Source organism: Umezawaea endophytica, from assembly GCF_025061645.1.
In the GTDB taxonomy this organism is placed as follows: Bacteria; Actinomycetota; Actinomycetes; order Mycobacteriales; family Pseudonocardiaceae; genus Umezawaea; species Umezawaea endophytica.
Genome location: NZ_JANYMP010000009.1, coordinates 203,319 through 367,155, shown reverse-complemented (window position 1 = coordinate 367,155; position 163,837 = coordinate 203,319). Strand labels below are relative to the sequence as shown.

Annotated in this window: 49 protein-coding genes; 20 read left to right on the top strand and 29 right to left on the bottom strand. The window is 71.5% G+C overall.

Annotated elements, in window-relative coordinates; all coding sequences use genetic code 11:
* Positions 1-337 precede the first annotated feature (337 nt).
* The 8 genes from NZH93_RS21030 to NZH93_RS20995 form a co-directional block, all read right to left on the bottom strand.
* Positions 338-1,099 carry a thioesterase II family protein gene (locus NZH93_RS21030; RefSeq protein ID WP_259624853.1) on the bottom strand — a complete coding sequence of 254 codons (762 nt, stop codon included), beginning with the start codon at positions 1,097-1,099 and terminating at the stop codon, positions 338-340.
* Positions 1,100-1,233: 134 nt separating this feature from the next.
* A complete protein-coding gene (locus NZH93_RS21025) occupies positions 1,234-11,994 on the bottom strand; it encodes an SDR family NAD(P)-dependent oxidoreductase (RefSeq protein WP_372506724.1) in 10,761 nt (3,586 codons plus the stop codon).
* The gene (locus NZH93_RS21020) at positions 11,991-26,966 is read right to left on the bottom strand and encodes an SDR family NAD(P)-dependent oxidoreductase (RefSeq protein ID WP_308214219.1); all 14,976 of its coding nucleotides are present in this window, start codon (positions 26,964-26,966) and stop codon (positions 11,991-11,993) included. Before NZH93_RS21020 ends, NZH93_RS21025 begins: the two co-directional genes overlap by 4 nt.
* Positions 26,963-46,696, bottom strand: a complete 19,734-nt coding sequence (locus NZH93_RS21015) for a type I polyketide synthase (RefSeq protein WP_259624852.1) — start codon at positions 46,694-46,696, stop codon at positions 26,963-26,965. Before NZH93_RS21015 ends, NZH93_RS21020 begins: the two co-directional genes overlap by 4 nt.
* Before the next feature lie 43 nt (positions 46,697-46,739).
* On the bottom strand, positions 46,740-53,012 hold the full coding sequence (locus NZH93_RS21010) for a type I polyketide synthase (RefSeq protein WP_259624851.1): 6,273 nt from the start codon (positions 53,010-53,012) through the stop codon (positions 46,740-46,742).
* A 250-nt stretch (positions 53,013-53,262) separates the two neighbouring features.
* Positions 53,263-75,006 (bottom strand): type I polyketide synthase, encoded by a 21,744-nt coding sequence (locus NZH93_RS21005; protein WP_259624850.1) that lies wholly within the window; start codon positions 75,004-75,006, stop codon positions 53,263-53,265.
* A 25-nt stretch (positions 75,007-75,031) separates the two neighbouring features.
* Positions 75,032-89,908: a type I polyketide synthase gene (locus tag NZH93_RS21000; RefSeq protein WP_259624849.1), complete on the bottom strand. Its 14,877-nt coding sequence runs from the start codon at positions 89,906-89,908 to the stop codon at positions 75,032-75,034.
* 181 nt (positions 89,909-90,089) lie between these two features.
* Entirely contained in the window at positions 90,090-113,318 is a 23,229-nt protein-coding gene (locus tag NZH93_RS20995; protein WP_259624848.1) for a type I polyketide synthase, read from the bottom strand.
* Positions 113,319-113,616: 298 nt separating this feature from the next.
* Here NZH93_RS20995 and NZH93_RS20990 point away from each other — a divergent pair, with 298 nt between their 5' ends.
* The gene (locus tag NZH93_RS20990; protein WP_259624847.1) at positions 113,617-113,904 is read left to right on the top strand and encodes an Rv0250c family protein; all 288 of its coding nucleotides are present in this window, start codon (positions 113,617-113,619) and stop codon (positions 113,902-113,904) included.
* 612 nt (positions 113,905-114,516) lie between these two features.
* Here NZH93_RS20990 and NZH93_RS20985 read toward each other — a convergent pair.
* Positions 114,517-117,318 (bottom strand): helix-turn-helix transcriptional regulator, encoded by a 2,802-nt coding sequence (locus NZH93_RS20985; RefSeq protein ID WP_259624846.1) that lies wholly within the window; start codon positions 117,316-117,318, stop codon positions 114,517-114,519.
* Positions 117,319-118,061: 743 nt separating this feature from the next.
* On the opposite strand from NZH93_RS20985, the gene NZH93_RS20980 reads away from it, so the two are divergent.
* Complete coding sequence (locus tag NZH93_RS20980) at positions 118,062-118,835, top strand: carbon-nitrogen hydrolase family protein (RefSeq protein WP_259624845.1); 774 nt, start codon at positions 118,062-118,064, stop codon at positions 118,833-118,835.
* Positions 118,836-118,894: 59 nt separating this feature from the next.
* Positions 118,895-120,586 (top strand): flavin monoamine oxidase family protein, encoded by a 1,692-nt coding sequence (locus tag NZH93_RS20975; RefSeq protein WP_259624844.1) that lies wholly within the window; start codon positions 118,895-118,897, stop codon positions 120,584-120,586.
* A gap of 190 nt (positions 120,587-120,776) precedes the next feature.
* Here NZH93_RS20975 and NZH93_RS20970 read toward each other — a convergent pair whose 3' ends face one another.
* The 4 genes from NZH93_RS20970 to NZH93_RS20955 all read right to left on the bottom strand — a co-directional run bounded on the left by NZH93_RS20970 (position 120,777) and on the right by NZH93_RS20955 (position 124,897).
* The gene (locus NZH93_RS20970; protein ID WP_259624843.1) at positions 120,777-122,237 is read right to left on the bottom strand and encodes a UbiD family decarboxylase; all 1,461 of its coding nucleotides are present in this window, start codon (positions 122,235-122,237) and stop codon (positions 120,777-120,779) included.
* A complete protein-coding gene (locus NZH93_RS20965) occupies positions 122,221-122,859 on the bottom strand; it encodes a UbiX family flavin prenyltransferase (RefSeq protein ID WP_308214218.1) in 639 nt (212 codons plus the stop codon). Before NZH93_RS20965 ends, NZH93_RS20970 begins: the two co-directional genes overlap by 17 nt.
* A gap of 6 nt (positions 122,860-122,865) precedes the next feature.
* Entirely contained in the window at positions 122,866-123,912 is a 1,047-nt protein-coding gene (locus NZH93_RS20960; RefSeq protein ID WP_259624842.1) for an ABC transporter permease, read from the bottom strand.
* A 73-nt stretch (positions 123,913-123,985) separates the two neighbouring features.
* A complete protein-coding gene (locus tag NZH93_RS20955) occupies positions 123,986-124,897 on the bottom strand; it encodes an ABC transporter ATP-binding protein (RefSeq protein WP_259624841.1) in 912 nt (303 codons plus the stop codon).
* Between the two features lie 157 nt (positions 124,898-125,054).
* On the opposite strand from NZH93_RS20955, the gene NZH93_RS20950 reads away from it, so the two are divergent.
* Together NZH93_RS20950 and NZH93_RS20945 are read left to right on the top strand one after the other, a co-directional pair.
* A complete protein-coding gene (locus NZH93_RS20950) occupies positions 125,055-125,873 on the top strand; it encodes a siderophore-interacting protein (RefSeq protein ID WP_259624840.1) in 819 nt (272 codons plus the stop codon).
* A 572-nt stretch (positions 125,874-126,445) separates the two neighbouring features.
* On the top strand, positions 126,446-126,925 hold the full coding sequence (locus tag NZH93_RS20945; RefSeq protein WP_259624839.1) for a MarR family winged helix-turn-helix transcriptional regulator: 480 nt from the start codon (positions 126,446-126,448) through the stop codon (positions 126,923-126,925).
* Between the two features lie 59 nt (positions 126,926-126,984).
* Here the strand turns inward: NZH93_RS20945 and NZH93_RS20940 are convergent, their stop codons facing one another.
* Complete coding sequence (locus NZH93_RS20940; RefSeq protein ID WP_259624838.1) at positions 126,985-127,341, bottom strand: histone-like nucleoid-structuring protein Lsr2; 357 nt, start codon at positions 127,339-127,341, stop codon at positions 126,985-126,987.
* Positions 127,342-128,125: 784 nt separating this feature from the next.
* Here NZH93_RS20940 and NZH93_RS20935 point away from each other — a divergent pair.
* Positions 128,126-128,473, top strand: a complete 348-nt coding sequence (locus tag NZH93_RS20935) for a hypothetical protein (protein WP_259624837.1) — start codon at positions 128,126-128,128, stop codon at positions 128,471-128,473.
* Between the two features lie 31 nt (positions 128,474-128,504).
* Complete coding sequence (locus NZH93_RS20930; protein ID WP_259624836.1) at positions 128,505-129,194, top strand: hypothetical protein; 690 nt, start codon at positions 128,505-128,507, stop codon at positions 129,192-129,194.
* Positions 129,195-129,344: 150 nt separating this feature from the next.
* Here NZH93_RS20930 and NZH93_RS20925 read toward each other — a convergent pair whose 3' ends face one another.
* Positions 129,345-130,055, bottom strand: a complete 711-nt coding sequence (locus NZH93_RS20925; RefSeq protein WP_259624835.1) for a fibronectin type III domain-containing protein — start codon at positions 130,053-130,055, stop codon at positions 129,345-129,347.
* A gap of 71 nt (positions 130,056-130,126) precedes the next feature.
* Positions 130,127-130,744, bottom strand: coding sequence for a hypothetical protein (locus NZH93_RS20920; RefSeq protein WP_259624834.1), 618 nt, complete (start codon positions 130,742-130,744; stop codon positions 130,127-130,129).
* Positions 130,745-130,956: 212 nt separating this feature from the next.
* On the opposite strand from NZH93_RS20920, the gene NZH93_RS20915 reads away from it, so the two are divergent.
* Positions 130,957-131,922, top strand: a complete 966-nt coding sequence (locus tag NZH93_RS20915) for an RluA family pseudouridine synthase (protein WP_259624833.1) — start codon at positions 130,957-130,959, stop codon at positions 131,920-131,922.
* On the opposite strand, the gene NZH93_RS20910 is transcribed toward NZH93_RS20915, so the two are convergent.
* Both NZH93_RS20910 and NZH93_RS20905 read right to left on the bottom strand, forming a co-directional pair.
* Positions 131,894-132,439 (bottom strand): DUF305 domain-containing protein, encoded by a 546-nt coding sequence (locus tag NZH93_RS20910; protein ID WP_259624832.1) that lies wholly within the window; start codon positions 132,437-132,439, stop codon positions 131,894-131,896. The two genes, NZH93_RS20915 and NZH93_RS20910, sit on opposite strands and share 29 nt — an antisense overlap.
* 76 nt (positions 132,440-132,515) lie before the next feature.
* The gene (locus tag NZH93_RS20905; protein ID WP_259624831.1) at positions 132,516-133,055 is read right to left on the bottom strand and encodes a lytic polysaccharide monooxygenase auxiliary activity family 9 protein; all 540 of its coding nucleotides are present in this window, start codon (positions 133,053-133,055) and stop codon (positions 132,516-132,518) included.
* Between the two features lie 299 nt (positions 133,056-133,354).
* Between NZH93_RS20905 and NZH93_RS20900 the strand changes: the two genes are divergently transcribed.
* Entirely contained in the window at positions 133,355-134,383 is a 1,029-nt protein-coding gene (locus NZH93_RS20900) for a C40 family peptidase (RefSeq protein ID WP_259624830.1), read from the top strand.
* 22 nt (positions 134,384-134,405) lie between these two features.
* Here NZH93_RS20900 and NZH93_RS20895 read toward each other — a convergent pair whose 3' ends face one another.
* The 4 genes from NZH93_RS20895 to recQ all read right to left on the bottom strand — a co-directional run bounded on the left by NZH93_RS20895 (position 134,406) and on the right by recQ (position 138,393).
* Positions 134,406-134,774 carry a hypothetical protein gene (locus tag NZH93_RS20895; RefSeq protein WP_259624829.1) on the bottom strand — a complete coding sequence of 123 codons (369 nt, stop codon included), beginning with the start codon at positions 134,772-134,774 and terminating at the stop codon, positions 134,406-134,408.
* Positions 134,775-135,226: 452 nt separating this feature from the next.
* Positions 135,227-135,763 carry a roadblock/LC7 domain-containing protein gene (locus NZH93_RS20890; RefSeq protein WP_259624828.1) on the bottom strand — a complete coding sequence of 179 codons (537 nt, stop codon included), beginning with the start codon at positions 135,761-135,763 and terminating at the stop codon, positions 135,227-135,229.
* Entirely contained in the window at positions 135,760-136,128 is a 369-nt protein-coding gene (locus NZH93_RS20885) for a hypothetical protein (protein WP_259624827.1), read from the bottom strand. The genes NZH93_RS20890 and NZH93_RS20885 overlap by 4 nt, the downstream gene beginning before the upstream one ends.
* 426 nt (positions 136,129-136,554) lie before the next feature.
* Positions 136,555-138,393 carry a DNA helicase RecQ gene (gene recQ / locus NZH93_RS20880; RefSeq protein WP_259624826.1) on the bottom strand — a complete coding sequence of 613 codons (1,839 nt, stop codon included), beginning with the start codon at positions 138,391-138,393 and terminating at the stop codon, positions 136,555-136,557.
* A gap of 113 nt (positions 138,394-138,506) precedes the next feature.
* Here recQ and NZH93_RS20875 point away from each other — a divergent pair, with 113 nt between their 5' ends.
* The 4 genes from NZH93_RS20875 (at position 138,507) to pdxR (ending at position 144,091) form a co-directional block, all read left to right on the top strand.
* Positions 138,507-138,890, top strand: coding sequence for a VOC family protein (locus tag NZH93_RS20875; RefSeq protein WP_259624825.1), 384 nt, complete (start codon positions 138,507-138,509; stop codon positions 138,888-138,890).
* Between the two features lie 149 nt (positions 138,891-139,039).
* The gene (locus NZH93_RS20870) at positions 139,040-139,228 is read left to right on the top strand and encodes a hypothetical protein (protein WP_259624824.1); all 189 of its coding nucleotides are present in this window, start codon (positions 139,040-139,042) and stop codon (positions 139,226-139,228) included.
* 160 nt (positions 139,229-139,388) lie between these two features.
* On the top strand, positions 139,389-142,634 hold the full coding sequence (locus tag NZH93_RS20865; RefSeq protein WP_259624823.1) for a GH92 family glycosyl hydrolase: 3,246 nt from the start codon (positions 139,389-139,391) through the stop codon (positions 142,632-142,634).
* A gap of 35 nt (positions 142,635-142,669) precedes the next feature.
* Positions 142,670-144,091, top strand: a complete 1,422-nt coding sequence (gene pdxR, locus NZH93_RS20860) for a MocR-like pyridoxine biosynthesis transcription factor PdxR (protein WP_259624822.1) — start codon at positions 142,670-142,672, stop codon at positions 144,089-144,091.
* Between the two features lie 126 nt (positions 144,092-144,217).
* Here the strand turns inward: pdxR and NZH93_RS20855 are convergent, their stop codons facing one another.
* The 3 genes from NZH93_RS20855 to NZH93_RS20845 form a co-directional block, all read right to left on the bottom strand.
* On the bottom strand, positions 144,218-144,466 hold the full coding sequence (locus NZH93_RS20855) for a mycoredoxin (protein WP_259624821.1): 249 nt from the start codon (positions 144,464-144,466) through the stop codon (positions 144,218-144,220).
* A gap of 972 nt (positions 144,467-145,438) precedes the next feature.
* The gene (locus NZH93_RS20850) at positions 145,439-149,050 is read right to left on the bottom strand and encodes a galactose-binding domain-containing protein (RefSeq protein ID WP_259624820.1); all 3,612 of its coding nucleotides are present in this window, start codon (positions 149,048-149,050) and stop codon (positions 145,439-145,441) included.
* A gap of 309 nt (positions 149,051-149,359) precedes the next feature.
* Entirely contained in the window at positions 149,360-150,055 is a 696-nt protein-coding gene (locus tag NZH93_RS20845) for a TVP38/TMEM64 family protein (RefSeq protein WP_259624819.1), read from the bottom strand.
* 430 nt (positions 150,056-150,485) lie between these two features.
* Between NZH93_RS20845 and NZH93_RS20840 the strand changes: the two genes are divergently transcribed.
* Positions 150,486-153,134 (top strand): discoidin domain-containing protein, encoded by a 2,649-nt coding sequence (locus NZH93_RS20840; RefSeq protein WP_259624818.1) that lies wholly within the window; start codon positions 150,486-150,488, stop codon positions 153,132-153,134.
* A 68-nt stretch (positions 153,135-153,202) separates the two neighbouring features.
* Here the strand turns inward: NZH93_RS20840 and NZH93_RS20835 are convergent, their stop codons facing one another.
* Positions 153,203-154,156 carry a hypothetical protein gene (locus NZH93_RS20835; protein WP_259624817.1) on the bottom strand — a complete coding sequence of 318 codons (954 nt, stop codon included), beginning with the start codon at positions 154,154-154,156 and terminating at the stop codon, positions 153,203-153,205.
* 195 nt (positions 154,157-154,351) lie between these two features.
* On the opposite strand from NZH93_RS20835, the gene NZH93_RS20830 reads away from it, so the two are divergent.
* Positions 154,352-155,428, top strand: a complete 1,077-nt coding sequence (locus NZH93_RS20830) for an ATP-dependent DNA ligase (protein WP_259624816.1) — start codon at positions 154,352-154,354, stop codon at positions 155,426-155,428.
* A 1,265-nt stretch (positions 155,429-156,693) separates the two neighbouring features.
* Here the strand turns inward: NZH93_RS20830 and NZH93_RS20825 are convergent.
* The 3 genes from NZH93_RS20825 to NZH93_RS20815 form a co-directional block, all read right to left on the bottom strand.
* On the bottom strand, positions 156,694-156,999 hold the full coding sequence (locus NZH93_RS20825) for a hypothetical protein (protein ID WP_259624815.1): 306 nt from the start codon (positions 156,997-156,999) through the stop codon (positions 156,694-156,696).
* Positions 156,983-157,198 carry a DUF397 domain-containing protein gene (locus NZH93_RS20820; protein WP_259624859.1) on the bottom strand — a complete coding sequence of 72 codons (216 nt, stop codon included), beginning with the start codon at positions 157,196-157,198 and terminating at the stop codon, positions 156,983-156,985. The genes NZH93_RS20825 and NZH93_RS20820 overlap by 17 nt, the downstream gene beginning before the upstream one ends.
* A gap of 143 nt (positions 157,199-157,341) precedes the next feature.
* Positions 157,342-158,214 (bottom strand): Sco1979 family transcriptional regulator, encoded by an 873-nt coding sequence (locus tag NZH93_RS20815; protein ID WP_259624814.1) that lies wholly within the window; start codon positions 158,212-158,214, stop codon positions 157,342-157,344.
* A 231-nt stretch (positions 158,215-158,445) separates the two neighbouring features.
* Here NZH93_RS20815 and NZH93_RS20810 point away from each other — a divergent pair, with 231 nt between their 5' ends.
* The 5 genes from NZH93_RS20810 (at position 158,446) to NZH93_RS20790 (ending at position 163,797) form a co-directional block, all read left to right on the top strand.
* On the top strand, positions 158,446-159,285 hold the full coding sequence (locus NZH93_RS20810; protein WP_259624813.1) for an SAM-dependent methyltransferase: 840 nt from the start codon (positions 158,446-158,448) through the stop codon (positions 159,283-159,285).
* A 149-nt stretch (positions 159,286-159,434) separates the two neighbouring features.
* Positions 159,435-159,998: a TetR/AcrR family transcriptional regulator gene (locus NZH93_RS20805; RefSeq protein WP_259624812.1), complete on the top strand. Its 564-nt coding sequence runs from the start codon at positions 159,435-159,437 to the stop codon at positions 159,996-159,998.
* 76 nt (positions 159,999-160,074) lie between these two features.
* The gene (locus NZH93_RS20800; RefSeq protein WP_259624811.1) at positions 160,075-161,109 is read left to right on the top strand and encodes a medium chain dehydrogenase/reductase family protein; all 1,035 of its coding nucleotides are present in this window, start codon (positions 160,075-160,077) and stop codon (positions 161,107-161,109) included.
* A 49-nt stretch (positions 161,110-161,158) separates the two neighbouring features.
* Entirely contained in the window at positions 161,159-162,460 is a 1,302-nt protein-coding gene (locus NZH93_RS20795; protein ID WP_259624810.1) for an MFS transporter, read from the top strand.
* The gene (locus NZH93_RS20790) at positions 162,457-163,797 is read left to right on the top strand and encodes a carotenoid oxygenase family protein (protein ID WP_259624809.1); all 1,341 of its coding nucleotides are present in this window, start codon (positions 162,457-162,459) and stop codon (positions 163,795-163,797) included. The genes NZH93_RS20795 and NZH93_RS20790 overlap by 4 nt, the downstream gene beginning before the upstream one ends.
* Positions 163,798-163,837: the final 40 nt, after the last annotated feature.

The following is a 163,837-nucleotide window of genomic DNA, read 5'->3' as shown; positions in this document are numbered from 1 at the left end:
CCCGCCGTTTTGGTCCGACGAAGGGGCAAATCTAGGGGCCCCAAGTCAAATCGGCCACATCCTCGCTGGATCTCCGGTACGCAACCCAGCCCGGCTGGAAGCAGAAGCCTCAGCTTGGGACCACCTCAACCCACGCGCACCCACGGTGGTTCCCCCACCACCCCTCTCACGCAATTATTTCAATGCTTTTCAAGCTTTGTCAAGGCGGGAAAGATGCCTTGACAAAGCTTGAAAAGCACGAAGGGCGCTGGGGATCGGGGCGGCGGGGGAGGTCTGTGCCGGGTCAGTTGCGTGCGTCAACTCAAGCGTCGAAGCGGGTCACCCAAGCAGGAAAACCTCAACCCCTCAAAGCCGCCAACCGCTCAGCGATCAACCCGGTCACCTCATCCTGGTGCTCACTCAAATAAAAATGCCCACCAGGATAAACCTGAAGATCAAACCCCCCGGTCGTATGCTCCGACCAAGCCCTGGCCTCCTCTATCGTGGCCTTAGGATCGCTATCCCCCACCAAAACCGTAACAGGGCACCCAACAGTAGCCCCATCCTCACACCGATAAGTCTCCACAGCCTTGTAATCAGCCCGAATGACCGGTATGACCAGCCTCAGCAAATCCTCGTTGCCCAGCAACCGGGAATCCGTCCCGCTCAACACCTGCAACTCGGCCACGATCCCGTCGTCATCCCGCAGGTGCACCTGGTCGTCCCGGTACCGGGACGGCGCACGCCGTCCGGACGCGAACAGCGCCACAGCGGGTGTCCCGCACCGCTCCAACCCCCTCGCCACCTCGAACGCCAGCGTGGCGCCCATGCTGTGCCCCAGCAGGGCAAGTGGCTTGTCCGTCGTCCACGGCTTCAGCGCCAGGACGATGCGGTTGGCCAGTTCCTCCACGGACTCGATGCAAGGTTCCGCTCTGCGGTCCTGTCGTCCGGGGTATTGCACCGCCAGAACTTCCACTCCGGGCCTCAGCGCTTCCGAGACCGGGTAGTAGAAGCTCGCCGATCCTCCCGCGTGTGGAAGGCACACCAAGCGGACTTCGCTGTCCGGATTGGGGTGGAACCGGCGGATCCACTGGGCGGTGTCGACAACTACTCGTGCCATGGCGGTTGGTTGTTCCTCTCACGACATCACGACAATCACCAGGGGCGCACAACCTCCAGGCGCATCCGGAAGAGACGTTCGGATTGGTTTCACCACAATGGTGCGGGACGCCGTCGGCGTCCCGCACCCCCTGTTCACCCCTGTTCGGGGGAGTTCTCCACCAGCCACCCGTGCACGGCCGCGGCCGTGGTGGCCGCGTGCTCCTGCATCATCGAGAAGTGCGTTCCCGGCGCGTCCACGGCGTCGTGGTCATAGTCCCAAGTGGACCGCCACTCCGCGTTTGGGTCCATGCCCGGCAACGGTTCCGACGCGCGGACGAGCAGGGTAGGGGTGCTGATGGGGGTCGGCTGCCAGCCCGCGTAGATCCGGCAGTAGGCGCCCATCGCGGTGAGGCGCTGGTCGTCCACGAGCGTGGCGTCCTCGTCACCGGTGTCACCCACCACCTCGGGGTGCACGCGGGACAGGGCCTCGCGGTCGTGGCGGAAGATGTCCATCAGCACCAGTGCCGCCGCGGGGGTGCCCAGGCTCTCCAGGTGCTGGGCGACGCCGTGGGCCAGCGTGCCGCCCGAGGAGTGGCCCACCAGCACGAACGGCTTGCCCTCGGCCTGTTCCAGGACGGCCTGCGCCTGGGCCTGGACGATGGCGTCGATGGACGCGGGCACCAGCTCCCCCTTGAGGAAGCCCGGCGTGGACACCACGGAGACGTTCCGCTGGTCGCGGAGCGACGCCGCGAAGCGGGAGTACACCTGGGGGCCGGAGTTGGCCAGGATCGGCGGGAAGCAGATCAGGCCGGGGCCGGTGTCGCCCTTGGCCAGCCGGGCGGTGTGCAGCGGCTCGGGCAGGTCGGCCGGTCCGCTGAACGACGGGCGGAACTCCGAGACCGCCATCAGCAGCCCCATGAAGTCCTCACCCCGTCCGGAGGCGTTGGCCTGCTTGGACATGAGCCCCAGCGTTCCGGCCGGTGCGGCCACGGCCGTCTCCGGGACGTCGATCGTGCCGTCGAGGTGCTCGGCGACCAGTGCCGGGGTCGGGTGGTCGAACAGCAGCGTCGGCGGCAGCCGGAGGCCCGTGACCGCGTTGAGCACGTTGCGCAGCTCCACCGAGGTCAGCGAGTCGAAGCCCAGCTCGACGAACTGCTGCGTCGGCTCGACCTTCTTCGCGCCGTAGCCCAGGACGGCGGCGGTGTGCGTCAGCACCGCGTCCAGCAGCGTCCGCGCCCGGTCCTCGGCGGACAGGCCGCGCAGGTCGAGCTGGGCGTTGGCCGAGGCGGTGCGCCGGGTCGTGGTGCGGACCAGGCCGCGGAGCAGCGCCGGAAGTGCGGGGCCCGCGCCGCGCAGGCCCGCCGTGTCGAGCTTCATCGGCACGGCCACCGCGTGCTGACCGCGGAACGCCCGGTCGAACAGCGACAGGCCCTCGGCCACGCCCAGCGCCGCGACGCCGGAGCGGCGCAGGCGGTCCTGGTCGGCGGTCATGCCGCCCAGGTCGTCCCACAGGCCCCAGGCCAGCGACAGACCGGGCAGTCCGCGCGCCGTCCGCTGCTGCATCAAGGCGTCCAGGTAGGCGTTGGCCGCCGCGTAGTTGGCCTGTCCGGGCGTGCCGAACGTGCCCGCGGCCGACGAGAAGACCACGAAGGCGTCCAGGTCGCCCGCCAGCTCGTGCAGGGTCGCGACCGCGTCCACCTTGGGGCGCAGGACCACGTCGACCTGCTCGGCGGTCATCCCGCCGATGGTCGAGTCGTCGAGCACGCCCGCCGTGTGCACGATCGCCTTCACGTCGTGCGCGGCCAGCAGCGCGGTCACGGCGGCGCGGTCGGCGACGTCGCAGGCCGCGAAGTCCACCACCGCACCGAGTTCGGCCAGTTCGGCGGCCAGGTCGAGCGCGCCGGGGGCGTCCGCGCCGCGCCTGCTGGCCAGCAGCAGGTCGCGCACGCCGTGCTCGGTCACCAGGTGGCGGGCGAACAGCGTGCCGAGGCCGCCGGACGCGCCGGTCACCAGGACCTTGCCGGTGCTGAACGTGGTGTCGGTGTCCACATCGGACACGGTGCGCGCCAGTCGGGGCGCGAACACCCCGCTGTCGCGGACCGCGATCTCCGGTTCGTCGGCGACCGTGACGACCTCGGCGCCATCGGCCAGGTCCACCAGCACGAACCGACCGGGGTACTCGGCCTGAGCCGACCGGACCAGGCCGCGAACGGCGGCACCGGCCAGGTCGGTCACGTCGTCGCCCGGCTGGACGGCGACCGCGCCGCGGGTCACGAACGCCACCACGGCGTCGGACTCGGCGTGCTCGCGGACCGTCGCCAGCGCGGCGTGCACGGCTTCGGAGACCGTGCCGGACACCTCCACCACGACGACGTCACCGGAGGTGGCGGCCGTCGTGACCGGCGTCCACTCGACGTGGAACAGGGAGTCCGTCGTCTTCGGGGCCAGCGCGACGGGCCGTAGCACCAGCGAGTCGACGGAGGCGACCGGGGCGCCGGTCGTGTCGGCGACCAGCAGGGACACCGCGTCGGTGCCCGCGCCGGTCATCCGGACGCGCAGCTCCCCCGCGCCGACCGCGTGCAGCCGGACACCCGCGAACGAGAACGGGAGCCGCGTGCCGTCGCCCTCGGCGAGGAAGTCGCCGAAGCGGATGGCGTGCAGGGCGGCGTCGAGCAGGGCCGGGTGCAGGCCGAACGCGGTGGTGTCGGCGTCGAGCGAAACCTCGGCGAACACCTCGGAACCGCTGCGCCAGGCCGACTTGAGGCCCTGGAACACCGGCCCGTACTCGAGGCCCAGCGCGGCGAAGTCCTCGTACAGGCCTTCGACGGCAACGGGTTCGGCGCCCGCGGGCGGCCACGCGGAGAGTTCGTCGGACACCGGGCTCGGGGACTTGCCGAGCGCGCCGGTGGCGTGCCGCGCCCACGGGCCGTCGGCGGCGGCGCGGGAGAACACGGTCAGCGTACGGCGACCGGACTCCTCCTCCCCCACCATGACCCGCAGGGCCACACCGCCGTGCGGCGGGAGCACCAGCGGGGCTTCGAGCGTGAGTTCTTCCAGCAGGTCGCAGTCGGCCTGAGCACCGGCCTGGAGCGCCATCTCCACGAACGCCGTGCCGGGCAGCAGGACCGTGCCGGAGACGGCGTGGTCCGCGAGCCACGGGTGGGTGTTCAGCGCGAGCCTGCCGCTGAACACCAGCGCGCCGGACTCGGGCAGCGACACCTCGGCGCCGAGCAGCGGGTGGTTGCCCGCGCCGAGCCCGAGGCCCACGGCGGTGCCGTCGTCGGCTCCCGCGGGCGACTCCAGCCAGTACCGCTCGCGCTGGAACGCGTAGGTGGGCAGGTCGACGGTCTTGGCTCCCGCGAAGAACACCGCCCAGTCGACCTCGACGCCCCGCGTGTGCAGCGCGGCGACGGCGGTGACCAGGGAGCGGACCTCGTCGCGGTCCTTGCGCAGCGACGGGATGACCGTGGCCTCGGCCATCGCGGCGAGCACGCCGTCCGGGCCCAGCTCCAGGAACTTGGTGACACCGCGCTGGTCCAGCGTCTGCACGGCCTCGTGGAAGCGGACGGTGTTCCGGACGTGCGCGACCCAGTACTCCGGGTCCGTCACGTCACCCAGCAGCTCGATCCGGGGCTGCTGGAAGGTCAAGGTGGTGACGACCGCCCGGAAGTCCTCCAGCATCGGGTCCATCAACGGCGAGTGGAACGCGTGCGACACGGCCAGCCGCTTGGACTTCCGGTCGGCGAACTTCGCGACGACCTGCGCGACAGCGGTTTCCTCACCCGCGAGCACGATGGCCTGCGGGCCGTTGATCGCCGCGATGGAGACACCGCTGCCGAGGTGCGGGAGCACCTCGTCCTCGGTGGCCTGCAACGCGACCATCGCGCCACCGGCCGGGAGGGCCTGCATCAGCCGAGCACGAGCGTTGACCAGCGTCGCCGCGTCTTCCAGCGACAGCACCCCGGCCACGTGGGCAGCGGCGATCTCACCGATGGAGTGGCCCGCCAGGAAGTCCGGGGTGATGCCCCACGACTCGACCAGCCGGTACAACGCCACTTCCAGGGCGAAGATCGCGGGCTGGGTGAACTCCGTGCGGTCCAGCTCCTCCTGGGTGTCCCGCACGTCCACCAGCGCCGCGACCTCGTCGAACGCCGACGCGAACACCGGGTAGGCCGCGTACAGCCCACGACCCATGCCCGCCCGCTGCGAACCCTGACCGGTGAACAGGAACGCGAGCTTCCCGGCCACCGCCGCGCCGGGCACGGGCGCGTCCAACGCCGTCAGCAGCTCGTCGCGGTCACCCGCGACGACGGCCGCGCGGTGGTCGAGCAGGGTGCGGCTGGTGGCCAGCGAGTACGCCACGTCGAGCGCGCGGACGTCCGGGTTCGCGGTGAGGTGCGCCTTGAGCTTGTCGGCCTGGGCGGACACGGCCTCGGGGGTCTTGCCGGACAGCAGCCACGGCAGCGTCGACCACTCGGCGGGCTCGTCGGCCTCGGGAGCGGGCACGTGCTCCAGCACGACGTGGGCGTTGGTGCCGCTGATGCCGAACGACGAGACGGCCGACCGGCGGGCGCGACCGCTCTCCGGCCACGGCGTCGAGTCGGTGACCAGCTCGACCGCGCCCGACGTCCAGTCGACGTGCGGGGACGGGGCGTCGACGTGCAGCGTCTTCGGCATCACGCCGTGCCGCATGGCCATGACCATCTTGATCACGCCCGCGACACCGGCCGCGGCCTGGGTGTGGCCGAGGTTGGACTTCACCGCGCCCAGCAGGACCGGTGCCGACCGGTTCTGGCCGTACGTCTCCAGCAGGGCCTGCGCCTCGATGGGGTCGCCCAGCTTGGTGCCGGTGCCGTGCGCCTCGACCGCGTCGACGTCCGAAGTGGACAGACCGGAGTTCGCCAGCGCCTGGCGGATGACCCGCTGCTGCGACGGGCCGTTCGGAGCGGTCAGGCCGTTCGACGCGCCGTCCTGGTTCACCGCCGTGCCGCGCAGGATCGCGAGCACCGGGTGGCCGTTGGCGCGGGCGTCGGCGAGGCGCTCGATGACGAGCATGCCCGCGCCCTCACCCCAGCTCGACCCGTCGGCGGCGGCGGCGAACGGCTTGCAGCGCGAGTCGGGGGCCATCGCGCCCTGCGTGCTGAACTCCACGAACGTGCCGGGCGTCGCCATCACCGTGACACCACCGGCCACCGCGAGCGAGCACTCGCCGGAGCGCAGCGCCTGCGCGGCCAGGTGCAGGGCCACCAGCGAGGACGAGCACGCGGTGTCGACCGTGACGGCCGGGCCTTCCAGGCCGAGCGTGTAGGCGATGCGGCCGGAGGCGACGCTGCCCGCGGTGCCGGTGCCGAAGTAGCCGCCGACCTCCTCGGGCAGCGAGGTCAGGCGCGTGCCGTAGTCGTGGTACATCATCCCGGCGAACACGCCGGTCTGGCTGCCGCGCAACGAGGTCGGGTCGATCCCGGCCCGCTCGAACGCCTCCCACGACGTCTCCAGCAGCAGCCGCTGCTGGGGGTCCATGGCGAGGGCTTCCCGCGGGTTGATGCCGAAGAACGCCGGATCGAACTCGCTGGCGTCGTAGAGGAACCCGCCCTCGGCCGCGTTGCTGGCCTCGGTCAGGTAGTCGATGTTCCAGCCCCGGTCGGTCGGGAAGCCCCCGATGGCATCCCGACCTTCCGCCAGGAGGGCCCACAGCTCCTCCGGGCTCGTGACGCCTCCGGGGAAGCGGCAGCTCATGGCGACGATCGCGATCTGGTCGTCGTCGACCGAGGTGGCGGACCGGACGGCCACGGCGGCACCCGTCGAGCCGATGATCTTGCCGCGCAGGTACTCGACCAGCACGTCGGCCGTCGGGTAGTCGAAGACCAGCGTGGCGGGCAGCTTGAGGCCCGTGGCGGCGTTGATCCGGTTGCGCAGCTCGACCGCGGTCAGCGAGTCGAAGCCCAGTTCGCGGAACGCCTTCGAGGTGTCGACGGTGTCCGTGGACGCGAAGCCCAGCACGGCCGTGACGTGCGTGCGCACCAGGTCGATCAGCAGCTTCACCTGCTCGGCCTCGGGCAGCGCGCCGAGCTTCTGCGCCAGCCCCGACGCGGCTGCCTGGTCCGCGGCGGACGCGGTGCGCCTGCCGGGGGCGCGGGTGAAACCGCGCAGCAGCGGCGGAACGGACGCGCCCGCGCCGCGGAGCGCGGCGGTGTCCAGGTGCATCGCGACGAGCACGGGCTCCGTCGACGACAGCGTGGCGTCGAACAGGGCCAGGCCCTCACCGGAGGTGAGGCCACCGATGCCGCCGGACACCCGGCCGCGGTCGGCGTCGGCCATCTCGCCGGTCATCTCGCTGGCCTGCTCCCACAGGCCCCACGCCAGCGACAGCGCGGGCCTGCCCTGGTCGCGGCGGTGGCGGGCGAAGGCGTCCACGAACGCGTTGGCGGCGGCGTAGTTGGCCTGGCCCGCGTTGCCGAACGTGCCCGCGGCCGAGGAGAACAGGATGAAGTTCTCCACGTCCCCGGCCAGCTCGTCCAGGTTGAGGACGGCGTCGACCTTGGGCCGCAGCACGGTGTCCAGCCGCTCGGGCGTAAGCGACGACAGCACGCCGTCGTCGAGAACACCGGCGGTGTGCACGACCGACGTCACCGGGTGTTCGGCCAGCAGCGCGGCCAACGAGTCCCGGTCGGCGGCGTCGCACGCGGCGACGACCACCGCCGCACCCAGTCCGACCAGCTCGTCCCGCAGCTCGGCCGCGCCGGGCGCGTCCAGGCCACGACGGGACGTCAGCACGAGGTCGCTCACGCCGTGCTCGACCACCAGGTGCCGGGCCAGCAGCGCGCCCAGCACGCCAGTCGCGCCGGTCAGCAGGACACGACCGTCGGCCCGGAACGCGGGCTCGTCCACAGTGGACACCGCAGCGCGGGTCAGGCGCGGCACGCGCACGACGCCGTCGCGCAGCTCCAGCTCCGGCTCGCCGGACTCGACCGCGGCGGTCAGCATCCGGGTGGACGCCTCGGTGCCGTCGGAGTCGACGAGCACGAACCGGTCGGGATTCTCCGTCTGGGCGGAGCGGATCAGGCCTCGGACAGCCGAGTCCGCAAGGGAGTCGCCGGTGAGGAGGACAAGACGGGATTCACCGGCAAGGCAGTCCTGCGCCTGCGCGAGGACGGCGTGAACGGCTGCGTGAACGGCGCCTGCGTCAGACGCTGGGAGCGCAACGGGAACCACATCAACATCGGGCACCTCTTCCAGTGGGGTCTCGACGGCGTCGAGCGGCAGGACCTGCCAGTCGACGCGGAACAGCGACCGGCCCGTGGCGGGTCCGGCCGCGGCCTGCTGGGACACGGGGCGCAGCACCAGTTCCTCGACCGAGGCGACGGGCTGGCCGGTCTCGTCGGCCACGACGACCGACACCGAACCGGTGCCGACCGGGGAGATCCGGACCCGCAGCGCGGTCGCGCCCGCGGCGTCGAGCCGCGTGCCGGTCCAGGTGAAGGGCAGCCACGGCGTGTCGGTGACCTCGATGAACGAACCGAGGCCGACGGCGTGCAGCGCGGCGTCCAGCAGCGCGGGGTGCAGGCCGAAACCGACGACCTTCGCGCTTTCGGGCAGGGCGACCTCGGCGAACACGTCGTCGCCGGAGCGCCACGCGGCGCGCAGGCCGCGGAACGTGGGGCCGTAGCCCAGACCGATGCCCGCGAGCCCGTCGTACAGGCCGCTGGTGTCGATGGTCTCGGCGCCGGACGGCGGCCACGCGGTGAGGTCGGCGGGCGCCGCTCCCCCATCAGCGGCCATCGTGCCGGTGGCGTGCCTGGTCCACGGCTCGTCGTCGTCCGCGAACTCGGCCCGCGAGTACACGGTGACACCGCGCAGGCCGGTCTCGTCCGGGGCTTCCAGGACGACCCGCACCACGACGGCGTCGGTGTCGCCCAGCACCAGCGGGGCTTCCAGGGTCAGCTCGTCCACGACCCCGCAGCCGACCTGGTCGCCCGCGCGGATCGCGAGCTCCACGAACGCCGTGCCGGGCAGCAGGACCGCGTCGGACACGCGGTGGTCGGCCAGCCACGGGTGCGTGCGCTGGGAGAGCCTGCCGGTGAACAGGTACCCGGCGGAGTCGGGCAGCGCGACGGCCGCTCCGAGCAGCGCGTGGTCGGTGACGCCGAGACCGGCCGACGTGACGTCGCCGTAGCCGGAACCGCTGGTGTCGAGCCAGAAGGGCTGGCGCTGGAACGGGTAGGTGGGCAGCTCGACCGCGCGGGCGTCGTGCCCGGCGAACACCGCGTCCCAGTCCAGCGGCAGGCCGCGCACGTGGGCCTGGGCCAGCGAGGTGAGCAGCCGCGTCGGGCCGCCTTCACCGCGGCGCAGCGAGCCGATCACGACGGCCTCGGTGCCCAGGTCGTCGACGATGTCCTGCACGCCCATCGCGAGGACGGGGTGGGGGCTCATCTCCAGGAAGAACCGGTGGCCGCGCTCGACCAGCGCGCGCACGCCCAGCTCGAACTCGGCGGTCTGGCGCAGGTTGGTGTACCAGTAGTCCGCCCCCAGCTCGGTGCCGTCGATCGGCTCGCCGGTGACGGTGGAGTAGAACGGGATCTCGCCCGCCATCGGCTTGACCGGCCCGAGCAGCTCGGCCAGGCGCTCGCGGATGATCTCCACGTGGGCGGAGTGCGACGCGTAGTCCACCGCGATCCGCTTGGCGCGCACACCGTCGGCCTCGCACGCGGCGACCAGCTCGTCCAGCGCGTCGTTGTCGCCGGAGACGACGGTGGCGCGCGGGCCGTTGACGGTGGCGACGGAGAGCTTGCCGTCCCAGCGGACCAGCAGGTCACGGGTCTTCGCCGACGGCAGCGCGACGGACACCATGCCGCCGAGGCCGGACAGCGCGCCGAGCGCCTGGCTGCGCAGCGCGACGACACGGGCGGCGTCGTCCAGCGAGAGCGCGCCCGCGACGCACGCGGCGGCGATCTCGCCCTGCGAGCTGCCGACGACGGCGGCGGGCGTGACGCCGTAGGAGCGCCAGACCTGGGCCAGCGACACCATCACGGCCCACAGCGCGGGCTGGACGACGTCGACCCGGTCGAAGCCGGGGGCGCCGTCCTTCTCCCGCAGGACGTCGATCAGGGACCAGTCCACGTAGGACGACAGCGCCTGCTCGCACTCCGCCAGGCGGGTGCGGAAGACCTCGTTGTCGTCCAGCAGTTCCAGGGCCATGCCGACCCACTGCGAGCCCTGGCCGGGGAAGACGAAGGCGACCTTGCCGCGCACGTCCGCGACGCCTTCGACCACGTCCGCGCTGACCTCGCCGTCGGCGAGCGCGTCGAGCGCGAAGTCGGCGCGGTCACGGCCGATCAGCACGGCGCGGTGCGGGAAGCGGGACCGAGTCGTCGCGAGGGAGTAGCCGAGGTCGGCGACCGACACGTCCGGGTTGGCGGCCAGGTGGTCGCGGAGCTGGGCGGCCTGGGCACGCAACGCGGTCTCACCGCGAGCGGACAGCACCCACGGCAGGACGCCCGTCTTCGGGGCCCGCTCGGCGACCTCGTCGGCGACTGGCGCCTCTTCGATGATGGTGTGCGCGTTCGTACCGCTGAAGCCGAACGACGACACGGCCGCGCGGCGGGGTTCGCCGGTCTCGGGCCAGGCGCGCTCCTCGGTCAGCAGCTCGACGGCGCCCGCGGTCCAGTCGATATGCGGGGACGGCTCGTCGACGTGCAGCGTCTTCGGCATGACCCCGTTGCGGACGGCCATGACCATCTTGATGACCCCGGCGACACCGGCGGCGGCCTGCGTGTGGCCGAAGTTCGACTTGATCGACCCGAGTCGCAACGGTTCCTGGCGCTCCTGGCCGTAGGTGGCGAGCAGGGCCTGCGCCTCGATGGGGTCGCCCAGCTTCGTGCCGGTGCCGTGCGCCTCGACCAGGTCGACCTGGCGGGTGGTCAGGCCTGCGTCGGCGAGCGCGGACTGGATGACGCGGCGCTGCGACGGGCCGTTGGGGGCGGTGAGACCGTTGGAGGCGCCGTCCTGGTTGATCGCGGAACCCTTGATGACCGCGAGGATCGGGTGGCCGAGGCGCTGGGCCTCGGACAGCCGCTCGACGAGCAGCATGCCAGCGCCCTCGCCCCAGCCGGTGCCGTCCGCGGCGGCGGCGAACGCCTTGCAGCGGCCGTCGCCCGCGAGGCCCTTCTGCCGGGAGAACTCGATGAACGTGCCGGGCGTGGCCATGATCGTGACGCCACCGGCCAGCGCCATCGTGCACTCGCCGGACCGCAGCGCCTGGATCGCCCAGTGCAGCGCCACGAGCGAGGACGAGCACGCCGTGTCGATCGTGACGGCCGGGCCTTCGAGCCCCAGCGTGTAGGCGACGCGGCCGGACGCGACGCTGCCCGCCGTGCCGGTGCTCAGGTAGCCGCCGATCTCCTCGGGGATCTCGGTCAGCCCGGTGGAGTAGTCGTGGTACATGACCCCGGCGTAGACACCGGTCTTGCTGCCCTTGACCGTGGCGGGGTCGATGCCCGCGCGTTCGAAGGCCTCCCACGAGGTCTCCAGCAGCAGCCGCTGCTGCGGGTCCATCGCTAGCGCTTCGCGCGGCGAGATGCCGAAGAACGTCGGGTCGAACTCGGCGGCGTCGTAGAGGAAGCCGCCCTTCGCGACGTAGCTCTGGTTGGTGGCCTCGGGGTCGTCGCCGAACAGGCCCTCGATGTCCCAGCCGCGGTCGGTCGGCAGCGGCGAGATCGCGTCCTGCTGACCGGTCACCAGGTCCCACAGGTCTTCCGGGCTCTTGACGCCGCCGGGGTACCGGCAGCTCATGCCGATGATCGCGATGGGCTCGTGGTCAGCCTCCTCGACCTCCTTCAAGCGCTTCCGGACCGTGCGCAGGTCCGCGGTCGCGCGCTTGAGGTAATCCCTCAGCTTCTCCTCGTTGTCCATCGTCACATCAGCTCCTGGTCGAGCAGGTCGAAGAGTTCGTCGTCGGTGGCCGCGTCCAGATCCGCGTTCTCGGATTCCGGCGCCGCCAGTCCGGCCAAAACCGCTTGCAACCGTTCGGTGATCCGCGCACGCGCGGACTCGTCCCGGCCCAGTTCGATGAGTTCGGCGGACAGTCGATCGAGATCACCCAGCGAGAGCGGCGCTCCGGCGGGTGTGTCGGGCACGACCTCGATCCGCAACTGGTCGACCAGCGCGGCGGGGGTCGGGTAGTCGAACACCAGCGTCGCGGGCAGCTTCAGCCCGGTCGCGGCGTTCAGTCCGTTGCGCAGTTCCACGGCGCTGAGCGAGTCGAAGCCCATCTCCTGGAACGTGCGGTGCTCGTCGACGGAGTCGGGACCGGGCAGGCCGAGCGCGCTCGCCACGTGCGAGCGGACGACGTCGAGCAGCACCTGGTCCCGGTCACCGTCGGACAGGCCTGCGATCCGCTTGCCCAGCGACTCCTGCGGCGCGGCCTCGGCGGCGGTGGCGCGGCGCACCTGCCTGCGGACGAGGCCGCTGAGCAGTGCGGGCACCCGGTCGCCGAGCGCGGAGGTGTCGAGGTGCATCGGCACGAGCGCCGCGTCCGGTCCGGCGAGCGCGGTGTCGAACAGCGCCACACCCTCCTCTTCGGACAGTGCCGTGCCGAGCCTCGCGGAGTCGGCGGTCATGCCGCCGGTGTCCTCCCACAGGCCCCAGCCGAGCGACAGCGCGGGCTTGCCCTGCGCGACCCGGTGCTGGGCCAGTGCGTCGAGGAACGCGTTGGCGGCGGCGTAGTTGGCCTGGCCGGGGTTGCCGAACGTGCCCGCGGCGGAGGAGAACAGGACGAACGCGTCCAGGTCGCCGGTCAGCTCGTGCAGGTTCAGCGCGGCGTCCACCTTGGGGCGCAGCACCTTCTCCAGCCGCTCGGGGGTGAGCGAGGTGAGGATGCCGTCGTCCAGCACGCCCGCCGCGTGCACCACGGCCGTGACCTGGTGCTCGGCCAGCAGCGGGGCGAGGGCGTCGCGGTCGGCCACGTCGCAGGCGACGACGTCCACGGCCGCGCCGAGCGCCCGCAGTTCGTCGCGCAGGGTCAACGCGCCGGGGGCGTCCGGTCCGCGCCTGCTGGTGAGCAGCAGCTTGGTGACGCCGTACTCCGCGACGAGGTGCTTGGCGAAGACCGCGCCGAGCGCGCCGGTCGCACCGGTCATCAGGACCGTGCCCCCGGCTCGGAACTCCGGCTTTGGGGCCTCGGCCGCGGCGACTCGGGACAGGCGGGGCGCTTGGAGCACGCCCTCGCGGATGGACACCTGCGGCTCGCCGGTGGCGAGCGCGGCGCCGAGCACGCGGGCCGAGTCCTCGTGGTCGTCGACGTCGACCAGCGCGAAGCGGTCCGGGTTCTCGGCCTGCGCCGAGCGGATCAGGCCCTGCACCGCGGCGCCCGCGAAGTCGTCCGCCCTGGTGACGAACACCAGTCGGGCGTCGCGGTCGTCGGCGATCCACGCCTGCGCCAGGTCGAGGGCCTCCTGGACACCGGTCCGGGTGGCGCCCGCGAGACCGCCGCCGACGCTCAGGTCCGGCACCCACGACACCAGCAGCGCGTCCACGTCGCCGACCTCGGCGAGCGTGGCGTGCACCGGGATGTCGAGTGCCTGGGCCAGCTTCAGGTCGTCCGCGCCGAGCACGGCGAGCTTGGTGACGGCCGTGGTGGGCGTCGGGACGGTGACCTGGTCGACCCGGAACAGCGAGCGGGTGAAGCCGCCGCCGAGCTGGTCGGTGGCCATCGGCCGCAGCACCAGGGACTCGACCGAGGCGACGGGCGCGCCGGTCGGGTCGGCGATCTCCAGCGCCACCGCGTCGGACCCCGCCCTGGCCATCCGGATCCGCAGCGCGGACGCGCCGACGGCGTGCACCCGGACGCCTTCCCAGGCGAACGGCAGCCGGGCCTGGCCGGTGTTCTCGAAGAAGTCGCCGACACCGACCGCGTGCAGGCACGCGTCCAGCAGTGCCGGGTGGATGGCGTAGCCGGAGGTGTCCTCGTCGACCGAGATCTCCGCGTACACCTCGTCGTCGGTGCGCCACGCGGCCTTGACGCCCTGGAACGCCGGGCCGTACTCCAGGCCGATGGCGGCGAACCCGTCGTAGAGCCCGCTGATGTCGACCGGCAGTGCGTCGACCGGCGGCCACACGTCCAGACCGCCGTCGGCGGGCGCGCCGGTCGTGGCGAGCACGCCGGTGGCGTGCCGGGTCCACGGCTCGTCGTCGAGTCGCGAGTGGACGGTGAACGTCCGCCGCTCGTCGGCGTCCGGGCCGCCGACGACGACCTGCACCTGCACGCCGCCGTGCTCCAGCAGGACCAGCGGGGCGGCGAGGGTCAGCTCCTCCACGACGGGGCAGCCGACCTCCTCGCCCGCGCGGACCGCCAGCTCGACGAACGCCGTGCCAGGCAGCAGGACCGTGCCGCCGACCGCGTGGTCGACCAGCCACGGCAGGCCGTCCCTGGTGAGCCGCGAGGTGAACAGGTGGCTGTCGGAGTCCGGCAGGTCGATGCCGCCGCCGAGCAGCGGGTGACCGCTCGGGGCGAGGCCCGCGCCGATGGGCGCCGAGCCCTCGTCCAGCCAGTAGCGCTCGTCGGTGAAGGCGTAGGTGGGCAGGTCGACGCGGCGGGCGTCGGTGCCCGCGAAGAACGCGGTCCAGTCGACCTTCGCGCCGCGGGCGTACGCCGTGCCGAGGGCGTGGAACAGGGTCTTGGTCTCCGGGCGGTCCTTGCGGAGCGCCGGGACGAGCACCGCGTTCGTGACGGACTCGGCGCCCATCGCGGACAGCGTGCCGTCGGGGCCCAGCTCCAGGAAGGTCTTCACGCCCTGGGCTTCGAGGGTCGTGACGGTGTCGGCGAACCGGACGGCGTCGCGGACGTGGGAGACCCAGTACTCCGGGTCGGTGACCTCGCCCAGCAGCGCGGTGGTCGGGTCGTTGAAGGTCAGTTCGGACACCACGGCCCGGAAGTCGTCGAGCATCGGGTCCATCAGCGGCGAGTGGAACGCGTGCGACACGCTGAGGCGCTTGGACTTCCGGTCGGGGAAGCCGTCCACGACCTCCTGCACGGCGTCCTCGTCACCGGCGATGACGATCGCGCTCGGACCGTTGATCGCGGCGATCGAGACCAGGTCGGTGAGGTGAGGCGTGACCTCGTCCTCGGTGGCCTGCAAGGCGACCATCGCGCCACCGGCCGGGAGCGCCTGCATCAGGCGACCGCGAGCGGAGACGAGCTTGGCCGCGTCCTCCAACGAGAGCACACCGGCCACGTGGGCGGCGGCGATCTCGCCGATGGAGTGGCCCGCCAGGAAGTCGGGCCGCACGCCCCAGTGCTCGAAGAGCCGGTACAGCGCCACTTCCAGCGCGAACAGGGCGGGCTGGGTGGTGCCGGTCTCGTCGAGCGCCTTGGCGTCGATGCCGAACACGACCTCCTGCACCGGCACGTCCAGCTCGGCGCACACGGCGTCGAACGCGGCGGCGAACACCGGGAACCGGTCGTACAGCTCACGGCCCATGCCGAGCCGCTGCGAGCCCTGACCGGTGAACAGGACGGCCAGCTTGCCCCCCGTGGAGCCGGTGGTAACGACCTCGCCGTCGACCAGCACCGCGCGGTGCTCGAACGCTGCCCGACTGGTGGCCAGCGAGAACGCCACGTCCAGCGAGCGCTCGGAGTGGTCGGCGACGTGCTCGCGCAGCTTCTCGGTCTGCGACTGAAGGGCGACCGCGGTCTTCGCGGACACCACCCACGGCAGCGTGACGTCCTCACCGACCTGCGTCGGAACCTCTTGTGGCGCCTGCTCGATGATCGTGTGGGCGTTGGTGCCGGAGATCCCGAACGACGACACCGCCGCGCGGCGCGGGCGGTCGCCCGACGGCCACGGGGTCGGCTCGGTCAGCAGCTCGACCGCGCCTGCGGTCCAGTCGACGTGCGGCGACGGCTCGCCGACGTGCAGCGTCTTCGGCAGGACGCCGTGGCGCAGGGCCATGACCATCTTGATGATGCCCGCGACACCGGCCGCGGCCTGGGTGTGACCGAGGTTGGACTTGATGGAACCCAGCAGCAGCGGGGTTTCCCGGTCCTGGCCGTACGTGGCCAGCAGCGCCTGGGCCTCGATCGGGTCGCCGAGCGAGGTCCCCGTGCCGTGCGCCTCGACCGCGTCGATGTCCGTTGTGGACAGACCGGCGTTGGAGAGGGCCTGGCGGATCACGCGCTGCTGCGACGGGCCGTTGGGGGCGGTGAGGCCGTTCGAGGCGCCGTCCTGGTTGATGGCGGAGCCGCGCACGATCGCGAGCACCGGGTGGCCGTTGGCGCGGGCGTCGGAGAGGCGCTCGACGAGCAGCATGCCCGCGCCTTCGCCCCAGCCCGTGCCGTCCGCGTCGGCGGAGAACGCCTTGCAGCGGCCATCGGCGGCGAGGCCGCGCTGACGGCTGAAGCCGATGAACGTACCGGGCGTCGCCATGACCGTGACGCCACCGGCCAGCGCCAGCGAGCACTCACCGGACCGCAGTGCCTGCACCGCGAGGTGCAGTGCCACCAACGACGAGGAGCACGCGGTGTCGACCGTGACGGCCGGACCTTCCAGACCGAACGTGTAGGACACGCGGCCCGAGATGACGCTGCCCGAGCTGCCGGTGCCGAGGTAGCCCTCGATGCCGTCCGGCACGGACCGCAGCCGCGACGCGTAGTCGTGGTACATCACGCCGGCGAACACGCCGGTCCGGCTGCCGCGCAGGGTGTTCGGGTCGATGCCCGCGCGTTCGAACGCCTCCCACGAGGTCTGGAGCAGCAGGCGCTGCTGGGGGTCCATCGCGAGGGCTTCCTTCGGGTTGATGCCGAAGAACGCCGGGTCGAACTCGGCCGCGCCGTAGAGGAACCCGCCTTCGCGGGAGTACGACGTGCCTTGGTGGTCGGGGTCCGGGTGGTACAGGTTCTCGACGTCCCAGCCGCGGTCGGTCGGGAAGCCGCCGACGGCGTCGCGGCCGTCCTCCAGCAGCGCCCACAGGTCCTCGGGGCTGGTGACGCCACCGGGGAACCGGCAGCCGATGCCGACGATGGCGATCGGCTCGTCGTCCGTGGCGTTGACCCGCACGGGGCCGGAGACCTCGGTGACCGTGCCGCCCAGCTCGGCGCGCAGGTGCTCCACCAGCGCGACCGGGGACGGGTAGTCGAACACCAGCGTCGCGGACAGCCGCAGGCCGGTCGCGGCGGTGAGCCGGTTGCGCAGTTCGACGGCGGTCAGGGAGTCGAACCCCAGCTCCCGGAAGGAGCGGTCGGCGTCGACGTCGGAGGCGCCTTCGTACCCGAGCACGTCGGCGGCCTGGCCGCGCACCAGGTCGAGCAGCAGGTCGGCCTGCGCGGTGGCGGTCAGACCGGCCAGCCTGGTCAGGAGACCGGCGTCGCCCGTGGCACCGGAGGCCGCGCGCTTGGTGGTGCGGACCAGACCGCGCAGCAGCGGGCTGACGGTCGTGCCCGCGAGGGCGGCGGTGTTGAGGTGCAGGGGGATGACGACCGGGTTGCCGGTCGACGCGGCGAGGTCGAACAGCTCCAGGCCTTCGGCGGCCGTCAGGGCCGTGACGCCGCCGCGGCTGAGCCGGTCGGTGTCGCCGGTCATGCCGCCGGTGTCCTCCCACAGGCCCCAGGCCAGCGACAGCGCGGGCTCGCCCTGCGCGACGCGGTGCTGGACCAGCGCGTCCAGGTAGGCGTTGGCGGCGGCGTAGTTGCCCTGGCCCGCGTTGCCGAACGTGCCCGCGGCCGAGGAGAAGACGATGAACGCGGACAGGTCGGCGGTCAGCTCGTGCAGGTTCCGGGCGGCGTCGACCTTGGGCCGCAGGACGGTGTCGACCTGCTCGGGGGTGAGCGAGGTGATCGTCGCGTCGTCCAGCACACCGGCGGTGTGCACGACGGCGGTGACCGCGCGGTCGTCCAGCAGGTTCTTCAGCGCGGCGCGGTCGGCCACGTCGCAGGCGACGACCTCCACGGACGCGCCCAGTGCGACCAGGTCGTCGCGCAGTGCGGTGGCGCCGGGGGCGTCCGGGCCGCGGCGGGACGTGAGCAGCAGGTCGCGGACGCCGTAGGAGGTCACCAGGTGCTTGGCGAAGACCGCGCCGAGGCTGCCGGTCGCGCCCGTGACGAGGACCGTGCCGTGGAAGTTGAGCCGCTTGTCGGGGTTGGACGCGGCGCGGGCCAGGCGGGCCGCGAACACCTCGCCGCCGCGGACCGCCACTTCGGGCTCACCGGAGGCGACCGCGGCGGCCACGTCGACCGTGCCGTCGTGGTCAACCAGCACGAACCGGTCCGGGTTCTCGGTCTGGGCCGACCGCACCAGGCCGCGCACGGCGGCACCGGCCAGGTCGGTCACGTCCTCGCCGTTCAGCGACACGGCGTTCCTGGTCAGGAACACCAGGCGCTCGTCGGCGTGGTCCTCGGCGAGCCAGGTGCGGATCGAGGCGAGGGCCTGGTGCACCGAGCCGGAGACGCCGTCGGCGGTGATCTCGGCGACCACGGCGTCGACGTCCTCGGTGCCGGTGACCGGGATCCACTCGACCTGGTAGAGCGAGCGGGCGACCGTGGAGCCGAGCTGGCCGGCCGTGAACTCCCGCAGCACCAGTGAGTCCACCGTGGCGACCGGCGCGCCCGTGGCGTCGGCGATCTCCAGCGCGACGCCGTCCGCGCCTGCCGGGGAGACGTGGACGCGGAGGGTGGTGGCGCCGACGGCGTGCAGCGAGATGCCGCGCCACGCGAACGGGAGGCGGGTCTTGCCGTTGGACGCGCCGAGGCTCAGCGCGTGCAGGACGGAGTCGAACAGGGCCGGGTGCAGGCCGAAGCGGTCCGCCGCCGCGTCCAGCGCGACCTCGGCGTACACGTCGTCACCGTTGCGCCAGGCGGACTTCAGGCCCTGGAACGCCGGGCCGTACTCCAGGCCCGCACCGGCCAGTGAGGTGTAGACGTCGTCCACGGTCACGGCTTCGGCACCGGCCGGCGGCCACTCGGCGAGGCTGAAGGCGGCCTGCGGCGCCTGCGGGAGCAGGGTTCCGGTGGCGTGGCGGACCCACGGTTCGTCGTCGCCCTCCGGCCGCGAGTGCACGGTCAGCGCGCGGCGGCCGTCGGCTGCGGGTTCCTCCAGCGCGAGCCGGAGCTGAACGGCGTCACGCAGGACCAGCGGTGCTTCGAGGGTGAGTTCTTCGAGCAGGTCGTACCCGACCTCGGCACCCGCGCGCAGCGCCATCTCGACGAACGCGGTGCCGGGCACCAGTACCGTGCCCGCGACGACGTGGTCGGCGAGCCAGGCGTGCGTGGTGACCGACAGGCGGGCGGTGAAGAGCTGGCCGTCGGGCAGCGCGACGGCCGCGCCGAGCAGCGGGTGGTCCGCGTCGCCCTGGCCGACGGACGTGACGTCGCCGAAGGCGAACCCGGCGGTGGGCCAGTAGTTCTTGCGCTGGAACGCGTACGTGGGCAGGTCGACCCGACGGCCGCCCCTGAGCAGCCGCGACCAGTCCACGTCGGCGCCGGACGCGTAGGCGTTGCCCACGGCCGAGAGCAGCGTGGTGAGTTCGGCTCGGTCCTTGCGCAGCACCGGGATGACGGGCGCGTCGGCCATCGCGGCCAGCACGCCGTCCGGGCCCAGCTCGACGAAGGTCTTGACGCCCTGGGCTTCCAGGGCGGCCATGGTGTCGGCGAAGCGGACGGTGCCGCGCACGTGCCGCACCCAGTACTCCGGGTCGGTCACGTCTCCGAGCATCGCGAACTCCGGCTCGCGGAAGGTCAGCTTCGAGACCACCGCGCGGAAGTCGTCGAGCATCGGGTCCATCAGCGGCGAGTGGAACGCGTGGGAGACGCTAAGGCGCTTGGACTTGCGGTCGGGGAAGTGGGCGATCACCGCAGCGACGGCGGTTTCATCCCCGGCGACGACCACGGAGTTCGGACCGTTGATCGCGGCCAGCGAGACCAAGTCGGTGAGGTGCGGAGTGACCTCGTCCTCGGTGGCCTGCAACGCGACCATCGCGCCGCCGGTCGGCAGGGCCTGCATGAGCTTGCCGCGGGTCTCCACCAGCACGGCCGCGTCTTCGAGCGACAGGACGCCCGCCACGTGGGCGGCGGCGATCTCGCCGATGGAGTGGCCCGCGAGGACGTCCGGAGCCGTCCCCCAGTGCTCCAGGGTGCGGAACAGGGCGACTTCCAGGGCGAACAGCGCGGGCTGCGTGACGGCGGTCTGGTCGAGCGCGTCGGCGTCGGTGCCGAACACGACGTCCCGCAGGGGGAGGTCGAACTGGGCGCGGACCTCGTCGAACGCGCGGGCGAACACCGGCACCGAGTCGTACAGCTCGCGGCCCATGCCGAGCCGCTGGGAACCCTGGCCGGTGAACAGGAACGCGGTCTTGCCGGTCGTGGTGGTCGACTCGCCGCGGCCGAGAGCGGCCAGGTCCCGGAGGACCTGTTCGCGGTCGTGGGCGACGACGACGGCGCGGTGCTCGTGGGTCGAGCGGGTGAGCAGCGAGTGGCCGACGTCCAGGAGGTCCAACTCCGGGTGGGCCTCCACGTGGGCGGCGAGCGCGAGTGCCTGGCCGCGCAGGGCGGCGGACGTGCGGCCGGAGAGGACCAGCGGACGGGGGAAGTCCTCGGCCTCGGTCTTCGCGACGAACTGGGAAGGAGCAGAACTTCCGAAGCCGCTGTTCGCGGCTTCGGGCTGCTCGATGATCACGTGGGCGTTGGTGCCGCTGATGCCGAACGACGAGACGCCCGCGCGGCGGGGGCGGTCGACCGTGGGCCACGGGCGGGCCTCGGTGGTCAGCTCGACCGAACCGGCGGTCCAGTCGACCTCGGACGTGGGCGCGTCTACGTGCAGCGTCTTCGGGACCACCCCGTGGCGCATGGCCTCGATGACCTTGATGATGCCCGCGACACCCGCGGCGGCCTGGGAGTGGCCGATGTTGGACTTGATGGACCCCAGGAGCAGCGGCTCCGAGCGGTCCTGGCCGTAGGTGGCGAGGAGGGCCTGCGCCTCGATCGGGTCACCGAGCTTCGTGCCGGTTCCATGCGCCTCGACCAGGTCGACGTCCGAGGTGGACAGACGAGCGCTCGCGAGCGCCTGCTGGATCACCTTGCGCTGGGCCGGGCCGTTCGGGGCGGTCAGGCCGTTGGAGGCGCCGTCCTGGTTGATGGCGCTGCCGCGCACGATGGCGAGCACCGGGTGGCCGTTGCGCTCGGCGTCGGACAGCCGCTCGACGAGCAGCATGCCCGCGCCCTCGGACCAGCCCGTGCCGTCCGCCGCGCCGGCGAAGGACTTGCAGCGGCCGTCGATCGCGAGACCCCGCTGGCGGGAGAAGCCGACGAACGTGGCCGGGGTCGCCATCACCGTGACGCCGCCCGCGAGGGCGAGCGAGCACTCGCCGTTGCGCAGCGCCTGCACCGCGAGGTGCAGCGCCACCAACGAGGACGAGCACGCGGTGTCGACCGTGACGGCCGGGCCTTCCAGGCCGAACGTGTAGGACACGCGGCCGGACGCGAGGCTGCCGCCGGTGCCCAGGTAGCCCTCGACCTCGTCGGTGCCGCGCTCCACCACGGAGGAGTAGTCGTGGTACATGATCCCGGCGAACACGCCGGTCCGGCTGCCGCGCACCGACGTCGGGTCGACGCCCGCGCGTTCGAAGGCCTCCCACGTGGTTTCCAGCAGCAGGCGGTGCTGCGGGTCGAGCGCGATGGCCTCCTTCGGGCTGATGCCGAAGAACGCCGGGTCGAACTCGGCGGCGTCGTGCAGGAAACCGCCGTCGCGGACGTAGCTGGTGCCGGGGTGGTCGGGGTCGGCGTCGTACAGGTTCGCCAGGTCCCAGCCGCGGTTGGTCGGGAAGCCGGTGACCGCGTCCCCGCCTTCGGCAACCAGGTTCCACAGGTCCTCGGGGGTGGAGATCCCGCCGGGGTAGCGGCAGGCCATGCCGACGATGGCGATCGGCTCGTCGTCGGCGAGGACGACGGTCTCGGTGGAGGTCGGCGTGGCCGCTCCCCCGCCGAGTTCGGCGCGCAGGTGCTCGGCGAGCGCGGCGGGCGTCGGGTAGTCGAAGACCAGCGTGGCGGGCAGGCGGAGGCCGGTGTGGCCGTTGAGGCGGTTGCGCAGCTCGACCGCGGTGAGCGAGTCGAAGCCCAGTTCCTTGAACGCCAGACCCGGTTCCACGTCGTCGCCGGAGCCGTAGCCGAGGACCTCGGCGACGTGGTGGCGGACGATGGAGACCAGCTCGGCGCCGGAGACACCGGTCAGCGCCGAGGCGACCGGGACCGGAGCGGTGCGGGCGGAACGGCGGGTCGGCCGGACCAGACCGCGCAGCAGCGGCGAGACGACCGGCTGTCCACTGAGGACGGCCGTGTCCAGGTGCGCGGGCACCTGCACCGGCAGGTCCGAGGCGAACGCCGCGTCGAACAGCGCGAGGCCCTCGTCCTGGGTCAGCGGGCGAACGCCCATGCGGGTCATGCGGTCGACGGTGGTGTCGGTCAGGGTCGCGCCCATGCCACCGGTCCCGGCCCACAGGCCCCAGGCGAGGGAGAGGCCGTGCTGGCCGTTCGCGCGGCGGACGTGCGCCAGGTTGTCCAGCACCGCGTTGGCGGCGGCGTAGTTGGCCTGGCCCGCGTTGCCGAAAGTGGTCGCGGAGGAGGAGAAGAGGATGAACGCCTTCAGGTCGTGGGTCAGCTCGTGCAGGTTGAGAGCGCCGTCGACCTTGGGCCGCAGGACGGTGGTGATCTGCTCGGGGGTCAGGGCGTCGATCACGCCGTCGTCCAGGACGCCCGCGGTGTGCACCACGGCGGACACCGGGTGTTCGGCCAGCAGTGCGGCGAGGGCGTCGCGGTCGGCGGCGTCGCACGCGGCGACGGTCACCGTGGAGCCCAAGGCTTCCAACTCCGCCTTGAGGTCGACCGCGCCGGGCGCGTCCAGGCCGCGGCGGGAGGTGAGCAGGAGGCCGCGGACGCCGTACTTGGTGACGAGGTGCTTGGCGAAGACGGCGCCGAGGCCGCCGGTGCCGCCGGTGATGAGCACGGTGCCGTCCAGCGCCGGGGCGTCAACGTGAGCGTCGGAGCTGCGGGCCAGCCGGGCGACTCGGACCACGCCGTCGCGCAGGCTGATCCACGGTTCGCCGGTGGCGAGGGCTGCGGGCAGGACCTTCTCGGAAGCGGCGGAGCCGTCGGTGTCGAGCAGGAGGAACCGGTCGGGGTGCTCGGTCTGCGCGGAGCGGACCAAGCCCTGGACGGCGCTGCCCGCGTGGTCGGCGCCGGTCGTGGCGAAGACCAGGCGTGACGCGGTGAAGCGCTCGTCGGCCAGCCACGCGCACACCAGGCGCAGCGCCGTCTGCACGGCCTCGTGCACCTCGGCCGCTCCACCGGTCCCGGCGGTGAGGCGGACCAGGACGGCGTCGGCGGGCTCGATGGTGGAGAGGTCGGCGTCCAGGGTCGTCTCGACGATCCGGGTGGACGCGTCGGCGACCGGCAGGACCGTCCAGTCGACGTGGAACAGGGACTCGGTGAACCGGGCGGCTTCGCGAACCTCGCGCAGCACCAGCGAGCCGATGGAGGCGACGGGAGCGCCGGTGGTGTCGGCGACCTGGAGCGAGACGCCGTCGGCACCGGTCGGGGCCAGGCGAACGCGCACGTCGGAGGCGCCCACGGCGTGCAGGGCGACATCGCGCCACGCGAACGGGAGACGGGCCTGGTCGCCGGAACCGACCGCGCCGAGCGCGTGCAGCGTGGCGTCGAGGAGGGCCGGGTGGATGCCGAACCCGGTGACGTCGTCGGCGACGGTGATGTCGGCGAACACCTCGTCACCGCGCTGCCACACGGCCCGCGCGCCCTGGAACACCGGGCCGTAGGCGAGGCCGACGGAGGCGAGGTTGTCGTAGAGGGCGTCGATCGCGACCGGCTGCGCACCCGCGGGCGGCCACTCGGAGAGGTCGAACGTCGTCGCGGGCGCGGTCGGCAGCAGGGTGCCGGTGGCGTGCCGGGTCCACGGGCCGTCGAGTCGCGAGTGGACGGTCAGGGCGCGGCGGCCGGAGTCGTCCGGGCCGCTGACGCCGACCTGCACCTGCACGCCGCCGTGCTCGGGCACGACCAGCGGCGCTTCGAGGGTGAGTTCTTCGAGGAGGTCGCAGCCGACCTGGTCGGCGGCGTGGACCGCCAGCTCGACGAACGCGGTGCCGGGCAGCAGGACCGTGCCGGAGACGGTGTGATCGGCGAGCCAGGCGTGCGTGGTCAGCGAGAGGTGACCGCTGAGGACCAGGCCGTCGGAGTCGGCGAGCGAGAGCGTGGAGCCGAGCAGCGGGTGGTCGGAGGCGCCGAGCCGGACGCCGCCGGGGACGACGTCGAGCCAGAAGCGGTCGCGCTGGAACGCGTAGGTGGGCAGGGCGATCCTCGTCCCGCCGCCGAAGTACGCGGTCCAGTCGATGGCGACACCGCTGACGTGCAGCGCACCGATCGCGGTGGCGACGGACTCGACCTCGGAGCGGTCCTTGCGCAGCAACGGGGTCACGGGGACCTCGGCCATCGCGGCCAGGACGCCGTCCGGGCCCAGCTCCAGGAACTTGGTGACACCGCGCTGTTCGAGGGTCTGGACGGCCTCGTGGAAGCGGACGGTGTTCCGGACGTGCGCGACCCAGTACTCCGGGTTGGTCACGTCGCCGAGCAGCTCGATCCGGGGCTGCCGGAAGGTCAGGGTGGTGACGACGGCGCGGAAGTCGTCGAGCATCGGGTCCATCAACGGCGAGTGGAACGCGTGGGACACCGCGAGGCGCTTGGACTTCCGGTCGCCGAACTTCGCGACGACCTGCGCGACAGCGGTTTCCTCGCCCGCGAGCACGATGGCCCGCGGGCCGTTGATCGCCGCAATGGAAACGTTGTTATCAAGATGCGGGAGGACCTCGTCCTCGGTGGCCTGGAGGGCGACCATCGCGCCACCGGCCGGGAGCGCCTGCATCAGCTTCGCGCGGGCGTTGACCAGCTTGGCGGCGTCTTCCAGCGACAGCACGCCCGCGACGTGAGCCGCGGCGATCTCGCCGATCGAGTGACCCGCGAGGTGGTCGGCGCGGATGCCCCACGACTCGACCAGGCGGTAGAGCGCCACTTCCAGGGCGAAGATCGCGGGCTGGGTGAACTCGGTGCGGTCCAGCTCGTCCTGGGTGTCGCGCACGTCGACCAGCGCGGCGACCTCGTCGAACGCCTTGGCGAACACCGGGTAGGCCGCGTGCAGCTCACGACCCATGCCCGCGCGCTGCGAGCCCTGACCGGTGAACAGGAACGCGAGACCGGACTCCTTGGCCACGCCGGGGTTCAGCAAGTCGAGCCCGCGCACCACGTCGGCCAGCTCCGTGCCGACGATGGCCGCGCGGTGGGTGTGCGCGGTGCGGGTGGTCGCCAGGGACCAGGCCAGGTCACGCGGGTTGGTGTCGGGGTGCGCGGCCAGGTGCTCGCTCAGCTTGGCCGCCTGGGCGCGGAGGGCCTGCTCGGTCTTGCCCGACAGCACGAACGGAACCGCGACCGGGGTCGACGCCACTGCCTCGACCGGCTCGGCGATCGGCGCCTGCTCGATGATCGTGTGGGCGTTCGTGCCGGAGATGCCGAACGACGAGATGCCCGCGCGGCGCAAACGTTCGCCTGCGGGCCAGTCACGGGCTTCGGTCAGCAGCTCGATGTTGCCGTCGGCCCAGTCGACGTGCGGCGAGCGCACGTCGGCGTGCAGGGTCTTGGGCAGGACGCCGTGGCGCAGCGCCATGACCATCTTGATGATGCCCGCGACACCGGCCGCGGCCTGGGTGTGGCCGATGTTGGACTTCAGGGACCCCAGCCACAGCGGCTCCGAACGGTCCTGGCCGTACGTGGCCAACAGCGCCTGGGCCTCGATCGGGTCACCCAGCGAGGTACCGGTGCCGTGCGCCTCCACCACGTCGACGTCCGAAGTGGACAACCCGGCGGACGCGAGTGCCTGCTTGATGACCCGCTGCTGCGACGGGCCGTTCGGGGCGGTCAGGCCGCTCGAAGCGCCGTCCTGGTTGATCGCGCTGCCGCGCACGACGGCCAGGACCTCGTGGCCGAGCCGCTGCGCGTCGGAGAGGCGCTCCAGCAGGAGCATCCCGACGCCCTCGCCCCAGCCGGTGCCGTCGGCGTCGGCGGAGAACGCCTTGCAGCGGCCGTCGGACGCCAACGCGCCCTGGCGGGCGAAGTCGATGAACGTGCCGGGCGTGGACATGACCGCGACACCACCGGCGAGCGCCATCTCGCACTCGCCGAGCCGCAGGGCCTGCACGGCCCAGTGCAGCGCGACCAGCGACGAGGAGCACGCCGTGTCGATGGTGACCGCGGGCCCTTCGAGGCCGAGCGTGTAGGAGACGCGGCCGGACGCGATGCTGCCCGCGCTGCCGTTGCCGAGGTAACCCTCGACGCCCTCCGGCGGCGCGATCTCGCGGGCGGCGTAGTCGTGGTACATCAGGCCGGCGAACACACCGGTCCGGCTGCCCTTGAGCGTCGACGGGTCGATGCCCGCCCGCTCGAACGCCTCGTAGGACGTCTCCAGCAGCAGGCGCTGCTGGGGGTCCATCGCCAGGGCCTCGCGGGGCGAGATGCCGAAGAACGCCGGGTCGAACTTGCTGACGTCGTAGAGGAAACCGCCCTCCAGGGGGATGTCCTCGACCTGCCAGCCGCGGTCGGTCGGGAACCCGGAGATCGCGTCACGGCCGTTCGCCACGAGGTCCCACAGGTCCTCGGGGGTGGCGACCCCACCGGGGAAGCGGCAGCTCATCGCGACGATCGCGATGGGCTCGGTGGCCTTGTCCTCGACGTCGCGGAGCTGCTTGCGCGCGTCCCGCAGGTCGGCGGTGGCCCGCTTCAGGTAGGCGAGGTACTTGTCCTCGTTCGCCACGTGATCATCTCCTCTGGCGTTGGCGGCGGTCACGTGGCTCACGACAGCTCGTTGTCGAGCAGGTCGAACAACTCGTCCGCGGTGGCGGAGCCGAGGTCGTCGTCCTGCGGCGCCCCGGCGTCCAGCGCGGCGAGCAGGTCGCGCAGCCGAGCCGCGATCACCTGCTTCTCCGCCTCGTCCGGTGCGGCCGTGCCCAGTGCGGCGGCCAGTCGGTCCAGTTCGGTGTGCACACCGGAGGTGCTCGCCGCGTCCTCGATCGGCGCGATCGTGCCGAGGTGCTGGGCGAGCGCCGTCGGTGACGGGTAGTCGAAGATCAGCGTGGCGGGCAGGCGCAGGCCCGTCGCCGCGGTGATCTGGTTGCGGAACTCCACCGCCGTGAGGGAGTCGAAGCCGAGTTCCAGGAAGCCGCGGCCGGGTTCGACGGCGGTGTGCGACTCGTAGCCGAGCACCGTGGCCGCGTGCTGCCGGACCAGGTCGAGGATCGCGCGGTCGCGGTCCACTCCGGACAGTCCGGCGAGCCTGGCGGACAACGACACCTCGGCCACGGCGGCTTCGGCGGCGCGGCGGACCGGCGCCTTCACCAGGCCCCGCAGCAGCGGGGCGAGGGTTCCGGCGGCGGCCTGTGAGCGCAGGACCGCGTGGTCCAGGTTGATCGGCACCAGTCCGGCGAGGTCGTGGCCGAGCGCGATGTCGAACAGCTCCAGGCCCTCGCTGGGCTTGAGCGGGGCGACACCGGCCCGTGCCATGCGCTGGACGTCGGCCTCGGTGAGGTCCGCGCCCATGCCGTCCTCGGTCACCCACAGGCCCCACGCGACCGAGGTCGCGGGCAGGCCGGTCGCCCTGCGGCGCTGGGCCAGCGCGTCCAGGTAGGCGTTGGCCGCGGCGTAGTTGCCCTGGCCCGCCGCCCCGAAGACGCCGCCGGTGGAGGAGAAGAGGACGAACGCGGCCAGGTCCAGGTCGCGGGTCAGCTCGTGCAGGGTGGTCGCCGCGTCGACCTTCGGCCGCAGCACGCGGTCGATCTGGTCGGCGGTCAGCGAGGTGATCGTGGCGTCGTCCAGCACACCGGCGGTGTGCACGACGGCGGTCAGCGGGTGCTCGGCGGGAACACCGGCCAGCAGCGCGGTCACGGCGTCGCGGTCGGCGACGTCGCAGGCGACGAAGTCGACCGAGGCCCCGCGGGCGACGAGCCGGTCGCGCAGGTCCGCCGCGCCGGGAGCGGCGAGGCCGCGCCTGCTGGTGAGGACGAGGTTCCGGATGCCGTGCTCCACCACCAGGTGCTCGGCGACCAGGCCGCCGAGGGTGCCGGTGGCGCCCGTGACCAGCACGGTGCCGTTGACGTCCAGCGCCGCCGGGTCGACGGCCAGTCCGGCTCTGGCGAGCCGGGGCGCGAACGCGGTCCCGTCGCGCAGTGCCAACTCCGGCTCACCGGCGGCGAGCGCGGCGGTCAGCGCCAGGTACGACCTGTCCTCCTCGTCCAGGTCCACGAGCACGAACCGGCCGGGGTTCTCGGCCTGGGCCGAGCGGACCAGGCCGCGGGCGGCGGCGTTGGCGAGGTCGAGCACGTCGTCGTCGGCCCCGACGGCGACCGCGTTGCGGGTGACCAGCACCAGGTGGCGGTCGTCGTTGGCGGTGTCGGCGAGCCAGGTGCGGAGCAGGTCGAGCACGCCGGTCGTGGCCGAGCGGACCGAGGTGTCCTGGGTGGCGACGAAGGACGCGAACACCACGTCGGCGTTCTCCCCCACCAGTTTCACCCCGGCGGACTCGAGACCCGCGCCCACCTTCAGCTCGTCCTCGCCGAGCACCGCGTAGGTGACGCCGGTGGGCGGCGTGCCGGGCGTGACCGAGGTCCACTCGACCCGGTACAGCGACTCGACGTGGGTCGGAGCGCCCGCGAGCTGGTCGGCCGAGATGGCCCGCAGCGCGAGGGACTCCACCGACGCCACCGGGGCTCCGGTGGCGTCGGCGAGCTGGATCGCCACCGACTCGCCCGTCGCGGAGAGCTTGACCCGCAACGACTTCGCGCCGGTCGAGTACAGCCGGACCCCGCTCCAGGCGAACGGCAGGAGGCCGTCACCGGAGGCCAGGCCGCCCGCGCCGATGGCGTGCAGCGCGGAGTCGAGCAGCGCCGGGTGGACGCCGTACTCGCTCGTGTCGGTGTCAGTCGGGAGAGCAACCTCGGCGTAGACATCGTCACCGAGCTTCCAGGCCCCTTGGAGCCCCTGGAACAGCGGCCCGTAGCCGAATCCGGCGACCGCGAAGCCGTCGTAGACACCGTCCACGTCGATCTTCTCGGCACCCGTCGGCGGCCACTGCGCCAGGTCGAAGGAAGGAACGTCCGACTCCACCAGCGAACCGGTGGCGTGCCGCGTCCACAGCTCGTCGCCCGTCCTGCTGTGCAGGGCGAACGGGCGGGCGCCGGACGCGTCGGGAGCGCCGACCACGGCCTGGAGCTGGACGGAGCCGGTCTTCGGCAGGACCAGCGGCGACTGGAGGGTCAACTCGTCGATAGCGCCGCAGCCGACCTGGTCACCGGCCCGGAGGGCGAGTTCCACGAAGGCCGTGCCGGGCAGCAGGACCACGTCGTGGACCTCGTGCTCGGCCAGCCACGGGTGGGTCTCCAGGGAGAGCCTGCCGGTGAACAGGAAGCCGTCCGCGTCGGCCAGCGGCACGGCGGCGCCGAGCAGCGGGTGGTCGGCGGAGGACAACCCGGCCGAGGAGACGTCGACCATCGTGGCCGCGTCCTCCAGCCAGTACCGCGACGTCTGGAACGCGTAGGTGGGCAGCTCGACCTGGCGCGTGGCGCGACCGGCGAAGAAGGCCCGCCAGTCGACGTCGACGCCGTGGACGTGCAGCTCGCTCAGCGCGGTGGTCAGCGCGGCGACCTCGGCCCGGTCCTTGCGCAGCACCGGAACGGCGGTCACGTCGGCTTCGGCGGCCATCGCCGTGAGGACACCGTCGGGGCCGACCTCCAGGAACGTGGAGACACCCAGGCGGGTCAGCTCGGTCAGCGAGTCGGCGAAGCGGACCGCGTCGCGGACGTGCCGGACCCAGTACTCCGGGTCGGTCACGTCACCCAGCATCGGGACGCGCGGCGTGGAGTAGGTCAGGCTTTCGGCGACCGTGCGGAACTCGTCCAGCATCGGGTCCATCAGCGGCGAGTGGAACGCGTGGGACACCTTGAGGCGCTTGGTCTTGAAGCCCCGCGTCGACAGCTCGCCTGCGACCGCGAGGACAGCGTCCTCGTCACCGGCGATGACCACCGAGCGCGGCCCGTTGATCGCGGCGATCGAAACGCCGTCGGTCAGCAGCGGCAGGACGTCCGACTCGGCCGCGCGGATGGAGATCATCAGGCCGCCGGTCGGCAGGGCCTGCATGAGGCGACCGCGAGCGCCGACCAGCGTGGTGGCGTCGTCCAGCGAGAGCACACCCGCAACGTGGGCTGCGGCGAGTTCGCCGATGGAGTGGCCCGCCAGGTAGTCGGCGTGCACGCCCCAGGCCTCCAGGAGCCGGTACAGCGCGACCTCGACGGCGAACAGCGCGGGCTGCGTCAGGCCGGTCTGGTCGAGGGCGTCGGCGTCGTCGCCGAACACCGTCTCGCAGACCGGGGCGTCGAACTTCTCGCACACCTCGTCGAACGCCTTGGCGTACACCGGGAAGGCCTCGTGCAGCTCGCGGCCCATGCCGAGCCGCTGCGAACCCTGGCCGGTGAACAGGAAGGCCGTCTTGCCGGAACCCTCCGTGCCACCGGAGATCGCGTCGAACGCGGCCAGCTTGCCCAGCAGTTCGGTGCGGGACTCGGCCACGAACGCCGCGCGGTGCTCCAGTGCGGCGCGGTGGGTGGCGAGCGTGCCCGCCGCCTCGACCAGGTCCAACTCCGGGTGCGCCGCGAGGTGGGCGTGGAGCTGAACGGCCTGCGCCTTCAGCGCTTCCTCGCCGCGAGCCGACAGCAGCACCGGGACGACCTGTTCGGTGATCGTCGGTTCTGCCACCGTGACGGCTTCCGGCGCCTGCTCGATGATCGTGTGGGCGTTGGTGCCCGAGATGCCGAACGACGAGATCGCCGCTCGACGCGGGCGGCCCGTCGACGGCCACTCGCGCGCCTCGGTCAGCAGTTCGACCTCGCCCGCGCTCCAGTCGATGTGCGGGGACGGGGCGTCGACGTTGAGCGTCTTCGGCAGCACGCCGTACCGCATGGCCTGCACCATCTTGATGACACCCGCGACACCCGCGGCGGCCTGCGTATGGCCGATGTTGGACTTGATCGAGCCGAGCCACAGCGGCTCGTCGCCCGCGCGCTCCTGACCGTAGGTGGCCAGCAGGGCCTGGGCCTCGATCGGGTCGCCGAGGGTGGTGCCGGTGCCGTGCGCCTCGACCACGTCGATCTGGTCGGCACCGAGGCGGGCGTTCGCGAGGGCCTGCTTGATGACCCGCTGCTGCGACGGCCCGTTCGGGGCGGTCAGGCCGTTCGACGCGCCGTCCTGGTTGACCGCCGTGCCGCGCACGATGGCGAGCACCGGGTGACCGTTGCGGCGCGCGTCGGACAGCCGCTCGACGAGCAGCAGGCCGACGCCCTCGCCCCACGCCGTGCCGTCGGCACCGGCCGCGAACGACTTGATCCGGCCGTCCTCGGCGAGGCCGCGCTGACGGCTGAAGGAGGTGAACGTGCCGGGCGAAGGCATCACCGTGACACCACCGGCCAGCGCCAGGTCGCACTCACCCGAGCGCAGTGCCTGGACCGCGAGGTGCAGCGCCACCAACGAGGACGAGCACGCGGTGTCGACCGTGACGGCCGGGCCTTCGAGCCCGAACGTGTAGGCGACGCGGCCGGAGATGACGCTGGCGGAGTTGCCGGTGCCGACGAAACCCTCGACCTCCTCCGGGATCAGCGTGAGCCGGGAGGCGTAGTCGTAGTACATGACGCCCGCGAACACACCGGTCTTGCTGCCGCGAACGGACGTCGGGTCGATGCCCGCGCGCTCGAACGTCTCCCACGAGGTCTCCAGCAGCAGGCGCTGCTGCGGGTCGGTGGCGAGCGCCTCGCGCGGCCCCATGCCGAAGAACGCCGGGTCGAACTGCGCGGCGTCGTGCAGGAAGCCGCCTTCGCGGGCGTAGGTCGTGCCGGGGGTCTCGGGGTTGGAGTCGAAGAGGTTCTCCAGGTCCCAGCCGCGGTCGGTCGGGAACGGCGAGATGCCGTCGTTCCCCGCGACCACCAGGTCCCAGAGCTGTTCGGGGGTGCGGATGCCACCGGGGTAGCGGCAGGACATCGACACGATGGCGATCGGCTCGTCGTCGGCGACCTTCGCCGCGCGGACCTCCGCGGCCGGTGCCTCGACCGCGCCGAACAGCTCCTCGACCAGGTGGTCGGCCAGCGCTCCGGCGTTCGGGTAGTCGAAGACCAGCGTGGCGGGCAGGCGCATCCCCGTGACGGCGTTGAGGCCGTTGCGGAGTTCGACCGCGGTGAGCGAGTCGAAACCCAGTTCCTTGAACGCGCGCCCGGCGTGGACGGCGTCCGGCGAGTCGTAGCCGAGGACGGCGGCGACCTGCGTGCGGACCAGGTCCAGCACCGCGCGGTGCCGCTCCGGGCCGACCAGGTCGGCCAGGCCGAGGCGGGACGCGGTGTCGGCGGCGCGGACCGCCCTGCGGGCCGGGCGGACCAGGCCGTGCAGGATCGACGGGATCACCGGGTGGGTGCGCAGGACCGCCAGGTCCAGGTGCACCGGCACCAGGTGGGCCTCACCGCTGAGCAGCGCGGCGTCGAACAGGGCCAGACCGTCCACGGCGGACAGCGTGCCGATGCCACCGCGGGCGGCGCGGTCGGAGTCGGTGCCCATGCCGGTGTCGGTCTGCCACAGGCCCCACGCCAGCGAGGTGGCGGCGAGGCCCTGTGCGCGGCGGTGGTGCGCCAGACCGTCCAGGTAGGCGTTGGCGGCGGCGTAGTTCGACTGGCCCGCCGTGCCGTAGGTGCCGGACAGCGAGGAGAACAGGACGAACATCTCCACGTCGCCGACCAGCTCGTGCAGGTGGCGGGCGGCGTCGGCCTTCGGCGAGGCGACGGCGGCGATCCTGTCCGGGGTCTGCGCCTCGAACGTGCCGTCGTCCAGCACACCGGCGGTGTGCACGACACCGGTCAGCGGGCGCTCGGCCGGGATCCCGGCGAGCAGCCGCTCCAGTGCGTCGCGGTCGGACACGTCGCACGCGGCGAACGTGGCCACGGCGCCGAGTCCGGCGAGTTCGGTGGCCAGTTCAGTGGTGCCGGGGGCGTCCTCGCCGCGCCTGCTGACCAGCAGCAGGTTCGTGACGTCGTACTGGGTCACCAGGTGCTTGGCGACCAGGCCGCCGAGCGCCCCGGTGGCGCCGGTGATCAGTACCGTGCCGGTCGGGTCGAGCGCGGGCGCTGCCCCCACGGCCGGAGCCACGCGCCCCAGACGCGGCGCGCGGGCCTCGCCGTCGCGGAGTGCCAGTTGAGGGGCCCCCGGAACCAGCGCGTGGGACAGCACACCGTGAGAAGCCTCCTGACCGTCGAGGTCGAGCAGCGCGAACCGCTCGGGGTGCTCGGTCTGCGCCGAGCGGATGAGGCCCCAGATCCCGGCCGCGGCCAGGTCCGTGACGTCCTCGCCCGCCGTCGACACGGCACCCCTGGTGACGAACGCCAGCGTCGACTCGGCGAACCGGTCGTCGGCGAGCCAGGTCTGGGCGAGGGTGAGTGCTTCCGACGCGTCGGCCGGGGACACCAGTACCGCGTCCGGCACGTCGACGAGGGCGGCGAGGTCGCCGTCCAGCTCGGTGAACGACACCGTCGCGTCGGTGGTGGGAACGGTGACCCAGTCGACCTTGAACAGCGAGTCGGTGGTGGACTTGACCGCGACCTGGTCGGCCGAGACCTGGCGCAGCACCAGCGACTCGACCCGTGCGACCGGAGCACCGGTCAGGTCGGCCACGTCGAGGGTGATGCCGTCGTGCTTGCCGCGCGACAGCCTCACCCGCAGGGCGTTGGCGCCTACCGCGGTCAGGGAAACGTCGGTCCAGGCGAACGGGATGCGCACCACGTCGGTGTCGGGCAGCAGACCGCCGAGACCAGCGGCGTGCAGGGCGGAGTCCAGCAGCGCCGGGTGGATGCCGAAGCCCTTGGCGTCGGCCACCTCCACCTCGACGAACACCTCGTCGTCGCGCACCCAGGCGGACTTGAGGCCCTGGAACGCCGGGCCGTAGCCGTAGCCCGACTCGGCCAGCGCGTCGTAGAAACCGGTGAGGTCGACGGCCTCCGCGTTCGCGGGCGGCCATTCGGTCAGGCCGTTCCGGACACCCGTGCCGGTGGCGAGGGAACCGCTGGCGTGCCGGGTCCACGGGCCGTCGGCGACGCTGGAGTGCACCTGGAGCGCGCGGCGGCCGTTGTCCTCGGCGGCGACCGTGAGCTGGAGCGCCACGTCACCGTGCTCCGGGATGGCGAGCGGGGCTTCGAGGGTCAGCTCTTCGAGGAGGTCGAGGCCGACCTGCTCCCCCGCGTGCAGCGCCAGCTCCACGAACGCGGTGCCGGGCACCAGGATCGAGCCGAGGACGACGTGGTCCGCCAGCCACGGCTGCGCGGCGGTCGACAGGCGACCGGTCAGGACCAAGCCATCACCGTCGGCCAGCGACAGGGCCGCGCCGAGCATCGGGTGGTCGACGTCCCGCAGACCGATCGCGGACACGTCGGCCCAGCCCTGCGCGGGCTGCGGCCAGAAGCGCTCGCGCTGGAACGCGTAGGTGGGCAGCTCGACCCAGCGGGCACCGGAACCGGCGAAGTACGCGGTCCAGTCGACCCGGTTGCCGAGTGCGTGCAACGAACCCAGCGCGCGAACCAGGGTCGCGGCCTCGGGGCGGTCGGCGCGGAGCGCGGGGACCAGCACGGCGTCGGTGACGCTGTCCGCGCCCATCGCCGTGAGGACCGCGTCCGGGCCCAACTCCAGGAACGTGCCGGCACCACGGGATTCGAGGGTCGTGACGGTGTCGGCGAACCGGACCGCTTCGCGGACGTGGGCGACCCAGTACTCCGGGTCCGTGACGTCGCCCAGCATCGCGATCGTCGGCTCGGTGAACGCCAGCTTCGAGACCACGGCGCGGAACTCGTCCAGCATCGGGTCCATCAGCGGCGAGTGGAACGCGTGCGACACGGTGAGGCGCTTGGACTTCCGGTCGGCGAACTGGGCGATGACCTGGGCGACAGCGGTTTCGTCTCCCGCGACGACCACGGAGTTCGGTCCGTTGATCGCGGCAATGGAAACGTTGTTATCGAGATGCGGGAGCACCTCTTCTTCGGCGGCCTGGAGGGCGACCATCGCGCCACCGGCCGGGAGGGCCTGCATGAGCCTGCCGCGGGTCTCGACCAGCTTCGCGGCGTCCTCCAGGGTGAGGACACCGGCCACGTGGGCGGCGGCGATCTCGCCGATGGAGTGGCCGCCGACGAAGTCGGGGCGGACGCCGAACGACTCGACCAGGCGGTACAGCGCCACTTCCAGCGCGAACAGCGCGGGCTGCGTCGTGCCGGTGTGGGTGAGGATCTCGGCGTCGTTGATCGGCCGCTCGAAGTGGGCGCACACGGCGTCGTAGGCGTCGGCGAACACGGGGAACGCGGCGTACAGCTCGCGGCCCATGCCGAGCCGCTGGGAGCCCTGACCGGTGAACAGGATGGCGAGTCGACCTTCGGCGGCGGTGCCGCGGACCAGCGAGGCGTCCTGGTCGCCGCGAACCAGTGCGGTCAGACCGCGGACGAGGTCGTCCTGGTCCCCGACGACGACCGCGCCGTGCTCCAGGTGGGCGCGAGTGGTCGCGGCGGAGAACGCCGTGTCGGTCAGGTCGGCGGTGGTGTGGTCCAGGTGGTCGAGCAGGCGTTCGGCCTGGTCCACCAGGGCTTCCGGCGTCTTCGCCGACAAAACCAGCGGCAAAACCGGTAGAGCACTGCGACCCGACTCGACCTCTTCGGCGACTGGCGCCTGCTCGATGATCGTGTGGGCGTTGGTGCCGCTAATGCCGAACGACGACACCGCCGCGCGACGCGGGCGACCGGTCGTGGGCCACTCACGGGCCTCGGTCAGCAGTTCGACCGCGCCGGACGTCCAGTCGACCTTCGGGGACGGCTCGTCGACGTGCAGCGTCTTGGGGGCGACGCCGTGGCGGATCGCCATGACCATCTTGATGATGCCGCCGACACCGGCCGCCGACTGGGCGTGGCCGATGTTGGACTTGAGTGATCCCAGCAGCAGCGGGGTTTCGCGGTCCTGGCCGTAGGTCGCGAGCACGGCCTGCGCCTCGATCGGGTCGCCGAGCTTCGTGCCGGTGCCGTGCGCCTCGACCACGTCGACGTCCGAAGTGGACAGTCCGGCGTTGGCGAGCGCCTGGCGGATCACGCGCTGCTGCGACGGGCCGTTCGGGGCGGTGAGGCCGTTCGAGGCACCGTCCTGGTTCACGGCCGAGCCGCGCACGACCGCCAACACCTGGTGGCCGTTGCGCTGCGCGTCGGAGAGGCGCTCCACCAGGAGCATGCCGACGCCCTCGCCCCAGCCGGTGCCGTCGGCCGACGCCGCGAACGCCTTGCAGCGGCCGTCGGTCGCGAGACCGCGCTGGCGGGAGAACTCGACGAACGTGCCGGGCGTGGACATGATCGTCACGCCGCCCGCCAGCGCCATCGTGCACTCACCGCTGCGCAGCGCCTGGGCGGCGAGGTGCAGTGCGACCAGCGAGGACGAGCAGGCCGTGTCGACCGTGACGGCCGGGCCCTCGAGGCCGAAGGTGTAGGACACCCGGCCGGAGGCGACGCTGGTGATGTTGCCGGTGCCGAGGTAGCCCTCGACGTTGTCGCCGCCCGCGACCAGCAGGGCGGAGTAGTCCTGGTTCGCGGTGCCCGCGAACACGCCGATCTGCTCGCCGCGCAACGAGGTCGGGTCGAGACCGGCCCGCTCGAAGACCTCCCACGAGGTCTCCAGCAGCAGCCGCTGCTGCGGGTCCATGGCGAGGGCTTCACGGGGCGAGATGCCGAAGAACGCCGGGTCGAACTGGCTGATCCCCTTCAGGAACCCGCCTTCCACGACGTAGGACGAGCCCTGGCTGTCCGGGTCGGCGTCGAACAGCGCGTCGGCGTCCCAACCGCGATCGCTCGGGAACGGCGAGATCGCGTCGCGACCCTCGGCGACGAGCTGCCACAACTGCTCCGGCGACGAGACGCCACCGGGGAAGCGGCAGGACATCGCGACGATCGCGATCGGCTCGTCGTCCAGCGGGGTGTTGGCGGTGGTGGTGTCCAGGGCCGCGCCCGCGCCGCCGAACTGGCTGTCGAGGTGCTCGGCGAGCACGGCGGGCGTCGGGTAGTCGAAGACCAGCGTCGCGGGCAGCGACAGGCCGGTCTCGGCGGTCAGCTTGTTGCGCAGCTCCACGGCGGTGAGCGAGTCGAAGCCCAGCTCGCGGAACGGTCGGGTGCTGGTGATGTCGTCACCGGAGGCGTAACCGCAGACGATCGCGGCCTGCGCCCGGACCAGGTCGAGCAGCGCGCGGGACCGGTCCCGCGCCGACAGCGCGGAGAACCTGGACGCGCTGGGCGCGTCCTGCGTCGGAGCGGCTTCCAGTGCCGCGCGGACCTCGGGGAGGTCGCTGATCAGCGGGCTGGGGCGCAGCGTGGTGAAGACCGGGGCGAACAGCGACCAGTCGATGTCGGCGACCGCGACGGCGGTGTCGTCGAAGCGGATCGCCTGGCGCAGCGCGGTGAGCGCGGCGTCGGGGTTCATCGCGGTGACACCGCGGCGGCGCAACTGCTCCCCCGCGTCACCGGTGGCCATGCCCGCTTCGGCCCACGCGCCCCAGGCCACCGACAGCGCGGTGAGGCCACGGGCGCGGCGGGACTCGGCGAGGGCGTCCAGGTAGGCGTTCGCGGCGGCGTAGGCGGACTGGCCGCCGCTGCCCCACGTGCCCGCGATCGAGGAGAACAGGACGAACGCGTCGACCTCGCCGACCAGCTCGTCCAGGTTCCGCGCGCCGTCGACCTTCGGGGCCAGCAGCGCGGCGAAGTCGGCCGGGTCGTACTCGGACAGCGGGGTGAACTGCTCGGCGCCCGCGGCGTGGATGACGGCGTTCGGCGGGAACTCCGCGACCAGCGCGGCCACGGCGTCGCGGTCGGCGACGTCGCAGGCGGCCAGCGTCACGCGGACGCCCGTCGCCTCGAGGGAGGCGGCCAGTTCGGTGGCGCCGGGCGCGGTGGCGCCGCGGCGTGAGGTGAGGACCAGGTGCTCCGCGCCTGCCTCCGCCAGCCAGTGGGCGACCCGCGCGCCAAGTGCGCCGGTGCCCCCGGTGACGAGCACGGTCCCACGCGGTGCGAAGCCCCCTACAGCCTCAGCGGTCCGCCCGTGCGCCAGGCGGCGGGCGAAGACACCCGAACCGCGCAGAGCGACCTGGTCCTCGGTTCCGGCGAGCACGGCGGCGACCCGCTCGTACCCGCGCTGGTCCAGCGTCTCGGGGAGGTCGATCAGACCGCCCCAGCGGTCGGGGTGCTCCAGCCCCGCGACCAGTCCCAGGCCCCAGATCGTGGCCTGGTCGGGGTGGTCGACCACGTCGGCGCGGCCGGTCGTGACCGCGCCACGGGTCGTGCACCACAGCGGCGCCGAGATCCCGGCGTCGCCAAGGGCTTGCACGAGCGCAAGCACCTCGGCGACGTCCGTGCAGGTGGAGAGCACCCCATCGACCTCGCCGACGGCCTCCACCCGCTCAACCAGAGCCGCGCGGTCCGCCGAGGCGGCGACGCGGACGATCTCGACACCCGGCAGTGCCAGGTCTTCGGCGCCGACCAGCAGCCAGCGGCCGGACGCGGTGGCCGCGACGGGCGTCGTGTGCCGCCACTCGACCCGGTAGCGCCAGCCCTCCACAGTGGACTCGCCACGGCGTTCGCGGCGCCACTGCGCCAACGCGGGCAGGACGGTGCCGACGGTCTCGCTCCCCAGCGACAGCGAGGTGGCCAGCGACTCCAGGTCCTCGCGCTCGACGGCGTCCCAGAACTCGGCCTCGACCTCGTCCACCTCGGCGGTGATCGCCGGGCGCTCCAGCCAGTACTGCTCGTGCTGGAACGCGTAGGTGGGCAGGTCGACCCGGCGGGCGCCGGTGCCCGCGAAGAACGCGGTCCAGTCGACCTTGACGCCGCGGGCGTGCAGCGTGGCGAGCGCCGTGACGATCGACCGGGCTTCCGGGCGGTCCTTGCGCAGGCCCGCGACCAGGGCCGCGTCCTCGACGCTGTCGGCGGCCATCGCGGTGAGCACGCCGTCGGGGCCCAACTCCAGGAAAGTCTTGACGCCCTGGGCTTCGAGGGTGGTGACGGTGTCGGCGAACCGGACGGTGCCGCGCACGTGGCGGACCCAGTACTCCGGGTCGGTCACGTCGCCGAGCACGGCGATCTTGGGGTCGGTGAAGGTCAGGGTTCCCACGACGGCGCGGAAGTCGTCCAGCATCGGGTCCATCAGCGGCGAGTGGAACGCGTGCGACACGGTCAGGCGCTTGGACTTCCGATCGAGGAAGTGCGCGACGACCTGCTGCACGGCGACCTCGGTGCCCGCGACGACGACCGAGTTCGGCCCGTTCACCGCAGCAATCGAAACGTCGTTACCGATGAGCGGCAGCACCTCGGACTCGGTGGCCTGGATCGCGACCATCGCGCCACCGGTCGGCAGTGCCTGCATCAGGCGACCACGCGCGGAGACCAGCGTGGCGGCGTCCTCGAGGGAGAGGACACCCGCCACGTGGGCGGCGGCGATCTCGCCGATGGAGTGGCCGCCGACGGCGTCCGGCTTGACGCCCCACGACTCGACCAGCCGGTACAGCGCCACTTCCAGGGCGAACAGGGCGGGCTGCGCGTTGCCGGTCCGGTTCAGCGCGTCGGAGTCGATGCCGAAGACGATCTCGGCGACCGGCACGTCCAGCACGGCGCACACGTCGTCGAACGCCTTGGCGAACACCGGGTAGGAGTTGTACAGCTCGCGGCCCATGCCGAGCCGCTGGGAACCCTGGCCGGTGAACAGGATGGCGGTCTTGCCCTGCACCACGGTGTCCCGCACCGCCAGTGCCTTCAGGCCGGACAGCAGGTCGTCGGTGTCGGTGGCGACCACGACGGCCCGGTGCTCCAGGTGGGCGCGGGTCGTGGCGGCGGAGAACGCGAGGTCGGTCAGGTCGACGGAGTCCGCGATCGACTCCAGGTTCGACGCCTGGCCCAGCAGGGCGTCCGCGCTCTTGGCCGACAACACCACCGGCGTGACCGGCAGCGAAACACGCTCAAGAGCCACGCCGACAAACCGGGAAGGATCAGAACTTCTGAAGCCGCTATTCGCGGCTTCAGGCGCCTGCTCAATGATCGTGTGGGCGTTCGTGCCACCGATGCCGAACGAGGAAACGCCCGCGCGGCGCGGGTGGCCGGTGGTCGGCCAGTCGATCTGCTCGGTGATCAGCTCGACGTCACCGGCGGTCCAGTCGACCTGCGGGGTCGGCGCGTCGGTGTGCAGCGTGCGGGGCAGGACGCCGTGGCGCATGGCCAGCACCATCTTGATGATGCCCGCGACACCCGCGGCGGCCTGCGTGTGGCCCAGGTTGGACTTCAGAGCGCCCAGCAGCAGCGGGCGCTCGCGGTCCTGGCCGTAGGTGGCCAGCAGCGCCTGCGCCTCGATCGGGTCGCCCAGCTTCGTGCCGGTGCCGTGACCCTCGACCACGTCGACGTCCTGAGTGGACAGTCCGGCGTCGGCCAAGGCGGCCTTGATGACCCGCTGCTGCGAGGGCCCGTTCGGGGCGGTCAGGCCGTTCGACGCGCCGTCCTGGTTCACCGCGGAGCCGCGCACCAGCGCGAGGACCTGGTGACCGTTGCGCTGGGCGTCGGACAGCCGCTCGACGAGCAGCAGGCCGATGCCCTCGGACCAGGTCGCGCCGTCGGCCGCGGCGGCGAACGGCTTGCAGCGGCCGTTGGGGGCCATGCCGCCCTGGCTGGCGAAGTCGACGAACGTGCCGGGCGTCGCCATGACGGCGACACCACCGACCAGCGCCAGGTCGCACTCGCCGCTGCGCAGCGACTGCGTGGCCACGTGCAGCGCGACCAGCGAGGAGGAGCAGGCCGTGTCGATCGTGACGGCCGGGCCCTCCAGGCCGAAGGTGTAGGAGACGCGGCCGGACGCGACGCTGCCGGAGTTGCCGGTGCCCAGGTAGCCGGACACCTCCTCCGGGATCGTGGTCAGGCCGTTGACGTAGTCGTGGTACATCAGGCCGGTGAAGACGCCGGTCCGGCTGCCGCGCAGCGTGGCGGGGTCGAGGCCCGCGCGCTCGAACGTCTCGTAGGAGACCTCCAGCAGTAGGCGCTGCTGCGGGTCCATCGCGACGGCTTCGCGGGGCGTGATGCCGAAGAACGCGGAGTCGAACGAGCTGGCGTTGTGCAGGAACCCGGCCTCGGTCGAGTCCAGCGCCTGGCGCAGCAGGTCCAGGTCCCAGCCGCGGTCGGTGGGGAACGGCGAGATCGCGTCCACGCCGTCCGTCATGACCTGCCACAGGTCTTCCGGCGAGGCGATGCCGCCGGGGAAGCGGCACGCCATCGACACGATGGCCAGCGGCTCGTCGGTGTTCTTGCGGGCGGCGGGCTTCGCGGCGACCTCGGCGGCGGGCACGGTGCCGAGCAGCTCGCCGCAGAGGAAGTCGGTGAGGACGGCGGAGGTCGGGTAGTCGAACACCAGCGTCGCGGGCAGCCGGAGACCGGTCGCGGCGGAGAGCTGGTTGCGGAACTCGACGGCGGTCAGCGAGTCGAAGCCGAGTTCCTTGAAGGCCCGGCTCGCGTCCACTTCGGACCCCGAGCCGTAGCCGAGCACCGCGGCCACGTAGGCGCGGACGATCTCCAGGACCTCGGGCAGCCGCTCGTCCTCGGGCAGCGCGGCCAACCGGCCCGCGAGCCCCGCCACGGCGGCCTCGTCGGCGGCGGTCGCCTTGCGGCGGGTGGTGGTGCGGACGAGTCCGCGCCAGAGGCGGGGCACGGAACCGTCGGAGGCCTTGAGGGCGCTCAACGTGACGCGGACCGGCAGCAGCAGGTCGTCGCCGGTGGTGAGGGCGGCGTCGAACAGCGCCAGGCCCTCGGCGTCGGTCAGCGCGCTGAAACCGCCGCGCGACAACCGTTCCTGGCCGCCGGAGCCCATCGCGCCGGACATCCCGCTCGCGCGCTCCCACAGGCCCCAGGCCAGCGACACCGCGGGCAGGCCGGTGGCGCGGCGGTGGGCGGTGAGGGCGTCGAGGAACGCGTTCGCGGCGGCGTAGTTGCCCTGACCGGGCGACCCGAGCACACCGGCCGCGGAGGAGAAGGAGACGAACAGCGCGAGGTCGTCGTCGGCGGTGAGGTCGTGCAGGTGCCAGGCGGCGTCGACCTTGGGCCGCAGCACGGCGTCGAGGCGTTCCGGCGTCAGGGAGGCGAGGACGCCGTCGTCCAGCACACCGGCCGCGTGCACGACGCCCGCGATCCGGTGCTCGGCCCGGATGTCGGCCAGCACGGCGGCCAGCGCGTCGCGGTCGGCGGCGTCGCAGGCCACGATCCGGGCGTCGGCGCCGAGAGCGGCCAGTTCGTCCAGCAGCGCGGGCGCGCCGTCGGCGTCGGGGCCCCGGCGGGAGGTCAGGACCAGGGTCCGCACGCCGTGGGCGGTGACGAGGTGCTTGGCGAGCAGCGCGCCCAGTCCCCCGGTGCCGCCGGTGACGAGCACGGCGCCGTCGACGACCGGGGCGTCACCCGCCGAGACCGCCTTGGCCAGGCGCGGCGCGAGGACGACGCCGTCGCGGATGGCGACCTCGGACTCGTCGGCGGCGAGCGCGATGCTCAGCGCCGACTCCGACGACGGCAGGCCGTCGGTGTCGACCAGCAGGATCCGGCCGGGGTTCTCCGACTGCGCGGAGCGGATGAGGCCGCGGGCCGCCGCGGCGGCGAGGTCGAGCACGTCCTCACCGGCCGTGGCGACGGCGTTCGTGGTGACGAGGACCAGGCGCTCCTCGTGGTCACCGCCCAGCCACTCCTGCACGAGCTGGAGCGTGGAGTGCGCGGTGGAGTGGACCGAGTCGACGTCGTTGGTGCCGCGCACCGGGATGACGACGGCGGGGGCCTCGGAGTCGGCGCCCTCGGTGACCGGGGTCCAGGTGAGCTTGAACAGCGAGTCGGAGGTGGTGGAGCGGACGGCGCTGAGCTGGTCGGTCGAGATCGCCCGCAGCACCAGCGATTCCACGGACGCGACCGGCTGACCGGCGCCGTCGGCGACGAGCAGCGAGACCGCGTCGGTGCCGGCGCGGGTGATCCGGACGCGCAGCGCGGTCGCGCCGGCGGCCTGCAACTCGACGCCGCTCCAGGAGAACGGCAGCCACGGGCCGTCGGCCGAGCTGAGGAACTCGCCGTGCGCGATGGCGTGCAGCGAGGCGTCCAGCAGCGCGGGGTGCAGGCCGAAGCCGTCGACGTCCGTGCCCTCGGGCAGCGCGGCCTCGGCGTAGACGGCGTCACCGTCGCGCCACACCGCGCGCAGGCCCTGGAACACCGGGCCGTAGTGCAGGCCACCGGCCGCGAGGGCGTCGTAGAGGCCGTCCAACGCGACGGGCTCGGCGTCCTTCGGCGGCCAGGTTGTCAAGTCACCCTGATCGCCGAGCGAAGTCGGCGCGAGGGTGCCGGTCGCGTGCCGGACCCAGGCGCCCTCGTCCTGGCGGGCGGAGACGGTGAACGAGCGGCGGCCCGCCGAGTCGGCCTCGGCCACGGCGACCTGGAGCTGCACGGCGCCGTGCTCGGGCAGCACCAGCGGCGCCTGCACGGTCAGCTCGTCCAGCAGCGCGCAGCCGACGTGGTCGGCCGCGCGGATGGCGAGGTCGACGAAGGCGGTGCCGGGCACGAACACCAGGCCGGACACGACGTGGTCGCCGAGCCACGGGTGGGTGCCGACCGACACGCGGCCGGTGAACACGACACCGCCGTCGTCGGACAGGTCGACGACCGCGCCGAGCAGCGGGTGGTCCGCCTCGCCCAGCCCGGCGGCCGTGACGTCGACGACGGACGAGGCGCCGCCGATCAGCCAGTAGCGGCGGTGCTGGAACGCGTAGGTGGGCAGTTCGACCGAGCGGGCGCCGGACCCGGCGAACACCGGGGTCCAGTCGACGGCCAGGCCGCGGACGTGCGCCTCGGCCAACGAGGTGAGGAAGCGGCGCTGGCCGCCGTGGTCACGGCGCAGCGAGCCGAGGGCGAGGCCGGTGGCGTCGGCGTTGTCGAGCATGTCCTGCACCGGCATGGTGAGCACCGGGTGCGGGCTGACCTCCACGAACGCGCGAAAGCCCTGGCCGATCATGGTTTCCACCGTCGGGCCGAACACGACCGTGCCGCGGGCGTTGCCGTACCAGTACTCGGCGTTCAGCTCGCCGCCGTCGACCAGCTCGCCGGTGACGGAGGAGAACATGGGGATCGTGGTGGCGCGCGGGGTGATCGGGGCGAGCGCGGCCAGCACCTCGTCCCGGATGATCTCGACGACCGGCGAGTGCGAGGCGTAGTCGACGCGGATGCGCCGGGCGCGCACACCCTCCGCCTCCAGCTCGGCGACCAGGCGGTCGAGCACCTCGGGCTCGCCGGAGAGCGTGACGGAGCGCGGGCCGTTGATCGTCGCGATCGTCACGCCCGCCACGTCGGCGATCCTCTCGCGCAGGGTGTCGAGCGGGAGGCCGACCGAGGCCATGCCGCTCTTGCCCGCCAGCGCGATGAGCGCCTTGCCGCGCAGGGCGACGACGAGCGCGGCGTCCTCCAGAGAGAGCGCGCCCGCGACGCACGCGGCGGCGATCTCGCCCTGCGAGTGGCCGATGACGGCGTCGGGCTTGATCCCGTACGACTGCCACAGCGCCGCGAGGGAGACCATGACCGAGAACAGCGCGGGCTGGACGACGTCGACGCGGTCCAGGCTCGCGGCGCCCTCCTCGGCGCGCAGCACGGCGGTCAGCGACCAGTCGACGTGCGCGGACAGCGCCTGCTCGCACTCGGCGATCCGGGCGGCGAACACCGGCGAGGCGTCCAGCAGGTCACCGGCCATGCCGACCCACTGCGAACCCTGGCCGGGGAACACGAAGGCGGTCTTGCCGCGCACGTCGGAGGCGCCGCGCACGAGGTCCGTGACGGGGCCGTCCTCGGCGAACGCGCGCAGGCCCGCGACCAGTTCGGCGCGGTCCTCGCCGACCAGCACGGCGGCGTGGTCGAAGCGGGAACGCTTGGTGGCCAACGAGTACGCCACGTCGGTCAGGTCGACGTCGCCGTCGATCAGCGCGACGAGCCGCGCGGCCTGGGCCCGCAGGGCGTCGGGGGTCTTCGCCGACAGCAGCAGCGGAACGGCGGGGAGCGACACCCGCTCGGTCTCGTCAACGCTGTCGGGCGCCTGCTCCAGGATCGTGTGGGCGTTGGTGCCGGAAATGCCGAACGACGACACGGCGGCACGGCGCGGGCGGTCGACCGAGGGCCACGGCGTGGTCTCGGTGACCAGCTCGACGGCTCCGGAGGCCCAGTCGACGTGCGGGGTGGGGTTGTCGGCGTGCAGCGTCTTCGGGACGACGCCGTTGCGGATCGCCATGACCATCTTGATGACACCGGCGACACCGGCTGCGGCCTGGGCGTGACCGATGTTGGACTTGAACGAGCCCAGCAGCAGCGGGGTCTCGCGGTCCTGGCCGTACGCGGCGAGCAGGGCCTGCGCCTCGATCGGGTCGCCGAGCTTCGTGCCGGTGCCGTGCGCCTCGACCGCGTCCACATCGGACGGTGAGAGCTTGCCGGACGCCAGCGCCTGCGCGATGACGCGCTCCTGGGCGAGACCGTTGGGGGCGCTCAGACCGTTGGACGCGCCGTCCTGGTTGATGGCGGAGCCGCGGACGATCGCGAGGACCTGGTGGCCGTTGCGGCGGGCGTCGGACAGCTTCTCGACGGCCAGCATGCCGACGCCCTCGGCCCAGCCGGTGCCGTCCGCGTCGGCGGAGAACGCCTTGCAACGGCCGTCGGTGGACAGGCCGCGCTGGCGGGAGAACTCGACGAACATGCCGGGGGTCGCCATGACCGCGACACCGCCCGCGAGCGCGAGCGTGCACTCGCCGGAGCGCAGCGCCTGGATCGCCCAGTGCAGCGCGACCAGCGAGGAGGAGCACGCGGTGTCGATCGTGACGGCGGGCCCTTCCAGGCCCAGGGTGTAGGAGATGCGGCCGGAGGCGACGCTGGTCGCGTTGCCGGTGAGCAGGTAGCCCTCGACGCCGTCCTCGGCGTCGGCGGTCTCGGCCGCGTTGCCGTACTGGTACTGGGCCGCGCCGACGAACACGCCGGTCCGGCTACCACGCAGGGTGTGCGGGTCGATGCCCGCGTGCTCCAGCGTCTCCCAGGACGCCTCCAGCAGCACGCGCTGCTGCGGGTCCATGGCCAGCGCCTCGCGGGGGCTGATGCCGAAGAAGTTGGCGTCGAACTCGGCGGCGTCGTGCAGGAAGCCGCCGTCGGCCACGTACGCGCTGCCCGCGGCCTCGGGGTCGTCGTCCAGGTTCAGCTCCCAGCCGCGGTCGCCCGGCATGCCGCCGATGGCGTCACCGCCGGACTCCACGAACCGCCACAGCTCGTCGGGGGACGACACACCGCCGGGAAAACGACAGCCCATGCCGACGATCGCGATGGGCTCCTGGCCCTCGCGGTCGAGCTCACGCAGCTTCCGCTTCGCGTCGTCGAGCTCGCTCGTCACCTTTCGCAGGTAGGCGAGGACCTTGTCTTCGTTGGCCATTCGAGTCGTCTCCTCTACAGCGGTGCAGGCGAGTTGAGGGTGATCACGAGGAGCTGAGGTTGTTGTCGATGAAGTCGAAGAGCTCGTCGTAGCCCGCCTCGTCCAACGTGGCCTTCTCCGAGGCGGCCTCCTCCGAGGCGCCTCCGTTCCACTTGGCCAGCACGCGCTGCAACCGGCTGGTGATCTTCGTGCGCATCGGGTCGTCCGCGCCGACCTCGCCGAACGCGAGTTCCAGGCGGTCCAGTTCGTCCAACAGGGTCGCGACCGGGCTGTCGTTGCCCGCCAACTCCACGCGGAGGTGGGCGGCCAGCTCGATCGCGTTGGGGTAGTTGAAGACCAGCGTCGCGGGCAGCTTCACGCCGGTCGCGGCGCTGAGCGTGTTGCGCAGCTCCACCGCCGACAGCGAGTCGAAGCCGAGTTCCTTGAACGCCAGCGTGGGCTTGATGTCCAGCGCCGACTCGTAGCCGAGGACGACCGCGACCTGCCCGACGACCAGGTCCAGCAGCAGTTCGTCCTGCTCGGCCTTGGTCTTGCCCGCGAGCCGCTGCGACCAGGAGGCCGGTTCGGCCTTGCCCGCGGCGGCGGCCGCGCGGCGGGCCGGGGCGCGGACCAGGCCGCGCAGCAGCGGGTGCACCTCGCCGGAGTCGCGCAACGTCGCCAGGTCGAGCTTGACCGGCGCGACCAGGACGTCGTCGGTGACGCGGGCCAGGTCGAACAGCGCCAGGCCGTCGGCCGCGGCCAGCGCGGGCATCCCCGAGCGGGCCATGCGGGCGAAGTCGGCGTCGGACAGCGTCGAGCCCATGCCCGCCGTCTGGTCCCACGGGCCCCAAGCCAGCGAGATCGCCGGGAGGCCGCGGTGGCGGCGGTGCACGGCCAGCGCGTCGAGGAAGGTGTTGGCGGCGGCGTAGTTCGCCTGCCCCGCACCGCCGAACAGGCCGGAGGACGAGGAGAAGACGACGAACATCGCCAGGTCGAGGTCGGCGGTCAGCTCGTGCAGGTGCGCGGCGGCGTCCGCCTTGGGACCGAGCACGGTGGACAGCCGGTCCGGGGTGAGCGAGTCGAGTACGCCGTCGGCGAGCACGCCCGCCGCGTGCACCACGCCGGTCAGCGGGTGCTCGATCCCCTTCAGCAGGGCCGAGACGGCGGCGTGGTCGGCGACGTCGCACGCCGCCAGGTCCACGGTCGCGCCGAGGCCGACCAGCTCGTCGGCCAACTCCTGCGCGCCGGGGGCGTCCGCGCCGCGGCGCGAGGTCAGCACCAGGTGCTTCACCCCGTGCTCGGCGACGAGGTGCCGGGCAACGAGCGCGCCCAGTCCCCCGGTGCCGCCGGTGATCAGCACCGAACCGGCGGCGTCGAGCGGCGTCGGGATGGTCAGCACGACCTTGCCGGTGTGCTTGGCCTGGCCGAGGAAGCGGAACGCCTCCGGGGCGCGGTGGACGTCCCACGTCGTCACGGGCAGCGGCTGGAGGGAGCCGTCGGCGAACCAGCCGTGCAGGCGGGTCAGCAGCTCGCCGATGCGGTCGGGTCCGGCCTCGATCAGGTCGAACGCCGTGTAGGCCACGTCGAGGTGCTGCTTCGCGACCTCGGCGGGGTGCCGCACGTCGGTCTTGCCCATCTCCAGGAACCGGCCGCCGTGCCCCTGCGCCAGCAGGCGCAGCGAAGCGTCGACGAACTCGCCGGACAGCGCGTTGAGGACCACGTCCACGCCCTGGCCGTCGGTGGCGATGGTGAACTGGTGCTCGAAGTCGATGGTGCGGGAGGAGGCGATGTGGTCGTCGGCGATCCCGGCGTCGCGCAGCGCCTGCCACTTGCCGGCGCTCGCCGTGCCGTAGACCTCGGCGCCCAGGTGGCGGGCGATCTGCGTGGCGGCCATGCCGACACCACCGGCGGCGGCGTGGACCAGGATCGACTCGCCGGACCTGAGGCCTCCCAGGTCTTCCAGGGCGTAGAGCGCGGTGAGGAACACCAGCGGCACGCCCGCGGCCTGCTGGAACGACCAGCCGTCCGGGATCGGGCAGACCTTGCGGCGGTCGGCGATCACGACCGGGCCGAACGCGGCGTCGACCATGCCCATGACCCGGTCGCCGACGGCGAGGTCGGCCACGCCGGGCCCGACCTCGATCACCACGCCCGCGCCTTCCAGGCCCATGATCCCGGCGTCGCCGGGGTACATGCCGAGCACGTTCATCACGTCGCGGAAGTTGACGCCCGCCGCGCGCATCGCGATCCGGACCTCGCCGGGCTCCAGCGCGGACTCGGCGTGCGGCCACGGGATGGTGGTGAGGTTGTCGACCGTGCCGGACGCGGTGAAGTCCAGGCGCCAGGCGGAGTCCGTGGCGGACGGGGCGATCGAGCCGGAGCCCGCGCGGACCAGGCGGGGCGCGTACAGCGTGCCCGCGCGGACCGCGACCTCCAGCTCCCGCGCGCCCAGCACGGCGGGCAGGACCTCGTCGATCGCGGTCACGTCGTCCAGGTCCAGCAGGACGATCGCGCCGGGGTGCTCGGACTGCGCGGAGCGCACCAGGCCGGAGGCACCGGCCTGCGCGGGGACGGTGATGTCCTCGCCGGGCAGCGCGGCGACGGCGTGGCTGGTCACGACGACCAGCACGGACTCCTCGGAGCGGTCCGCCACGAAGGACTTGAGGCCCGCCAGGAGTTCGGCGGTCACGGTGTGCACGTTGGACGAGTCGGCGACGTGCAGGATCGTCACGTCCTCGACCGACTCCGGCTCGGCCGTGACCGGCGTCCAGTCGACCCGGTAGAGCGAGTCGGAACCGCCGCCTCGGGTGAACTGCTCGCCGCTGATCGGGCGCAGCACCAGCGAGTCGACGCGGGCGACCGGTGAACCGGTGCCGTCGGCGACGTCCACGGAGATGCCGTCCCCTTGCGGTGACGGGGAAACGCGGGCGCGCAGCGTCTCGGCGCCGGAGGCGAACAGGCTCACCCCGGTCCAGGAGAACGGCAGCGACGCCGGACCGCTCTGCTCCTGGGCGTCGCCGTCGGCGATGCCCAGGGTGTGCAGGACGGAGTCGAGCAACGCCGGGTGGACGCCGAACGCGCCCGCCCGACGCTGTTCCGCCTCGGGCAGCGTGACTTCCGCGTACACGTCTTCGCCGCTGCGCCAGGCGTTCGCCAGCCCGCGGAAGACCGGGCCGTAGCGCAAACCGCCCACAGCGAGGTCCTCGTAGAGGCCGGACAGGTCGAGGGGGACGGCTCCGGCGGGCGGCCACTGCGCCAGCTCGAACGCGGGAGCCGTGGTCTCGTCGGTCAGGACGCCGGTCGCGTGCACGACCCAGTCGGCGCCGTCCTCGTCACCGCGGGAGTAGACGGTGATCATCCGGCGGCCGGGCTCGGCGTCCAGCTCGACGTGCAGGCTGACGCCGCCCAGCGCCGGGACGACGAGCGGGGCCTGGAGCAGCAGCTCCTCCAGGTGCCCGCAGCCGACCTGGTCACCCGCGCGGATCGCCAGCTCCACCAGCGCGGTGCCGGGCACGACCACGTTGTCCGCGACGACGTGGTCGGCCAGCCAGGCGTGCGTGGCGACGGAGAGGCGCGCGGTGAACAGCACACCGCCGTCGGGCATCGGCAGGACCGCGGCGAGCAGGGGGTGGCCCGCGGCGGACAGGCCTGCGGAGGTCACATCGCCGACCGAACCGTTGTCCTCCAGCCACAACCGCTGGTGGTCGAACGCGTAGGTCGGCAGGTCGACGCGCTGGGCGCCGGTGCCGTCGAAGTACGCGGCCCAGTCGATCCGGATGCCGCGGACGTGCAGACCGGCGAGCGCGGTGGTGAGCGCCGGGACCTCGGGGCGGTCCTTGCGCAGCGCCGGGACCAGCACGGCCTTCTCGACGCTCTCGGCGCCCATCGCGGTGAGCACGGCGTCGGGTCCCAGCTCCAGGAACGTCGACACGCCCTGGGCTTCCAGCGTGCGAACGGCGTCGGCGAACCGGACCGCGTTGCGCACGTGGGAAACCCAGTAGTCGGCGGAGCACAGCTCGACGGCGGTGGCGATCCCGCCGGTGACCGTGGAGACGATCGGGATGGTCGGCGACTGGTAGGTCAGTCGGACGGCCACCGCGCGGAAGTCGTCGAGCATGGCGTCCATGTGCGCCGAGTGGAACGCGTGGGAAACGCTGAGCCGCTTGGACTTCCGGTCGTCGAACGCGTCGACCACCGCGAGCACGGCGTCCTCGTCGCCCGCCAGGACGATCGAGTCGGGACCGTTGACCGCCGCGATCGAAACGCCGTTACCGATGAGGTGCGCCACCTCGTCCTCGGTGGCTTGGAGGGCCACCATCGCGCCACCGGTCGGCAGCGCCTGCATCAACCGGCCGCGGGCCTCGACCAGCGTCGCGGCGTCCTCCAGGGACAGGACACCGGCCACGTGGGCGGCGGCCAGCTCGCCGATCGAGTGCCCGGCCAGGAACTCCGGCTTCACGCCCCACGACTCGACGAGGCGGTAGAGCGCCACCTCGATCGCGAACAGCGCGGGCTGGGTCGTCCCGGTCTGGTCCAGCGAGGCGGCGTCATCCCCGAACACCGCCTCGCGGACCGGACCGTCGAACTCGGCGCACACGGCGTCGAAGGCCTTGGCGAACACCGGGAACGCGTCGTGCAGTTCGCGGCCCATGCCGAGCCGCTGCGAGCCCTGGCCGGTGAACAGCACGGCCAGGCCGCCGTCGGTGACGGTGCCGCGCTGGAGGTTCGCCGCCGCGCCGCCGTCGACCAGCGCGTCCAGGCCCGCGCGCAGGGCGGCGGAGTCGGCGCCGACCACGACCGCGCGGTGGGCGAGCGCGGTGCGGGTCGTCGCCAGGGAGTAGGCCACGTCGTCCAGGTGCGGGTCGGTCTCGGAGAGGCGGTCGCGCAGCCGGCGGGCCTGCTCGACCAGCCCGTCCTCGGTGCGCGCGGCCAGCAACCACGGCAGCACCTCGCGACCCTGGCGCACGACCTCGACCGGCTCCTCGGCGGGCGCCTGCTCCAGCACGACGTGGGCGTTGGTGCCGCTCACGCCGAACGACGAGATGCCCGCGCGGCGCGGGTTGCCGGTCTCGGGCCACGGGCGGGCCTCGGTGAGGATCTCCAGCGCACCGGCTTCCCAGTCGACCTGGTGCGACGGCTCGTCGGCGTGCAGCGTCTTGGGGGCCAGACCGTGGCGGATGGCCATGACCATCTTGATTACGCCCGCGACGCCCGCCGCGGACTGGGTGTGGCCGATGTTGGACTTGAGCGAGCCCAGCAGCACCGGGCGCTCGCGGTCCTGGCCGTAGGTGGAGAGGATGGCCTGCGCCTCGATCGGGTCACCGAGCCGAGTGCCGGTGCCGTGAGCCTCGACCACGTCGACGTCGGCGGGGGCCAGACCGGCGTTGGCCAGGGCCTGGAGGATCACCCGCTGCTGCGACGGGCCGTTCGGGGCGGTCAGGCCGTTGGACGCGCCGTCCTGGTTGACCGAGCTGCCGCGCACGACGGCGAGGACCTCGTGGCCGTTGCGCCGCGCGTCGGAGAGCTTCTCGACGAGCAGCAGGCCCACGCCCTCGGACCAGCCGGTGCCGTCGGCGTCGTCGGAGAACGCGCGGCAGCGGCCGTCCGGGGAGAGCCCGCCCTGCTTGCCGAACTCGGCGAACACGGCCGGTGTGCTCATCACCATGACACCGCCCGCGAGGGCGATGGAGCACTCGCCGTTGCGCAGCGCGGTGGCGGCGAGGTGCAGGGCGGTGAGGGACGAGGAGCAGGCGGTGTCGACCGTGACCGCGGGGCCTTCGAGGCCGAACGTGTAGGAGAGGCGGCCGGACAGGACGCTGGGGGCCGCGCCCGTGAGCAGGTGGCCGGCGACCTCGTCGGGGACCTCGGTCAGGCCGATGCCGTAGCCCATGGCGCTGCCACCGATGAACACACCGGTCTGGCTGCCGCGCAGGGACCTGGGGTCGATACCGGCGCGTTCGAACACTTCCCACGTCGTTTCCAGCAGCAGCCGCTGCTGGGGGTCCATGGCCAGTGCTTCGCGCGGGGAAATTCCGAAGAACGCGGGCTCGAAATCGGCCGCGTCATAGAGGAACCCGCCTCCCTCCACGGCGAAAACACCGTTTTCGGTGCCCCAGCCGCGGTCGGTGGGAAGCGGGGAAATGGCGTCGCCGCCGGACTCGACCAGCCGCCACAGGTCTTCGGGCGAGCGGACGCCGCCGGGGTAACGGCAGCTCATCGCCACGATCGCGATCGGCTCCCTGTCGCCTTCCTCCAACTCCTGAAGACGCTGCCGGGTGGTCTGGAGATCCGCCGTCACCAGTTTGAGATACTCCCGGAGCGTGTCTTCATTCGCCATTTAAGAGCACCTCTTCGCTACGGACGACAGGGTTTCTCCGGCGCAGGAGAATGAGATCGTCGTGAATTCAGAAGCGCTTGGCACACTTCAGCTCACGAAACGATTCTGTCCGTGGCCCCAACACCCCTCAACCCCTAGCGGGCCCCTACGGGCCCCTGAGGAAACGGCCCGAAAACCGGGTTCTCCCCAGCACCGCTACCCCCTCCGACCAGGTCGGAGGGGGTAGCGAGGGGGCAGCAGGGGTGGGTGCCTACTTCCCGAGCTGCTTGTTGATGAGGGCGAACAGCTCGTCGTCGGACGCGTCGTCCAGCTCGTTGGCGGCCGCGGCCTTGCCCGAGTTCCACTGGGACATGAGCGACTGGAGCTTGATGGTGATCTTGGTCCGGGTGAGCGTGTCCGGGGTCGCGGCGGCGAGCACGGCCTCCAACTTGTCGAGTTCGTCGAGGACCGGCACCGTGGCGCCGCCGACGACGAGCTGGGAGTGCAGGAACCTGGCGAGCGGTTCGGCACTGGGGTGGTCGAACACCAGGGTCGCCGGCAGCTTGAGCCCGGTGGCGCTGGTCAGGGTGTTGCGGAGTTCCACGGCCGTGAGGGAGTCGAAGCCGAGGTCCTGGAACGCCTTGTCCTTGGCGACCGCGTCCGCCGAGCCGTGGCCCAGCACGGTCGCGACCTGGCCGCGGACCAGGTCGATCAGCAGCGCGTGCTGCTCGACCTCGGACAGCGCGGCGAGCGTCCCGACCAGGTCGGACTCCTCACCGGCCGCGGGGGTGGTCTCCTCCAGCGCCTTGCGGACCTCGGGCAGGTCGCCGAGGAACGGGCTGGGCCGGGCCATGGTGAACGCCGGGGCGAACCTGTCCCACTCGATGTCGACCACGGTCACCGTGGTCTCGCCGGAGCGGATGGCCTTCTCCAGTGCGTTGAGCGTGAGCGCGGGCGGCATCGCGATCAGGCCGCGACGGCGCAGGTGCTCCTCGGTGTCGCCGACGGTCGCCATGCCGCTCTCGGCCCACGGACCCCAGGACACCGAGGTCGCGACCAGTCCCCGTGCCCGGCGGGACTCCGCCAGGCCGTCGAGGAACGCGCTGGCCGCCGAGTAGGCGGACTGGCCACCCGAACCCCAGGTGCCCGCGATGGACGAGAACACCACGAAGGCGTCCAGGTCCGCGTCGACCAGCAGTTCGTCCAGCAGGACCGCGCCCGCGACCTTCGCGGACAGGACGTCGTCGAACGTGCCCAGGTCGTGGTCCGCGATGGCCCCGTAGTGGTCCGCGCCCGCCGCGTGGACCACGGCGTTCGGCGGGAACTCGGTGAGCAGGCCCGACAGGGAGTCGCGGTCGGCCACGTCGCACGCGGCGATGGTGACCTTCGTGCCGAGGGCCTCCAGTTCGGCGGCCAGTTCGGCCGCGCCGGGGGCGCTCGGGCCGCGGCGGGACGTGAGCACCAGGTGCTCGGCGCCCTCGGTCGCGAGCCAGCGGGCGACCCTCGTGCCCAGGGCACCCGTGCCGCCGGTGACCAGGACCGTGCCGCGCGGCGACCAGTCGGACAGGCCGGTCGCGGCCGGTGCGTGCACCAGCCGTCGGCCGAACACACCGGACGAGCGGACGGCGACCTGGTCCTCGGAGCCCACGAGCACGCCCGCGATCCGGTCGAGGGCCTTGTCCGTCAGCTTCTCCGGCAGGTCGACCAGGCCACCCCAGCGCTCGGGGTGCTCCAGGCCGATCACGTAGCCGGTGCCCCAGATCGTGGACTGGGACGGGTCGACGATGCCGTCGGACCGGCCCGTGGACACCGCGCCGCGGGTCGCGACCCACAGCGGGGCCTCGATCCCGGCGTCACCGAGCGCCTGCACGGTCAGCACGGTCGTGGTGGCCGTGGTCCCGATGGCCAGCACGCCTTCGGCGGGACCGTCGGTCATCGCCTTCTCCAGCAGGGTGCCGAGGCCGACGCGGTCGATGTCGGCGTCGCACTCGACGGGCACGACCTCCACGCCGCGGGCGCTCAAACCGGCCAGCACGGCGTGCTCGGCCTGCCCGGCGGGCACGACGGCCAGCCAGCGACCGGACGCACCCGCCTTCTCCTGCGCCACGGACTTCCACTCGACCTGGTAGCGCCAGCCCTCCATGGTGGCGTTCTCGCTGTGCTGCTTGCGCCACGACGCCAGCACCGGCAGCGCGTCACCGAACGGCGTGGACGGGTCGATGTCGGCGCCGAGCGACGCCAGGTCCTCGCTGTCGACGGCGGCCCAGAACCGAGCGTCGACCTCGGAGACCTCGGCGGACGCGGTCGTGGTCGGCCACGGCTGCGAGTCCAGCCAGAAGTGCTGGTGCTGGAACGCGTAGGTGGGCAGGTCGACCCGCTTCGCGGCGGTCCCGGCGAAGAACGCGGCCCAGTCGACCGCGTTGCCCCGTCCGTGGACCCGGCCGAGGGCCGTCAGCAGGGTGCGGACCTCGTCCCGGTCCTTGCGCAGCGACGGGATCAGCACGGCGTCGGTGACGCTGTCGGCGCCCATCGCGGTGAGCACGCCGTCCGGGCCCAGCTCCAGGAACGTCTTCACGCCCTGGGACTCCAGGATGGTCACGGTGTCGGCGAACCGCACCGCGTCCCGCACGTGCCGCACCCAGTACTCCGGGTCGGTCACGTCGCCGAGCATCGGGATGCTCGGCTGGGCGAAGGTCAGCTTCCGCACGACCGCGCGGAACTCGTCCAGCATCGGCTCCATCAGCGGCGAGTGGAACGCGTGGGACACGGCCAGCCGCTTGGACTTCCGGTCGGGGAACGCCCCGACGACCTGCCGCACGGCGTCTTCCGCACCGGCGATGACGATCGACGTGGGTCCGTTGATCGCCGCGATGGACACGGCCTCGGTGAGCAGGGGCAGTACTTCTTCTTCGGTGGCCTGCAAAGCCACCATCGCGCCGCCTGCGGGCAACGCCTGCATGAGGCGACCGCGTTCGCCGACCAGTTCGGCCGCGTCCTGGAGGGACAGGACACCGGCCACGTGAGCCGCGGCGATCTCACCGATGGAGTGGCCACCCAGGTAGTCGGGCTTCACGCCCCACGACTCGAAGAGGCGGTAGAGCGCCACCTCGACCGCGAAGATCGCGGGCTGGGTGAACTCCGTGCGGTTGAGGGTCTCCTCGTCGTCGATCCGGATGTCGACCAGCGCGGCGATCTCGTCGAACGCCTTGGCGAACACCGGGAACGCCGCGTGCAGCTCCCGACCCATGCCGACCCGCTGGCTGCCCTGGCCGGTGAACAGCACCGCCAGCTTGCCCTCGACGACGGCGTCACCGGCGGACACGGTCGCGAGACCGGTCAGCAGCTCGTCCCGCTCCCCCGCCACCACGACGGCGCGGTGGGTGAGGCCGGACCTGCTGGTGAGCAGCGAGAACGCCAGGTCGGTCAGGTCGACACCGGTCGACGCCACGTGCTCGTGCAGCCGTTCCGCCTGCTCCTTCAGCGCTTCCGCAGACTTCGCCGCCAGCACCACCGGCAGCGCGGGCAGGTTCTTGGTCGCGGTCTCGACAACGACGTCGGCCTTTGGCGCCTGCTCGATGATCGCGTGGGCGTTCGTACCGCTCATGCCGAACGACGAGATGGCGGCCCGGCGCGGACGCCCGGTCTCCGGCCAGGAAGCGGCCTCCGTCAGCAGCTCCACGGACCCGGAGGTCCAGTCGATCTGCGGCGACGGCTCGTCCACGTGCAGCGTCTTCGGCGCGACGCCGTGCCGGAGGGCCATGACCATCTTGATGACGCCCGAGACACCGGACGCGGCCTGCGTGTGGCCGATGTTGGACTTCAGCGAGCCCAGCAGCAGCGGCGTTTCCCGGTCCTGGCCGTAGGTCGACAGGATCGCCTGCGCCTCGATCGGGTCACCGAGCTTCGTGCCGGTGCCGTGCGCCTCGACCACGTCGACGTCCGTTGTGGACAGTCCGGCGGTGGCGAGCGCCTGGCGGATCACCCTCTGCTGCGACGGGCCGTTCGGGGCGGTCAGGCCGTTGGAGGCGCCGTCCTGGTTGATGGCGCTGCCGCGGATGACGGCGAGCACCTCATGTCCGTTGCGCTGCGCGTCCGACAGGCGTTCGACGACGAGCATGCCGACGCCCTCGCCCCAGGCCGTGCCGTCGGCGGCGGCGGCGAACGACTTGCACGTGCCGTCGACCGCCAGACCGCGCTGGCGGCTGAAGTCGATGAACGCGCCGGGGGTGGACATCATCGACGCGCCACCGGCCAGTGCCAGGTCGCACTCACCGGCCCGCAGTGCCTGCGCCGCCAGGTGGATCGCGACCAGCGAGGCCGAGCACGCGGTGTCGACGGTGACCGCCGGGCCTTCGAGGCCGAAGGTGTAGGACAGGCGACCGGAGACAACGCTCGCCGCGAGGCCGGTGCCGAGGTAACCCTCGATGCCGGGCGGCAGCTCGAACGTCTGCATCGCGTAGTCCTGGCCGTTCGTGCCGGTGAACACGCCGGTCCGGCTGCCCCGCAACGACTCCGGGTCGATGCCCGCGCGTTCCATGGCCTCCCAGGACGTTTCGAGCAGCATCCGCTGCTGCGGGTCCATGGCCAGGGCCTCACGCGGGTTGATCCCGAAGAACGCCGGGTCGAACTCGCCCGCGTCGTGCAGGAAACCACCTCGGGTCACGTACGACGTGCCCTCGTGGTCGGGGTCCGGGTCGAACAGGTTCGCCAGGTCCCAGCCGCGGTTGGTCGGGAAGTCCGAGATGGCGTCGCTGCCCGACGTGACCAGCTCCCAGAGCTGTTCTGGCGTCTCGATCCCGCCGGGCAGCCGCAGGCCCATGCCCACGATGGCGATCGGCTCGTTGGTGAACCCGGTGGCGGTGACGGCGAGCGCCTCCGGCCGGGTGCCGACCAGTTCGTCGCGCAGGAACGCGGACAGCACGGCCAGGTTCGGGTAGTCGAACACCAGCGTGGCGGGCAGCCTCAGGCCGGTCACGTCGTTGAGCTTGCCGCGCAGTTCCACGGCCGTGAGCGAGTCGAAGCCCAGTTCGCGGAACGCGACCCCGAGTTCGACGGCCTGCGGCGAGGAGTAGCCGAGCACGTCGGCGACCTGCGTGCGGACCAGGTCCACCAGCAGCGACTGCTGCTCGGACTCGGACCGGCCGGTCAGCTTCGCGACCAGGCCGGTGTCGTTGGCCGCGACCGGAGTTTCCAGTGCCGCCACCACGTCCGGCAGCGCGCTGAGCAACGGACTCGGGCGCGCGGCGGTGAACGCCGGGGCGAAGCGGGTCCAGTCGACGTCGGCGACGACAACCGTGGCCTCACCGAGGCCGACAGCGCGACACAGGGCCGACAGGGCCTGTTCCGGTGCCAGCGCCGGGAGTCCGCGACGGCTGAGGGCGTCGCGCCCCTCCTGGGTCATCGCCCCGCCTGCCCACGGGCCCCACGCCACCGAGGTGGCCGCAAGGCCGTCGGCGCGACGGCGTTCGGCCAGCGCGTCCAAGTGGGCGTCGGACGCGGCGTACGCGCCCTGGCGGCCGGAACCCCAGACACCCGAGGTGGAGGAGAAGAGGACGAACGCGTCGACCTCGCCGACCAGCGCGTCCAGGTTCGCCGCGCCTTCGACGCGGGCGGCCATGACGTGGGCCAGTTCGGCGGCGTCCATGTCGGCGATGGCCGTGTCCTGACCGACGCCTGCGAGGTGCACGACGGCGTTCGGCGGGTACTCGGCGATCACGGCGGCGAGGGCGTCGCGGTCGGTCACGTCGCACGGGACGACCGTGGCACCGGGAACTTCTCCCCCACCGCGGCTGACCAGCACGACCTGCTCGGCGCCTGCCTCGGTCAGCCAGGCCGTGACGTGGCGGCCGATGGCACCCGTGCCGCCGGTCACCAGGACCGTGCCGGTCGGGGTCCAGTCGGCGGTTCCGGCCGGTGCCGGAACGAGCCTGCGGGCGTGGACGACCGAGCCGCGCACGGCGACCTGGTCCTCCGCACCGTCGAGGATCGCGGCGATCCGGTCGAACGCCCTGGCGTCCAGGGTCTCGGGCAGGTCGACCAGACCGCCCCAGCGGTCGGGGTGCTCCAGCGCGGCGACCCGGCCGAAGCCCCACACCTGTGCGGCGATCGGGTCGGCGACGGCGTCCGCCGGGCCGGTGGCGACCGCTCCGCGCGTGGCGATCCACAGCTCGGCGGTGTGGGTCTTGACCAGGTCGAGTGCTTCGGTGACGTCGTTGGTCAGCGCCAGCACACCGTCGAACGGACCTTCCGCCACGACGTCGACACCGCGAGCGGCTAGGCCTTCGGCCAGCTCGGGATCGGTGACCAACCAGCGGCCGGACACGACACCGGTCGGGGTGACCGGCTGCCAGTCGATCCGGTAGCGCGGGTTGTCGACCGCGGGGGCCTTGGGCGCGTCGACGAGCCAGAAGCGGTCGCGCTGGAAGGCGTAGGTCGGCAGGTCCACCGTCCGCGCGCCGGAGCGGGCGAAGTAGGCGGCCCAGTCGACCGCGATCCCGCGGACGTGGAGCGTGGCGAGAGCACGGACCAGGGTCGTGACCTCGGCGCGGTCCTTGCGCTGCGACGGGATGAGCACGGCGTCGGTGACGCTGTCCTGTGCCATCGCCGTGAGCACACCGTCGGGGCCCAACTCCAGGAACGTGCTGACGCCCTTGGCTTCCAGGGTCGTGACGGTGTCGGCGAACCGGACCGCCTCCCGGACGTGCCGAACCCAGTACTCGGGGTCGATCACGTCGCCGGGCATCGGGATCTTCGGAGCGGAGAAGGTGAGTGCGGAGACCACCTCGCGGAAGTCGTCCAGCATCGGGTCCATCAGCGGCGAGTGGAACGCGTGCGAAACAGTGAGGCGCTTGGACTTCCGGTCGGTGAAGTGCGTGAGCACCTGCTCGACCTCGGCTTCGGCACCGGCGATGACGACGGCGTTCGGGCCGTTGACCGCCGCGAGGGAAACCAGGGATTTCGCCAGATCGTCGGCTCCGCCGACGGCGAGGTGCCGCAGCACTTCCGCCTCGGTGGCCTGGACGGCGACCATCGCGCCACCGGCCGGGAGCGCCTGCATCAGGCGGCCACGAGCGGAGACGAGCGTTGCCGCGTCGGCCAGCGAGAGCACCCCGGCCACGTGGGCCGCCGCGATCTCGCCGATGGAGTGCCCGCCGACGTGGTCCGGCCGCACACCCCAGGCTTCCAGGGTGCGGAACAGGGCGACCTCGATGGCGAACAGCGCGGGCTGCGTGTACTCGGTGCGGTCCAGGGCCTCCGCGTCGCCGAACACGACATCGCGGAGCGGCCGGTCCAGGTCGAGCTGAGCGCAGACCGCGTCGAACGCGTCCGCGAACACCGGGAAAGCCTCGTACAGCTCGCGGCCCATGCCGAGCCGCTGCGCACCCTGGCCGGTGAACAAGAACGCCAGCCCGCCATCGGCGGCGGTGCCGCGGACCAGGTTCGGGTTGGTGCCGCCGTCGCGGGCGGCGTTCAGGGCGGCGATGGCCGAGTCGCGATCGTCGCCGAGCACCACCAGCCGGTGCGCGAGGGTGGCGCGGGTCGTGGCCAGCGAGAACGCCACATCGGTGGTGTCCGCGTCAGTCCATTCGAGCTGCTCGCCGATCCGCCCGGCCTGCTCGGCCACCGCGACGGCGTTCTTGGCCGACACCACGAACGGCGTGATCTCCGGCGTGACCCGCGCGGTCGCGGGGACATCGGCCTCAGCGGCCTGCTCGATGATCGTGTGGGCGTTGGTGCCGCTGATGCCGAACGACGAGATCGCCGCGCGGCGGGGACGGCCGGTCTCGGGCCACGCCACCTGCGAGGTGACCAGCTCGACCGCTCCGGCCGACCAGTCGATCGCGGGCGACGGAGCGTCCACGTGCAGCGTCTTCGGCACCTGGCCGTGGCGCATCGCCATGACCATCTTGATGATGCCCGCGACACCGGCCGCGGCCTGCGTGTGGCCGATGTTGGACTTCACCGAACCCAGCAGGAGCGGCTCCGAGCGGTCCTGGCCGTAGGTGGCCAGCAGCGCCTGCGCCTCGATCGGGTCACCCAGCGAGGTGCCGGTGCCGTGCGCCTCCACCACGTCGATGTCCGAAGTGGACAGACCGGCGGACGCGAGCGCCTTGCGGATCACCCGCTGCTGCGACGGGCCGTTGGGGGCCGTCAGGCCGTTCGAGGCACCGTCCTGGTTCACGGCCGAGCCGCGGACCACGGCGAGGACCTGGTGGCCGTTGCGCTGGGCGTCGGAGAGGCGCTCGACGAGCAGCATGCCGACGCCCTCGCCCCAGCCCGTGCCGTCGGCCGCCGCGGCGAACGACTTGATCCGGCCGTCCGTCGCGAGACCGCGCTGGCGGGAGAAGTCGATGAACGTGCCGGGCGTGGACATGATCGTCACACCGCCGGCGAGGGCCAGGTCGCAGTCGCCGTTGCGCAGCGCCTGGACGGCCATGTGCAGCGCCACCAACGAGGACGAGCACGCGGTGTCGACCGTGACGGCCGGGCCTTCCAGCCCGAACGTGTAGGAGATGCGGCCGGACGCGATGGCGGCGGAGTTGCCGGTGCCGAGGTGGCCCTCGACGCCCTCCGGGATGTCCTCCAGCAGCGCCAGGTAGTCCTGGCCGTTGCTGCCCGCGAACACGCCGGTCTGGCTGCCGCGCAACGTGACCGGGTCGATCCCGGCCCGCTCGAACGCCTCCCACGACGTTTCGAGGAGCAGTCGCTGCTGCGGGTCCATCGCGGTGGCCTCGCGGGGGCTGATCCCGAAGAACGCGGGGTCGAACCTCGTGGCCCCGTCCAGGAACGCGCCTTCGCGGGCGTAGGTCGTGCCCTGGTGGTCCGGGTCGTCGTGGAACAGGGTCGACAGGTCCCAGCCGCGGTCGGTCGGGAACGGCGTGACCGCGTCACCTCCGGCGAGCACCAGGTCCCAGAGCTGTTCGGGCGAGGCGATCCCGCCCGCGAACCGGCAGCTCATGGCGACGATGGCGATCGGCTCGTCGGTGTTCACCGCCGTGACCACCTCGGCGACCTCGACCTGCGAGCCGAGCAGTTCGGTGCGCAGGTGGTTCGCCAGCGTGACGGCGTTCGGGTAGTCGAACACCAGCGTCGCGGGCAGTCGCAGCCCGGTGGCGGTGTTGAGGGTGTTGCGCAGGTCCACGGCCGTGAGCGAGTCGAAGCCGAGTTCCTGGAACGCGCGGTCCTTGTCGACCGCGTCGGACGAGCTGTGGCCGAGCACCGCGGCGACCTGGTCGCGCACGACGTCGACCAGCAGCGCGTGCTGCTCGGCCTCCGCCAGCCCGACCAGTCGGCCCGCCAGTTCGGACACCGCGCCCGTCTCAGCGGGGCTGTCGTCGGCGAGCGCCTCGCGCACCTCCGGCAGGTCGCCGATGAACGCGCTGGGCCGGGCGAGCGTGAACGCGGGGGTGAACTTCTCCCACTCCATGTCCACGACGGTCACGGTCGGCTCGCCGGAGCGGATGGCCCGCTCCAGGGCGTTGAGCGTGAGCGCGGGCGGCATCGTGACGAGACCGCGCTTGCGCAGGTGCGCCTCGGTGTCGCCGACGGTCGCCATGCCGCTCTCGGCCCACGGACCCCACGAGACCGACGTGGCCACGAGGCCGCGCGCCCGGCGCGATTCCGCGAGTCCGTCGAGGAACGCGGAGGCCGCGGAGTAGGCGGACTGGCCACCGGAACCCCAGGTGCCCGCGATGGACGAGAACACCACGAAGGCGTCCAGGTCGGCGTCGCCCAGCAGTTCGTCCAGCAGCACGGCGCCGGACACCTTGCCGGACAGCACCTCGTCGAAGATCCCGAGGTCGTGGTCGGCGATGCCCATCGTGTAGTCGGCACCGGCCGCGTGCACCACGGCGTTCGGCGGGAACTCGGTCAGCAGCCCGGCGAGGGAGTCGCGGTCGGCCACGTCGCACGCGGCGATCGTGACGCGGGCACCCAGTTCCTCCAGCTCCGCCTGGAGTTCGGCGGCACCGGGGGCGTCGAGGCCGCGGCGGGACGTGAGCACCAGGTGCTCGGCGCCACCGGTCGCGAGCCAGCGGGCCACCTTGCCACCGAGGGCACCGGTGCCGCCGGTGACGAGCACCGTGCCGCTCGGGGACCAGTCGGCGAGCTTGTCACCCAGCGGAGCGTGGACGAGGCGTCGGCCGAACACACCGGACGAGCGGACGGCGACCTGGTCCTCGTCGCCGTTGAACACGCCGACCAGCCGGTCGAACAGGCGGGCGTCGAGGGTTTCCGGCAGGTCGACCAGGCCACCCCAGCGGTCGGGGTGCTCCAGGCCGATCACGTAGCCGAGGCCCCAGACCTGGGTCTGCGCCGGGACGACCACGCCGTCGGAACGGCCGGTCGACACCGCGCCGCGGGTCGCGATCCACAGCGGCGCCATGACCCCGGCGTCACCGAGGGCCTGCACGACCACGACGGACGCGGTGGTCTCGCCGACGAGCGCGACCAGCGACAGCACGCCGTCGACGTCGCCGAGGTCGGCGAACGCCGTGGCGAGCGTGGCGCGGTCGGCGAACTCGACCGGCACGACCTCGGCGCCACGAGCCGTGAGCCCGGCGGTGATCTCGGCGGCGTCGAAGCCGTCCGGGACGACGAGCGCCCAGCGTCCGGTGAGCGTCGGGACGCCCAGGTCGGTCAGCGGCAGCCAGGAGACCCGGTAGCGCCAGCCGTCGATCTTGTTGTGCGCCCGGCGGGCCTTGCGCCACGACGACAGCGCGGGCAGCACCTCGCCCAGCGCGCTCTCGTCCAGGGCGAGGGTGGTGCCGACGAGGCTGAAGTCCTCGCGCTCCACGGCTTCCCAGAACTTGGCTTCCGCTTCGTCGACGGCACCGCTGCCACTGGTCGGGAAACCCTGCGTCTCCAACCAGAACCGCTGCCGCTGGAACGCGTAGGTCGGCAGTTCGACCCGCCGCGCACCCGTTCCGGCGAAGAACGCGTCCCAGTCGACGCGGACGCCCCGGTTGTGCAGGGCCGCGATGGCGGCCGTCAGCACGGCGGCCTCGGGCCGGTCCTTGCGCTGGCCGGCGACCAGCACCGCGTCGGTGACGCTGTCCTGGCCCATCGCGGTGAGCACACCGTCCGGGCCCAGCTCCAGGAACGTCTGCACGCCCTTGGCTTCCAGCGTCGTCACGGTGTCGGCGAACCGCACCGCGTCGCGAACGTGCCGCACCCAGTACTCCGGGTCGGTCACGTCGCCCAGCAGCGGGATCGTCGGAGCGGAGAAGGTGAGCTGGGAGACGACCTCGCGGAACTCGTCGAGCATCGGCTCCATCAGCGGCGAGTGGAACGCGTGCGAGACGGCCAGCCGCTTGGACTTCCGGTCCGCGAAGTGCGCCAGCACGTCGTTCACGCCGTCCTCGGCCCCGGCGACGACCACCGAGTTCGGACCGTTGACGGCGGCGATGGACACCGTGTCGCCGAGATGCGGGAGCACCTCGTCCTCAGTGGCCTGGAGCGCGACCATCGCGCCACCGGACGGCAGCGCCTGCATGAGGCGACCGCGTTCGGCGACGAGCTTGGCCGCGTCCTCCAGCGACAGCACACCGGCCACGTGCGCGGCGGCGATCTCGCCGATGGAGTGGCCACCGAGGAAGTCTGGCTTCAGGCCCCACGACTCGACCAGCCGGTACAGCGCCACTTCGAGGGCGAAGATCGCGGGCTGGGCGAACTCGGTGCGGTCCAGGACCTCCTGGTCGTCGATCCGGATGTCGACCAGCGCCGCGATCTCGTCGAAGACCTTGGCGAACACCGGGAACGCGGCGTGCAGCTCACGCCCCATGCCCGCGCGCTGCGAACCCTGGCCGGTGAACAGCACCGCCAGCTTGCCGTCGGTCGTGACGTCCAGCCCACGTCCCTCGGCGATGGCGGTCAAGCCGCGGACCAGCTCGTCGTGGTCGCTCGCGACCACGGCCGCGCGGTGCGGCATCGGGGTCCGGCCGGTCGCGGAGAACGCCAGGTCGGTCAGGGAGACCGCCGGGTCAACGGCCAGCAGCGCTGCCGCCTGGCCCTTGAGCGCGTCGGCCGACTTCGCGGACAGGACCACCGGTGCGGCGGGCAGTTCGGCCGTCTCGCCCGTGACAACGGGGTCGGGCGCTTCTTCGATGATCAGGTGGGCGTTGGTGCCGCTCATGCCGAACGCCGACACGGCCGCACGGCGGGCGCGACCCGTCTCGGGCCACTCCTGCGCCTCGGTCAGCAGTTCGACCGAGCCCGAGGTCCAGTCGATGTGCGGCGACGGCTCGTCCACGTGCAGCGTCTTGGGCATGATCCCGTTACGGATCGCCATGACCATCTTGATGACGCCGGAGACACCGGCCGCGGCCTGGGTGTGGCCGATGTTGGACTTCAGCGAACCCAGCCGCAGCGGGATCTCGCGGTCGCGACCGTAGGTCGAGAGGAGCGCCTGGGCCTCGATCGGGTCGCCCAGCTTGGTGCCGGTGCCGTGCGCCTCGATCAGGTCGACGTCCTGGGTGGACAGACCGGCGTTGGCCAGCGCCTGGCGGATGACCCGCTGCTGCGACGGGCCGTTCGGGGCGGTCAGGCCGTTCGAGGCGCCGTCCTGGTTCACGGCCGAGCCGCGGATGACCGCGAGCACCTGGTGGCCGTTGCGCTGGGCGTCCGACAGCCGCTCGACGAGCAGGATGCCAACGCCTTCACCCCAGCCGGTGCCGTCGGCGGCGGCGGCGAACGACTTGCACCGGCCGTCGACGGCGAGGCCGCGCTGGCGGGAGAAGTCGATGAACGCGCCGGGCGTCGACATCATCGACGCGCCACCGGCCAGTGCCAGGTCGCACTCACCGGCGCGCAGTGCCTGCACGGCGAGGTGGATCGCGACCAGCGAGGCCGAGCACGCGGTGTCGACGGTGACGGCCGGGCCTTCGAGGCCGAACGTGTAGGAGATGCGGCCGGACACGACGCTGGCCGCGAGGCCGGTGCCGAGGTACCCCTCGATGCCGGGCGGCAGCTCGTAGGTGGAAGCCGCGTAGTCCTGGCCGTTGGTGCCGGTGAACACGCCGGTCTTGCTGCCGCGCAACGACTCCGGGTCGATGCCGGCCCGTTCCACGGCCTCCCACGAGGTTTCCAGCAGCATGCGCTGCTGCGGGTCCATCGCCAGTGCTTCACGCGGGTTGATGCCGAAGAAGCCTGCGTCGAACTCGGCGGCCTGGTGCAGGAACGCGCCTTCGCGGGAGTAGGACGTGCCCTCGTGGTCGGGGTCCGGGTCGTACAGGCCCTCCAGGTCCCAGCCGCGGTCGGTCGGCCAGCCGCCGACGGCGTCCGTGCCGGTGAACACGAGCTGCCACAGGTCTTCCGGCGTCTGCACACCGCCCGGCAGCCGGACGCCCATGCCGACGATGGCGATCGGCTCGTCGAACGCGCCACCGGCCGCGACGGCGGTGGACACCTCCGGCGCGCTGCCGAACAGTTCGTCCCGCAGGTGCGCGGCGAGCGCGGTCAGGTTCGGGTAGTCGAAGACGAGCGTCGCGGGCAGCCGCAGCCCGGTCGCCTCGGCGAGCTTGGTGCGCAGTTCGACGGCGGTCAGCGAGTCGAAGCCCAGGTCGCGGAAGGCGGTTCCGGGGTCGACCGAGTCGGCGGAGGTGTAGCCGAGCACCAGGGCGACCTGCTCGCGGACGAGGTCGACCAGCGCCGCCTCCTGCTCGGCGGTCGCACGACCGGCCAGGCTGTCCGTCAGGCCCGTGTCGGTGGCCTCCTCGGCGGGCTTGAGCGCCGCGACGACCTCCGGCAGGTCGCCGAGCAGCGGACTCGGCCGGGTCGCGGTGAACGCGGGGGCGAACCGGGCCCAGTCGACGTCGGCGACGACGAGCGTGGACCGCTGGCCCGCCACGGCCTTGCCGAGTCCGGCGAGTGCGGCGGCCGGGGCCAGCGGCGTGACACCGCGACGGCGCAGGAGGTCCGCCCACTCGGCGTCCCCACCGGCCCACGGGCCCCACGAGATCGACAGCGCCGCGAGCCCGCGGGCCTGGCGGGACTCGGCGAGCGCGTCCAGGAAGGCGTCACCGGCGGCGTAGCCGCACTGCCTGCTCGCGCCCCACACACCGGACGTCGAGGAGAACAGCACGAACGCGTCGACGTCGCCGACCAGTTCGTCCAGCAGCCGAGCGCCCTCCACCCGAGCCGACCGGACCTCGGCCAGCAGGTCGAGGTCGGTTTCGGCGATCGAGGCGTCCTGGCCGACGCCCGCCAGGTGCAGCACGGTGTTCGGCGGGAACTCCTCGATCAGCGCCGTCAGCGAATCGCGGTCGGTCACGTCGCACGCGGCGACCGTGACCCGCGAGCCGAGCCCTTCGAGTTCGGTGACGAGTTCGGGCGCCGCTACGCCCCGACGGGACGTGAGCACCAGGTGCTCGGCGCCCTCGGCCGCGAGCCAGCGGGCGACGTGACCGCCCAGCACACCCGTGCCGCCGGTGACGAGCACGGTGCCGGTCGGCTTCCACGCCTCGGCGGCCGTGGCGGGAGCGTGGTCGAGGCGGCGGGCGAAGATCCCGGTGCCGCGCACGGCCACCTGGTCCTCGGTGCCGACGAGCGCGATGGCCAGCCGGTCGAGGACGCGGTCGTCCAGCGCCTCCGGCAGGTCGACCAGGCCGCCCCAGCGCTCAGGGTGCTCCAGCGCGGCGACCCGGCCGAAGCCCCAGACCTGGGCAGCGTCCGGGTTCGCGGGCTGACCGTCAATGGAAACAGCGTTACGGGTGATGGCCCACAGCGGGGCGGTGGTGCGCTGGACCAGCAGGAGCGTCGACTCGACGCCCGCGGCCGACAGCACGCCGTCGAACTCCTGGTCCGGCAGGTCGGCGACGTCGTCGATCGCGGTCACGTCCAGGCCGCGGTCGGCCAGTCCGGTGGCGACCTCCCGATCGCCGACGACGAGCCAGCGGCCGTAGGCCATCGCGCTGCCGGGCTTGGCGACCGGCTGCCAGGTGACCCGGTAGCCCGCGGTCTCCTTCGGCTTCGCCGGGGTCACGTCGAACCAGTAGCGCTCACGCTGGAACGCGTAGGTGGGCAGGTCGATCCGGCGAGCACCGGTACCCGCGTAGAACGCGGTCCAGTCGACGGCGACGCCGCGCACGTGCAACGACCCGATCGCGCGGAGCAGGGTCGTGACCTCGTCGCGGCCCTTGCGCTGCGACGCGATGAGGGCCGCGTCGGTGGCGCTGTCGGCGGCCATCGCGGTCAGCACACCGTCGGGGCCCAACTCCAGGAACGTCTTCACGCCCTGGGCTTCCAGCGTCGTGACCGCGTCGGCGAAGCGGACCGCGCCGCGCACGTGGCGGACCCAGTGCTCCGGGTCGGTCACGTCGCCGAGCACCGGGATGGTCGGGGTGCTGAAGGTCAGGGTCTCGACGATGGCCCGGAAGTCGTCGAGCATCGGGTCCATCAGCGGCGAGTGGAACGCGTGCGACACGCTGAGCCGCTTGGACTTCCGACCGGCGAACTCCGCCACGACCAGGTCGACGGCGGCCTCGTCACCGGCGATGACGACGGCGTTGGGGCCGTTGATCGCCGCGATGGACACCGAGTCGGTGAGGTGGGGCGCGACCTCGTCCTCGGTGGCCTGCAAGGCGACCATCGCGCCACCGGCCGGGAGCGCCTGCATGAGGCGGCCACGGGCGGAGACCAGCGTCGCCGCGTCGGCCAGGGACAGCACGCCCGCCACGTGGGCGGCGGCGATCTCGCCGATGGAGTGGCCCGCGAGGAAGTCGGCGCGAACGCCCCACGCTTCGACGAGCCGGTACAGCGCGACCTCGATCGCGAACAGCGCGGGCTGCGTGTACTCGGTGCGGTCCAACGCTTCCGCGTCGCCGAACACCACGTCCCGCAGCGGGCGGTCCAGGTCGAGCTGCGCGCACACCGCGTCGAACGCGTCGGCGAACACCGGGAACGCCTCGTACAGCTCACGACCCATGCCCAGCCGCTGCGAACCCTGACCGGTGAACAGGAAGGCCACCCGGCTCTCGGCCGCGACACCCCGCTCCCCCGCGCCGTCCGCGACGGCCGACAGGCCCGCGAGGAGGTCGTCGTGGTCCCGCGCGACGATCGTGGCGCGGTGGTCGAGCTGCGCTCGCGTGGTGGCGAGCGAGAACCCGAGGTCGGTCAGATCCGCACCGTCCACAACGGACCGCAGCCTGGCGGCCTGGTCGCGGAGAGCGGCGGCGGTCTTGCCGGACAGCACCACCGGCACAGCGGGCATCGGCGCTCGCCGAGCCACCGGAGCTTCCAGTTCTGGCGCCTGCTCGATGACCGCGTGGGCGTTGGTACCGCTGAAGCCGAACGACGACACGGCGGCCCGACGCGGCTGACCGGTCTGCGGCCACTCGGTCGTCTCGGTCACCAGCTCGACCGACCCCGCGTCCCACTCGACCTGCGGGGACGGCGCGTCGACGTGCAGCGTCTTGGGCACCAGGCCGTGGCGCATGGCCATGACCATCTTGATCACACCGCCGACGCCGGACGCCGACTGGGTGTGGCCGATGTTGGACTTCAGCGAGCCGAGCAGCAGCGGCCGTTCGCGGTCCTGGCCGTAGGTGGCCAGCAGGGCCTGGGCCTCGATCGGGTCACCGAGAGCGGTACCCGTGCCGTGCGCCTCGACGACGTCCACTTCGGACGGTGCCAGGCCCGCGTTGCCGAGCGCGTGGCGGATGACCCGCTGCTGCGACGGCCCGTTCGGGGCGGTCAGGCCGTTCGACGCGCCGTCCTGGTTCACGGCGGTGCCGCGCACGACGGCCAGGATCTCGTGGCCGTTGCGCTGGGCGTCGGACAGCCGCTCCACGAGCAGCATGCCGACGCCTTCACCCCAGCCGGTGCCGTCGGCCGCGGCGGCGAACGCCTTGCAGCGCCCGTCGGTGGCCAGACCGCGCTGGCGGGAGAAGTCGATGAACGTGCCGGGCGTGGCCATCACCGTGACACCACCGGCGAGCGCGAGGTCGCAGTCACCGCCGCGCAACGCCTGCACGGCGAGGTGCAGCGCGACGAGCGACGACGAGCAGGCCGTGTCGACCGTGACGGCCGGGCCTTCCAGCCCGAACGTGTAGGACACGCGGCCGGACACGACGCTCGCGGCGTTACCGGTGCCGAGGTGCCCTTCGAGCCCGTCCGGCACCTCGTCCAGCAGCGCGAGGTAGTCGTGGTTGTTGGTGCCCGCGAAGACACCGGTCCGGCTGCCGCGCAACGAGGTCGGGTCGATGCCCGCGCGCTCGAACGCCTCCCACGAGGTTTCGAGGAGCAGCCGCTGCTGGGGGTCCATCGCGGTGGCCTCGCGCGGCGAGATGCCGAAGAACGTGGGGTCGAACTGCGGCGCGTCGTAGAGGAACCCACCGTCACGGGCGTAGGACGTGCCCTGGCGGGTGGGGTCCGGGTCGTACAGCGCGTCGAGGTCCCAGCCGCGGTCGGTCGGCATGGCCGACACCGCGTCCACGCCGTCGAACACCAGGCGCCACAGGTCTTCCGGCGACGACACGCCACCGGCGTAGCGGCAGCTCATCGCGACGATGGCGATGGGCTCGTCGGTGTGCGCGGAGGTGACCACCTCGGCGGTCTCCGCCCGCGTGCCCGCGAGCTCGGCGTGCAGGAAGTCCGCGAGCACCCCGGCGTTCGGGTAGTCGAACACCAGCGTCGCGGGCAGCCGCAGGCCGGTGTCGGCGGTGAGCCGGTTGCGCAGGTCGACGGCGGTCAGCGAGTCGAAGCCCAGCTCCCGGAACGCCCGGTCGGTCTCGATCGCGTCGACCGACGAGTAGGCCAGCACAGCGGCGGTGTGCTCGCGCACCAGTTCCACCACGGCGTGGCGCTGCTCGCGCTCGCCGAGCCCGGCCAGCTTGCGCACGAGTTCGGACTCGCCGGTCGGAGCGGCGGTCTCCATCGACTCCAGCGCGGCCCGCACCTCGGGCAGGTCACCGATGAACGGGCTCGGCCGCGCCATGGTGAACGCGACGGTGAACTTGGACCAGTCCATGTCGACGACGGTCACGGTCGGCTCGCCCGACCGGATCGCCCTCTCCAGCGCGCTGAGCGTCAACTCCGGCGACATCGACGTGAGACCGCGCTTGCGCAGGTGCTCCTCGGTCTCGCCGACCGTCGCCATGCCGCTCTCGGCCCACGGGCCCCAGGACACCGACGTGGCCACGAGTCCCCTGGCCCGGCGGGATTCCGCGAGGCCGTCGAGGTACGCGCTGGCCGCGGAGTACGCGGCCTGCCCGCCACTGCCCCAGGTGCCCGCGATGGACGAGAACACCACGAAGGCGTCCAGGTCCGCGTCGGCCAGCAGGTCGTCCAGGTGCGCTGCGCCGTCGACCTTCGCGGCCAGCACCTCGTCGAACTTCTCGACGCCGTGGGTCTCGATCGCTTCCAGGTAGTCCAGACCGGCCGCGTGCACGACGGCGTTCGGCGGGTACTCCGCCAGCAGCGCGGCCACCGCGTCGCGGTCGGCCACGTCGCACGCGACGATCGACACGCGGGCGCCCAAGACCTCCAGCTCCGCGGTCAGCTCGGCCGCGCCGGGCGCTGCCGGACCGCGGCGGCTGGTCAGGACGACGTGCTCACATCCAGAAGTAGCCAGCCAGCGAGAAACACGTCCACCCAGCGCTCCAGTACCACCAGTGACGATAATCGTGCCGTTCGGCTTCCATTGCGACTCCTCCGTGTTGAGGGGCGCGTGCACCAGCCTGCGGCCGAACACGCCGGACGCGCGGATGGCGACTTGGTCCTCGCCACCGGTTCCGGCCAGCACGGCCACGAGGCGATCCGCCGCCCGCTTGTCGAAAACCTCGGGCAGGTCGACGACGCCGCCGTAGCGGTCGCCGTGCTCCAGGCCCACCACGTACCCGACGCCCCACACCTGGGTCTGCGTCGGGACGACCACGCCGTCGGAACGGCCGGTCGACACCGCGCCGCGGGTCGCGATCCACAGCGGGGCCGCGATGTCCGCGTCGCCCAACGCCTGGACCACGACGACGGTGGCCGACGACGGCGCGTCCAGCGCCACCAGCGACAGCACCCCGTCGACCTGACCGACGCCACCGAGAGCGGCGGTCAGGGTCTCGCGGTCGGTCCCCGGATCGCACGCGACCCGGACGATTTCGAGGCCGCGCCCGGCGAGGCCGTCCACGACGTCGTCGTGGCCCGCACCGAGCACCAGCCAGCGACCGGTCGCCGCGGCGGCGCCCAGGTCGGTCAGCGGCAGCCACGAGACGCGGTACCGCCACGCGTCGACCGTGCTGCTCTCCTTGCGGGCGCGCCGCCACTTCGCCAGCGCGGCGACGGCGTCGGCGCCCAGGTCGAGGTCGTCCAGCGACCCCAGGTCGCCCGTGTCGACGGCGGCCCAGAACTCCGAGTCCACCTCGCCGCTCGCGGACGCCGTGCGGATCGGCGACATCTCCAGCCAGAAGTGCTCGCGCTGGAACGCGTACGTCGGGAGCTGGACGGGCCGAGCGCCCTCGATCAAGGTTGTCCAGTCAACCCGAACGCCCCGAACGTGGAGCTCGGCGACCGCGCGCAGCAGCGTCGCGACCTCCGGGCGGCCCTTGCGCAGGCCGGGGACCAGCACGGCTTCCGCGACGGAGTCCTGGCCCATCGCGGTCAGCACGCCGTCCGGACCCAGTTCCAGGAACGTCCGCACGCCCTCGGCCTCGAGGGTCGTGACGGCGTCCGCGAAGCGGACCGTGCCGCGCACGTGCCGCACCCAGTACTCCGGGTCCGTCACCTCGCCCAGCACCGGGATCTCGGGCTGGTTGAAGGTGAGCGTCGAGACGACCGCGCGGAACTCGTCCAGCATCGGGTCCATCAGCGGCGAGTGGAACGCGTGCGACACGGCCAGGCGCTTGGACTTGCGACCGGAGAAGGCTTCCACGACCGCCAGCACACCGGCTTCGTCACCGGCCACGACGACCGAGTTCGGCCCGTTCACGGCGGCGAGCGACACCAGCTCGGTCAGGTGCGGCGCGACTTCTTCCTCGGTGGCCTGCAACGCGACCATCGCGCCACCGGCGGGCAGTGCCTGCATGAGCTTGCCGCGAGCCGCCACGAGCTTCGTGGCGTCTTCCAGCGACAGCACCCCGGACACGTGCGCGGCGGCGATCTCACCGATCGAGTGGCCGGTCACGAAGTCGGGCTTGACGCCCCACGACTCCACCAGCCGGTACAGCGCGACCTCCAGCGCGAACAGCGTCGGCTGGGTGAACTCGGTGCGGTCCAACAGGTCCTGGTCGTCCAGCTCGACCGGAACCAGCGCGGCGATCTCGTCGAACGCGGCGGCGTACACCGGGAACGCGGCGTGCAGCTCGCGGCCCATCCCGGCCCGCTGCGAGCCCTGACCGGTGAACACGATCGCCGTACGACCGTCGACCGTGCGGCCGGAGACGACGTTCTCGGCCCGCTCACCGGCGGCCAGCGCGTCCACGCCCCGGCGCAGTTCCTCGGGAGTCGCGCCGAGCACCACGGCCCGGTGGTCGAACGCGGCACGGGTCGTGGCCAGCGAGAACGCCACGTCGGCCGGGTCGTCCAGGTCGAACGTCCGCAGCCGGTCGGCCTGCGCCTTCAGCGCCTGCTCGCCCCGCCCCGACAGCACCCACGGCACCAACCCGCCGATGACGCTCGGAGCAGGTGTCCTCGCGACGAGCTGGGAAAGATCAGAACTTCTGAAGCCGCTATTCGCGGCTTCAGGCGCCTGCTCAATGATGGTGTGCGCATTGGTCCCGCTGACACCGAACGACGACACGGCCGCTCGACGCGGCTTGCCGGTCTCGGGCCAGGCCTGCTCCTCGGTCAGCAGCCGGATCGCCCCGGCCGACCAGTCGACCTGCGAGGTCGGCTCCTCCACGTGCAGGGTGCGCGGCGCGACCCCGTTGCGGATGGCCATGACCATTTTGATCACGCCGCCGACGCCCGCGGCGGCCTGCGAGTGGCCGATGTTGGACTTGAACGAGCCCAGCAGCAGCGGGCGCTCGCGGTCCTTGCCATAGGTGGCGAGCAGCGCGCCCGCCTCGATCGGGTCGCCGAGCCGGGTGCCGGTGCCGTGCGCCTCCACGACGTCCACATCGGACGGTGACAGCTTGGCGCTCGACAGCGCCGCCTTGATGACCCGCCGTTGGGCCGGGCCGTTCGGGGCGGTGAGGCCGTTCGAGGCACCGTCCTGGTTGATCGCGCTGCCGCGCACCACGGCGAGGATCTGGTGGCCGTTGCGCTGGGCGTCGGACAGCTTCTCCAGCAGCAGGATGCCCGCGCCCTCGGCCCACCCGGTGCCGTCGGCGGTGGACGAGAACGCCTTGCAGCGCCCGTCCGGCGACAGGCCGCCCTGCTTGTCGAACTCGGAGAACACCGCCGCGTTCGCCATGACCATGACGCCGCCCGCGAGGGCGAGCGTGCACTCGCCGTTGCGCAGGGCTTGCGCGGCCAGGTGGATCGCGACCAGCGAGGAGGAGCACGCGGTGTCGATCGTGACGGCGGGGCCTTCGAAGCCGAACGTGTAGGCGACGCGGCCGGAGAACACGCTGGGCGTGTTGCCGGTCAGCAGGTGGCCTTCCAGGCCCTCGGGCACCTCGTCCAGGCCGGAGCCGTAGCCGGTGGCGCTGCCGCCGACGAACACGCCGGTCTGGCTGCCCTTCAGCGAACGGGGGTCGATGCCCGCGCGCTCCATGACCTCCCACGAGGTCTCCAGGAGCAGTCGCTGCTGCGGGTCCATCGCCAGGGCCTCGCGGGGCGAGATCCCGAAGAACGCCGGGTCGAACTCGCCCGCGTCGTAGAGGAACCCGCCCGCGGCCACGCCGAACGTGAGGTCGTCGCCCCAGCCGCGGTCGGCGGGCAGGCCCGCGACGGCGTCACCGCCGGTGGACACCAGGCGCCACAGGTCTTCCGGCGAGCTGACCCCACCGGGGTAGCGGCAGCTCATCGACACGATCGCGATCGGTTCACGGGCGGCGGCCGTGAGCTGCTGGTTCTGCTTCCGCAGCCGCTCGGTCTCCTTCAGGGACGCCCGCAGCGCCGCGACGACTTTTTCGTTGGAGGTCATCATGTGCTCCGCACTTCGGGGCTGATCAGGAGTTGCTGCTGTCGAGGGCCATCGAGACGAGGTCGTCGACGTCCATGTCGTCGACCGAGTCCCCGTCGTCGGCGGTCGGTTCGGCGGTGTCCGGTTCGGCACCGTTCACGAGCCGCAACAGGGCGTCGAGCAGGCCCGCGTCGCGCAACCGGTCCAGCGAGAGTCCGGCGAGCGCTTGGCGCACCTCGGTTTCCGCCGCGTCACCCAGGAGTTCGGTGCGCAGCAGGTCCACGAGGACGAGCGGGGTCGGGTAGTCGAAGACGAGCGTGGCGGGCAGCTTCAGCCCCGTCGCGCCGTTGAGGTTGTTGCGCAGCTCCACCGCCGTGATCGAGGAGAAGCCGAGTTCGCGGAACGCCCGGTCGGCCTCGATGCCGCCCGAGTTGGCGTGGCCGAGCACCGCGGCGACCTGCTCGCGCACCAGGTCCAGCAGCGCGCGGTCGCGGTCGGCCTCCGGCAGTGCCAGCAGCCTGGTCCGCAACGCGCTGTCCCCGTCCGAGGCCTCGACGGTGAGTGCCTTCCGCACCTCCGGCAGGTCCGCGATGAGCGGGCTCGGCCGGGTGGCGGTGAACAGGGCCGCGAAGCGGTCCCACTCGACGTCGGCGACGGTGACGGTGGTGTCGCCGGACTCGACGGCCTGCCGCAGCGCGGCGACCGCCCGTTCCGGCCGCAGGGCGGGGAGTCCGCCGCGGCGCAGCACCTCGTCCTGCTCTCCACCGGCCCACGGACCCCACGCCACCGAGAGCCCGGCGAGCCCGCGGGCCCGGCGCTGTTCGGCCAGCGCGTCCAGGAACGCGCTGCCCGCCGCGTAGGCGGCCTGGTTGGCGCTGCCCCAGACACCGGCCGTGGAGGAGAAGACCACGAACGCGTCCAGCGGGGTGTCGCCGAGCAGGTCGTCGAGATGCGCCGCGCCCATGACCTTGGCGGACAGCACGGCGGAGAACTCGTCGAGGCCGTGGTCCCGCAACGGGGTCGACTGGCTGACCTCGACCGCGTGCACCACGGCGTTCGGCGCGTGCTGGTCGACCACCACGGCGGCCTGGTCGCGGTCGGCCACGTCGCAGTGCACGACGGTGGTCCGCACGCCGAGTCCCGCCAGCTCGGTCAGCAGGTCACCGGCTTCGGGGGCGTCCGGCCCGGCCGTGAGCACCAGGTGTTCGGCGCCCGCACCGGCCAGCCAGCGGGCGACCTGCCCGCCGAGCGCGCCGGTACCGCCGGTCACCAGCACGGTGCCGCGCGGCGTCCACGGACCGGTGGACGGCCCGGCGGGCGCGTGCGCCAGCCTGCGGGCGAGTACACCGGAGTCGCGGATCGCGACCTGGTCCTCCGGCCCCACGAGGACGCCGACGAGGTGGTCCAGCGCGGTGGTGTCGAGGGTTTCGGGCAGGTCGATCAGCCCACCCCAGCGGTCGGGGTGCTCCAGTGCGGCGACCACGCCGAGACCCCAGATCTGGGCCTGGGCGGGGCTGAGCACCGGGTCGGCCGCGCCGGTCGACACCGCGCCGCGGGTCGACACCCACAGCGGGGCGCCGATCTCGGCGTCACCGAGCGCCTGCACCAGCACCAGGGTGTCGGTGGCGCTGTCGGACAGCGACAGCACGCCGTCGACCGCGTCGACGGTCGCCAGCGCGGCGGTCAGGGCGGCGGTCAGGGCGGCCCGGTCGTCGGACGCGCCGACGGTGACGACGTCGAGCCCGCGCTGTCCGAGGCCGACGGCCAGTTCGGACTCCTCGACCCCGGCCGGGGAAACGACCAGCCAGCGGCCGGTGGCGGTCGCGCCGCCGTCGGCGACCGGCGTCCACTCGACGCGGTAGCGCAGGGCGTCCGTGCCGGGGTTCTCGTCGGAGGCGAGCCAGAAGCGCTCGCGCTGGAACGGGTAGGTGGGCAGGTCGATCCGGCGGGCGCCGGAACCGGCGAAGAACGGCGTCCAGTCCACCGGCACCCCGCGCACGTGCAGTGCGGCGAGCGCGTTCAGCAGTGCGGGGACCTCGGCCTTGTCCGCCCGCTGCGTCGGCACCAGCGTGGCGTCGGTCGCGCTCTCGGCGCCCATCGCGGTCAGCACCGCGTCCGGGCCCAGCTCCAGGAACGTCGACACGCCCGCGGTTTCCAGCGTGCGCACGGCGTGGGCGAAGCGGACGGTGTCGCGGACGTGGTGGACCCAGTAGTCGACCGAGGTCAGCTCCTCGGCGGTGGCGAGTTCACCGGTCAGCGTGGAGACGATCGGGATGCGCGGCGCGGAGAACGTCAGTTCCTTCGCCACCACGCGGAACTCCTGCAGCATGGCGTCCATGCGCGGCGAGTGGAACGCGTGCGACACGCTGAGCCGCTTGGACTTCCGGTCGGCAAAGTGCGCGACGACCTGCCGCACGGCGTCTTCGTCACCGGCCACGACGACCGACGACGGCCCGTTCACGGCGGCGAGGGAGACCCGGTCGTCCAGGTGCTCCAGCACTTCACCCTCGGTGGCCTGGAGGGCGACCATCGCGCCGCCGGTCGGCAGGGCCTGCATCAGCCGACCGCGAGCACCGACCAGCGTGGCGGCGTCGTCCAGGGTCAGGACGCCGGACACGTGGGCCGCGGCGAGTTCGCCGATGGAGTGGCCCGCGAGGAAGTCGGGCTTGACGCCCCACGACTCGGTGAGCCGGAACAGCGCGACCTCGACGGCGAACAGCGCGGGCTGGGTGTAGCCGGTCTGGTCGAGCAGGTCGGCGTCCTCGCCGAACACGACGTCGCGCAGCGGCAGGTCGAACCGGGCGCACACCGCGTCGAACGCGTCGGCGAACACCGGGAACGCCTCGTACAGCTCACGCCCCATGCCCAGCCGCTGCGAACCCTGTCCGGTGAACAGGAAGGCCAGTCGTCCGGTCGCGGTGGCGCCGCGCACCACCTCGGGCGCCCCGGTACCACCGGCGACGGCGGTGAGGCCGCGCTCCAGCTCGTCCGGGCCGTTGGCGATGATGACCGCGCGGTGCTCCAGCCCGGCGCGGCCGGTGGCCAGCGTGAGGCCGATGTCGGTCAGGTCGGCGTCGATCGACCGGAGTCGAGCGGCCTGGTCGCGCAGGGCGGCGGGAGTCTTGGCCGACAGCAGCACCGGCACGACCGGCAGCGCGTGACGTTCAAGCACCGCAGCGACGAGCTGGGAAGGATCAGAACTTCCGAAGCCGCTGTTCGCGGCTTCGGGCGCCTGCTCCAAGATGGCGTGAGCGTTGGTACCGCTCATGCCGAACGACGACACCCCGACCCGGCGAACGCGACCCGTGGAGGGCCACTGCACGGTCTCGGTAGCCAGTTCAACCGCGCCGGAGGTCCAGTCGACCTGGGCCGACGGCTCGTCCACGTGCAGCGTCCTCGGCACGATCCCGTGCCGCATCGCCAGCACCGACTTGATGATCGCGGCGACACCGGCGGCGGCCTGCGTGTGGCCGATGTTGGACTTCACCGAACCCAGCAGCAGAGGCGTTTCCCGGTCCTGGCCGTAGGTCGCGAGCAGCGCCTGCGCCTCGATCGGGTCGCCAAGGGCGGTACCCGTGCCGTGCGCCTCGACGACGTCCACTTCGGACGGTGCCAGGCCCGCGCGGTCCAGTGCTCGGCGGATGACCCGCTGCTGCGAAGGACCGTTCGGGGCGGTCAGGCCGTTCGAGGCGCCGTCCTGGTTCACCGCCGTGCCCCGCACGACGGCGAGGACCTGGTGGCCGTTGCGCTGCGCGTCGGACAGCCGCTCCACGAGCAGCATGCCGATGCCCTCGCCCCACGCGGTGCCGTCGGCGCCGTCGGCGAACGCCTTGCAGCGCCCGTCCACGGCCAGGCCGCGGTTGCGGGAGAAGTCGATGAACGCGCCCGGCGAGGACATGATCGTCACGCCACCGGCGAGCGCCAGGTCGCACTCGCCGTTGCGCAGCGCCTGGACCGCGAGGTGCAGGGCCACCAGCGAGGACGAGCAGGCCGTGTCGACCGTGACGGCCGGGCCTTCCAGGCCGAACGTGTAGGAGATGCGGCCGGAGAACACGCTGGCCGCGTTGCCGGTGCCGAAGAATCCCTCCAGCTCGCTGGGCAACGAGGTGAGCGTGGTGCCGTAGTCCTGGCCGTTGGTGCCGGCGAAGACACCCACCTGCTGGCCGCGCACGGACGTCGGGTCGATCCCGGCCCGCTCGAACGCCTCCCACGAGGTCTCCAGCAACAGGCGCTGCTGCGGGTCCATCGCCAGGGCCTCGCGCGGCGAGATCCCGAAGAACGCCGCGTCGAACTCCCCCGCCTCGTGCAGGAACGCGCCTTCACGGGCGTAGGACTTGCCCGCCGCGTCCGGGTCCGGGTCGTACAGGTCGAGGTCCCAGCCGCGGTCGGTCGGGAACCCGGTCACCGCGTCCCGGCCCTCCACGAGCAGGCTCCACAGGTCTTCCGGCGACGAGACGCCCCCGGCGAAGCGGCACGACATGGCCACGATCGCGATCGGGTCGTCGGTCACGGCGGCGGTGACCGGGGTCAGCGCTGTCGTGGTCGATTTGGCGGAACGCGAACCCACCAGCTCGGTCCGCAGGTGCGCGGCGAGCGCGGCCGGGTTCGGGTAGTCGAACACCAGCGTCGCGGGCAGGCTGAGGCCGGTCGCGGAGACGAGGCTGTTTCGCAGCTCCACGGCGGTCAGCGAGTCGAAGCCGAGTTCCTTGAACGCCCGGTCCGGGCGGACGGCGTCGGCGGAGGCGTGGCCGAGCGCGGAGGCAACCTGCGCGCACACCAGTTCCACCAGCGCGTGGGACTGCTCGGCCTCCGGCAGCGCCGCGATCCGGCGGGCCAGCGACGACTCCTCGGTCGGCTGGACGGGCTTCTCCGCGACCTCGGGGAGTTCGGCGAGCAGCGGGCTCGGGCGGGCGGCGGTGAAGACCGGCGCGAACCGGGTCCAGTCGACGTCGGCGACGGTGATCGTCGTGTCGTCGGCGCGGATCGCCTGGCGCAGCGCGGTGATCGCGGGCGCGGTCGCCATGCCCACCACGCCGCGGCGGCGCAGTTGCTCGGCGGCGTCGCCCTCGACGGCCATGCCCGCGTCGGCCCACGGGCCCCAGGAGACCGCCAGCGCGGTCAGCCCGCGGGCCCGGCGGGACTCGGCGAGCGCGTCCAGGTGGGCGTTGGCGGCGGCGTAGGCGGACTGGCCGCCGCTGCCCCAGATGCCCGCGATGGAGGAGAACAGCACGAAAGCGTCGACCTCGCCGACCAGCTCGTCCAGGTGCTGGGCTCCGGAAACCTTGCCCGCCAGCACCTGCGCGAACGTGTCGAGCTGATGTCCTTCCACGGCTTCGGTGTGGTCGGTGCCCGCGGCGTGGAAGACGGCCGTGGGCGGGTGTTCGGCGACGAGCGCGGCGACGGCGTCGCGATCGGCGGCGTCGCACGCGGCGATCGTGACGCGAGCGCCCAGCGCTTCGAGTTCGGCGGTCAGCTCGGCGGCACCCGGTGCTCCGGCTCCACGGCGGGAGGTGAGCACCACGTGCTCCGCACCCGCGCCGGCGAGCCAGCGGGCGACGTGACCGCCGAGAGCGCCGGTGCCGCCCGTGACCAGGACGGTGCCGCGCGGCGTCCACGCCGTGCCACCGGCGGCGGGGGCGGGCACGAGCCTGCGGCCGAAGACGCCGGACGAGCGGACGGCGACCTGGTCCTCGGACCCGGCCAGCACGGCGGCGAACCGGTCCGCCGCGCGCTTGTCCAGGTCGGTGGGCAGGTCGACCAGGCCACCCCAGCGCTCGGGGTGCTCCAGGGCGACGACCCGGCCGAATCCCCACACCTGCGCGGCTTCGGGGGTGCTGGGGCGGTCGGCGCGGCCGGTCATCACGGCTCCGCGCGTCACCAGCCACAGCGGCGCGTCGACGTCGGCGAGCGCCTGCGTGCTCAGCAGCGCCTCGGTGACGTCGGCCGGGAACGCGAGCACGCCGTCGAACCGGCCGAGACCGGCGGCGTCGGCCGGGTCCGCGACGGTGACGACCTCGACCCCGCGGTCGGTCAGCGCGGTCAGGGAGTCGTCGGTTCCGACGGCCAGCCAGCGGCCGCGGGCCACGGCGGTGCCGACGTCGGTCGGCCGCCACTCGACCCGGTAGCGCCAGCCGTCGACGGTGGATTCGCTGCGGGCGTCCCGGCGCCAGCGGGACAGCACCGGCAGCACGGCGTCGAACGCCCGCGAGTCCTCTTCGGACAGTGCGGCGCCCAGCGGTGCGAGGTCCTCGTGCTCGACGGCGTCCCAGAACTTGGCCTCGACGGAGTCCGGCGCGTACCCGGCCTCCTTGGCGGGCTCGAACCACAGGTGTTCGCGCTGGAAGGCGTAGGTGGGCAGGTCGACGCGCTGCGCGCCGCTGCCCTCGTAGAACGCGGACCAGTCGACGCGGACACCTCGGGAGTGCAGGTGGCCGACCGCGCGCAGCAGCGCCTTGGCCTCCGGCCGGTCGCGGCGCTGGCCCGCGACCAGGACGGCCTCGGTGACGGAGTCCTGGCCCAGCGCGGTGAGCACGCCGTCCGGGCCCAGCTCCAGGAACGTGCGGACACCGCCCGCCTCCAGCGTGCGGACGGCGTCGGCGAACCGGACGGCGTTGCGCACGTGGCGGACCCAGTAGTCGGGCGACGCCAGGTCCTCCGGGTCGGCGAGCTGCCCGGTGAGCGTGGACACGATGGGGATGCGCGGCTCGTGGAACGTGAGCCGGTCGGCCACCGCGCGGAAGTCGTTGAGCATGGCGTCCATGCGCGGCGAGTGGAACGCGTGCGAGACGCTGAGCTTCTTGGTGCGGCGGTCGGCGAAAGCGGCCACGACGGCGTTGACCGCGTCGTCGTCACCGGCCACGACGACGGACGTCGGGCCGTTGATCGCGGCGATCGACACGCGGCCGACGAGCCTGGCCCTGACCTCGGATTCGGTGGCCTGGACGGCGACCATCGATCCGCCGGTAGGCAGGGCCTGCATCAACCGGCCGCGAGCGCCGACGAGCGCGCAGGCGTCGGCCAACGACAGGACCCCGGACACGTGGGCGGCGGCGAACTCGCCGATGGAGTGGCCCGCCAGGTAGTCGGGCTTGACGCCCCACGACTCGACGAGCCGGTACAGCGCGACCTCGACGGCGAACAGCGCGGGCTGCGTGAGCCCGGTCTGGTCGAGCGCGTCGGCGTCCGTGCCGAACACGACCTCGCGGACCGGCACGTCGAACTGCGCGCACACCTCGTCGAAGGCCTTGGCGTACCGGGGGAACGTCTCGTACAGCTCGCGGCCCATGCCGAGCCGCTGCGAGCCCTGGCCGGTGAACAGGACGGCGACCGCGCCGTCCACCACGGCACCGGTCGGCGCCCGGCCGAGCACCAGCGCGTCCAGGCCGTCGATCAGCTCGTTCCAGTCCTCCGCCACGACGACCGCGCGGTGGTCGAACGTCGTCCGCGTGGCGATGGACGAGTAACCGACGTCGGCCAGCTCGGTGTTCTCGTCGTGCAGGTAGGCGGCCAGGTTCGCGGCCTGCTCGCGCAGCGCCTCGGCCGTCTTGCCCGACACCACCACGGGAACCAGCGGAACGGCCGTGCGCTCGACCTTCTTCGGCCGGGCGGCTGGCGCTTCCTCGAGGATCAGGTGGGTGTTCGTGCCCGCGATGCCGAACGCCGACACGGCGGCCCGACGCGGACGACCGGTCGCGGGCCACGGGGTGTTCTCGGCCAGCAGCTCGACGGACCCGGCGGCCCAGTCGATGTGCGGCGACGGCTCCTCGACGTGCAGGGTCTTCGGGGCGACGCCGTGGCGCAGCGCCTCGACCATCTTGATGATGCCCGCGAGACCGGCGGCGGCCTGCGTGTGGCCCAGGTTGGACTTCAGCGAGCCCAGCAGCACCGGGCGGTCACGGTCCTGGCCGTAGGTGGACAGGATCGCCTGCGCCTCGATCGGGTCACCGAGTCGCGTTCCGGTGCCGTGCGCCTCGACCACGTCGACGTCGGCGGCGGACAGGCCCGAGTTGGCCAGCGCCTGGCGGATGACCCGCTGCTGCGACGGGCCGTTCGGGGCGGTGAGGGTGCTGGACGCGCCGTCCTGGTTGATCGCGCTGCCCTTGACCACGGCCAGCACCTCGTGGCCGTTCTTGCGGGCGTCGGACAGGCGCTCCACCAGGAGCATGCCGACGCCTTCCGACCAGCCGGTGCCGTCGGCGCCGGAGGAGAACGCCTTGCAGCGGCCGTCGGGCGAGAGACCGCTCTGCGTGGCGAACTCCGCGAAGACGGACGGCGTCGCGAGGACCATGACGCCGCCGACGAGCGCGCTGTCGCACTCCCCGTTGCGCAGGGCCTGCGCGGCGAGGTGCAGGGCGACGATCGAGGACGAGCACGCGGTGTCGACGGTGAACGTCGGGCCTTCGAGGCCGAACGTGTAGGCGATGCGGCCGGACATGACGCTCGGGGTGATGCCGGTGAGCACGAGGCCCGCCAGCTCCTCCGGGATGTCCATGCCGTCGCCGTAGTCGGTGGCGCTGCCGCCGATGTACACGCCGATCTGCTTGCCCCGCACGGAGGTCGGGTCGAGGCCCGCCCGCTCGAACGTCTCCCACGTGGTTTCGAGGAGCATCCGCTGCTGCGGGTCCATCGCCAGGGCTTCGCGGGGGTTGATGCTGAAGAAGTCGCGGTCGAACGAGGTCGCGGTCTCGACGAAACCGCCGCCGGACACATCGAACCCGAGCTTGGTGGCCCAGCCGCGGTCGGTGGGGAACGGCGTGATCGCGTCGCGGCCCGAGGTCACGAGGTCCCACAGGTCCTCCGGCGACCGGACGCCGCCGGGCAGGCGGCACGCCATCGAGACGATGGCGATCGGCTCGTCGGAGCCGACCGTGGACGCGACGGCCTTCTTGGCCCCGGCGTCGCCGGTGTCGACCAGTTCTTCGCGGAGGTGACCGGCGAGCGCCTGGGGTGTCGGGTAGTCGAAGACGACGGTGGCGGGCAGCCGGAGTCCGGTGGCGGAGCTGAGGGTGTTGCGGAGTTCCACGGCGGACAGGGAGTCCAGGCCCATGTCGACCAGACCGCGACCGGCCTGGACCTGGTGGGCTGAGGAGAACCCGAGGACGATGGCGACCTGGCCGCGGACCATGTCCAGCAGCAGTTCGTCCTGCTCGGCGGGGCTCAGCGCCGCGAGCTTCTGGCTCCACTGCGAGGATTCCGCGCCGCTGCCCGCGGTGGCCCGGCGGACCGGCTGGCGGACCAGGCCGCGCAGCAACGGGTGCAGCTCGGTCTTGCTCGTGCGCAGCGCGGCGAGGTCGAGCTTGATCGGGACGGCCACGGCCGCGTCCAGCGCGAGCGCGGCGTCGAACAGCGAGAGGCCCTCGGGCACCGACAGCGCCGGGATGCCCGCGCGGGCCATGCGGGCGAGGTCGACCTTCGACAGGCCCGCGCCCATGCCCGCGCTCTGGTCCCAAAGGCCCCAGTCCATCGCGACGGCGGGCAGGCCGAGCGAACGGCGGTGGGTGGCGAGGCCGTTGAGGTAGGTGTTCGCGGCGGCGTAGTTGGCCTGGCCGGGCGAGCCCAGCAGACCGGCCGACGACGAGAACAGGGCGAACACGGCCAGGTCGCGGTCGAGGGTCAGCTCGTGCAGGTGCCACGCGGCGTCGACCTTCGGCGCGAAGACCGCGTCGAACCGTTCGGGCGTCAGGGATTCCAGGATGCCGTCGTCGAGCACACCGGCCGTGTGCACGACACCTGACAGGGTCGGGATGCCCGCCAGCAGCGCTTCCACGGCCGCGCGGTCCGACACGTCGCAGGCGACCACGTCGACCTGGGCGTCGAGTTCCGCGACCAGCTCGGCCGCGCCGGGCGCGTCCAGGCCACGACGTGAGGTCAGCACGAGGTGCTGCACACCCTGGCCGACGAGGTGCCTGGCCAGTTCCGCGCCGAGTCCGCCGGTGCCGCCGGTGATCAGCACGGTGCCGTCGAGCTTCGCCGGGATCGTGAGGACGACCTTGCCGATGTGCTTGGCCTGCCCGAGGTAGCGGAACGCCTCGGGCGCGCGGTGCAGGTCCCACGTGGTGACCGGCAGCGGGTGCAGGTCGCCCGCGGAGAACCAGTCGTAGAGCTGGTAGAGCATCTCGCGGATGCGCTCGGGCCCGGCCTCGATGAGGTCGAACGCCTGGTAGGTCACGCCGGGGTACTGGGCCGCGACCTCGTCGGCGTCGCGGATGTCGGTCTTGCCCATCTCCACGAACCGGCCGCCGTCGCCGAGCCCGGCCAGGCGCAGCGAGGCGTCGACGAACTCGCCCGCGAGGGCGTCCAGGACGACGTCGACACCCCGACCGCCGGTGGCGGTGACGAACTGCTGCTCGAACTCGGTGGTGCGGGAGGAGGCGATGTGGTCTTCGGGCAGGTCGGCCGCGCGCAGCACGTGCCACTTGCCCGTGGAGGCGGTGCCGTAGACGTCGGCGCCCAACTGGCGGGCCACCTGCGTGGCGGCCATGCCGACACCACCGGCGGCGGCGTGGACCAGCACCGACTCGCCGGGCTTGAGGCCGCCCAGGTCGTTGAGGCCGTACAGGGCGGTCAGGAACACCAGCGGCACGGCGGCGGCTTCGGCGAACGACCAGCCGTCGGGCATCGGGCACACCATGCGGTGGTCCGCCAGCGCGACGGGGCCGAACGAGGCGTCCATCATGCCCATGACCCGGTCACCGACGGCCAGCCGGTCCACATCGGACCCGACGGCGAGCACGACACCCGCGGCTTCCAGGCCCATCAGGCCCGCGTCGCCGGGGTACATGCCGAGGGTGTTCATCACGTCGCGGAAGTTCACGCCCGCCGCGCGGACGCCGATCCGGACCTGGTCGGGTTCCAGGTCGCGCTCGGCCTCCGGCCACGGGACGGTGATCAGGTTGTCGACCGTGCCCTTCGCGGAGAAGTCCAGCCGCCACGGGCCTTCGGCGTCGAAGCGCGGGACGGTCCCGGCGAACGCGCGGACCAGGCGGGGCGCGTAGGCCTTGCCGCCGCGGACGGCGAGTTCGCTCTCGCCGCTGGCGACCTCGGTGCCCAGCAGGCCGTCCGGGGCGTCGACCAGCACGATCCGGTCCAGGTGCTCGGACTGCGCGGTGCGGATCAGGCCGGACACGGCGGCGTGCGCGAGGTTCGTCGTGTTCTCGCCGGGCAGCGCCGTGACGGCCCCGCTGGTCACCACGACCAGCACGGCGTCGGACTCCTCGGCGAGGAACGCCTGCACGTCCGCGAGCACGGACGCGGTGACCTCGCGGACGTCGCCGTCCGGGACGACCAGCGTGACCGTGCCGGCGTCGGGTTCCTTGTCCTCCAGGGACAGCGGGGTCCAGTCGATGCGGAACAGCGAGTCGGGGTGCCCGGTCGCGGCCTTGAGCAGGTCGCCACCGATGGGCCGCAGCACCAGGGAGTCAATCCGCGCGACCGGCGAGCCGCCGCCGTCGGCGACGACCACCTCGACGGCGTCGCCGTGGCCGGTCGGGGAGATCTTGGCGCGCAGCACCGTGGCACCGGCCGCGTGCAGGCTGACGCCGTTCCACGAGAACGGCAGCGAGCCGCCCTCGCCCTTGCCCGAGCTGAGCGCGAGGGCGTGCAGGACGGAGTCGAGCAGCGCGGGGTGCACGCCGAACTTGGCCGCCTGGCGGTGTTCCGAGTCGGGCAGCGACACCTCGGCGTACACGTCGTCGCCGTCGCGCCACGCGGCCTTGAGGCCCTGGAACACCGGGCCGTACGCGAGACCGGCTCCCGCCAGGTCGTCGTAGACGGTGCCCAGCTCGATCGCCTCCGCGCCGGGGGGCGGCCACGCGGCGAGGTCGAACCCGGCGGCCACGGTCTCGTCCGCGAGGACGCCGATGGCGTGGGTGGTCCACGCCGTCTCCTCGTCGCCTTCGGGGCGGGAGTACAGGGTGACCGGGCGGCGGCCGGAGCCGTCGGGCTCGGCCACCGACACGCACACCATGACGCCGCCGCGCTCCGGCAGCACCAGCGGTGCCTGGAGCAGCAGCTCGTCGAGGTGGCCGCAGCCGAGCTGGTCGCCCGCGCGGATGGCGAGGTCGACGAGCGCGGTGCCGGGCACGACGACGTTGCCCGCGACCACGTGGTCGGCCAGCCAGGCGTTGGCCGAACGGGACAGGCGGGCGGTGAACAGGGCTTCGCCGTTGGGCGACAGCAGGACCGCGCCGAGCAGCGGGTGGTCGGTGACGCCGAGACCGGCGGATCGCACGTCCTGCTTGGACTTCGTGCCGTCGAGCCAGTAGCGCTCGCGCTGGAACGCGTAGGTGGGCAGCTCGACGCGGACCGCGCCGGTGCCCGCGAAGTAGGCCGACCAGTCGACCCGCACGCCACGGCTGTGCACCGCGCCCAGCGCGGAGACGACGCTCCGCACCTCGGAGCGGTCCTTGCGCAGCGCCGGGACGAGGGCGGCGGTCGTGGTCTCGGCGGCCATCGCGGTCAGCACGCCGTCGGGGCCCAGTTCCAGGAACGTCGCCACACCAGCGGTTTCCAGGGTCTTCACCGCGTCGGCGAAGCGGACGGCCTCGCGGACGTGCTTGACCCAGTAGTCCGGCGAGGTGATCTCCTCGGCGGTGACGAGCTTGCCGGTCAGCGTGGAGACGATGGAGATCATCGGGGCGCGGAACGACAGACCCTCCGCCACCGTGCGGAACTCGGCGAGCATGCCGTCCATGCGGGGGGAGTGGAACGCGTGGGACACGGTGAGACGCTTGGACTTGCGGTCGGGGAACTGGGCCACCACGGCGGTGGCCGCGTCCTCGTCGCCCGCGATGACGATCGAGCGGGGCCCGTTGATCGCGGCGATGGACACGCGGTCGGTCAGGTGGGGCCGGACCTCGTCCTCGGTGGCCTGCAAGGCGATCATCGCGCCGCCGGTCGGCAATGCCTGCATCAGCTTGCCGCGCGCCGTGACCAGCGCGGCGGCGTCGGCCAGGGACAGCACCCCGGCGACGTGCGCGGCGGCCAACTCGCCGATGGAGTGGCCCGCCAAGAAGTCCGGGCGAACGCCCCAGGACTCGACCAGGCGGTACAGCGCGACCTCGATGGCGAACAGGGCGGGCTGGGTGAACTCGGTCTGGTTGAGGAGATCCTCGTCGGTGATCGCCTCTTCGAGGCGAGGGTCGAGGTGCGCGCACACGGCGTCGAACGCCTCGGCGTACACCGGGAACGCGGCGTGCAGCGCCTGCCCCATCGCGATCCGCTGCGAACCCTGGCCGGTGAACAGCACGGCGGTGCGGCCGATGACGGCCTCGTCGCGGACCAGGCCGGGCGCGGTCGAGCCGTCGGCCAGTGCGACGAGACCGGCGAGCAGGTCGTCGCGGCCGTCGGCGACCAGCACCGCGCGGTGCTCCAGGTTCGCCCGCGTGGTGGCGGCGGAGAACGCGAGGTCGGCGAGGTCAGTTCCCTGCTCCACCAACGGGACCAGGTTCGCGGCCTGTTCCCGCAACGCCTCGGCCGTCTTGCCGGACAGCACCACCGGAACGACCGGCAGTTCGTGGCGCTCGGCCGTTTCGACGTCGAGTTCTGGCGCCTGTTCCAGGATCGCGTGGGCGTTGGTCCCGCTGTAACCGAAAGACGACACACCGACCCGACGGGCGTGGCCGGTCTCGGGCCACGGGCGGGTTTCGGTGACCAGCTCGGCCGCGCCGGAACTCCAGTCGATCTGCGGCGACGGCTCGTCGACGTGCAGCGTCTTGGGGATGACGCCGTGCTGGAGCGACAGGACGGTCTTGATCACCGCGGCGACACCGGCGGCGGCCTGCGTGTGGCCGATGTTGGACTTGACGGACCCCAGCAGCAGGGGACGCTCGCGCTCCGGCCCGTAGGCCGCGATGAGCGCCTGCGCCTCGATGGGGTCGCCGAGCTTCGTGCCGGTGCCGTGGGCCTCGATCACGTCGACGTCCACCGGGGACAGACCGGCGTTCGACAGCGCCTTGCGGATCACGCGCTGCTGCGACGGGCCGTTGGGGGCGGTGAGGCCGTTGGACGCGCCGTCCTGGTTGACGGCCGAGCCGCGCACGACGGCGAGGACCTGGTGGCCGTTGCGGCGGGCGTCGGACAGCCGCTCCACCAGCACGAGGCCGACGCCGTCACCCCACACCGTGCCGTCGGCGCCCGCGGCGAAGGACTTGCAGCGGGAGTCGGCGGACAGGCCGCGGGCGCGGCTGAAGTCGATGAACGCGCCGGGCGTGCACATGATCGTCGCGCCGCCCGCGAGCGCGAGGTCGCACTCGCCGTTGCGCAGCGCCTGGACGGCGAGGTGCAGCGTCACCAGCGACCCGGAGCAGGCGGTGTCGACGGTGACGGCGGGACCTTCGAGCCCGAACGTGTAGGAGAGGCGGCCGGACACCATGCTGGCGGCGGTGCCGGTGCCGATGTGGCCTTCGAGACCGGCGAAGTCACCCTCGGTGACGACGGAGAAGTAGTCCTGGCCGTTGGTGGAGGTGAACACACCGGTGCGGCTGCCGCGCAGGGACTGGGGGTCGATGCCCGCGCGTTCGAACGTGCGCCACGCGGTCTCCAGCAGCAGCCTCTGCTGCGGGTCCATCGTGATCGCCTCGCGCGGCGAGATGCCGAAGAAGCCGGGGTCGAAGTCGGCGGCGCCGTCGACGAAGCCGCCCTCGGTGATGTAGGAGGTGCCCTCGTTCTCGGGGTCCGGGTGGTACAGGTTCTCCAGGTCCCACCCGCGATCGGTGGGGAACGGCACGATCGCGTCGCGGCCTTCGACGATGAAGTCCCAGAGCTGTTCCGGCGAGGAGATCCCACCCGCGAAACGGCAGTCCATCGCGACAATGGCGATGGGTTCCTGCCCTTTCTCCTCCACCTCCTGCAAACGGTGGCGCGTGTTGTGCAGGTCCGCGGTCACCCGCTTGAGGTAATCACGAAGCTTCTGCTCGTTGGACATTCAACGCCACCTCTTCACAGAAACCAGCACGTCTCCGGCACTTCCGACAGACCACTGATTCGAAAACTAACGAGGGGCCGTCAGGGATGACACCCCTGACGGCCCCCTAGGCGACCCCTACGCATTCACCCCTTCTACAAGGGAAAACAGGTCCCCTTATTCGGCGTGAACACAATTCGCGTCACACTCCGAACTCCTTGTCGATGAAGTCGAAGATGGCGTCGTCATCAGCGGTGTTGAGCTGGTCGGCGACGCTCGGGGCCTCGCCTCCCGGCACGTACCTGGCGAGCAGCGCCTGGAGCCTCGCGACCACCCCTGCCTTCTCCTGCTCCCCCAGGTCCGTGCGGGCCGCCGCGGTCTCCAGCAGCCCCAACTCGTCCAGCACGGGCGTCGACGACCGCTCGTCGAGCGCGAGCTTGCCGCGCAGGAACTGGGCGAGCGCGGCGGACGTGGGGTAGTCGAAGACGAGCGTCGCGGGCAGGGTCAGGCCGGTCGCGGCGCCGAGCGTGTTGCGCAGCTCGACGGCGGACAGCGAGTCGAAGCCCAGTTCGCTGAAGCCCCGCGTCGGCTGGACCGCGTCGATCCCGGCGTGCCCGAGCACGGCGGCGACCCGCGTCCGGACCACGTCCAGCAGCATCCGGTCGCGTTCCTTCGCGCCGAGGCCGCTCAGCCTGCCGACCAGGTCCGACTGCTCCGGCTCTGCGGGCGCCTTCGCGGCCGCGTCGCGGACCTCCGGCAGGTCGCCGAGCAGCGGGCTGGGCCGGGCCGCGGTGAACACCGCCGCGAACAGCTCCCAGTCCACGTCGGCCAGCGTGACCGTGGTGTCCCGCTGCGCGAGGGATGTGCGCAGCGCGGCCACGGCCTGCTCGGCGGGCATCACGGTGACACCGCGTCGCCGCAGTTGCTCCGCCGCGTCGCCGTCGGCCATGCCGCCGTCCGCCCACGGGCCCCACGCGACCGACAGACCGGCCAGGCCACGGGCCCGGCGCGACTCGGCCAGTCCGTCGAGCGCCGCGTTCGCCGCCGAGTACGCGGACTGGCCGCCACTACCCCACGTGCCCGCGATGGACGAGAACAGCACGAACGCGTCCACGTCCCCGACCAGCTCGTCCAGGTTCCTGGCCCCGGCCACCTTCGCGGCCAGCACCGCCGCGAACTCGCCGAGGTCGTGGTCCTCCAGGGGCTGGAAGAGTTCCACGCCCGCCGTGTGCACCACGGACGTCGGCGGGTGCTCGGCCACCAGCGCCGCGAGGGCGTCCCGGTCGGCGACGTCGCAGGCGGCCACGGTCACCCGTGCGCCCAGCGCCTCCAGTTCGGCGGTCAGCTCGGCGGCTCCCGGCGCCGCGGCGCCGCGGCGGGACGTGAGCACCAGGTGCTCCGCGCCCGCACCGGCCAGCCAGCGGGCCACGTGCCCGCCGAGCGCGCCCGTGCCACCGGTGACCAGGACCGTTCCGCTCGGGGTCCACTCCTCCGCGCCGTCCTTGGCCGGGGCGTGCGCGAGACGGCGGCCGAAGACCCCTGCCTCGCGGATCGCCACCTGGTCCTCGGTACCCGCCAGCGCGGCGGTGAGGGCGTCCAGCGCGTGGTCGTCCAGGGTGGTCGGCACGTCGACCAGGCCGCCCCAGCGGTTCGGGTGCTCCAGCGCGACGACCCGGCCGAGACCCCAGAGCCCGGCCTGCGCCGGGTCGACGTCCTCACTCGCCGTCGACACACCGGCACGGGTCACGCACCACAGCGGCGCGTCGACCACGGCGTCGCCGAGGGCCTGCACCAGGACCACGGTCGACAGCGCGTCGCCCGCGAGGGACAGCACGCCGTCCACCGGTCCGGCGGTGACGAGCTCTTCGGCGAGCCGGTCGCGGTCGGTCGACGCGTCGACCGGCACGACCTCGATCCCACGGGCGGTCAGGCCCGCGAGGAGCGTGGCGTCGTGACCGTTCTCCGGCGCCACGACCAGCCAACGGCCGACCGCCGCCGATCCCGTGGTGACGGGCTCCCACTGGACCCGGTAGCGCCACCCGTCCACTGTGGACCGGTCTCGGCGGGTGCGGCGCCACGACGACAGCGCGGGCAGCACCTCGCTGAGCGGCCGGTCGCCGTCCAGGTCCAGGGTGGAGCTGATCGACCCGAGGTCACCGTTCTCCACGGCCTCCCAGAACCGGGCGTCCACCTCGTCCACGGCGATCGGCGCCTGCTCGCTCGCGAGCCAGAACCTCTCGTGCTGGAACGCGTACGTCGGCAGGTCGATCCGTTGGGCGCCGCTGCCCGCGAAGTACGCGGCCCAGTCGACCGGCACACCCAGCTCGTGCACCTTGCCCAGTGCCTGGAGCACCGCGCGGGCCTCGGGCCGCCCCTTGCGGAGCGACGGCACCAGCTCGGCGGCCGTGCTGTCGGCGGCCATCGCGGTCAGCACCGCGTCCGGGCCCAGCTCCAGGAACGTCGACACGCCTTCGGCCTCCAGGGTCCGGATCGCGTCGGCGAAGCGCACGGCCTCGCGGACGTGCCGCACCCAGTACTCGGGCGAGCACAGCTCCTCGGTGGTGGCGAGCGCGCCGGTGAGCGTGGAGACGATCGGGATCTTCGGCGCGTTGAACGCCATGCCCTTCGCGACCACCAGGAACTCGTCGAGCACGTCGTCCATCAGCGGCGAGTGGAACGCGTGGGAGACGGCGAGGCGCTTGGACTTCCGGTCGGTGAAGTGCGCCAGCACCTCGTCCACTGCCCGCTCGGCGCCGGAGACGACGACCGAGGTCGGTCCGTTGACCGCCGCGATGGACACGTAGTCGGTGAGGTGCGGGCGCACCTCGTCCTCCGTGGCCTGGAGGGCGACCATCGCGCCACCGGACGGCAGGGACTGCATCAGCCTGCCGCGAGCGGCGACCAGGACGGCCGCGTCCTCCAAGGTCAGCACCCCGGACACGTGGGCGGCGGCCAGTTCGCCGATGGAGTGGCCCGCCAGGAAGTCCGGGCGGACACCCCACGACTCGACCAGGCGGTACAGCGCGACCTCGATGGCGAACAGCGCGGGCTGCGCGAACTCCGTGCGGTCCAGGGACTCGTCCGACCGAACGTCCAGCACAGCGGTGATCTCGTCGAACGCCCTGGCGAACACCGGGAACGCCTCGTACAGCTCGCGGCCCATGTCGATCCGCTGCGAACCCTGGCCGGTGAACAGGAACGCCAGCCGTCCGCCCTGGACGGCGTCCGTCGGCTCGAACGCCGCCAGTTGCCGGGCCAGGTCGTCGTGGTCCTCGGCCACGAGCACCGCGCGGTGCTCCAGCCGGGCCCGTGAGGTGGCCAACGAGAACCCGAGGTCGAGCAGATCGGCTTCCGGCAACCGTTCCGCCTGCGCCTTCAGGGCTTCCGGGGTCTTGCCGGACAACACGATCGGCACCAGCGGCAACCGCTTGCGCTCGACCACGGGCACATCGGCTTCCGGCGCCTGCTCGATGATCGTGTGCGCGTTGGTGCCGGAGATGCCGAACGACGACACCGCAGCGCGGCGCGGACGTCCGGCGCTCGGCCACTCCCGCTGCTCGGTGAGCAGCTCCACCGAGCCGGAGGTCCAGTCGACGTGCGAGGTCGGCGCGCTGACGTGCAGCGTCTTCGGCGCGATCCCGTGGCGCAGGGCCTGCACCATCTTGATCACACCGCCGACGCCCGCCGCGGCCTGGGCGTGGCCGATGTTGGACTTCAGCGATCCCAGCAGCAACGGGGTCTCGCGGTCCTGGCCGTACGTGGCCAGCAGCGCCTGCACCTCGATCGGGTCGCCGAGCGGCGTGCCCGTGCCGTGGCCCTCGACCACGTCGATGTCCGAAGTGGACAGACCGGCGTTCGCCAGCGCCTGCTTGATGACCCGCTGCTGCGACGGCCCGTTGGGCGCGGTCAGGGTGCTGGACGCGCCGTCCTGGTTGATCGCGCTGCCCTTGACGACGGCGAGCACCTGGTGCCCGTTGCGCCGCGCGTCGGACAGGCGTTCGACCAGCAGCACGCCAACGCCCTCGGACCAGCCGGTGCCGTCCGCTCCCTCGGAGTACGCCTTGGAGCGGCCGTCGGCGGACAGTCCGCGCTGGCGGGAGAAGTCGACGAACGTGTCGGGCGTCGCCATGACGGTGACACCACCGGCCAGCGCGAGGTCGCACTCACCGGACCGCAGCGCCTGCACCGCCCAGTGCAGCGCGACGAGCGACGACGAGCAGGCCGTGTCGACCGTGACGGCCGGGCCTTCGAGCCCGAACGTGTAGGAGACGCGACCGGACACGACGCTGCCGGAGGTGCCGGTGCCGAGGTAACCCTCGACCTCGTCCGGGACGGTCCCGAGGTTCGTGGCGTAGTCGTGGTACATCAGGCCCGCGAACACACCGGTCCGACTCCCCCGCACCGCGGCCGGGTCGATGCCCGCGCGTTCGAACGCCTCCCACGACGTCTCCAGCAGCAACCGCTGCTGCGGGTCCATCGCCAGCGCTTCACGCGGGGAGATCCCGAAGAACGCCGGGTCGAAGTCGCCCGCCTCGTGCAGGAAGCCGCCTTCGCGGGTGTAGGTCTTGCCGATGGCGTCGGGGTTCGGGTCGTACAGGCCGTCGAGGTCCCAGCCGCGACCGGTCGGGAACCCGCTGACCGCGTCGCGGCCGTCGAGCACGAGCTGCCACAGGTCTTCCGGCGACCGGACGCCACCGGGGAAGCGGCAGGCCATCGCGACGATCGCGATCGGGTCGTCGTTGGCGACCTTCGCCGCCACGACCTGCTCCACCACGTCGTCCTCGTCCACCAGCTCGGTGCGCAGGTGCGCCGCCAGCGCCAGGGAGGTCGGGTAGTCGAACACGACGGTCGCGGGCAGCCGCAGTCCGGTCGCGGCGCCGAGCGCGTTGCGCAGCTCCACGGCGGACAGCGAGTCAAGGCCCATCTCGACCAGGCCGCGGCCCGGTTCGACCTGACCCGCGTCGCGGTAGCCCAGTACGGTCGCGACCCGGCCGCGCACCAGGTCCAGCAGCAGCCGGTCCTGCTCCTCGGTCGGCACGCCCAGCAGCTTCTGGGACCACTGCGCCGATTCCGCGGACGCCTTGGCGGCGTTGCGGCGCTTCGGCGCGCGGACCAGACCGCGCAGCAGGGCGGGCACCTCAGCGCTCGTGCGGAGCACGGTGGTGTCGAGCTTCATCGGCAGCGCCAGGGCCGTGTCCGCCCGCAGAGCGGCGTCGAACAGCGCGAGCCCGTCGGCGATGGGCAGCACCGGCATGCCCGCGCGGGCCATCCGCGCGAGGTCGGCGGGCGACAGGCCCGCGCCCATGCCCGTGGTCTGCTCCCACACGCCCCAGGCCAGCGAGACCGCCGCCTGCCCGTTGGCCCGGCGGTGGGCGGCGAGGCCGTCCAGGTAGGTGTTGGCCGCCGCGTAGTTCGCCTGGCCGGGCGCGCCGAGCACACCCGACGACGACGAGAACAGGGCGAACAGCTCCAGCTCACCGGTCAGGTCGTGCAGGTGCCGCGCCGCGTCGGCCTTGGGGCCGAGCACGGTGGCGAAGCGCTGCGGGGTCAGGGATTCCAGGACGCCGTCGTCCAGGACACCGGCGGTGTGCACGACGCCGGTCAGGTCCTCGATGCCCGCCAGCAGGGTTTCGACGGAGTCGCGGTCCGAGACGTCACACGCGACGACGTCGACCCGCGCGTCCAGTTCCGCGACCAGTTCGGCCGCACCCGGTGCTTCCAGGCCACGGCGGGACGTGAGCACCAGGTGCCGCACGCCGTGCTCCGCGACGAGGTGTCGGGCCAGTTCCGCGCCCAGGCCGCCCGTGCCACCGGTGACCAGCACCGTGCCGTCGAGGGTCTTGGGGGCTCCCAACGACAACGGCACCAGCCGTGGCACGAACACCGTGCCCGCGCGGACCGCCACCTCCGGTTCGCCCGTGCCGATCACCGACGTCGGGTCGTCGCTGTCGAGCAGCACGATCCGGTCCGGGTGCTCCGACTGCGCCGAGCGCACCAGTCCGGACACGGCGGCCTGCGTCGGGGACACGTCCTCGCCCGCGACCGACACCGCGCCGGACGTCACGACGACGAGCCGGTCCCGTTCGCCCGCCAGGAACTCCTGGAGGTCGGCCAGCACACCCGCGACCACGTCGTGCAGGTCGCCGTCCGGTACGACCAGGACCTGCGCGTCCGGGTCCGGGGCGACGTCGTCGGTCGGCAGTGCCGTCCACTCGACGCCGTACAGCGGGTCGGCGGTCTTACGGTCGACGCCGCCGAACTCCCGCAGCACCAGGGAGTCCACCCGCACGACGGGCGCGCCCGTCCCGTCAGCGGCCAGCACGGTGACCGAGCCGCCGCGGTTGGTCACCTTCGCCCGCAGCACCGAGGCGCCCGCGGCGAACAGGCTCACGCCGGCCCACGAGAACGGCAGCGCGCCCGGTCCGGTCTGGCCGATCCCGATGGCGTGCAGCACCGAGTCCAGCAGCGCCGGGTGCACGCCGAAGTCGGCGGCCTGGCGGTGCTCCGACTCGGCTTCCACGTAGATGTCGTCACCGTCGCGCCATGCGGCCTTCAGGCCTTGGAACACCGGCCCGTAGGCGAGCCCGCTCGCGGCCAGGTCGTCGTACAGCGTGGTCACGTCGAGCGCGGTGGCACCGGTCGGCGGCCACTCGGCCAGCTCGAAGTCCGGTGTCACGACCTGGTCGGTCAGGAAGCCGGTGGCGTGGGTCGTCCACAGCACCTCGTCGCCGTCCGGCCGCGACAGCACGGTCACCGCGCGGCGGCCGTCCTCCGCCTCGCCGACCGCGACGTGCAGGCTGACGCCCCCGCGCTCCGGCAGGACCAGGGGTTCTTGCAGCAAGAGCTCTTCCAGGTGCCCGCAGCCGACCTCGTCACCGGCGCGGACCACCAGTTCCACCAGCGCGGTGCCGGGAACGACGACCGAGCCCGCGACCACGTGGTCGCCCAGCCAGCCGTGCGACGCGACCGACAGCCTCGCCGTGGCCAGCACACCGCCGTCGGGCAGCGGCAGGATCGCGCCGAGCAGCGGGTGCCCGGCCGACTCCAGGCCCGCCGACGTGACGTCGCCGACCGAACCGGAGCCTTCCAGCCAGAAGCGTTCGCGCTGGAACCGGTACGTCGGCAGGTCTACCCGCCGCGCGCCTGTTCCGACGAAGTAAGCCGCCCAGTCCACGTCGACACCACGGCTGTGAGCCGCACCGACCGCTTGGACCAGGGTCTTGGCCTCATCGCGGTCCTTGCGCTGCCCGGCGATCAGCACCGCGTCGGTCACGCTGTCCGCGCCCATCGCGGTGAGCACGCCGTCCGGCCCCAACTCCAGGAACGTCGTAACGCCCTTGGCCTCCAGGGTGGTCACGGCATCGGCGAACCTGACGGCCTCCCGGACGTGCCGCACCCAGTACTCCGGGTCCGTGACATCGCCCAGCATCGGGATCTTCGGGTCGTTGAAGGTCAGCGTCGAGACCACCGCGCGGAAGTCGTCGAGCATCGGGTCCATCAAGGGTGAGTGGAAGGCGTGCGAAACGGCGAGCCGCTTGGACTTCCGGTTCCCGAAGTGGCTAAGCACCCGCTCGACCTCGGCCTCGTCACCGGCGATCACCACGGATGAAGGCCCGTTGATCGCCGCGATCGACACCAGGTCGGTCAAGTGCGGCGTGACCTCATCTTCGGTCGCCTGGACCGCCACCATCGCGCCGCCCTCGGGCAGCGCCTGCATCAACCGACCACGCTCACTTACCAGTTTCGCCGCGTCCTCCAGGGAGAGCACACCAGCCACGTGAGCCGCAGCGATTTCGCCGATCGAGTGGCCGGCCAGGAAGTCCGGCCGCACACCCCACGACGCGACCAGCCGGTACAGCGCCACTTCCAGCGCGAACAGGGCGGGCTGGGCGAACTCCGTGCGATCCAGGGAGTCTTGCCGGACCTCCACCAGCGCCGCCACGGCGTCGAACGCCTCCGCGAACACCGGGAACGCCTCGTACAACTCCCGACCCATACCGGCCCGCTGCGAACCCTGACCGGTGAACAGGAACGCCAACCTGCCTTCGGCAGCGGGCGTGGACTCGCCGTTCGCGACGGCTTCCAGTTCGCCCCGCAGGTCGTCGGTGACCGCGAGCACCGCGCGGTGCTCCAGTCGAGTCCGGCCCGCCAGCGAGAAACCGAGGTCCAGCAGGTCGGCGGGGTGGTCGAGCAGCGCGGACGCCTGTGCCCGCAGCGCTTCCGGGGTCTTGCCGGACAGCACGACCGGCACGACGGCGGGAGCCACCCCCTGGACCACCGGGGCGTCGACGACCGTCGCCTGTTCCAGGACGGCGTGGGCGTTGGTGCCGCTGAAGCCGAACGACGACACGCCGACCCGGCGCACCCGACCGGTCTCCGGCCAGGCGACGTTCTCCGTCACGAGGTCCACCAGCCCGGCGGACCACTCGACCTCGTGCGTCGGCTCACCGACGTGCAAAGTCTTGGGCACGATCCCGTGCCGCATCGCCATCACGGCTTTGATCACCGCGGCGACACCGGCGGCGGCCTGCGTGTGGCCGATGTTCGACTTCACCGAGCCGAGCAGCAGCGGAGTGGTCCGTTCCTGCCCGTAGGTGGCGATCAGGGCCTGGGCCTCGATGGGGTCGCCCAGCGCGGTGCCGGTGCCGTGGGCTTCCACGACGTCGACGTCCGAAGTGGACAGACCGGAGTTGGCCAGTGCCCTGCGGATCACCCGCTGCTGCGACGGACCGTTCGGGGCGGTCAGGCCGTTGGACGCACCGTCCTGGTTGATCGCGGAACCCCGGACGACCGCGAGCACCTCGTGACCGTTGCGCTGGGCGTCCGACAGCCGCTCCACCAGGAGCATGCCGACGCCCTCGCCCCACGCGGTGCCGTCGGCGCCCGCCGCGAACGCCTTGCAGCGCCCGTCGACCGCGAGGCCGCGCTGGCGGGAGAAGTCCACGAACGCGCCGGGAGTGGCCATGATCGTCACACCGCCGGCCAGTGCCAGGGAGCACTCACCGGACCGCAGCGCCTGCACAGCCAGGTGCAGCGCCACCAACGACGACGAGCACGCGGTGTCGACCGTGACGGCCGGACCTTCCAGCCCGAACGTGTAGGACACGCGGCCGGACAGGACGCTGCTGGCGTTGCCGGTGCCGACGTGGCCTTCGAGGCCGTCAGGGATGCGCGGCAGCAGGTCGAGGTAGTCCTGGCCGTTGGTGCCCGCGAAGACGCCGACCTGCCCACCCCGCAGGGAGACCGGGTCGATGCCCGCGCGTTCGAACGCCTCCCACGAGGTTTCGAGGAGCAACCGCTGCTGCGGGTCCATCGCCAGCGCCTCGCGCGGCGAGATCCCGAAGAACGCCGGGTCGAAGCCCGAGACGTCGTCCACGAACGCGCCCTCGACCACGTAGGACGTGCCCTCGTGCTCGGGGTCCGGGTCGTAGATGCCCGCCAGGTCCCAGCCGCGGTCTGTCGGGAACCCGGTCATCGCGTCGCGGCCCTGCTCCAGCAGGTCCCAGAGTTGTTCGGGCGACGCCACGCCACCGGGGAAGCGGCAGGCCATCGCGACGATCGCGATCGGCTCGTCCACGCGCACGGCGACGTCGGCCGACAGCGCTTCCGGTCGGGTGCCGACGAGTTCGGCCCTCAGGTGCTCGGCGAGCACGGCGGGGGTCGGGTAGTCGAAGACGAGCGTGGCGGGCAGCTTCAGGCCGGTCGCGGTGCCGATCGCGCCGCGGAACTCCACGGCAGTCAGCGAGTCGAAGCCAAGTTCCTTGAACGCCAGCCCCGATTCCACGACCTGCTCGCCACCCAGCACGGCGACGACCTGGTCGCGGACCAGGTCCAGCAGCAGGCGTCGCTGCTCGTCCTCGGGCAGCGCGGTCAGCCGTGCCACCATGCCGGAGTCGCCAGCGGGCGCGGTCGACAACGCCTGGCGCACCTGCGGCAGGTCGCGCAGCAGCGGGCTCGGCCGCACCGACGCGAACAGCGGTGCGAACCGCTCCCAGTCGACGTCCGCGACCGTCTGCACACCGACGTCCGACCCCACGGCCTTGCGCAGCGCGGCCAGCGCGCGTTCCGGTGCCATCGGCCGGATCCCGCGTGCCCGCAGGTGGTCCTCGGCATCGCCTTCGGTGGCCATGCCGCCGTCGGCCCAGGCACCCCAGGCGATCGAGGTGGCGGTCAGGCCACGCGCCCGGCGCGACTCGGCGAGACCGTCGAGGTAGGCGTTGGCCGCGGCGTACGCGCCCTGGCCGCCCGCACCCCAGGTGCCCGCGATGGAGGAGAACAGCACGAACGCGTCGACCTCGCCGACCAGTTCGTCCAGGTTCGCCGCGCCCGCGACCTTCGCCGCCAGCACACCCCCGAACTCGGACGGGTCCTGCTCCGCCAGCGGCGAGAAGGCCTCGATGCCCGCCGCGTGCACGACGGCGTCCGGCGGGTACTCCTCCAACAACGCCTTGAGCGCCTCCCGATCGGCCACGTCACACGCGGCCACCACCACCGGGATGTCCAGTTCCTCCACCAGTTCCGCAGCGCCAGGTGCGTCTAGGCCGCGCCGGGACGTCAACACCAGGCGCTCAGCGCCCGCGCCCGCCAGCCAGCGGGCCACGCGGCTGCCCAGCGCGCCGGTGCCACCGGTGACCAGGACCGTCCCCCGAGGCGTCCAGTCGGCGGTCCCGCCACGGGTCGGCACGAGCCTGCGACCGAAGACGCCGGACGGTCGGACGGCGACCTGGTCCTCACCGCCCGCCAGCACGGCGACCAACCGGTCGAGGGCCTGGTCGTCCAGGTCGGGGAGGTCGACCAGACCGCCCCAGCGGTCGGGGTGCTCCAGGGCGACAACGCGGCCGAGCCCCCAGAGCTGCGCGAGTTCCGGGGTCACGACGACGTCGTCCCGGCCGGTCGTCACCGCTCCGCGAGTGGCGAACCACAGGGGCGCGTCGACGTTCCGCACGAGTTCCAGCGCGTCGAGGACGTCGGTGACCAGCGAGAGGACGCCGTCGAACGACTCGCCCACCGGCAGCAGCGTCGGCTCGGCCACCAGCACGTCCAGGCCGCGCGCGGTCAACCCGTCGACCAGCGCCGACTCGTCGCCGTCCGCCACCACGAGCCACCGACCGGTCACCCGGCCCGTCGCGGTGACCGGCGACCACTCGACCCGGTACGTCCAGGCCGAGCCGCTGCGCCGCTCCACCAACGCCGGCAGGGCGTCCACGACGGCCGCCAGGTCGCCGTTGTCCACGATGGACCAGAACTCGGCCTCGTCGACCACGGGCGCGACCTGCGAGCTGAGCCAGAACCACTCGTGCTGGAACGCGTACGTCGGCAGAGCGGTCTTGCGCGCGCCGGAGCCCGCGAAGTAGGCGGTCCAGTCGACGGCCTGGCCGCGCACGTGCAGCGCACCGAGCGACTGCACCAGCGAGGCGACCTCGGACCGGTCCTTCCTCAGGCCGGACACCAGAACGGCTTCACGAACCGAGTCCTGGCCCATCGCGGTCAGCACACCGTCCGGGCCCAGCTCCAGGAACGTCGTGACGCCCTTGGCTTCCAAAGTCGTGACCGCGTCCGCGAACCGGACCGCGTCGCGCACGTGCCGCACCCAGTACTCCGGGTCCGTCACCTCACCCAACATCGGGATCTTCGGCTCGTTGAAGGTCAGCGTCGAGACCACCGCGCGGAACTCGTCCAGCATCGGGTCCATCAACGGCGAGTGGAACGCGTGCGACACGGCGAGCCGCTTGGTCTTCCGGTCCGCGAAGTGCGTCAACACCCCGTCCACGGCGTTCTCGTCACCAGCGATGACAATCGAGTCGGGCCCGTTGATCGCGGCGATCGACACCAGGTCGGTCAAGTGCGGCGTGACCTCGTCCTCGGTCGCCTGAACCGCCACCATCGCGCCACCCTCGGGCAGCGCCTGCATCAACCGACCACGCTCACCGACCAGCGTCGCCGCGTCTTCTAGGGACAACACCCCGGCCACGTGAGCCGCGGCGATCTCGCCGATCGAGTGGCCTGCCAGGAAGTCCGGCCGCACACCCCACGACTCCACCAACCGGTACAACGCCACTTCCAGCGCGAACAGGGCGGGCTGCGCGAACTCCGTGCGATCCAACGAATCGTGCCGCACCTCCACCAGCGCCGCCACGGCGTCGAACGCCTTCGCGAACACCGGGAACGTCCCGTACAACTCCCGACCCATCCCGGCCCGCTGCGAACCCTGACCGGTGAACAGGAACGCCAACCGTCCACCGACGACGGACCCGGTCGTCAGGCCTTCCAGCCCCTTGCGCAGGTCGTCGTGGTCGGTGGCGACCACCACGGCGCGGTGGTCGAGGGCGGTCCTCGTCGTCACGGACGAGAAGCCGAGATCGGCCACCTCGACCATCGGGTCGAGCGCGGCGAGGAGCCGGTCGGCCTGCGCCCGCACGGCGGCGGCCGTCTTGCCCGACAGCACCACCGGCACCGCGGCGAGCGGCCGACGTCCGACCTCCGGCGCGGAGGCTTCCGGCGCCTGCTCGATGATCGTGTGCGCGTTGGTGCCGCCGATGCCGAACGCGGACACCGCGGCCCGGCGCGGGCGCCCGGTCTCCGGCCACGGCTTCGCCTCGGTCAACAACTCCACCGACCCGGCGGCCCAGTCCACGTGCGGGGAGGGCTCGACGGCGTGCAACGTCTTCGGCGCGATGCCGCGGCGGATGGCCTCGACCATCTTGATGACCCCGCCGACGCCCGCCGCGGCCTGCGTGTGGCCGACGTTCGACTTCAACGCGCCCATCAGCACGGGCCGGTCGCGGTCCTGGCCGTAGGTGGCCAGCACCGCCTGCGCCTCGATCGGGTCGCCCAGCCTGGTCCCGGTGCCGTGCGCCTCGACGACGTCGATGTCCGTTGTGGACAGACCGGCGTTGGCGAGCGCCTGCTTGATGACCCGCTGCTGCGACGGCCCGTTCGGCGCGGTGAGCGTGCTGGACGCGCCGTCCTGGTTGACCGCAGAGCCCCGCACGACGGCCAGGACCTCGTGGCCGTTGCGCCGCGCGTCGGACAGCCGCTCGACGAGCAGCACACCGACGCCCTCGGCCCAGCCGACGCCGTCCGCGTCGGCGGAGAACGCCTTGGAACGGCCGTCGGCGGACAGCCCGCGCTGGCGGGAGAAGTCGACGAACGTCTCCGGCGTCGCCATCACCGTGGCGCCACCGGCCAGTGCCAGCGAGCACTCACCGGACCGCAGCGCCTGCACCGCCAGGTGCAGCGCCACCAACGACGACGAGCACGCGGTGTCGACCGTGACGGCCGGGCCCTCGAAGCCGAACGTGTAGGACACGCGGCCGGACAGGACGCTGCCGGACGTGCCGGTGCCGACGTACCCGCTGACCTCCTCCGGGATCTCGGTGAGACCGGTGGCGTAGTCGTGGTACATCAGGCCCGCGAACACACCGGTCCGGCTGCCGCGCAGCGAGGCGATGTCGATGCCCGCGTGCTCGACGGCCTCCCACGACGTCTCCAGCAACTGGCGCTGCTGGGGGTCCATCGCGAGGGCTTCGCGCGGGGAGATCCCGAACAGCGCGGGGTCGAAGTCGCCCGCCTCGTGCAGGAACCCGCCTTCACGGGTGTAGGTCTTGCCAACGGCGTCCGGGTCCGGGTCGTACAGGCCCTCGACGTCCCAGCCGCGGTTGGTCGGGAACCAGGAGATGGCGTCGGTGCCGCTGTCGACCAGTCGCCACAGGTCCTCCGGCGACCGCACGCCGCCGGGGAAGCGGCAGGCCATGCCGACGATCGCGATCGGCTCGTCGGTGCCGACCGAGGCGGCGGTGAACTCCTCCGCGACCTCGTCGTCACCGACCAGCTCGGTCCGCAGGTGGGCGCCGAGCGCGGTGGCGGTCGGGTAGTCGAACACCAGCGTCGCGGGCAGCCGCAGACCGGTGGCGGCGCTGAGCGCGTTGCGCAGTTCGACGGCGGACAACGAGTCGAGGCCGAGTTCGACGAGGCCGCGACCGGGGCTGATCTCGTCGGCCGAACCGAAGCCGAGGACGGTCGCGACCTTCTCGCGCACCAGGTCGACCAGCAGCCGCTCCTGGTCGGTGGCGGAGAGGCCCGCCAGTCGGGCGACCCACGGCGCGGCGGCGGCACCGGACGCGCCGGCGGCGACGCGCCGACGCGGGATCCGGACCAGCCCGCGCAACGCGTGCTGCACCTCGCCGGTCGCCTTCAGCGCCGGGAGGTCGAGCTTCGCGGGCACGACGACCGGTGTGCCCGCGCGGAGACCGCGGTCGAACAGCTCCATGCCTTCGGCGATGCCCAGCGCGGGCAGGCCGGAGCGCGCGATGCGGGCCAGGTCGGCGTCGGACAGCGTCGAGCCCATGCCGGAGTGCTGGTCCCACAGGCCCCAGGCCAGCGACACCGCCGGGAGGCCGAGGGAGTGCCGGTGGGTGGCCAGCGCGTCCAGCGCGGTGTTGGCGGCGGCGTAGTTGGCCTGGCCCGGCGAGCCGAGGACACCGGAGATGGAGGAGAACAGGGCGAACAGCGTCAGGTCGCGGGTCAGGTCGTGCAGGTGCCAGGCGGCGTCGACCTTCGGCGCGAACACCGCGTCCAGGCGTTGCGGGGTCAGGGATTCCAGGATGCCGTCGTCCAGGACACCGGCCGTGTGCACGACACCCGTCAGGTCGGGGATGCCCGCCAGCAGCGCTTCCACGGCCGCGCGGTCGGACACGTCGCAGGCGATCACGTCGACCCGCGCATCCAGCTCCGCGACCAGTTCGGCCGCGCCCGGCGCGTCGGGACCACGACGGGAGGTCAGGACCAGGTGCCGCACACCGTGTTCGGCGACGAGGTGCCTGGCCAGCGCGGCGCCGAGCCCACCGGTGCCGCCGGTGATCAGCACGGTGCCGTCGAGCGCGATCGGGTCGGCGTCGGCGGTCGCGCGCGCCAGTCGGGGCACGAGGGCCTGACCGTCGCGGAGGGCCACCTCGGGTTCGCCGGTCGCCAGGACCGACGGGAGCGCGGCGTGGATCTCGGCGCAGGAACCGGCGTAGACCAGCACGATCCGGTCGGGGTGCTCCTGCTGGGCGGACCGCACCAGACCGGGGACACCGGCCTGGCCGGGGGTTTCACCGGTCACCAGCACGAGCGTGCCGTCGCCGGAGGCGAGGAACGACTGGATCTCCACCAGCACGTGGCCGGTGACGTCGCGGAGCGCGCCGTCCGGCACGACCAGCACGGTGGCGTCGTCCACAGTGGACTCGGCTGCCGTCGGAGCTGGCACCCAGTCGACGCGGAACAGCGAATCGGTGCCCGCGGCGAACCGGTCGGCGGCGATCGGCCGCAGCGCCAGCGAACCGACCTGGGCGACAGGACTTCCCGCCCCGTCGGCGATCTCGACCGACACCGCGTCACCACGACCGCTGATCCGGGCCCGCAGCACCGAAGCGCCCGCCGCGAACAGGGTCACGCCCGTCCAGGAGAACGGCAGCGACGCGGACTGCGCGCCGCCGACGCCGATGCCGTGCAGCACCGAGTCGAGCAGGGCCGGGTGCACGCCGAACTCGGCGGCTCCGCGGTGCTCCGACTCGGGCAACTCGGCCTCGACGTAGACGGTCTCGCCGTCGCGCCAGGCCGCCTTGAGGCCCTGGAACACCGGCCCGTAGGCGAGTCCGGCGCGGGCCAGGTCCTCGTACGTGGAGCCGATCTCCACCGCTTCGGCCGCGGGCGGCCAGGTCGTGAGGTCGAAGTCAGGCGCCTGCGCGGCTTCGGTGAGGACGCCGACGGCGTGCGTGGTCCACTCGCCGCCGTCCGGCTGCGCGGACACCGTGACGCCACGGCGGCCGGAGGCGTCGGCCGGGTCGAGCACGAGGTGGACGTTGACCGCACCACCCTCGGGCAGGATCAGCGGCGCTTGGAGCAGGAGTTCGTCCACGTGCCCGCAGCCGACCTCATCACCGGCGCGGATGGCCAGTTCGAGCAGCGCGGTGCCCGGCACGACGACCGCACCGGCCACGACGTGGTCACCCAGCCAGGCGTGCGTGGCGACGGACAGCCGGGCCGTGCCCAGCACTCCGCCGTCGGGGGTGCGCAGCACGGCGCCGAGCAGCGGGTGCCCGGCCGAGCCGAGCCCCGCCGACGTCACGTCACCGACCGCGCCAACCCCGTCGAGCCAGAAGCGTTCACGCTGGAACCGGTACGTCGGCAGGTCGACCCGCCGCGCGCCCGTCCCGGCGAAGTAGGCCGCCCAGTCCACCTCGACACCACGGCTGTGAGCCGCACCGACAGCTTGGACCAGGGTCTTGGCCTCGTCGCGATCCTTGCGCTGCCCGGCGATCAGCACGGCCTCGGTGACACTCTCCGCGCCCATCGCGGTCAGCACACCATCCGGGCCCAACTCCAAGAACGTCGTGACGCCCTTGGCCTCCAAAGTCGTGACCGTGTCGGCGAACCGAACCGCGTCGCGCACGTGTCGCACCCAGTACTCCGGGTCCGTCACCTCACCCAACATCGGGATCTTCGGTTCGGAGAAGGTGAGCTTGGAGACCACCGCACGGAACTCGTCCAGCATCGGGTCCATCAACGGCGAGTGGAACGCGTGCGAAACGGCGAGCCGCTTGGACTTCCGATCCGCGAACTCGCTGAGCACACGCTCGACCTCAGCCTCATCACCGGCGATCACCACGGACGAAGGCCCGTTGACCGCCGCGATCGACACCAGGTCCGTCAGGTGGGGCAGCACTTCGACTTCCGTCGCCTGCACCGCCACCATCGCGCCACCCTCGGGCAGCGCCTGCATCAACCGGCCGCGAGCGCTGATCAGCGTGGCGGCGTCGTCGAGGGACAGCACACCGGCCACGTGGGCCGCGGCGATCTCGCCGATCGAGTGCCCGGCCAGGAAGTCCGGACGGACACCCCACGACTCCACCAGCCGGTACAACGCCACTTCCAGCGCGAACAACGCCGGCTGCGCGAACTCCGTGCGATCCAACGAGTCGTGCCGAACCTCCACCAGCCCCGCCACGGCGTCGAACGCGTCCGCGAACACCGGGAACGCGTCGTAGAGCCCGCGCCCCATCCCGGCCCGCTGCGACCCCTGGCCGGTGAACAGGAACGCGACCCGCCCACCCACGACCTCGGTGGACTCGACGGCGGTCACCTGGCGGCGCAGTTCGTCGTGGTCGGACACCGCGAGCACGGCGCGGTGCGCGAGCCGCGATCGGCCGGTGGCCAGGGAGAAACCGAGGTCGGTCAGGTCCGCGTCCGCCTCCAGCAGCGCGGAGGCCTGGGCCCGCAACGCTTCCGGGGACTTCGCGGACAGCACGACCGGAACAACCGCGGGCGTGGTCCGTGCCGTCGGCCGCTCCACGACGACCGGCGCCTGTTCGAGGATCGCGTGGGCGTTGGTGCCGCTGAACCCGAACGACGACACGCCCGCTCGGCGCGGTCGATCCACCTCGGGCCACTCGACCCGCTCGGTGACCAGGTCGATCGCCCCGGCCGCCCAGTCCACCTGCGGCGAGGGCGCGTCGACGTGCAGCGTCTTGGGCACGACACCGTGCCGCATCGCCATGACCACCTTGATCACGGCGGCGACACCGGCGGCGGCCTGGGTGTGGCCGATGTTGGTCTTGACGGAACCCAGCAGCAGCGGCGTTCCCCGGTCCTGACCGTAGGTCGCGAGCAGCGCCTGCGCCTCGATCGGGTCGCCCAGCGCCGTACCGGTGCCGTGCGCCTCGACCACGTCGACGTCCGAAGTGGACAGACCGGCGTTCGCCAGCGCCTTGCGGATCACCCGCTGCTGCGACGGGCCGTTCGGGGCGGTGAGCCCGTTCGACGCGCCGTCCTGGTTGATCGCGGAACCCTTGACCACGGCGAGGACCTGGTGGCCGTTGCGCTGGGCGTCCGACAGCCGCTCCACCAGGAGCATGCCGACGCCCTCGCCCCAGGCCGTGCCGTCGGCGCCCGCCGCGAACGCCTTGCAGCGCCCGTCGACCGCGAGGCCGCGCTGGCGGGAGAAGTCCACGAACGCGGCGGGCGTCGACATGATCGTCACACCACCCGCCAGCGCCAGCGAGCACTCACCGGACCGCAGCGCCTGCACCGCCAGGTGCAGCGCCACCAACGACGACGAGCACGCGGTGTCGACCGTGACGGCCGGACCCTCGAAGCCGAACGTGTAGGAGATGCGGCCGGACGCGACGCTGGCCGCGTTGCCGGTGCCGAAGTAGCCCTCGATCTCGGCGGGCAGCGAACTGAGCTGCGTGCCGTAGTCCTGCCCGTTGCTGCCCGCGAAGACGCCGACCTGCCCGCCGCGCAGCGAGTCCGGGTCGATGCCCGCGCGTTCGAACACCTCCCACGACGTCTCCAGCAGCAACCGCTGCTGCGGGTCCATCGCCAGCGCTTCACGCGGTGAGATCCCGAAGAACGCCGGGTCGAACTCCCCCGCGCCGTAGAGGAACGCGCCCTCGCGGGCGTAGGACTTGCCCGGCGCGTCGGGGTCCGGGTCGTACAGGCCCGCGAGGTCCCAGCCCCGATCGGTCGGGAAGTCGCCGACCGTGTCGACGCCGTCGAACACCACGTCCCACAACTGCTCCGGCGTCACGACCCCGCCGGGGAAGCGGCACGCCATCGCCACGATGGCGATCGGCTCGTCCACCGGGATCGCGTTCGCCGCGGCGGCCAGTGCCGCCGGTCGCGAGCCGACCAGTTCGGCGCGCAGGTGCTCGGCGAGCGCGACGGGCGTCGGGTAGTCGAACACCAGCGTCGCGGGCAGCGCGAGCCCGGTCTCGGCCGCGATCACACCGCGGAACTCCACGGCGGTCAGCGAGTCGAAACCCAGTTCCTTGAACGCCTTGCTCGGCTCGATCGCGCCGCCCGACGAGTGGCCGAGGACGGTGGCGGCGTGCGTGCGGACGAGGTCCAGCACCAGGTGCCGCTGCTCCGGCTCGGCCAGGCCGGTCAGCCTGGCCGTGAGACCGGTGGCCGCGTCGCTCGGCGCAACGCCCACGACCGCGTCACGGGCCTGCGGCAGGTCGGACAGCAGCGGGCTCAGGCGCTCGGACGTGAAGATGGGGACGAACCGCGACCAGTCGACGTCGGCGACGGTCACCAGGCCCTCGTCGAGCGCGATGGCCTGGCGCAGAGCGGACAGCGCCAGCTCGGGCGCCATCGCCCGAACACCGCGCAGCCGCAGGTGCTCCTCGACGTCCTCGACGGTCGCCATGCCCGCACCCGCCCAGGCGCCCCACGCGACCGACAGCGCGGTCAGCCCACGCGCCCGGCGCGATTCGGCCAGCCCGTCCAGGTAGGCGTTCGCCGCGCCGTACGCGGCCTGCCCGCCGCTGCCCCAGGTGCTCGCGATGGAGGAGAACAGCACGAACGCGTCGACCTCGCCGACCAGCTCGTCCAGGTTCGCCGCACCGGCCGCCTTGGCGGCGACGACCTGGCGGAACTCGGCGACGTCCTGCACGTCCAGCGCCACCAGCGAGTCGACGCCCGCCGCGTGCACCACGGCGTCCGGCGGGTATTCCTCCAGCAACGCCTTGAGCGCCTCCCGATCGGCCACGTCACACGCGGCCACCACCACGGGGATGTCCAGTTCCTCCACCAGATCGACAGCACCCGGCGCGTCCAGACCACGACGGGACGTCAACACCAGCCGCTCCGCGCCAGCGCTCGCCAGCCAGCGGGCGACCTGCGTGCCGAGCGCGCCCGTGCCACCGGTCACCAGCACGGTGCCGCGCGGCGTCCAGTCGCCGACGCCGGTCTTCGCGGGCGCCTGCGCCAGCCTGCGGCCGAACACGCGGGACCCGCGGATCGCGACCTGGTCCTCCGTGCCGCCGAGTACCGCGACGAGCCGGTCCAGCACGCGGTCGTCCACGTCGGCGGGCAGGTCGACCAGACCGCCCCAGCGTTCGGGGTGCTCCAGGGCGACGACCTTGCCGACGCCCCAGACCTGGGTGAGCGCCGGGTCCACGGCGTCGTCCCGACCGGCCGACACCGCGCCGCGGGTCGCGCACCACAGCGGCGCGGCGACACCCGCGTCACCCAGCGCCTGCACCAGCACGACGGTCTCGACCACGTCGGCGCTCAGCGACAGCACACCGTCGAGGGATCCGGCACCCGCCAGCGTTTCCGCCAGCGCGGCGCGGTCGGTGGACGGGTCGATCCGCACGACGTCCAGCCCGCGCTCGACGAGCCCCGCGACGTCGTCGGCGGACACGAGCAGCCACCGCCCGGTGGCCCGGCCGCCACCCTCGGGCAACCGGGTCCAGGAGGTCTTGTAGCGCCAGGCGTCCACTGTGGACGCGTCCGCCCGACCACGCCGCCACTTCGCCAGCGCGGGCAGCAGATCGGCGAGAGCCCCGGAGTCGTCGAGTGACAACGCCGAGGCCAGGGAGTCGAGGTCACCGCGGTCGACCGCGGCCCAGAAGTCGGCTTCGTGCCGGTCGACGGCGGCGGGCGAGGACCCGCCGGTCAGCCAGAAACCCTCGCGCTGGAACGCGTACGTCGGCAGGTCGACGCGGCGCGCGCCGGTCCCGGCGAACACCGGGCCCCAGTCGACGCGGACACCTCCGGCGTGCAGCCTGCCGACGGCCCGCAGCAGCCCGTCGGTCTCGGCACGGCCCTTGCGGACGGTCGGGACCAGGACGGCGTCCGGCGCGGTCTCGGCGGCCATCGCGGTGAGCACGGCGTCGGGGCCGAGCTCCACGAACGTCGTCACGCCCAGTCCCACCAGGGTGTCCACGGCGTCGGCGAACCGCACGGCCTCGCGGACGTGTCGCACCCAGTACTCCGGCGAGCACAGCTCCTCGGCCGACACGAGCCTGCCGGTGACCGTGGAGACGATCGGCAGGCGCGGCGGCCGGTACTTCAGGACCTCGGTGATCCAGGTGAACTCCTCGAGCATCGCGTCCATCAACGGCGAGTGGAACGCGTGCGACACCGCGAGGCGCTTGGACTTGCGGTCCGGGAAGTTCGCCACGACCCGCGCGACGGCGTCCTCTTCACCGGCGACGACGACGGCCATGGGCCCGTTGACCGCCGCCAGCGAGACGTCCTCGTCCAGCAGCGGCAGCACCTCGTCCTCGGACGCCTGCAACGCCACCATCGCGCCACCGCCGGGGAGCGCCTGCATCATCCGGCCACGAGCGGCGACCAGCGCGCACGCGTCGTCCAGCGACAGCACCCCCGCGACGTGCGCGGCGGCGATCTCGCCGACGGAGTGGCCCGCCAGGTAGTCCTGGCGCACGCCCCACGCCTCCAGCGTGCGGAACAGCGCGACCTCGACGGCGAACAGCGCGGGCTGCGTGTACTCGGTGCGGTCCAGCAGGTCGGGGTCGTCGCCGAACACGACCGTGCGCAGCGGCTGGTCCAGGTGCACGTCGAGGTGGCGACAGGCGTCGTCGAACGCCGCCGCGAACACCGGGAACTCCCGGTGCAGCTCACGCCCCATGTCGAGCCGCTGCGCCCCCTGCCCGGTGAACAGGAACGCGAGCTTGCCGCCCGTGGCGGCGCCGCTGATCACGGCGGGCGAGGACGTGCCGTCGGCCAGCGCCGTGAGCGCCTGCCGGAAGGCTTCGCGCGACGAGCCGAGCACGACCGCGCGGTGGTCGAAGGCGACGCGGGAGGTCGCCAGCGAGTGCCCGAGGTCCACTTCGGACAGTTCGGGCCGCTCGTCCAGGTGCGCCACCAGGTGCCGCGCCTGATCACCGAGCGCCTCGGCGGTCTTGGCCGACAGCACCCACGGCAGCACGCTCGCGACACGGGCGGGCTCCGGCACCTCCACGGCCTCGCCGGTGTACTCCTCGATGATCGTGTGCGCGTTGGTGCCGCTGATGCCGAAGGCGGACACGCCCGCCCGGCGCGGGCGCTCGGACGCGGGCCACGGCTTCGCCTCGGTGAGCAGCTCGAGCGATCCGGATGACCAGTCAACGTGAGGGGACGGACGATCGACGTGCAGGGTCCGCGGCAGCAGTCCGTTGCGCAGCGCCATGACCATCTTGATGACGCCCGCGACACCGGCCGCGGCCTGCGTGTGGCCCAGGTTGGACTTGAGGGACCCCAGCAGCAGGGGCGTCTCGCGGTTCTGGCCGTAGGTGGCCAGGATGGCCTGCGCCTCGATCGGGTCGCCGAGCACCGTGCCGGTGCCGTGCGCCTCGACCACGTCGACGTCCGCCGTGGTCAGCTCCGCGTCGACCAGCGCCTGGTGGATGACCCGCTGCTGCGCGGGCCCGTTCGGCGCGGTCAGCCCGTTCGACGCGCCGTCCTGGTTGATCGCCGAGCCGCGCACCAGCGCGAGCACCGGGTGCCCGTTGCGCACGGCGTCGGACAGCCGCTCCAGCAGCACCATGCCGACACCCTCGGACCACCCGGTCCCGTCGGCGGTGGAGGAGAACGCCTTGCAGCGGCCGTCGGGTGACAGCCCGCGCTGACGGCTGAACGCCACCAGCGAACCGGGGCTGGCCATCACGGCGGCACCACCGGCGAACGCCAGCGACGACTCACCGCTCCGCAGCGTCTGCACCGCCAGGTGCAACGCCACCAGCGAAGCCGAACACGCCGTGTCCACCGTGACCGCCGGACCTTCGAGCCCCAACGTGTACGAGATCCGCCCCGACGCCACACTGGCCGTGTTCCCGGTCAGCAACGACCCTTCATGCCCTTGCGCCTCGGCCAACCGCGGCCCGTACTCCTGCTGCTCAGCACCCACGTAGACGGCCGTCGAACTGCCGCGCAACGTGCCGGGATCGATCCCCGCGCGCTCCAGCACCTCCCACGACGTCTCGAGGAGCAGGCGCTGCTGCGGGTCCATCGCGACCGCTTCCCGCGGCGAGATCCCGAAGAACGTCGGGTCGAACTGGTCCGCGTCGTGCAGGAACCCACCTTCACGGGTGTACGTCGTCCCCTGGTGCTCCGGGTCCGGGTCGTACAACGCGTCCAGGTCCCACCCGCGGTTGGTCGGCAACCCGCTGATCGCGTCACCACCATCGGCGATGAACCGCCACAACTCCTCCGGCGACGACACCCCACCGGGGAACCGGCACGCCATGGCCACGATCGCGATCGGCTCGTCCGACGCCGTGTTGGCGCTGGGCGGCAGGATCGGCGCCGCCGACAACCCGAGCGCTTCCGCCCGCAGGTACCGCGCCACCGCCGCTGGCGTCGGGTAGTCGAACACCAACGTGATCGGCAGGTGCAACCCCGTCGCCTCGGTCAGCTTCGCGTGCAGGTCGACAGCGGCGATGGAATCGAATCCGAGCTCGAGGAACGGCCGCTCAGCCGCAACCACCTCACCGGGCGCGCGCCGCAGCACAGCCGCGGCAGCCCGCCCCACCAGTTCCACCAGCAGCCGCTCTTGCTCGGCTTCAGGCGCCTGGACGAGAAGCTGCCAGGACGAAGGCTGCTCCGCCCCGTCAACGCTGGTGGACGTGGCGGACGTGATGTGCTCGGACTCGTTCAACATAACGCTCCACAATCCGCAGACAGAATGTGCGACCGTTGCTCATCGTTTCCCCAGCAGCAGAAGGCAGAAACCCCTACCGTCCCCCTAACAGCCCCTTGCGTTCCAGCCGACTATTGCCATCACCAAAACTCCTCGGTCTACTCTTCGAGAACCCGATCCGAGGCAGCCCAACGAGTTCCGCAGCCTCGACAGCCACGTAGGGGCAGGATTAGGGGTTGTCGTCCAGATCACACCTGCCTAGGGTGAGCATTCCGGAGGACACAGTCGAACCAGCCTTTGCGCCATCAGGAGGTACACCGTGCCGAACAGTGAGATCACCGATGTACAGCGCATCGTCACCGTACTCCGCCGCAAAGTAGCGTCCCTGCGCTTCCACTTCGGCGACGTACCAGACGTACGCAGGCTGCTGAACGACGTGGAACGCCTGGACATCGACATCACCGAACTACACGGAAACACCTCCCGCCCCCGCCGCACACAAACGCTGGCAGACGTGGTGATGATCCCAGACGCACCGTACAACCCAGAACTCTGGCAAGGAGCAGACGACGAAGGCGTAGGCGGCTACCGCCGCCAAACCGGCTGACACCTACCAAGAAAAACCCCGAATGCCCTGTCTGCGCGGCACCGCAGACAGGGCATTCGGCCGTATAAAGCAACACCACCCGACCCAGCCCCATCAACCTGGCCCTACGCACCAGTCCCACCCATCTCACCCGCTCAACCTGGCCCTACGAGACCGGTCCCCCCACGAAACCCGGCCCGTAATGCAACCCGCGCCGCTTCGCCCCGAGACCTTCCGCACGCAATCAAATCAAACCCCACCTCCCCCGGCGGCCCGCTTCTTCTCGCACGTCGTGCCGCGTTTTCTTTGTCAAGGCATCTTTCCCGCCTTGACAAAGAAAACGCGGCATCGAGATAATCTCGGAAGCGGGGTGTCGGGGGAGCACCACCTCAGGCGTACCCGTGGGCCACGACGGCCGCAAGCTGGGTTTCCATCTCCCAGCGCAGGCAGGTTCCGTACCGAAGTCCCATCGGCGATGTGGCCGATGCGTAGACGGCGTCCCGCTCCGTAACCGGCGGGCAACAAAGATCAAAGACCAAACACCAAAAACCCCTTGGCCCAAGCCAAGGGGAAACCCACCCATCCACCCACCCGTCCCCGGATTCGCGCGGCCAAGCCGCGCGGATCCGGGGATCAGGCGATAGAAGCCGCGTCACTCCAAAGATCCGCAGGCAGATCCTTCCGCTGAGTAACATTCAACTTCCGATAAGCCTTGGTCAAATGCTGCTCAACAGTACTAATCGTCACATACAGCTTGTTGGCGATCTCCCGATTCGTATGCCCAAGCGCCGCCAACCCAGCAACCCGACGCTCCGCATCCGACAACGTAGCCGCCCCACACTCAGCCGCGGACTCCGACGTAGTAGACGTGGCACTCCCCCGACTCTGATCAGGGATCAACTGCGCGCACAACGGCTCCGCCTGGCAGTCCTTCGCCACCCTCCAAGCCCTCCGAACCATCATCCGAGCCCGATCCGGCTCCCCCAACTGGTGATGTGTGTGACTGAGATCGGCCAGCACCCGAGCCACCTCCAACTGCCCGCCAGCGGCCTGGACCTCGTCCAGCGCGCCGTGCAGGAGCTGCGAGCGCTGCCGCAGGTCCAGAGTCGCCGCCTTCACCCGCATGGCCATCCCACGCGACAACGACGGCCCCATGACGGGAAGCGCCAACTGCTGGTCGACCAGTTCACGGGCCTTCGCCTGGTTCCCCAGCCGCAGGTAGACCTCGGCCGCGCCGGTCCTCCAGGGCAACAACCCCGGCGAGTCCAGCTTCCACTTGACCATGAGTTCGCCGCAGGACAGGAAGTCGCCGAGCGCTGCCGGGAGTTGGCGGGTGGCCAGGTGGTGCTGGCCCTTCGCGTACAGGTAGTGCAGGCCGTACCGGCCGCGGTAGATGTGCTGCGGAACGCGCTGCGCCAGGGCTTCCGCCGCCTCGTCGAACTTGCCCATGGCGGTGGTGGCCTGGAGCAGCGTGCCGAGCACCATGCCCGCGCTGGCGCCCCACGTGCGCGGGTCGACCTTCTCCAGGGCGAACCTGGCGTGCTGGCGCGCGGTGCCCAGGTCGCCCATGCGCAGCGCGACCTCGGCGCGGATCATGGCCAGTTCACCCAGCCAGCCGGGAGGGCTGGAGGACTCGTGCCTGCTGGTCATCAGCGTGTCGCACCAGGACTTCACGCTGTCGAGCTTCTCCAGGTACAGCAGGGTCCGCAGGGCGGCGCTGACCTCCTCGGTCGGCTCCTCGATGAGGTTCACGCTCTGCAGCACGCGTTCCGCGGTCATCACGGCGCTGTCGTCGAAGTCGCCGCCGATGACGCGCGTGAGCACGGTGGCCGCCTGGACGCGCATGCCCATGTCGACCGAGACCTGGTCGGTGTCCTGCTGGACCGGCGGGAGGTTGCTGACCAGTTCGGGGTAGGAACCGGCCGCCCACATGCGGGTGATCTTGATCTCGGCCTTGCTGTGCTCGTCCAGCTCGTCCATGCGGGCGACCAGCCGCGCGAGGCCTTCGGTGACGTCGTCGACGCGGCCGTGCACGACGAGGAAGCGGACGAACCAGAGGAGGCCGCGGCCGAGGAGCTTGCCCTCGCGCATCGCCTCGCCGAGCGTCGGGACGTGCTGGAGCGCGGACGCGGGGCTGAGGCGGAGCTTGAGGCGCACGAGCATCATGACCAGCTCGATGGGCGTCTCCTCCTCGCGGTCCTGGATGGCCAGTTCGAGGTACTCGACGGCTTCCTCGACCTGGTCGTCGAGCAGGGCCGACTCGGCGGCTTCGCGCAGCAGCGGCAGCGCCCACTCGGGGCACGCGGTGCCCGCGGCGACGAGGTGGTTCGCGACCACGCGCGGCTCGGCGCCGTCCTGGGCGAGCAGCCACGCGGCCCGCAGGTGCAGGTCGGGCAGGTCGGCGTTGGCGAGCGCGTCGTCGATGACGGCTTCGCGGATGGCGGGGTGGCGGTAGGTGTCGCCGCGCAGCAGGCCCATCACGACGAGGCTCTCGACGTCCTTGGCCGCGGTCTTGGGGCAGCGCTCCATCATGCGGCCGAACAGCTTCGGCCGGTCCGAGTCGCCGCCGAGGACGGCGAGCGCGTAGGCGGCTTCGCGGATGGCGGGGTCGCCGCGGTGCAGGCAGCTCATGACCGCCTCGGCGAACCCTTCGCCCACAACGGGTTCCGCGGGCGCGCCGTCGCCGTGGCGCAGGCGCTGCTGGTCTTCGAGCAGCGCGCGCACGAGCAGCGGGTTGCCGCCGGTCACCTCGTAGTACTGCGCTCCGAACGCCTCCGCGATGCGCGGGTCCAGTTCGGAGGCGACCATCTCGCCGACGCCCGCGGCCGAGAGGAGCGTGAGCCGGATGCTGTGGCAGTGCGGGTGGCGGAGGAACTCGGTGTGGAACAGCGAGCGCGGTTCGCGGGAACCGACGCACTCGGTGAACACCACCGCGACGCTCGCCGAGCGGAGCCTGCCGAGCACGTGCCGCAGGGTCTCCTTGGAGAGGTCGTCCATGTTCTGGACGTCGTCCACGACGATGACGATCGGCCGCTGCTCGGCGATGTTCAGCAGCGCCGCGCCGAGCTGGTGCAGCACGTGCCCGCGCTTGGTCTCCGCGCCGTCCACCCCGCCCTCGGCGGTCCTCAGAGGACTCGAAGCCTCGTCCAGCAGCCCCTCCAGGTACGCCGCCCGGTCGCCCGAGCAGAATTCGAGGGGGATGTTGCGCTGGAGTTGGCTGAGCACGCCCAGTGGCAGGGAGCGCTCTCCCGTGGTGCAGGTGGCGTTGAGGAGCAGGGCGCCGGAACGCTGCACCTCTTCCCCGAAGGCGTGGAGCAGCGCGGTCTTCCCGGTGGCTCTGGCACCGGTGATCATGGCCACGCCGGACCGGCCTCGGAGGCAGTCCTCCAGCACGTGCTGGAGGGTGGCCAGTTCTCTAGTCCGTTCGACCAACATCTAAGACCGCGTTCCTTTCCCGGTGTGGTCACCTGTCCCGCCCATACGTACCCGCGGTGAACAAACAGTGGCCAACTCAAGTCGGGTTGTCCCACCAGGCTGTCCTGGTAACACACAACGACAGTATCAGGACAATTAGAAGCTTGTCGATAACGTCTCGGGAAACCGTTGAGTAACCCGGACCATGCGCAACACGGGTGTTACCGAGTTCGCGCACTACATCCCACAACATCCGCGCGCCATCGTGAGAATTGTATGAATACACCGATCCATAAGACCCTACTTCCGTAGGGTTGCGATCGACTCGCATCGACGATCAAACACCCTCGCCAACTCTGAAACCGCAGGTCAGGCGCCACACAAAACCTGTAAGTTATTCATGAATCGCTCTCACCAGGGCACGCCCAGTTGAGACGGGGGCAATGATTACTGCCCTTTCGCACATCCGGCGCAACTTCCTGGACCACCGAACTTGTTTAGCCTGGCAAAACATCAACGCTGGCTCCTTACCTGCGAGGACATTGCTACCAGTCCAGATAAGGGGCCTCAAGCCCCCTAGGGGCGCACAGGGGCACGACAGGGGTTGCCGCGCCACAAGTGCACTACATAGCTTCGGTGCACTCCGTGTTTCTGCGAATCGAACAATAATGCCGTTTCATAATGACGTTATCACTCCGGTCAAAACCGGGCGCCTCCACAACCCCGCCGAAGGAGAACGACCGGCGGAGTAAGGACCCACGAGCATGAGGATCGCTTGCTGGCAGACCGTCGCGGGCGGAGAGCCGCCGCGGACGCGGCTCAGAGCCGCGGCGCGGAACGCCGCCGAAGCCGGTGCCCAGTTGCTGATCACACCCGAGATCTCCCTCACCGGCTACCACCTCGGCCCGCGGCGACTCCGTGACCTGGCCGAACCCGACGACGGCCCGATGTGCGACGAGGCGGCGGCCATCGCGGCCGAGACCGGCGTGGCCATCGTCTTCGGCTGGCCCGAGGCCGACGGCGGCAACGTCTACAACACGGTCCGCCTGGTCGACGGCGGCGGGAACGCCCTGGCCACCTACCGCAAGACGCACCTGTTCGGCGACATCGACCGGGCGATCTTCCGCCCCGGTGACGTCGGGGTCGTCCAGGCCGAGCTCGACGGCTTCACCGTCGGGATGCTCATCTGCTACGACGTCGAGTTCCCGGAATCGGTGCGGGCCCACGCGGTGGCGGGCACCCAGTTGCTGGTCGTCCCGACGGCGCTGATGAAGCCGTGGGACATCGTGGCCAGGACGCTCGTCCACTCGCGGGCGCTGGAGAGCCAGCTCTACATCGCCTACGTGAACTGGGCAGGCTCCGAGCGCGAACTGGAGTACTGCGGTCTCACCCGCGTGGTGGGCCCGTCCGGCCACGCGCTGCACGAGGACGTCCACGGCGAACAGCTCGTCGTGGCGGACCTGGACGCCACCCGGATCACGAAGGCCAAGCAGGTCAACGACTACTTGGCGGACCGACGTCCCGAGCTCTTCCCCTGACCCCCTTCCGCCACGCCCGCCGGACGGCGGGTCACCACCGTCACACGGGGGTAGCGCACATGGACCACACCAGCCCGATCGACCACGACGACCTGAACGGCCTGCGTGCCCCGGTCACGATGTTCGGCCCGGACTTCCCGTTCGCCTACGACGAGTGGCTGCGCCACCCGGCGGGCCTCGGCTCGGTGCCCGCGTCGGCGCACGGCACCGAGGTCGCCGTCATCGGCGGCGGCATCGCGGGCCTGGTCACGGCCTACGAGCTGATGAAGCTCGGGCTGCGACCGGTGCTGTACGAGGCCGAGCAGCTCGGCGGCCGGATGCGGTCGGTCCCGTTCCGGGAGCACCCGGAGTCGGTCGCGGAGATGGGCGCCATGCGCTTCCCCGTCGCGGCAACCACGCTGTTCCACTACATCGACAAGGTCGGCCTGAAGACCACGCCGTTCCCGAACCCGTTGTCCACCAACACACCCAGCACGGTCGTCGACCTCAAGGGCGTGAGCCACTTCGCCCACACGATGGCCGAGCTGCCGGTGATCTACCAGCAGGTGGCCGACGCGTGGGACAAGGCGCTCCAGGAGACCGCGGAGCTGTCCGCCATGGAGGACGCCGTCCGCCGACGTGACGTCGAGACCATCAAGGCCATCTGGAACCGCCTGGTCCCGCGCCTCGACGACGTGTCGTTCTACGGCTTCCTCACCGCGTCGCCCGCGTTCGCCTCGTTCCAGCACCGCGAGATCTTCGGCCAGGTCGGCTTCGGCACGGGCGGCTGGGACACCGACTTCCCCAACTCCATGCTGGAGATCCTGCGCGTCGTCTACAACGGGGCCGACGTCGACCAGCAGCGCATCACCGGCGGGAGCCAGCAGCTCCCGACGAGGCTGTGGACGCACGAGCCGGAGTTCCTCGACCACTGGCCGGAGGGCACGACGCTCGCGTCGCTGCACGCGGGCGGGGTGCCGAAGACCGCGGTGAAGTGGATGCGCCGGACCGCGCAGGGCATCACCGTCGAGGACGCCGAGCACGGCATCCGCACCTACCCCGCCGCGGTGTTCACCGCGCAGAGCTGGGCGCTGCTGACCAAGGTCAAGTGCGACGAGTCGCTGCTCCCCCAGGCGCTGTGGACCGCGGTGGAGCGCACGCACTACATGGGTTCGTCGAAGCTGTTCGTGGTGACGGACCGACCGTTCTGGCTCGACGTCGACCCGAGCACCGGCAGGCACGTCATGAGCATGACGCTCACCGACCGGATGCCGCGCGGCGTCTACCTGTTCGACGACGGCCCGGACAAGCCCGGCGTGATGTGCCTGTCGTACACGTGGAACGACGACTCGCTGAAGCTCGCCACCCTCACCCTGGAGGAGCGCCTGGAGGTCGTCCTCGGCTCGCTGGCCGAGATCTACCCCGGCGTGGACATCCGCACGCACATCATCGGCGACCCGGTCACCATCACCTGGGAGACCGAGCCGCACTTCATGGGCGCGTTCAAGTCGAACCTGCCCGGCCACTACCGCTACCAGCGCAAGCTCTACACGCACTTCATGCAGGACGACCTGACCGACGCCCAGCGCGGGCTGTTCCTCGCGGGCGACGACATCTCCTGGTGCGGCGGCTTCGCCGAAGGAGCCGTCACCACCGCGCTCAACGCGGTGTGGGGCGTCCTGCACCACCTCGGCGGCCGCACTCATCGCGGCAACCCCGGCCCCGGAGACGTCTTCAGCGAGATCGCCCCCTTGGAGCTGCCAGAGTTCTGATGTGACTTCGGTCGCCATCAACACCCTGTCGGCGGAGCCCCCGTGTCGCAACGCGATCCGGGGGCTCCGCCGCGAACTGTGCACGGTTGTACACGGTGCGATTCCCTTTTCCCCCGGCCCCAGGACGCCGAGGAGGGCCCGTCCGGAGCAATGACTCCGGGCGGGCCCTTCCGGTGCGGCAGAGGGGCGCTCAGGCCCAGTTCTCGATGACCTTCCGCTGCAACTCCTCCGGGTAGGACGCCGCGAACGACGTGTGCGCCATCCGCTCGCCGATCGGGGCCAACAGGCCGTCGAACACGACCCTGGGGCCCCAGCCGCGCTTGTACTCGATGTCGGTGTGGCTGACGAACAGCGGCAGGATGACGCTGTCCATCTGCACCCGCTTGGAGACCGGGTGGATGCGCGTCGCGATGGCCCAGGTGACCTCGGCGAGGTCGGTCGGGTCGATGTCGTCGTCGAGCAGGAAGATCTGCGGGAAGTACAGGCCCGCCTTGTTCCAGAACAGCGTCTGCCCGATGTACTGGGCGAGGGTGTCGCTGGTCGTGTCCGGGTCCATCATCTCGCGCCAGTTGGGCGGCACGGTCACCACGAGCCACATGCCCGCGGAGTCCATCGGCGACCACACCGTGCTGACCGGCAGCTTGACCTCGCGCAGCCGCGCCAGGCACTGGCTGGCGGCGCCGACGCAGGTGACCGTGTGGTACTCGTCCGGCGGGCGCCCCTCGGCGACCAGCGGCCAGATCGGGTCGTTGCGGTGGGTGATGGCCTCCACGTGGAAGGTGGGCTGCTTGCTGGTCTCCATCGGGTGGTAGCCGGCGGCCTCGCCGAACGGGCCCTCGACCGCGTCGCGCTCGATGGACACGTGGCCCTCGATCACGACCTCGGCCGTGGCGGGCACGAGCAGGTCGACGGTCTTGGCCTTGACCAGCTCGATCGGCTCGCCGACCAGCGCGCCGAGGAACCCGGCGTCGTAGGCGCCGTCGGGCAGCGGGAAGCCCGCCACGTACGGGACACCCGGCTCCGCGCCCTGCACCAGCGCGTAGGGCATCGGCTTGCCGATCTCCACCCACTGGTTCCAGACGTGCCCGATGTGCTGGCCGTCGGCGACCAGGCCGGTCATGCGCTTGCCGTCGATCTTCATCACCCGCGCGATGGACCAGTTGGTCCACTCGCCGTCGGGGGTCTGCACGATCAGCGCGCCCCACGTGTTGGCGTACCGGCCGCCGTCCTTCTCGTGCACGATCGGGATCGGGAACGAGTCGAGCGTGGCGTCGTCGCCGAGCAGGACGTTCTCCTGGCACGGTCCGCTCTCCACCACGACGGGCGGGATCGGCTCGCGGGTCTGGGCGTCCGCGAGCGCGTCGACGATCTGCAAGCCCGTGCTGTCCGGTTGCAGGCCGAGCGACAGGGCGATGCGCGCGTAGGGCATGTCCTCGCGCGAGGACATGGCCGCGGGCGCGCCGAGTATCCGGAAGCCCGGTCGGGCGCCGCGGATGTTGGTGAACAGCGGCGCCGGGGAGCGGACCTCGTAGCTCCGCCTGGTGATCGCGGCGGTCTCCATGTCGCCGTCGACCTCGCGGTCGACCACCACCAGGTCGTCCAGGTCCCGCAGCGCGTCGAGGTACCCGCGCAGATCAGTGAAGTGCTTCATCGCCGTTGTCCTTCCGGTGCTGGCGTGCAGACTTCCCGCCGTCCCACCGCGTCGTGAGGTCGTTGTCCACACCGAACTGGTCGAGCACGCGACTGGTCACGTGGTCGACGATGTCCGGGACACCCTTGGGGTGGTTGTAGAACGCGGGCATGGGCGGCAGCATCACGACGCCCATCCTGGCCAGCCCCAACATGTTCTCCAGGTGGATCTCGCTCAGCGGCGTCTCCCTCGGCACGAGCACCAGCTTGCGGTGCTCCTTGAGGGTCACGTCCGCGGCGCGCGCGATCAGCCCCTCGCCGTACCCGACCCTGATCGCCGCCAGGGTCTTCATGCTGCACGGGGCCACGACCATCCCGTCCGTCCGGAAGGAACCGCTGGAGATCGCCGCCGCCTGGTCGTGCGACCCGTAGACGTGGTCCGCCAGGGATTGGACCTGGCGGACCGTGTAGTCGGTCTCCATCTCGATCGTGGCGCGTGCCCACTTGCTCAGCACCAGGTGCGTCTCCACCCCGACGGCGCTGAGCGTTTCCAGGATCCGGATGCCGATCGCGGCACCGGTGGCGCCGGTCATGCCGACGACGACGCGCCTCGGCATCCGGATCCCGTCAGCGAACGCCCGCACCCGCGCTCACTTGTCCTCCCAGCGGAAGAACACCGCCGCGAGCGTGCTGATGACCAGCGTGAAACCGATGAGGACCGAGCCGGGCACGATCAGGGCCTCCAAGCCCTTGCCCCGCACCAGGACGTCGAGCATGCCCTCGTTCATGTGCCGCAGCGGCAGCGCGTTGGTGATCAGCTTGACCCAGTCCGGTGCCTTGTCGATCGGGAAGAAGCTCCCCGCCAGCAACGCCATCGGGAGCACGGCGAGGTTCGCCGCGCCGGTGACCGAGTCCTCGGTCCGGCAGACCGCCCCGAGCAGCATGCCCACCGAGAAGAAGGCCAGCGTCCCGAGGATCAGCAAGGGGATCGCGAGCCACCACTGGTTGGAGAGCTGGAGGCCGAACACCGGGAGGGTCGCCACCGCGACGAACAGGGCCGCCTGCAGCAGCGCGATCACGATCGCGAGCAGCAGCCTGGACGAGAGCACCGAGCCGCGGCCGATGGGGGCGAGCTGGATGCGCCGCAGGACCTGCTTGCGGCGCCACGCCACCAGGGTCAGCGCGGAGCTGAACACCGCGGCGGTGGACACGCCCCACGACAGGATGCCGGGGGTGAGGTACTGGATCGGCTCGAAAGCCGTTTCCTCGATGGGTTTCTGCCGCACCGCGAACTTCGGCGGGGTGGTGCCCGCGCCCAGGTTCGCGCTGGCGACCGCGTCGGAGATCTTGGCCAGCGCGGGCCCGGTCTCGGCGCGGTCGCCGTTGGCGTAGCGCACGTCGATCGAGTCGCCCTGCGACACGACGATCGCGGCCACGTTGCCGTCGCGCAGGCTGTTGATGGCGGTGGTGGAGTCCTTGAACTCCTGGAGGTTCACGCCCTCGGAGTTCTTCAGCGCGGCCACGACGCGGCTGTCGCCGACCACGGCGATCTCCACCTCGGACCCCAGCTTCACACCTGAAAGCAGGGAGAACACGATGAGGAACATCAGGGGGAACATGAAGGTGAAGAAGAGTGCGGCCTTGTCCCGGTAAGAGGCCTTGAACATGGCCAAAGACAGGCTGGAAAACGCTCTCATGTCGCCGTCTCCGCTCGAAGTGCTGACGACGCAGGGGGCTCGAACACCGGTGCGACGCCAGTTGGTTGGTGGGTCACTCGCGGTACGCGCGACCGGTGAGGTGCAGGAACACGTCCTCCAGGGTGGCCGTGCGGACCTGCGCCTTGTTCAACGCGTCGAGCTCCCCCAACGCCTTGATCGTGAGACCGGCGTCGTTGGTCGCGATGATGATGGAGACGCCGTCGTCCACGACGTTGTCGGCGCCGGGCAGCGTGCGGGCCACGTCGGCCGTCACCGTGCCGTGCTCGACGATGACCTGGGTCTGGGCGTCGAGCTTGCGGACCAGCCACGCGGGCGGGCCCATCGCCATGATCCGTCCCTTGTCGACGATCGCCACCCGGTCGCAGAGGATCTCGGCCTCGTCGAGGTGGTGGGTGGTGTAGACGATCGTCTTGCCGCGCGCCTGGATGGCCCGCAGCACGTCCCAGAGGTTGCGGCGGGCCTGGGGGTCCAGCGCCGCGGTCGGTTCGTCCAGGAACACGATCTCCGGGTCGTGCGCCAGCGCGCACGCGATGGAGAGGCGCTGCCGCTGCCCACCCGAGAGGTCCACGTCCTGCACGTCGGCCTTGTCCGTGAGGCCGACCAGTTCGAGCATGTCGACGGCCGCCGACCGGCTCACGCCGTAGAGCGACCCGAACGTCTGCAACTGCTCCTTCGACGTCAGCCGCTCGAAGAACGACGACGCCTGGAGTTGGACGCCCAGTTTGGGCAGTAGCTTGGGATTCCGTGGCCATGGGCTCTCGCCGAGGATCCGCACCGAACCGGAGTCCGGTTTGCGCAGTCCCTCCACGATCTCCAGGGTGGTGCTCTTCCCTGCCCCGTTGGGGCCGAGAAGACCGAAGAACTCTCCTTCCGCGACGGTGAACGACACACCGTCGACGGCACGCAAGTCGCCGTAGGACTTGCGAATGTCGCTCACGACGATCGCGGGCCCGTCTGCTGTCATGGCTCAAAACGCTAGGGCTGGATCGGTTTCGCGACGATGGCCGAAGCCGTTTCTAGGGGACCCCTAGCACATCTTCAGGGGGAGCGTGCTACGCCACACGGGCTCCACCCGCCTGGTTAGGCTAACCTAAACGGATGAACCACTTCCGGGAGGTTTGATGAGCAACGCCCCTGCGAACGACGCCCCCGAACGCGCCCGCCGCTCGGTCATCACGCTCAGCGTGCTGCGCACCGAGCGAGTCACCCCGCACATGATCCGCGTCGTCGCGGGCGGTCCCGGCCTGGCGGACTTCGTCCCCAACGACCGGACCGACGCGTACGTGAAGGTGCTGTTCCCGATACCGGGTGTCGAGTACCCGGAACCGCTCGACATGCAGGCGGTCCGCCGTGACTTCCCGCGCACCGAGTGGCCCGTCGTGAGGACCTACACGGTCCGCTCGTTCGACCCCGCAGCCGGGGAACTGGCGATCGACTTCGTGCACCACGGCGACGTCGGCGTGGCGGGCCCGTGGGCCGCGTCCGTTCAGCCGGGGCAGACGTTCTCGCTGCTCGGGCCGGGCGGGGGCTACGCGCCGTCGGCCTCGGCCGGGTGGCACCTGCTCCTCGGCGACGAGGCGGCGCTGCCCGCCATCGGGGCCGCGCTGGAGCGGCTGCCCGCCGGGGCGCGGGCTCGGGTCGTGATCGAGGTGGCCGGCGTCGACGAGGAGCAGAAGTTCGACAGCCCCGGCGTCGTCGAGCTGGTCTGGGTGCACCGGGACACCGGCGGGTCGCTGGTCGACGTCGTGCGGGAGATGGAGTTCTCCGGGCAGGACGTGCAGGCGTTCGTGCACGGCGAGGCCGCGATGGTGAAGGAGTTGCGGGCGGTGATGGCCGAGCGCGGGGTGACCAAGGACCGGCTGTCGATCTCCGGCTATTGGCGGCGGGGGTTGAGCGAGGACGGGTTCCGCGAGGTGAAGGCCGCCGAATCCGGGGGCTGAGACGACCCCGTTCGTCGTCACGCCCGCCCGTTTCGGAATATCGGAGGGCGTGACGCCGGACCGCGCGCCCGTCTCCGGCGCTTTGAGCCCGCGGTGTGACCGATTCGCCGGAAGCAGGGGAATTCGGCTCTTCGCGTTCACCCGGACGCCGCCCGTTCCGCGAGTGCGCGGCCCCGAATCCCCGGCGTGGCGCTCTTCTCGCGCCGACGGCGGACGGAGGGGGTCACGTTGCGGCACTCGGGCCTATTTTTTCCCACCCGCGCGTCGGGCCCGCGACCACGTCGGGGCGTGCCAGCGGTTCTCCGCGGAGACCGCCGGGCGCACCACCGGTTCCGTCCGCGGGCCCGCTCACCAGCGATCTCCCGCTCTCGCGGTGAGTCGATTCCCTGCAGGCGGCACCTCGCGGATCGGCTATTGCTCCCGGAATGTGCGCCACCTGGTTGCCCGACGTGTCGGGCAACCGCGGCGTGAGTTCGGGGCAGTGGGTGCCCGGCGGCGGGTTCTCGTCGGTTCGGCCTATTTTCCGGCGCAAATCTGGATGATGCGTCAACCTGCGCGTAGTATGTTCTTTCGTGAGCGATGATCCGTGGCTGAGTGCGCACGAGCAGCGAGCCTGGCGCAGCTTCCTCGCGATGCAGAGGCAACTGAGCACGCACCTGTACCGACACCTGCAACGCGAGTTCGGGCTGTCCGGGTCCGACTACGAGATCCTGGTGAACCTGTCCGAAGCGCCGACCGGGCGCATGCGGGCGTTCGAACTGGGCGAGGCGACCGACTGGGAGAAGAGTCGGATGTCGCACCACCTGACCCGGATGGCTCAGCGGGGGCTGGTGCGGCGGGAGCCGTGCGCCGAGGACACGCGGTACGCGGACATCGTGCTGACGGACGAGGGGCGCGCGGCCATCGCCGAGGCGGCCCCCTACCACGCGGCGAACGTGCGGGCCTGGTTCATCGACGCCGTCGGGAAGGAGCGCCTCGAGGTGCTGGAGGACGCGAGCGAGGCCGTGCTGGTGGCGCTGGCCGAGCACGACGCGCGGGCAGAGCACGGCTGACGCGCGAGAACCCCCGGACCTCAACGGTTCCAGGGGTTCTCGCGGTCGAGATCAACGGCTCAGCGGTGAGCGGACTCGAAGGCGTCGACCACGCTCGCCGGGATGCGACCGCGGTCCGCGAGCTCGTGCCCGTTGGCCTTGGCCCAGTCGCGGATGGCCCGCGTCTGCTCCTTGCTCCGCCCCTCTCCGGCGGGCTTGCCCCCCACGACCGCGGCCGTGCCGCGCTTCGCGCGACCACCGGTGCGCCGTGCGGCGGCCACGAAACTGGCCAGACCATCGCGCAGCTTCGCGCCGTTGGCCTCATTCAGATCGATCTCGTAGGTAACACCATCCAGTGAAAACTGCACCGTGGAAATGTCTTCACTGCTCGTGCCGTCCAGGTCGTCGATCAGCTGGACGAGAACCTTCTGGGCCATGGGTCGAACCTCACAACGAGTCGAACGGGCGGAATGTCACGACAATACCAAACCAAACGCAGTTAATAGTCGGCTTGCGGAAAAAAGTCAACGACCGCACCACTCGGGGTTTCGCGCCCCGCCAAACGTCACCCGTTCGAGGGCAGCCGTTATCAGGGTCGCCCGCCCGGCGCTACCGCTGCGCGCCACTCGGGACGCAGGCACCCGTCGCAGCAAGGCGCGCCGGGGGTCGGAGTGGACCACTCCCGGCCCAATCCGCAAATCGCCACCGACTGGCAAGACGCGCCGAGTTCACGTACCTGAACATACGACAGCGCACCGGGAGAACAGCGATCCGGTATTCGCCGATCACCATCCGGCGCTCACGACTCCAGGCCAAAACCTCTCCCGCCGCCTATCGAAGACACCATCCCGACGGCCTTGCCGGGTTCCGCCCAGCGCTTTGATTCGCCCCGACCACTGCCCGGCGAAACTATTTCGCCGAGGTAACGGTCGTCGTCGTTCCGGCAGCGGACGACCACCCCACGAGCCCCTCCCACCCCCGCAAGGACGGCGATGACGCCGTCACGCCCACGTGCGCACAGCCCCGTACACCAGCGACGCGGCCCTTTCCGACATCGCCGCCACCCCGCCCGCCACGGCTCACTCCGGACATCGACCACAGCGCCTTCACGCCCGCGACCGATTCGTGATCTGCGGGTTATCCACGCGGTTATCCCCACTTCACCACGACCACCGTGATTTCCCGGCGGGGAATTGAACAACCGGGCGGCCGATCGCCGAGGTGGAGCACCCGCTCACGACGACATCCCATTCCTTTTGCGGAACCACCCGCTCGCGTTCCGGCCCGAACACCGACATCTCGGCTCATCTCGTCATCCCACTCCGACCACACCCGGTCCGCTCCGCGGAGGCCTACACCTTCGGGTCGGCCACGGGGTCCGCGCACGGTGGCTCGAAGGGTCACAACGGCGGCGGCCAGAACATCCGCGTCGCATATTTCCCAGCGATCGACTACCCGCTGCGCACGGTTGGTGGCGCAAACGTTCGCACCGGGATCGGCGGCATCGCGAGCACCACCGAACAGGCCGCCGGCGCGGGCTCGAGGCCCGTGTTCACGATCAAGGACTGAACATCCGCGCCGGGTAGGGCAGAGTGGACGCATGGAACTGCGACTGCCCGATCCAGGTGCGCTGTTCGGCCTGGCGAAATCGACCGTCGGATGGGCTGTCGACTCCGCCGTCGCGGTCGCCGCGGTACCCGGCCGGGTGCTCGGACTGCTCGACGCGGCGGAGTCGCTGGTGGGCCGGGTGGACGACGTGGTCACCCGCGCCGACACCCTGGTGCGGAAAACCGAAGCGGTCGTCGACGAGGTCACCGCCGTCGTGGAGAACGCCCGCGCGGTCAGCGCCTCGGCGCAGGTCGTGGTGGCCGACGCGCGGCGCGTGTCGACGGCGGCCGAGGCCGTGGTGACCGAGGTCGTCGACATCACCTCGCAGGCCAACGGCGTGGTCGTGGTGGCCGAGTCGACGGCCCGCACGGCCCACGAGCTGCTGGAGGCCTACTCCCCGCTGGCCCGCCAGGCGATGCCGCTGCTGCGCCGGTTCGTCGACGAGCTGTCGCCGCAGGAGATCGAGGCGGCCATCAAACTGGTCGACCAGCTCCCGGTGATCACCGAGCACGTGCTCTCGGACGTGCTGCCGATCCTCGCGACGCTCGACAAGGTGGGCCCGGACGTGCACCAGCTCCTGGAGGTCACGAACGACGTCCGCCAGGCGATCCTGGGCATTCCGGGCTTCAACTTCCTGCGCAAGCGCGGGGTGGACAAGGACCCGGAGAACGGCGAGGAATAGCCAACTTCACACCCCTCCGACCCGCCGTTCCCGGCGGGGGGTGCACCAGGGCTCCGGGCGGGGACACCCGTTCCCGCCCGGTCCCGACGCACCCTGCGGCGAAGCCCGGAGCGCCACGGCTCCGCACGACCGACAGTCCTCTGTGGACAATCAGTGGCCGTCCGGGTCCGGCCCGGTCTTGACGTGCGCGACGTTCGACGTCCCGCCCCAGAAGAACGCGCGGACCCGGTACGCGGCCGTCTTCTCGTCCGGCAGGGTGATCAGGCCCGCCGAGTTGGTGTTCGGGTCGAGCACGGCGGCCGGGGTGAACGTCGTGGCGCCCGCGGCCTTCACCTCCAGGAGGTAGCCGTCCTCGTCGGTGGCGTGGTCGGTCCAGGTGAACCTGATGCCGTTGGCGTGCTCGACCGTCGCCTGGAGGTCGGTGGGCGCGCCGCCGCCCGCGCGGAGGGCCGAGACGTCCGCGACGGTTCCGGGGACGGTCTTCGGGGTGATCCACCCGTGGTCCTCCGCCTGGGTCGCGTCGTCGAGTTCGCCGGGTGGGAGGGTGATTTCGCGCGATTCGGAAGTCGGGCCGGAATACGTGCGGACGCGGTAGTGGAAGTTCGTGTCGGGAATGAGGTCCGGGTGCCGGTAGGTCGTCCGCTCGACGGGCGTGTACTGGAGCGTCGTGTACTCGCCGCCCGGTTCGGTGGCGAATTCCACGGCTCGGCCCGCCGCACGGGCATCCGTCGTCGTCCACGTGAGCGTCGCGTTGAACGGGGAATCCAGAACGGCGGTCAACTCGGCCGGGGAATCCGTTCTCGAACACGCGGTGAGCGCCGCGGCGAGCACGAGCGCGGACAGGATCGGGAGCTTGGTCACGAGCCGCCCCTGGGGTTCGGAGTGGGGCCCTGCCGTCCCGCACGACCGGGACGGCAGGGCGGTCGGGGGACCTACTGGCGCCAGAACTTGACGCCGCTCCACACGACGGTGGCGGGGCCCTGGCCCGAACTCGTCCGGTACGCGCCGAACTTGTCGTAGAAGGTCCCGCCGGGGCTGGCGTAGGTGTGCTTCAGCGATCCGTTGACGTACGTCTTGTGGTTGCTGCCGATCCGGTGGACCGTGTTCACCCGCACTGACGTGCCGACAGTGGCCCCGGTGGCGATCGTCGCGCCGCCGTGGACGGCGTAGAGCCGACCGCCGCGCTCCACCGCGAGCATGAAGAACGGGCCGGGCTCGGAGTCGTTGAACGTCTGCTTCAGGCTGATCCGGGTGCCCGCGAGGCTGGAGATCCGGAAGGTGCCCTCGAACTGGCGGGCGCCGCCGCCGGAGTAGTTCGCGTACCGGCGTTCGGCCCTCTGGTCGCCACTGGCTGTGGAGCAGGTCAACTGGAACGTGAGGCCGTTGACGGTGCCGCAGCCGCGTTCCTGGACGGTGAACGACGGCGAGTAGGAGGTCCAGTTGCCCGATTCGACCTGGGCCTGCGCGGCCGGTGCGCCGACGATCCCCATTCCGGTGAGCGCGGCCGCCGCGAGCGCGAACACGCGCGTTCGGGAAAGCAGTCGTGACATCATTGTCCCTTCCGTGGTCGCGGCGGCGACTTGGAAGGCAAACGGTAAGGGCGTTCCTCGACCTCTTTCAAGAGGACGACGGATGTTTATGGACGTGAACGAGTCGATCATCCATTGTTCGCCATTCCGGAGGGCGGGCGCGGAAATCGAATTCATCCCGGTCCGTTCACCGCGCCGAACGCGGGGACCGGGAACGGTTACGCTCCCCCACGATGAGACGCAAGCTCAAGCCCCCGCTCCCCCAGCGGCACGGACTCGACCCCGCCCGGCTGCGGATGCCCGCGGAGGGGCCGTGGGCGACGCTGCGCGACCACCTGGTCGACCGGCTGCCGAAGGTGGACCCGGCGCGCATCGACCTGATGCTGCGCGAGAGCCGGATCGTGGACATGGACGGCCCGGTGCCGCCGAACGCCCCGTTCGTGCCGAACTCGTCGGTGTGGTTCCACCGCGACCTGCCGGACGAGGTGGCGGTGCCCTTCGAGATCGGCGTCGTGCACCGCGACGCGGACCTGCTGGTCGTGGACAAGCCGCACTTCCTCGCGACCATCCCGCGCGGCAAGCACATCCTGGAGACGGCGCTGGTGCGGCTGCGCCGCGAGCTGGACCTGCCGGACCTCGTGCCCGCGCACCGGCTGGACCGGGTGACCGCCGGGCTGATCATGTTCGTCGTGAACCCCGCGCGGCGCGGCGCGTACCAGACGCTGTTCCGGGATCGCCTGGTGCACAAGGAGTACGAGGCGGTGGCACCGTTCGACCCCGACCTCGAACTGCCGCGCACGGTGCGCAGCCGGATCGTCAAGGAGAAGGGCGTCATCACCGCGCAGGAACCGGACGGGCCGCCGAACAGCGAGACGCTCGTGGAGCTCGTCGAGCACCGCGACGGCCTCGGCCGGTACCGCCTGCTGCCGAGGACCGGCCGCACGCACCAGCTCCGGCTGCACATGGCCGGGCTCGGCGTGCCGATCCTCGGTGACGACTTCTACCCCGTCCTCACCGAGACGGCACTGGACGACTACCGGAAACCGTTGCAGCTCCTGGCGAAGGTGCTCGCGTTCACCGATCCGCTCACGGGCGCGCCGCGGCGGTTCGAGAGCCCGTCGACGCTGCTGGCCTGGCAGTCGCACGAGGCCTGGCTCGCGGGCCCGCCCGCTACCCGACCAGGCCCAGCAGCCGGCTGATCTCCTTGCTCCGCGACTCGCGGATCGAGGTCGCCAACTCCTTCGCCCCGGCGTTGCCCCCTCCATCCACTTCGGACTTGGTCAGTTCGACCGAGTTGTGCAGGTGCCCGGTCATCAGGTTGAGGAACGCTGTGTCGAACTCCGCGTCCGGTGTGGACTCGAGCGCGGCGATCTCGGCGGGACTGGTCTGGTGCAGCCCGCCGTGGTGCTGGTGCGCGCCGGGGTCGGCGTCCACCGCCGTCGGCTGACCCCACTCGGCCAGCCACCCCTTCATGGTCTCGGACTCCTTGCGCTGCACGGCGTCCAGCTCGGTGGCGAGGTCGCGCACGGCCGGTCTGACCGCCCGTTCCTTCGCCAGGCCGGTCAGCTCGATGCCCTGGTCGTGCAGTGGCAGCATCATCTGGAGGAACATCACGTCGGCCGCGTTGAAGTCGGCCTTCGCGTTCGGTTGTGCCGTGCCGCAGCCGGCGAGCAGCAGGAAGCCCGCGAGCAGCAGGACGAGCGGGTGGCGGTTCATGGTCCTCCACGGTGTGAGCGCGAGAAGGGAGGGACCCGCGCCCCGCGCGCGGAGCGCGGGTCCCCGACGCGAGTGGCTAGGCCGCGGCCAGCTTCGCCCCGCCCACCTGCAAGTCGACGCACGCGTAGAACGCGTTCGCCGTGTCGGCGATGTTCCACACCGCGAGGACCTTCTGCCTGCCCGTGCGACCACCGAGGCTGACCGAGTGGCTCACGGTCGCGCCCGGCTGCCTGCCGCCGTCGTTGAAGACGGCGATGCGCGTGCCGCCGATGAAGTACTCCCACGTGCTGGTGGCGTGGCGCGCCGTCAGCACCCAGTTGAAGTTGACCGTGCCGCCCACCGAGGCCGCGGGCCAACCCTTGCTCTCATCGCTCAGCACGCTGAAGCGCGAGTTGCCGTGGCAGTTCTTGACGCCCTTAGGCCCTTCGACGCTCTGCGGCTCCCAGACGATGTCGCCGCAGTTCTGGACGCGGCCCTGGGCGCAGTTCGCCTGCCTGCTGGGTGGGGACGAGATGTAGCCGTGCGCACTCGCCGTGCCCGCGGGCGACAGGACGACGATCAGGGGTGCGATACCGATGGCGACCGCCGCCGCGGCGATCTTGCTCCTCATGCTCATGACAGCTCCTCTGGAGTGAACGGCAGTTCCCAGGTGGAGGGCACGACGTGAGCGCCGACCACCGCAGGGGTGGGAACCCGATGCAGCGGATACGTGATCCACGCTCCGTGCCAACGCGGCGGAATTGGCACGGTTCTCTTTCGGCCACGAGGTTTCCGCTGGTCAGCGGATCCAGGTTGTCACTTGTTCATGTGGTCTAGACCAGAAACGTTAGCGACCTCGGACAAACCGGTCAAGACGCATTGGTGAGCTATGGACGAATTCTGAACCGAGAACCCCCACATGCCGTAGAGCCGGGTATGACGTCGTCGCCCGTCAAGCGCACCGCCGCGACCGTTCTCGCGGCGGCGGTCATCGCCGCTCTCGCCGTCGCCCCGGCGGCGGCCGAACCGCTGCCCCCGAACTCCTCCGAGGCGCTCAAGCGGTACACCGGTCTGACGCACGACGCCGAGGTCCTCAACGAGGACCACCTGCGCGCCCAGGAGGACAAGCGGGCGAAGCAGGGCGAGTTGGACCGCGCGAACCAGGACCTCGTGACGGCCGGGCAGGCGCTGGACCGGGCGACCGCGGCCGAGGAGCAGTTCCGGGGTCAGGTGGACCTGCTGACCGAGGCCTCCTTCCAGGGCGCGCGGTTCACCGGCCTGTCGGCGATGCTCGTCTCGGACTCGCAGACTGACTTCCTCACCAGGATGTCGGCGATGGACGTGCTGGCCGCCGACCAGGCGGCCTCGCTGGACTCGCTGTCGGCCGCGCTCGCCGACGCCGCCGCGGCCAAGGCCGGGGCGAAGGACGCCCAGAAACGGGCGTCGGAGGCCTCGGCCGCGGCGGACGAACTCGTCACGGACATCGAGGAGAAGCGGGTGGCGCTGGTGTCACAGGTGACCGAGGCCCGCAGGCAGTACGACTCGCTGAACTCCTCAGACCGGGCGGTGCTCGCGAACAAGGGCGACACGGCCGCGGTCGCCACGCCGTCCGGTGCCGCGGGGAAGGCGCTGGCGTTCGCGCTGGAGCAGCGCGGGAAGCCCTACGTCTTCGGCTCGAACGGCCCCAACTCGTGGGACTGCTCCAGCCTGACGCAGGCGTCGTACCGGGCGGCCGGTGTGACCATCCCCAGGGTCACCTACACGCAGGCCACCACCGGACGGGCGGTGTCGCGCGGCGAGGTCCAGCCGGGTGACCTGATCATCTACTACTCCGGCCAGTCGCACGTGGCCATGGCCGTGGACGGCGTCCGGGCCGTGCACGCCTCCACCGAGGGCGTCCCGGTGAAGATCGCCGACATCGACGACATCGGCCCGATCAGCGTGATCCGGCGGATCGTGGGCTGACGGCCCGGTCGCGGACGGGCCGCTAGACCGTCAGCCTGGCCTCGACGCGCTTCAGGTAGTGCCGCGCCAGCGCGAGGTTCGCGTGCTCGCGGTCCAGCACCAGGTAGAGGAACAGCGTCGGGTTCCCCTTGGCGGCCGAGAGCGGCCGGATCAGGTGGTACTGGCGGTTCAGGGTGATCAGGATGTCCTCGATGGTGTCGTTCAGCGCCAGGGAGGCCATGACCCGGAGCTTCGCCCTGACGACCTCGGTGTTGCCCGCCGCGGCGACGTCGAGGTCCAGCTCACCCCCGCCGAGCGTGCCAAGGGACATGCCGCTGTCGTAGTCGACCAGCGCCACCCCCACCGCACCGGCGATGGACATGGATTCTTTCAAGGCTAAGTCGATGCTCATGGAGAAAGTGGCCCTTCACAGGTGATCGGACGCGTGCCGGGTTACCGAGCGGACATTTCCGCATGGGTGAAAGCAGCGGCGCCTAGCAAATCACACCACGTCGCGAAGCCGCACGGAAAAACGACCGATTGGAGCAACCGTGTCACCTGACGGCCGAGATGAGTGCGGTGTGTAACACCCAGAGCGAGGAGTCACCGTCCGCTAGATCGAGGTGACACAGCGTCTGACTAGCACAACTGCGCCCTCCGGGCGGATCGGCCCGCGCCACACCGCACATCTCGCACCACACCGCCGACACGGAGAGTCACATCGGCGTGACCATGCGGGAAAAGACGTCGAAAAGCCCTATCGACAATCTGAACGACCACGTTCCCCATTAGGCCCCGAAGGCGGAAATGAGCGAACCGGAACTCCGCCCGCATTTCTCGGGGTCCACCGCGAAGGGACGGAGCTCACCCCTGGGGTTCCTCGAAGTACGCGCGGCGGTTCGCGCGCACGGTGTGGACCCGCTGGCGCAGGACCACGTGCTGGAGCAGTGACAGCGCCTGCTTGGCCGCTATGTTGAACAACCCCATGGTGATGTCCCGCTCGCCGAAGACGACGAGCAGGAGCGACGCCTCGACCGGGAACACGCAGACGTAGCCCGAGGTGCCCTCGAAGACCGCGGCGCGCGGCTCACCGATCCCGGCCTGACCGGTGAACTGCACCGCGAGCCCGACGGCCGCCGCGGACATGGCGGCGACGGCCTCGTTCTCGACGTCCCTGGTGTCGCTGGCCAGTACCAGGCCGTCCTGGGTGGCCACCAGGAGCCCGGTCACCCGGTCGACCTGGCCGCGGATCGTCCGGAGCGTCTCCGTCATCCCGGCCGCGTCGAACGGCGGCTGCGTGACCACCGGTCCCATCGGCAGGGGCTTGGTGGCCGTCGAGGACGGCCTGCGTGTCGGCAGCGGGGAGCCGGAGTCCTGCCTGCGGGATTCGGCGGCGCTCATACGGACAGGTTGGCTTCGATGCGCTTGAGGCTGTGCCGTGCGAGGGCGAGGTTCGCCCGCTCGCGGTCCAGCACCAGGTAGAGGAACAGCGTCGAGTTGCCCCTGGCGGACAGCGGCCGGATCAGGTGGTACTGGCGGGCCAGGGTGATCAGGATGTCCTCGATGGCGTCGTTCAGCGCGAGCGACGCCATGACCCGGAGCTTCGCCCGGACCACCTCGGTGTTGCCCGCCGCGGCGACGTCCAGGTCGAGCCAGTCACCGCCACCCAGGGAGCCGAGGGACATGCCGCTGTCGTAGTCGACCAGCGCCACCCCCACCGCACCCGTGATGGACATGGATTCCTTCAACGCCAAGTCGATGCTCATGGAGAAATTGACCCCTCATAAACGATCAGGTGTACGTCGGGCGAACGCGCGGGCCGAGTCAACCACACTCTAATTGGGCATTGGCAACCGCGCTTGGCGAATCACACTATGTCTCTCAGGCGTAGCTCAATACGGCTGTTTGGAGCAACCTAGGTCACCTGTTGATCTCGAACAGCCCCGATAAGTGCGGTGAGTAGCCGGCCATGAGGGCACGGTTACCGCCTGCTGCCAGGAACTACGCCGAAGGGCGTACCGGCTGGACCACTGCGGATCGAGGGTCGGTCGCACGTCACAACAACGGCGTGGAACCCCTGCTAACAAACATTCGGGGTCGAACGATGTGACGAATAATGGCAGCGAACCGCGCCCCGGCCAGCGGGAGCGCGGTTCGACTTCTGCGTGCGGGGAAAAGCTAAAGCGCGACGCCTACTCCGCGAGCGTGTCCAGAATTCCTTGGCCGTACTTCGCGAGCTTGTTCTCACCGACGCCGTTGACCGTGCCCAGCTCCTCCAGGGAGCCGGGTGAGAGCGTCGCGATCTGCCGCAGCGTCGCGTCGTGGAAGACGACGTACGCGGGCACGCCCTGCTCCTTCGCCGTCGCGGCGCGCCAGGCCCGCAGGCGCTCGAACACCGGGGCCGCCTCGGCGGGCATGTCCACGACCGCGGCGGCGGTCTTGGCCGCACGGGCGGGCCTCGCGGCGCGGACGCGTTCGGGCTCGCGGCGGAGCACGACCTCGCGCTTGCGGCCCAGCACGTCGGCGCTGGCGGGCGTCAGGACGAGCGTGCCGTAGTCGCCCTCCACCGCCAGGAGGCCCTGGGCGAGGAGTTGGCGGACCACGCCGCGCCACTCGGTCTCGCGGAGGTCGGCGCCGATGCCGAAGACGGTCAGGGAGTCGTGGTCGAACTGGATGACCTTGGCCGTCTTCTTGCCCAGCAGGATGTCGATCAACTGGCCCGCGCCGAACTTCTGCCTGCGCTCGTTCTGCAACCGGTACACCGTCGACAGCAGCTTCTGCGCGGCGATGGTGCCGTCCCACGACTCCGGCGGGGACAGGCAGGTGTCGCAGTTGCCGCAGGGCGTTCCCTCCTGGCCGAAGTAGGCGAGGAGGCGGGCGCGGCGGCAGTCGACCGTCTCGCACAGCGCGAGCATCGCGTCGAGGTGCAGCCCGAGCATCCGGCGGTGGGCCTGGTCACCCTCCGACGTGTCGATCATCTTGCGCTGCTGCACCACGTCCTGGAGGCCGTACGCCAGCCACGCCGTCGACGGCAGGCCGTCGCGGCCCGCGCGGCCGGTCTCCTGGTAGTAGCCCTCGACCGACTTGGGCAGGTCGAGGTGCGCGACGAACCGGACGTCCGGCTTGTCGATGCCCATGCCGAACGCGATGGTCGCGACCATGACGAGGCCGTCCTCGCGGAGGAACCGCGACTGGTTGACCGCGCGGACGCCCGAGTCGAGGCCCGCGTGGTAGGGCAGGGCGGGGATCCCGTTCTGGACCAGGAACTCCGCCGTCTTCTCCACCGACGCGCGGGACAGGCAGTAGACGATGCCCGCGTCACCCGCATGCTCGGTGCGGAGCAGGTCGAGCAACTGCTTCTTCGGCTCGTTCTTGGGCTCGATGCGGTACTGGATGTTCGGCCGGTCGAAGCTCGCGACGAAGTGCCGGGCCTTCTTGAGGTTCAGCCTGGTCGCGATCTCCTGGTGCGTCGCCTCCGTCGCGGTCGCCGTCAGCGCGATGCGGGGCACGTCCGGCCACCGCTCGTGCACGGCCGAGAGCGCCAGGTAGTCCGGGCGGAAGTCGTGGCCCCACTGGGAAACGCAGTGGGCCTCGTCGATCGCGAACAGCGAGACCTTCCCCCGGTCCAGCAGGCGCGCCGTCGACTCGAGGCGCAGGCGCTCCGGGGCCAGGTAGAGGAGGTCCAGCTCCCCCGCCAGGAACTCCGACTCGACCATGCTGCGCTCGTCCGGGTTCTGCGTCGAGTTCAGGAAGCCGGCGCGCACGCCGACGTTGCGCAGCGCGTCGACCTGGTCCTGCATCAACGCGATCAGCGGCGAGATGACCACCCCGACACCCGGCCTGACGAGCGCGGGGATCTGGTAGCAGAGGGACTTGCCGCCACCTGTCGGCATCAGCACGAGCGCGTCTCCGCCCGCGACCACGTGCTCGATGACGTCCTGCTGGCTGCCGCGGAACTCGGCGTACCCGAACACCCGCTGGAGTACTTCGCGGGCTTCGCTCACGCCGGTTCCGGTGTCGGGGGAGGACATGGCGGCGATCCTACGAGGGGGGTCCGACAGAAAGACCGGCGAGTTGACTTCCAGCGCGGTGGAGGTTCTAGCCTCAACGGTTCGGGACAACGCGAAAAGGGGGCTTCACCAGCATGGCAGTGCGGTTGAACCACACGATCGTGGCAGCGCGGGACGCGAAGGCGTCCGCCGAGTTCCTGGCGGAGGTGATGGGCCTGCCCGCACCAGTGCCGTTCGGGCCGTTCGTCACCGTGCAGACCGACGGCGACACCACCCTCGACTACATGACCACGCCGGGCTCGATCACCACGCAGCACTACGCGTTCCTGGTCGACGAGCCCGACTTCGACGCGATCTTCGGCCGCGTCCGGGAACGCGGGCTCACCTACTGGTCCGATCCCCACCACCAGGACGAGGGCCGGATCAACACCCACGACGGCGGGCGGGGCGTGTACTTCGACGACCCGGACGGGCACGCGCTGGAGATCATCACCCGGCCGTACGGCAGCGGGGCGTGACGCGGTCCCGCGCGTGAACCGAGGTCGCCGGGGCGCACACCCCGGCGGCCGTCGCGCCGGACCCGGAGGTCGTGGGGCGGCGGTCGCGTCGGTCGGAGGAGGCCCGAGCTAGGCCCGTCGCCCGTGGCGCTACGGTCCTCGTCCGACCGATGGAGGACTCGGCGGTCCGTCTCCAGTCCGTCACCGCGACCCACTCCGCGCACGCGCTGCCGATCGCGCGGCCCGGTGCCCACCACGCCCGCGTCCACGCCGGGAACCGGGACGAGGCCGCCGAACTCGACGAGGGGACCTTCGAATCCGGCGTCGAGCGCTGGCTCGTCCAGCTCTGGCAGGCGTAGCCGTCCCGTCGTTCGTCGTGGAGCGAACGGTTGGCGCGCGGTCCTGTTTTGTCTTGTCGGTTCTCGTTCGGGTCGTTGACAGGCGGAGGCCTGCCCTGACACGGTGCGTGGCAGGTGAAGGACCGTGGGGCATGACAACGATGTCATAGAGGAGGACCTGGTGCGCAGCAGACGAACCCGTGTCGCGGGGGTGCTCGCCGGAGCGCTCGTGGCGGGCTTGCTCGCCACGCCGCCCGCGACGGCGGCCCCCGCGGAGGACCCGACCGGGCTGGTGAACCCGTTCGTCGGCACCCAGAACTTCGGCAACACCTTCCCCGGCGCCAGCGCGCCGTTCGGGATGGTGCAGGTCAGCCCGGACACCGGCGGCCAGGGCGGGTACGACTACCAGCAGGGCACGATCTACGGGTTCAGCCAGACGCACCTGTCCGGCGTGGGCTGCGGGGTCGCGGGCGAGCTGCCGATGATGCCGACGACCGGCGCCGTCACGAGCGTCGACCCGAACGTCTACCGGTCGCCGTACTCCCACTCCGACGAGGCCGCGACGCCCGGCTACTACCGCGTCGGCCTGTCGAAGTACGGGGTGAACTCGGAGCTGACCGCCACCACCCGCACGGGCTGGCAACGGCACACGTTCCCGGCGACGGGCGCGGCGAACATCCTCTTCAACACCGGCAAGGCCAACCAGAACGTGTTCGACTCCGAGGTGCACGTCGTCGGCGACCGCACGGTCGAGGGCCGGGTCAAGGCCGGCGGGTTCTGCGCGGGCCGCGACGAGCACACCGTGTACTTCACCGCCACGTTCGACCGCCCGTTCGCGTCCTTCGGGTCGTGGCGCGGGTCGACCACGACGCCCGGCAGCCGTGACGCGGCGGGCACCGGCTCCAACGGCGCGTGGGTCACGTTCGACGCCACCGCCGACCGCGACGTCGTCGTGAAGGTCGGCCTGTCCTACACCGGCGCCGAGGGCGCGCGGAAGAACCTCGCGGCCGAGACGACGAACCACGACTTCGAGGCCACGAAGCAGAAGGCGCACGACGACTGGGTCGCGCAGCTCGGGGCGATCACCATCGGCGGCGGCTCGGTCGAGCGGCGGACGGCGTTCTACACCGCGCTCTACCACTCGCTGCTGCACCCGAACCTCGCCGGTGACGTCGACGGGAAGTACGTCGGGTTCGACGGCGCGGTGCACACCGCGTCCGGGTTCACGCCGTACCAGAACTTCTCGCTGTGGGACACCTACCGGCCGCAGAACCAGCTCCTGGAGATGCTCCGCCCGGACGTGGCGCGGGACGTCGCCCTGTCGCTCGTGGCGGCGGGCCGCGACGGCGGCTGGCTGCCGCGCTGGGCGCTCGCCAACAGCGAGACCAACATCATGACCGGCGACCCGGTCACCCCGTTCCTGGTGGAGGCGTGGTCGAAGGGCCTGCTCGCCGGGTACGAGGAGGAGGCGTACGCGTTGCTGCGCAAGAACGCCACGAGCCTCCCGCCCGCTTCCTCGCCGTACAACGGCCGTTCCGGCGTCGAGTTCTACAACGACCGCGGCTACGTCCCGTCCGGCTTGAAGCTGGGCACCGACTGCGCGCACAAGGGCGGCGACAACGACTGCGTGCACCCGGCATCGGCGACGCTGGAGTACGCGGCGGCCGACGCCTCGCTCGCGCTGATGGCCAAGGGGCTCGGGAAGACCGCCGACGCCACGCTGTTCGCCGGTCGCGGCCAGTGGTACCGCAACCTGTGGGACTCGTCGATCTCCCAGTTCCGCCCGCGCACCGCCGAGGGCACCTGGCTCGCGCCGTACGACCCGGTCGAGGCGGGGCACCAGTTCCACGAGGGCGGCGCGTACCAGTACCAGTGGCTGGTCCCGCAGGACCCGGCCGGGATGGTCGCCCTGATGGGCGGCAAGGCGGCCACGACCAAGCGGCTGGACGACTTCTTCGTCTACGACAAGCTGCTCGCCGACCCCGCGGGCACCGCGCGCCGCGACTGGATCACCCAGCCCTACGACTACTACGGCAAGCCCACGTACAACCCCAACAACGAGCCCGACCTGCTCGCGCCGTACGTGTACCTGTGGTCCGGTGCCCCCGCGAAGACCGCGACCGTCGTGCGGGCGGCGATGACGCTGTTCACCACCGGCCCGGACGGCATGACCGGGAACGACGACCTGGGCACGATGTCCGCCTGGTACGTGTTCTCCTCGCTCGGGATGTACCCGACGATGAGCGGCGGCGACTTCATGGCGCTGTCCAGCCCGCAGTTCGAGACGGCGACCGTCCGGATCGGACAGTACGCGTCGTCGCAGGGCGGCACGCTGACCGTGACCGCGCCGGGCGTCACCGACGCCAACCGGTACGTGCAGGCGGTGAAGTTCAAGGGCGCCAACCACACGAAGACGTGGCTGGACTGGAAGGCGATGGCCAAGGGCGGCACGCTGGCCTACCAGGTCGGCGCCACGCCGTCGGCGTGGGGCACGCAGGCCGGGTCGGAACCGCCGTCGATCAACAAGGCTCCCGCCGACGGCCGCGAGCACGTGGACGCGTCCGTGCGGCCCGCGTCGGCGATCCTGCCGACCAAGGGTTCCGCGCAGACCCTGACGCTGAGCCTGGACGTCCTCGGCCAGTCCCCCGGCACGCTGTCGGTGCCGCTCAAGACCGTCGTGCCGCCCGGCTGGGGCTCGACGCTGCAACGGGCTCCGCTGCTGATCGAGTCGAAGCGGCTGCCGGTGCAGAAGACCGTGACGCTGCCCATCACCGTCCCGGCCAACACCGCTCCCGGCACGTACCAGGTGAAGGTCACCGCCGGGGCGGTCACCCGGATCGCCACCGTGGAGATCCGGGCGGCGGGGAGCTGCGCGACCGTGGTGGGCGGCCAGTGCGCCGTGGACCTCGGCCGCGAGCGCAACCACGACGGCGCGGCCACGGTTTCCCAGTCCTCCCAGGGGAACTTCGACGGCGGCGGCTGGAGCTACGACGGCGCCCTGCTGCCCGCAGCGGGCACGGTCTCCTGGGGTGGCGTGACGTACTCGACGCCGGACCCCACCGGCACGGCGAACAACTTCGTCGAGACCCGCGGCCAAGCGGTGCTGCTGCCGCAGGGGAACTACAGCGCGGTCAAGCTCGTCTCGGCCTCCCACAACGGTCCGGTGACAGGCGCGGTGACGCTGCGGTACGCGGACGGCACCAGCACCCAGGTGTCGGTCACGGTCGGCGACTGGGCGGGCTCGACCCCGCCCGGCAGCACGGTCGTGCTCGACATGCCGCACCGCATCAAGGCGGGCCAGGGCGTGGACGGGCCGCCGGTGCGGCTGTTCGGCCAGTCGCTGCCCGTCGACCCGGCCAAGGTGCTCCAGTCGGTCACGCTGCCCGACGACCCCCGTGTGGAGGTGTACGCCGTCACCCTGGTCTGATGGGCGGTTCCCCGGTGTGAAGAGGTGGACCGAGCGTGGACCTGCACGTGAGCCTGGACGGACGTCGTGAGCTGACCGCCCAGATCTACCTTCAGGTCCGCGCCGCCATCCTGGACGGGCGGCTGCGGCCCGGCGAGGCCCTGCCGCCCACCAGGGAGCTGGCCGCCGCGCTCTCGGTGTCCCGCAACACGGCCAACGCGGCGTACGAGAAGCTCGCCGCGGAGGGCTTCCTCACCAGCCGGGTCGGCGTCGGCACGTTCGTCAGCGACCTCCCGTTCCACGGCGGGGCCGAACCCGAGGTGCCCACGTCACCGCTGCGCCCGCGGCCGATGTGGGACGGCATGCCCGACCCGCCGGACCTCTCCGCGATGGGCACCAGGTACGACTTCCGACCGGGTATGCCGGACGCCCGCTCCTTCCCGTTCGCCACCTGGCGGGCCATGCTGTCCCGCCAGCTCCGCGACTCGGCCACCAGGCTCGGGATGTACGGCGAACCCATGGGGCACGCGGGTTTGCGCGCCTCGATCGCCCGCCACGTCGGCCTCTCGCGCGCCGTGCGGGCCACCGCGGCCGATGTCATGGTCACCGCGGGCGTGCAGCAGGCCGTCGACCTGATCGCACGGGTGATGCTCGCGCCCGGCGACGTGGTCGCCGTGGAGGACCCCTGCTACCCGCCGGTCAAGCGGCTGTTCCAGGCGATGGGCGTGCGCCTCGTCGGCGTCCCCGTCGACGCGGAGGGCCTGGTCGTCTCCCAGCTCCCGGAGGACGCGAAGCTGGTGTACACCAGCCCGTCGCACCAGTTCCCGCTCGGCTACGCCCTCTCGCTGTCCCGACGCCTCGCGCTGCTCGCGTGGGCGGACCGGGTGGACGCCGTGATCGTCGAGGACGACTACGACAGCGAGTTCCGCTGGACCGGCCGCCCCGTGGAACCCCTGCACGCCCTGGACCGCACCGGCCGCGTCGTCTACGTCAGCTCGTTCTCCAAGGTCCTCCTGCCGACGCTGCGAGTCGGCTTCTGCGTCGCTCCCCCGTCGTTGCACGCCGCCTTGCGCAAGGCCAAGCACCTGGCCGACTGGCACTCCGCCAGCCCCGTGCAGGGGGCGCTCGCGGAGTTCATCGACGCGGGCCTGCTGGCGGGACACCTGCGGAAGATGCGCCGCGTCTACCGAGCGCGGCGCGACCGGATGGCGATCGCCTTCGACCAGGACTTCACCGAACATTTGGAACCCATCACCAGCGCGGCGGGCCTGCACATGACCGCGTGGCTCCGCACCGATCGCCCCGGCGAGGACGCGGCCATCATCGCTCGGGCCCGCGAGCAGGACGTCGCGATGCACTCCATGGCGCTCTGCGGCGTCGACCGCGTCCCCAGGCAGGGATTCGTGTTCGGCTACGGCCTGATCGCCACCGACGACGTCGAGGAAGGCCTGCGCCGCATGCGCTCGGCGTTCACGTGACCACGCCGTCATTGGCCCAGTCCGTTCGGACCGTTCCTGGTACTTCCACCGCGCACCGCACGTTCCTAGGCTTCGAACCGGGCCGGGCACGGGGAGGGACCCCCACGCCCGACCAGCGGTCCGGCACTAGCCCAACTGCGACTTGACCTGGGCGATCGAGGGGTTCGTCAAGGTCTCGCCGTTGGGGAAGTGCAGCGTGGGCACGGTCTGATTCCCACCGTTGACGCTCTCGACGAAGTCAGCGGCACCGGGAGTCCGCTCGATGTCCACCTCGATGTACTCGATGCCTTCACGCTTCAGTTGGTTCTTCAGGCTGTAGCAGAAGCCGCACCAGGAGGTCGAGTACATCGTCAGGGTCGCGGGCGCAGCGGACATCGGGTTGTCGCTCCTCGGGTAGGGGGAGATCGGTTCCGCAGGTGCAACGCGCGAATCACCCCCATCGTTACCCCACGACGGGGGTGATTCGCACGTCAGATTAGAAATCTGAACGGTGACGCTCAGGTCCGGGCGGCCCCGCTGCTTTCGACCAGGCCCCTGGTACCCCCGCATCCTTCGCCCTACGCGGCCAGCCTTCCTTCACTGCCCCACCGCACCAGGCATCCTTCGTCCTTTGTCTTTCGCGGCCAGCCCTCCTCCACCGCCTCACCGCACCCGGCTTCCTTCGCCCGGCCTCCCACCTTCCCCACCCGGCGTTCCCTCAACCGCCCCACAGCACCCCCGCACCCGGCATCCTTCGCCGAGACCCCCACCTAACCCACCCGGCGTTCCCTGAACCCGCACACCGCCCCCCGCACCTCTCCCCCACCGCACTGGCAACCAACCCACCCCACCCGACCCGGTGCCAACTGCTTTTTCTTCACCCACACCTCCCCCCGCCGCCCCGATGCTTTGCGCCGTCGTGCTTCGTTTTGCTTGTCAAGGCATCTTTCCCGCCTTGACAAGCAAAACGAAGCATCGAGATAATTGCGCAGCGGGGTGGCGGGGGGATCTTGAAAACATGCCCTAACGGGCAGAAGAGCAAAAGCACCATCCCCGCTCGCACAAGTATCTCCATGCCCGTTTTGGTTTGTCAAGGCGGGAAAGATGCCTTGACAAACCAAAACGGGCATGAGGTGCGAAACGAGCCGGGGGCCGCCAGGGGTGCGGATGGGGCAAGAGATGCCTCCAGCACCGCCGGGCACGCCAGTCCATTACCCCGTCCGCCGGTTTAATTCGAACTACGAGGCCCGCCAGTTCAAAGATGCGATCAGCCGCCGGTTCAATTCGAACTACAGGGCACGCCAGCCCAAAGACAACAGCCGGTGGTGTCCCCAATGGACACCACCGGCCGCTGCCGTCCCCCAGTCGCTAGTTACGCACGATGGTGAACGTAGACGTGGTGTTCTTGACATCCTGCGCGTTGTTGCTCAACCGCAGGTTGTTAAAAGTCACCGACCCCACCGCCGGACCCTGCCCAAGCTCAGGCAGCTCATTCGCCCAAAGCCCGAACCCGGACTTCGCGTCAAACGCGTCACCACTCTTCTGCGCCCCACTGATCGACACGTTGGTGAAGATGGTGTCCTTCACCGGGAACTGCGGCTGGTTCCCGACGTAGTTCGTCTGGAACATGATCCCGGAGTAAGTCGGATCAACGATGTCCACATCGCTCACCCTGATCCCCTGGAACACCTTCGACGCGGAGAACACCCAAATCCCGGGGAACGTCTGGCCGTTCCAGAAGTGCCCGCCTGCCCGCACGATCGAGATGTTCTCGAACTTCGTCGGCGGGTCGGCGCCGAAGCCGTTCATCGGATAGCCGAAGTCGAGCGAACTGATCGTGATGCCCGAGTAGACCAGCGTGTCCGCGATGTAGATGTTGCGGAAGGTGTTGGCGTAGCCGCCGTAGACCGCGACGCCCGCCGCGCGCCAGGTGAGCGTGGTCGACAGGTTCTCGTAGATGTTGTCCTTCATGTCCGAGCCGCCCGCGTCGATGGCGGAGAACAAGGCGAAGGCGTCATCGCCGGTGGCGCGCGCGTCGTTGTTGACGACGTGGTTGTTCGTGCTGCCGTTGGTCATGTTGATGCCGTCGGCGAACAGGTTGCGGATTCGCGAGTTCTTGATGGTCACGAAGTCCGTGTTGGCGCCCCAGTAGAGGCAGATCATGTGTTCGACCCAGATGTTGTCGATCACCATGTTGGCCACGTTCGCGAAGTCGAACACCTTGCCCGGCCCGTCGATCCGCGACGTGTAGTTGCCGAGGTAGGTGAAGTTCGCGAACGTCGAGCCGTTCGCCGTGCCCTCCGCGCGGAAGCCGACGTCGGTGTTGTCCTGAGTGGACGGTGCGAGGAACCTGGTGTACCAGGGGCCCGCGCCGACGACCTTCACGGCTTTCCCGTAGACCTGGAACTTGCTCGCGGTCTGGTAGTCACCGGCGGGCAGGTACACGCCGACCAGGGTGCCGGTCGTGTCCATCCGGACGCGGTCCAGGGCGTTCTGCACGTCCTGGTGGCCGAAGCCGGTCGGTACGGCGTACTTGGCCGGGTCCGGGTTCGGGAGTGCGGACACCTGTTCGGTGTTGACGAAGTCGATCGCGTAGTTGGTGGTGTTGGCCGCGTCCTTCTGGAGCTTGATCTTCGTCCCGGCGGGGAACGAGGAGTTCAGCATGACGCTGGCCTCGTCGTAGATGTGCCGCGCCTCGCCGCCGGGCGAGTTGCCCGGACCGGCCTCGGGACCGTAGAGCCACGCGTACTTGGACGTCAGGGGCAGCGCCTTGTGGAAGGTGCCGTTGACGTACACGTTGATCGTGGCGTTGATGCCGCCGCCACCGGCCGCGTCGGGGATGGAGAAGCGGGTGACGAGCGTGTTGGTGCTCGCCTTGGTGGTGAACTCGACGAAGCTGCCCGTGGAGTTCAGCGTGACGGCCTTGCGGCCGGACGCCTCGCCCGCGAGGTCGCCGATCTTGCGGTTCGGGCCGACCACGGTGGCGCCGCCGCCGACGGCCGCGTCCTCCGCCTCCAGCATGTCGTACGGCATGTTCGCGCCGCGGCCGACGAAGAACGGTTGTTCGCTGGTGTTGTTGGGCTGCTTGACCGGCAGCTCGTTGGCGTCGTTGGCCAGCACGACCTTGACGGTGTACTTGCCGTTGACGGCCGTCCACGAGCCCAGGTTCACCGGGGCCGTGGTCGCCCCCGCGGCGATGGCGCCGCTGGAGGAACCGGTCAGCGTCTGCACGACCGAACCGGTGGTGGAGTTGACCACCTGGAGGCTGATGCCGTGCGCGCCGCCCGCCGAGGCGACCGTGCCCTGGTTCTTGATCGCCACGGAGAACGCGACCGCGTTGCCCGCGGACGGGTTGCCCGGCGTCCAACCGACGACGGCGACCAGGTCCGAGCTGGCGACCGGGGTCACGACGAGCGGGCTGGAGCCCGCGAAGCTGTTGTTGGTCTCGTTGGACTCGATGACGGCGTTGCCCTCGTCGACCTTGGCGGTCACCGCGTAGCTGCCCGCGTCGCGCGGTCCGACGTTGACCGACACGGTCGCCGAGGCGCCCGCGACCAGCGCGCCCACGTTGGCGGTGCCCGCCTTCGTCGAGCCGAGGTAGAAGTTGACGTTCGTCGTGCCGGAGGCGACCGCGCCCGCGTTGCGGACCACCGCCGACAGCGTGACGGCGTCGTTCTCGACGGGGGCGTTGGGCGACCAGGAGGCGCCGGTGATCGTGAGGTCCGGGTTCGGCGCGGGGACGCCGATGACCTGGAACTCGGCGATCTGGCCCGCCGGGGCGCCGGTGTTGGAGGTGATCCGGAGCTGGACGTCCGCCAGGGCCGCGCCGCCGACCGGGATCGTCACGATGTTGCTCGACGCGGGGTTGAACACGTAGTTCGCCGCCGACACCACGTTGCCGAAGCCCGACGCGCTCTGCTCCCGGCCCAGCACCTGGATGTTCTGCGTGCGGGTGCCCCACGCGCTGTCGGGGTTGAGCTTCAGCACGACCGAGTCGACCGCGGCGTTCGCGCCGAGGCTCACCGCGAGGGTGTTCGGGTACGCGCCGCCCGCGCCTTCCCAGTAGGTGGAGGTGCTGTTGTCGTTCGCGTTGGTCGCGACGAACGAGAACACCGACGACGACGCGGTGATCGGCTTGCCCACGGCCAGGTTCGTGCCGCCGGGACCGCCGGTCCCGTTGCGGGTCACGGTGTTGCTGTTGGCCGACTGGTTGCCCGCGGCGTCCTTGGCCCGCACGTAGTAGGCCACCGTCGCGGTGCCCGGCTGCGTGTCGGTGTAGGTGAGGACGTTGCCCGCGACGCTGGTGCGCAACGAGTTGTTGGCGTAGACGTCGTAGCCCGTCACGCCGACGTTGTCGGTGGAACCGCTCCACGCCAACCGGATCTGGCCGGTGCCCGGCTCGGTGAACGAGAGGTTGGACGGCGCGGTGGGCGCCTGGGTGTCACCGCTCGTCGGCCCGTAGACCTCGAACTCGGAGAGCTGCCCGGCCTGCCAGCCGGTGTTCGCCGTGATCGTCAGGCGCACGTACCGGATCGTGGTGGCGGCGACGTCGATGGTGACCGAGTTCCCGCTCGACGGGGAGAACACGTAACCCTTGGAGGGGGCGAGGTCGGAGAACGCGCTGCCGTTCGTGCTGCCCTGCACAGCCAGCGTCTGCGTCCTGGCCTCCCAGCCCGTCGGCAGCTTCAGCACCACCTTGTTCGTGGCGACCGACGCCCCGAGGTCGGCCTGGATCCACTGCGGGAACGAGCCGCCGCTCTCCCAGTAGGTGGCCTGGTTGCCGTCGTTCACGTTGGACGCCGGGTATTCGCCGTGCGCGCTGCTGGCGGAGATGGAGACGGCTGCCGCGGCGAGCCGGGCGCCCAGGGCGTTCTCCTGGGCGGGCGCCGCGTGTGCCGGGAGGCCCGGCCCGGCGAGTGCCACGAGGCAACTCGCGAGCAACGCGGCGGTGAGCCGCGTGATCAGGCTTTTGGTTCTCATCGCTGTCCTCTCTACAGGGGAGGGAGACACCTCTGGACATGCCGGTGGGAGGGCTGCCGGTCAGGGGCAGGGGGAATGACCGGTCGTCGGGGGATGAAACGGCGTCCAGGCGGAATTACGAAGCTCTGCTAGTAATTTCCAAGATCATGCAACTTTTTTGCGTCGAGTTGAGCAAGAGTTACAGACGCGCTACAGCTACGTCAACGGTTGCGCGACCGCCGGGTCACCCCTCGCGCACGCCGAGGACCGTTCGGTCCAGGCGGGACGACCGAACGGCGGACAGCCGCCCGCGGATTGCCGGTTAAGGCGTCACGCGATCTCTTGCGGCGCCGGTTCGACCACGGGGGTCCGCTTCGCCACACGGCGGGCCACCACGGCGCCCACGACGGTCATGGCCACCAGCGCGCCGACCGAGAGCAGGAACACCGGCGACGACGGGTCCTCCGCCGTGCCGCCGAGCGCGGTGTAGACGACGACTCCGGGCACGATGCCCGCGCCGGTCCCGAGCAGGAACGCCCGCAGCGGCAGGCTCGTCACCGCCAGCACGTAGTTGAGCAGTGCGAACGGCCCCAGCGGCAGCAGGCGGAGCACGAACACGGTCGCCGCGCCGTACCGGTCGAGCAGGGCGTTGACACTCGCCATCCGCTTGCCCGCCAACCGTTCGACCGCGTCCTTGGACAGGCCGCGGCCGACGAGGAAGGACCCCGCCGCGCCGAGCACCGCGCCGGTCCACACGACGGGGACGCCGAGCACCGGACCGAACAGCAGGCCCGACACGGCGCACAGGACGGAGACGGGCAGGAAGCCCATGGTCGCCACGGCGCAGAGGACGACGAACGCCACCGGCCCCAGCACGCCGAGGTCCGCGACCCAGGCCTTGGCCGCGTCGACGGCGTCGAGGCCGTTCGTCAGCGCCAGCGCGACCGCCGCCACCAGGAGGACGACCAGCAGCACCGGCCGTGGCCATGGCGAGCGGACCAAGCGCTCGACGACGGTGGACCGCACCACGACACCTCTCCCTGGACCACGGACGATGCTAATCGGAACCGGTACCGGTCGAGGCGCGACGCGCGCTCCACCAACGACTGGAACCACGCCGTCGAATAACGGAAAACGGCGTCACGATCGGGCAACACAAGATCGCCGAGCACGCATCGACTAGGCCGTTCACCACGTTTCCACTGCGCCTGAAGGCCTAGCGCGAGTACCGGTCCGGGAAACTCGGGAGAGAACCTTGACGGCCGTTATTTCGGCGATGTTAACTCCACCACAACACCCCTGGAACCGGTTCCGGGACCGGTTCCACCACCACGAGAGAGCGCTCTCTCAGATACGCCCGGCCGACCGTGGAGGACCACGCAGGCCGGAAGCACCGCGCCCAAAACCCTGCCCTCACTGGGCTTCTGGCCGTCTCCTCATTCCGACAGGCAGGAACATGAGACTCGCTGACGCGTCATCACCGTCCACCCGCCGCCGCTCCCTGCGCAGGCTGTCCGTGCTCGTGGTCGCCACGGCGACCCTGCTCGGCGCCCTCTCCTCCACCGACTCCGCCCCACCCGCGAACGCCGCGCCCGTCCTGCTGTCGCAGGGCAAGCCGGTCACCGCGTCCTCGACCGAGAACGCGGGCACGCCCGCCACGGCCGCGGTCGACGGCAACGCGGGCACCCGCTGGTCCAGCGCGGCCAGCGACCCGCAGTGGCTCCAGGTCGACCTCGGCTCCACCGCCACGGTGAACCAGGTCGTCCTCAACTGGGAAGCCGCCTACGCGCGGTCGTTCCAGATCCAGACCTCCGAGAACGCCTCGACCTGGACGTCGATCTACACGACGACCACCGGCACGGGCGGTGCGCAGACCCTGGACGTGACTGGCACAGGCCGTTACGTCCGGGTGCTCGGCACCGCCCGTGCCACCGCCTACGGCTACTCGCTGTGGGAGTTCCAGGTCCTCGGCACGCAGGGCGGCACTCCCCCGCCGCCGAACTGCGGCACGGCGAACGTCGCGCAGAACAAGACCGCCACGGCGTCCTCGACCGAGAACGCGGGCACACCCGCCTCGGCCGCCGTCGACGGCAACGCGGGCACCCGCTGGTCCAGCGCCGCGAGCGACCTGCAGTGGCTCCAGGTCGACCTCGGCTCGTCTCAACAGGTGTGCAAGGTCGGACTGAGCTGGGAGGCCGCCTACGGCAGGTCGTTCCAGGTCCAGGTCTCGGAGAACGCGTCCGCGTGGACGACGGTCTACACGACGACGACCGGAACTGGCGGCAACCAGGGATTCGACGTCAGCGGGACTGGCCGTTACGTGCGCGTGTTGGGTACGGTGCGCGGAACCAACTTCGGCTATTCCCTCTGGGAGTTCTCGGTGAACACCGTCGGTGGCACCGTGGACGTGCCCGTGACCGACCCGCGCAACCCGGACCTCGGTCCGAACGTGTCGGTCTTCAGCCCCAGCACCCCCGCCGGTGAGATCCAGGCGAAGCTGACGGCGGTCGCGAACCAGCAGCACACCAACCAGTTCGGCCCCGAGCGCTTCGCGCTGCTGTTCAAGCCGGGCAGCTACAACGCCGACGTGAACCTGGGCTTCTACACCCAGGTCGCCGGTCTGGGCCTCTCGCCGGACGACGTCAACCTCAACGGCCACGTGCGCGTCGAGGCGGACTGGCTCCAGCAGGGCGACAACCCGAACAACAAGGGCAACGCGACGCAGAACTTCTGGCGCTCCGCCGAGAACCTCTCGGTGACGCTGCCCGCCGGGCAGATCGAGCGCTGGGCCGTGTCGCAGGCCGCGCCGTACCGCCGCATGCACCTCCGCGGCCAGGCGCAACTCTGGAACGGCGGCGACGGCTGGGCGTCCGGCGGCTTCATCGCCGACTCGCGCATCGACGGCGTCATCGAGTCCGGCTCGCAGCAGCAGTTCTACACCCGCAACAGCGACCTCAACGGCGGCTGGTCGGGCTCGGTGTGGAACATGGTGTTCCAGGGGACGAACGGCGCTCCGCCGCAGCACTTCCCGAACCCGTCGCACACCACGATCGACCAGACCCCGCAGGTCCGCGAGAAGCCGTTCCTCTACATCAACGGCGCGGGCGACTACAACGTCTTCGTCCCGGCGCTGCGGACCAACTCCCGCGGCACCACGTGGGGCAACGGCGCGCCCGCCGGCGAGTCGATCTCGTTGAGCCAGTTCTACGTGGTGAAGCCGGGTTCGTCGACGGCGACCATCAACGCGGCGCTGGCGGCGGGCCGGAACCTGCTGTTCACCCCCGGCATCCACCACCTCAGCGAGTCCATCAGGGTCACCCGCCCGAACACCGTCGTGCTCGGCCTCGGCCTGGCGACCCTGCTGCCCGACAACGGCACCGCGGCCATCTCGGTGTCCGATGTGGACGGTGTCAAGCTCGCCGGTCTGCTGGTCGACGCCGGTCCGGTCAACTCGCCGGTCCTCGTCGAGGTCGGCCAGGCCGGGTCGTCGGCCAACCACGCCGCGAACCCGACCTCGCTGCACGACGTGTTCATCCGCATCGGCGGCACGGGCACGCTCGGACGGGCCTCGGTCAGCCTGCGGGTCAACAGCAACAACGTCATCGGCGACCACATGTGGCTGTGGCGCGCCGACCACGGCGACCACGTCGGCTGGACGCAGAACACCGCGGCCAACGGGCTCGTCGTCAACGGCAACGACGTGACGATGTACGGCCTGTTCGTCGAGCACTACCAGGAGTACCAGACCATCTGGAACGGCAACGGCGGCAAGACGTACTTCTACCAGAACGAACTGCCGTACGACCCGCCGAACAACGCGTCCTGGAGCAGCGGGAACGGCAACCAGGGCTGGGCGGCGTACAAGGTGGCCGACTCGGTGAACACCCACCAGGCGTGGGGCGTGGGCAGCTACGCGTTCTTCCAGGCGAACCCGGCCGTCGTGGCCAGTCGCGGGTTCGAGGTGCCCAACAAGCCGGGTGTCCAGTTCCGCGACCTGGTGACGGTCTCGCTGGGCGGCGTCGGCACGATCACCAACGTCATCAACAACGTTGGTGCCACGGCCAACCTCGCGAACCAGATCAGCTACGTGGTCAGCTACCCGTAGTCCTGTTGTTGGCAGCCGAACACCGCGGGACCCGATTCGGGTCCCGCGGTGTTCGGCGTTCGGGGGTACTACGACTCGCAGCCGATGCCGTCGCCGTCGTTGTCGAGCTTGTAGATGTCGGAGCCGATCACCCTGACCGGGCCGCTGACGTACGCGGGACCGTTGCCGCTGCCGCCCGCGCAGTCGACGTCGCTGGCGATCGGGACGCAGCCGGAGTAGTTCTTGTCGCAGTCCGACACGGGTTCCGGTGCGGGTGCGGGGGCGGGCTTCGGCACGGGCTGCGGCACGACGGGCGGGGCCGGGGGCGCGACGACGGGCTTTTCCACCGTCGTGGTGGTGGTCGTCGGCTGCGTGGTCGTCGTCGTGGTGGTCGTGGTGGTCGTCGTCGGCTGAGCGGTCGTCGTGGTGGTGGTCGGTGCGGCCTTGGTCGTCGTCGCGCTCGCGGAGACCTCGGCGGCGGTGTTCGTGGTCGACGGCTGCTTGCCGCCGCCGTTGGCCAGGCCGATGATCACCATCAGGCCGACGACGGCCGCGGCGACGATCCACGCCGGACGGTGCTTCGTGAACGGGTTCGCGGGGCGTGCGGGCAGCGGGACCACCGGGGGCGTGAAGCCGGTCTCGGGGCCGGTCTCGGTGGGTGCGGGCAGCGGGAGGACGCCGTCGCCGTGGCGGGGCAGGCTGAGCACGACCTCCAGGCCCCTGGCGCCGCGCTGGACCGTGGCCGAGCAGCCGGGACGGCCGCCGCGGGCGATCACCTGCGTGACGAGCGGGGCGTAGCGCCGGGACATCAGGAAGGTCAGCTCCCCCACCCGCTGCCCGTCGAGCCGGACCTCGACGCCGCGTTCGCCGCGGTACTTGCCCGCGCCGATGGTGCACCACGCCAGTTCGACGGCGACGTGGCGCTGCTGACCGTCGGTCACGGTGTAGCGGGCCAGCGCGAGCTGGTGGTGTTCTTCGCGGGTGACCGTGACGGACACCTCGGCGTCCAACTTCACCAGTCCCGCCGCCGAATTCTCGATCACCGTGCACTCCAGACGCTCAGCGGACGTTCGTATGCCTGACCATCGGCGGGGCGCGCAGGTCGTTACCGTGCGCTACGAACGGGTCACGGTTCCCCCTACCGGGTAACGGCCGGGGGAGGTGTCCCGATCGGCGCGCAGGTTTCAGGGCGCGGGTTTCAGGCGGTGCGTTCGTCGGGGCGGTCCTAGGCTCCGGGGGTGGACCTGCCCGTGATGCCGCCGGTGAAGCCGATGCTCGCGCGATCCGTGCCCGAGGTGCCCGAGGCGCCGGGGATGTCGTACGAGCCGAAGTGGGACGGGTTCCGCTGCGTCGTGTTCCGCGACGGCGCCGAACTCGAACTCGGGTCGCGCAACGACCGGCCGCTCACCCGGTACTTCCCGGAGTTGGTGGAGGTGCTGTCGGCCGTGCTGCCGGAGCGGTGCGTGGTGGACGGCGAGATCGTCCTGGTGACCGGTACCGGGTTGGACTTCGACACGCTCCAGTTGCGGCTGCACCCGGCCGCTTCACGGGTGCGGAAGCTGGCGGAGGAGACGCCAGCGAGCTTCGTGGCGTTCGACCTGCTCGCGTTGGGGGATCGGGATTTGACGGGGCTGCCGTTCTCGGAGCGGCGGGCGTTGTTGGCGGATGTGGTGGGTGGGGGCGGGGTGGGTGGGGGCGGGGTGGGTGGGGCTCGGGTACACCTCACGCCGGTGACGGCTGATCCGGTTGTGGCGCGGGATTGGTTCACGCGGTTCGAAGGGGCCGGGTTCGACGGGGTGATGGCTAAGCCCGATGTGCCTTATGAGCAGGACAAGCGGGTCATGTGGAAGGTGAAGCACGAGCGGACCGCCGATTGTGTGCTGGCTGGGTTTCGGTGGCACAAGGATGGGATGGGGGTCGGGTCGTTGTTGCTCGGGTTGTTCGATGAGGCTGGGGTTTTGCATCACGTTGGGGTGGCCAGCAGTTTTACGGCGGCTCGGCGGGTGGAGTTGGTCGGGGAGTTGGAACCTTTGCGGGAAGGGGCTTTGGAGGGGCATCCGTGGCGGGCTTGGGGGGAGGCGAGTGGGCGGATGCCTGGGGGGCAGAGTCGGTGGAGTGTGGGGAAGGATTTGTCGTGGGAGCCGTTGAGGCCGGAGTGGGTGGCTGAGGTTCGGTATGAGCACGTGGCCGGGGGGAGGTTTCGGCACATGAGTCGGTTGGTGCGGTTTCGGGTGGATCGGACGCCGGAGTCTTGTACGTACGGGCAGTTGGAGGTTGTGGCGCCTGCGGAGTTGGGGATGTTGTTTGGGGGGTGAGTTTTTTGGGGGTGAGTTTTTGGGGGCTGGGGATGTGGCTGGCGGTTCCAGCGTGGGTGGGTCGGGGGTGGCTGTCGGTTCCAGCGTGGTTGGGAGGGCGGCTTCGGCTTCCAGCGTGGGTGGCCGATTTGACTTGGGGGCCCCTCATTTGAGCCTTGGATCGGGCCAAAAGGGCAGGCTGAAGACCTACCCGATCGACGAGTTTAAGGCTCAAATCCCCAAGTAAAATCGGCCACGTTCCGTACCCCCTGTCCCAAGTTCGTGGTGGGTCACCACGCTGGCTCGGTCGGGCTGTGGGTCACCACGCTGGCTCGGTCGGGCTGTGGGTCACCACGCTGGCTCGGTCGGGCTGCGGGTGGCTCGGTCGGCTCGGTTGGACTGTGGGTCACCAAGTCGACTCGAGTGGGCTGTGGGTCACTACGCCAGCTCGGTTGGGCTGCGAGTCACCAAGCCGACTCGACCAAGTTTCGGGTCACCAAGCTGACTCGCTCAGGTTGTGGGTCGCCAAGCTGACTCGCCCAAGCTTTGGGTCACCGAGCCGACTTAGTTGAGTTGCTGGGTCACCACCGACTCGCTCGTGCTGCGGGTCGCTCCACTGCCTTGCTCAGGCTGTGGGTCGCTCAGGGGTTGCCAGCCGATCATCCATCTTGCTGCGCCAACCCACCTGCTGCACCAACTCGCCTTGCTGTCCCAAACTACTTAGCCGTGCCAACTCACCTTGCTGTCCCAACCCACCTCGGCTGTCCCAACCCACCGCATCGTGGCTGTCCCAACCCACTTGCTGCGCCAACCCGCTGGTTGTCCCGACCCACCTTGGCTGTGGCCGCCCCATCGGCTGTCCCACCCCGCCTTGCCTGCGCCAACCCACCTTGCCGTGCCAACCCACCGCACCGTGGCTGCCCACCCCACCTTGACTGTCGCGAGGATGTGCGGCGCCGATGGGCGTACTGCCCACCAGCCCACCGGCGCCGCGGGTGGGAACTACGTCTCTTGACTTTTGTCCTGGGGTCGAGCGAACCCCTCAGTCGCTCGACCCGGCGGCTAGTGGTTGTGTCCTCGCGTGGTGTCAGGGGCGGGCTGTTGCCGCTGGTCTGCCCCAGGCCGCTGGGCGGACTGCGGATGGGCGGGTTCTGCCGTGGTGTTCTGGTCTGGTCAGGCAGACGGTGTTGCGGGCTTCCCGCACGACTGCCGCGTTCACCACGCAGGGTCCGGTCGTTCTTCCGCTTGCCACGCCATCCGCCACGGGTGCTATCCCAGCAGATCGGTCAGGCGATCCTGTCGTCCGGGAGCTCCAACAGCTCTTCCAGGACTGAACACGCTGGTCCGCGCCTCCTCCAGGAGAACCTGACCGGGGCGAGGACGTTCTGCTCGTCCGAGGGCATGCGGGTCGCTACGGCGTCGTCCTCGGTGTGGAGCCTGACGACGTCGATCACGTTGTCGTGCGCTCGCACGCCGACCACGGCGGCCAGCTCGCCGCGGGCGTCGGTGGGGTGCAGGAACTGGAAGCCGCGCGCGATGAGTTCGCGTAGGCGAACCTCTGCTCGCGCGGCCGTGTCAACGGGCGAAGTCATCGAATTCGCCGTCTTTAGCGCCCGCCAGGAACGCCGTGAGCTCCGCGCGGGTGTAGACCAGCGCGGGTCCCTCGGGGAAGCGCGAGTTGCGCATGGCGATGGTGCCGTCCGCGAGAGCCGCTACCTCCACGCAGTTGCCCAGCGCGCCGCTGTAGCTGCTCTTCGTCCACGTCATCCCGGCGAGCTGTGCGGCCGGCATTCCGTTGCGGATCTCGTTCACCACGACACCACCCTCAGAAGCCCAGAAGTGCATCTGCACGTGCATTCGACTGAGCACAGAAGGTAGCACCCAATTTTGCACGGGTAAATGCACGTGCAGATGCCGTGCGTAGCCCGAACGGGTTAAATTTCCGCGCGGGCCTTTGCCAGCATCTGGCGGGTGCGGTCGGGGGTCAGGGCGTCTACGGTCAGCCGGTCGAAAACGCGGCTGTACAGCTCCACCTCGTCACGTTTGTCCAGGTAGAGGGCACCGGCGAGGTGTTCGATGTACACCAGGTCCGGCAGCTCCGGCTCGCCGAAGCGGAGCATGGTGAAGGGGCCTTCCGCCGCGTAACCGCTGAGCTGGTAGGGCACCACCTGAAGAGTGACCTGCGGTTGACGGGTGAGCGTGAGCAGGTGGTCCAACTGGGCGAGCATGATGTCGCGTCCGCCGATGGGGCGGTGCAGCACGGACTCGTCGATGACCGCCCACAGCCTCGGTGCGCCGGGCCTGTTGAGGATCTTCTGGCGGTTCATCCGGAGCCCGACGCGACGCTCGACGTCCTGCCCCGCGGAGTCCGGTCTGCCGTGGCTCGCGATGGCCCTCGCGTAGTCCTCGGTCTGCATCAGACCGGGCAGGAACTGGAGCTCGTAGGTGAGGATCCGGGTGGCCGCCTCCTCCAAGCCGACGTAGTCCTGGAACCAGTCCGGCATGAGGTCGTTGAACCGGTGCCACCAGCCCGGTTGGTTCGAGCGCTTGACCATCTGGAGGAACGTCTCGCGGTCGGTCTGGTCCGTGACGCCGTACATCGTGAGGAGGTCGGCGACGTCGCGCTCCTTGAGCCCGACCCGGCCGAGCTCCAGTCTGCTGATCTTCGATTCGGAACCCCGAATCGAATACCCGGCGTCCGCGCGGGTGATCTCCGCGGCCTCCCGCAGTCGCCGCAACTGGGACCCGAGCACGATCCGCAGAGCGGTGGGCCCACCGGATGAAGCAGCGGGATCAACCGTGGTCATAAGCGTCCTCCTGCGTTTCCCGGCACGTGAGCCCAACCGTGACGGCCGCTCCACCCGAACAGCGGTAGCGCTCAGTGAAGGCGCGAAATCCCGGTAACTGAACGTACACCGCGTGTCCCCATGGTCAACTTCGTGCCTGATGCTCGCACTTCGAGCCCATATGCTTACGCTAGGTGCACTGTGATCTGGTGCACAAACTCCCCCGAATATCAACGCTCTGTGAGGCCCCAGATGCCTGGTAGCTCGTCCCCGTCGTCGGACGTCGCCGCACCCGTCTACATCGACACGACCAAGGCGAGCATCGCCAGGGTCTACGACGCCTTCCTCTACGGGAAGGACAACTACGAGATCGACCGCGAGGTCCTCCGGCGCGTGCAGCGGGTCGCGCCCGAAGCGGCGACGCTGGCGTGGGACAACAGGGCGTTCCTGATCCGGGCGAGCCGGTTCATCGCGAGCCAGACGGGCATCACGCAGTTCCTCGACCTCGGCTCGGGCCTGCCGACGGCCGAGAACACCCACCAGGTCGTGCAGCGGCTCCAGCCGGAGGCGACGGTCGTCTACGTCGACAACGACCCGGTGGTGCTGGCGCACGGGCGGGCGCTGCTGGAGGAGAACGACCAGACCCACTTCACCGCCGAGGACATCTTCGAGCCGGAGAAGATCCTGGCCAACGAGGTCGTGCAGAAGCACATCGACTTCAGCAGGCCGGTCGCCCTGTTCCAGATGGGCACGCTGCACCACTACGACGGCGAGCGCACCCCGGCCGACATCATGAAGACGTACGTCGACGCGCTGCCGTCCGGTTCCTACGTGGGGTTGTCGCACTTCTTCGACCCGCAGACCGAGGAGCACAGCGAGCTGGCCCGGCGCATGGAGGACACCTTCCTGCACAGCCCGATGGGCACCGGTGTCTTCCGCACCCACGACCAGATCCTGGCCATGTTCCCCGGCCTCGACCTGATCGACCCCGGCCTGACGCTGTGCGCCGAGTGGTGGCCGGACGGTCCGCAGATCAAGCCGCTGGACCAGGTGTCGCACTGCATCGTCGGCGCGGTCGGCCGGAAGCCCTAGTAGACGTCACCGCGCCTGGGTAAACACGATCGGGTGAAGTTTGCGTCCGTTTGGCCGAGCGGGTGCCCCTCAGTGGGGCGAGGGGCACCCGCCAGCCGGTTTCCGTAGCCGACTTGACTACAGCGCGTTGTAAGTGTTCACTCACATACATGCCGCTCACCGAGACGCCCCGCTCCACCGCCGACGCCCGTCGCACAACGGTCGTCGCCAAGGCGGTGACCGTCTTCGGCCGCGGTGGGTACCACGCGACGCCGGTCACGGACATCGCCGCCGCCGCCGGGATCTCCCAGGCGTACGTGCTCCGGCTGTTCGGCGGCAAGCTCGGCCTGTTCACCGCCGCGCTCGACCGCTGCTACCTGCTGATCCGCGAAGCCCTCGCAGCGGGCGCCGCGCAGGTGCCGGACGGCACCCCGGCCGAGGTCCTGGACGTGATGGGCGACGCGTACGCGGGGCTGATCGCCGACCGCGACCTGCTGATGCTCCAGATCCACGCGCAGAGCGCGTCGGACATCCCGGAGATCCGCGACGCGATGCGGCGCGGTTACGCGTCCGTCGTCGAGCAGGCCAAGGAGCTGTCCGGCGGCACCGACGCCGAGGTGCAGCGGTTCATCGCGCTGGGCCAGCTCTGCCACCTGATCGTCGCCGCGGGGCTGGAGTCGGTCGACGCGGACTGGGCCCGCGTCCTGACGGCCGGGATGCGCCACCCGTCCTGATCCACACCCTTCCCCACCTGGCTCTTTCGTACGCCCGCAGAAGTATGTGACCACTCACAAACATAAGGAGCCCCTCATGACCAGGACCATCGAGATCGTCCTCCCCGGCGTCGTCGAGCCGACCGGCCTCCAGGTGCGCACGACCACCGTGCCCGCGCCCGCTCCCGGCCAGGCCGCGATCCGCGTCGAAGCCTCCGGGGTCTCGTTCGCCGAGCAGCAGATGCGCCGGGGCAAGTACTACGACCAGCCGCCGTTCCCGTTCGTGCCGGGCTACGACCTGGTCGGCACGGTCACGGCCGTCGGCGACGACGTGACGGCCTCGCTGGTGGGTACGCGCGTCGCCGCGCTGACCAAGACCGGCGGCTGGGCGGGCCACGTCGTGCTGGACGCCGCCGACCTGGTGCCGGTCCCGGCGGGCGTCGACCCGGTCGCCGCGGAGACCGTCGTGGTCAACGGCATCACCGCGTGGCAGATGCTGCACCGCGTCGCGAAGGTCCGCGAAGGCGGCACGATCCTCGTGCACGGCGCCAACGGCGGTGTCGGCTCGACGCTCGTGCAACTCGCCAGGCATGCCGGGATCCGGGTGATCGGCACCGCGTCGCCCCGCCACCACGGGACGGTCGAGGAACTCGGCGCGACCCCGGTCGACTACCGCGCCGCCGACCTCCCGGCACGGGTGCGGGCGCTCGCCCCGAACGGCGTCGACGCCGTGTTCGACCACGTGGGCGGCCCCGGCATCGTCGACTCGTTCAAGCTCCTGGCCAGGGGCGGCACCCTCGTGTCGTACGGCAGCGCCTCCACCCGCGACGACGGCGGGTCGAAGCGGCTCCCGGTGCTGAAGCTGATCGGCAGGCTGCTGTGGTGGAACTCCGCGCCCAACGGCCGCAACGCCTCCTTCTTCAACGTCTGGGCGGGCAAGCGTCGTGCGAAGGCGTTCCGCGCCAGGCTGTCGGAGGACCTCGGCCACGTACTGACCCTGCTCGCCGACGGCGCGCTGACCGCACGGGTGGCCGCGACGTTCCCGTTGACCGAGGCCGCGGCGGCGCTCGCGCTCGCCGAGTCCGGCACGGTCGCCGGGAAGGTCGTGCTCGTGCCCGCCACCGGCGCGTGACGTCGTGCCCGCGGAAGTGAGTGAGCGGTCACACACATCACTGGGACTCGTGGTCCTGGCCACCGCCCAGTTCCTGGTCGTGCTGAGCACGTCGATCGTGAACGTCGCCCTCCCGTCGATCCGCGCGGGCCTGCGCCTCTCCCCCGCCGGGATGTCGTGGGTCGTCAACGCCTACGTGCTCGCGTTCGGCGCCCTGCTCCTCCTCGGCGGCCGGGCCGCCGACGTGCTGGGCAGGCGCCGGGTGTTCCTCGCCGGACTGGGCGTCTTCACCACCGCCGCGCTCGTGGCGGGACTGGCCCCGTCGGCCCCGGTCCTGGTCGCCGCCCGAGCAGTGCAGGGCTTCGGCGCCGCGGCCCTGGCCCCCGCGGCGCTGTCCCTGGTCGTGGCCCTCTACCCGACCGGGCGCGCACTGGCGGTGTGGGGCGCGGTGTCCGGCGCGGGCGGGGCCGCGGGCGTGCTGCTGGGCGGCGTCCTGACCAGCGCGTTCGGCTGGCCGTCGGTGTTCATCGCCGTGGTGCCGGTGGGTGTCGTGGTCGGCGTCGCCACCCTGGCGGCGGTCCCGGCGGACACCGGGTCCGGGGCGAAGGGCGTGGACGTGCCCGGCGCGCTGACCGTGACGGCCGGCCTGTCCGCCCTGGTCTGGGCGCTCTCCGGCGGTGGCCCGTGGCTGTTCGGCGCGGCGGTGGTCCTGCTGACGGCGTTCGTCGTGGTCGAGCACCGCACCGCGAACCCCCTGGTGCCGCTCCGCCTCTTCACCACCGGTGGCGTCGGCGCCGCGAGCGTCGGCATGACGGTCGTCGGCGCGGTGTGGGTCGGCCTGTTCTTCTTCCTCCCGCTCTACCAGCAGCAGGTCCTCGGCTTCACGCCGCTCGCCGCGGGCCTGACGCAGCTCCCGCTCTCGCTGAGCAACATCGCCGCCGCCGCGCTCGCTCCCCGGCTGGCCGCCGGGGTCGGCGGACGAGCGGGCCTGGCGGGTGCTCTGGCGGTGCTCGCCACCGGCCTCGCCTGGCTGGGCCGGGCACGGGTGGACGGCACGTTCACCGCGGACGTCCTCGGTCCGTCCCTGCTGATCGGCGCCGGACTGGGCACCGCGTTCGTCCTCCTGACCGCCGCCGCCGTGGACGGCGTGCCCGCCCCCGACCTGGGCCTGGCGGGCGGCCTCACCAACGCCACCCGCCAGGTCGGCGGAGCCGTCGGCCTGGCCGTGCTCAGCGCCGTGGCCGCCGCTCGCACCGGCGGCGCGACCGACCCGGCCTCGCTCGCGAACGGCTACCGGGCCGCGTTCCTCACGGCGGCCGCGCTCATCACCATCCTCATCCCCTTCTCCCTCTACAAAGGACAGAGCAGATGACGACCATGCCCTTCATCAGCGACCACTACACCCCCGTCGCACAGGAGCACACCGCGCACGGGCTGACCGTGCACGGCACCATCCCGCCGGAACTCACCGGGCGCTACTTCCGCAACGGCCACAACCCGAAACCCGGCGTCGTGCCGACCCACTGGTTCAAGGGCGCGGGCATGGTCCACGGCCTGCGCCTGCGCGACGGCAAGGCCGAGTGGTACCGCAACCGCTGGGTCCGCACCCCCGCGCTGGACGGCGCCCCGCTCCAACGGCCGGACGGGACTATCGACCTGACCGCCAGCGTCGCGGGCACGCACGTCATCGAGCACGCGGGCCGCATCCTCGCCTTGCAGGAGGCCAACCTCCCGTTCGAGCTGACGGCGGAACTCGACACCGTCGGCGCCCACGACTTCGGCGGCAAGCTCACCACGGCCATGACCGCCCACCCCAAGGAGGACCCGGCCACGGGCGAACTCCACTTCTTCGCCTACTCCCCGTTCCCGCCGCACCTCGTCTACTACGTCGCCGACGCTGCGGGCGAGATCACCCGCGGCGAGGTCGTCGATGGGGCGGGTCCCTCCCTCATGCACGACTTCGCCATCACCGAGAACCACGTGGTGTGGCTGGACATGTCCGTGGTCTTCGACCAGGCCGAGCGGTCCGGCATCCCCTACCGCTGGCACGACGACTACGCCCCGCGCATCGGCGTCATGCCTCGCACCAGCGGCACCGGGGTCACCTGGTACGACGTGGAACCGGGCGCGCTGCTCCACGTCGCCAACGCCTACGAGGACGGCACCGGCCGCGTCCACGTCGAAGGCCCCCGCTTCGACCGCACCGCCTGGGAGACCTCGTGGAAGTGGTGGACCGGCGCCCCCGGCCACCCGGAAACCCCGCTGGCGGGCGCCGTCCACCACCGCTGGACCCTGGAACCGGGCACCCGCCGCGCGAAGGAGGAACTGCTGGACGGCCTCCCCACCGACTTCCCCACCATCAACGACGCCGTGCTGGGCCGCCGCAACCGCTACAGCTACGCCGTCGCGTTCCCCGGCGGCGGACTCCACCAGCACGCGGTGGTCAAGTACGACAACACCACCGGCCACCGGCAGCTCAGCGAACTGGGCGCCCACCGCGTTCCCGGCGAGGCCGTGTTCGTCGCCGCCCAGGACGGCACGGCGGAGGACGACGGCTACCTCCTCACCATCGTCAACAACACCAAGGACAACACGTCGGAGTTCGTGGTCCTGGACGCCCACGACATCAGCGCGCCACCCGTCGCCACCGTGGAACTGCCGCACCGCGTGCCCGGCGGCATCCACGGGAGCTGGATCGCGGACACGTGAGACCGGTGCCGGTCGCGAGTGGACTGTCCACTCGCGACCG

Coding starts and splice junctions, on each gene's coding strand:
- NZH93_RS20985 (WP_259624846.1), bottom strand. CDS start 117,318: ATGTTGGTCGAACGGACTAGAGAACTGGCCACCCTCCAGCACGTGCTG.
- recQ (WP_259624826.1), bottom strand. CDS start 138,393: ATGTCCTCCCCCGACACCGGAACCGGCGTGAGCGAAGCCCGCGAAGTA.
- NZH93_RS20960 (WP_259624842.1), bottom strand. CDS start 123,912: ATGAGAGCGTTTTCCAGCCTGTCTTTGGCCATGTTCAAGGCCTCTTAC.
- NZH93_RS20950 (WP_259624840.1), top strand. CDS start 125,055: ATGAGCAACGCCCCTGCGAACGACGCCCCCGAACGCGCCCGCCGCTCG.
- NZH93_RS20810 (WP_259624813.1), top strand. CDS start 158,446: ATGCCTGGTAGCTCGTCCCCGTCGTCGGACGTCGCCGCACCCGTCTAC.
- NZH93_RS20815 (WP_259624814.1), bottom strand. CDS start 158,214: ATGACCACGGTTGATCCCGCTGCTTCATCCGGTGGGCCCACCGCTCTG.
- NZH93_RS21005 (WP_259624850.1), bottom strand. CDS start 75,006: ATGACCTCCAACGAAAAAGTCGTCGCGGCGCTGCGGGCGTCCCTGAAG.
- NZH93_RS20930 (WP_259624836.1), top strand. CDS start 128,505: ATGGAACTGCGACTGCCCGATCCAGGTGCGCTGTTCGGCCTGGCGAAA.
- NZH93_RS20970 (WP_259624843.1), bottom strand. CDS start 122,237: ATGAAGCACTTCACTGATCTGCGCGGGTACCTCGACGCGCTGCGGGAC.
- NZH93_RS20910 (WP_259624832.1), bottom strand. CDS start 132,439: ATGAACCGCCACCCGCTCGTCCTGCTGCTCGCGGGCTTCCTGCTGCTC.
- NZH93_RS20855 (WP_259624821.1), bottom strand. CDS start 144,466: ATGTCCGCTGCGCCCGCGACCCTGACGATGTACTCGACCTCCTGGTGC.
- NZH93_RS20840 (WP_259624818.1), top strand. CDS start 150,486: ATGAGACTCGCTGACGCGTCATCACCGTCCACCCGCCGCCGCTCCCTG.
- NZH93_RS20790 (WP_259624809.1), top strand. CDS start 162,457: ATGACGACCATGCCCTTCATCAGCGACCACTACACCCCCGTCGCACAG.
- NZH93_RS20875 (WP_259624825.1), top strand. CDS start 138,507: ATGGCAGTGCGGTTGAACCACACGATCGTGGCAGCGCGGGACGCGAAG.
- NZH93_RS20805 (WP_259624812.1), top strand. CDS start 159,435: ATGCCGCTCACCGAGACGCCCCGCTCCACCGCCGACGCCCGTCGCACA.
- NZH93_RS20980 (WP_259624845.1), top strand. CDS start 118,062: ATGAGGATCGCTTGCTGGCAGACCGTCGCGGGCGGAGAGCCGCCGCGG.
- NZH93_RS20870 (WP_259624824.1), top strand. CDS start 139,040: ATGGAGGACTCGGCGGTCCGTCTCCAGTCCGTCACCGCGACCCACTCC.
- NZH93_RS21030 (WP_259624853.1), bottom strand. CDS start 1,099: ATGGCACGAGTAGTTGTCGACACCGCCCAGTGGATCCGCCGGTTCCAC.
- NZH93_RS20890 (WP_259624828.1), bottom strand. CDS start 135,763: ATGAGCGCCGCCGAATCCCGCAGGCAGGACTCCGGCTCCCCGCTGCCG.
- NZH93_RS20850 (WP_259624820.1), bottom strand. CDS start 149,050: ATGAGAACCAAAAGCCTGATCACGCGGCTCACCGCCGCGTTGCTCGCG.
- NZH93_RS20900 (WP_259624830.1), top strand. CDS start 133,355: ATGACGTCGTCGCCCGTCAAGCGCACCGCCGCGACCGTTCTCGCGGCG.
- NZH93_RS20955 (WP_259624841.1), bottom strand. CDS start 124,897: ATGACAGCAGACGGGCCCGCGATCGTCGTGAGCGACATTCGCAAGTCC.
- NZH93_RS21000 (WP_259624849.1), bottom strand. CDS start 89,908: ATGTCCAACGAGCAGAAGCTTCGTGATTACCTCAAGCGGGTGACCGCG.
- NZH93_RS20885 (WP_259624827.1), bottom strand. CDS start 136,128: ATGAGCATCGACTTGGCGTTGAAGGAATCCATGTCCATCACGGGTGCG.
- NZH93_RS21015 (WP_259624852.1), bottom strand. CDS start 46,696: ATGGCCAACGAAGACAAGGTCCTCGCCTACCTGCGAAAGGTGACGAGC.
- NZH93_RS20800 (WP_259624811.1), top strand. CDS start 160,075: ATGACCAGGACCATCGAGATCGTCCTCCCCGGCGTCGTCGAGCCGACC.
- NZH93_RS20905 (WP_259624831.1), bottom strand. CDS start 133,055: ATGAGCATGAGGAGCAAGATCGCCGCGGCGGCGGTCGCCATCGGTATC.
- NZH93_RS21010 (WP_259624851.1), bottom strand. CDS start 53,012: ATGGCGAATGAAGACACGCTCCGGGAGTATCTCAAACTGGTGACGGCG.
- NZH93_RS20975 (WP_259624844.1), top strand. CDS start 118,895: ATGGACCACACCAGCCCGATCGACCACGACGACCTGAACGGCCTGCGT.
- NZH93_RS20825 (WP_259624815.1), bottom strand. CDS start 156,999: ATGACTTCGCCCGTTGACACGGCCGCGCGAGCAGAGGTTCGCCTACGC.
- NZH93_RS20995 (WP_259624848.1), bottom strand. CDS start 113,318: ATGTTGAACGAGTCCGAGCACATCACGTCCGCCACGTCCACCAGCGTT.
- NZH93_RS20920 (WP_259624834.1), bottom strand. CDS start 130,744: ATGTCACGACTGCTTTCCCGAACGCGCGTGTTCGCGCTCGCGGCGGCC.
- NZH93_RS20820 (WP_259624859.1), bottom strand. CDS start 157,198: ATGCCGGCCGCACAGCTCGCCGGGATGACGTGGACGAAGAGCAGCTAC.
- NZH93_RS20915 (WP_259624833.1), top strand. CDS start 130,957: ATGAGACGCAAGCTCAAGCCCCCGCTCCCCCAGCGGCACGGACTCGAC.
- NZH93_RS20895 (WP_259624829.1), bottom strand. CDS start 134,774: ATGAGCATCGACTTAGCCTTGAAAGAATCCATGTCCATCGCCGGTGCG.
- NZH93_RS20940 (WP_259624838.1), bottom strand. CDS start 127,341: ATGGCCCAGAAGGTTCTCGTCCAGCTGATCGACGACCTGGACGGCACG.